This is a genomic window from Stenotrophomonas sp. 01N47 (assembly GCF_056399165.1).
The window spans coordinates 54,108-230,449 of sequence record NZ_JBFTQU010000006.1 but is presented as its reverse complement, the minus strand read 5'-3'; the positions used below and the strand labels follow the sequence as shown (position 1 = coordinate 230,449).

General features: G+C 66.6%; 160 protein-coding genes, 2 tRNA genes, 2 pseudogenes and 2 riboswitches (1 of these 166 only partly in view). Of the genes and pseudogenes, 87 read left to right on the top strand and 77 right to left on the bottom strand.

Going from position 1 to position 176,342, the window contains the following annotated elements:
• Positions 1-172: 172 nt before the first annotated feature.
• Together AC1DKR_RS14590 and AC1DKR_RS14585 are read right to left on the bottom strand one after the other, a co-directional pair.
• Entirely contained in the window at positions 173-2,278 is a 2,106-nt protein-coding gene (locus AC1DKR_RS14590; protein ID WP_478033321.1) for a phosphoglycerol transferase I, read from the bottom strand.
• Between the two features lie 260 nt (positions 2,279-2,538).
• A pseudogene (locus AC1DKR_RS14585) lies at positions 2,539-4,191 on the bottom strand (ABC1 kinase family protein); the annotation flags it as partial.
• A gap of 203 nt (positions 4,192-4,394) precedes the next feature.
• Here AC1DKR_RS14585 and AC1DKR_RS14580 point away from each other — a divergent pair.
• Positions 4,395-5,321, top strand: a complete 927-nt coding sequence (locus AC1DKR_RS14580; protein ID WP_478033320.1) for a DUF808 domain-containing protein — start codon at positions 4,395-4,397, stop codon at positions 5,319-5,321.
• Positions 5,322-5,495: 174 nt separating this feature from the next.
• Here the strand turns inward: AC1DKR_RS14580 and AC1DKR_RS14575 are convergent, their stop codons facing one another.
• Entirely contained in the window at positions 5,496-7,034 is a 1,539-nt protein-coding gene (locus tag AC1DKR_RS14575; RefSeq protein WP_025874577.1) for a GGDEF domain-containing protein, read from the bottom strand.
• Between the two features lie 106 nt (positions 7,035-7,140).
• On the opposite strand from AC1DKR_RS14575, the gene AC1DKR_RS14570 reads away from it, so the two are divergent.
• The 3 genes from AC1DKR_RS14570 (at position 7,141) to AC1DKR_RS14560 (ending at position 9,247) form a co-directional block, all read left to right on the top strand.
• Positions 7,141-7,776 (top strand): Rossmann-fold NAD(P)-binding domain-containing protein, encoded by a 636-nt coding sequence (locus tag AC1DKR_RS14570; RefSeq protein ID WP_478033319.1) that lies wholly within the window; start codon positions 7,141-7,143, stop codon positions 7,774-7,776.
• Complete coding sequence (locus AC1DKR_RS14565; RefSeq protein ID WP_478033318.1) at positions 7,776-8,483, top strand: helix-turn-helix transcriptional regulator; 708 nt, start codon at positions 7,776-7,778, stop codon at positions 8,481-8,483. The genes AC1DKR_RS14570 and AC1DKR_RS14565 overlap by 1 nt, the downstream gene beginning before the upstream one ends.
• 377 nt (positions 8,484-8,860) lie before the next feature.
• Entirely contained in the window at positions 8,861-9,247 is a 387-nt protein-coding gene (locus tag AC1DKR_RS14560) for a VOC family protein (protein ID WP_312788224.1), read from the top strand.
• Between the two features lie 163 nt (positions 9,248-9,410).
• On the opposite strand, the gene AC1DKR_RS14555 is transcribed toward AC1DKR_RS14560, so the two are convergent.
• Genes AC1DKR_RS14555 through pdhA form a run of 4 tightly spaced genes read right to left on the bottom strand, consistent with a single transcriptional unit; the run spans position 9,411 to position 13,299 of the window.
• Positions 9,411-10,805, bottom strand: coding sequence for a dihydrolipoamide acetyltransferase family protein (locus AC1DKR_RS14555; protein WP_478033317.1), 1,395 nt, complete (start codon positions 10,803-10,805; stop codon positions 9,411-9,413).
• Positions 10,802-11,155, bottom strand: a complete 354-nt coding sequence (locus AC1DKR_RS14550; RefSeq protein ID WP_025874583.1) for an SH3 domain-containing protein — start codon at positions 11,153-11,155, stop codon at positions 10,802-10,804. Before AC1DKR_RS14550 ends, AC1DKR_RS14555 begins: the two co-directional genes overlap by 4 nt.
• A gap of 1 nt (position 11,156) precedes the next feature.
• Positions 11,157-12,224 (bottom strand): alpha-ketoacid dehydrogenase subunit beta, encoded by a 1,068-nt coding sequence (locus AC1DKR_RS14545; protein WP_025874584.1) that lies wholly within the window; start codon positions 12,222-12,224, stop codon positions 11,157-11,159.
• Positions 12,217-13,299: a pyruvate dehydrogenase (acetyl-transferring) E1 component subunit alpha gene (pdhA, locus tag AC1DKR_RS14540; RefSeq protein WP_032976633.1), complete on the bottom strand. Its 1,083-nt coding sequence runs from the start codon at positions 13,297-13,299 to the stop codon at positions 12,217-12,219. Before pdhA ends, AC1DKR_RS14545 begins: the two co-directional genes overlap by 8 nt.
• Positions 13,300-13,624: 325 nt before the next feature.
• On the opposite strand from pdhA, the gene AC1DKR_RS14535 reads away from it, so the two are divergent.
• The 4 genes from AC1DKR_RS14535 to AC1DKR_RS14520 all read left to right on the top strand — a co-directional run bounded on the left by AC1DKR_RS14535 (position 13,625) and on the right by AC1DKR_RS14520 (position 18,069).
• Positions 13,625-14,500, top strand: a complete 876-nt coding sequence (locus AC1DKR_RS14535; RefSeq protein ID WP_140225246.1) for a tryptophan 2,3-dioxygenase — start codon at positions 13,625-13,627, stop codon at positions 14,498-14,500.
• Between the two features lie 179 nt (positions 14,501-14,679).
• Positions 14,680-16,179 carry a peptide MFS transporter gene (locus AC1DKR_RS14530; RefSeq protein WP_025874587.1) on the top strand — a complete coding sequence of 500 codons (1,500 nt, stop codon included), beginning with the start codon at positions 14,680-14,682 and terminating at the stop codon, positions 16,177-16,179.
• Positions 16,180-16,195: 16 nt separating this feature from the next.
• Positions 16,196-16,798 carry a thioredoxin family protein gene (locus AC1DKR_RS14525; protein WP_033832411.1) on the top strand — a complete coding sequence of 201 codons (603 nt, stop codon included), beginning with the start codon at positions 16,196-16,198 and terminating at the stop codon, positions 16,796-16,798.
• A gap of 131 nt (positions 16,799-16,929) precedes the next feature.
• A complete protein-coding gene (locus tag AC1DKR_RS14520; RefSeq protein WP_478033316.1) occupies positions 16,930-18,069 on the top strand; it encodes a hypothetical protein in 1,140 nt (379 codons plus the stop codon).
• 98 nt (positions 18,070-18,167) lie between these two features.
• Here the strand turns inward: AC1DKR_RS14520 and AC1DKR_RS14515 are convergent, their stop codons facing one another.
• Positions 18,168-18,395: a hypothetical protein gene (locus AC1DKR_RS14515; RefSeq protein ID WP_312108293.1), complete on the bottom strand. Its 228-nt coding sequence runs from the start codon at positions 18,393-18,395 to the stop codon at positions 18,168-18,170.
• A gap of 549 nt (positions 18,396-18,944) precedes the next feature.
• Positions 18,945-19,439, bottom strand: coding sequence for a MarR family winged helix-turn-helix transcriptional regulator (locus AC1DKR_RS14510; protein WP_223496937.1), 495 nt, complete (start codon positions 19,437-19,439; stop codon positions 18,945-18,947).
• Between the two features lie 129 nt (positions 19,440-19,568).
• Between AC1DKR_RS14510 and hppD the strand changes: the two genes are divergently transcribed.
• Entirely contained in the window at positions 19,569-20,681 is a 1,113-nt protein-coding gene (gene hppD / locus AC1DKR_RS14505; RefSeq protein WP_170919610.1) for a 4-hydroxyphenylpyruvate dioxygenase, read from the top strand.
• An 85-nt stretch (positions 20,682-20,766) separates the two neighbouring features.
• Positions 20,767-22,065 (top strand): homogentisate 1,2-dioxygenase, encoded by a 1,299-nt coding sequence (gene hmgA / locus AC1DKR_RS14500; protein ID WP_032976636.1) that lies wholly within the window; start codon positions 20,767-20,769, stop codon positions 22,063-22,065.
• Positions 22,066-22,189: 124 nt separating this feature from the next.
• On the opposite strand, the gene AC1DKR_RS14495 is transcribed toward hmgA, so the two are convergent.
• The gene (locus tag AC1DKR_RS14495; RefSeq protein ID WP_442244463.1) at positions 22,190-22,726 is read right to left on the bottom strand and encodes a hypothetical protein; all 537 of its coding nucleotides are present in this window, start codon (positions 22,724-22,726) and stop codon (positions 22,190-22,192) included.
• A gap of 124 nt (positions 22,727-22,850) precedes the next feature.
• Between AC1DKR_RS14495 and AC1DKR_RS14490 the strand changes: the two genes are divergently transcribed.
• Both AC1DKR_RS14490 and AC1DKR_RS14485 read left to right on the top strand, forming a co-directional pair.
• Complete coding sequence (locus AC1DKR_RS14490; RefSeq protein WP_478033315.1) at positions 22,851-23,495, top strand: hypothetical protein; 645 nt, start codon at positions 22,851-22,853, stop codon at positions 23,493-23,495.
• A gap of 73 nt (positions 23,496-23,568) precedes the next feature.
• Positions 23,569-24,528 carry a sodium:calcium antiporter gene (locus tag AC1DKR_RS14485; RefSeq protein ID WP_478033314.1) on the top strand — a complete coding sequence of 320 codons (960 nt, stop codon included), beginning with the start codon at positions 23,569-23,571 and terminating at the stop codon, positions 24,526-24,528.
• A 108-nt stretch (positions 24,529-24,636) separates the two neighbouring features.
• On the opposite strand, the gene AC1DKR_RS14480 is transcribed toward AC1DKR_RS14485, so the two are convergent.
• From AC1DKR_RS14480 to AC1DKR_RS14445, 8 genes are all read right to left on the bottom strand, one after another.
• Positions 24,637-25,023 carry a Na+/H+ antiporter subunit G gene (locus AC1DKR_RS14480; protein ID WP_025874597.1) on the bottom strand — a complete coding sequence of 129 codons (387 nt, stop codon included), beginning with the start codon at positions 25,021-25,023 and terminating at the stop codon, positions 24,637-24,639.
• Positions 25,020-25,304: a K+/H+ antiporter subunit F gene (locus tag AC1DKR_RS14475; protein ID WP_025874598.1), complete on the bottom strand. Its 285-nt coding sequence runs from the start codon at positions 25,302-25,304 to the stop codon at positions 25,020-25,022. The genes AC1DKR_RS14480 and AC1DKR_RS14475 overlap by 4 nt, the downstream gene beginning before the upstream one ends.
• Positions 25,301-25,807 (bottom strand): Na+/H+ antiporter subunit E, encoded by a 507-nt coding sequence (locus AC1DKR_RS14470; protein WP_478033313.1) that lies wholly within the window; start codon positions 25,805-25,807, stop codon positions 25,301-25,303. Before AC1DKR_RS14470 ends, AC1DKR_RS14475 begins: the two co-directional genes overlap by 4 nt.
• The gene (locus tag AC1DKR_RS14465; protein ID WP_394197530.1) at positions 25,804-27,339 is read right to left on the bottom strand and encodes a monovalent cation/H+ antiporter subunit D; all 1,536 of its coding nucleotides are present in this window, start codon (positions 27,337-27,339) and stop codon (positions 25,804-25,806) included. Before AC1DKR_RS14465 ends, AC1DKR_RS14470 begins: the two co-directional genes overlap by 4 nt.
• Complete coding sequence (locus AC1DKR_RS14460) at positions 27,336-27,713, bottom strand: Na+/H+ antiporter subunit C (RefSeq protein WP_025874601.1); 378 nt, start codon at positions 27,711-27,713, stop codon at positions 27,336-27,338. Before AC1DKR_RS14460 ends, AC1DKR_RS14465 begins: the two co-directional genes overlap by 4 nt.
• Positions 27,713-30,541 (bottom strand): monovalent cation/H+ antiporter subunit A, encoded by a 2,829-nt coding sequence (locus AC1DKR_RS14455; protein ID WP_442244464.1) that lies wholly within the window; start codon positions 30,539-30,541, stop codon positions 27,713-27,715. Before AC1DKR_RS14455 ends, AC1DKR_RS14460 begins: the two co-directional genes overlap by 1 nt.
• Before the next feature lie 332 nt (positions 30,542-30,873).
• Entirely contained in the window at positions 30,874-31,359 is a 486-nt protein-coding gene (locus tag AC1DKR_RS14450) for an Mpo1 family 2-hydroxy fatty acid dioxygenase (RefSeq protein ID WP_025874603.1), read from the bottom strand.
• A gap of 137 nt (positions 31,360-31,496) precedes the next feature.
• Positions 31,497-32,423 (bottom strand): phosphoribosylaminoimidazolesuccinocarboxamide synthase, encoded by a 927-nt coding sequence (locus AC1DKR_RS14445; protein ID WP_312107755.1) that lies wholly within the window; start codon positions 32,421-32,423, stop codon positions 31,497-31,499.
• Positions 32,424-32,567: 144 nt separating this feature from the next.
• On the opposite strand from AC1DKR_RS14445, the gene AC1DKR_RS14440 reads away from it, so the two are divergent.
• The 5 genes from AC1DKR_RS14440 (at position 32,568) to yegS (ending at position 35,928) form a co-directional block, all read left to right on the top strand.
• On the top strand, positions 32,568-32,897 hold the full coding sequence (locus AC1DKR_RS14440) for a J domain-containing protein (RefSeq protein ID WP_025874605.1): 330 nt from the start codon (positions 32,568-32,570) through the stop codon (positions 32,895-32,897).
• Between the two features lie 56 nt (positions 32,898-32,953).
• Positions 32,954-33,631, top strand: a complete 678-nt coding sequence (gene rpe, locus AC1DKR_RS14435) for a ribulose-phosphate 3-epimerase (protein WP_046983681.1) — start codon at positions 32,954-32,956, stop codon at positions 33,629-33,631.
• Positions 33,632-33,643: 12 nt separating this feature from the next.
• Positions 33,644-34,123 carry a GNAT family N-acetyltransferase gene (locus tag AC1DKR_RS14430; protein WP_223497320.1) on the top strand — a complete coding sequence of 160 codons (480 nt, stop codon included), beginning with the start codon at positions 33,644-33,646 and terminating at the stop codon, positions 34,121-34,123.
• Between the two features lie 131 nt (positions 34,124-34,254).
• Positions 34,255-34,737 (top strand): hypothetical protein, encoded by a 483-nt coding sequence (locus AC1DKR_RS14425; RefSeq protein ID WP_478033312.1) that lies wholly within the window; start codon positions 34,255-34,257, stop codon positions 34,735-34,737.
• Positions 34,738-34,995: 258 nt separating this feature from the next.
• Positions 34,996-35,928: a lipid kinase YegS gene (gene yegS / locus AC1DKR_RS14420; protein WP_478033311.1), complete on the top strand. Its 933-nt coding sequence runs from the start codon at positions 34,996-34,998 to the stop codon at positions 35,926-35,928.
• Between the two features lie 8 nt (positions 35,929-35,936).
• Here yegS and AC1DKR_RS14415 read toward each other — a convergent pair whose 3' ends face one another.
• A complete protein-coding gene (locus tag AC1DKR_RS14415) occupies positions 35,937-36,962 on the bottom strand; it encodes an ankyrin repeat domain-containing protein (RefSeq protein ID WP_312786252.1) in 1,026 nt (341 codons plus the stop codon).
• On the opposite strand from AC1DKR_RS14415, the gene AC1DKR_RS14410 reads away from it, so the two are divergent.
• The 7 genes from AC1DKR_RS14410 (at position 36,900) to AC1DKR_RS14380 (ending at position 45,000) form a co-directional block, all read left to right on the top strand.
• Positions 36,900-39,281 carry a Tle-like phospholipase domain-containing protein gene (locus AC1DKR_RS14410; protein ID WP_478033310.1) on the top strand — a complete coding sequence of 794 codons (2,382 nt, stop codon included), beginning with the start codon at positions 36,900-36,902 and terminating at the stop codon, positions 39,279-39,281. The two genes, AC1DKR_RS14415 and AC1DKR_RS14410, sit on opposite strands and share 63 nt — an antisense overlap.
• A 176-nt stretch (positions 39,282-39,457) precedes the next feature.
• Positions 39,458-40,933, top strand: a complete 1,476-nt coding sequence (gene trpE / locus AC1DKR_RS14405) for an anthranilate synthase component I (protein WP_478033309.1) — start codon at positions 39,458-39,460, stop codon at positions 40,931-40,933.
• Positions 40,934-41,000: 67 nt separating this feature from the next.
• Positions 41,001-41,780 (top strand): SIMPL domain-containing protein, encoded by a 780-nt coding sequence (locus AC1DKR_RS14400; RefSeq protein ID WP_478033308.1) that lies wholly within the window; start codon positions 41,001-41,003, stop codon positions 41,778-41,780.
• Positions 41,781-41,782: 2 nt separating this feature from the next.
• The gene (locus AC1DKR_RS14395) at positions 41,783-42,370 is read left to right on the top strand and encodes an anthranilate synthase component II (RefSeq protein ID WP_363733955.1); all 588 of its coding nucleotides are present in this window, start codon (positions 41,783-41,785) and stop codon (positions 42,368-42,370) included.
• Positions 42,371-42,386: 16 nt separating this feature from the next.
• Entirely contained in the window at positions 42,387-43,418 is a 1,032-nt protein-coding gene (trpD, locus tag AC1DKR_RS14390) for an anthranilate phosphoribosyltransferase (protein ID WP_089237368.1), read from the top strand.
• 74 nt (positions 43,419-43,492) lie between these two features.
• Entirely contained in the window at positions 43,493-44,287 is a 795-nt protein-coding gene (gene trpC, locus AC1DKR_RS14385) for an indole-3-glycerol phosphate synthase TrpC (protein WP_229290362.1), read from the top strand.
• A complete protein-coding gene (locus AC1DKR_RS14380; RefSeq protein ID WP_442244471.1) occupies positions 44,284-45,000 on the top strand; it encodes a haloacid dehalogenase-like hydrolase in 717 nt (238 codons plus the stop codon). The genes trpC and AC1DKR_RS14380 overlap by 4 nt, the downstream gene beginning before the upstream one ends.
• A 151-nt stretch (positions 45,001-45,151) precedes the next feature.
• Here AC1DKR_RS14380 and AC1DKR_RS14375 read toward each other — a convergent pair whose 3' ends face one another.
• Together AC1DKR_RS14375 and crp are read right to left on the bottom strand one after the other, a co-directional pair.
• Positions 45,152-45,913, bottom strand: coding sequence for a sulfite exporter TauE/SafE family protein (locus AC1DKR_RS14375; protein ID WP_478033307.1), 762 nt, complete (start codon positions 45,911-45,913; stop codon positions 45,152-45,154).
• A gap of 94 nt (positions 45,914-46,007) precedes the next feature.
• Positions 46,008-46,697: a cAMP-activated global transcriptional regulator CRP gene (gene crp / locus AC1DKR_RS14370; protein ID WP_025874619.1), complete on the bottom strand. Its 690-nt coding sequence runs from the start codon at positions 46,695-46,697 to the stop codon at positions 46,008-46,010.
• Between the two features lie 150 nt (positions 46,698-46,847).
• On the opposite strand from crp, the gene speD reads away from it, so the two are divergent.
• Positions 46,848-47,642, top strand: a complete 795-nt coding sequence (gene speD, locus AC1DKR_RS14365; RefSeq protein WP_025874620.1) for an adenosylmethionine decarboxylase — start codon at positions 46,848-46,850, stop codon at positions 47,640-47,642.
• 166 nt (positions 47,643-47,808) lie between these two features.
• Positions 47,809-48,129 (top strand): DMT family transporter, encoded by a 321-nt coding sequence (locus AC1DKR_RS14360; RefSeq protein WP_025874621.1) that lies wholly within the window; start codon positions 47,809-47,811, stop codon positions 48,127-48,129.
• Positions 48,130-48,225: 96 nt separating this feature from the next.
• Here the strand turns inward: AC1DKR_RS14360 and coq7 are convergent, their stop codons facing one another.
• Positions 48,226-48,870: a 2-polyprenyl-3-methyl-6-methoxy-1,4-benzoquinone monooxygenase gene (gene coq7, locus AC1DKR_RS14355; RefSeq protein WP_033832396.1), complete on the bottom strand. Its 645-nt coding sequence runs from the start codon at positions 48,868-48,870 to the stop codon at positions 48,226-48,228.
• Between the two features lie 196 nt (positions 48,871-49,066).
• Here coq7 and rplM point away from each other — a divergent pair, with 196 nt between their 5' ends.
• Both rplM and rpsI read left to right on the top strand, forming a co-directional pair.
• Positions 49,067-49,495, top strand: coding sequence for a 50S ribosomal protein L13 (gene rplM, locus AC1DKR_RS14350; protein ID WP_025874623.1), 429 nt, complete (start codon positions 49,067-49,069; stop codon positions 49,493-49,495).
• Between the two features lie 2 nt (positions 49,496-49,497).
• Complete coding sequence (rpsI, locus tag AC1DKR_RS14345) at positions 49,498-49,890, top strand: 30S ribosomal protein S9 (protein WP_005411311.1); 393 nt, start codon at positions 49,498-49,500, stop codon at positions 49,888-49,890.
• A gap of 211 nt (positions 49,891-50,101) precedes the next feature.
• On the opposite strand, the gene AC1DKR_RS14340 is transcribed toward rpsI, so the two are convergent.
• A tRNA-Gln gene (locus AC1DKR_RS14340) sits at positions 50,102-50,175 on the bottom strand.
• 52 nt (positions 50,176-50,227) lie between these two features.
• Positions 50,228-50,304 (bottom strand) — tRNA-Met (locus tag AC1DKR_RS14335).
• Positions 50,305-50,425: 121 nt separating this feature from the next.
• On the opposite strand from AC1DKR_RS14335, the gene AC1DKR_RS14330 reads away from it, so the two are divergent.
• From AC1DKR_RS14330 to bfr, 4 genes are all read left to right on the top strand, one after another.
• Positions 50,426-51,049, top strand: a complete 624-nt coding sequence (locus tag AC1DKR_RS14330; protein ID WP_025874624.1) for an RNA pyrophosphohydrolase — start codon at positions 50,426-50,428, stop codon at positions 51,047-51,049.
• Positions 51,050-51,159: 110 nt separating this feature from the next.
• Positions 51,160-51,348, top strand: coding sequence for a hypothetical protein (locus AC1DKR_RS14325; protein WP_312786958.1), 189 nt, complete (start codon positions 51,160-51,162; stop codon positions 51,346-51,348).
• Between the two features lie 135 nt (positions 51,349-51,483).
• Positions 51,484-51,693 (top strand): (2Fe-2S)-binding protein, encoded by a 210-nt coding sequence (locus tag AC1DKR_RS14320; RefSeq protein WP_032951724.1) that lies wholly within the window; start codon positions 51,484-51,486, stop codon positions 51,691-51,693.
• A 140-nt stretch (positions 51,694-51,833) separates the two neighbouring features.
• The gene (gene bfr, locus AC1DKR_RS14315; protein WP_025874625.1) at positions 51,834-52,304 is read left to right on the top strand and encodes a bacterioferritin; all 471 of its coding nucleotides are present in this window, start codon (positions 51,834-51,836) and stop codon (positions 52,302-52,304) included.
• A 1-nt stretch (position 52,305) separates the two neighbouring features.
• Here the strand turns inward: bfr and AC1DKR_RS14310 are convergent, their stop codons facing one another.
• Genes AC1DKR_RS14310 through AC1DKR_RS14300 form a run of 3 tightly spaced genes read right to left on the bottom strand, consistent with a single transcriptional unit; the run spans position 52,306 to position 57,068 of the window.
• A complete protein-coding gene (locus tag AC1DKR_RS14310) occupies positions 52,306-54,510 on the bottom strand; it encodes an ATP-binding protein (RefSeq protein ID WP_478033306.1) in 2,205 nt (734 codons plus the stop codon).
• Positions 54,511-56,406: an EAL domain-containing protein gene (locus AC1DKR_RS14305; protein WP_478033305.1), complete on the bottom strand. Its 1,896-nt coding sequence runs from the start codon at positions 56,404-56,406 to the stop codon at positions 54,511-54,513.
• 44 nt (positions 56,407-56,450) lie between these two features.
• On the bottom strand, positions 56,451-57,068 hold the full coding sequence (locus AC1DKR_RS14300; protein WP_025874628.1) for a DUF4126 domain-containing protein: 618 nt from the start codon (positions 57,066-57,068) through the stop codon (positions 56,451-56,453).
• Between the two features lie 178 nt (positions 57,069-57,246).
• On the opposite strand from AC1DKR_RS14300, the gene AC1DKR_RS14295 reads away from it, so the two are divergent.
• The 5 genes from AC1DKR_RS14295 to ampE all read left to right on the top strand — a co-directional run bounded on the left by AC1DKR_RS14295 (position 57,247) and on the right by ampE (position 60,937).
• Entirely contained in the window at positions 57,247-57,990 is a 744-nt protein-coding gene (locus AC1DKR_RS14295) for a DUF6776 family protein (RefSeq protein WP_025874629.1), read from the top strand.
• Positions 57,991-57,994: 4 nt separating this feature from the next.
• Complete coding sequence (locus AC1DKR_RS14290) at positions 57,995-58,459, top strand: bactofilin family protein (protein WP_025874630.1); 465 nt, start codon at positions 57,995-57,997, stop codon at positions 58,457-58,459.
• A 31-nt stretch (positions 58,460-58,490) separates the two neighbouring features.
• Positions 58,491-58,883 carry an iron-sulfur cluster insertion protein ErpA gene (gene erpA, locus AC1DKR_RS14285; RefSeq protein ID WP_025874631.1) on the top strand — a complete coding sequence of 131 codons (393 nt, stop codon included), beginning with the start codon at positions 58,491-58,493 and terminating at the stop codon, positions 58,881-58,883.
• Between the two features lie 139 nt (positions 58,884-59,022).
• Positions 59,023-59,955, top strand: a complete 933-nt coding sequence (gene nudC, locus AC1DKR_RS14280; RefSeq protein WP_363733968.1) for an NAD(+) diphosphatase — start codon at positions 59,023-59,025, stop codon at positions 59,953-59,955.
• A 94-nt stretch (positions 59,956-60,049) separates the two neighbouring features.
• Positions 60,050-60,937 (top strand): regulatory signaling modulator protein AmpE, encoded by an 888-nt coding sequence (gene ampE, locus AC1DKR_RS14275; protein ID WP_025874633.1) that lies wholly within the window; start codon positions 60,050-60,052, stop codon positions 60,935-60,937.
• A gap of 561 nt (positions 60,938-61,498) precedes the next feature.
• Here ampE and AC1DKR_RS14270 read toward each other — a convergent pair.
• The 10 genes from AC1DKR_RS14270 to AC1DKR_RS14225 form a co-directional block, all read right to left on the bottom strand.
• On the bottom strand, positions 61,499-61,924 hold the full coding sequence (locus tag AC1DKR_RS14270; RefSeq protein WP_025874634.1) for a DUF2752 domain-containing protein: 426 nt from the start codon (positions 61,922-61,924) through the stop codon (positions 61,499-61,501).
• 43 nt (positions 61,925-61,967) lie between these two features.
• Positions 61,968-62,252: a CD225/dispanin family protein gene (locus tag AC1DKR_RS14265; protein ID WP_478033304.1), complete on the bottom strand. Its 285-nt coding sequence runs from the start codon at positions 62,250-62,252 to the stop codon at positions 61,968-61,970.
• A 33-nt stretch (positions 62,253-62,285) separates the two neighbouring features.
• A complete protein-coding gene (locus AC1DKR_RS14260) occupies positions 62,286-62,573 on the bottom strand; it encodes a CD225/dispanin family protein (RefSeq protein ID WP_025874636.1) in 288 nt (95 codons plus the stop codon).
• A 181-nt stretch (positions 62,574-62,754) separates the two neighbouring features.
• Positions 62,755-64,644 carry an MFS transporter gene (locus tag AC1DKR_RS14255; protein WP_105164770.1) on the bottom strand — a complete coding sequence of 630 codons (1,890 nt, stop codon included), beginning with the start codon at positions 64,642-64,644 and terminating at the stop codon, positions 62,755-62,757.
• Positions 64,645-64,737: 93 nt separating this feature from the next.
• Positions 64,738-65,535, bottom strand: a complete 798-nt coding sequence (locus AC1DKR_RS14250; protein ID WP_442244474.1) for an SDR family NAD(P)-dependent oxidoreductase — start codon at positions 65,533-65,535, stop codon at positions 64,738-64,740.
• 211 nt (positions 65,536-65,746) lie between these two features.
• Positions 65,747-67,924, bottom strand: coding sequence for a YccS family putative transporter (yccS, locus tag AC1DKR_RS14245; protein WP_478033303.1), 2,178 nt, complete (start codon positions 67,922-67,924; stop codon positions 65,747-65,749).
• 135 nt (positions 67,925-68,059) lie between these two features.
• Positions 68,060-70,117 carry a TonB-dependent siderophore receptor gene (locus tag AC1DKR_RS14240; RefSeq protein ID WP_478033302.1) on the bottom strand — a complete coding sequence of 686 codons (2,058 nt, stop codon included), beginning with the start codon at positions 70,115-70,117 and terminating at the stop codon, positions 68,060-68,062.
• Between the two features lie 248 nt (positions 70,118-70,365).
• The gene (locus AC1DKR_RS14235) at positions 70,366-73,488 is read right to left on the bottom strand and encodes an efflux RND transporter permease subunit (RefSeq protein WP_478033301.1); all 3,123 of its coding nucleotides are present in this window, start codon (positions 73,486-73,488) and stop codon (positions 70,366-70,368) included.
• Positions 73,489-73,519: 31 nt separating this feature from the next.
• Positions 73,520-76,753: an efflux RND transporter permease subunit gene (locus AC1DKR_RS14230; protein WP_478033300.1), complete on the bottom strand. Its 3,234-nt coding sequence runs from the start codon at positions 76,751-76,753 to the stop codon at positions 73,520-73,522.
• Between the two features lie 74 nt (positions 76,754-76,827).
• The gene (locus AC1DKR_RS14225; protein ID WP_236510704.1) at positions 76,828-78,066 is read right to left on the bottom strand and encodes an efflux RND transporter periplasmic adaptor subunit; all 1,239 of its coding nucleotides are present in this window, start codon (positions 78,064-78,066) and stop codon (positions 76,828-76,830) included.
• Positions 78,067-78,252: 186 nt separating this feature from the next.
• On the opposite strand from AC1DKR_RS14225, the gene AC1DKR_RS14220 reads away from it, so the two are divergent.
• The 9 genes from AC1DKR_RS14220 to AC1DKR_RS14180 all read left to right on the top strand — a co-directional run bounded on the left by AC1DKR_RS14220 (position 78,253) and on the right by AC1DKR_RS14180 (position 87,302).
• Positions 78,253-79,572, top strand: coding sequence for a M20 family metallopeptidase (locus AC1DKR_RS14220; RefSeq protein ID WP_025874644.1), 1,320 nt, complete (start codon positions 78,253-78,255; stop codon positions 79,570-79,572).
• 612 nt (positions 79,573-80,184) lie between these two features.
• Positions 80,185-81,003: an NADPH-dependent 7-cyano-7-deazaguanine reductase QueF gene (gene queF, locus AC1DKR_RS14215; RefSeq protein ID WP_032976417.1), complete on the top strand. Its 819-nt coding sequence runs from the start codon at positions 80,185-80,187 to the stop codon at positions 81,001-81,003.
• Positions 81,004-81,268: 265 nt separating this feature from the next.
• Positions 81,269-81,562: a LysM peptidoglycan-binding domain-containing protein gene (locus AC1DKR_RS14210; protein WP_025878595.1), complete on the top strand. Its 294-nt coding sequence runs from the start codon at positions 81,269-81,271 to the stop codon at positions 81,560-81,562.
• Positions 81,563-81,609: 47 nt separating this feature from the next.
• Positions 81,610-82,113 (top strand): hypothetical protein, encoded by a 504-nt coding sequence (locus AC1DKR_RS14205; RefSeq protein ID WP_478033299.1) that lies wholly within the window; start codon positions 81,610-81,612, stop codon positions 82,111-82,113.
• Between the two features lie 353 nt (positions 82,114-82,466).
• A complete protein-coding gene (locus AC1DKR_RS14200) occupies positions 82,467-84,689 on the top strand; it encodes an NADP-dependent isocitrate dehydrogenase (RefSeq protein ID WP_478033298.1) in 2,223 nt (740 codons plus the stop codon).
• Between the two features lie 303 nt (positions 84,690-84,992).
• On the top strand, positions 84,993-85,940 hold the full coding sequence (locus tag AC1DKR_RS14195; protein ID WP_223496890.1) for a hypothetical protein: 948 nt from the start codon (positions 84,993-84,995) through the stop codon (positions 85,938-85,940).
• Complete coding sequence (locus tag AC1DKR_RS14190; protein ID WP_312786994.1) at positions 85,933-86,481, top strand: GTP-binding protein; 549 nt, start codon at positions 85,933-85,935, stop codon at positions 86,479-86,481. Before AC1DKR_RS14195 ends, AC1DKR_RS14190 begins: the two co-directional genes overlap by 8 nt.
• Entirely contained in the window at positions 86,474-86,890 is a 417-nt protein-coding gene (locus tag AC1DKR_RS14185) for a roadblock/LC7 domain-containing protein (protein WP_478033297.1), read from the top strand. The genes AC1DKR_RS14190 and AC1DKR_RS14185 overlap by 8 nt, the downstream gene beginning before the upstream one ends.
• Before the next feature lie 52 nt (positions 86,891-86,942).
• Positions 86,943-87,302, top strand: a complete 360-nt coding sequence (locus tag AC1DKR_RS14180) for a hypothetical protein (RefSeq protein ID WP_025878601.1) — start codon at positions 86,943-86,945, stop codon at positions 87,300-87,302.
• A gap of 63 nt (positions 87,303-87,365) precedes the next feature.
• On the opposite strand, the gene AC1DKR_RS14175 is transcribed toward AC1DKR_RS14180, so the two are convergent.
• Positions 87,366-88,112 (bottom strand): KilA-N domain-containing protein, encoded by a 747-nt coding sequence (locus AC1DKR_RS14175; RefSeq protein WP_025878602.1) that lies wholly within the window; start codon positions 88,110-88,112, stop codon positions 87,366-87,368.
• 177 nt (positions 88,113-88,289) lie between these two features.
• On the opposite strand from AC1DKR_RS14175, the gene aceK reads away from it, so the two are divergent.
• Positions 88,290-90,020: a bifunctional isocitrate dehydrogenase kinase/phosphatase gene (gene aceK / locus AC1DKR_RS14170; RefSeq protein ID WP_478033296.1), complete on the top strand. Its 1,731-nt coding sequence runs from the start codon at positions 88,290-88,292 to the stop codon at positions 90,018-90,020.
• 65 nt (positions 90,021-90,085) lie between these two features.
• Positions 90,086-90,961: an energy transducer TonB gene (locus tag AC1DKR_RS14165; protein WP_312786992.1), complete on the top strand. Its 876-nt coding sequence runs from the start codon at positions 90,086-90,088 to the stop codon at positions 90,959-90,961.
• Between the two features lie 58 nt (positions 90,962-91,019).
• On the opposite strand, the gene AC1DKR_RS14160 is transcribed toward AC1DKR_RS14165, so the two are convergent.
• From AC1DKR_RS14160 to trxA, 3 genes are all read right to left on the bottom strand, one after another.
• A complete protein-coding gene (locus AC1DKR_RS14160; protein ID WP_478033295.1) occupies positions 91,020-92,594 on the bottom strand; it encodes a sensor domain-containing diguanylate cyclase in 1,575 nt (524 codons plus the stop codon).
• Between the two features lie 223 nt (positions 92,595-92,817).
• On the bottom strand, positions 92,818-94,590 hold the full coding sequence (gene rho, locus AC1DKR_RS14155) for a transcription termination factor Rho (RefSeq protein ID WP_428703956.1): 1,773 nt from the start codon (positions 94,588-94,590) through the stop codon (positions 92,818-92,820).
• Between the two features lie 229 nt (positions 94,591-94,819).
• Positions 94,820-95,149, bottom strand: a complete 330-nt coding sequence (trxA, locus tag AC1DKR_RS14150; protein ID WP_025878607.1) for a thioredoxin — start codon at positions 95,147-95,149, stop codon at positions 94,820-94,822.
• Positions 95,150-95,661: 512 nt separating this feature from the next.
• Here trxA and rhlB point away from each other — a divergent pair.
• The 6 genes from rhlB (at position 95,662) to rpoH (ending at position 101,850) form a co-directional block, all read left to right on the top strand.
• Positions 95,662-97,392 (top strand): ATP-dependent RNA helicase RhlB, encoded by a 1,731-nt coding sequence (rhlB, locus tag AC1DKR_RS14145; protein ID WP_223496880.1) that lies wholly within the window; start codon positions 95,662-95,664, stop codon positions 97,390-97,392.
• Between the two features lie 119 nt (positions 97,393-97,511).
• Entirely contained in the window at positions 97,512-98,198 is a 687-nt protein-coding gene (gene ftsE, locus AC1DKR_RS14140) for a cell division ATP-binding protein FtsE (RefSeq protein WP_025878609.1), read from the top strand.
• A gap of 2 nt (positions 98,199-98,200) precedes the next feature.
• The gene (ftsX, locus tag AC1DKR_RS14135; RefSeq protein WP_223496878.1) at positions 98,201-99,148 is read left to right on the top strand and encodes a permease-like cell division protein FtsX; all 948 of its coding nucleotides are present in this window, start codon (positions 98,201-98,203) and stop codon (positions 99,146-99,148) included.
• A gap of 7 nt (positions 99,149-99,155) precedes the next feature.
• A complete protein-coding gene (locus AC1DKR_RS14130; protein ID WP_025878611.1) occupies positions 99,156-99,998 on the top strand; it encodes a response regulator in 843 nt (280 codons plus the stop codon).
• Positions 99,995-100,720 carry a uracil-DNA glycosylase gene (gene ung, locus AC1DKR_RS14125; protein ID WP_312108806.1) on the top strand — a complete coding sequence of 242 codons (726 nt, stop codon included), beginning with the start codon at positions 99,995-99,997 and terminating at the stop codon, positions 100,718-100,720. The genes AC1DKR_RS14130 and ung overlap by 4 nt, the downstream gene beginning before the upstream one ends.
• 254 nt (positions 100,721-100,974) lie before the next feature.
• On the top strand, positions 100,975-101,850 hold the full coding sequence (gene rpoH, locus AC1DKR_RS14120) for an RNA polymerase sigma factor RpoH (RefSeq protein ID WP_100462199.1): 876 nt from the start codon (positions 100,975-100,977) through the stop codon (positions 101,848-101,850).
• Positions 101,851-101,985: 135 nt separating this feature from the next.
• Here the strand turns inward: rpoH and purD are convergent, their stop codons facing one another.
• From purD to purH, 3 genes are read right to left on the bottom strand one after another with little or no spacing between them, the layout of a single operon-like run.
• Positions 101,986-103,269: a phosphoribosylamine--glycine ligase gene (purD, locus tag AC1DKR_RS14115; RefSeq protein WP_478033294.1), complete on the bottom strand. Its 1,284-nt coding sequence runs from the start codon at positions 103,267-103,269 to the stop codon at positions 101,986-101,988.
• A 58-nt stretch (positions 103,270-103,327) separates the two neighbouring features.
• The gene (locus AC1DKR_RS14110) at positions 103,328-104,206 is read right to left on the bottom strand and encodes a hypothetical protein (RefSeq protein WP_312786524.1); all 879 of its coding nucleotides are present in this window, start codon (positions 104,204-104,206) and stop codon (positions 103,328-103,330) included.
• Between the two features lie 17 nt (positions 104,207-104,223).
• Complete coding sequence (gene purH, locus AC1DKR_RS14105) at positions 104,224-105,807, bottom strand: bifunctional phosphoribosylaminoimidazolecarboxamide formyltransferase/IMP cyclohydrolase (RefSeq protein WP_025878616.1); 1,584 nt, start codon at positions 105,805-105,807, stop codon at positions 104,224-104,226.
• A gap of 213 nt (positions 105,808-106,020) precedes the next feature.
• Between purH and AC1DKR_RS14100 the strand changes: the two genes are divergently transcribed.
• The 6 genes from AC1DKR_RS14100 to AC1DKR_RS14075 are packed head-to-tail and all read left to right on the top strand — an operon-like array spanning position 106,021 to position 111,834.
• Positions 106,021-106,641 (top strand): CDP-alcohol phosphatidyltransferase family protein, encoded by a 621-nt coding sequence (locus tag AC1DKR_RS14100; RefSeq protein WP_478033293.1) that lies wholly within the window; start codon positions 106,021-106,023, stop codon positions 106,639-106,641.
• Positions 106,642-106,680: 39 nt separating this feature from the next.
• Positions 106,681-108,432: a bifunctional alpha/beta hydrolase/class I SAM-dependent methyltransferase gene (locus AC1DKR_RS14095; RefSeq protein ID WP_478033292.1), complete on the top strand. Its 1,752-nt coding sequence runs from the start codon at positions 106,681-106,683 to the stop codon at positions 108,430-108,432.
• Positions 108,432-109,766 carry a phosphatase PAP2/dual specificity phosphatase family protein gene (locus AC1DKR_RS14090; RefSeq protein WP_336032583.1) on the top strand — a complete coding sequence of 445 codons (1,335 nt, stop codon included), beginning with the start codon at positions 108,432-108,434 and terminating at the stop codon, positions 109,764-109,766. The genes AC1DKR_RS14095 and AC1DKR_RS14090 overlap by 1 nt, the downstream gene beginning before the upstream one ends.
• Entirely contained in the window at positions 109,763-110,200 is a 438-nt protein-coding gene (locus tag AC1DKR_RS14085) for a hypothetical protein (RefSeq protein WP_336032581.1), read from the top strand. Before AC1DKR_RS14090 ends, AC1DKR_RS14085 begins: the two co-directional genes overlap by 4 nt.
• A 12-nt stretch (positions 110,201-110,212) precedes the next feature.
• Positions 110,213-110,842, top strand: coding sequence for a lysophospholipid acyltransferase family protein (locus tag AC1DKR_RS14080; protein ID WP_025878621.1), 630 nt, complete (start codon positions 110,213-110,215; stop codon positions 110,840-110,842).
• Complete coding sequence (locus tag AC1DKR_RS14075; RefSeq protein ID WP_223496862.1) at positions 110,839-111,834, top strand: phosphatidate cytidylyltransferase; 996 nt, start codon at positions 110,839-110,841, stop codon at positions 111,832-111,834. Before AC1DKR_RS14080 ends, AC1DKR_RS14075 begins: the two co-directional genes overlap by 4 nt.
• A 49-nt stretch (positions 111,835-111,883) precedes the next feature.
• On the opposite strand, the gene fis is transcribed toward AC1DKR_RS14075, so the two are convergent.
• The 3 genes from fis to prmA form a co-directional block, all read right to left on the bottom strand.
• Entirely contained in the window at positions 111,884-112,159 is a 276-nt protein-coding gene (gene fis / locus AC1DKR_RS14070) for a DNA-binding transcriptional regulator Fis (protein WP_006397198.1), read from the bottom strand.
• A gap of 115 nt (positions 112,160-112,274) precedes the next feature.
• On the bottom strand, positions 112,275-113,024 hold the full coding sequence (locus tag AC1DKR_RS14065; RefSeq protein WP_478033291.1) for a DUF3426 domain-containing protein: 750 nt from the start codon (positions 113,022-113,024) through the stop codon (positions 112,275-112,277).
• Positions 113,025-113,066: 42 nt separating this feature from the next.
• Positions 113,067-113,987 carry a 50S ribosomal protein L11 methyltransferase gene (prmA, locus tag AC1DKR_RS14060; protein ID WP_478033324.1) on the bottom strand — a complete coding sequence of 307 codons (921 nt, stop codon included), beginning with the start codon at positions 113,985-113,987 and terminating at the stop codon, positions 113,067-113,069.
• A gap of 150 nt (positions 113,988-114,137) precedes the next feature.
• Here prmA and AC1DKR_RS14055 point away from each other — a divergent pair, with 150 nt between their 5' ends.
• Both AC1DKR_RS14055 and AC1DKR_RS14050 read left to right on the top strand, forming a co-directional pair.
• Positions 114,138-115,103: a hypothetical protein gene (locus AC1DKR_RS14055; RefSeq protein ID WP_223496859.1), complete on the top strand. Its 966-nt coding sequence runs from the start codon at positions 114,138-114,140 to the stop codon at positions 115,101-115,103.
• Positions 115,100-115,474: a hypothetical protein gene (locus AC1DKR_RS14050; RefSeq protein WP_230109901.1), complete on the top strand. Its 375-nt coding sequence runs from the start codon at positions 115,100-115,102 to the stop codon at positions 115,472-115,474. Before AC1DKR_RS14055 ends, AC1DKR_RS14050 begins: the two co-directional genes overlap by 4 nt.
• Before the next feature lie 139 nt (positions 115,475-115,613).
• On the opposite strand, the gene accC is transcribed toward AC1DKR_RS14050, so the two are convergent.
• The 4 genes from accC to aroQ are packed head-to-tail and all read right to left on the bottom strand — an operon-like array spanning position 115,614 to position 118,411.
• Positions 115,614-116,981, bottom strand: coding sequence for an acetyl-CoA carboxylase biotin carboxylase subunit (gene accC / locus AC1DKR_RS14045; protein ID WP_478033290.1), 1,368 nt, complete (start codon positions 116,979-116,981; stop codon positions 115,614-115,616).
• A 12-nt stretch (positions 116,982-116,993) separates the two neighbouring features.
• Complete coding sequence (gene accB / locus AC1DKR_RS14040) at positions 116,994-117,485, bottom strand: acetyl-CoA carboxylase biotin carboxyl carrier protein (protein ID WP_100553780.1); 492 nt, start codon at positions 117,483-117,485, stop codon at positions 116,994-116,996.
• 54 nt (positions 117,486-117,539) lie between these two features.
• Positions 117,540-117,962 carry a lysozyme inhibitor LprI family protein gene (locus AC1DKR_RS14035; RefSeq protein ID WP_089237270.1) on the bottom strand — a complete coding sequence of 141 codons (423 nt, stop codon included), beginning with the start codon at positions 117,960-117,962 and terminating at the stop codon, positions 117,540-117,542.
• Complete coding sequence (gene aroQ / locus AC1DKR_RS14030) at positions 117,959-118,411, bottom strand: type II 3-dehydroquinate dehydratase (protein WP_313249930.1); 453 nt, start codon at positions 118,409-118,411, stop codon at positions 117,959-117,961. Before aroQ ends, AC1DKR_RS14035 begins: the two co-directional genes overlap by 4 nt.
• A gap of 266 nt (positions 118,412-118,677) precedes the next feature.
• On the opposite strand from aroQ, the gene AC1DKR_RS14025 reads away from it, so the two are divergent.
• A complete protein-coding gene (locus AC1DKR_RS14025) occupies positions 118,678-120,006 on the top strand; it encodes an acetamidase/formamidase family protein (RefSeq protein WP_478033289.1) in 1,329 nt (442 codons plus the stop codon).
• 46 nt (positions 120,007-120,052) lie between these two features.
• Positions 120,053-120,880 (top strand): isocitrate lyase/PEP mutase family protein, encoded by an 828-nt coding sequence (locus AC1DKR_RS14020; RefSeq protein WP_478033288.1) that lies wholly within the window; start codon positions 120,053-120,055, stop codon positions 120,878-120,880.
• Positions 120,881-120,891: 11 nt separating this feature from the next.
• Here the strand turns inward: AC1DKR_RS14020 and AC1DKR_RS14015 are convergent, their stop codons facing one another.
• A complete protein-coding gene (locus AC1DKR_RS14015; protein ID WP_025878633.1) occupies positions 120,892-121,293 on the bottom strand; it encodes a response regulator in 402 nt (133 codons plus the stop codon).
• A 190-nt stretch (positions 121,294-121,483) separates the two neighbouring features.
• Between AC1DKR_RS14015 and AC1DKR_RS14010 the strand changes: the two genes are divergently transcribed.
• Together AC1DKR_RS14010 and AC1DKR_RS14005 are read left to right on the top strand one after the other, a co-directional pair.
• Positions 121,484-122,080: an NAD(P)H-dependent oxidoreductase gene (locus AC1DKR_RS14010; RefSeq protein ID WP_478033287.1), complete on the top strand. Its 597-nt coding sequence runs from the start codon at positions 121,484-121,486 to the stop codon at positions 122,078-122,080.
• A 48-nt stretch (positions 122,081-122,128) separates the two neighbouring features.
• Positions 122,129-122,692, top strand: a complete 564-nt coding sequence (locus AC1DKR_RS14005) for a TetR/AcrR family transcriptional regulator (RefSeq protein ID WP_428700799.1) — start codon at positions 122,129-122,131, stop codon at positions 122,690-122,692.
• 19 nt (positions 122,693-122,711) lie between these two features.
• Here the strand turns inward: AC1DKR_RS14005 and AC1DKR_RS14000 are convergent, their stop codons facing one another.
• The gene (locus AC1DKR_RS14000; protein WP_478033286.1) at positions 122,712-123,245 is read right to left on the bottom strand and encodes a hypothetical protein; all 534 of its coding nucleotides are present in this window, start codon (positions 123,243-123,245) and stop codon (positions 122,712-122,714) included.
• A 68-nt stretch (positions 123,246-123,313) separates the two neighbouring features.
• Positions 123,314-124,111: a D-alanyl-D-alanine carboxypeptidase family protein gene (locus AC1DKR_RS13995; RefSeq protein ID WP_478033285.1), complete on the bottom strand. Its 798-nt coding sequence runs from the start codon at positions 124,109-124,111 to the stop codon at positions 123,314-123,316.
• A gap of 84 nt (positions 124,112-124,195) precedes the next feature.
• Here AC1DKR_RS13995 and AC1DKR_RS13990 point away from each other — a divergent pair, with 84 nt between their 5' ends.
• Both AC1DKR_RS13990 and AC1DKR_RS13985 read left to right on the top strand, forming a co-directional pair.
• Positions 124,196-124,750, top strand: a complete 555-nt coding sequence (locus AC1DKR_RS13990; protein ID WP_478033284.1) for a GIY-YIG nuclease family protein — start codon at positions 124,196-124,198, stop codon at positions 124,748-124,750.
• Positions 124,751-124,993: 243 nt separating this feature from the next.
• The gene (locus AC1DKR_RS13985; protein WP_478033283.1) at positions 124,994-125,896 is read left to right on the top strand and encodes a LysR substrate-binding domain-containing protein; all 903 of its coding nucleotides are present in this window, start codon (positions 124,994-124,996) and stop codon (positions 125,894-125,896) included.
• 32 nt (positions 125,897-125,928) lie between these two features.
• Here AC1DKR_RS13985 and AC1DKR_RS13980 read toward each other — a convergent pair whose 3' ends face one another.
• Positions 125,929-126,645 (bottom strand): transporter substrate-binding domain-containing protein, encoded by a 717-nt coding sequence (locus AC1DKR_RS13980; RefSeq protein ID WP_478033282.1) that lies wholly within the window; start codon positions 126,643-126,645, stop codon positions 125,929-125,931.
• A gap of 113 nt (positions 126,646-126,758) precedes the next feature.
• Between AC1DKR_RS13980 and AC1DKR_RS13975 the strand changes: the two genes are divergently transcribed.
• Positions 126,759-127,130 (top strand): VOC family protein, encoded by a 372-nt coding sequence (locus AC1DKR_RS13975; RefSeq protein WP_313249913.1) that lies wholly within the window; start codon positions 126,759-126,761, stop codon positions 127,128-127,130.
• Between the two features lie 32 nt (positions 127,131-127,162).
• Here the strand turns inward: AC1DKR_RS13975 and AC1DKR_RS13970 are convergent, their stop codons facing one another.
• Entirely contained in the window at positions 127,163-127,996 is an 834-nt protein-coding gene (locus tag AC1DKR_RS13970; protein ID WP_478033281.1) for an arylamine N-acetyltransferase family protein, read from the bottom strand.
• A 202-nt stretch (positions 127,997-128,198) separates the two neighbouring features.
• Here AC1DKR_RS13970 and AC1DKR_RS13965 point away from each other — a divergent pair, with 202 nt between their 5' ends.
• Complete coding sequence (locus tag AC1DKR_RS13965) at positions 128,199-130,733, top strand: methyl-accepting chemotaxis protein (protein WP_478033280.1); 2,535 nt, start codon at positions 128,199-128,201, stop codon at positions 130,731-130,733.
• Between the two features lie 99 nt (positions 130,734-130,832).
• Here the strand turns inward: AC1DKR_RS13965 and AC1DKR_RS13960 are convergent, their stop codons facing one another.
• The 5 genes from AC1DKR_RS13960 to AC1DKR_RS13940 all read right to left on the bottom strand — a co-directional run bounded on the left by AC1DKR_RS13960 (position 130,833) and on the right by AC1DKR_RS13940 (position 139,197).
• Entirely contained in the window at positions 130,833-133,358 is a 2,526-nt protein-coding gene (locus tag AC1DKR_RS13960) for a PepSY domain-containing protein (protein WP_478033279.1), read from the bottom strand.
• Between the two features lie 694 nt (positions 133,359-134,052).
• The gene (locus AC1DKR_RS13955) at positions 134,053-134,610 is read right to left on the bottom strand and encodes a TlpA family protein disulfide reductase (RefSeq protein ID WP_478033278.1); all 558 of its coding nucleotides are present in this window, start codon (positions 134,608-134,610) and stop codon (positions 134,053-134,055) included.
• Positions 134,607-136,997 (bottom strand): protein-disulfide reductase DsbD family protein, encoded by a 2,391-nt coding sequence (locus AC1DKR_RS13950; RefSeq protein WP_478033277.1) that lies wholly within the window; start codon positions 136,995-136,997, stop codon positions 134,607-134,609. Before AC1DKR_RS13950 ends, AC1DKR_RS13955 begins: the two co-directional genes overlap by 4 nt.
• Positions 136,994-137,332 (bottom strand): divalent-cation tolerance protein CutA, encoded by a 339-nt coding sequence (cutA, locus tag AC1DKR_RS13945; protein WP_080149728.1) that lies wholly within the window; start codon positions 137,330-137,332, stop codon positions 136,994-136,996. The genes AC1DKR_RS13950 and cutA overlap by 4 nt, the downstream gene beginning before the upstream one ends.
• 74 nt (positions 137,333-137,406) lie before the next feature.
• Complete coding sequence (locus AC1DKR_RS13940) at positions 137,407-139,197, bottom strand: endonuclease (protein WP_312109900.1); 1,791 nt, start codon at positions 139,195-139,197, stop codon at positions 137,407-137,409.
• A 352-nt stretch (positions 139,198-139,549) separates the two neighbouring features.
• On the opposite strand from AC1DKR_RS13940, the gene AC1DKR_RS13935 reads away from it, so the two are divergent.
• Together AC1DKR_RS13935 and groL are read left to right on the top strand one after the other, a co-directional pair.
• The gene (locus AC1DKR_RS13935) at positions 139,550-139,837 is read left to right on the top strand and encodes a co-chaperone GroES (protein WP_025878649.1); all 288 of its coding nucleotides are present in this window, start codon (positions 139,550-139,552) and stop codon (positions 139,835-139,837) included.
• 84 nt (positions 139,838-139,921) lie between these two features.
• Entirely contained in the window at positions 139,922-141,571 is a 1,650-nt protein-coding gene (gene groL, locus AC1DKR_RS13930; RefSeq protein WP_025878650.1) for a chaperonin GroEL, read from the top strand.
• 141 nt (positions 141,572-141,712) lie between these two features.
• Here groL and AC1DKR_RS13925 read toward each other — a convergent pair whose 3' ends face one another.
• Entirely contained in the window at positions 141,713-142,609 is an 897-nt protein-coding gene (locus AC1DKR_RS13925) for a LysR substrate-binding domain-containing protein (RefSeq protein WP_478033276.1), read from the bottom strand.
• Between the two features lie 278 nt (positions 142,610-142,887).
• Here AC1DKR_RS13925 and AC1DKR_RS13920 point away from each other — a divergent pair, with 278 nt between their 5' ends.
• The 6 genes and pseudogenes from AC1DKR_RS13920 to AC1DKR_RS13895 all read left to right on the top strand — a co-directional run bounded on the left by AC1DKR_RS13920 (position 142,888) and on the right by AC1DKR_RS13895 (position 147,686).
• On the top strand, positions 142,888-143,523 hold the full coding sequence (locus AC1DKR_RS13920; protein WP_478033275.1) for a glutathione S-transferase family protein: 636 nt from the start codon (positions 142,888-142,890) through the stop codon (positions 143,521-143,523).
• A gap of 13 nt (positions 143,524-143,536) precedes the next feature.
• A complete protein-coding gene (locus tag AC1DKR_RS13915) occupies positions 143,537-144,565 on the top strand; it encodes an LLM class oxidoreductase (protein ID WP_478033274.1) in 1,029 nt (342 codons plus the stop codon).
• Positions 144,566-144,675: 110 nt separating this feature from the next.
• A complete protein-coding gene (locus AC1DKR_RS13910) occupies positions 144,676-145,176 on the top strand; it encodes a MarR family winged helix-turn-helix transcriptional regulator (protein WP_478033273.1) in 501 nt (166 codons plus the stop codon).
• Positions 145,173-145,910, top strand: a pseudogene (locus AC1DKR_RS13905) (DNA alkylation repair protein); the annotation flags it as partial. The gene AC1DKR_RS13910 and the pseudogene AC1DKR_RS13905, both read left to right, overlap by 4 nt.
• A 188-nt stretch (positions 145,911-146,098) precedes the next feature.
• On the top strand, positions 146,099-146,359 hold the full coding sequence (locus AC1DKR_RS13900) for a hypothetical protein (protein ID WP_025878654.1): 261 nt from the start codon (positions 146,099-146,101) through the stop codon (positions 146,357-146,359).
• A 253-nt stretch (positions 146,360-146,612) separates the two neighbouring features.
• Entirely contained in the window at positions 146,613-147,686 is a 1,074-nt protein-coding gene (locus tag AC1DKR_RS13895) for a 3-deoxy-7-phosphoheptulonate synthase (protein WP_025878655.1), read from the top strand.
• Positions 147,687-147,896: 210 nt separating this feature from the next.
• Here the strand turns inward: AC1DKR_RS13895 and AC1DKR_RS13890 are convergent, their stop codons facing one another.
• The 4 genes from AC1DKR_RS13890 to AC1DKR_RS13875 all read right to left on the bottom strand — a co-directional run bounded on the left by AC1DKR_RS13890 (position 147,897) and on the right by AC1DKR_RS13875 (position 156,152).
• The gene (locus AC1DKR_RS13890; protein ID WP_363734037.1) at positions 147,897-150,956 is read right to left on the bottom strand and encodes an efflux RND transporter permease subunit; all 3,060 of its coding nucleotides are present in this window, start codon (positions 150,954-150,956) and stop codon (positions 147,897-147,899) included.
• Positions 150,953-154,084, bottom strand: coding sequence for a multidrug efflux RND transporter permease subunit (locus AC1DKR_RS13885; protein ID WP_478033272.1), 3,132 nt, complete (start codon positions 154,082-154,084; stop codon positions 150,953-150,955). The genes AC1DKR_RS13890 and AC1DKR_RS13885 overlap by 4 nt, the downstream gene beginning before the upstream one ends.
• Entirely contained in the window at positions 154,081-155,247 is a 1,167-nt protein-coding gene (locus AC1DKR_RS13880) for an MdtA/MuxA family multidrug efflux RND transporter periplasmic adaptor subunit (RefSeq protein ID WP_478033271.1), read from the bottom strand. Before AC1DKR_RS13880 ends, AC1DKR_RS13885 begins: the two co-directional genes overlap by 4 nt.
• A gap of 287 nt (positions 155,248-155,534) precedes the next feature.
• Complete coding sequence (locus AC1DKR_RS13875; protein ID WP_032952083.1) at positions 155,535-156,152, bottom strand: trimeric intracellular cation channel family protein; 618 nt, start codon at positions 156,150-156,152, stop codon at positions 155,535-155,537.
• An 84-nt stretch (positions 156,153-156,236) separates the two neighbouring features.
• A riboswitch (glycine riboswitch) is annotated at positions 156,237-156,340 on the bottom strand.
• Positions 156,341-156,353: 13 nt separating this feature from the next.
• Positions 156,354-156,443: riboswitch (glycine riboswitch) on the bottom strand.
• A gap of 40 nt (positions 156,444-156,483) precedes the next feature.
• Between AC1DKR_RS13875 and AC1DKR_RS13870 the strand changes: the two genes are divergently transcribed.
• Together AC1DKR_RS13870 and AC1DKR_RS13865 are read left to right on the top strand one after the other, a co-directional pair.
• Positions 156,484-156,741, top strand: a complete 258-nt coding sequence (locus AC1DKR_RS13870; RefSeq protein ID WP_223496818.1) for a GIY-YIG nuclease family protein — start codon at positions 156,484-156,486, stop codon at positions 156,739-156,741.
• Positions 156,742-156,813: 72 nt separating this feature from the next.
• A complete protein-coding gene (locus tag AC1DKR_RS13865; RefSeq protein WP_312108881.1) occupies positions 156,814-157,239 on the top strand; it encodes a nuclear transport factor 2 family protein in 426 nt (141 codons plus the stop codon).
• 102 nt (positions 157,240-157,341) lie between these two features.
• Here the strand turns inward: AC1DKR_RS13865 and AC1DKR_RS13860 are convergent, their stop codons facing one another.
• Positions 157,342-158,622 (bottom strand): NAD(P)/FAD-dependent oxidoreductase, encoded by a 1,281-nt coding sequence (locus AC1DKR_RS13860; protein WP_099785558.1) that lies wholly within the window; start codon positions 158,620-158,622, stop codon positions 157,342-157,344.
• A 121-nt stretch (positions 158,623-158,743) separates the two neighbouring features.
• Between AC1DKR_RS13860 and AC1DKR_RS13855 the strand changes: the two genes are divergently transcribed.
• On the top strand, positions 158,744-159,538 hold the full coding sequence (locus AC1DKR_RS13855; protein WP_025879390.1) for an NYN domain-containing protein: 795 nt from the start codon (positions 158,744-158,746) through the stop codon (positions 159,536-159,538).
• Positions 159,539-159,595: 57 nt separating this feature from the next.
• Here the strand turns inward: AC1DKR_RS13855 and AC1DKR_RS13850 are convergent, their stop codons facing one another.
• Entirely contained in the window at positions 159,596-159,787 is a 192-nt protein-coding gene (locus AC1DKR_RS13850; RefSeq protein ID WP_025879391.1) for a hypothetical protein, read from the bottom strand.
• Positions 159,788-159,865: 78 nt separating this feature from the next.
• Here AC1DKR_RS13850 and AC1DKR_RS13845 point away from each other — a divergent pair, with 78 nt between their 5' ends.
• A complete protein-coding gene (locus tag AC1DKR_RS13845) occupies positions 159,866-160,486 on the top strand; it encodes a glutathione S-transferase family protein (RefSeq protein WP_025879392.1) in 621 nt (206 codons plus the stop codon).
• Positions 160,487-160,598: 112 nt separating this feature from the next.
• On the opposite strand, the gene AC1DKR_RS13840 is transcribed toward AC1DKR_RS13845, so the two are convergent.
• Positions 160,599-162,788 carry a primosomal protein N' gene (locus AC1DKR_RS13840; protein ID WP_478033323.1) on the bottom strand — a complete coding sequence of 730 codons (2,190 nt, stop codon included), beginning with the start codon at positions 162,786-162,788 and terminating at the stop codon, positions 160,599-160,601.
• Between the two features lie 414 nt (positions 162,789-163,202).
• Here AC1DKR_RS13840 and AC1DKR_RS13835 point away from each other — a divergent pair, with 414 nt between their 5' ends.
• The 4 genes from AC1DKR_RS13835 (at position 163,203) to sppA (ending at position 168,343) form a co-directional block, all read left to right on the top strand.
• On the top strand, positions 163,203-164,204 hold the full coding sequence (locus tag AC1DKR_RS13835) for a hypothetical protein (protein ID WP_223496813.1): 1,002 nt from the start codon (positions 163,203-163,205) through the stop codon (positions 164,202-164,204).
• The gene (locus tag AC1DKR_RS13830; RefSeq protein ID WP_478033270.1) at positions 164,197-164,760 is read left to right on the top strand and encodes a DUF3106 domain-containing protein; all 564 of its coding nucleotides are present in this window, start codon (positions 164,197-164,199) and stop codon (positions 164,758-164,760) included. The genes AC1DKR_RS13835 and AC1DKR_RS13830 overlap by 8 nt, the downstream gene beginning before the upstream one ends.
• 182 nt (positions 164,761-164,942) lie before the next feature.
• Positions 164,943-166,307, top strand: a complete 1,365-nt coding sequence (locus AC1DKR_RS13825; protein ID WP_312109863.1) for an MATE family efflux transporter — start codon at positions 164,943-164,945, stop codon at positions 166,305-166,307.
• A 113-nt stretch (positions 166,308-166,420) separates the two neighbouring features.
• Positions 166,421-168,343, top strand: coding sequence for a signal peptide peptidase SppA (gene sppA / locus AC1DKR_RS13820; RefSeq protein ID WP_089237192.1), 1,923 nt, complete (start codon positions 166,421-166,423; stop codon positions 168,341-168,343).
• 107 nt (positions 168,344-168,450) lie between these two features.
• On the opposite strand, the gene AC1DKR_RS13815 is transcribed toward sppA, so the two are convergent.
• A complete protein-coding gene (locus AC1DKR_RS13815) occupies positions 168,451-168,654 on the bottom strand; it encodes a hypothetical protein (RefSeq protein WP_312109868.1) in 204 nt (67 codons plus the stop codon).
• Positions 168,655-168,765: 111 nt separating this feature from the next.
• Here AC1DKR_RS13815 and AC1DKR_RS13810 point away from each other — a divergent pair, with 111 nt between their 5' ends.
• The gene (locus tag AC1DKR_RS13810) at positions 168,766-169,542 is read left to right on the top strand and encodes an SDR family oxidoreductase (protein ID WP_025879399.1); all 777 of its coding nucleotides are present in this window, start codon (positions 168,766-168,768) and stop codon (positions 169,540-169,542) included.
• 46 nt (positions 169,543-169,588) lie between these two features.
• Here AC1DKR_RS13810 and AC1DKR_RS13805 read toward each other — a convergent pair whose 3' ends face one another.
• The 7 genes from AC1DKR_RS13805 to AC1DKR_RS13775 form a co-directional block, all read right to left on the bottom strand.
• Positions 169,589-170,305: a hypothetical protein gene (locus AC1DKR_RS13805; protein ID WP_312787124.1), complete on the bottom strand. Its 717-nt coding sequence runs from the start codon at positions 170,303-170,305 to the stop codon at positions 169,589-169,591.
• 123 nt (positions 170,306-170,428) lie between these two features.
• Complete coding sequence (locus tag AC1DKR_RS13800) at positions 170,429-171,136, bottom strand: DUF4124 domain-containing protein (RefSeq protein WP_478033269.1); 708 nt, start codon at positions 171,134-171,136, stop codon at positions 170,429-170,431.
• A 43-nt stretch (positions 171,137-171,179) separates the two neighbouring features.
• On the bottom strand, positions 171,180-171,740 hold the full coding sequence (tsaC, locus tag AC1DKR_RS13795) for an L-threonylcarbamoyladenylate synthase type 1 TsaC (protein WP_108266987.1): 561 nt from the start codon (positions 171,738-171,740) through the stop codon (positions 171,180-171,182).
• Between the two features lie 121 nt (positions 171,741-171,861).
• Positions 171,862-174,345, bottom strand: a complete 2,484-nt coding sequence (locus AC1DKR_RS13790) for a DNA topoisomerase I (protein ID WP_478033268.1) — start codon at positions 174,343-174,345, stop codon at positions 171,862-171,864.
• 222 nt (positions 174,346-174,567) lie between these two features.
• Complete coding sequence (locus tag AC1DKR_RS13785) at positions 174,568-175,497, bottom strand: RDD family protein (RefSeq protein WP_312787211.1); 930 nt, start codon at positions 175,495-175,497, stop codon at positions 174,568-174,570.
• A 49-nt stretch (positions 175,498-175,546) separates the two neighbouring features.
• Positions 175,547-176,287, bottom strand: a complete 741-nt coding sequence (locus AC1DKR_RS13780) for a GYF domain-containing protein (protein WP_447945625.1) — start codon at positions 176,285-176,287, stop codon at positions 175,547-175,549.
• 40 nt (positions 176,288-176,327) lie between these two features.
• Positions 176,328-176,342, bottom strand: partial view of a DUF494 family protein gene (locus tag AC1DKR_RS13775; RefSeq protein WP_025879062.1) — the final stretch only. It continues 459 nt past the right edge of the window; the window shows 15 of its 474 coding nt (coding positions 460-474); the start codon falls outside the window, past its right edge; the stop codon is at positions 176,328-176,330.

Genomic DNA, 176,342 nt, shown 5'->3' with positions numbered 1-176,342 from the left:
GTGTCGGATTGCGGGGTGTCAGCCGCATGGATGCGGCTGCCAAGCCTACAAGGACGTACTTGCGGCGTCCCCGCAATCCGACACCGCCCCGCCATCCCACGGAACACCAGCTGTCGCTGTCGCTGTCGCTTCGGCTCGTAGCAGGTGCAGGGCGCAGCCCTGCCGAACCCCTTTATCCCCGCGGTCGGCCGCGCGAGGGCACCAGTGCGAACGTATCCACCGCCAGCTTCTCGGCATGGTTCAACCACGCGCGGATTTCCAGATCATCCACTTCGTGGTCGAGCCCGAATGACACGTTGATCTTGCCATCGGCATCGGGCTGCACCCACTGCTGGGCCAGCACCACCTTGCGCTGCGAGGACACCGCTTCGATCCAGAAACCGCGATCCGGGCGCGTGCTCGCCACCAGCTGCAGCATGTACTGGCCGGCGCGGGTACGGCGGCCCTTCTGCGTGATCATGTGTGCCTGGCGCACGCTGGGGCGGGGGCCCTGGAAGGCATCCAGTGGTGCATCCACGTCGATGCCGTTGCGCAGCTGGCCATCGCGGTACAGCTTGATGCCGTTGTCGCGGTTCACCAGCAGCGCGCACCAGTCGCCGTCGGCCGAGCCATCCTCGAACGCGGTGCAGCGATCAACGTAGGCGAGCGTGTTGTCCGGGTCGGCATCGTCGAACTGGCGCGAGGTGTTTTCCAGGTACACCGATTTCAGGTCCCAGTCCTTGTCGTATTCCAGCAGCACCGGCGGCTGCACGTGCTGCAGGCCCACCACCACCTGGTCGTCGCCGTCGATCTTCAGCTGCCGCGTCGGCTCACCCAGCCACAGCGAGCGGGCGAAGGCCAGGTACTGCGGATAGTCGCGGCCGCCATCGCGGCGTGCGGCGGCGCTGGCACTCGGCGTGCGCTTGTCGTCCAGCAGCGAACGGCCGAAGCCCATTGTCTGCAGGTTCGGATCGAGCAGGCTGAGCAGGGTGGCACCGGAATCCAGCGTCGAGCCGTCTTCGGCGGCCAGCTGGCGCGGGGCCACGCCGTCACCGAGGAACAGCAGCAGGTTCTCGCGCTTCTGCCTGGTCAGGATATGGCTGAGGTCGTTGGGCATGGCCAGGTGATCGGAGGCGATCACGATCAACGTGTCCTTGCCGTACGGACTGGCCTGGATGCGTTCGACCAGCTGCGAAATCAGGCGGTCGGTGCACTTGAGCGCATTGAGCATGCCGATATTGCCGTACTGGCTCTGGTAGCGCTCGCCCTTGCACGCCACCGGCAGGTGCCCGGCGGGGTGGTGCGTGTCCATGGTCAGCGTGGTCAGCATGAACGGTGCGTCCTGCCGCGACAGCTGCTCGAAGCGCTGGTAGGCGGTGTCCAGCAGCACGTCGTCATGCACGCCCCACGCCGAGTAGTGGATGCGGCCGATCTTCTTCTGCTGCTTGAACCACGCCAGGTCATGCACTTCATCGAAGCCATGGCTGGCCAGGAACTGGCCCTTGCCGGCGAACTGGCCGTTGGCACCGCCCAGGTAGTGATTGGTGTAGCCCTGCTGCTTGAGGTAATCGCCCAGGCACACGGCCTTGGGCAGGAAGCTGCCCATGCGATCCATGCTGTTCTCATCACCCTGCGAGGTGGTCAGCGGCACGCCGCACATCGACGACACCAGGCCGGCAATGGTCCAGCCACCGCCTTCGGCCGAGGCCAGCCCGCGTACATCCAGCGACTTGGCCGCCAAGCGGTTGAGATTGGGCATCAGGCCGGGAAACACGGCCTCGTCCAGATAGGTGCGCTCCAGGCTCTCGCCGTAGATCCAGACGATGTTGCGTGGGCGCTGCAGGGCCTGCGTGGGCACCTGGTATTCGGGGACGATACGGGCGAAATCCACCGGGCGCAGCTGCTGGTACAGGCGTTGCCCGTCACGTGCCAATGGACTGATCATGATCGTGGCCACCCACAGCACGGCGAAACCGGCAAACCATGCACCACCAGCCGTGGGGCGGCGCCAACGCTTAACCCGCGTAGCGAACAGCGGCAGCAGCGACACGGCGGCCAGCACGATGAAGCCGGCGATGTAGCCCTTGAAGTCGGCGATACCGGCGCCTTCCATGTCCGCACCCAGGTGGTACAGGGTGGCGGCGTTGAGTCCGTCACCGGACAGCTTGTCGATCAGCCACCAGGCACTGAGCGCCAGCAGCAACAACGAGAACAAGCCTGCTTTCCACCACACCCACTTTGCGGACGCGAGGAACAACCAGGACAGCAGCAACAGCGACAGCAGCAGAATCCAGAGCATAGGCAGCTTCGGCAGTGACGGGGTGGCGATGGACGTCGTACCGACGCGTGTCCATCCGACCGGCGCTGCTGCAAGCACATCTGCATGACAGGCCGATGACCCGATAGTGCATGCACGAACCTGACTGAAATGTTTGTTGAAATCGTGCGCGCGATATCATGCCGCGAACGTAAAACGAGCGTGAAAACTCACGCTCGATTGCATTAAAAACCGCATGAATTCACTGTTTTCGCTGATCCACGTCGTGCGTGGATACGACGCTATCGATGCCCACGTTCCTCGCGCGAGCGCGCACGGCGATCGAACAACAATGCGCTGGTCACGATGCCCAGCCCAAGCACCACGCCGATCAACAACAGCACCAGTGCGATGGCGGGATAGCCCAGCACATGCCAGCCGGTGTCGATCTTCATCATCATTGCCGCCGCCATGATCAACGCGGCGCTGATGATGCCGGCGGCCACGCGGTTGGCGATCTTCTGCAGGTTCTCCATCAGCCGCGATTCTTCCAGCCCGGTCACCTTCATCTGCAGGCGGTTCTCGGCCAGCAGCGCCATGATGTCCGACAGCTTGCGCGGCCCGTCGCGCAGCAGTTGCTGCAGCTCCATCGCCTCGCTGGCCAGGTTGGCGGCCGACAGCGATTTTTTCAGGCGCGCGCGCATCACGTGCTGCAGCTGGCGTTCGACGATGCGGCGCGTGTCCAGATCCGGTGCCAGCAGGCGGCATACGGTTTCAAGGTTGAGCAGCGCCTTGCCCAGCAGGCTCAGCTCCGGCGGCGTGCGCAACCCGGACGAGGTGGCGATGCGCACCATGTCCAGCACCACGCGCCCTTCGGAGAAGTTCGCGCTGGCGGCATAGCGTGCGATCAGCTGGCCGGTCTCGCGCAGGTAGCGCTCCTCATCGAATGCCTCCAGCCGCGTGCTGATGCTGATCAGGTCGTCGGCCACTTCCTCGCCGCGGCCATCGACGGCGGCAAACAGGATCTTCAGCAGGCGCTCGCGCAGCCGCGGTGGCATGTGCGCGACCATGCCCAGGTCGAAGATGGCCAAGCGCCCATCAGGCATCACCCGCAGGTTGCCGGGATGCGGGTCGGCATGGATTTCGCCGTGCACGAAGATCTGGTCCAGGTAACCGCGGATCAGCGCCGCCGCCAGCGGATCCATCGCCTGTTCGGTGCGGCGCACATCGGGAATGGCATCCACGCGCACGCCGGTGGCCAGTTCCATGGTCAGCACGCGATGGCTGCTGTAGTCCCACAGCGGCTGCGGAATCCACAGGCGCCGGAACGGCTTCAAGTGCCGGCCGAAGCGCGACAGGTTCTCGGCCTCGGCGTGGTAGTCCAGCTCCTGCATCAGCGTCTTGGCGAATTCGTTGAGCCAGTCGCGCAGGCGCACGCGGCGGCCGATCTGGGTCAGATGGTCGGCGGCCAGGGCGAAGCTGCGCAGCACTTCCAGGTCCGAACGCAGCTGCGCGGCCACTTCCGGCTTCTGCACTTTCACCGCCACCTCGCGACCGTCGTGCAGCACCGCGCGATGCACCTGGGCGATGGACGCACAGCCGAGCGGTTGTGGGTCGAATGCAGCGAACAGCTTGTTCACCGGTGCACCCAGTTCCTGCTCGACGATGGCGTGGATGCGTTCCACCGGAATCTCGGCCACCTTCTCCTGCATCCGCTCCAGCGCAGTGGCGAACTCCACCGGCACCATGTCCGGGCGGGTCGACAGCATCTGCCCGAGCTTGACGAAGGTGGGCCCCAGTGCTTCCAGGTCACTGACGAACTGCTCCGGATTGCCGTCGGGCGGCACATCGGTGTGGCTGCCGGCAGCGTCCAGGTTCATGCCGGAGAACACGCCGGAATGGCGGTAGCGCATCAGCAGGCGCAGGATCTGGCTGCGCCGGTTCATGCCCCGGATCAGCGGGGGATTGCCTGTGGCGGTGGACGGATTGCTCAAACGACACTCCTCGAAGACGACGACCCGATGTCCGTGATCCCGCCGCCGGCGGGACCGGATTACGCTTCCAGTGTCCCCGCCGCCCGGTGGGCGCGCGGTGAACCCGCTACCGCAGGTGGCGCCGGATCGGTCAGAATCCGCTCATTCCCTTTACTGGATCCCCCATGGCCGGTGCCAGCCTGTTTGCCCTGCTTGACGATATCGCCTCCCTGCTCGACGACGTCTCGGTGCTGACCAAGGTCGCCGCCAAGAAGACCGCCGGCGTGCTGGGCGACGACCTGGCGCTGAACGCGCAGCAGGTGACCGGCGTCAACGCCAACCGCGAGCTGCCCGTGGTGTGGGCGGTGGCCAAGGGCTCGCTGGTGAACAAGGTGATCCTGGTGCCGGCGGCGCTGGCGATCAGCGCGCTGGAAGCCTGGCTGCACAGCCGCGGCTGGAACGTGCCGCTGATCGTGCCGCTGATGATGATCGGCGGCGCCTTCCTGTGCTTCGAGGGCGTGGAGAAGTTGGCGCACCGGTTCCTGCATTCCGCCGATGAAGACGCCGAACACCAGGCCGAGCGGCGCAAGGCGCTGGCCGATGCGCAGGTGGACATGGTCGCGTGGGAAAAGGACAAGGTGAAGGGCGCGATCCGCACCGACTTCATCCTCTCGGCCGAAATCATCGTGCTGTCGCTGGGCGTGGTTGCGACGGCGTCGTTCATCAACCAGGTCAGCACCCTGGTGGTGATCGCGCTGGCGATGACCGTGTTCGTCTACGGGCTGGTCGCCGGCATCGTCAAGCTGGACGACCTGGGCCTGTACCTGTCGCGCAAGGGCGCCGCGCTGGCGGCAGTTGGCCGCGGCCTGCTGGTGTCGGCACCGTGGCTGATGAAGTTCCTGTCGGTGGCCGGTACCGCGGCGATGTTCCTGGTCGGCGGCGGCATCCTGGTGCACAACGTGCCGGCGCTGCACCACGCGGTGCAGGCGCTGGGCGGTGAAGGCCAGTGGGGCTGGCTGGTCAACGCGCTGGGCAACATGGTGGTCGGCATCATCGCCGGTACCATCGTGCTGGCGGCGGTGACCGGGTTCCAGAAGTTGCGCGGCAAGTAAGCGCCGGCCCGCTGCCCGGTAGAGGCCGAGCTTGGTCGGCGGTTTGTTGCCCGCGCGTGCCAACCAAGGTTGGCACCTACCAGGCGGTTTCCGGCCCACTGCCCGGTAGAGGCCGACCTTGGTCGGCGGTTTTATTCCCGCAAGCACCAACCAAGGTTGGCGCCCACCGACGAGCTAGCCCGCGTGTACCCGGTTCTTGCCTTGGCGCTTGGCCGCGTACAGCGCGTCATCGGCGCGTCGCAGCAGCGTATCGGCATCGTCGCCTGGCTGCCATTGCGCCAGGCCCGCGCTGAAATGCACGGGGATGCGCCGCTCCTGCAGGGTCAGCACGCGATGCGCCAGTGAGCGCTGCAGCCGCTGCACCGTGGCCATGCTGTCCGCGCCGGGGGTTTCGGGAAGCACCAGCACGAACTCGTCGCCGCCCAGCCGGGCGATGCCATCGGTGGCACGCAGCAGCAGGCGGCACACCGCCACCAGGTGCTGCAGCAGCGCGTCGCCGCCGGCATGGCCGTGTTCGTCGTTGGTCTGGTGGAAATCATCCAGGTCGATCACCGCCAGTCCGAGCGGCGAGTGGTTGCGTGCGGCGCGGGCCAGCTCGCGCTGCAGCAGTTCATCCAGGCCACGCCGGTTCAGGGCCTGGGTCAACGGGTCGATACGCGCCAGATCGCCGGCCGCGCGCAGATCCTGCTCCAGCTGGTTGATGCGCTGTTCGGCGCGTTCCACTTCCTGCCGCGCGCTGGCCAGGTGATCGCGCGCCTGCGCCGCCTGCTGCTGCACTTTGCCGGTGTCCTGCATCACTTCCTGCAGCAGGTGGTTGAGGTCGGCGATGCTGCGCGCCTCGCGCAACTGCAGCGCGTAGCTGCCGATGCGGTCGTGGTATTCACCGGTGCTGGCAGCCATGCCATCCATGCGCTCGATGAACTCGCCCATCAAGCTACGCATGGCCGCTTTCGAATCGTCGATTCCCTGCCGCAGCAGGCCCTGCTTGTAGATCACCTCGCGCAGCTCGGCGCGGGTGCGCTCGACCGATTCGGCTTCCAGCGGCCCGGCCAGCAACTGGCGCACGGCGGCGATCTGGCCCTGCAGCCAACTGCGGTCATCCAGCAGCTCGCTGACGTTCTCCAGCAGCAGGGCGAACAACTCAAGCAACAACGCCTGCTGTTCCTGCCAGCTTTCGGCGCGCACGCCGATCTGGTGGCCCAGCTCGCGCGCGCCCTGTTCGATCGGTTCCAGTGCCGCGCCCGGTTGCCATTGGCGCAGGCGTACGGCCAGCGCCTGCGCCTGCTCGCGCAGGTCGGGATCGTGCTGCAGCAGCGCGACCACCGCGCCGCCCAGCAGCAACCGCAGCTGCTCGGACAGGCGCAGGCTGTCGGGCTGGCCATCGGGCGAGTGCTGGTCGATGGTGCGGATGTATTTATCGATCAGCTGCCGCATCGCCCGGCCATAGCGCGGCCAGTCGGCACTGGCCTGCGCCGATTGCAGGCGATCACCCATGTCGCCCAGCTCACCCGGCAGGGTGGCCATGCCATTGGCGAAGGCGGCCAGCAGCGGCTCGGGGGCATCGGCCCCGGCAAACAGCTGCTGCAACGCCACGCTGCCACCACCCTGCAGTACCACCCGATCGCCGCGCCCGTCATCGACCACCGCGCGCACGCGCGCAGGCGGCCCGATGGCGGTGCCGGGGGCAGGGCGGGGGTCGGGCTGGTCCGTCATGGAACGCATCCTGGGATGGCAGGGGGGCTGGTCACAGCATATCGGCGCAACCGGCGGTGGCTTGAACCGATAGGATGGGTGACAGGATGCCGCAGTGGAGGTGGGTATGCGTGTGATGTTGCTGGGGGCGACGGGACTGGTCGGAGGCCACGCCCTGTCGCAGCTGCTGGCCGACCCCCGCTGCAGCGCCGTGGTCGCGCCCAGCCGTCGCCCGCTGGTTGCGCCGCACGGGAAACTGCACAACCCGGTGCTCGACTTCGCCCGGCTGCCCGATGCGCCAGACTGGGCCCGGGTGGACGCGGTGGTCTGCGCCCTGGGCAGCACCATCGCCCAGGCCGGCAGCCGCGAGGCGTTCCATCGCATCGACCACGACTATCCGCTGGCCTTCGCCCGCCTGGCCCTTGCGCAGGGTGCCCAGGCCTTCGCGCTGAACTCGGCCGCAGGCGCCAACCCGCGTTCGTCGATCTTCTACAGCCGGGTCAAAGGCGAGCTGGAGCGCGACCTGCGCGCGCTGGGTTTCCCGTCGCTGACGCTGGTGCGGCCGGGGCTGATCGGCGGTGAGCGGCAGGAGGTCCGCCGTGGCGAACACTTCGCGCTGCAGGTGCTGGGTGTGCTGGGGCCGGTGTTGCCACGTGCTTGGCGGATCAATCCGGCACCGGAGATTGCACACGTGCTGGTGGATGCGGCGCTGGCGGCAAAGCCGGGCGAGCACGTGGTGCCGTCGCGCGATCTGGTCGGCTGATGTCCCGCGCGCTGCGCCTGAACCAGCTGCTGCAGGTGCTGCGCCGCCATCGCCGGCCGGTGGCCGGGCAGGCGCTGGCCGAAGAACTGGGCATCAGCCTGCGTACGCTGTACCGCGATATTGAAACGCTGCGCGAGCAGGGCGCCGATCTGCGCGGGGAAGCCGGTGTCGGCTACCAGCTGGAACCGGGCGATGTGCTGCCGCCGCTGACCTTGCCACCGGCCGAGATCGACGCGCTGGTGCTTGGCCTGCGCTGGGTGGCGGCACGCACCGAGCCGGCCTTGGCCGAGGCCGCACGTGATGCCCTGGCGCGGATCGCGCACGTGCTGCCGGCGGCGCGACGCGAGGCGCTGCGTGACAGCGGCCTGCGGGTGGGGCCACCGCGAACGACGGCCAAGGTACCACCGGCGCGGCTGCAGGCCGTACGCGAAGCGGTGGGCACGCAGCAGCGGCTGCAGTTTGCCTATGAAGATGCGCAGGGCCGGCGTACCGAGCGCGTGGTCTGGCCGTTCGCACTGGGGTACTTCGATGAAGTGCCGATGCTGGCGGCGTGGTGCGAGGGCCGCGAAGACTTCCGTCATTTCCGCCTGGATCGCATTCGCCATGTGCGTGCGTTGGAAGAGCACTACCTGGTGCCACGCGCGACCTTGTTGCGGCGCTGGCAGAAGGCGCAGGGCATCGCTCCGGACTGGCTGGACCGTTCGTGACGAGGTCGAGCTTGCTCGACCGCTTCTGGTCGTTGCTCTGGCTTTGGTAGGTGTCGAGCTTGCTCGACGCTCTTGCTCTTCGCGGAGAGCAGTCGAGCAAGCTCGACATCTACCAAAGCGGAAGCAGCAGCAGTCGAGCAAGCTCGACATCTACCAAAGCGGAAGCAGCAGCAGTCGAGCAAGCTCGACATCTACCAAAGCGGAAGCAGCAGCAGTCGAGCAAGCTCGACATCTACCAAAGCGGAAGCAACAGCAGTCGAGCAAGCTCGACATCTACCAAAGCCAGAGCAAAGGCAGTCGAGCCTGCTCGACGCTGCTGACAGGATCTGTCAGCAGGGCAGGGCCACCATGACCGCTCCCAACCACGGAGCTTCCTCATGTTCAAGCCAAGCACCCTGCTGCAGTACGTGCGCGACGTTGACACCAGCGCCACCTTCTACAGCGGCATCCTCGGCACGGCACCGGTCGAACAGTCGCCCGGCTTTGCCCTGTTCCTGCTCGGCGATGGCGCCGCACTCGGCCTGTGGCAGCGCGATGGCGTGCAGCCGCCGGTGGATGCGCAGGCCGGCGCCGCTGAACTGGCGATGGTGGTGTCAGATGCAGCAACGGTGCAGCGCATGCACGACGAGTGGCGCGGGCTTGGCGTGCGCATCGCCCAGGCGCCGGTAACGCTGGAATTCGGCCACACCTTCGTCGGTGTAGACCCCGATGGTCACCGGCTGCGTGTCTACAGCCGCGCCGAGGGCATGGTCGCGCGCGATTGATCCTCCCCTGACGCAGAACAACGGCGAGCCCACCGCAGCGACAGGTCGTTCAGTAGATCCACGCCATGCGTGGATGGCGCGCGATCCAGCAGGCACAAAAAAACGCCGGGCAATGCCCGGCGTTTTTTCAACTCATGTGCCAACCAAGGTTGGCACCTACCGGTCAGCTGGCCAGCGCCAGATCGTCCATCATCGCGCGCAGGAAGCGGGCCGCTTCACCGCCGGTGGCGGCGCGGTGGTCGAAGGTCACCGACAGCGGAATGACCTTGTGCGCTTCCACGCCGCCCATCACCGGGGTCATCTGGTGGCGGGCACGGCCGGCACCGACGATGGCCACGCACGGCGGCACCACGACCGGGGTCGCGTAGCGGCCGGCGAACATGCCAAAGTTGGACAGCGAGATGGTGTAGCCGCTCAGCTCCGAGGCCGCGATCGAACGCGCTTCCACCTGCTCGCGCAGACGGTTCACGCCTTCACGGATGCCACGGGCGTCGAGCATGTCGGCGTTGCGCAGGGCCGGCACGAACAGGCCGTCGTCGGTATCCACGGCGATGCCGATGTCCACCTGCGCGTGCAGGGTGCGGGTCAGCGCTTCACCGTCGAACCAGGCGTTCATCGCCGGCACCTTCTGCGCGGCGACCACGATCGAGCGCACCAGGCGCGCGGTGACGTCGTTGCCCGGCAGCCAGGCGTGGATGTCGGCGTCGTCGTTCAGCGTGGTCGGCACGACCTTGCTGTGCGCATCGGCCATGACGCGGGCCATGTTGCGGCGCACGCCCTTCAGCGGTTCCGGCTGGCCCTTGGCGACCACGCCCGGCGGCTGGGTGCGCATCGGCTTGCCGGCAGCGGACAGCGGGGTGCGTGCGTCGGACTGTACCGGTGCGGCCACCTGGGCCGGCGCCGGTGCGGCGGCAGCCGGTGCAGCAACCGCTGCCGGAGCCGCGCCGATCTTCGCGCTGCCGTCGGCTGCGGCCTGTTTGACGTCGGCCATGGTCACCGCGCCATCGGCGCCGGTGGCACGTACGCGGCTCAGGTCCACGCCCAGCTTGCGCGCGGTGGCCCGCACCGCCGGCACGGCCTTGACGCCGCCCACGGCCAGCGCCTGTTCGGCATGCACAGCGTTGGAGCTCTGCATCGCGCCGACCACGGTGCCGGCGTCATCACGCTCGGCGGCAGCCGGCTTGGCTTCTTCAGCGGCCACCGGGGCGGCTGCGGTGGGCAGCGGCGGCGGCGGCGGTGCTGCCGCAGCAGCCGGAGCGGCATGGCCGTGGCTGTGGCCGGTGTCCTGGCCGTCAGCACGCTGCGGCAGGTTCGGGTCCAGCGCGAAGCTGGCCAGCACCGCGCCGGTCGTGATGATGTCGCCGGCAGCGCCGGACAGCTTCAGCACCGTGCCGGAGAACGGCGAGGGCACTTCGACGACGGCCTTGGCGGTCTCCATCGAGACCAGCGGCTCGTCCAGCTTGATCACATCGCCTTCCTTGACGAACCACTCGACGATGGTCGCGTCCGGCAGGCCTTCGCCCAGGTCGGGCAGGTTGAAGTTCTTGGTCTGGCTCATTTGCAGTTCTCTTCCAGCAGTTCCAGTTCGCGGGCAGGCAACCAGCCCGTCGCGCCATTGGCGCGCTCGGACCACCACCACCCGCCGTGTTCGTGATGAAGCTTGACCATCTCGCCGTTCTCCACATCCAGCTCGCGGGCGTCGTAGTCGCGCAGGGCTTCGGCGCGACCATCGTCCAACAGCTGCAACCACGCTACCGGTGCCCATCCGGCGCGCCCATCGCTGGTGCGCACCCAGGCAAACGCCGGCCATTCCTCGTCACGTACACCTACTTCGACGATCTGGCCGGTGCGGAACCGGAGCGGGTTGGGATACTGGCTGCGGTAAGCCCCGAGAAGGCGGGCCCGCATGTCAGCCTGCCGCCACCGCGCGCTTGGCCGCCGCCACGATCCGCTCCACGCTCGGCAGATACTTCATCTCCAGGCGGAACAGCGGAATGTGGGTGTCGTAACCGGTGACGCGCTCGACCGGAGCCAGCAGGTCGTAGATCGATTCCTCGGCCAGGCGTGCGGCGATTTCCGCGCCGAAGCCCGCGGTCTTCGGGGCCTCCTGCACGATCACGCAGCGGCCGGTCTTGGCCACCGACTCGGCGATGGTGGCAAAGTCCAGCGGACGCAGCGTGGCCACGTCGATGACTTCGGCACTGATGCCTTCGCCGGCCAGCTTGTCGGCCGCTTCCAGCGCTTCCTTCACCTGCGCACCCCAGGTCACCAGGGTCACGTCGGTGCCATCGCGCAGCACGAAGCACACGTCCAGCGGCAAGGCTTCGCCGTCGTTGACGACCACTTCCTTGTACTGGCGGTAGATGCGCTTGGGCTCCATGTAGATCACCGGATCCGGCTCGCGGATCGCGGCCAGCAGCAGGCCATAGGCGCGCTGCGGCGAGGATGGCAGCACCACGCGCAGGCCCGGTACGTTGGTGAAGATCGCTTCGTTGGCCTCGCTGTGGTGCTCCGGCGCACGGATGCCGCCACCCCACGGCACGCGCAGCACCATCGGGCAGTGCAGGCGGCCACGGGTGCGGTAACGCAGGCGCGCGGCGTGGCAGATGATGTGGTCGACCATCGGGTACATGAAGCCATCGAACTGGGCTTCGGCCACCGGCTTCATGCCCTGTGCGGCCAGGCCGATGGTGAGGCCGGCGATGGTGGTTTCATCCAACGGGGTGTCGAGGATGCGGTCGGCGCCGAAGCGCTGCTGCAGGCCGGCGGTGGCGCGGAACACGCCGCCGTTGACGCCCACGTCTTCGCCCAGCACCAGCACCGACTTGTCGTGCTCCAGCTCCCAGGCCAGCGCCTGGGTGATGGCTTCGATGAGGGTGATCGGGGTGTCGGTCATGTTCTGTTCTCCGCGCGCGACGGCAGCGCTGTCGGCGGCGTTGGTGTGCGCGCTGGACGCGCCGTTCTTGATCTCATCCATGGCGCTGCTCCAGGGCGATTGCCTGGGCGCGCTGGGCCAGCAGGTCCTGCGGCGGGTCGGCATAGAGGAAATCGAACATCGCCTCGACCGGCTGCACCGGCGTGTTGAGGTACAGGTTCACTTCCTCGTCCACGCGCTTGCCGCACTCGGCGGTCCAGGCAGCTTCTTCTTCCTCGCTCCAGACACCGGCGTTGGTCAGGTACTTGCGCAGGCGCAACATCGGCTCGCGCTGCCAGGCATCCTTCACTTCGGCGTCGTCGCGGTAGCGGCGCGCGTCATCGGCGGTGGTGTGGTCGGACAGGCGGTAGGTCATCAGTTCCAGCACGGTGCCGCCGTCGCCGGCCAGCGCACGCTCGCGCGCCTGCAGCATGGCGGCCATCACCGCGATCAGGTCGTTGCCGTCCACCTGCAGGCAGTGCAGGCCGCCGGCCAGGCCCTTCTGTGCCAGCGTCTCGGCACCGGTCTGGGCCGAACGCGGGACCGAGATGGCCCAGCCGTTGTTGACGATGCACAGGATCAGCGGCAGCTTGTAGGCACCGGCCGAATTCAAGGCCGCGTAGAAGTCGGTCTTGGAACTGCCACCGTCGCCGCATACGGCTACCGCGATCTGCGGTTCCTTGTTGAGCTTGAACTTCAGCGCAGCGCCTGCGGCGTGCAGGCACTGGGTGGAAATCGGCACGCAGAACGGGAAGTCCTTGGCGGCATTGCCGCCGTAGTCGTTGCCGCGCTCGTCGCCGCCCCAGTACATCAGCACGTCGTGCGGGCGCACGCCACGCATGAACATCGCGCCGTACTCGCGGTAGGACGGTGCGAACACGTCGTCCTTCTGCATCGAGGCGCCGATGCCCACATGCGCGGCTTCGTGGCCGAGGCAGGCCGCGTAGGTGCCCAGCTTGCCGGTGCGCTGCAGCGCGATCGACTTGCCGTCGAACACGCGCACGAACAGCATCTGCTTGAACATCGGCAGCAACGCGCGTGGGTCGCGCAGGGCTTCGGGCAGGTCATCGCGGACGAGCGTGCCGTCCGTGTCCAGATACTGCAGGTATTCGATCTTGAACTCAGCGGCAACCGTCATTGCGTACTGCACCTTCGACAGAGAAGTTACAAATGATATGAATCGCCATGTTAAGGAATGCGTACGAAAAAGCCGTCCTGCGGCGCAGCACGGCCCACCGGCCTTTGTACCCCCTTCCGGGCGCATGATGCCAATAACTTCAACGTATTCAGCCATTGCTGCAAAGCATCACAAACGACGCTGGGCTGAGCGCCAGTAGAACGGCGCAAACGGTTCCACGCGCAACCACCGTTCCACAGCCCTACCGCACGCCCCGTTACGGTCATCACGGCTGCCAGCGCGGCGGCAACGCGCTACCCTTGCCGCCCCCGATCTGGTCCCGCCCATGTCCGTCGACAACAACCAACGCGATCTCGAAGCCGGTATCCACACCGATCTGCAGGGGCGGCTGACCTACGGCGGCTACCTGCGGCTGGACCAGCTGCTCAGCGCGCAGCAGCCGCTGTCCAACCCGCCGCATCACGACGAGATGCTCTTCATCATCCAGCACCAGACCTCCGAGCTGTGGCTGAAGCTGCTGGGCCACGAGCTGGGTGCGGCGATCGGCTTCCTGCAGCGCGATGAGGTCTGGCAGTGCCGCAAGGTGCTGGCGCGCAGCAAGCAGGTGCTGCGCCAGCTGACCGAGCAGTGGTCGGTGCTGGAAACGCTCACCCCGTCCGAGTACATGGGCTTCCGCGACGTGCTGGGCCCGTCCTCGGGCTTCCAGTCGCTGCAGTACCGCTACATCGAGTTCCTGCTGGGCAACAAGAACGCGCAGATGCTGCAGGTGTTCGAGCACGACACGGCCGGGCAGGCGCAGCTGCGCACCGTGCTGGAGGCGCCGAGCCTGTACGAGGAATTCCTGAAGTACCTGGCCCGCTTCGGCCATGCCGTGCCGGCGGTGTACGAGGCGCACGACTGGACCCAGCCGCACGTGGCCGACGACAGCCTGCAGCCGGTCTTCGAACGCATCTACCAGGACACCGACCGCTACTGGCGCGAGTACGCGCTGTGCGAGGACCTGGTGGACCTGGAAACGGCTTTCCAGCTGTGGCGGTTCCGCCACATGCGCACAGTGATGCGGGTGATCGGCTTCAAGCGCGGCACCGGCGGCTCGTCCGGCGTGGGCTTCCTGGCCAAGGCGCTGGAACTGACCTTCTTCCCTGAATTGTTCCAGGTACGCACCACCCTGCAGGTCGCGCCCCCGCCGGATCTGGCCTGATCCCCATTCAGCTTGGCCGCCCGCGGCTGGCTGGATCGTTTCAGATGCAAGTTCAGCGAGCAGGCTGCGACCTGCCTCAAACGGCGTGTATTTGACGTGAACGCCAGAAGTCGGTGATCCTCGCGCGTTGCTTCACCGCACATCGGACGTGCCTCCATCCACCGAACCAGGAATTCCGCATGAGCGTAAACGCCACTGCGAACACCCCAGAGCCGGCGCTGCCGGACTTCAACACCACGATGGGCCACCCGCGCCCGTTGTGGATGCTGTTCATGACCGAGTTCTGGGAGCGCTTTGCGTTCTACGGCATCCGCTGGGCGTTGGTGCTGTACATCGTTGCCCAGTTCTACAACGGCAACGCCGCCGGTGAAGGCGACGCCAGCCGCATCTACGGCGCCTACCTGGCGCTGGTGTACGCCGCAGCGATCTTCGGCGGTTACGTGGCCGACCGCGTGCTGGGGTACCAGCGCTCGATCCTGACCGGCGCGATCATCATGGCCGTCGGCCTGTTCATGATCTCGCTGCCGCAGGAGCACATCTTCAAGCTCGGCCTGGCCACGATCATCGTCGGCAACGGTCTGTTCAAGCCCAACATCTCGACCATGGTCGGCAAGCTGTACGGCCTGAAGGACGAACGCCGCGACTCGGGCTTCACCATCTTCTACATGGGCATCAACATCGGCGCGATGATCGCTCCCGTGCTGACCGAGTACCTGGCCCGCAAGGTCTTCGGCACCTCGGAAATGCCGTCCTACAAGGTCGTGTTCATCGCTTCCGGCGTGGGCATGCTGATCTCGCTGGTGTGGTTCTACATCGGTCGTGCCGGCCTGAAGGGCATCGGCGCACCGCCGGCCGGTGCCGAAGGCTTCGGCCGCATCGTCATGGTGCTGGTCGGTTCGCTGTTCGCCATTCCGGTGGCCTACTTCCTGCTCGCCACCGGCGCCACCGCGCTGGCCTGGATCCTTGGCGTGATGTTCGCTGCCCTGGCCGTGCTGCTGCTGGTGGAAGGCATCCGCGAGGGCAAGGTGCAGCGCGACCGCGTGATCGCCATGCTGATCATCTTCGCCTTCAACGTCATGTTCTGGATGTTCTTTGAACAGGCCGGCAGCTCCTTCACCTTCCTGGCCGAGAACATCGTCAACCGCCAGCTGGGTGAGTGGACCTTCCCGACCGCGTGGTTCCAGTCGGTCAACTCGGTGGCGATCATCACCCTGGCGCCGATCATCGCCTGGATCTGGGTGGCCCTGGGCCGCGCCAATCCGTCCATCCCGCGCAAGTTCGGCCTCGGCCTGCTGTTCAACGGCGCGGCCTTCGCCCTGCTGATGTTCGCCCTGTCGACCATGGTCGTGGACGGCAAGATCCCGTTCTGGACCCTGTTCATGGTCTACGTCATCCAGTCCGTCGGTGAGCTGTGCCTGTCGCCGATCGGCCTGTCGATGGTGACCAAGCTGGCCCCGGTGCGCCTGGTCGGTTTCGGCATGGGTGGCTGGTTCCTGTCCACCGGCATCGGCAACAACCTGTCGGGCATCTTTGCCGGTGCGGTCAGCGGTGAAGGCGGCATGACGGTCGAATCGGCCCTGAAGGGGTATACCTTCGGGTTCTGGGCCTTGATCGGTTCGGGTGTGGTCCTGTTCCTGGTCGCGCCGCTGATCAACAAGCTGATGCATGGCGTGAAGTAATGAGAGGGTAGTGGGCATGCGTACAACGTTCGGTGGTGCAGTGGTGGCAGTGGTGTGTGCGGCGCTGATCGGCGCCTGTTCGCAGCCTCAACCTCCCGCGGCCCCCGAGCCCACGCAGCCCCTCGACACCCGCCCCACCGAGCCACCGGTCGCTGACCCCAGCGAACCGGTGGCCTCGGGGAACACCCCGGCGGCGGCCGACATCGCCGCCATTGCCGGGCTTGGCGCGCAGTTCGACCCCGCCCGCAATCCCGTTGCCGACCTGGAAACGGCCAAGGTCGAGGCCCAGCGCGGCAACAAGCGCATCATCCTGGAAGTGGGCAACGCCGCGTGCGAGCCCTGCCATGCGCTGGATGAAGCCGTGGAAGGCAATGGCGATCTGCGCCGCTTCCGTGATGCCCACTACGTGTGGGTGAAGGTCAACGACAGCGCCGAGAACCCGAACGCGGCGTTCCTCGGCCAGTTCCCGCCGCTCGAAGGCGAGCACCCGCACCTGCTGGTGATCGATGCCGACGGCACCCTGCTGGCGCCGCAGCCCAGCGAAGCGATGCGCAAGGGCAATGCCGTGCAGACCGCACGCGTGATGGCGTTCCTCAAGCAGTGGGCGCCTGACCGGTAGCGCTGGACAGTGCCCGGCGGCCCACGGTGCGCTGCCTGGCCATCCACGCGTGGCGTGGATCTACAGATCATTACCCTTCGGCCGTTAATGGCAAGGACCTCACTGCGCCACCCGGCGCGACCGGAGCGCCCATGCACAGCGACCACGCCGAACGCCTGCCCGAACCTTCCAGCCCGTTGGCCGAAGGAGAGGCACCCGATGGCGTGAGCCTGCCTGCGCAGGAAGCCCTGCTGGATGACGCCGGCACCGGCGAAGACACGCTGGAGTTGGCACCGCCGCGGCATCGGCTGCCGCAGATCGCCCTGCCCGACAACGTGGTGCTGAAGGGCGCGGTGCAGAAGCTTGTGGAACAGAAGGCGCGGCTGGATCGACTCGCCGCCGAGGGACAGCTGGCCGGCCTGCTGCCGCCGGAATGGCACGGCAACGGCGTGCGTGCGATCGACCTGTCCAGTTTCGTGCAGGGCGTGCTGCCGTTCCTGCAGCCCGCTGAGCGTGGTGAAACCGCACCAGCCCGCCTGCCGGTGCGCCATGTGCTGGGCGACGACAGTCGCTGGGGCCTGGCCGACGTGCCCGAACCGAAGTCACTGGCCTGGTACCTGGCCAGCGATGACCGCGCCAACGCGGGCAGCAAGGATGTCGCCGAGGCCTATCTGGTCGGCGCGCTTGGCCTGGCCTGGATGCAGGAAGGGCGTAGCCGTCCCGGCTTCCTGCGTGCGATGGAACAGGACAGTCTGGCGGCCCGGGTGACCATGCTGGGCTACCCGCCGCCGAGCGAGCTGGCGTTGTACAGCGTGACCGCACACGGCCAGCCACAGATCTGGTGTGTGCATGGCCGGCGCAGGCTGCGTCCACTGGTAGCGCCTTGGTTGAGCGTGCCGCTGCTGACCGCCTATGGCGTGCCAGCACCGGTGGCGTGGCCGGGCAGCTTCCCGCCCGTCGAGGCCGTGGCCGAGGCGATTGCCGCCGCGCGTCCGGGCAAGCTGTTGCCGGAAGTGGATCTGGGCAGAGTGGTAGCGAAGATCGCCGAAGATGCCTCGTCCGAAGCGTGGCAGCCGGTCAGCCTGCTGCAGCTCAACACCTGGTCGCCGCGCTGGCCGTTCTTCCTGGGCACCTTCGTCGGCCTGCCGTCGCTGCTGCTGGTCACTGCTGCACTGGCGTTGCCCGGGGCGGTCGAAGCGGCCACTGTTGCCGCCTCGCTGGGCTTTGCCGGTGGCGCCATCGGCGCGCTTGCGGTGCCGTGGATCCATGCGCGGCGCAAGCATCTGAGCTGATCGAGTGGGTCATCCACGCATGGCGCGGATCTACTGACCAGATGCGTGCGGGCTTCGAGTAGATCCACGCTATGCGTGGATGCTCTTCCATCCAGCACTCAGGGCTCGGCAATCACCCGCAGCGCACTGGCATAGCCCTTGGCGAGACTGGTCAGGTCAAGCAGCCGGTTCAACGACAGCAGCAGCCCCGGCTGGCAGGCCTTGAGACGCTGATGTTCGAACCACGCCTGGGTGATGGCTTCCAGTGTGGCCAACGCCTCATCGATGCGCTGCAGGTCGGCTTCGCGGTCGATGGGCTCGGTAGTGGGGGGACTGGGGCGTGTCATGGCGAAGCTCCGTGGCGAAGCCGCCGGGAAGGCGGCAGGCGATGCGTGGTTGAAAGACCGCTCAAACGCGAAAACGGTGGGCACGAGGCCCCACGCACCGCCCGCCATAGGGCAGGCCCGGCTGCAGAATGCCGCCACCGCAAGATGGGCACCATTGGTGCAGCGTCGTTGCGCGTTTGAGTAACGGGCTTTCAACCCCGGCAGCGGTGCTCCGCTGTGTGCCTACCCTCAGGCCGATGGAACCGGCTGTCCAATAGGCAATGCCACTTGATGCGCGAATGGCGATACGCCAGCTCCGCCGATCAGGACTCTATCGGCCCCATTCCGAAATATCAGGCGGTAAACGCGACATGGCGAGTCGAACCCGGCCGAAAGACCGTTCGTCGGCGGGCAATGACCAACGCGCGCGTTGGGCGTCATCAATGGCCTGCGTCTGATCCCTCACCGCGCAGCCCGCGACATCATCCACATCCACGCCTGGCGTGGATCCATGTGTCGACCAAGGTCGACACCTACCAAGAGCGGCGGCGGGGGGGCGCCGCCCCGGGGTCAGACCCCTTCGCCCATCCGCTCCAGGCCATCGCCGGCCAGGCGCAGGATCAGCTTCTCCAGCATCTGCTCCTCTTCTTCGCTGAGCACCGACATCAGCTTGCGGGTGATCTCGATCACCATCGGCGCGATCGTCTCGTATACCTCGAACCCCGCCGCCGACAGCGCCAACACCGAACGGCGGCGGTCATCGCCATGCGTCTCACGCTTGATGAAACCGCGCTCCAGCAGGCGGGCCACCGCGCGGCTGACCGCCACCTTGTCCATCGCCGTGCGGTCGGAGACCTCGCTGGCCGACGACCCGGGGTACAGCGCCAGGATGGTGATCACCCGCCACTCCGGAATGGCCAGGCCATAGCGGTCGCCGTACAGCTTGGCGATGTTGCCGCTGACCCGGTTGGACAGCACGCTCAGCCGGTACGGCAGGAACTGTTCCAGGTCGAGCAGGACGTGGGAAGCACGCAGGCGGGTGGAAACGGGATCGGCGGGGCTCATGTTGCGGTGCACCTTGCTGGTGGTTTCAAGTGTAACTATAAGTATTGGGTCCGTACCCTGCATTCTCGCCGGGTCCAACCCCGCCCGCACCTGGTTTGTGCCGATGCGGCACCGATTCGGAGCCACGCCATGAATACCGCAGTCCCGTCCGCCTCGCATCCCAACCCCGGCATGCAGGTCACCACCTTCGAAAACCCGATGGGCATCGACGGCTTCGAGTTCGTCGAATTCGCCGCACCGGCCGGCCGTGGTGCCGAGCTGCACGAGTACTTCCGCAAGATGGGCTTCAGCGCGGTGCTCAAGCACAAGCAGCGTCCGATTACCGTCTATCGCCAGGGCGACGTCAACTTCCTGGTCAATGAAGACCCCGATTCGTTCGCCGCCGACTTCGCCGAAAAGCACGGCCCGTGCGCCTGCGGCTTCGCCATCCGCTTCAAGAAGCCGGGTGCGGAGGTCTACCAGACCGCGCTGGGCAACGGCGCTGAAGCCATCGCCTTCAAGCCGGAGAGCAAGGCGGTCAACGCCCCGGTCATCAAGGGCATCGGCGACTGCATGCTGTACCTGGTGGACCGCTACGGCGATGCCGGCAGCATCTTCGATGGCGACTACGAGCTGATCGCCGGCGCCGAGTTGCGCCCGAAGGGCTTCGGCCTGACCTTCATCGACCACCTGACCCACAACCTGTACTTCGGCAACATGCAGCAGTGGTCGGACTACTACGAGCGCCTGTTCAACTTCCGCGAGATCCGCTACTTCGACATCAAGGGCCTGAAGACCGGCCTGGTGTCCAAGGCGATGACCGCGCCGGATGGCATCGTGCGCATTCCGCTGAACGAATCGTCCGACCCGAAGAGCCAGATCAACGAGTATCTGGACGCGTACAAGGGCGAGGGCATCCAGCACATCGCCTGCTTCACCGAGAACATCTATGAAACGGTCGAAGCCATGCGTGCGCAGGGCGTGGATTTCCTCGACACGCCGGAGACCTACTTCGATGTGATCGACCAGCGCGTGCCGAACCACGGTGAGGATGTCGCCCGCCTGGCGAAGAACAAGATCCTGATCGACGCCGACCCGGAAACCCACCAGCGCAAGCTGCTGCAGATCTTCACCCAGAACTGCATCGGCCCGATCTTCTTCGAGATCATCCAGCGCAAGGGCAACGAAGGCTTCGGCGAAGGCAACTTCACCGCGCTGTTCGAGAGCATCGAACGCGACCAGATCCGCCGCGGCGTGCTGTAAGGTCTGCAGGCAATGCCGGCCACTGGCCGGCAAACCCTGTCCGAATGGTAGTGCCGGCCGCTGGCCGGCAACCTCTGGAGTTTCCATGTCTCCTTCCATCACCGCCCGCGGCTACCAGTCCGGTTTCGGCAACGAGTTCGCCAGCGAGGCCGTGCCCGGTGCGCTGCCCGTCGGCCAGAACTCGCCGCAGAAGGTGGCCCATGGCCTGTATGCCGAGCAGCTGACCGGTACCGCGTTCACCGCACCGCGCGGCAGCAATCGCCGCAGCTGGCTGTACCGGATCCGTCCGGCGGTTACCCACGGTGAGTTCACTCCCTTCGCGCAATCGCAGCTGCAGTGCGATTTCAGTGCACAGCCGGCTTCGCCGAACCAGCTGCGCTGGAGCCCGCTGCCGCTGCCGGAACTGCCCACCGATTTCGTCGAAGGCCTGTACACCATGGGCGGCAACGGTTCGCCCGACGCGCATGCCGGTGTCGGCATCCATCTGTACGCGGCCAACCGTGACATGGTCGGCCGCTACTTCTACGACGCCGACGGCGAACTGCTGATCGTGCCGCAGCTGGGCAGCCTGCGCCTGCTGACCGAGCTGGGCGTGATCGAGATCGAACCGCAGCAGATCGCGGTGATTCCGCGCGGCGTGCGCTTCCGCGTCGAACTGCCGGATGGCCCGAGCCGCGGCTACATCTGCGAGAACTTCGGCGCACTGCTGAAGCTGCCCGACCTGGGCCCGATCGGTTCCAACGGCCTGGCCAATCCGCGCGATTTCGAGACCCCGCATGCCGCGTTCGAAGACGTCGACGGCGATTTCGAACTGATTGCCAAGTTCGACGGCCGCCTGTGGCGTGCGCCGATCAATCATTCGCCGCTGGACGTGGTCGCCTGGCACGGCAACTACGCGCCGTACCGCTATGATCTGCGCCGCTTCAACACCATCGGCTCGATCAGCCACGACCACCCGGATCCGTCGATCTTCCTGGTGCTGCACTCGCCCAGCGACACCCCGGGCACCAGCAACATGGACTTTGCGATCTTCCCGCCGCGCTGGCTGGTGGCGCAGAACACGTTCCGCCCGCCGTGGTTCCACCGCAACATCGCCAGCGAGTTCATGGGCCTGGTGCATGGTGCCTACGACGCCAAGGCCGAAGGCTTCGTGCCGGGCGGTGCGTCGCTGCACAACTGCATGAGCGGCCACGGTCCGGATGCCCCGACCTTCGACAAGGCCTCCAATGCGGACCTGTCCAAGCCGGATGTGATCAAGGACACCATGGCCTTCATGTTCGAGACCCGTGGGGTGATCCGCCCGACCGCGCAGGCGCTGGCAGCAAGCCACCGGCAGGGCGATTACCAGCAGTGCTGGAACGGCCTGCGCAACAATTTCCGTTGATCGTCCGCATCCACGCATGGCGTGGATCTACTGCACCACGCACACGGATGGATCCGCGCCATGTGCGGGTGCGCTATCGCGCTTCCCAGTAGATCCACGCCATGCGTGGATGCTGTTCACCGGTTCAGGCAATGGCCGCGAACGCGCTGCAATGCTCCACCGGCAGCGCCTCCATCAGCCGCTGCCGCACGCGCTGGCAGTACCCTTCCGAGGTCAGCGCCGGCAGCACCTGCAGCGCCGATTGCATCACCCGCAGCACCTCGCCTTCGGCACGCGCCTGCTGCAGGTCGCGGAACAGCGCCGCTGCGTTGGGATGCCGCTGCATCTCCAGGATTCCCAGCACATAGATGCGCGCGGCTACCAGCGAGCGGCGGCGCTCGACCGGCGCCGCAGAAGCGGCAGTGACTGACGGCGCCAGCGGAGCCGGCATCGCAACCGGCGCAGGCGGCGTGGAGGCGGGTACGTCCGCAGCGGTCACCAGGTAGCCGCCCTGGATCATCTGGATCACCATCGCTGCCGCGTCCTGCCCAAGCAGTGCGGTCAGCTCGGCGATGCTGCGCTGGCCATCACACAGGATCAGCAGGCGTCGCTGGCGCATGTCCAGCGGTGCGCGGTGGGCCTGCAGCGCGGTTCGGGCGAGGTCGGTCTTGCGCGGTTGCATGGGGAGGACAGCCAAGTCGGTGCTCGCCCAGCCTGAATGAGGGCGATGAAACCGCGATGACAATGCAGCGCCTGCACGCCGGCTGCGGTAGCGTGCACCCACCCTGTGCCAAGGATCCGCACCGATGAAGCATCTCCCGATGGCCGGCCTGCTGCTGTTGTCGTTGGCCGCCTGCAACCGTAGTCCCGACACCGCCGCACCGGCAGCGCCGCCCGCCGCCACCGCACCGGCGAAGGATGCCTCCGTCCCCGCCGACGCCGATCTGGCCACCGCTTCGCCGGTGGATCCGCGCAGCGACAGCCCGGCACGCCTGGAGGGCTTCGGCGGCGCCACGCTGGGCGCGGGCATCGCCGAGGTCCGCAGTGGCTTCGGCACCCCCTTGCAGGGTCTGAGTACCGATGCCGCTGGCAAGCCGCTGCCTGCCGACGATGCCAATGAAGGCTGCTACTTCCTGCGCCCGCAGGGGGCCGAAGACCCGCGTCTGATGTTCGAGGCGCGCAAGCTGGTCCGCTACGACGTTCGCAGCCAGGCGATCGTCGCGCCCGGCGGCGGCCGGGTCGGCATGACCCTGGGTGAGCTGCAGGTGCTCTATCCCGAGCGCGCCGACGTCGGCCCGGACAAGTACGACGACAAGGCCCAGCACCTGCGCGTGCGCCCGGCGCAGGAGGGAGCGGCGATCATCGACTTTGCCCTCGGCGCTGACGGCAAGGTCGGCGCCTGGCGGGTCGGCAGGACCCCGCAGGTGGACTACGCCGAAGGCTGCGGCTGATCGGCCATCCTCGGCTCACCCGCCGCGGGTGGGCCGAGCGTAGAATCGCGCCACGACCGCTGGGGAGCGCCCGATGATCGCTATTGCCATTGCCTGGTTCCTGCTCGGCCTGCTGTTGCTGGCCCTGGGTGGGGACTCCATCGTCAAAGCCGTGTCCGGCCTGGCGCAGCGTTTCGGCGCCAGTGCATTCACCGCAGGCCTGCTGTTGCTGGGCATCACCACCTCGCTGCCGGAGCTGGCGGTCAACGCCCGCGCGCTGGTGGTGGGCCAGCCGGAGCTGGCCTTGGGCAATGCTGTCGGCAGCAGCGTGGTCAACCTCGGCCTGACCCTGGCGGTGGCCGCGATGGTGGCGCCGTTGCTGCTGCGCGCGCGCCTGCAGGCCGTGCTGTGGTGGGGGCTGCTGGCGGCGGGCCTGCTGCTGATCGTGTTCGGATTGGATGGCCGCCTGCTGCGCTGGGAGGCCGGCGTGCTGGTGGCAGGGTTCGTGGTGGTGCAGTTCCTGCTGTTGCGACGCGGGCGCCATGAGGGCGCCGAGGTTCAGGCGATCATCGCCGAGTCGGCCCTGAGCCGCACCAGCCTGCCGTTGAACGTGCTGCGCCTGCTGGTTGCCGCGCTCGCGTTGTACTGGGGCGCTCGCCTGGTGGTCGGTGCCGCCGCTGATTTCGGCGCCGCGCTGGGCTGGACGCCGCTGCTGGTGGGTCTGCTGCCGGTGGCGATCGGCACTGCGTTGCCGGAGGTGGCGGCCGCGGTCGCGGCTGCACGCCGTGGTCACGGCGACATGGTGCTGGGCCACGTGCTCGGCTCCAGCGTGGTCAACCTGATGCTGGTGATCGGTGCGATGGGGCTGCTGCAGCCGCTGGCATTGCCGGCCTCGTTCGTGCGCCTGGAACTGCCGGCGCTGCTGGCCTTCGCACTGGTGCTGTACCCGATGTTGCGCGGCGACCTGCGCATCAGCCGCATCGAAGGTGCGGTACTGCTGGGCGCGTTCGTGGCCTGGCTGGGGCTGGAAATCGCGCTGGTCACACCGGTCTGAGGTAGTGCCGGCCGCTGGCCGGCAACCTCGGCGAACTCGCAGCCAGGCATGGCCTGGCTCTACTGGCGGTTATCCGGGGTCGTGCCGACCAACGGTCGGCACCCACCGTCAACGCGCGGTGGTTTCCTCTTCCCGCTCCGGTTCCGGCGGCGGCAGCTGCTCGTCTTCGGCACGCTCGTTGCCCGGCAGGCTGGGGCGCGTTTCCATCAGCAGCGACAGTGCGGCCTTGGCCATCAGGTGCGCGCTGATCGGTGCGGTGATGAACAGGAACACGGTGATCAGCAGCTCGCGCGGCTGCGGGTCCTGGCCCAGGAAGATGTGGTAGCACACCGAGCACACGAGCACGCAGCCCACGCCCAGCGTGCTGGCCTTGGTCGGTGCGTGCAGGCGCTTGAAGAAGGTGGACAGCTTCACCAGGCCCAGTGCGCCGACCAGGATGAAGAAGCAGCCGAACAGCAGCAGGATCGACAGCGCGATCTGGATGAAGGTGATCATTCGACGATGTCCCGGCGCAGCACGAACTTGCTCAGCACCACGGTGCTGCCGAAGCCGAGCATGGCGATGATCAGTGCCGCCTCGAAGTAGATCGCCGAATTGAGGTACATGCCGAACAGCATCAGCTCGGCGATGGCGGTCACCGACAGCGTATCCAGTGCAAGGATGCGGTCGGGCACGGTCGGTCCGCGCAGCAGGCGCCAGGTGGCCAGCAGCATGGCCAGGCCGACCACGTGCATGCACACCACCAGGGTGGTCTGGATGATCTGGAATCCAGTCATGGGAAGATCTCCATCAACGGGGCTTCATAACGGCGCTTGATCGTGTCGATCAGCTCCTGCGGGTCTTCCAGGTGCAGCACGTGCACCAGCAGGAATTTCCGGTCGTCGCTGAGTGCGGCCGACACCGTGCCGGGGGTCAGGGTGATCATGCTGGTCAGCGCGGCGATGCCGTGGATGTTGGCGATGTCCAGCGGCAGCCAGATGAAACCGGGGCGGATGTTCTTTTCCGGGCCCAGCACCTGGATGGCCACGCGGATGTTGGACATCAGGATGTCCCACAGGGTCACGAACAGCAGCTTCGGCAGCGGCCGCAGAGTGCCGATGCGGGCGAACTCGCGGTCCAGACGCGCAGCGAACAGCGGAATCACCACCCCCAGCAGCACGCCCAGCAGGAACTGGCCGAGCGTGAAGCTGTCGGACATCAACAGCCAGAACACCACCACCATCACGCTCAGCGCGGGCGAAGGCAGCAGGCGGCGGATCGGGGAACGCTTGGCGGTCATGGCTGGCGGATCTCCGGCGTGGTCGCGCGCAACTGCTGCACGTAGTCGCCCGGCTGCAGCAGCTGGGTGGCGATGGCGTCGGTGTGCTGCATCAGCGGGGCAGCGAACAATGTCATGCCGATGCCGTACGCCAGCAGGATGCAGGCGGCAAACAGCTCCACACGACGCAGCGGCGCCTTGCGCGGTGGTGGTGCATCGGGATCGGGCATCGGCACGCGCCAGAACAGGCGGATGCCGCCGCGGGTCAGGCCCATGATGACCAGCAGGCTGCTGACCAGCACTGCGGTCCACACCGCACCGGTGTACTGGGCTGGCATGCCGGCCAACAGCGCGGCCTTTGCCAGGAAGCCGGACAGCGGCGGCAGGCCGGCCACCGACACCGCCGCAATCAGGAACAGCACGGCAGGGGTCTCCTTGCCGGGCATCGGTGCGATCACTTCCTTGCGGTCGCTGGCGCCGCCACGGCGGCGTCGGATCAGGTCGGCGACCAGGAACAGTGCGGCGGCGACGAAGCTGCTGTGCGGCAGGTAGTACAGGCCGGCCGACAGCACCTCAGGCGTGCCCACCGAGAAGGCGATGAACAACGTGGCCGCCGAGACGATCACCAGATACGAAATCAGCACGCGCAGGCGCGCGGCGGCCAATGCTCCCAGGCCGCCCAGCACCAGCGTCGCTACGCCGGCCCACAGCAGCCAGTCGCGGCCGTAGCCGGCCATCGCCCCCGCATCCTCGCCGAACCACAGCATCTGGATGCGCAGCACGGCATACAGGCCCACCTTGGTCATGATCGCAAACAGCGCCGCCACCGCAGCCGGTGCACGCGCATACGATTCGGGCAGCCACAGGTACAGCGGCATCAACGCGGCCTTGGCACAGAACACCAGCAGCAACAGGCCCATGGTCGCCTTCACCAGGGTCAGCTGCGCAGGCGGCACTTCGGCGATGCGCTGTGACAGCTCGGCCATGTTCAATGAACCCAGCGAGGCGTACAGCAGGCCCAGTGCGATCAGGAACAGGGTCGAGGCGGTGACGTTGAACACCACGTAGTGCAGGCCGATGCGCATGCGCAGGCCACGGCCGCCACTGAGCAGCAGGCCGTAAGAGGCGATCAGCATCACCTCGAAGAACACGAACAGGTTGAAGATGTCGCCGGTCAGGAAGGCGCCATTGAGGCCGACCAGCTGGAACTGGAACAGCGCATGGAAGTGCGGTGCGCGCCGGTCCCAACCCGAACACGCATGCAGCAGGCAGGGGATGGCCAGCAGCAGGGTGGTCAGCAGCATCCACGCCGACAGCCGGTCGGCCACCAGTGCGATGCCCAGGCGTGACGGCCAGTCACCCAGCAGGTACACGCGGATGTCGCCGCCTGCGGTGTCGGCGAACAACAGGCCGACCACCACCGCCAGCGCGCCCAGCGCGGTCCACGCCACGGCGCGCTGCACCTTCGGCCCATAGCGGCGGTGTTCGACGAACAGCGACAGCGCAGCGCCGAGCAGCGGTACCAGGATCGGCAGGATCACCAGATGATTCATGCGCGGTCCTCGCCCCGGCGCGGCGGTGCATCGTCGTCCGGCTCGTGCGCGTCCACGTGGTCACTGTGGTTGTCGCTGCGGCTGCGCATGGCCAGCACGATGCTGACGGCGGTCATCGCAAAGGCAATGACGATGGCGGTCAGCACCAGCGCCTGTGGCAGCGGATCGGTGTAGTTGCCCAGGTGGCTCTCCACGCCTTCCTGCAGCACCGGCGCCTTGCCCTGCACCACGCGGCCACCGGCGAAGATCAGCAGGTTGGTGGCGTAGGACAGGAAGGTCATGCCGAGGATCACATCGAAGCTGCGCGCGCGCAGCAGCAGGTAGATGCCGATGGCGGTCAGCACGCCGATCGCAGAGGCCAGGGCCAGTTCCATCAGTGCATCTCCCCCGTTCGTGCCGAGCGGCGTTGCAGGTCGATCTCGCCCTTGCGCGCGGTGCGCGTCCGCGAGGGTTTGACGGTGGCCATCATCGACAGCATCAGCATCGCGCCACCGAACACCACCAGGTACACGCCGATATCAAAACCAATCGCGCTGGCCAGCGGTACATCGCCGATCAACGGCAGGTGCAGGTCCAGGTGGCCGCTGGTCAGGAACGGCACGCCGAACAGCATCGACGCGGCGCCACTGAGGATGGCGATCAGCAGGCCGGTACCGATGCAGCGTATGTAGTCGAAGCCGAAGCGTGACTCCACCGAGGCGGTGCCCTGGATCACGTACTGGATCAGCAGCGGCACCGCCAGCACCAGGCCGGCGATGAAGCCGCCGCCCGGCGCGTTGTGGCCGCGCAGGAACAGGAAGATGGAGACCGTCAGGGTCAGCGGGAACATGATCTGGGCCAGATCGGCCGGCACCGGCAGCTTGATCGGCGGACCGGGCATGATCTGCTCCGGCGCCATCCGCGTGCGACGCAGCAGCGCATGCACGACCAGTGCGGCAATGCCGAACACGGTGATCTCGCCGAAGGTATCGAAGCCGCGGAAGTCGACCAGGATCACGTTGACCACGTTCTGGCCGTATGCTTCGGGCAGGGCGCGGGCAAGCAGCTCGCCGGCCATGGTGTTCGGCGGCAGGGTCATCGCGCTGTAGGCCAGCGCGCCCAGGCCGGCACCGGCCACGATCGCGATCAGCGCATCACGGCGCTTGCGCCAGCGCGGCCGCTCCGGACCGGACTGTGCCGGCAGGTAGTTCATGCCCAGCAGCATCAGCACCAGGGTCACCATCTCCACCAGCAGCTGGGTCAGCGCCAGGTCCGGTGCGGACAGGAACACGAAGGTCAGCGCCACCATCAGGCCGACGCCGCCGACCAGCAGCACGGCCAGCAGGCGCTGCTTGTACATGCGCAGGGTCGCCACCGCGCAGGACATCATCACCAGCCACAACGCCCAGCCCAGCAGCGGTATCGGCTGCGGTCTGGTCCATTCCGGCGAGGCCGGGTTGGCGATGTAGGGCGCGGCGGCGACCACGATAGCCACCAGCACCAGGCCCAGCAGCATGCGCTGCAGGCTGCCGTTGGCGATGCCGGCGGTCAACCGCTGCGCACTGGCCGACAGCAGGTCCAGCTGGTGGTGAAAGACGTTGCGTCCCGGCGTGGTGTTGGTTACCGCGTGCAGATCGATCAGCTTGCGCAGGCCGAAGTAGAGGGCCACGCCACCGACCACGCCAGCGGCGCTCATCGCCAGCGGCAGGTTGAAGCCATGCCAGATCGACAGGTTGTACTCGGGCATCGCGCTGCCGAGGATCGAGGCGGCTGCCGCGTGCAATACCGGGGCCACGGTCACGGCCGGGGCGATACCCACCGCCACGCAGATCACCACCAGGATTTCCACCGGTACCTTCATCCAGCGCGGCGGCTCGTGCGGCACGCGATCCAGGCCATGCGGGCCCTTGCCGAAGAACGTGTCGTGCACGAAGCGCAGGCTGTAGGCCACGCCGAACACACCGGCCAGCAGCGCGGCGATCGACACCGCCGTGCGCATGGTGTCGGTGCCGCCCGCCGAGAGCGCTTCGGCGAACAGCATTTCCTTGGACAGGAAGCCATTGAGCAGCGGGATGCCGGCCATCGCCAGCGAGGCGATGATCGCCAGCGCGCTGGTGAACGGCATCAGCCTGCGCAGGCCACCCAGCTTGCGCATGTCACGGGTGCCGGTCTCGTGGTCGATGATGCCGGCGGCCATGAACAGCGAGGCCTTGAAGGTGGCGTGGTTGATGATGTGGAACACGCCGGCGACAACCGCCATCGGCGTGGACAGGCCGAACAGCAGGGTGATCAGGCCCAGGTGCGAGATCGTCGAATAGGCCAGCAGGCCCTTCAGGTCATGCTGGAAGATCGCGTTCCAGGCACCGATCAGCAGGGTGATCGCACCGATGCCGCTGACCGTGTAGAAGAACAGATCGCTGCCGGCCAATGCCGGGTGCAGGCGCGCCAGCAGGAACACACCGGCCTTCACCATGGTGGCCGAGTGCAGGTAGGCCGACACCGGGGTAGGCGCGGCCATCGCGTGCGGCAGCCAGAAGTGGAACGGGAACTGCGCGCTCTTGGTGAAGATGCCCGCCAGCACCAGGAACAGGGCATAGGGGTACAGCGCGCTGGCGCGGATCTGCTCGCCGGCGGCCAGCACCACGTCCAGGTCGAAGCTGCCGACGATGCGGCCGATCAGCAGCACGCCGGCCAGCAGCGCCAGGCCGCCGCCACCGGTGATCACCAGCGCCATCCGCGCGCCCTCGCGCGCGTCCTGGCGGTGCGACCAGAAACCGATCAGCAGGAACGAGCTGATGCTGGTCATTTCCCAGAAGACCATCAGCAGCAACAGGTTGCCCGACAGCACCATGCCCAGCATGGCGCCCATGAACAGCAACAGGTAGGTATAGAAGCGGTGCGCGTTGTCCTGGCTGCTGAGGTAATAGCGCGCATACAGCACCACCAGCGCGCCGATACCCAGCACCAGCCCCGCGAACATCCAGGCCAGGCCATCCAGGCGCAGGGTGAAGTCCAGGCCGATCTGCGGCAGCCACGGCACCATCGTGCGCACCACCTGGCCATCGAGCACCGATGGGGTCAGCCAGGCGAGGATCGCCAGCCCGCCCAACGGCGCCAGCGCCGCCAGCCAGGCAGCAGTCGAGCGCGAACTACGGGGGAAGGCTGCGACAGCCACTGCCATCAGGAACGGCAGGGCCAGCAGCAGGGGCAGGCTGGGGAGCATGCAGGGAATCCATGATTCACGAGCAGGTCAGGGAGCATAACAGGCTGCCAAATGTCGCCGAAACCCATTGAACAGCGATCAATTGCATGTAACGTGCGCTGATTCATTTTTTCTGCGGTGCAGCATGCCGCGCGGATGACCCATCAGGACCCGGTTGGCAGGTCCACCCTACGCCCACGCAGGGACAGCGCAGCCCCTGTCGCACAGGGACCGCCGCCGCCGGGCGGGACAAGGAGAGGAGGTCACCGTGGCAGGCTGGCAGGCGCGCCGTGCAGTGTGGGTGACGGCACCTGCCCGTTCAGGAAACAAAGGCGTCGACGCGGCGACGCAGGTCAGTAGCGCCAGTCGAGCTTGCGATAGGCCTTGGCCATCACCCACGCCGGGCCGATCAGCAGGTAGGTCAGGTCGGTCAGGAAGCTGGGCTTGCGGCCTTCGAACTTGTGGCCGATGAACTGCGCGATCCAGGCGACGACGAATACGCCGATGGCCAGCGAGCGCAGGTTGTGCAGGCCGATTTCCGCTTCCAGCAGCCGGCACAGGCAGCCGAACACGAAGAACTGGATGAGCATGCCGATGCCCAGCGGACGCGACAGCTTGTTGTAGAAGCACCACGCGCTGAACATCGCAAACGCCGACCAGATGCCGTACTGGAACCAGGTGATCAGCGGCGGCACGCACCACAGCAGGGCCACCACCGACCACAGGATCGCCGGCACCGCCACCACGTGGATGCGCTGGTTGACCACATTGCGGTGGTCGTCGGAGTAGCTGGCGAAATAGCGGTCGATCGGACGCGCAAGCTGGGTGCTGGTCTGCATGTGGCCAGCATACCCCGGCCGGGGCTGTCAGTAGAGCCAGGCCATGCCTGGCTGCAGGTTCGCCGAGGTTGCCGGCCAGCGGCCGGCACTACCGCATTCAGAACGCCCCCGACACGCGGGCCGGGGGCGCAGGGGGTTCAGTCGACGCTGATCCCGGCCAAGCGCTGCAGCGCCTCGGCGTACTTGGCGCGGGTGCGCTCGATGATCTCGGCCGGGATGCTCGGGCCCGGGGCGGTCTTGCCCCAGTCCAGCGTCTCCAGGTAGTCACGCACGAACTGCTTGTCGTAGCTCGGCGGGCTGGTGCCCACTTCGTACTCGTCGGCAGGCCAGTAGCGCGAGGAATCCGGCGTCAGCATCTCGTCCATGATGTACAGGCGACCGTCGGCGTCGGTGCCGAACTCGAACTTGGTGTCGGCCAGGATGATGCCGCGCTCGCGTGCGTAATCGGCCGCGAACTTGTAGATGCGCAGCGTCGCGTCGCGCACCCGCTCGGCCATTTCCGCACCGACCGTCTTCACCATCGCGTCGAAGTCGATGTTCTCGTCATGGTCACCAACGGCGGCCTTGGTCGAGGGGGTGAAGATCGGCTCGGGCAGCTGCTCGGCCTGGCGCAGGCCGTCGGGCAGCTCGATGCCGCTGACCTTGCCGGTGCGCTGGTAGTCCTTCCAGCCGCTGCCGATCAGGTAGCCACGGGCAATCGCTTCCACCGGTACCGGCTTCAGCTTGCGGGTGACCACCGCGCGCTTGGCGTACAGGGCCGCGTCCACGCCCTCGGGCAGCACGCTGGCCACATCGATGCCGGTCAGGTGGTTGGGCATCAGGTGCGCGGTCTTGGCGAACCAGAAGTTGGACACCTGGCAGAGCATCTCGCCCTTGCCCGGGATCGGGTCGGGCAGGACCACGTCGAACGCCGACAGGCGATCGGTGGCGACCATCAAGAGGTAGTCCCCCGGTGGGGTACCGGCCGGCAGCCGCTCGCGCGGGATATCGAACACATCACGCACCTTGCCGCGGTGGCGCAAGGGCAGGCCGGGGAGATCGGATTGCAACAGCGTGGTTGGCACGGGCACTCCTGGGGCTTCGTCGATACGGCTGCCCAACGGACCCGGCGGGCCCGCAACTGGTCAGCGGGCGGCCTAGTGTAAAGCGGTCCGGGCCCGCTGTGACGTAAAATGAGCGTCCATTTCGTCGGCCGACCCCGGAGCGCCATGCGCTGGTACGGAAAACTGCTCGGATTCATCGCCGGCGCCCTGCTGTTCCGGCCCAATCCGCTGTTCGGCGCGGTGGTCGGCCTGTTGCTGGGGCATGCCTTCGACAGCGACTGGTTCCGCCTGAACAAGGAGAACCCGTACCGCGAGCTGGGGCTGACCTCCGAGGCCACGGATGCCGAGGTCGAGCGCGCCTACCGCAAGCTGATCTCCCAGTACCACCCCGACAAGCTGGGCGGCGCTGCCCCGGAGCTGCAGCAGCAGGCCGAGCAGAAGTCGCGGCGCATCAACGCCGCCTACGACCGCATCAAGACCCTGCGCAAGCGCTGACCCCATGCCCCGCCTGCGGGCGGGAGACCCCTTTCCCCGTTCCGAAGGCCCCGGCCATGTCCAACTGCCTCATCGCTCCTTCCATCCTCTCGGCCAACTTCGCCCGCCTGGGCGAGGAAGTCGACAACGTCCTGGCCGCGGGTGCCGACTGGGTCCATTTCGATGTGATGGACAACCACTACGTGCCCAACCTGACCATCGGCCCGATGGTCTGCCAAGCCCTGCGCAAGCACGGCGTCACCGCGCCGATCGACGTGCACCTGATGGTCGAGCCGGTGGACCGCATCATCCCGGACTTCGCCGAGGCCGGTGCCACCTACATCAGCTTCCACCCGGAAGCCTCGCGCCACGTCCATCGCACCATCCAGCTGATCCGCTCGCTGGGCTGCAAGCCGGGCATCGTGCTCAACCCGGCCACCCCGGTGGACATCCTCGACTGGGTGCTGGACGATCTCGACCTGGTGCTGCTGATGTCGGTCAACCCGGGCTTCGGCGGCCAGGCCTTCATTCCGTCGGCCTTGGACAAGCTGCGCGTGGTGCGCCAGAAGATCGATGCCAGCGGCCGTGACATCCGCCTGGAGATCGACGGTGGCGTGAAGGCCGATAACATCGGCGAGATCGCCGCCGCTGGCGCCGACACGTTCGTCGCCGGCTCGGCCATCTTCAACGCCAAGACCAGCTACCAGGACGTGATCGCGCAGATGCGCGCCAACGTCGCTGCAGCGCGGGGCTGAGCCATGAGCACGGTGGCCGTGTTGAACATCCGTCCGGCCACCGTCGCCGATGCTGGCCTGATCCTTCGGTTCATCCGCGAACTGGCGATCTACGAGAAGGCCGAGCAGTCGGTGCAGACCGATGAGATCGGCATCGCCGAAAGCCTGTTCGGCGCCGACGCTACCGCCCGAGCGCTGGTCTGCGAGGCGAACGGCGAAGCCATCGGCTATGCGGTGTATTTCTACAACTATTCCACCTGGCTGGGGCGCAAGGGCATCTACCTGGAAGACCTGTACGTGAGTCCGGAAAAACGTGGCTCCGGCGCGGGAAAAGCGCTGCTGAAGTACATCGCCCGCCAGGCGGTAGCTGAAGGTTGTGGTCGCTTCGAGTGGTCGGTGCTGGACTGGAACACGCCGGCCATCGAGTTCTACACCGCAGCTGGCGCCAGACCGCAGGACGAGTGGACGGTGTACCGGTTGGAAGGTGAGGCGCTGAAGGCATTCGCCGGGTAGGCCGTGTCCTGGTGACTGGTGTGCCGATGAAATACGCCATTGCCGCACTCCGACAGCGGCTGCCGGCTTCGATTGCTGGCTGCAGGCAGGCGCTGGAGGCTGCCGGCGGTGACCTGTCACAGGCGCACGCCTTGGTGGTTGATCAGCTCGTGGCCGATTACGGGCACCGCACAGGGTTGGGTGCCGCCGAGGCCGCCATCGAGCTGCAGGCCGCTGGCCATGACGTGGAACGCGCCATGATGCTTTGGCGTCGCCGCCACCCATCGCCGCCGCCGCGGCCATTTGCGGCGCTTGAAAAGGGATGGGCACTGGCAGCGGAGCTGGCTTCGGTGGGCGCCGGGTTGCGCTGCTTCGCCCATGTCATTCCTGGCGAACAAGACACCTACGAGCTGCGCTTGATCACCCATGCCGCACGCTTCACCGAGACCGCCTATGGCTTCGACTACGACTACGCCATGCAGGACGCGCAGACGCGGGTGGAACGCAGGTTCGTGACCGGAATTCCGGCGCTCGACCTTCTGTTGCAGGAGTACGCAATTGATGAAGCGATGTTGTGCAGCATCGATGCCTTCGACAGCTGCCTCCTGCACGGTCCCATCGAGGCTTACCTGTGAGCCGGCCTCTACACCCGCGCGATGGGTAAAAAAAAGCCACGCCAAACACTGGCGTGGCCTTGCTGCATGCGTGGGAGGCTGATCCTGCCTCCATCCGTCGTCCCTGCTATGGACTTCCATTCTCCGGGTGGCCGATGACACCGGCATGACATGCTGCGCGGGCGAGCCCAGCGCCCTGACCTGAACGGTGCCCTCTTCCTTTCACTGGCCCCGAACGCGCGGTTGCTAGCCTGTGCCGCCCTTCCCTGGAAGCACCGCATGAGCACACCGCGCTGGCGCCTGATCCTCAACGGCAAGTCCGCAGGCAACGATGACCTGCGCGAGGCCGTGGGCCACTGGCGCGAACGCGGCGTGCAGCTGGAAGTGCGGGTGACCTGGGAAGACGGTGACGCCGAGCGCTACGTTGCGGAGGCCATCGACCACGGTGTGGACGTGATCGTGGCGGCCGGTGGCGACGGCACGCTCAGCGCGGTGGCCGAGACGCTGGCGCATCGCGACGAGCCGGCTGAGGCGCTGCCTTCGCTTGCGCTGGTGCCGATGGGCACCGCCAACGATCTCGCCACCGCTGCGGGCATTCCGGTGGAGCCGCAGGAGGCCTTCGCACTGATTGCCAGCGGTACGCCGCGTCCGATGGACCTGCTGCGCGTCGATGCCGACGGCAAGCCATGGTGGTGCGCCAACCTAGCCAGCGGCGGCTTCGGTACCCAGGTCACGGTGGAAACCGATGCGGGCTTGAAGAAGATGCTTGGCGGTTTGGCGTATGTCATTACCGGCATCGCCAAGCTCGGTCGCATAGAACCCATCACCGCGCGCCTGAGCGGGCCGGATTTCCAGTGGGAAGGTGGGTTCATAGCGCTGGGTATCGGTAACGGCCGCCAAGCGGGTGGTGGTCAGCAGCTGTGCCCGCAGGCACTGATCGATGACGGCCTGCTGGATGTCACCGTAGTGCCGGAACTGGAGGGTGAAGTCGCAGCCACCCTTGGACAGATGCTGACCGGCGGCAAGGAGGCGGCGCTTGAACGTGTCGCCACGCGCGCGCAGCTGCCGTGGCTGCAGATCGACGCAACGCAGCCGTTGACGTTGAACCTGGACGGCGAACCGGTGCAGGCACGCCGCTTCCGCATCGAATGCGTGGCGGGCAGGGTGCGCATGCATCTGCCGGATGACTGCGTGCTGCTTTCCAGCAGCTGAGACAGGAATCAGAGCAGCGGAATGTCTTCTTCCTTTGTGGGGAAGCCGAAGGCTTCACGCTTGTCGCGGATGCCTTTTGGCATCGGGGGACGAGGGATGCCCCGGGCGACAAGCCACTGCTGGCACTTCTTCTGCCATGGCAGAAGATCGGGTGTAGTGATGCCCCAGAAGATGTGCTCGGCGATCAGCATTCTGTCGGGATCGCCGATGGATGATTTCAGCATCACCGTAGGGTCGGCCCCGTGCTCCAGCAGCCAATAGGCATGCTCGAATCCACCCCGGGTGGTGTACCAGCTGAGGACTGTGTCGGCGGTGCCGCGATTGGATTCATTGATGTTCGCTCCATTCTCAATCAGAAGTTTCACGTTCTCCCACTGATTGCCTGCGATGAAGGCTTGAAACAGCAACGTTTCGCCTGCCGAATTCCGCGTGTTGGGATCGCCGCCGTACTTGAGCAGCAACTGCAGGTAGCGCGCGTCGTCCAGCTTTGCGGCGTAGACCATGGCGTTGTTGTAGCCAAGTCTGCGGCCATCCACGACCTTGTAAGCGCGGGCATTTGGATCTGCCCCGTTTTCAAGAAGTGCGCGGAGGCCGTCCAGACTGCCTGTGCGTAGAGGCCAGGCGACCATGGGAATCCCGTCTTCACGCGAGAACGTCTTGTCCGGATCGACACCCTCTTCACCGATGAGGCGGCGAATGGCCTTTGAATCGCCGCTTTCCGTGGCGATGGCAAGCTGCAGAGCCCTCCCTTCAAAGTAGTTGTCTGCTCCATGACTCGATGATGCCGCGCAGCCGCTGATCAACAAAAGTGTGAGACAAGCCGCGGAGATGAGGGCTTTCTGCACACATTTGTGAAAGTGAATGGGCATTATCATCCTGATGATTTGGCTGAAACGTGACATTAGCAAAAAGTTCTGATAATCGATAAGCATCGCGTGCCCAAGCCCGTGCCCGGCGCAATGGAGTTTGCCATGAATGGAACCGACATCGAGGCGCGTGCGCGCGCCCTCCAGCAGCAGGATCTTCTCGTTCAACAGCTGCGGGAAAGCGGCAATGACAGGGAAGCTGATCGTCTTCAGGAGACCTATCACGCGCGTGAAATGTCTGGTCTCGCAGCTGATGTCTATCAATCAGCCAAGCACGAAGGTGCGCCTCCCGTGGGATGGACGCGCGGCAGCTCCGATCCGGATGCACTGCGCGCTGCAGGCATCAACATGTCTGACGAAGAGTTGCGTGAGCTTCTGCAACCGCCGCAGTCTGGATTCCGTGCGGAAATATATGTTCCCGACAAAGCGCTTTTCGGTGCAGACGCAAAGCCGGTGGTGGTCTACAAAGGCTCCACCGGTAAGATCGCCGATCCTCTTGCACCGAATGGATGGCGTGAGTCGGGCGGCGAGGATTTTCTGAACAATGGGCAGCAAGGCATTGGGATGCGAAGCGACTACTACGATCGCGCCATGTCACTTGCCACGCAGCTGAATGATCGCATTGGCAACAACTTCGAAATCGCCGGTCACTCCCTCGGTGGCGGCATGGCTTCCGCCGCGTCGGCCGTCACCGGCGCACGCGCCACTACCTTCAATGCGGCAGGCCTGCATCCGGAAACAGCGGCTCGTTTCGCGAAGGAAAATGGTCTGCCCACCTTCAATCCGCAACAAAGCGTGCACACCTACCAGACCACCGGCGAGGTGCTGAATGACGTGCAGAACGGCATGCAGCGCCTGAGCGAGCAGCAGCGTCGCGGCTATGGCGTGCTTGCCAATGAAATGGGCATGTTGCTGAAGGAGCCCGCCATGCAGAAGCTGGTGGGCGACAAGCTGCGCGAGATGATGCCACCGGGTGCGCAGACGTCCGCAGCGCAGTTCATCGAACAACTGGCGACACAGCCGGGGCAGGAAGCTCTGCGCAATATCCCGGTGGCTGCTGGCCGTGCCGAACTGCTGCTTGAGGCCAAGACACGCGACGCACAGGGCACTATCGTCAATCGTTCGCAGGTAGCGGCGCCAAGCCAGGTTGCAGAGTTGGCTGGACCGCTTTCCACGGTGCTGCACGCCACCGGCTACGGTATGCGCGGCGGACGTGTGATCGGTGAGCAGGTTGAACGCGCGGGGGCGACTGGCGCGCATGTCCTGGACAGGGCCGGTGATGGCGCGGAGCAGATTCTGAGGACCCAGGGCATGGCCATTGGCCAGGTCGTGAACATGGGATCGACCACGCTCCAGGTGGGTACCCGGGCCACCACCACCGTGATCGCCTCCGGGCGCGAGTTGACCGGAAGCATCGAGGCGACCCTGCATCGGGCGCAATCGCAGGCCAGTTCCCATGGCATGTCCGCACTGTCGTGGGTGGCCGGTCGGATCGGTTTGGATAACGCGTCCGACAGGTTGGCCAAAGAAGCCGAAAGGACACGTACTACGGGCGAGCAACGCGCGGTACATGCGTCGCGACAAGCACATGCCGATGCCGAAGGGACGCGCGCCTTTGGCGAGCGGACGGCCACGGCCATCGGCAATGACGGGCAGTGGGTGGCCGGCAAGCTGCAGAACGGTTTTGCCACCGCCGGCGCCCATGTGGACCGCGGCTATGACTTGGTGGCATCGAAGGTAAAGGGCGTTACCGCCCAAGCGCCAGCTGCCATGGCGACGGTCGGGGGCATCAGTGTGGGGGTGGGCACTGCGGCAGCAACGCATGTACCCACCGGTGTCCTGCCATTGGATGCGGTGAAGCTCTCCAATCTCGCTCAGTCCGCGCGACTGATCCGTGACATCGGTCCAGCGTTTGGCGAGGCAACTGCACGCCATGGCATGGCCGAGACTGTCATTCCCAGCCTGGACTCGGAACTGATCAAGCAGGAAGCCGTCGCCCGCAAGCTGGTCGAGCAGCACCAGCGCATACAGCATCCCGAGGATGGCCGCCGCGCCAGCGTGGCAGCAGAGCCGGCTGCGCGCGGGCACGGCATCAATGACCCTGGCCACACCGACTACCGGTTGTTCAATGGCGCACAGACCGGGGTCCACGCCCTGGACCGCGCCCACAACCGGGTGCCTGACCTGCAGAGCGACCAGCTCGCCGGCGCACTGGCCGTACAGGCCAAGCGCGAAGGGCTGGAGTCCATTTCCCACGTGGTGCTCAGCGAGGATCACAGCCGTGCCTTCGCGGTGGATACGCCGGACCTGAACGCCGCGCACCGCCGCCATGCCCACGTCGATGTGGCAGCGGGCATGGCCCAGCCGCTGAGCGCGAGCACGGCCCAGGTTGACGCGATCAACGCCAGTCGCGAGCAGGCGCAGGGGGGGGCGCTGGCCCAGCAGCAGGTGCAGGAGACCCAGGAACAGGCACGGCGGATGGGCTAAGGCGGCGCAAACCGCCCGTCGCCAAAGGGTTTCCCTGCGGCCAAAGCTGCGATACAGTCAATGCGTGTCCAGCCTGACGACCCCGCATACCCTTTCTTCCGCACGCCGTTGGTGGCGATGGTGGCCTGTTGCCGTCGTCCGTCCCCATAACGCTGTGTCCCGGAAGGAAAGTCGTCTTGATCTCGCACGCTCAGTTTCAGCAGCAGGCCGCTGAAGGCCACACCCATATCCCCGTTGTCCGCGAAGTGCTGTCCGACCTGGACACGCCGCTTTCGGTCTATCTGAAGCTCGCCGACGGCCCCAATACCTACCTGTTTGAATCCGTCGAAGGCGGCGAGCGCTTTGGTCGTTACTCGATCATCGGCCTGCCGGCACGTCGCGTGTACGCCTTCCACGGCCACACCCTGACCGTGCGCGAGGACGGGCAGGTGGTGGAAACCCGCGAGGTGGCCGATCCGTTTGCCGAGGTCGAGGCGCTGCGCAGTGCCCACTCGGTGCCGAAGCTGGAAGGCCTGCCGGGCTTCACCGGTGGCCTGGTCGGCTGGTTCGGGTTCGAGTGCATCGGCTACATCGAGCCGCGCCTGGCATCGCCGGCCGGCCGCGACGAACTGGGCACTCCGGACATCCTGCTGCTGCACTCCGATGAGCTGGCGGTGTTCGACAACCTGAAGGGCCGGCTGTACCTGATCGTGCACGCCGACCCGCGCCAAGCGGGCGCTTTCGAGCAGGCGCAGGCGCGCCTGGACGCATTGGCGGCCAAGCTGCGCGCGCCGGGTGCCGGCTATCCGGCACCACTCACCAGCGACGTGCTGGACGAGTCCGATTTCGTCTCCGGTTTCACCCGCGAAGGCTTCGTCGATGCGGTCCAGCGCAGCAAGGAGTACATCCGTGCCGGCGACATCTTCCAGGTGGTGCTCAGCCAGCGCTTGAGCGTGCCGTTCAAGGCGCGGCCGGTGGATGTGTACCGCGCGCTGCGGGCACTGAACCCGTCGCCGTACATGTATTTCCTCGATGTCGGCGACCTGCAGGTGGTCGGCTCGTCGCCGGAAATCCTGGTGCGTCTGCAGGACGGTGAAGTGACCGTGCGCCCGATCGCCGGCACCCGCCCGCGCGGCGCCACGCCGGAACTGGACCAGGCGCTGGAAGTCGAGCTGCTGGCCGATCCGAAGGAACGCGCCGAGCACCTGATGCTGATCGACCTGGGCCGCAACGACGCCGGCCGCGTGTCCAAAGCCGGTACCGTGGAAGTGGGCGAGCAGTTCGTGATCGAACGCTACAGCCACGTCATGCACATCGTCAGCGAAGTGACCGGGCAGCTGCAGCCGGGCCTGAGCTACGCCGACGTGCTGCGTGCCACCTTCCCGGCCGGTACGGTCAGCGGTGCGCCGAAGATCCGCGCGCTGGAAGTGATCCGCGAACTGGAACCGATCAAGCGCAATGTCTACGCCGGCAGCATCGGCTACATCGGCTGGCACGGCGATGCCGATACCGCGATCGCGATCCGCACCGCCGTGATCAAGGACGGCCGCCTGTACGTGCAGGCCGGCGCCGGCATCGTCTACGACTCGGACCCGGACAAGGAGTGGGACGAGACGATGAACAAGGGCCGCGCGCTGTTCCGCGCCGTCGCCCAGGCCGCCAAGGGCCTGTAAGCCTCCCCGTGCCGTGGCCTGCGCCGCGGCAACTTCCGCTGTTCCTGTTCAAGACAAGGAGTACCGCATGAAGCTGCTGAGCGCATTGCTGTGGTCGTCGCTGCTGGCCACGATGGCCCCGTCTGCCTGGGCGCAGGCCAACACCATTCCCTCGCAGCCGCACCTGCTGGTGAAGGGCGAGGCGCGCCGTCTGGTGATGCCTGACCGGTTCGGCCTGCAATTGAACATCGAAGAGACCGATATGGATGCCGATGCCGCGCGTCGCCGCGTGCAGGACAACGTCGCCCGCGTGCTGGCGCTGTTCAAGCAGCACAAAGCGGTGGACGGCAGCGTGCGCGCGGATAACCTGCGCATCGGCCCAGCGACGCGCTATGAGCAAAGCCGGCAGGTCTTCATCGGTACGCGCGTGTCACGCCAGCTGCGCGCCAGCTTTGCCAGCGTGAAGGCGATGCAGGATGTGCTGGGTGCGCTGAAGGCCAATGAAAACGTACAGGTCAGCAGCCTGGCCCCGACGTACTCGGGAGAGGTGGCGCTGCGCCGTGAACTCAAGGGCGAGGCCGCGGCCAAGACCCGCGAGTCCGCGCAGGGGCTGGCCAAGGCCTATGGAACAAAGGTGCGTGGCCTGTACAGCATCTCCGATGTGGCGCCGGACTTCGCATATGGCATCCAGGCCGGGCAATGGCCGCAGCCGGGCGAGGATGGTGAGTATCTCGACAGGATCTCGGTGACCGGCAGCTACGCACCGGCCTCGGCGCCTGCTCCCGCTGCACCCGAATCCATCGAAGCGGGCCCCATCACCTATACCGAAAACGTGTACGCCATTTTCCTGATAAGCGACGGAACCTGACCATGTTGTGGATGATCGACAACTACGACAGCTTCACCTACAACCTCGTGCAGTACCTGCAGACGCTGGGTGCCGAAGTGAAGGTGGTGCGCAACGATGCGATGAGCGTGGACGAGATCGCCGCGCAGAAGCCCGAACGCATCGTCATCTCACCCGGCCCGTGCACGCCCAACGAAGCGGGCGTGTCGCTGGAGCTGATCCGGCGCCTGGGCCCGACCACGCCGATCCTCGGCGTGTGCCTGGGCCACCAGGGCATCGGCCAGGTCTACGGCGGCACGGTCATCCGCGCCGGCAACATCATGCACGGCAAGACCTCGCCGATCCGGCATCAAGGCAAGGGCGTGTTCGCCGGCCTGCCGGATGGCTACCAGGCCACCCGCTACCACTCGCTGGTGGTGGACAAGAACAGCCTGCCCGATGCGCTGGAAGTGACCGCATGGACCGAAAACGAGGATGGCTCGATCGAAGAGATCATGGGCCTGCGCCACCGCCAGTTCCCGGTGGAGGGCGTGCAGTTCCATCCCGAATCGATCCTCACCGAGCATGGTCACGCGCTGCTGCGCAATTTCCTGCAGCGCCCGGCTGCCTGATCCAAGGAGTATTCCGATGAGCTTCTCCCCCCAGGAAGCCCTGCAACGCACTATCGAACACCGCGAGATCTTCTTCGACGAAATGGTCGACCTGATGCGGCAGATCATGCGCGGCGATGTCTCGCCGATGATGACCGCCGCCATCCTCACCGGCCTGCGCGTGAAGAAGGAAACCATCGACGAGATCGCTGCCGCCGCCACGGTGATGCGCGAATTCGCGCTGGCCGTGCCGGTCGCCGATACCACCCACCTGGTCGACATCGTCGGCACCGGTGGCGATGGCTCGCATACCTTCAACATCTCCACCTGCGCGATGTTCGTTGCCGCCGCCGCCGGCGCGCGCGTGGCCAAGCATGGCAACCGCAGCGTGTCGTCCAAGTCAGGCAGTGCCGATGCGGTCGAAGCACTGGGTGCGGCGATCGAGCTGCAGCCTGCGCAGGTGGCAGCGGCCATCGAACAGACCGGCATCGGCTTCATGTTCGCGCCGATCCACCACCCGTCGATGAAGGTGGTGGCGCCGGTGCGTCGCGAGATGGGCGTGCGTACCATCTTCAACATCCTCGGCCCGCTGACCAACCCGGCCAATGCGCCGTCGGTGCTGATGGGCGTGTTCCACCCCGATCTGGTCGGCATCCAGGCGCGCGTGCTGCGCGAACTGGGCGCCGAGCGTGCCATGGTGGTGTGGGGCCGCGACAACATGGACGAGATCTCGCTGGGCGCCGGCACCCTGGTGGGTGAGCTGCGCGACGGCAAGGTGCGCGAGTACGAGATCCATCCGGAAGACTTCGGCATCGCCATGTCGGCCAGCCGCAACCTGCGCGTGGACGGCCCGGAGCAGTCCATCGCCATGCTGCGCGCGGTGCTGGACAACGAGCCGGGCCCGGCACTGGACATCGTCGCCCTGAATGCGGGCGCAGCGTTGTACGTGGCCGGCGTGGCCAGCGATATCGGCGACGGCCTGGCCCGCGCCCGCGCGGTCATCGCCGATGGCAGCGCCCGTGCCCGCCTGCAGCAGTATGTCGATACCACCCGCGCGCTGGTTGCCTGAGCGCGCGGTTCAGCCTGACCCACCCGATGGCCGATAATGGTCGTCCTCACCGCCCCAGCACCGACCCGACGACGATGAGCGATATCCTGCAGACGATCCTGGCCCGCAAGGCCGAAGAAGTAGCCCAGCGCCGCGCCCAGCGGCCGCTTGAGGAGCTGCAGGCCGCGCTGGCCGATGCGCCGCCGGTGCGCGGTTTCGTGCGCGCGCTGCAGGCCGCCGTGGCCAATGGTGATCCAGCGGTGATTGCCGAAGTGAAGAAGGCCAGCCCGTCCAAGGGCGTGATCCGCCCCGACTTCCGCCCGGCCGATATCGCGGTCAGCTATGAGTTCGGCGGCGCCAGCTGCCTGTCGGTGCTGACCGACGTGGATTTCTTCCAGGGGGCCGACGTCTACCTGCAGCAGGCCCGCGATGCCTGCACGCTGCCGGTGCTGCGCAAGGACTTCGTGATCGACGCCTACCAGGTGTACGAGGCCCGAGTGCTCGGCGCCGACTGCATCCTGTTGATCGTCGCCGCGCTGGACGATACGCAGCTGGCCACGCTGTCCGAACTGGCGATGTCGCTGGGCATGGACGTGCTGGTGGAAGTGCATGACATCGACGAACTGGAGCGTGCGCTGCAGGTGCCGGCGCCGATGATCGGCATCAACAACCGCAACCTGCGCACCTTCGAGGTGTCGCTGCAGACCACGTTGGACATGCGCCTGGCCGTGCCGCGCGACCGCCTGCTGGTTACCGAGAGTGGCATTCTCGGCCCGCAGGACGTGGCGTTGATGCGCGATGCCGGCATCCACTCGTTCCTGGTCGGCGAGGCCTTCATGCGCGTGGAAGAGCCGGGCGAGGGTCTGCGTCAGCTATTCTTCGCAGCATGAAAACGCACTATCCAACGCCGCGCGAGGATGCGCCGCTGGTGGTCTTCGACTTCGACCACACCCTGTATGACGGCGATTCGGGTACCCACCTGTTCGCGTCGCTGATCAAGCGCAACCCGCTGCGGATGCTGGCGGCGCTGCTGGTCACCCCGATTGCCGGGCCGATGGTGGCGATGCTGCCGACCCGCCGTGCCGGCATTTCGGTCTATGTGTGGATCGGCAGCTTCGGCCTGCACCGCGCGCGTGAGTTCAACAAGGTGATCGACGCCTACGTGCTGCGCAACGAGGCGCAGATGCGCGCCAAGCTGTTGCCGCAGGCGCTGGAGGTGTTCGCCGCGCATCGTGCCAAGGGCGACCGCGTGGTGGTGGCCACCGGTGCGCCGCCGGAGCTGGCCCGCGCGATCCTGGCCTTTGTCGCTCACCAGGACGTGCCGGTGATCGGCACCGAAGTGGGGCCGCGTCTGGGCGGGGTAGGGCCGACCCGACACTGCCACAACGAAGAGAAGATGCGCATGCTGCGCGAGCGCGGCTACGGTGACATCGACATCGCCTATTCCGACAGCACCGCCGATCTCCCGCTGCTGCTGGCGGCGAAAGCGCCGGTGGTGGTCAACCCGAAGCCGGCCAAGGTGGAATTCTTCCGCCGCGTGCTGCCGGCCGGTACCCGCATCCTCAACTGGGGCTGCGCGGACCGCGGTGGCGACAAGGCGTAATCGATCCCGCCAGCCCGCCGGGCAGGGACCCGGTAGTGCCGGCCGCTGGCCGGCAACCTTGCATCCCCTTCCGCAGCTCATGAGGTCGCCGGCCAGCGGCCGGCACTACCGAATCCCACGCGGGTAGCGCCGGGCCACGCCCGGCGGGCGGTCAGCGGCCCAGGTACCCGAACAGCGCATGGCCCACCTGGAACAGGCTGATGCCCAGCACCAGCACGCCCACTGCGACCAGCACCCAGCGTTCCTTCACCCGTTTCACCAGCACCGCCGCCACCGGCGCGGCCATCATGCCGCCGATCAGCAGGCCGGCGACGATCTGCAGGTGCTGCACCCCCATCGACAGCAGGAACGTGGCCGAAATGGTCAACGTGACCACGAACTCGGCCGCGTTGACGGTGCCGATCGTGGTCCTGGCCTGGCCACCGCGGGCGAGCAGGGTGGAGGTGGCCACCGGGCCCCAGCCGCCGCCGCCGCTGGCATCGAGCAGACCAGCGAAGAATCCCAGCACCGGCACCCGGCGGATCTCGCCCTTGGGCATCCAGCGGCCGGCCGCGCGGGCCAGGATGATGATGGCCAGCACCAGCAGGTACAGGTAGATCAGCGGGCCGATCAGGTCGCCAGGGACCTGTGTCAGGACGTACGCGCCGAGTGCGCCGCCCAGAGCGCCGGGCAAGGCGAGGCGGAAGAACAGGCGTTTGTCGACATTGCCTGCTACCAGATGCGACACACCGGATGCGCCGGTGGTGAACACCTCAGCGGTATGGACGCTGGCGCTGACCTGTGCGGGAGGCAGCCCCATGCTGAGCAGCACCGATGAAGAAACCAGCCCGAATGCCATGCCCAGCGCACCATCAACCAGCTGTGCGCCAAGGCCGATGAGGATGAACCACCAGAATTCGCTGCTCAGTTCCATGGATCGAGCCTAGCGGAAGCGGGTGTGCGGGACATGCGATGGTACGTCGCACGTACGGCGATCCGCCGGGCCATGCCCGGCGGACACCGGGTGGTCAACGGGTGCCGTACAGCACCACGGTCTTGCCGCGGGCATGCAGCAGGCCGTCGGTCTGCAGCTTCTTCAACACCCGGCCGGCCATTTCGCGCGAGCAGCCCACCAGACGGGCCAGTTCCTGGCGTGAGACGCGCAGCTGGCTGCCCTGCGGGTGGCTCATCGACTCCGGCTCCTGCGCCAGATCGTGCAGGGTGCGCACGATACGGTCGGTGACATCCAGGAACGCCAGGCGGCTGGCCTTGCGGCTGGTGTCCAGCAAGCGCTTGGAGATCTGCTGGCCCAGCGCGTACAGCAGGCGCGGGGCATCGGCCGACAGCGGGCCGAGGAACAGCTGATGCAGGCGCTCGTAGCTGATTTCGGCCAGCTCACAGGCCGTGCGGGTGCGCAGGATCACCTCGCGGCGATCCGACTCCACGAACAGGCCCATCTCGCCGACGAACTCACCGGCGCCGAAATAGCCCAGCACGAGCTCACGGTCCTCTTCCTCCTCGGCCATGATCGAAACCGAGCCGCTGATGACGTAATACAGGGTGCCTGCCGGATCACCGGGTCGGAAGACGTCGGTACGGGTGGGATAGCGCCGCCTGTGGCTGTGTGCCAGGAAGCGGTCGATTGTTGCGATGTCCAAGGCCAATGGGCTGCTAGCTAGGCGCACGGTTGACACGATAGGGGCGCTCCCTCTGCGCATGAACGGATTCACGGGGTCGATAGCGGAGCTTAACCAGCGCAATTGTTAAGGGCAAACAGTGTGCCAGAACCTGAGCGTCTTCACGTTCCCCCTGGAGACACTTATGCCGCATAATTCCCCCTTTCCCTTCTTACACAGGAATCGACCGCCGTGGTCAAGCCGTTGCCTCGCCTGAGGTTGCAGGGTTTCAACAACCTCACCAAGGCGCTGAGCTTCAACATCTATGACGTGTGTTACGCGCGCACCGAAGAGGAGCGTCAGCGTTACATTGAATACATCGATGAAGAGTACAACGCCGACAGGCTTACTCAAATCTTGACCGATGTCGCTGAGATCATCGGCGCCAACATCCTCAACGTGGCGCGCCAGGATTACGATCCGCAGGGTGCCTCGGTGACGATCCTGATCTCCGAAGAGCCGGTGATCGACAAGAAGCAGGCCGGCAAGGAGTTGATTTCCGATGCCGTGGTCGCGCACATGGACAAGTCGCACATCACCGTGCACACCTATCCGGAAACGCACCCGCAGGAAGGCATTGCCACCTTCCGCGCCGATATCGACGTGGCTACCTGCGGCGTCATTTCGCCGTTGAAGGCACTGAACTACCTGATCGAAAGCCTGGAATCGGACATCGTGATCATGGACTACCGTGTCCGTGGCTTCACGCGTGATGTGAAGGGCAAGAAGCACTACATCGATCACAAGATCAACTCGATCCAGAACTTCCTGGCCAAGAACATCAAGTCGCGTTACGAGATGTTCGACGTCAACGTCTACCAGGAAAACATCTTCCACACGAAGATGCACCTGAAGGACTTCGACCTGGACCAGTACCTGTTCGAGGAGAAGGCCAAGAACATCTCGTTCAAGGAACGCATGAAGATCGAAGCGCTGCTGCGTCGTGAGATCGAAGAGCTGTTCCACGGCCGGAACCTGGCTGAGTGACCCATGCGCGATGCCGTCAGGCATCGCCACCCAGGCGGGACGCCCCGCCCCGTGGAACCTGCGCTTGGCGCAATCTTCAGTTCCACGGCGATGTACCGACTTACGGCCCGGTGTGAAAACACCGGGCCGTTTCGTTTTTCTCAAAAAAGGTAAGGAGCCCCCACCCATGCCCTGGATCTATCTGCTGCTGGCCGGTCTGTTCGAGATCGGATTCGCCCTTGGAATGAAGTACTCCGAAGGTTTCAGCAAACCCGTGCCGACCGCCCTGACGGTGGTATCGGCCCTGATCAGCCTGTATCTGATGAGCCAGGCGATGAAGAACATTCCGGTCGGCACGGCCTATGCGATCTGGACCGGCATCGGCGCCATGGGCGTGACCGTACTGGGCATCTACTTGTTCAACGACAGCGCCTCGCCGGCACGCTTGGCCTGTGTGGGCCTGATCGTGGCCGGCGTGATCGGCCTGAAGCTGGTGTCACCGAATTGAAGGGCGGCCCGACCAACGGTCGGGCCCCACCGTGTGGTTTGGTCGGCCCCCACCGCCTAGCGCGGTAGGCCCCCACCGTTGGTGGGGGTTACCCTTTCAAATGCGGTAGGCAATGGTCTTCATCACCCTGGAGGCCAGCGCCATCGCGCCCGGAATCGGGAACGGCAGGCGGCGTGCGCCGGCCTGTTCGGCATGCTCGGCATGCCGGGCCTCGTCTTCCTTCATCACCCGGATGACCGCGCGGCTGCGCAGGTCGCCGGCCGGCAGGTCGACCAGATGTTCGTCCAGATGGGCTTCCACCTGGCGCTCGGTCTCGACCACGAAGCCAAGGTTCCAGCCATCGCCGCGCAGCCCGGCCAGGGTACCGATGGTGTAGCTGCCGGCGTACCAGAGCGGATTGAACAGGCTCGGGCGGCTGTCCAGCTCGCCCAGGCGGGTGGCGCACCAGGCCAGGTGATCGGTCTCTTCCTGGGCCGCTTCCAGCAGATGTTCGCGGGTCGCCGGGTCGCGTGCCACCGCGGCCTGGCCGAAGTACAGGCCCTGGGCGCAGACCTCACCGACATGGTTGATGCGCATCAGCCCGGCCGCGTGGCGACGCTGGGCGCTGTCCATGCCGGGCTCGCCGGTGTCCGTGGCCGGATAGGGGCGGCTGGCCGGCGGGTTGCCGAACACCGTGTCCAGGGCGCGCTGCGCCTCGGTCAGCAGGTGGTCCAGCGGGGTGGTCTGGCGAAGCACGGTCATGGCGGCACGGCGTGGAGCGGGGGAGGCCCGATTCTCGCCCGGCCCCGGTCCCCTGCCAACCCGGGGCAGGGGACCGGTTGCACCTGCCAGCCAAGCTGCGTACAATGCCGCCCCTTACGCTCCACCTTTCACAACGCGTGGCAGAGTTCCGGCGAGTCCTTCGCCGCAATGAGCCCGACCTAACCAAGAGTTCTTCATGAGCACTTTCACTGCCAAGAACGAGACCGTCCAGCGCGACTGGTACCTCGTCGACGCCGAGGGCAAGACCCTGGGCCGTCTCTGCACCGAGCTGGCCCGCCGTCTGCGTGGCAAGCACAAGCCGGTCTACACCCCGCACGTTGATACCGGCGACTACCTGGTCGTCATCAATGCAGAAAAGATTGTCGTCACCGGCAAGAAGCTGCAGGACAAGATGTATCACCGTTTCACCGGTTACATCGGCAACCTGAAGACCGAATCCCTCGCCCAGGCGCTTGAGCGCCACCCGGAGCGCGTGATCGAGACCGCCGTCAAGGGCATGCTGCCGAAGGGCACGCTGGGTCGCCAGATGTACCGCAAGCTCAAGGTCTACGCCGGCACTGAGCATCCGCACGCCGCACAGCAGCCGCAGGTTCTGGATATCTAATCATGGCTATCACTCAAAACTACGGCACTGGCCGCCGCAAGTCCTCCACCGCTCGCGTGTTCCTGCGCAAGGGTTCGGGCAACATCACCGTCAATGGCCGTCCGCTGGACGAGTTCTTCGGCCGTGAGACCGCTCGCATGATCGTGCGCCAGCCGCTCGAGCTGACCAAGAACACCGAGAGCTTCGACATCCTGGTCACCGCCGCTGGCGGCGGCACCACCGGCCAGGCCGGTGCGATCCGTCTGGGCATCGCCCGTGCTCTGGTCGAGTACGACGAGACCCTGAAGTCCGAGCTGCGCAAGGCTGGCTTCATGACCCGCGACGCCCGCGAAGTCGAACGTAAGAAGGTCGGTCTGCACAAGGCCCGCCGCGCCACCCAGTTCTCCAAGCGCTGATTTACCGCGCCTGGCCGGGCTCCTTCGGGAGCCCGCTGGTTGGAAAAGCAAAAGCCCGGCTTCGGCCGGGCTTTTGTCGTTCTGGAGTCATGCATTTCGAGGTTGCCGGCCAGTGGTCGGCACTACCCGCGGCTTCGCATGTCGAGAGAGGCGTGACCAAATTAAAAAGAAAAAGGCCTGATCTTTCGATCAGGCCTTTTTCTTTTTAATTTGGCTGCCCCTGATGGATTCGAACCACCGATGCCTGAGTCAGAGTCAGGTGCCTTACCGCTTGGCTAAGGGGCAATGTAACGTGTAACTATTTTCTCACTTTTCACATTGAAAAACAACTTCAACGTGGTGGCTATGGGTGGACTCGAACCACCGACCCCAGCATTATGAGTGCTGTGCTCTAACCGGCTGAGCTACATAGCCTTGGTGAGCCCGCTATTCTGCTGATGTGTACAAGGACTGTCAACACCTTTGTATCGTGCTTGTGGCCCGACAGACGGCATGGGATAGTCCCAACCAGTAGATTTTCTTAGGAGTCCGCATCGTGATCGATCCGGACGGCTATCGACCGAACGTCGGCATCGTGCTGATGCGGCAGGACGGGCAGGTGTTCTGGGCACGACGTGTGCGCCGGGATGGCTGGCAGTTCCCGCAGGGTGGCATGAACACCGACGAGACGCCTGTCGAGGCCATGTATCGTGAACTGCAGGAAGAGACCGGGCTGTTGCCGGAGCACGTTGAAGTGCTTGGGGCGACACCGGGCTGGCTGCGTTACAAGCTGCCGGCGCGTGCCATCCGCCGCAATGAACGCCAGGTCTGCATCGGCCAGAAGCAGGTCTGGTTCCTGCTGCGCCTGACCGGTGATGAAGCCCACGTCAGCCTGGACCATACCGACTCGCCTGAGTTCGATCATTGGCGCTGGGTCGACTTCTGGTATCCGGTAGAGCATGTGGTGGTGTTCAAGCGTGGCGTCTATGCGCGCGCCCTGCGACATCTGGCGCCGTTGGCCCAAGGGGTGGCGGGGCAGGGCATCAGTGCCATGCCCAAGAGCGCTGCCGAGGCCTGGATGCCAGGCCACGCGGCCGGCCACGACAGGCCCAGGAAGCGCACGCCCATGCGCGGCGGGTATTGGCCGCGGAAAGCCAAGGGTGAACCGGGAGCCGTTTGACGGGCAGGTTGCGCAAAGAGCGGGTCGAACGGTCGCAACGCACGTCTGCTGGGTATTTCCGGCAGGGACTGGCTGTCCGTCTGGCAAGCCTCCCCTGGCTGTTGTTGAGCGTGGCAGTCCTCGGCGGCATCGCATGGATGCCGCTGGCGCTGGGCGCGTGCCTCGCCTTCGCGACCTGTGCGGGTGCGCTGTTCCTGGCGGACTACCTGCTGCGGTTGAGGGCGGCAGGTGGTGGTGTGCAGTGGCTGATCGTCTTCTTCAGTACACCGGTGCTGGCGCTTGGGCTGTTGTGCCTGTAGCCGCCTCGTACCGGGTGGATTCGACCGCACTCTGAACCGTATCGAGAATGGTTCAGGTCTCTGATTGACAACCATTCTCGTTTCCATTGGAATAGCGACCAGGCCGCTACTGGCCTGCTGCCCTGGTTCCCGCCCGTGTACGTCTGCATCTGCAACGGTGTTACCGACCACCAGATCCGCGAAGCCGCCAGCCATGGCGTCACGTCGGTGGCCGAGCTGACCATGCGCACCGGATGCGGCGCCACCTGCGGTTCCTGCCTGGACATGGCCGGCGAGCTGCTGGCCAAGGCGCGTGCCACCCACGATCTCCCGTTGCCGGTGTTGGGCCTGGCGCAGGTCGCCTGAGTCGTTTCGCGGCGCGTTGACGCCGCGCTCTCCTGGTCTTCATTGCTGGCCGCAGTGGCCAATGCGCACGATTCGCGTTCCTTCACGCGCGCGCGCAAGGCGCTACAGTGCCCGCGATTTCAGCGTGCAGGAGCATCCCCATGAAGGGCGACACCAAGGTCATCGAATTCCTCAACAAGGTCCTCTACAACGAGCTGACCGCGATCAACCAGTACTTCCTGCACGCCAAGATGCTGAAGAACTGGGGCATCAAGGAACTGGCCGAACACGAGTACAAGGAATCGATCGAGGAAATGAAGCATGCCGACATGCTCGCCGATCGCATCCTGTTCCTTGAAGGCCTGCCGAACTTCCAGGCGCTGGGCAAGCTGCGCATCGGTGAGAACCCGACCGAGATCCTGCAGTGCGATCTGTCGCTGGAACGCGATGGCGTGGTCACCCTGCGCGAGGCCGTGGCCTATGCCGATTCGGTCGGCGACTATGTCAGCCGCCAGCTGTTCGTGAAGATCCTCGATTCCGAGGAAGAACACATCGACTGGCTGGAAACCCAGCTGGAGCTGATCGAGCGCATCGGTGAGCCGAAGTACCTGCTGAGCAAGCTCGAAGAGTGACTCAACGGGCCTGGCCGGCGAGGTAGCCGGTCAGCGCCACGCGCGCGCGGGCGAACTCCGCCACCAGCAGCGCCACTGCCACGGCAGGGCGCTGCAGGCTGCCACTGCGGGCTTCGTGTTCGATCCGCCGCGCCACCGCTGACAGCGACAGCGCGCCGACGTTGGCGCTGGAGGATTTCAGGCTGTGCGACAGCGCCTGCAGGCGTTCGATGTCGTTGCCCTGCGCCGCCTGCTGCAGCTGCTGCACCAGCTGCGGTGCGTCTTCCAGGAACACCGTTACGATCTGCGCGGCGGCATCGCCGATCACCGCCTGCAGTTCATCCAGCACGCTGCGATCAAGCACCGGCTGTGGAATCGGGATCGCGCGCGTTCGTTCATCGTCCAGGCTTTCGCCGTCGGGCACGCTCGGGGTTGCGGCAGGTTGCACGGGTTCCGGCAGCGGCGCATGTCCGTGATCCACGGAAGCCCGGCCCCAGCGCTGCAGCAGCGCATGCAGCGTTTCACGCGTGATCGGCTTGGAAAGATAGTCGTCCATGCCCGCCTGCAGGCAGCGTTCGCGATCACCGGCCATGGCGTTGGCGGTCATCGCGATGATCGGCAACCGCGTGCGCCCCGCTTCGGCTTCCTCCCTGCGCCAGCGCTGTGTCGCGCTGTAGCCGTCGAGCACCGGCATCTGGCAATCCATCAGCACCACGTCGATTCCACCTTCGCGCAGTAGTGCGAGGGCCTGCTCGCCGTCGGCGGCATTGCGCACCCGGCACTGGAAGACCCGCAGCAGGTGCTCGGCCACCATCCGGTTGACCGTGTTGTCTTCGACCAGCAGCACATGCAGATCCAGCGGTGGCAGCGCGGCGGCCGGCCTGGCGTCTTCGGCGTTGGCCAGCAGGGCTGCCGGGCGTGCAGTGGCTGTTGGCTGGGCCAGCAGGGCGTGCAGGTCGGCATCGTTGAATGTGCTGTGCAGCTGCTGCTGGCGCGGCCGTGCTGCAACCGGATCATCCTGCAGCCACAGCACCTGCAGTGCGTCGTCGGCACCGCGCTCGGCCAAGGCGCGCTGCAGGGCCGCCTCGCCATTGCGGCGGTGGCGCGCGTCGACCAGCAGCCATGCCGGTGTGCTCTGGCCCGGGCGTGGTGCTGCACGCAGGCGTTCCATTGCCTCATCAATGCTGGCCAGCGGCTGCACCTGCAGGCCGTGGTGCGCGGCGATGCGTTCGACGCGTGGCTGCAGCTGTGCATCGGCGGTGTACAGCAGCAGCGCTGCCGGCGAGCGGGCCAGCGCCGGCAGGTCGCCGGGAACCTTCAGCAGCGGTATTTCAAACCAGAAGGTTGCGCCCTGGCCTGGGGTGGAATGCACGCCGATGTCGCCATGCATCAGGTCGGTGATGCGCTTGCAGATGGCCAGGCCCAGGCCGGTGCCACCGTAGATGCGGGTGGTGGAGGCGTCGGCCTGGCTGAAGGACTGGAACAGCCGCGCCTGCAGGGCCTCATCGATGCCGATGCCGGTGTCGATCACTTCGAAACGCAGCTGGTGCTGGGCGGGGCCTTCGCCCAGCCGCTGCACGCGCAACTGCACCTGGCCGCGTGCGGTGAACTTGATGGCATTGGCCAGCAGGTTGCCCAGGACCTGGCGCAGGCGCACGGGGTCGCCGCGTACCGGCAGGCGCACGGCCGGATCCAGTTGCAGGCTCAGCGTCAGGCCCTTGGCTTCGGCGGCGCGCTGCAGCAGCTGCACCACGCCGTCGAGCAGTTCGCGCAGGTTGAAGCTGGTGATCTCCAGTTCCAGTGCCTGGGCTTCCAGTCGCGAGTAATCGAGGATGTCATCGACGATGCGCAGCAGCTGCTGCGAGCTGGCCGAGGCGGTGGCCAGCATCTGCCGCTGGTCTTCGCCGAGCGGGCCGCGGGCAATCAGCTCCAGCATCGGCAGGATGCCGTTGAGCGGCGTGCGGATTTCATGGCTCATGGTGGCCAGGAACTCGCCCTTGGCCAGCACGGCTGCTTCTGCAGCCTGCTTGGCCTGCAGCAGCTGATGTTCCAGCTGGCCCTGGCGCTCGGTGGTGCGCCGCAGCTGGTCGCGTTCACTGGTCAGGGTGATGCGTTCGCGCTGCAGTGCCGCCAGCGCGCGATTGCGCGAACGCAATCGCAGGCCCAGTACCAGCAGGGCGACGATGGCCAGCGCCAGTACCGCCAACAGCGCGACCGTCGGTGACACTCAGAGCACCGCGTTGTGGAAGTCGAAGTTCAGGTCGCTGCCGGCCGACTGCACCATGTTGCCCTGGATGTAATCGACACCGCCGACCCACATCGCGGCCGCTGCCTGCGGGTCCTCGATCTGCTGGCCGATGATCTGCAGGCCGGCTGCATGCGCCTGCTCGATCGATCGGCGCAGTTCTTCGCGCGTATCGGGGTTGGAGTGGCTGCTGGAAAAGCGTGCGGCCATGCGCACGAACGACAGGGGCAGCTGGGTGAGCAGGGCCAGGGCTTCGCTGCCCGGTTCGAACTGGCTCAGGCAGAAGCGCACGCCGACGCTGGCCATGCGCTGGCAGAACTGCTGCAACGGCACGGTGTGGATCAGTGCATCGGGCAGGCGCACGTCGATCACCAGCGCGCTGCCGGGCAGGCGGCGTTGCTGCAGTGACTCCAGCAGCCAGTCGGCGAAGGCATCGCGCTGCAGGGTACGCAGCGACTGCGAGACGAACAGGTTCAGCGGCTGGGTGGCGTGGCGATACAGGTCGAGCAGACCCATCGCATGCTCCAGCACTTGCTGGTCGAGGTCGGCGATGCGGCCGGCCGCCTCGGCTGCCGGAATCACCTGGCCGGCGGTCAGTACGCTGCCATCGGTCCGGCGCAGGCGCAGCAGCAACTGGTACTGCGCGCTGCTGCCGCCGGCGACGGCGACGATCGGCTGGTAAGCGAGCTCGAGCTGGCCTTCCAGCAACGCCAGGTGCTCCTGCTCGGTCGTGACCTGGCGATGCACGTGGCCGGCCACGCCGGCGCTGAGCAGGCGTGCCTGCAGGGTGGTGCGTTCGACTGCTTCCAGGGCGCTGCTGGCATCGTCGAAACCCGGCGACAGCGGCGCGTAGCCAACCACGCCACGCAGGTGTACCGATTCGTCGTCGCGGATCACGAAGGCGCGCGCGGACAGCTGCTCACGCAGGGTGCCGGCGATCGCTTCCAGGCTGTCCTCATCGGCGTTGCGCGCCAGCAGCAGGAAGCTGTTGTCGTTCAGGCGCGCCAGCAGGTGCGGATGGCCAGCCTCGGCAAGGCGTTGCCCGGCCTGCACCATCAGCCGCTCGAAGGCTGCATAGCCATAGCGCTCGCGCAGGCCCAGCGCGCTGGAGATTTCGACGAAGAACACGCCACCGCGTTCGTGCTGGGCCAGCGTCGCGTTGAGTTGCTGCAGCACGTGGTGGCGCGTCGGCAGCCCGGTTTCCGGGTTGCTGGTGGCCGGTGCGCCGTTGGCACCGGGCAGGGTCGCTGCCTGCGCGCGTGCGCGGCGGATACGGTTGGCCACCGCGGCGATCAGGTGGCGCGGCCGGATCGGCTTGCTCAGGTAATCGTCGGCACCGCAGTCGAGCACTTCGAACTGGCGCTCCGGATCCGGGTCGCCGCTGAGGAAGACGATCGGCAGCAGCTGCATGCCGGGCTGCTGGCGGATCATCGCGGTCAGCCGCATGCCATCCAGCCCGGGCAGGTGCAGATCCATCAGGATCAGGTCAGGGCGTTGCTCGCGGATGGCCTGCTGCACGCCATCGGCATCGCCTAGCACGATCGCCTGCATGCCGGCGCCATGCAGCACGCTCTGTGCGAACAGGGCCTGGGCACGATCGTCTTCGACGATCAGCACGCGGTAGGGCGAGTCGGCGTCGACAGGCGCCATGTCACTGTTGCCCGCCTCTGGCAGTGCTGCGGCCGAGGGCAGGGGCGGCGGGGCGGCCAGTCGGACACCGTCGCCGGGCGCTGACGACGCAGGCCCCTGCACTGCCGCTGAGGGTGCCTCGGCAGGCACCGCCGCAGCTACGGGGGCGGCCCAACGTTGCCAATGATCGGCCGGAGGGGTTTCAGCGCGTCCCGGGCGGGGGCCCGCGGCGGATTCGTTTGCGGCCATCGATGCTCCTGGTGTTCGCGGCCATTATGCGACAAGCCTGCCGATCAGCCGGTACGGGGTTGCCGTTGTCCGTCGTCGCTGCCACCACGTGCCAACCAGCGCACACTTTTCCACAGGGTGCGCCAGACCAGCCAGACCAGCAGTGCACCGGCCAGGCTGCAGGCCAGCACCACCACCAGCGCGATCCACGGATGCGCCAGCGCGAGCGCCAGGCCGCCGATCACCACGGTATCTTCGGCCGCAGAGGCGACCCAGTTGCTGGCCGGTTCCGGTGAGGTGTTGAGCAGGGCGCGGGTGCCGGCCTTCAGGCCATGGCTGGCCAGTGCAACGCCCGCGCCGGCGACCAGTGCGCCGGTGCCCAGGTCGCCATCGGGCGACAGTGTCGCTGCCGCGAGGAAGGCGCCGGCGGGCACGCGCGCCAGGGTCTGCACCAGGTCCCAGGCTGAATCCACGCCGGGAATCTTGTCGGCGAAGAATTCGGCAATGGCCAGCGCCGCCGACGTGCCGAGCACCCACCACGACTCGGTGGCCTGCAGCGCCGGTGGCAGGTCGACCCAGCCGAGCAGGCCGGCGATGCCGACGCCGAATACGGTGAGGTAAACGCGGATGCCGGCCAGCCAGGCCAGCAGGATGCCGATCACGAACAGGTGGGCTTCGGTCATGGCGTGCTCCGGCGGCGGAACTGTGCGGGGTGCCACACTATCGACCATGGAGTGGCTGAATGCCACCGCCCGGTGCCGGCCGGCACCGGGGAAACCTGCCGTTCCTGTCATACACTAGCCCGTCGTTTGCCCCAGGGGCCGTACTGGCGTCGCCACTGCGATGCCACGGAGACTACCCATGAACAACCGCCCTCCCATGCGCGTGCAGGTCCGCCTTCCCGGTGCCGCGCAACCACCTGCCGACCGCCGTCGCCTGCTGGTGATCGCCGGCATCTGGCTGCTGAGCCTGGTGCTTGCGGTGCTGGGTGGCTGCTGGCTGGGCACGCCGCGCGGTGAACAGGGCCAGCGCGTGCAGGCTGCCGAGAAGCGCGCCGATACGCTGCAGACGCAGCTGACCGAACTGCGCCAGAAGCAGGCCACGCTGGAAGCGTCGGACCGCATCAGCCGCGCCGCCAACAACGAAGTGCAGTCTTCGCTGGCCGAGCGCGATGAAGAGATCGCCGGCCTGCGCGCTGACGTCGCCTTCTACGAACGCCTGGTGGGCTCGACCAGCCAGCGCAAGGGCCTGAACACCCATTCGATTGAATTCAGCCCGGAATCGGCCGGCACCTGGCAGTACAGCGTGGTGCTGACGCAGAACCTCAACCGCGGAGCGATCAGCCAAGGGCAGATGCGTTTCACGGTGGAAGGCGTGAAGAACGGCAAGCTGGCCACCATCAGCTGGGACGAGCTGCACCAGCGCAGCAAGGTGCCGGGACAGGATTACTCGTTCCGGTACTTCCAGCAGCTCACCGGCAGCGTGATGCTGCCGGCTGACTTCACCCCGCAACGGGTGAAGGTGACATTGGGGAGTGGTGCGGGGGGCACCACGCAGGTATTCGACTGGAAACAGGCCGGCGCACCGGCCAGCAAAGGGGAGTAGGCAGATGTTCGGAAGCAGCAAATCCAGCCGTGATGGCCAACTGGTGGTGGATGCCCTGATCGGCAACCAAGTGGTGATCCGTGGCGATGTGGAATTCAGTGGTGGCCTGTACGTGGAAGGTCGCATCCACGGCAAGGTGATTGCCCAGGAGGGCGCCAGCGCGGCGACCCTGACCCTCGCCGAGCATGGCGTGATCGAAGGCGAGATCCGCGCCCAGGTGGTGGTCATCAGTGGCCGCCTGGACGGCGATGTCCATGCCACCGAGAAGGTCGAACTGACCCCGAGTGCGCGGGTCAACGGCAATGTTCACTACCAGGTGGTGGAAATGAATGCGGGTGCCCAGCTGAACGGCCGGCTGATCCATGCCAGCGCCCCGATGCAGGCCCTGCCGGCGCCGGAAGGCGAAGCGTCCGCTGACGGCAAGGGCGACACCGCCGCCCGCCGCAAGCTGGCCGAGGCGATGGCTTGAAAGCCAGCGCCGGCGCCCCCATGCTGAGCCCATGAACACGCTCGTCTCCCTCCCCGGCGCCACGCCGGCCGCCGCGCCCGACTACCAGTCGCTGGATCGGCCGCTGAACTTCACCGAGGCCGCTGCGGCCAAGGTCAAGGAACTGATCCAGGACGAGGGCAACCCCGACCTGTCATTGCGTGTGTACATCGAGGGTGGCGGCTGTTCGGGCTTCCAGTACGGGTTCGAGTTCGACGAGAACCGTGCCGGCGATGACCTGGCGGTGCAGACCAGCGGGGTCACCCTGCTGGTCGATCCGCTCAGCCTGCAGTACCTGATGGGTGCCGAAGTGGATTACACCGAGAGCCTGACCGGTGCGCAGTTCGTGATCCGCAATCCGAACGCCAAGACCACCTGCGGCTGCGGCAGCAGTTTCAGCATGTAATCGCAGGGCGTGGGGCATGCACCCCGCGCTGCCTTCGGTAGATCCACGCCATGCGTGGATGACCGTTACTGCAACCACAGGCGGGTTTCTGCACAGTCTGCGGCTTGCCACTTGCCGTGATTGGCGGCAGGCTAGCTGGATGCTCAATTCTCCTTCGCCGCTTTCCGGTTTTGCCTTCGTGGGTGAACCGTTGGAGCGCGCCGATGCCATGCGCGAAGACGCCGATGCTCTGGCGCGCCTGTGGCCCGATGCGCGCATTCTTGTCCTGGACCAGGACGGCACCGCCTTCACCGGTGATGACGACCAGCCGCTGGCGTTGACCGGCGCCGATGTCGGTGGCGGGCCGGGTGTTGCGATCTTCCTCGGCCTGCGTGGCGAGCAGGCGTGGTTCTCGGTGGAAGCGGCCAGCGTGACGGTCACCGCGCCACGCCGGCTCGATCTGCGCCAGGCCGCGCTGCTGTGGACCGTGGCCGATGCGACCGCCTTCAGCTACGCCCGTGGCATGTCCTACTGGCAATCGCGTACCCGCTTCTGCGGTGTCTGCGGCAGTGCCGTGACGTTCGCCCGGGGTGGCTTCGTCGGCCGCTGCCCGCAGTGTGCGACCGAGCACTATCCGCGCGTCGACCCGGCGGTGATCGTCGCGGTGGAAAACCAGGGCCGGCTGTTGCTGGGCCGCCAGTCCAACTGGGCGCCGCGCCGCTATTCGGTGCTGGCCGGCTTTGTCGAGCCGGGCGAGACCTTCGAGCAGACCGTAGCGCGCGAAGTGCACGAAGAGAGCAAGGTGCGGGTGACCGCCTGCCAGTACCTGGGCTCGCAGCCCTGGCCGTTCCCCGGCGCATTGATGGTCGGATTCGGTGCGCAGGCACACGACGACGTGCCGACCGTGGATGGCGAACTGGAAGACGCGCGCTGGTTCAGCGCCGAGGAAGTTGGCGCGGCCCTCGCGCGTGACGTCGAGGACGATGGAGAAGGCATCCGTCTGTCACCGCCGATTTCCATTTCGCGGGGGCTGATCGAGCATTGGTACCGCCAGCAACCGGCATCCGGCGGCGCCAGCATTGCCGCCACCTGAACACGCTGCCGGTTACAGTACGGTTCACCGCTGACGGCGACGCTGCGACAGGTAAGGTAGCGACGCCGAACGCTCGCTCGTAGGGAGACCTGCCATGTTCACCACCCTGGTCGCCGTGTTGGTGGCACTGGCCCTTGGCCATGTCGCCCCGGCCGCTGCCGCGTCGCTGCGCCGTTTCGACGGCTTCCGGCGCTGGCTGGGCTGGCTGGACGCGCGCGGTGGTCGGGCCTGGCAGGGGGCCGCCGGCGTGGCGTTGGCGATCGTACCGCCACTGTTGCTGATGGCGCTGGTCGCCTGGCTGCTGCGCGGGGTGCTGTTCGGCCTTCCGGCGCTGCTGCTGGGCGTGGCCGTGCTGGCCTGGTGCTGGGGCCCGCGGGATCTGGACCGCGACATCGAAGCGATCATCGATGCCGACGATGCGCCCACCCGGCAGGCGGCGGTACGCAACCTGCAGTCGGCCGGTGGCAGCCTGCGCGAGGACGTTCCGTCACTGGTCGAGGCGACCGTGCTCAACGCCCTGCGGCGCTGGTTCGCGGTGCTGTTCTGGTTCCTGCTGCTGGGCCCGGTGGGGGCTCTCGGTTATCGTCTACTGGCACTGATGGCGGAAAGCCCGATGCGCGCGCGCGTGCCGGTGGAGCCGCTGGCGCTGGCACAGCGGCTGCTGGGCTGGATCGAGTGGCCGGTGGCACAGTTGATGGCGTTCTCGATGGCCCTGGTCGGCAACTTCGACACGGCCTGGAAGGCATGGCGCCAGGCGCATGGTGAGCGCTTGGCCGGCGGCATTGGTTTCCTGGGCGCGGTGGCGCGTGCCAGCGTCAATGCCGAGCTGCGCGAAGATGCGCACGATTACACCGAAGCCGGTCTGCTGCCGGTGTGGCAGCGGTTGCCGGACCTGCGGGATGCGATGAGCCTGGTGTGGCGGATGCTGCTGCTGTGGCTGGCGGTGCTGGCCCTGCTGGTGATCGCGGGCTGGGTGACCTAGTTGTTCTTTCTGCAGGGCTTGCTGCCCTGCACCCGCTGGAAGCAACAGCAACAGCAACAGCAACAGCGGGTCTGGATCTCTGTGGGTTTGGCGGGGCGGTGTGGGGCTGCAGGACACGCCGTTAACCCATCCATGGGGGCTCGATGGCGCCTTGCTCGTGTGCGCTGTCCTGCGCACACGGCAAGACCGGGGTCGGGCGTCCTGCCCAACCCGCCCGAGGCATGCCTCGGGCCCATGGCGCCAACGGTCCTGCAGCCCCACACCACCCCACCCCCGACAGTTTCCGATGACGGCCAGTAGATCCACGCCATACGTGGATGCCGAGCGGAGCGACCCGCTTCGGCTTTTGATCTTCTCTTTCTTTTCCGTGGTGGACGCGCACGGAAATTGTCCGTGGCCGGGCGGGATGGGGTTGCGGGGGTGTCCGCGGCATGGATGCCGCGGCCAAGCCTCCACGGACGGATTCACGGCGTCCCCCGCAACCCCATCCCGCCCGGCCACCCCAGGGCTTCTGCCTTCAAACGCCGCCCACCACAAGGGGCTGCGCCGTTGGCTGGAAACCTACACCGGAGCCAGCGCGGTGAACGGTGCCCACGGCAGGTTGCGCAGCACGGCATAGCCGGGCAGCAGCCATAGCCAGAACGTGGGGCTGGCCAGTACCCGCATCAGTGGATCAAGCACGCGCGGGCGTACGCCGGCGGTGTTGAGCAGCATCAGGAACAGGAAGGGCAGGCTGATGACCAGCAACGGGTTCATCGCCATCGCGCCGGGCAGGTCGAAGTGGACCAGTGAGTACAGGCAGCGCGTGCTGCCGCAGCCGGGGCAGTAGAAGCCGGTCAGTGCGTACAGCGGACAGCCCGGCAGCGGATTGCCGGAGACATACGGATTGACGTGGCGCAGGACCACGGCGGCACCCGCAGCCAGGCCGGACGCGGCCAGCAGCGGAGCCCAGCGGGTGAGTCGGGAACGAGCAGGAAGTGCGGACATGCGGGGGCGGGATCCGGCGCATGGCCGGACCCCGTCGCGGGCATCAGTAGCTGCCGTTGCCGCCGCTCAGGGCGCCCAGGCCGCCAACGGCCATGATGATGATGAAGTACAGGATGCCAACCACAACGGCAGCGATGGCCGACCAGATGGCCCACTTCTTGGCCTTGTCGGCCGAATCACGGGCACCGGCGACGTCGCCGGCAGCCAGCTTGCCGTTGACCTGGGCGGCGTAGACGATCGACACGATGCCGGCCGGCAGGCAGCAGAACAGGGTGGACAGGATGGCCCAGACCAGATTGTTGGGGACCTGCGCAGTGGTGGTGTTCATGGTTCAAGCTCCTCGATGGGTGATGGTGGTGAATCAAAGGTCGGATAGAGCGCCCAGCGCGGCCAAGCCGCCGAACAGCCCGAACCACAACAGCAACAGGACCGGCAGGGCCGCGGCCGAAGCCACCGCCCACCAGCCCGCCTTGCGCGACGCGCTATAGGCCCCCGGCAGGTCACCGGCCGCATTGCGACCATCGACCTGGGCGGCATACACGATCGACACCACGCCCAACGGCAGGCAGCAGAACAGCGTCGTCAGGATCGCCCAGACCAGATGGTTGGGGATGTAGACCGGACGGCTGAGCGGTGGCGGTTGATTCAAAGCAAGACTCCATTCCTTGGTGGTCGGCCGTGTAAACGGGCCGAACCTCCCCCCTGTGGGTGCGTAATCTACCGCAACCAACGACGCATGTATGCGTTTTCAGCCCCGTCAGGCCTCGCATCGCCCTTGGACGGTGGCGTATGCAGCGTACCGTCATCGCCCCCGGATGGGGGCGATTGCGTCAGGCGAGGTCGCCGCGCAGGGTGCGGACCTGCGCTTCCAGGGCGGCGGCATCGGTTGAATGGCCATCCACCGCCGGGGCGGCGACCACCTCGACTGTCGCCCGGAACCGGCGCGGCACGCGCATGCGGCCCAGACGGGTATCGCGGCGGCTCCACATGCTCGACCACATGCCGCGCAGGGCCATCGGCACCACCGGTACCGGACGGCGTTCGAGGATCTTCTCCACGCCGGATTTGAACGCTGCCATCGTGCCGTCGCGGGTCAGTGCGCCTTCCGGGAAGATGCATACCAGCTCGCCCTCGGCGAGTGCGGCGTCGACTTCATCGAACGCGCGCTGCATCAAGGCCGGGTCTTCGCGCGCACCAGCGATCGGAATCGCCTTGGCGGTGCGGAAGATCCAGCGCATGACCGGGATGTTGAAGATCTTGTAGTACATGACGAAGCGCACCGGGCGCGGGATCGTCGCCGACAGGATCAGCGCGTCCATGTAGCTGACGTGGTTGCAGACCAGCAGCGCGGCGCCCTCATCGGGCACGTTCGCTTCGATGCCGTGCGGGCGCAGCCGGTACAGCGTGCGCACCATCACCCAGCTGAGGAAGCGCATCAGGAATTCGGGGACGATGGTGAAGATGTAGATCGCCACCACGGCATTGGCGATGGCCAGTGCCAGGAACAGCTGCGGGATGGTCCAGCCGAGCAGGCGCTGGGTGAGCAGGCCGAGTACGGCCGCAGCGACGATGAAGCCGGAGTTCTGGATGTTCAGCGCGGCGAATACGCGCGACATCTCCGATTTCGGCGTGCGGCTCTGGATCAACGCAAACAGCGGCACCACGAAGAAGCCGGTGAACAGGCCGATGCCGAGCAGGTCGATGATGATGCGGATGCTGCCGGCCTGGTGCACGAACTGGGTGACCGACAGGCCCTGCGCGGTGGCTTCACCGGCGCGCGCGAAGTACAGGTCCAGCAGGAAGGCGGTCATGCCGAACGCACCCAGCGGCACCAGGCCGATCTCCACCGTACGCGCCGACAGCTTTTCGCACAGCAGCGAACCGACGCCGGTGCCTACCGAAAACAGCGCCAGGGCGAAGATGTACAGGGTGGGTTCGCCACCGAGGTTGGTGACCGCATAGGACGGCAGCTGCGCAGTGAGGATGGTGCCGACGAACCAGAACCAGGACACGCCGAGGATGGCGTTGCGTACCGCCTTCTGTTTCCTGGCCATGCGCAGCACGGCCAGCGATTCGGGAATCGGGTTCCAGTTGATCTTCAGGTCCGGGGCGCCGGCATCTACCTTGGGGATCATGCGCGCGGCCAGGTTGCCGCAGATCGCCAGCGCGATGACCGCGGTGGCGGCCACGATCGGTCCATGGGTGCCGGCCAGGGTGAACACCAGGCCGCCGACGATCATGCCGGTCAGGATCGACATCGACGTGCCCATCTCGACCAGGCCATTGCCACCGGTCAGTTCTTCCGGGCGCAGCACCGAGGGCAGCACCGAGTACTTCACCGGGCCAAACAGGGTGGACTGCAGGCCCGTGCAGAACAGGGCCACCAGCAGCACCGGCAGGCTCTCGGTAAGAAAGCCCACCGCAGCCAGCGTCATGATCACGATCTCCATGGTGGTGGTGATCACGATCAGCCGCGACTTCTCCAGCTTTTCCGCGATCTGCCCGGCCAGGGCGGAGAACAGGAAGTAGGGCAGGATGAACAGCGCCGGCGCCAGGTTGGTGTAGAGCGTGCGCTCGCTCTCGGCTACGCCCAGGTAGAACAGCAGGCCGATGATCGCCTGCCGGTACACGTTGTCGTTGAAGGCACCCAAGCCCTGCACGATGAAGAACGGCAGGAAACGGCGCTGGCGCAGCAGGGCGAACTGGTTGTGACCGGACATGGAACCTCCTTGGACCGGCGCAGCCTAGCATTCCTGCCTGTCAGGCAGGGATGGGGTAGGTGCGGACCGTTGGTCCGCACACCCCACCAACGCTCACACGATATCGTCGACCACGCCGCCATCGACCCGCAGCGCTGCGCCGGAGGTGGCCGACGCCTGCGGCGAGGCGAGGTAGACCACCATGTTGGCCACTTCCTCGACCGTGGCCGCGCGCTGGATCACCGATGCAGGACGATGGGCCATCACGAACTCACGGCCGATCTGTTCCAGCGGCTTGCCGGTACGTGCGCGTTCTTCTTCGAACATTGTTGCGAAGCCGTCGGACAACGTTGGGCCGGGCAGCACCGCATTGACGGTGACGCCGCTGCCGGCTACGCGCTTGGCCAAGCCGCGCGACAACGACAGCTGCGCGGTCTTGCTGACGCCGTAATGGATCATGTCGGCAGGAATGTTGCGTGCCGATTCGGAGGAGATGAACAGCACGCGGCCCCAACCGGCGTCGACCATCGCCGGAAGCAGGGCGCGCGACAGGCGCACGCCGGACATGACATTGGTCTGCCAGTACTGCTCCCAGGTGGCATCGTCGGTCTCGAAGAAGTCCTGCGGGCCGAAGATGCCGGCATTGTTGACCAGGATGTCGACGTTGCCCGGCAGGCCGGCCAGCAGCGCGTCGACCCCGCGGGCGTCGGACAGGTCGGCGGCCACGCCCAGCACGTTGGCGTCGGGAATGGCAGCCAGCAGGCGCTGGCGCGCGCGTTCCACGCTGTCGGCACTGCGGCCGTTGAGGATGACCTGCGCACCCGCGGCGGCAAGCCCCTGTGCGATGGCCAGACCGATGCCGGCGGTGGAGGCGGTGACCAGTGCGGTGCGGTCGTTGAGTTCGATCTTCATGGGGGAGATCCTGCGTGGGCGACACGGCAGTATCGGCGCCGCGGCGTGATCGGAATGCCCCCGTGGACGCAACACGATGTTGCACGGCCGACAGGATCACGCCCGAATGCCGCTCCAGCAGATCACGCCACGCGTGGATGCCGCTCCAGTAGATCCACGCCATGCGTGGATGCCCTCCAGTAGATCCACGCCATGCGTGGATGCGGTCCGCTCAAGCCAAGCCGCGCACCGCGCCATTCGCTGCCGCTCTGACCTTCGGCAACATCCGCAGCACCAGCGCCATCTGCGTGCGGATCAACTGCAGTTTCGGCGGCATCGTCTCATCGAGCTGCTCCAGTTCCGCGGCCACCGCACGATCGGCGTCGTTGTCTTCCTCTGACACCGGCTGCTGTGCCGTCAATGCCGATGCCAGCTGCTGCAGCGCTTTACGCACCCGCTCGCCGGCGGCCAGCGCGAGTGGATCGCCCGCGTAGCTGTCAACCTGGTCGCGGTGCGCACCCAGCGCCGACAGATGCCCGAGCAGGGTGTTGGACAACGCCAGGAAGTGGAAACCCGAATCGAGGTTGCGGCGCACGTGGCCCGGTTCGCGCAGCATGTTCGACAATGCGGTGGACAGTGCAGCATCGGCGTTGTGCATGTCGCGGCGGGCGATGCGGTAGGCCAGGTCGTCGCGCATGCCGCTGCGGTACTGGCCCAGCACCGATTCCAGATAACGGGCGGCGGTATCCAGCACCCGCGCCAGCACGCGGTGCAGCTGTCGACCCTGCCAGTCCGGCAGGATCAGGAACGCGGCCGCTGCGGCGATCGCGCACCCCAGGATCGTATCGACCATGCGCGGCACGATCAGCACGAAGCCGTCGCCGATCAGGTTGAAGCAGGTCAGCGCCATCACCGTGATGGCGGCCGAGGCGACCAGATAGCGGTCGGAACGGGTGAAGAAGAACAGCAGCGCCGACAGGAGAGCGATCAGCAGCTGGATCTCCAGCGTTGGGAACAGCTGCAGCAGCGCCCAGGTCAGCACCAGGCCGGCAAGCGTACCGACGATGCGCTGGGCCAGGCGCTGGCGGGTGGCGCCGAAACTGGGCCGGCATACGAACACGATGGTCAGCAGGACCCACGAGCCGTTCTGTGCATTGAACAGATGGATGGCAACGAAACCGGCGATCAGTGCCAGCGCCATGCGCAGGCCATGGCGGAACAATACCGAGCCGGGGGTGAGCTGCTGGCGCACGCGCACGCCCATTTCGCGCAAGGTGTGCGGGTTGCTGTCGCGCAGGCGGGTGTCGACGTTGTCCAGGCTGGCTTCGGAACGTTCGGCATCGAGCAGGCGGCGCTCGATGCTGCGCAGGTTGTGCACCAGCAGGTCCAGCGAGCCGAGCAGGCGCTGCCACTGCGGCCGTTGCTGGTCGCGCAGGTAGGCCAGGGCATCGGCCAGATCGCGCCCGGCCTGCTGGTTGCTCTCGCCGTAGACGAACGGACGACGCAGCCGGATCGCTTCGCCCAGCCGTGCGCAGGCCTGGCCCTGCAGGTCGAGCAGGCGCTGGCAGCGGTACAGCACGTCGCTGTGGAAGAACGCGTCGACCAGCGCGCCGTACAGGTAATGCGAGGAGCTGGCGCGCTCATGGAAATCCTGTGCCATGTAGTACAGGCGCAGGTACAGGCCGGAGTTGACGCCGGGCCGTCCGGAGCGGCCAAAGCGCGCCAGGATCGCTGTCTTCGCCTCGTTCAGCGCGCCGACCACGCGGCGGTTCTGCTCGGCCAGGTCGAGCTGGCGGCGCTGCAGGTCCGCCTCGCGCACGGGTTCGAACAGCGCGGCCTTGAGCTGCAGGTAACGGCCCAGTTCCACGTACAGGCGGGCCACGCGCTCGCGCACCGGCCGGTTGGCGAACAACGTGGTCCACAGGATCGACAGCAGCCCGTACCAGACTGCACCTGCCAGCAGGTGGCTGACCGCATCCAGCGCACTGTGCAGGTCATGGGCACCATGCTGTTCCAGGCCGATCATGGTGTAGATGGCCAGCGTGACGGTCGCCTGGGCGATGGACGCGTAGCGCTCGCCCAGTGCACCGAGCAGTGTCAGGCCGAACGTGGACAGCGCCAGGGCCGCGATGAATATCCACGGCCAGGGGAACAGCCAGATCACCGAGGCCGCCGCCAGGCAGAAGCACAACAGCGACAGCAGCACGGCCTTGGTCCGGCCCCACCAGTTGTCATCGGTCTCGGCAATCGCACTGGCGATGATGCCGAGGAACACGCCGGGCAGCGCGGTCAGCGCATCCAGGTGCCAGCACACGGCCAGGGCCGCTGTCAGGGCAATGAACACCCGCAGGCCATAGCTGGCCTTCTCGTGGGCCCACAGGCGGCTGAGGCGGGATTCGCGTGCGGACATGCAGGCTCGGCGAAAGGATCGGCCACCATTATTACGGGCCACGCGTGAAATCCGGTAGCGCCGCGCCATGCGCGGCGAGCACGCAGCGCGGCGTGGCATGCAGCCGCCGGCATGGCCCGGCGCTACCGAGACCCGTTACATGTCGAACCGCACGCTCAGCGCGAAGGTGCGCGGCAGGCCGACGCCGGCATTGGACCAGTACCTGCGGTTGGCCAGGTTCTCCACGCTGGCACGCAGGGTCACCGGATGGCCGGAGGCCAGCAGGCGGTAACCGACGCCGGCGTTGACGAGGGTGTAGTCGGGCAGCTTCAGGGTGTTGTCGGCGTCGTACCAGACATCGCCGTAGTAGCGCACGGCGGCATAGGTCTCCAGCCCTTCCACCCACGGCAGCTGGTAGGTGGCGTGCAGCACCCCGCTCCAGCGCGCAGCACCGACGGTACGGTTGCCTTCCTGCGCCGCGCTGCCCGGTGACAGCTTGTCGTAGGTCGGGTCCAGCCAGGTCACGCCACCGCCCACGGTCAGCGCATCGGTCAGGTGCAGGTCGGCGCTGGCTTCGACGCCTTCGTACAGGGTGATGCCATCCTGCACCAGGCGCTTGCCTGCATCGGTCAGCTGATCGATGTTGGCGCCACGCTCCAGGCGGAACGCAGCGACGTTCGCGTTCCAGCGATTCGCTTCCACCTTGGCGCCGATCTCGTACTGCTTGCTGATGGTGGGGTCGAGCACATCGCCGGCATTGATGTAGCTGTTGCCTACGCGGCTGCCTGCTTCCAGCGACTCGATGTAGCTGGCATACAGGGTGACGGCCTCGCTGGGCTTGAACATGACCGCGTAGGTCGGGGTGACTGGATAGGTGTGGTAGGCGCCCTTGGTCTCGAAGTCGTTGTAGCGCCAACCGGCCAGCACCGACCAGCCATGGCCGAGATCGACGGTATCGCTGACGAACACCGCCTGCTGCACGGTCTCGTTACCGCGGGTCATCACCCGTGAACCCACCGCGTCGTGACGGATGCCATGGCGCTGGTAGAGGTTGGCGCGGCCGATCAGGCTGAACTCGTAGGGACGGTCCCAGCCCAGCCCGGTCTGGTGGCTGACACCGGCCACCAGCTGGTGCTGCAGTGGGCCGGTGCCGAAGCGGCCCTGCACCAGTGCCTGCGCCAGCTTCCACTCGCTCTTGCCGCCGAGCTCATAGACGTTGACGGCGTAGTCGCCGTTGGTATCGTCGATGTAGGCGAAGATCTTGTTGACGTCATTCCACGAAGTGGTGACGCCATAGCTCAGGCTGGCCTTCCAGTCGCTGTTGATCTGCCAGTTCAGCGCGGTGGACAGCAGGCTGGAGCGGGTGTCGTAGTAGGTGCCGGGCACGCTGTTGTCGACATCGCCGGCGATCGGCCGCGGCAGTGAGGTCAGGCCACGGAAGTAGTACTGCGGTGATTCCTCGCGCAGGTCGCGCGACTGGAACACGCCGTCGAAGGTCCAGGTAAGCGCATCGCTCAGGCGCGCATCCAGCGACAGTGCGCCGACCTTGCGATCGACATGGCCACCGTTGAAGGTTTCGCCCTTTTCCTGGTATGCGTTGAAGCGGTAGCCGAACATCTGCTCGTTGCCGAAGCGGCCGCCGACGTCGATGCCGCCGCTGACGATGCCCTGTTCGCGCCAGCCGAGCTGGGCGGAGAAGGTCGGTACGTCGGTCGGTTTCTTGGTGATGTAGTTGACGATGCCGCCCGGCGCGCCGAAGCCGTACAGGAAACCTCCCGGACCCTTCAGCAGGTCGACCTGTTCCATCACTTCCAGCGGCCATTCGGTGCCCCAGGACGAGACCTGCAGACCGTTGACCCGGTAGCTGTCGAAATTCAGGTCGATGCCACGGTTGCGGATCGGCGAGCTCCAGCCACTGGCATAGGCGCTGACCTGGGTGGTGACCGAGGGGTCGAGCAGGAAGGCTTCGCCCAGCGACACGACCTGGCGCTGTTCGATCTGCTCACGGCCGACGGCGGTGATCGCGAACGGGGTATCACGCAGGGCACGATCGCCCAGGGCGCCAGCCTCGGTATGGGTACGCTCGGCGATGACCTTGACCGCGTCCAGATCGGTGGCGCTGCGGGATCCGGCCGGGGCTTCGGCGTATGCAGTGCAGGCGGCGGACAGCGCGACGGCCAGTACGGCCAGGCGGGGGGAGCGAATCGGCAACATCGATGGAGATCCTCGGCGGGCGGCCACGGGCCATCCGCCCATGCAGGGGGGAAAGGTCGGTGGCTGGGATCACGCAGGCGTGCCGGGAACGGCAGCGGGGCGCCACAAGGGGGCGCAGGACCATGGCTGGATGAGAATTGTTCTCTTTTCGTTACAGCGCGTCAAATGCCATCGGCGTGCGGACCAACGGTCCGCACCCACCAAGGTAGGTGTTGCAGTAGATCCACGCCATGCGTGGATGGGCCTGGCTACGCACGCTGTGCGCGCCTCAGCAGCTTCGCTTCACGCCTGCGCGCGCGCCGCGCCTTCCAGCGCTCGGCCAGGCACGAGAAGATCACGTACAGCGCCGGCGTGCTGAGCAGGGTCAGGCTCTGCGAGAACAGCAGGCCGCCGATCATCGCGATGCCCAGCGGGCGACGCAGCTCCGAACCTTCGCCCAGGCCGATCGCCAGCGGCACCGCCGCCAGGATCGCCACCATCGTGGTCATCATGATCGGCCGGAAACGCACAATGCTGGCTTCACGCGCGGCCTCGCGCGGAGTCAGCCCATGTTCGCGCTGCGCCACCAGGGCGAAGTCGATCATCATGATCGCGTTCTTCTTGACGATGCCGATCAGCAGCACCAGCGCGATCATCGAAATCACCGACAGTTCGGTGTTGGTGCCGAACAGCGCCAGCAACGCACCGACGCCAGCGGCCGGCAGGGTGGACAGGATCGTCACCGGGTGGATCAGGCTTTCGTACAGGATGCCCAGCACCAGATAGACGGTGAGGATGGCTGCCAGTACCAGGATCAGCATGTCGCTGGGGTCGGAATTGAAGCCGAAGCCCGCATCGTCGGCCAGGCGGATGTCGCCGGGCATGCGCATGCCGGCCACGGTGCTGTCGATGATGGCCTTGGCCTCGCCCATGCTGACGCCGGGGGCGAGGTTGTAGCTCAGGTCCATCGTCGTGTACTGGTTTTCATGGGTGATCTGCGAGGGCGCCAGGCCCGGCGCCTGTCGGGCCACCGCCGTGATCGGCACCATTTCGCCGTTGCGTGCACGCACATGCACTTCGTCCAACGCCGAAGGCGTAGCGGTCTGCGACGGCAGCGCATTGACCACCACGCTGTACTGGTTGATGTCCGAGTAGATGGTGGAGATCTGGCGCTGGCCGAAGGCGCCGTACAGCGCACCGTCGATGGCGCCGACCGAGATGCCCAGGCGCGCGGCCTTGGCCCGGTCGATCTCGATGTTCTGGCGCAGGCCGGCGTTGTCGACGTCGGTGCCGACATCACACAGCTTCGGGTTCTTCTTCAATGCCGCCTGCAGTTTGGGCAGCCATTCCTGCAGTGCGGCCAGGTCGTTGCCCTGCAGCGAGACGCGGTACTGTGCGCCCTGGCTGTTGCCACCGCCATCGTTGCTGGGCAGGTCCTGGATCGCGCGCAGGCGCAGCTGCAGGTCCGGGTAGCGGTCGGCCTTCGCACTCAGCCGTGCCAGTGCGTGTGCAGTGGTTTCGCGGCGCCCTTCCTTGCGCGACTTCAGTTCGACGTTGAACTGTGCGCTGGAGCCCTGGCGTCCGCTGCCCAGGCGTACGCCCACGGTCTTCACTGCCGGGTCGGCCATCAGCATGTCGGTGATGCGGCGCTGGCGGCTGACCATGTCCTCGAAGGACACCGTCGCACTGGAATTGGCGCGGCCCCAGATCAGGCCGGTGTCCTGCGGCGGGAACGCGCCCTTCTTCACCGCACCGAACAGGAAGATGGTGACGCCGATCAGGATCAACGGCGTCAACGACAGCAGCAGCGCATGGCGCAGCGAAAAATCAAGGAACACGGTGTAGATGCGCAGCATCCGCTCGTGACCGGCATCGAGCCAGCGGCCGAAGCGCGACGGTGCCGCCGTGTGGTCGTGCGCGCTGAGGAAGCGGCTGCACAGCGCCGGGGTCAGCGTCAGCGAAACGATCATCGACACCACGATCGCCGCCACCAGGGTGACGGTGAATTCGCGGAAGAACGCGCCCATCATGCCGCTGGCGAACAGCAGCGGGATGAACACCGCCACCAGCGAAGCGGTGATCGAGACGATGGTGAAGCCGATTTCGCGCGCACCGGCGAAGGCCGCCTGCATCCGCGGCATGCCCTCGTCGAGGTGGCGCATGATGTTCTCGATCACCACGATCGCATCGTCGACCACGAAACCGATCGCGATCACCAGCGCCAGCAGGCTCAGGTTGTTCAGGGTGAAGCCCATCACGTACATCACCAGCGCGGCACCGGCCAGCGACAGCGGCACGGTGACCGCCGCGATCAGCGTCGGCGCCAACCGGCGCAGGAACAGCGCCATCGTCAGCACCACCATCGCCAGGCTGATCAGCAGGGTGATCTGCACTTCATGCAGCGACGACCGGATGGTCGGGGTGCGGTCGAAGTAGGGCGTCATCGTGGTGCCCGGCTGCAGGTAGTCGCGCAACGCGGGAATCTGCGCTTTCACCCGGTCCACGGTCTCGACGATGTTGGCGCCGGCGCGGGTGAACACATACATCACCACGGCCGGTTTGTGGTCGAACCACGCGGCCTGGTAGGCGTCCTGCTGGCCGTCGTAGACGTTGGCGATGTCCTTCAGGCGGATCACCCGGCCATCGCCCTGGGTCTTGACCACCAGATCGGCGAAGTCGGCGGCGCGTGCGACCGAATCGTTGGCGATGATCGCCGTGGTGGTGTTGCCATCGCTGAGGAAGCCGGTGGGCGAGGTCACGTTGGCCGCGCGCACGGCATTGCGCAGGTCGTCGGCGGTCAGTCCCAGCGCGTTCATCAGGCGCAGGTTGACGTCCACACGCACCGCCGGCGTCGAGGCACCGGCGATATCCACCGAGGCGACGCCGCCGATCTGGCGGATGCGCTGGGCCAGCAGCGAATCGGCGACGTTGTACAGCTCATCGGCGGACTGCGTCTGCGAAGTCAGCGCGATGGCGATCACCGGGTCGTCGTTCGGGTTCGCCTTCTGGTACATCGGCGAGCCCATGCCCGAGGGCAGGTCGGCCTGCGCCGAATTGATCGCGGTCTGTACGTCCAGCGCGGCCGAATCGATGTCGCGGTCACTCTGGAAAATCATGAAGACCAGCGAGCTGCCTTCCGAGCTCGACGAACGCATGCGGTCGATGCCAGGCAGCTGGCCGAGATGACGCTCCAGCGGCGCGGTCACCGTTGAGGCCATGGTCGCCGCATCCGCACCGGACTGGCTGGCGTGCACGAAGATCACCGGGATCTCGATGTTCGGCAGTGCCGACACGCCGAGCCGCAGGTAACAGATCACGCCGACCATGAACAAGCCGATGGCCAGCAGGGCGGTGCCGATCGGGCGGCGGATGAAGGGGCCGGACAGGTTCATCGTGCAGCCCCCCGAAGGTGCGGGGCCAGGGTCATGCCTGCGGCTCCTGCACCGTGCCATCGCGCAGCGCACGCTGCTCACGGCGACGGGCAAGCCATTCCGAGAAGCGTTCCATGTACAGGTAGATCACCGGCGTGGTGTACAGGGTTACCAGCTGCGACAGCAGCAGGCCGCCGACGATGGCGATGCCCAGCGGCCGACGCAGTTCCGAGCCGATGCCGGTGCCCAGCGCCAGCGGCAACGCACCAAGCATGGCTGCAGCGGTGGTCATCATGATCGGGCGGAAGCGCAGCAGGCAGGCGCGGCGGATGGCCTCGCGCGCGTTGGCGCCGGTGCGCCGCGCCTCGATGGCGAAGTCGACCATCATGATGCCGTTCTTCTTGACAATGCCGATCAGCAGCACGATGCCGACGATGCCGTCCACGGACAGGCTCAGGCCGCAGACCATCAATGCCAGCAGCGCACCGACGCCGGCCGGCGGCAGGGTCGAGATGATCGTGATCGGGTGGATGTAGCTCTCGTACAGCACGCCCAGCACGATGTAGATCACCACCAGCGAGGCCAGCAGCAGCCACACCACGTCGGTCTGGCTGCCGGTGAATTCGGCGGCCTTGCCGATGAACTGCGCATGCACGTGCGCCGGCATGTCCAGGCTGACCTTGGTCTCTTCGATGGCCTTGACCGCATCGGACAGCGAGTAGCCCGCAGCAACGTTGAAGGAGACCGTCACCGCAGGAAGCTGCTGCTGGTGGCTGACCAGCAGCGGCGCGCTGGAGACCTTCGCCTCGGCCAGCGCCGACAACGGGATGATGCCGCCCGCACCGACGGTGATGCCGGTGTTCTGCGCACCGATACCGGTGGCGGTCGACGAGTTGGACGAGGTGACCTGGCCGAAGCTGGTCGCGTTGGTGCCGGTGAGTGCGCCGGCACCGTTGGAGGCGACCGCCAGCTGTTCCATCAGCGCAGTGCTGGTACGGAACTGCGGCGCCACTTCCAGCACCACGCGGTACTGGTTGAGCTCGGTGAAGATGGTCGAGATCTGGCGCTGGCCGAACGCATCGTAGAGGGTGTCGTCGATGGTCTGCATCGGCACGCCCAGCACGCTGGCCTTGTCGCGGTCGATGTTCAGTTCCAGCGCGCGGCCCTGGTTGGACAGGTTGTTGTCGACGTCGGCCAGTTCCGGGCGCTGGCGCAGCGCCTGGGTCAGGCGGTTGGCCTGCAGCGCGACTTCCGCGCTGTCCACGTCCGATAGCGAGTACTGGTACTCGGTGGCGGCCACGCGGGTGTCCAGGGTCACGTCCTGTACCGGCTTCAGGTACAGCGCCACGCCGGGAATGCCGGCGACGGACTTCTGCAGGCGCGGCAGGATCTCATCCAGTCCATCACGTTCGCCGCGCTCTTTCAGCACGATCGACAGCTGCCCCTGGTTGAGCGTGGGGTTCATGCTGCCGGCACCGATGAAGGCCGATACGCCGGTCACGTCCGGATCCCTGCGCAGCGCTTCGGCCACCTGCTTGGTGCGTCGCTCCATCTGCGGGAAGGCGATGTTCTGGTCGGCCTGGACCACGGCGGTGATCAGGCCGGTGTCCTGTTCGGGCAGCAGGCCCTTGGGAATCAGCACATACAGCAGCACGGTCAGTACCAGCGCGGCCGCGGCCACGGCCAGGGTGAGCGGCTGGTGTTCCAGCACCCAGTCCAGGCTGCGCTCATACAGGCCGACGGTGCGCGTCCACAGGTTCTGCTTGCCGGCCGCGGCCGCACGTTCGTGCGCGTCTTCGCCCTCGGGCAGCGCATCGGGCTTGAGCAGGTAGGCGCACATCATCGGGGTGAGCGTCAGCGAGATCAGCATCGACAGCACCACCGCGATGCTCAGCACCCAGGCGAACTCGTGGAACAGGCGGCCGGTGACGCCGGGCATCAGCAGCAGCGGCAGGAACACCGCCACCAGTGAAACCGTCAGCGACAGCACGGTGAAGCCGATCTGGCGCGCACCGATCTCGGCCGCCTCCTTGCCGCTCTTGCCTTGTTCGATGTAGCGCACGATGTTCTCGATCATCACGATCGCATCGTCGACCACGAAGCCGGTGGCCACCACCAGCGCCATCAGCGAGAGGTTGTCCAGCGACATGCCGGTAAAGGCCATCACTGCGAAAGTTCCGGCCAGCGACAACGGCACCGCCACCGAGGGAATGATCGTGGCCCAGAACCGGCGCAGGAATACGAAGATCACCGCTACCACCAGGCCGATGGTCAGGATCAGGGTGAACTGCACTTCATGCACTGAGGCGCGGATGGTTTCGGTACGGTCGGAGAACACCTCCAGGTGCACATCGGCCGGCAGCACGCCCTGCAGCTGCGGCAGCAGCGCGCGGATGCGCTCGACGGTCTGCACGATGTTGGCGCCCGGCTGCCGGCGTACTTCCAGCAGCACGGCCGGCTTGCCGTCGGCCCATGCGGCGAGCTGGTCGTTCTCCACGCCATCGATCACTTCGGCCACGTCGGACAGCCGCACCGGGCGGCCGTTCTTGTAGCTGATGATGGTGTCGCGGTATTCGGCGGCGCTGGCCAGCTGGTCATTGGTGCCGATGCTGTAGGACTGGGTCTTGCCGTTCAGCGAGCCCTTCGGCGCATTGACGTTGGCCTGGGTAAGCGCGCTGCGCAGCTCTTCCAGGGTCAGGCCCATGTTGGACAGCTGCGCCGGATTGACCTGGATGCGCACGGCCGGACGCACGTTGCCGGCGATCGACACCAGGCCCACGCCCTGCACCTGCGACAGGCGCTGGGCGAGGATCGAGTCAGCGTAGTTGTTGACGTCGCGCAGCGGTCGCGTATCGGAGGTCAGCTTGAGGGTGACGATGGCCGCGTCGGCCGGATTCACCCGGTTGTAGACCGGCTGGTACGGCAGCGACGAGGGCAGGGTGGCCTGGCGGATCGCCGCCTGCACGTCCTGTGCGGCGATATCGATGTCGCGGTCCATCGAGAACTGCAGGATGATCGTCGACAACCCCGCCGAGGAATCGGAGGTCATCAGTTCCAGCCCGGAGATCTGCCCGAACTGGCGCTCCAGCGGCGTGGTCACCAGCGAGGCCATGGTGGTGGCGTTGGCACCGGGGTACTGCGTGGTCACCACCAGGCTGGGCGCATCGATTTCCGGCAGCGCCGACACCGGCAGCTTGCGGTAACCGAGGATGCCCAGCAGCAACAAGCCCGCCATCAACAGCGAGGTGGCAATCGGGCGGCGGATGAAGATCGTCGAAAAGCCCACGGACTGATCCTTGCTGGCACTTCAATGGCAGCGCCGGCGGGATCGCCGGCGCGGGGAAGAGCAGGGGCCTGCGCTCAGCGCGGGCCACCACCGCGGCGGCCGCCGCCACTCTTCTGTTCGGCGGCCTTCAGTTCGGCCTCGGTCGGTGCGGCCGGGGTCTCACCCGGCTTCAGCGCGGTCACCTTGCTGCCCGGCTTCAGGCGGAACTGGCCTTCGCTGACCACGCGTTCGCCGCCCTTCAGGCCTTCGGCGATCTGCACCTGGCTGTCGCCCACTTCCACGCCACTGCGCACGGTCTGCATCTTCACCGTGTTGTCGCCCTGCACGACGTAGACGTACTCGCCGTCCGGGCCACGAAGTACTGCCTGGGTCGGGATCACCACGCCGCCGCCGATGGTACGCAGCTGCATACGCACATTGACGAACTGGCCCGGCCACAGGCCGTTGTCGGTGTTGTCGAACACCGCGCGTGCCTTGAAGGTGCCGCTGTCGGCGCTGATCAGGTTGTCGACCACATCCAGCTTGCCGTCGCCGCTGAGCACGTGCGAATCGGCGCGGTCCAGCGCTGCGACCGGCACGCTGCCGGCGGCCTGCGCCTGGCGCACGTCGCCGAGCTGGCGCTCGGGCAGGTTGAACAGCACGTGGATCGGATGGATCTGGGTCAGGGTGACCAGTGCGGTACCGGCGTTGACCACGTTGCCGGCGTCGACCGCGCGGATGCCGGCGATACCGGTGATCGGCGCGGTGACCTTGGTGTACTGCAGCTGCACCTGCGCCGAACGCATGCTGGCTTCATTGGCCGCCACTGCGCTTTCGTACTGTGCCACCTGGTTTCGTTGTGTATCCAGATCGGTCTTGGCCACGAACTGGCGGTACTCCGGCGCGTTCGAGCGCTGGTAGTTCGAGCGCGCGGTGGCCAGCAGGGCTTCGTTCTGGCGCTTGGACGCGACGGCCTGGTCATAGCTGGCCTGGGCGGTGCGCGGGTCGATCACCGCCAGCACGTCGCCCTTCTTCACTTCCTGGCCTTCGCGGAAATTGAGGCTCATCAGCTGGCCGCCCACCTGGGGGCTGACGGTCACGGTGTTCATCGCGGTCACCGTGCCCAGTGCGCTGGCATACACCGGCACGTCCTGGCGAACGGCATCGACCACGGTTACCGGCACCGGGCCGGCATCGGGATCTTCACCGCCCTCGCGAGCGCCTGCTTCCTGCCCGGCTGCCTTGTCCTTGCCGCCACCGAGTACGCGCAGGCCGACCACGGCCAGCACCAGTACCGCCACGACCAGCAGCACGATCTTCCAAACACGTGACATTCAAGACTCCAAGAGGGCTGGACGGGGTGCAACCCCGGGTGGCAATGCGCAAAGCATACCTGTGGCCCACCGGGTTTCCTGCATGACGGATGGGACGGGCGCTCAGACAGATGGACGACGCTGGAGGTTCCCGTAACGGCAAGGTTGCCCTACATTCAGGTGCAGACCCCTTCCGTGGAGATCGAGATGCGCCGTTCGTTGCTGCTGTCCGCCCTGCTGCTGGCCCTGCCGGCCCTTGCCCACGCCGAGGACGCGCAGCGCCCGGAAGTGACCGCCGCCGCGCAGCGCCTGCAGGCCAAGGTGGTTGAATGGCGCCGCGATTTCCATCAGCACCCGGAACTCTCCAACCGCGAGGAGCGCACCTCCGCCGAGGTCGCCAAGCGGCTGCGTGCGATGGGCCTGAAGCCGAAGACCGGCATTGCCCACCACGGCGTGGTGGCGATCATCGAAGGCGGCAAGCCGGGGCCGAAGATCGCCCTGCGCGCGGACATGGACGCACTGCCGGTGACCGAGCAGACCGGGCTGCCGTTCGCCTCCAAGGCCACCGCGCAGTACCGCGGTCAGACCGTAGGCGTGATGCATGCCTGTGGCCATGACGCGCACACCGCCACCCTGCTGGGCGTGGCCGAAGCGCTGGTGGCGATGAAGAAGGACCTGCCGGGCCAGGTGATGCTGATCTTCCAGCCGTCCGAAGAAGGTGCGCCGCCGCCGGAAGAGGGCGGTGCGGCGCTGATGCTGAAGGAAGGCCTGTTTGCCGACTTCAAGCCCGAGGCGGTGTTCGGCCTGCATGTGTTCTCCAGCGTGCAGGCAGGGCAGATCGCGGTGCGCGGTGGCCCGCTGATGGCCGCGTCCGATCGTTTCGGCATCAAGGTGATCGGCCGCCAGACCCATGGCTCGGCCCCATGGAACGGCGTCGACCCGATTGTTGCCACTGCCGACCTGATCGGCACCGCACAGACCATCGTCAGCCGCCGGGCCAACCTGTCCAAGCAGCCGGCGGTGCTGACCTTCGGCGCGATCAACGGCGGCATCCGTTACAACATCATTCCCGATGAAGTGGAGATGGTCGGCACCATCCGCACCTTCGATGAAGGAATGCGCCAGCAGATCTTCGCCGACCTGCGCAACGTGGCCGACCACACCGCTGCCGCGCATGGGGCCAAGGCGGTGACCGACATCTACGAATCGGAAGGCAACCCGGCCACGGTGAACGACCCGGCGCTGACCGCGAAGATGCTGCCGAGCCTGCAGGCGGTGGTGGGCAAGGACAACGTGTACGAGCCGCCGCTGCAGATGGGCGCGGAGGATTTCTCGCTGTACGCGAAGGAGGTGCCGGGCATGTTCTTCTTCGTCGGTTCCACCAGCGTGGGCATCGACCCGGCGACGGCGCCGGCCAACCATTCGCCGAAGTTCCTGCTGGATGAGAAGGCGCTGGATGTTGGATTCCGCGCGCTGCTGCAGGTAAGCCTGGATTATCTGCATGGTGCGGGCACCCCGGCGGGTTGAGGGTTTCCGGCAGGGCTGCGCCCTGCACCCGCCGAAGCGGTAGTGCCGGCCGCTGGCCGGCAACAGCAACAGCAACAGCAACAGCAGAAGCGGGCTATCCGTGGGATGGCGGGGTGGGTCCGGTTGCGGGGGACGCCGTAAACCCATCCCTGGGGGCTTGGCCGCGGCGTCCATGCCGCGGACACCCCCCGCAACCGGACCCACCCCGCCTTCGACAGGTTTGCGCAATCTGTCGGAACGGCGTTCTGTGCGGCTGTTGGTGGGTGTCGACCTTGGTCGACACGGTAGATCCACGCCATGCGTGGATGGCAGATGCCATGAATGGCTGAAGGATCGGTTTTTGATCCTGTTTTTGATTTTGATTCTTTCCTGATCTTTCCTGTGGTGGCGCGGGAAATTGACCGTGGCCGGGAGGGTGGTTGGCTGGCGGCGTAAGCGCCATGGATGGCGCGCTCGAGCCTACAAGGACGTATTCACGGCGTCCCCCAGCCAACCCACCCTCCCGGCCAAGCCGATAGACCGCTCTGCCGACCAACCAACCCCACCACGGAGGGGCTCCGCCGTTGGCCGACCCGGCCGAAGGCCCGCTCTGCGCGCGATACAATAAGCACCATGAACACCCCACAGGATTCCAGCCTCGGTCGCGAGGTCAGTTACCCGTCGCAGTACGATCCCGGCCTGCTGTTTCCCATCCCGCGCGTCGGCGCCCGCGCCGAGATCGGTCTGGACGAGGCCGCGCTGCCCTTCGTCGGCCATGACCGCTGGCACGCCTTCGAGCTGAGCTGGCTTGACCCGCGTGGCAAACCGCAGGTCGCCGTCGCCACCGTGCAGGTGCCGTGCACCTCGCCGCGGCTGATCGAATCGAAGTCGTTCAAGCTTTACCTGAACTCCCTCAACAGCACCCGCATCGACAGTGCCGAAGCCCTGCGCGAGCGCCTCGTCGCCGACCTGTCGGCCTGCGCCGGTGCCCCGGTCCAGGTCACGTTCGGCCTGCCGGCATTGCGCGAATCACCGCTGGGCGAGTCGATCGACGGCCTTGAGGTGGACATCGATTGCTATGGCCCGCCGCAGGCGGACTACCTGTCGGCCAACGCCGATGCGCTGGTGGAGGAGACTCTGGTCTCGGCCCTGCTGAAGTCCAACTGCCCGGTCACCGGCCAGCCGGACTGGGCCACCGTCAGCCTGCGCTACCGCGGCCCGCAGATCGATCGTGCCGGCCTGCTGCGCTACCTGGTCAGCTACCGCGAGCACGCCGAGTTCCACGAACAGTGCGTCGAGCGCATCTTCAGCGAAGTGTCCGCGCGCTGCCGGCCGCAGTGGCTGGAAGTCGAAGCCCGCTATACCCGTCGCGGTGGCCTGGACATCAACCCGTGGCGCGCCAGCCCCGGCATCGCCGCCCCGGCCGCGACCTACCGAGAACTGCGGCAGTAACCGCCGCAGGCGGTTACAGGTAGTGCCGACCGCTGGCCGGCAACCGCGCGGAGCCCGCGTCCAGGCCAAGCCGGCCAGCGGCCAGCACTACCGTCGGGCCGCGTTGTGACGGGTAGCGCCGGGCCATGCCCGGCTAGCCCAGCGGCGGCGTTCCACCTCGATTGTTCAGCCGCCCCGGGGGGCGGCTTCACATCGGCACCATCCCCATTTAACAACCTCTATGACACCGTGCCAGCCATGTAGTCATACAGACGGGAGTGTGTGGATGAGTACCGAGAAGAAAGCCGATTTCTCCGGCGTCAGTGGCAGCGTCGACAGTACCGCCCAGCAGGTCCCCAAGGCGGACTTTTCCGGCGTCAGTGCTTCGGTGGACAGTACCGCCGAGGTGGTCAGCGGTGGCACCTACACCGTGCAGAAGGGTGATTCGCTGTCGAAGATCGCCAAGCAGCACTTGGGCGATGCCAACGCCTGGAAGAAGATCTTCGAAGCCAACCGCGATGTGCTCGACGACCCGGACAAGATCTTCCCGGGCCAGACCCTGAAACTGCCGCCGAAGTAATACCGGCGATCCAATCGCCGTCCGAACAATCCTTGGAGGAATCCCGAATGATCAAGACGACCCCGCTTCAGAATGCCCTGCTGGCCGCGCTGCTGGGCAGCGTCGCCCTGGTGGGCTGCAAGAAGAAGGAAGAAGCCGCAGACAACAACGCGGCTCCGGCGGCAACCACGCCTGCCGAGGCGCCCGCTCCGATGACCGGTGCGCCGCCGCCGATGGCTGCATCGGCCGTGGCGGTATCGGCAGTCACTGTCGGCAAGACTGCCTCAGCTGACAAGTCGGTGACCACGGCTGCCCTGTTCGCGCCGAAGGACGATGTCATCGTCTCGGTGAAGACCGATGGCGCGGCCAACAATGTCACCGTCGGCGCCAAGCTGACCTTCCAGGATGGCCAGGTGGCCGGCGAGCAGAACGCGACCCTGAACACCAGCGGTGCAGAGACCACCAACATCACCTTCAAGAATGCCAATGGCTGGCCGGCCGGCAAGTACCGCGCCGAAGTCATGGTTGATGGTAAGGCGGCCGGAACGCCGCAGGAGTTCGAGGTCAAGTAAGTCCCGCCGACTCTCTCCCGGTTGGACTCACGATGGACGCAGCCGCGAGGCTGCGTCCTTTTTTGTTGGTGGCTTTGCGGGAAGGCCTCATCCACGCATGGCGTGGATCTACCTGGGCCTTGCACGCGGCATCATCTCCATCCACGCCACGCGTGGATGGATCACAGCGTTGCCAGGGTGCAGTACCGCCGCGTATGGCACGGCTTTGCCCCGCGCGGCTGAAAACGCGACAATGCAGGGGTTTCCCCGACGCGCGCCCACCCTGACGGCGGCGGGGAAAGTGACACGGTTGCACGTGGCCCGGCGCTGGCGCCGGCCTTCCCCTGAGCACTGCTACAGAGTCCAAGTCCCCCATGTCCAAGATCCTCTACACGCTGACCGACGAAGCACCGTTCCTGGCCACCCAGTCGCTGCTGCCGATCGTCGACGCCTATACCTCCACCGCGGGCATCGCAGTGGAAACCCGTGACATCTCGTTGTCCGGCCGCATCCTGTCGCTGTTCCCGGAACTGCTGAGCGATGCGCAGAAGGTCAACGATGACCTGGCCGAGCTGGGCCAGCTGGCGACCACCCCCGACGCCAACATCATCAAGCTGCCGAACATCTCCGCCTCGGTGCCGCAGCTGAAGGCCGCCATCAAGGAACTGCAGGACCAGGGCTATCCGCTGCCGGATTACCCGGAAACCCCGGCCGACGACCAGCAGCGCGACTACAAGGCGCGCTACGACAAGGTCAAGGGCAGCGCAGTCAATCCGGTGCTGCGCGAAGGCAACTCCGACCGGCGCGCGCCGCTGTCGGTGAAGAACTACGCCCGCAAGCACCCGCACCGCATGGGCGCCTGGGCGTCCGATTCGAAGTCGCACGTTGCGCACATGGACGCGGGTGATTTCTACGGCAGCGAGAAGTCGGCCACCCTGGCCAACGCCGGCGCGCTGAAGATCACCCTGCACGGCAAGGACGGCAGCACCGTCGTGCTGAAGGAAAAGACCGCGGTCAAGGCCGGTGAGATCGTCGACGCGGCAGTGATGAGCCGCAAGGCGCTGGCCGCCTTCATCGATGCGCAGATCGAAGACGCCAAGTCGCAGGGCGTGCTGTTCTCGCTGCACCTGAAGGCGACCATGATGAAGGTCTCCGACCCGATCATGTTCGGCGTGGTCGTCAACGAGTTCTACAAGGACGTGCTCGCCAAGCACGCCGACACGCTCAAGCAGGCCGGTTTCGATGCCAACAACGGCATCGGTGATCTGGTCGCGCGCCTGCCGTCGCTGCCCGAAGCCACCCGTGCCGCCATCGAAGCCGACCTGCAGGCCGAGTACGCGCAGCGTCCGGGCCTGGCCATGGTCAACTCGGACAAGGGCATCACCAACCTGCACGTGCCGAGCGACGTGATCGTCGACGCCTCGATGCCGGCGATGATCCGCGACTCCGGCAAGATGTGGAATGCCGAAGGCAAGCTGCAGGACACCAAGGCGGTCATTCCGGACCGTTGCTATGCCGGTGTGTACCAGGCTGTCATCGACGACTGCCGCAGCAACGGTGCCTTCAACCCGGCCACCATGGGCTCGGTGCCCAACGTCGGCCTGATGGCGCAGAAGGCTGAAGAGTACGGCTCGCACGACAAGACCTTCCAGATCGCTGCCGACGGCGTGGTCAAGGTCACGGATGACGCCGGCAACGTGGTGTTCGAACATGCCGTGGAAGCGGGCGACATCTGGCGCATGTGCCAGACCAAGGACGCGCCGATCCAGGACTGGGTCAAGCTGGCCGTCGAACGCGCGCGCCTGAGCAGCACCCCGGCCGTGTTCTGGCTGGACGCCGCCCGTGCCCACGATGCGCAGGTCATCGCCAAGGTCGAGACGTACCTGAAGGACCACGACACCAACGGCCTGGACATCCGCATCCTGCCGCCGGTGGAAGCGACCACCTTCTCGCTGGCCCGCATCCGCAAGGGCGAGGACACCATTTCGGTGACCGGCAACGTGCTGCGCGATTACCTCACCGATCTGTTCCCGATCATGGAGCTGGGCACCAGCGCCAAGATGCTGTCGATCGTGCCGCTGATGGCCGGTGGCGGCCTGTTCGAGACCGGTGCTGGCGGTTCGGCACCGAAGCACGTGCAGCAGTTCGTCGAAGAGGACTACCTGCGTTGGGATTCCCTGGGTGAATTCCTGGCCCTGGCCGCGTCGCTGGAGCATCTGGGCAACCGCTACGACAACGCTGCCGCCCGCGTGCTGGCCAAGGCGCTGGACGAGGCCAACGGCCAGTTCCTGGACAACGACAAGTCGCCGTCGCGAAAGCTCGGTGGCATCGACAACCGTGGCAGCCACTTCTACATCGCCCTGTACTGGGCGCAGGCCCTGGCAGCGCAGAACGAAGATGCCGCACTGCGGGCACGCTTTGCTCCGCTGGCCAAGGCGCTGGCCGACAACGAGCAGAAGATCGTTGACGAGCTGATCGCGGTGCAGGGCAAGGCCGTGGACATCGGCGGCTACTACCGTCCGGATGTGGCCAAGGCCGCTGCCGCGATGCGTCCGAGCGCGACCTTCAATGCCGCGCTGGAGCAGCTGCGCGGCTGATTCATCGCCGCCCGGTTGAGACCTGGAAAGAAACCCGCGCCTCGGCGCGGGTTTCTTTTTGCCCGCATGCCGTTGGTGCCTGTCCACGCGCGGACGGGAGCTGCACAAAACCGTGAAATCCGTCATCTGTCGGAACGCCGTCAACACGGCATGAAACTTGCCCGCGATGGCCGTCGCAGAACGGACGCATGCATATTCACCACTGCCACCAATATGAGCAGTCGATCACGACGATGGCGGCAAGCCATGGCCTAGCCTTGGCGATGCGAGACCGCCGGGGAGGTGGTCGCACGGGGAACACGGATGGCACGCGTGCTCGTAGTGGGAACCGACATCCAGGGCGAACAGGCCCTGCTGCAGAGGCTGCGGCTGGCCTCGGCGTTGCCGGACGGGCAGATCCGCCGCAGCCAGGACCTGGACGACTGCGATCTGCTGGTGATCCGCGATACGCCGGCGCTGCGCAACGCGGCACTGCGCATGCGCCAGCAGCGCCCGCGCCTGCACTGTTGGATCGAGGACCTCGGCGGCCAGTTGCGCGAAGGCGATGGCGGCCAGGACGTACTGGATGATGGCGCGATAGGACGGGCGCTGCGCGGCATGCAGGCCGGCACCGAGGCGACGCCGATCCGCCTGGCTGACGGCGCGCATGCGATCACCCGCCTGCTGCGCGAGCGGCTGCCATCGCGGCAGGGCCAGGCGCTGCTGGGCGAGGGCGCAGAGCCGCTGCTGCTGCTGGATCTGGAGCAGGACCAGGCGGTACTGCTGCACGAACCGGCCACGGTGCTGGTGGAACGGCTGGCGCAGGGCTTCGAGCACCTGTATCTGGATGCGCTGCTGCCGGCGCAGCTGCAGGCACTGGCGGGTGACCGCACGCGACTGCCGTTGCGTCCGTTGCTGTGGCAATGGGCGCAGCGCAGCCGCCACTGGCAGGCGTTGGATGAGCGCCTGCGCGGGGCGTCGGTGAAGCTGCTGCGCTGGCCGGACTTCCGCGTGCTCGGCCACGATCACGATGGCTTCCGTCTATGTTCGCTGCTGCTCAAGCGTGCCTGCACGGTGGACGAATGCGCGATGCTGCTGGATCTTCCCGCCGCCGCCGTGCGCGATTTCATCCACGCCGCCTACCTGTGCGGCTATGCGCAGCTGCAGGTCGCACCTGCAGTACCGCTGGCGGGTGCGCGTGCCAGCACTGCCGACAACGGCCTGCTCGCACGCCTGTGGCGCACGCTGCGCGGGAGTGATCGCGATGCGTGAGCACAAGGTGGTGGTGCTCGGCGGTATGGGCAGCGGCAAGTCGACATTGGTACGCAGCATCGCCGCCGGTGCGGTGGTCGACACCGACGTAGCCAACAGCGACCGCGCGGGCGCCGACAAGGCTTCGACCACGGTGGCGCTGGACTACGCCGACATCGACCTGCCCAACGGCGAGAGGCTGCGCCTGTATGGCACGCCTGGCCAGCAGCGCTTTGATTTCCTGTGGCCGATCCTGCTGCAGGGTGCGCGCGGTGCGGTGTTGCTGCTGGATGCGCGCCGTGCCGGGGTGGCCGCTGAGCTGGACGCCTACCTGCAGGTGCTGCGCCCGTTCGGTCCGGCATTGGCCCTGGTGGTGGCGGTGACCCATCTTGACCAGGTGCCGGCAGCGGCACTGGATGACTGGGCCGAGCGCGCCCGGCTCGATGGCCAGCCGCTGCCGTTGCTGGCGGTGGATGCCCGCGATCGCGAACAAGGACTGCTGCTGATGGACGTACTGATGGGCGAAATGGAAGCGCATGCACTGGTGGCCGCACATGGCTGATGGACAAGGCGCGCCGTTGCCGGACGCGCAGCAGCGCGAGCGCCTGCAGCCGTTGCTGCAGGACCTGCAGCAGCGGGTGGAAGGGGGGCGGACCGTGGTGCTGGCCAGCGTAGATGGCTTTGCCCTGGTCAGTGCTGGTGCGGACGGGCGCGGCGAACGCCTGGCGGCGATGACCAGCGCGATGCTGGCCCTGGCCGCAGCAGTGGGGCGCGAACTGGCACTGGGCGATCTGCAGACACTGATGCTGGAGGCCGCCGGTGGCAAGGTGCTGATGCTGGCCATCCAGGCCGAGGGGCGAGCGCCGCTGCTGCTGATGGCGGCCTGCGACCAGCGCAGCGTGATCGGCCAGGTGCTGTGGCAGAGCAGGGAATGTGGCCAGGCGATCCTGGCCGAACTCAGCGGATCGTGAGCCCGGCCGCAGGGCAACGAGGGGCTCGAATCAACATTGAGAGGGGTGTAACGTGGCTGGATTGAATGATTCGTTGACTGCACTGATGGGTATCGATGGCGCGCAGGCCGTGGCGCTGGTCGACTACGAAAGCGGCATGCTGCTGGGCGAGGCCGGTTCGGGCATGGACATGGAAGTGGCGGCCGCCGGCAACACCGAAGTGATCCGCGCGAAGATGAAAACCGCCGCCTCGCTCAACCTCAACGATGGCATCGAGGACATCCTGATCTCGCTCGGCAAGGCGTATCACATCATGCGCCCGGTGGCGAAGAAGAAGGGCCTGTTCTTCTACATCGTGCTGGACCGGACCAAGTCCAACCTCGCCCTGGCGCGGCGCAAGGTGCAGGACGTGGAGGCCGAACTGGCGATCTGAGCCGGCTCGATGGGACCGATCCCTGGTGCTGCACGGCAGCCCAGGGATCGGTCCGCTGTGACGTCATGTCGAAGGCAGCAGAAGCGTGCGTACGAAGGTCAGCGCCTGCCTGTCGCGCGCAGCAAAGTATCTGGGTGCATGCAGTGGGAGCCAGGTTTCGTTGAAGTGCCGGCGAAAGTCTTCGTAGAGCTCGTTCGGATAGAGCTTTGCCTGCACGTTGCGGCCGTCTGGATAGCTGTGCTCATAGGTGTCGAAGGTGTTGGGATCGATGCCCTTATGATCGCGCAGCCACTTGCAGAACAGCCGGCCCTCGGAGATGTCCGGCACCAGCTCCTGCGGCAGCGTATAGCCCGCCTGCTCCAGTGGCGCGATCAGGTTCAGGGTCAGCTCGTTCAACATCGAGAAATGCGTGTAGGGCACTTTCGAGCGGTTCTGCATGTAGCGCTCGATGTGGGCGGGCATGACGGCGTTCGCCCGGCCCTGCTGCCATTCCACGACCCATTGCGACACCTTCACCGCGAATTTGCGTGACAACCATTGGCCGAGATTGATGGCAAGGTAAGGGTGGATCCAGGTGCCCTGCATCGCCGCATTGCCCCCGGACACCACATGGATGAGCTGGTCCTCCGGGAGGCCGGTCTGCAGGGTCAGCTCCTCGATGAACTCACCGGTGGATTTCAGCGACCGATAGTCCGACCAGCGCTTGCCCACTGACTGGCAGAGCGCCGTCGCGCTGATGTAGCCGTCGCGTACCCGTTGCGGGATTACGTTGCCTTCCTCCATGCGTGGGATCAGGGTCATTTGCTGCATGCGTCACCTCATGCCGTTATGGGCCTGAAAGAGTAGGCGATGCAGCCGCCCGGGGTCTGTAGGAATGGTTGCGTTTGTCTGGTTCTCTGAGGCAGCAGCAGCCGAGCGTGGCTCGGCTCTACACAAGCTACCCCACGCCAGCGTATGGTGAGATCGGTTTCCCCGGATACGTCGTGCATGGCCGATCCTGTCACTGCAACCGAACTGGCGCCGCGCATCGCCGACGCCATCCGCGATGGTTTCGAGCAGTATCACGCCCGCTTCGCCGCGATCACGGCGCGTGCCCGGGTGCGTTTCCAGCAGCGCGACTGGGCGGCGGCGCGCCACGATGCGGTGGAGCGCATCGCCCTGTACGACCAGTGCATCGCCGAGCAGATGGATGCGCTGCGGCGGCTGGCCGGTGACGCCATCAGCGAACGCGCGCTGTGGCTGCAGGTGCACGCGCACTTCAGCGCCCTGCTGCAGGGCCTGATCGACGCCGAGCTCTACAAGACCTTCTACAACACCCTGTCGCGGCGGCTGTTCGCCATCCGCGGTGTGGATCCGGAAGTGGAGTTCATCGCCTTCGATGTCGAGCCCTCCGATGCGATCACCCATCCGGTGGCGCGGCACACCTACGCGGTATCGCCGACGCGGCCGGTCGAGGCGCTGCAACGGGTGCTGGCCGACTACCGCTTCGATGTTCCGTATGCGCACCAGCTGCGCTGTGCCGCCGCCATCGCCGTGCGCCTGCAGGACGATCTGGCGCACTGGGGCGACACGCCGGTACGCAGCATCGAACTGCTCGATACCGTGTTCTACCGCGAGCGTCGCGCCTATCTGGTCGGGCGCGTGTTCGGCGAGCACCGCTTCTCGCCGTGCGTGATCGCGCTGGTCAACGACGACCGGGGCCTGCGCGCCGATGCCGTGCTGACCCGGCGTCGCGATGTGGCCCATCTGTTCGGCGTGTCGCGCAGCTATTTCCAGGCCGACCTGGGCACGGTTGGCGATGCGGTGGTGTTCCTGCGCAGCCTGCTGCCGGGCAAGCCGATCGACGAGATCTATACCGTGCTCGGACGCGCCAAACAGGGCAAGACCGAGCGCTACCGGACGTTCTTCCGTCACTTCAATGAGCACCCGAACGAGCGTCTGGCGCATGCCGAAGGCACGCCGGGCATGGTCATGGCGGTGTTCACCCTGCCCAGCTACCCGCTGGTGTTCAAGCTGATCCGCGATCGTTTCGCCTGGCCCAAGACGATGTCGCGGCAGCAGGTGGAGGAAAAGTACGCCCTGGTGTTCAACCTCGACCGCGTCGGTCGCCTGCTTGACGCACAGCCCTACCGGCACCTGCGTTTCCCGCGCGAACGCTTTGCCCCGGCGTTGCTGGACGAGCTGCTGCAGCAGTGCGCGCAGAGCGTGCGCGTGGATGGCGAAGAGGTGGAGATCGCGTTGTGCTACGTGCAGCGTCGCTTCCGGCCATTGAATCTCTATCTGCGCGAACAGGCTGGCGAGGCCGTGCGCGCAGCGGTACTCGACTACGCGCAGGCGATCACCGACATGGCGCGCAACAACATCTTCCCCGGTGACATGCTGCCGAAGAACTTCGGCGTGTCGCGCCACGGCCGTGCCGTGTTCTACGACTACGACGAGTTGTGCCTGGTCAGCGACTGCGTATTCCGGGCCTGGCCCAAGCCAAGCTCCGCAGAGGAAGCGATGGCTGATGAGCCTTGGTTCCATGTCGGTCCGCGCGACGTCTTCCCCGAGCGGTTTGGGCCGTTCATGGGCTTGCCGGCGCAGGAACTGGCAGCGGTGCGCGAGCACTATCGCCATCTGTTCGATCCCGCCTGGTGGCAGGGACTGCAGGCGCGCTTTGCGGCGGGCGATTATCCGGACACGCCACCGTACTCGGCTGCGCAGCGGTTGGCGTGATTGGTCGTGCCGACTGCTAGGAACTCGGGTAATCTCGGCACTTTCATCACCAAGGATCGGCAATGATGCGTTCTTCTCTTTTCCTGGCACTGGCCCTTGCGGTGTCTGGCGGTGCAGCCCTGATCGATACCGCCGATGCGCAGACCGCGCGCGAGGTACGCAGGCAGGCCGAGGCCAGCATGACCCTCAGCGGCGTCATCGACATCGGCCGCGAAGGCCAGGTTGAAGGGTTCCAGCTCGATCACCGCGAGAAGGTTGATGCTGGCGTAGCGGGGTTCGTCGACAAGGCGGTGCAGAGCTGGCGATTTGAGCCGACGCTGGTCGACGGCAAGCCGATGCCTGCCCGTACTACCGTCCACCTGCGTCTGATTGCCGGCAACATGGAGGGCAACAGCATGCAGGTACGGGTGGTTGATGCGCGCTTCGGCAAGCTCGGCGGATCCAGTGCGCCGAGCACCGATGACGTCACCGCAGCGAAGACGCGCGCACCGGTCTACCCACCACAGGCGGCATCGATCCGCGGGCAGGGCACTGTCATGCTTCTGGTCAAGGTGGGGCGTGATGGCAAGGTAGCTGACGTAATTGCCGAGCAGACCAACCTGACCGTGGTCGGTCCCGAGCGTACGATGAACCAGCTGCGCGACGTGCTTGCCAAGGCCAGTGTCAGGAGCGCCCGCGAATGGACCTTCAACCCGCCCACTACCGGCGAGGGCAAGGACCGGGACTTCTGGACCGTGCGCGTGCCGGTCAATTATTTCTTCGACAAGCAGAGCGAGCGTTACGGCCGCTGGACCGCGTACATTCCCGGTCCGCGCCAGCAGGCGCCGTGGAAGACCGGTGAGGAAACCCAGATCGCCGGAACCGATCTGCTGCCCGAAGGCGGTGTGTACATGGTGGGTCGTGCGCAGGAAGGCCCGCGCCTGCTGACCCCGCTGGGATGATGCGTGATTGCGGGATGCACCGGGCCTGCCCCGGCGCATCCCGCTGGAATCGATGTGCTCAATCGGCGTGCGGGTACACCACCACCCGGTTGCGGCCCTGTTCCTTGGCCAGGTACAGGGCCTTGTCGGCCAAGCGCAGTGCCTGTTCCGGATCGGTATGGAAACTGGGGAAGTGGGCCACTCCCAGTGACACGGTGATGGTGCCCACCGGAGCGAACGGTTCGTCGGCGATGGCCTGGCGCAGGCGCTCGCCGGTCTGCCGGGCCGCTTCGATGCCAACGCCCGGCAGCAGCACCAGGAACTCCTCGCCACCGGCGCGGCACAGCACGTCGGTCTCGCGCGAATGGCGGCGCATCTGTTCGGCGATATGCACGATGGCCGCATCACCGACGTCGTGACCGTGGCTGTCGTTGATCGACTTGAAGCGGTCGATATCCAGCGTCAGGATCGCAAACGGCAGGCCCTGCGCCTGCAGTGCGTCGAGCGCCTGCTGCAGTCCGCGACGGTTGAGCAGGCCGGTCAGCGGATCGGTGCGGCTGGCCCGGTTGAGCGTGCCGATCCGATCCTGCAGCGCACTGAAGCTGTACAGCACGGCCTGTTTCAGCTGCGCCACTTCGAAGTACCAGGCGCGGATGCCATTGACGTGGCTGATCGCATTGCCGGTGTCTTCGCCGTCCTGCACGTTGCGCGCCAGCTGCCACAGCGGCAGCGAAATGCGGCGGGCGAACCACCAGGTGATCAGCAGCGACAACACGCCCAGCGGAATGGCATTCCAGATCACCGCCGACATCAGGCGTGACAGTGGCTGCAGCGTCGCCTCGGTCGGGCGCTGCGCGACGATGCCCCAGCCGGTTGCCGCCACGGGCGCGTAACCGGCCAGCATCGCCACCTGGTGGTTGTTGCGCACCTGCTGCGCACCGCGCTGGCCGCGCATCACTTCCCTCACCGCCGGGTTGTTCAATGCGTAGGTGCCCACTTCCTTGGGGTTGTTGTGATAGATCAGACGGCCATGGCGGTCCACCACGTACAGGTAGGAACCATCGCGGTAATAGTGCGTACCCAGCAGCGTATTGAGTGCACTGCGCTGGCGCAGGTACAGCGTGCCGCTGACATAGCCCCGGTACTGGCCGCTGCGGTCGAATACCGGGTGCGAGATCGAGATCAGCAGCTTGCCGGTGGCCGACTGGTAGGGATCGCTGATCATCGGCTGGCGCCGTTCCAACGCTGCCTTGTTGCCAGCGCTGCGCAGGATCTCGCCCTGCAGCTGCAGGCTCTGCGGCGAGGTCGCGATCACCCGCCCGTCGTTGGCCACCACCAGAGAGGAGTTGAAGCTGCTGGACTGCAGCTGCAGGCGACGGGCCTCATCCTGCGCCTGGGTCGGATCCATGTCGCTGTTGCCAAGCCGGGTGGCGGCATAGGCCAGCTGCTGCTGTGCGGCCAGCAGGAAGTTCTGCGTGGTCTCGGCCAGCTTGGTGGCGTACACGCGGTTGGCTTCCAGGGTGTTGCCCACCAGCTGGTCGCGCTGCACGCGATAGCTGGCAAGCAGCGTATTGGCCAGGGCGATGACGGCGCTGAGCAGGGCCAGGGCAAGGATCAGCTTGCCCAGGTTGAGCCGGGGGGACAGTGTGCGCATGCGGTTGAAGGATCGGGCAGGGCTGGACCCGCCGGATCCTCCGGATGGGGCAACAGCGGGAATCGGCGGCCCGGCCAGCACGGTCGGGGCGGAGAGTCAGGCATTTGTCCCGCAGATTATCGCCAAATCACAGGGCCGCGAAGTGAAGCCGTTGGTCCTGCCGCCATCCAAAGAAAAAGCCCCGCACTGCGGGGCCTTTCCGTATTCCATCAATGCCGCGCGATCAGCGCTTCATCGAACCGAAGAACTCGTCGTTGGACTTGGTGTTCTTCATCTTGTCCAGCAGGAATTCCATCGCCGTCATTTCATCCATCGGATGCAGCAGCTTGCGCAGGATCCAGATCTTCTGCAGCAGCTCCGGCTCGATCAGCAGGTCTTCGCGGCGGGTGCCGGAACGGTTGATGTCGATGGCCGGGAACACGCGCTTTTCAGCGATGCGACGGCTCAGGTGCACTTCGCTGTTGCCGGTGCCCTTGAACTCTTCGTAGATCACCTCGTCCATCTTCGAGCCGGTATCGACCAGCGCGGTGGCGATGATGGTCAGGCTGCCGCCTTCTTCCACGTTGCGCGCAGCACCGAAGAAACGCTTCGGGCGATGCAGGGCGTTGGCGTCCACACCACCGGTCAGCACCTTGCCCGAGCTCGGCACGACGTTGTTGTAAGCACGTGCCAGGCGGGTGATCGAGTCGAGCAGGATCACCACGTCCTTCTTGTGCTCGACCAGGCGCTTGGCGCGCTCGATGACCATTTCGGCCACCTGCACGTGGCGCGCGGCCGGTTCGTCGAAGGTCGAGCTGATGACTTCGCCGCGCACGGTGCGCTGCATTTCGGTCACTTCTTCCGGGCGCTCGTCGATCAGCAGCACGATCAGGTGTACGTCCGGATGGTTGGTGGTGATGGCCGTGGCGACCTGCTGCATCATCATCGTCTTGCCGGCCTTCGGCTGGGAAACGATGAGCGAGCGCTGGCCCTTGCCCTGCGGTGCCATCAGGTCGAGGATGCGGCCTGTGATGTCTTCCGACGAACCGTTGCCGCGCTCCAGGGTGAAGCGGCGACGCGGGAACAGGGGGGTCAGGTTCTCGAACAGCACCTTGTTCTTCGATGCTTCCAGCGGCTCACCGTTGATGGTGTCCACGATCGACAGCGCGAAGTAACGCTCGCCGTCCTTCGGGAAGCGGATGCGGCCCGACAGATGGTCGCCGGTGCGCAGGTTGAAGCGGCGGATCTGGCTGGGCGAGATGTAGGTATCGTCCGGGCCGGCCAGGTAGCTGGCCTCGGCCGCGCGCAGGAAGCCGAAGCCGTCCGGCAGGATTTCCAGCACGCCGTCGGCGGCAACGCCGTCGCCGTGGCGGGTCAGCACCTTCAGCAGCGCGAAGATCACGTCCTGCTTGCGGGCACGGGCCACGCCTTCGGAAATCTGCAGCTGCTCGGCGATCTCCAGCAGCTTCTGGGCCGGCATGCGCTTGAGGTCGCTCAGCGAATAGACCGGGAAGCCCTCGGGCACGTTGGCGTGCGGACGCGGTACGAACGGCTGCTGTTCGCCGTTGTCGTTCGGCATGCCGTCGTCGCGGAAGCGACCGCCGTTGCCACCGCCACCACCGCCGCCGCCGCCGCCATTGCGATCACGGTCGCGGCGGTTGCGGAAACGGTCACGGCGGTTGCCTTGGCCTTGCTGGCCCTGCTGGCCGCCCTGGTTGTAGGGGTTCTGGTTCTGGCCACCGCCCTGGTTGTTCTGGCGCGCCTGGCCGGATTCGCGGCCCTCGCCACCTTCGCCGCCGCCATTGCTGGCAGGGGCCTCGGCGGCAGGCGCGCTCGGCGTGGAAGGCGCTGCGGCCGGTGCCGGCGCTTCGGGCGCGGCTGTCAGCGGCAGGGCAGGCTGCGCCGGAGCGCTGGTTTCGGCGGCGGCCGGAGCGGCAGCCTTGGTTACGCGGGCTTTGCGCACGCGCTTTTCGGCGGGCGCATCAGCGCTACCGGTTTCGGGAGTGTTATCGGACAAGAGCGTTATTCCTCGCTTGAAGGTGCGAGCGCCCGGCTGGGGCGGCGAACATTGGGAATGGGTCTGGAAGAAACTGCGTCCAGAAGATGCGGCACGCGAACGCGGCCGGATGTGCCGACACTATCATCGGCCCGCGGCGCCACGCAAGGGGCGCCGGATACGGTATTCAGTCAGGCGCCGGGGCGCCCGCCCGGCAGCCGTGGAAAACGGCTGCCGGTCACCCGCAGGATCAGGCCAGGGCCTTGTCCAGCAGGCCGGCCAGCTGGGCCTTGCCAACGGCACCAATCTGCTCGCCGACCTTCTCGCCGTCCTTGAAGACGACCAGGTAGGGAATCGAACGCACGTGGTACTTGGCGGCCAGGGCGCGGTTGTTGTCCACGTTGACCTTGGCGATCTTGGCGCGGCCCTGGTAGGCATCGGCCAGTTCGTCCAGCGCCGGGGCGATCATCTTGCAGGGGCCACACCATTCGGCCCAGAAATCGACCAGCACCGGTTCCTTGGAATTCAGCACGGCGCTATCAAAGTCGGCATCGCCGACGTGTACAACCTTGTCGCTCATCTTGGTTTCTCGTCTTGGATTGCACCCGGCCAGGCCGGAGGTGGGTGAACTGGGCCATGCCCGGTGGCGTGACCCTCGTCGTTGCCTCGCGGCGGACTGCCACGGTGCGTTCGGCGGGATGCCTGGACGCTCACGGCCGGCAGTGTACCCCTATCGCAGGGCGGGGACAGATGCTGGTTGGAACCCAGCGTATCGTGATCGGGGCTGAGCCCGGTATGTGTCCGATTTCACTGTCCATGGCAGAAATGGGGGTGCTGGCGCGGTAGGCCATGGGTGCATGCGCTGCTGTTCAAGCGCGGTACTGCGGGGTGAAGAGGTGCGTCTCCGTGAGTCCTGAGACGCCCAATCCCGGTTTGCTGGCCCGAGTGCGGTAAACTGGGGCATTGTGCGGCGCGCGGACCCGAGGGGTCCCGGCCAGCCCGACCCGCCGCAGGGGCCGCAGTTTGCGACGGAGCCCCAGACAGATTTCAGTGCCGCCGCCCGCAGGTGCGTGGCCATACCAAGACGGACACATGAGCGACAAACCGCTGACCGATTTGACCTTTTCCTCCTTTGATCTGCATCCGGCCCTGCAGGCCGGTCTTGAAGGAGCCGGATTCACCCGCTGCACGCCCATCCAGGCGCTGACCCTGCCGGTCGCGCTGCCCGGTGGCGACGTCGCCGGCCAGGCCCAGACGGGCACCGGCAAGACGCTGGCCTTCCTGGTCGCTGTCGTGAACCGCCTGCTGACCCGCCCGGCACTGGCTGATCGCAAGCCGGAAGACCCGCGCGCGCTGATCCTGGCCCCCACCCGCGAACTGGCCATCCAGATCCACAAGGATGCGGTCAAGTTCGGTTCGGACCTGGGTCTGCGTTTCGCGCTGGTCTACGGCGGCGTTGATTACGACAAGCAGCGCGAGATCCTGCAGCAGGGCGTGGACGTGATCATCGCCACCCCGGGCCGCCTGATCGACTACGTCAAGCAGCACAAGGTGGTGTCGCTGCACGCCTGCGAAATCTGCGTGCTGGACGAAGCCGACCGCATGTTCGACCTGGGCTTCATCAAGGACATCCGCTTCCTGCTGCGCCGCATGCCTGAGCGCTCCACCCGGCAGACCCTGCTGTTCAGCGCCACCCTGAGCCATCGCGTGCTCGAGCTGGCCTATGAGCACATGAACGAGCCGCAGAAGCTGGTGGTCGAAGCCGAGACCATCACCGCCGCGCGCGTGCGCCAGCGCATCTACTTCCCGGCCGACGAAGAGAAGATTCCGTTGCTGCTGGGCCTGCTGTCGCGCAGCGAAGGCGCGCGCACCATGGTCTTCGTCAACACCAAGGTGTTCGTCGAGCGCGTGGCCCGTTCGCTGGAGCGTTCCGGCTACCGCGTAGGCGTGCTGTCCGGTGACGTGCCGCAGAAGAAGCGCGAGAGCCTGCTCAACCGCTTCCAGAAGGGCCAGCTGGAAATCCTGGTGGCCACCGATGTGGCCGCCCGCGGCCTGCATATCGACGGCATCAAGTACGTCTACAACTACGACCTGCCGTTCGACGCCGAAGACTACGTGCACCGCATCGGCCGTACCGCCCGCCTGGGCGAGGAAGGCGATGCCATCAGCTTCGCCTGCGAGCGCTATGCGATGGGCCTGCCGGACATCGAGGCCTACATCGAACAGAAGATCCCGGTCGAAGCGGTCACCAGCGAGATCCTGACTTCGCTGCCGCGCCCCGAGCGTGCCGCACCGGCACCGGGCGAGGAAGGCGACGAGAACGAAAGCGTCGGCCAGATCTTCCGCGAAGCACGCGAAGCGCGTGCCGCCGAGGAAGAGCGTCGTGGCGGCGGCCGTAGTGGCGGTCGTTCCGGCAGCAGTGCTGGCGCCGGCCGTGGTGGCCGTGATGGCGAGCGCAGCGGCGAACGCCGTCCGCGTGGCCCGCGCAAGCCGCGTGTGGAAGGCGAGCAGGTAGCCGCCGCCGCAGTCGAAGGTGCGGTGACGGCTGAAGCTGCTGCCGTGCAGGCCCCGCGTCCGCCGCGCGCTGAAACTGCGCCGGAAGGTGCGGTGGATGGCGAGCGCAAGCCGCGCAAGCGTCGTCGTCGTCGCCACGGCCGTCCGGTCGAGGGCGCCGAAGGTGTGGCAAGCAACGCCGGCAACGGTGCCAGCCCGGTCACTCCGGTGCAGGTGGTGGCCAAGCCGGTGCGTACCAGCGCCGATGCCGGCGACTCGTTCCTGACCCGTATCGGCCGCAAGATCCGCCGGATGCTGTCCGGCAGCTGATCGGTGCGGTAGCACCCGACCGTTGGTCGGGTGGCTTTCGGGGCGTGCCGGCCAACGGTCGGCACCCACCATCGCCCCGGCATCTCCACGCCGTCGCGCCGGTCCTGCATAATCGGGGCATGAGTGTCCTGCGCTTCGACAATGTCAGCAAACAGTACGCCGGTGGCCACGAAGCCCTGACCGATGTCAGCTTCGAGGTCGCGCCGGGCGAAATGCTGTTCGTCACCGGTCACTCCGGGGCGGGCAAGAGCACCCTGCTCAAGTTGATCCACCTCGACGAGCGGCCCAGCCGCGGCGCGGTGATGTTCGACGAGCGCAACCTGCTGAAGGTGCGCGGCGGCGATGTGCCGCGGCATCGACGCGCGGTCGGCGCGGTCTACCAGGACCACCGCCTGCTGATGGACCGCTCCATCGCCGAGAACGTGGCCCTGCCGCTGATCCTGCGCGGTACCCGCCGTGGCGACATCAACAAGCGCGTGCGTTCGGTGCTCGAGCGCATGGGCCTTGGCCACCGCGAGAAGGCGCTGCCCTCGCAGCTGTCGGCCGGTGAGCAGCAGCGCGTCGGCATCGCCCGGGCGATCGTCGGCGAGCCCAAGCTGCTGGTGGCCGACGAGCCGACCGGCAACCTCGATCCAACCCTGGCGGCCGAGATCATGTCCCTGTTCGCCGAGCTGCCTGCGCGCGGCACCAGCGTGCTGGTGGTCAGCCACGACCTGCCGCTGCTGCGCCACATGCGCAAGCGCGTGCTGATCCTCGACCACGGCCGGCTGGTGGACGACATCTCGCCGCAGGATCTGGCGGAGTAACCATGGCCAAGAACGAAAACACCGAAGCCGCTGCGCCGTCGCGCCTGGGCGTGTGGTTCCAGCATCACGTGCACAGCGTGGTGTTCAGCCTCGGCCGCGCCTGCCGCAAACCGTGGGCGACGCTGCTGACCGTGATGGTCATGGCGCTGGCCCTGGCGCTGCCGCTGGGCCTGTCGATCGCGCTGGACAACCTCAAGCAGTTTGCCGGCAGCGTGCAGCAGTCGCGCGACATCAACGTCTTCCTGAAGGCCGACGTCGACGGCCCCGGTGCGCTGCGCCTGGCCGGTGAACTACGCGATCGCCCGGACGTGGCCAGTGTCACCGTGCGCACGCCGGATCAGGGCCTGGAGGAGCTGCGCCAGGCCGGCCTCGGCGAAGCCATCGACGCACTCAACGACAACCCGTTGCCCTCGCTGCTGGTGGTCACCCCTGGCCAGGGCCAGGACGATGCGCGGCTGGCGCGCGCGCTGGAGAGCCTGCCCGGGGCAGACCTGGTCCAGCACGACGCGTTGTGGCGCCAGCGCCTGGATGCCTGGCTCGCGTTTGGTGCGCGGCTGGTGCAGGTGCTGTCGGTGCTGCTCGGCGCCGGTGCCGCGCTGGTGGTCGGCAACACCGTGCGCCTGGACATCCAGGCCCGCCGCGAGGAAATCGGCGTGCTGCAGCTTCTCGGCGCCAGCGATGGTTTCATCCGCCGCCCGTTCCTGTACCTGGGTGCCTGGTATGGCCTGGGCGCCGGTGCGGTCGCGTTGGGCCTGATCGGCATTGCCGGTGCCGCCCTGCGCGCGCCGTTGGCCGAGCTGTCGCGCAGCTACGGCAGCCCGTTCGTGCTGCATGGCCTGGACCTGCTGCATGGCAGCCTGGTGCTGCTTGGCACCCTGTTGCTGGGCTGGCTGGGTGCATGGCTGGTGACCGGTCACTTCCTCCGCCAGACCCGCCCGACAGACACCTGAGACCGGCATGCAACCGCAAGCGCTGAAGCACCTTGAAGGGCCCGCGACGCGGGTGATGGTGGTTGACGGTTCCAAACTGGTACGCAAGCTGATTGCCGACGTCCTGCAGCGCGATCTGCCGGGCGTGGAGGTGATCGGCTGCGACAGCATCGAAGACGCACAGCATGCGCTGGCGCAGGGCCCGGTCGATCTGGTCACCACCTCGTTGACCCTGCGCGATGGCGACGGCCTGGCGCTGGCGCGGATGGTGCGCGAAGCGGCAGGGCAGGCCTATGTGCCGGTGATCGTGGTCTCCGGCGACGCCCAGCAGCACCTGGAGCAGCGCCGCTTCACCGAGTACGTCACCGACTATTTCGACAAATCGCTGGGCCACGAGGCCCTTGCGACGTTCGTGCGCGGCTACGTGCAGCCGCAGACCATTCCCGGCGCGACCATCCTCTACATCGAGGACAGCCGGGTGGTGGCCGAGGCCACCAAGCGCATGCTCGAGCGCCAGCAGCTCAACGTGATGCATGTGGTCAGCGCCGAAGAAGCGTTCACCCTGCTGACCGCCGAATCGCTGGGGCGCAGCCGCCATCGCATCGACCTGGTGCTGACCGATGTGACCCTGAAGGGAGAGCTGAGCGGCCGCGACGTGGTGCAGCGCGTGCGCGTGGACTTCGGCTACGGCAAGCGCCGCCTGCCGGTGCTGGTGATGACCGGCGATGGCAATCCGCACAACCAGACCGGCCTGCTGCAGGCTGGCGCCAACGACCTGGTGCTGAAGCCGATCGAAGAGCGCCTGCTGATCACCAAGGTGCTGTTCCAGCTGCGGCTGGCCCGACTGAATGATGGACCCCTGTTGCGATGATCGATGAAGTAGTGGACACCCCGGCGATCCAGCTGGAACCGAGCTGGAAACAGCGTGTGGGCGATTACCTGCTGCAGCCGCAGATGCGCGAGCTGTCCAGCTTCCTGCGGCAGCGCAAGGCCAGCGGTGCGGCGGTGTTCCCGCCCGGCCCGCAGATCTTCGCCGCCTTCGATGCCACCCCGTTCGATCAGGTGAAAGTGGTCATCCTCGGCCAGGACCCGTACCACGGCCGTGGGCAGGCCCATGGTCTGAGCTTCTCGGTGCAGCCGGGCGTGCCGGTGCCGCCGTCGTTGTTGAACATCTACAAGGAAATCGAGGGTGACCTCGGTATTGGCCGTCCGGACCATGGCTGCCTGATTCCCTGGGCACAGCGCGGCGTGCTGCTGCTCAACGCGGTGCTGACGGTGGAAGAGGGCAAGGCCGGTGCCCACCAGGGGCGCGGATGGGAAGGCTTCACCGACCATGTGGTGGATGTGTTGAACCGTGAGCGCGAGGGCCTGGTGTTCATGCTCTGGGGCGCCTACGCGCAGCAGAAGGGCAAGGTGATCGATACCGGCCGCCATCGCGTGCTGAAAGCCCCGCATCCGTCGCCGCTGTCGGCCCACCGCGGGTTCCTCGGCTGTCGCCATTTCTCGATGGCCAACGAGTACCTGCAGCGCCGTGGCCAGGCGCCGATCGACTGGTCGCTGCCGCCGCGGGCGATGCTGTCGCCATCGGGCTGAACGGCGGGCAACGCTGCCCGGTATTGAATGGGCGAAACCGCCACCTGTTCAGCTCCCTTTGACCCCGAATGGCCGTGTTTTCTGGGCTAGTGGGTTGAATTCCAAGGGATTGTGTATCCCGAAAAGCGCGCTCGCCACTGTCATCAAATCGCGTTACGGTAGGGCTCTGTTTGGGACCAGTGTTTCATCAGTGGAATGCTGGAACTTTTTCCTCCTTTAGCAGTCCAAATCCCAGACTGCTAAGATGGGTGCCTATGAGCCAGAACACCTCTACTGCCCTTGTGGCAAACAATCTGCCGATTCCCAGTGCGCTCGGTTCGCTGGACGCCTATATCGGTGCCGTGCACCAGATCCCGGTGCTGTCGGTCGATAACGAACAGGACCTGGCCCGTCGCTTCCGCGACGGCAACGATCTGGACGCTGCCCGTGAGCTGGTGCATTCGCACCTGCGCTTCGTGGTGCACGTGGCCCGCGGTTACAACGGCTACGGCCTCGCGCTGGGCGACCTGATCCAGGAAGGCAACATCGGCCTGATGAAGGCGGTCAAGCGCTTCGACCCCGACATGGGCGTGCGCCTGGTGTCCTTCGCCGTGCATTGGATCCGTGCCGAGATGCACGAGTTCATCCTGAAGAACTGGCGCATCGTGAAGGTCGCCACGACCAAGGCGCAGCGCAAGCTGTTCTTCAACCTGCGCAAGTCGAAGAAGCGCCTGGGCTGGATGAACGCCGCCGAAGTCACCGCGGTGGCCAAGGACCTGAACGTGTCCGAGCGCGAGGTGCTTGAAATGGAATCGCGCCTGTCCGGCCGCGATATCGGTTTCGATGCGCCGACCGATGAAGACAACGACCACGCGCCGCCGTCGCCGGCTGCGTATCTGGTGGCCAATGACGAAGATCCGTCGATGGCCTACGAGCGCGAGGACAGCGAAGACAACCAGATGCAGCTGCTGCGCGAAGGCCTGGCGGAACTGGATGCGCGTTCGCGCGACATCATCCGCCGCCGTTGGCTGGATGCGGACAGCAAGGTGACGCTGCAGGAACTGGCGGACGAGTACGGCGTATCGGCCGAGCGTATCCGCCAGGTCGAAGCGAACGCGCTGAAGAAGATGAAGGCGCTGTTCACCGCTTGAGGCGATGAAGCGTTTGAGTAATGGAAAGGCCCGGCATTGCCGGGCCTTTGCTTTTTCCGAGGTATTCAATCCACGCATGGCGTGGATCTACTTCGCGATCCAGTAGATCCACGCCATGCGTGGATCAGCGCGGTCTTAGTTTTCGCGTGCGATCGCCCGCCAGCCGATGTCACTGCGGTGGAACTCGTTGGCCCAGGTCACCTTCGCCACACCCGCATACGCGTTCGCCTGCGCGTCGCGCACGCTGTCGCCCAACGCCGCCACGCACAGCACGCGGCCACCGGCGCTGAGCACCTGGCCCTGCGCATCCAGCGTCGTTCCTGCATGGAACACCTTGGCCTTTGCCGGCACTTCATCCAGGCCGGAGATCACCTCGCCGGTGATTGGCGTTTCCGGGTAAGGCTTGGCTGCCAGCACCACGCCGAGCGACGGGCGCGGATCCCATTGCGCTTCCACCTGGTCCAGGCGGCCATCGATCGCCGCTTCCACCAGCTCCACCAGGTCCGACTGCAGGCGCAGCATCACCGGCTGGGTTTCCGGGTCGCCGAAACGCACGTTGAACTCGATCACCTTCGGCGCGCCGCTGGCATCGATCATCAGGCCCGCGTAGAGGAAACCAGTGAACGGTATGCCATCGGCGATCATGCCCTGCACGGTCGGGTTCACCACCTCGCGCATCACCCGGGCATGCACTTCAGGTGTCACCACCGGGGCCGGCGAGTACGCACCCATGCCGCCGGTGTTCGGACCGGTGTCGCCGTCGCCGACGCGCTTGTGATCCTGCGAGGTGGCCATCGGCAGTGCATGCACGCCATCGACCATCGAAATGAAGCTGGCCTCCTCACCGTCGAGGAATTCCTCGATCACCACGCGCGCGCCGGCATCGCCGAAGGCGTTGCCCGAAAGCATGTCGCGCACCGCGTCTTCGGCTTCGGCGAGGGTCATCGCCACGATCACACCCTTGCCGGCGGCCAGGCCGTCGGCTTTGACCACGATCGGCGCGCCCTTCTCGCGCAGGTAGGCCAGTGCCGCGTCCACCTCGGTGTGCACCGAATAGAACGCGGTGGGGATGTTGTGGCGTGCCAGGAAGTCCTTGGCGTAGGCCTTGCTGCCTTCCAGCTGCGCGGCTGCCGCCGTCGGCCCGAAGATGCGCAGTCCGGCGGCGCGGAAACGGTCGACCACGCCGGCCACCAGCGGTACTTCCGGGCCGACCACGGTCAGCGCCACGCCTTCGGCCTGGGCCAAGGCAAGCAGGCCATCGATGTCGGTGACCTTCACCGCGACGTTGCGGCACTTGTCTTCGTTGGCGGTGCCGGCATTGCCGGGCGCGACGATCACTTCGGTGACACGGGAGGACTGGGCCAGCTTCCATGCCAGGGCGTGTTCGCGGCCGCCAGAGCCGATGACAAGTACGTTCATCACGAGATTCCAGATTGCGTGGGAAGGGAAGGTCGATAGCCCCGGCGGCGCGCGTGGTTCACTCGCAGCCTTCGCGTCGCAGTGATTCGGGGAAGGAGTAGGTCCAGGACTTCGGGTCCAGGATGAAGCGATGCTCCTGGCGCATCCGCTTGCCGCCGCAGGTGTTGCCGGTTTCCTCGATCAGCAGTGGCCAGACGCGCGCACTGCGGTCGCTGTCGTCGAAACGCAGTGCGAAATCGATGCTGAAGCGGCGGGTGCGGCAGTCTTCGGCGGTATCGGGGTCGGCGGCCGCGTCGACGTTCTCGCATTCGTACTGGGCGTCGTTGTCGATGTGGCTGCGCACGTTGCCGGTGCTGGTCAGGCCTTTCGGGCCCGGCAGGACCAGGGTCTGCGAGAGCAGCGAGAAGCCCTGGCCGAACCAGCCATCCTCGACTCGGAAGCCGTAGAAATCGCTGCCGGCGCGGATGATGCTGGCGGTGCCGGGCTGGCCACCACTGCCGAAGCGCTCGCCGGTCAGTTCGCTGGTTACCCCGAAGCCATCGCCCTTGGGCTGCAGCACGAAGAACTCGATCGTTCCCGGGTCGATATGCGCACCATCGACCAGCGCACCGCACACCGCCAGTAGTTGTTGCCAGCTGTCACCGGTCACCACCGGTTGCTCGGCGCAGACCTGCCAGTCGATCGCGCGCGTTTCATCGTCCTGGGTCCAGCTGCCGCGCCATTGGCCGGAAAGCTTGGCGTCCTTGCCGTAACGCCCGGTCAGGAACGCCTGCAGACGCGCGGTGCGACTGACATGCGCTGCCGGTTCGCTGGCGGCGGGCTTTGCCGCATCTGCCTGCGGGGCAGATGCGGGTTCGGCAGCCGGCTTGCAGCCGGCCAGCAGGGCCGTGCCAGCGAAGGCGAGCACGGCAAGCGGTTTCAAAGAGACTGCAGACATCCGTGTCGCTCCAGCAATCAGTGGCGGAAGTGGCGGACGCCGGTGAACACCATGGCCAGGCCATGTTCGTCGGCGGCAGCGATGACTTCAGCATCGCGCATCGAACCGCCCGGCTGGATCACCGCCTTGATGCCGGCGGCGGCAGCGGCGTCGATGCCGTCGCGGAACGGGAAGAACGCATCGGAGGCCATCACCGACCCTTCGACCACCAGGTTCGCATCGGCGGCCTTGATGCCGGCGATGCGCGCCGAGTAGACGCGGCTCATCTGGCCGGCACCCACGCCGATGGTGCGGTTATCCTTGGCGTAGACGATCGCATTGGACTTCACGAACTTGGCGACCTTCCAGGCGAACAGCAGGTCGGTGAACTGCTTGTCGGTCGGTGCCAGCTTGCTGACCACCTTCAGTTCGTCGCGGGTCATGCCGCGGTTGTCCGACGACTGCAGCAGCAGGCCGGAGCCCACGCGCTTGTTGTCGAAGTTGTTCAGGCCGTCGCCGTGCGGGATGCGCAGCACGCGCACGTTGGCCTTCTTCTGTGCGTATTCCAGCGCGGCCGGTTCGTAGTCCGGCGCAATCAGGACTTCAACGAACTGGCGGTCCAGGATGACCTGCGCGGTGGCTGCATCGAGCGGCTTGTTGAAGGCGATGATGCCGCCGAAGGCGCTGGTCGGGTCGGTGGCGTAGGCCAGCTCGTAGGCATCGCCGTTGCCGGCGCCAACGGCCACGCCGCACGGGTTGGCATGCTTGACGATGACACAGGCCGGCGCGTCGAACTGACGCACGCATTCCCAGGCTGCATCGGCATCGGCCAGGTTGTTGTAGCTCAGTTCCTTGCCCTGCAGCTGCTGGAAGGTGGCCAGCGTGCCCGGCACCGGATGCAGGTCGCGGTAGAACGCGCCGCTCTGGTGCGGGTTCTCGCCGTAGCGCAGGTCCATCACCTTCACGAAGGTGGAATTCATCTGCGCCGGGTATTCGGCGCGCACCGGCACGGCGGCGTCGGTGGCGGTGACCGCCGACAGGTAGTTGCTGATCGCCGCGTCGTACTGGGCAACGCGGTTGAATGCGGCCACCGAGAAAGCGAAACGGGTGCCGGCCGACAGCTGGCCGTCGTTGGCATCCAGCGAGGCCAGCAGTTCGGCGTACTGCGACGGGTCGGTGGCCACCGCCACGCGGGCGAAGTTCTTGGCCGCCGAGCGCAGCATCGCCGGGCCGCCGATATCGATGTTCTCCACCGCATCGGCCAGGGTGCAGTCGGCCTTGGCGGTGACCGATTCGAACGGGTACAGGTTCAGCACCAGCAGGTCGATGGCACCGATGCCGTGCTCGGCCATCACCGCGTCGTCCAGGCCGGAGCGGCCCAGCAGGCCGCCATGCACCATCGGATGCAGGGTCTTGACCCGGCCATCCATCATTTCCGGGAAGCCGGTGACCTCGGCGACGTCCTTCACGGCCAGGCCCGCATCGCGGATCGCCTTGGCGGTACCGCCGGTGGACAGCAGCTCCACGCCGCGCGCAGCCAGCGCGGTGGCCAGCTCGACCAGGCCGGTCTTGTCGGAAACGGAGAGGAGGGCCCGGCGGACGGGCAACAGATCAGCAGTCATGGGGACAGGGCAATCGGCAGCGGAGCAGGGCCGATATTGTAGGCGGTGGGGGCCGGTGGCGGGCGCTGGTAGGGAGAATTGGCAGGCGCAGACCCCCGTCGCGGTCCGCTCGGCAGCGCCTGCATGGACCGGAATTAGGAGCAATCCGATATGTGGCGCTGTCGCAATCAGGTAGGCTGTGGCCGCACTGCCAAGGATTAGCGGGTTCAGATCGTGTCGATCTATGCATTGAAAGGACGTTTCCAGGACCTGCTGCGTCCGGCCGTACACGGCCTGTACCGCATGGGCGTCACCGCCAACGCGGTGACCGTGGCTGCGGCCGTGGTCTCGCTGCTGGTGGCTGCCGCCGTGTGGTACTGCGCCCCCGCCCAGCCGCTGCTGTATCTGGCGCTGCCGCTGTGGATGCTGCTGCGCATGGCCCTCAACGCCGTCGACGGCATGCTGGCCCGCGAGTTCGGCCAGCAATCGCGGCTGGGCGCCTATCTGAACGAGTTGTGCGATGTGATCGCCGACGCGGCGTTGTACCTGAGCCTGCTCAGCGTACCGGGCGTGCGTGCGGAGGCACTGTGGCTGCTGGCCTGGGCCGCCGCGCTGAGCGAGTACGCCGGCGTACTGGGTTTGATGGTCGGCGCCAGCCGCCGCTATGACGGCCCGATGGGCAAGAGCGACCGCGCGTTCGTGATCGGCGTGCTGGGCCTGCTGCTGGCGTTTGGCTGGGCAGGTGCGACCGTGCTCAGCGCGGTCGCCGCACTGGCCGCACTGCTGTGTGTGCTGACGATGGCCCGTCGCGTACGCCAGGGATTGAAGGAAGCCGCGGCGACACCGCAGCGGTAAACACAACAAGACTACACGCCCAATCAATACGGAGATTGCATGCGTCAGGCGCAGGAACGGGAATTCCACAGCTTCGACCAGGTACCGCTGTTCTACCGGTACTGGCCGAGCACCACGGCAACCACGTCGGCCAAGGCCATCGTGCTGTTGCATCGCGGCCATGAACACTCAGGCCGGGTCACCCATCTGGTCGACGAACTGGACCTGCCCGACACAGCTTTCTTTGCATGGGACGCGCGCGGCAACGGCCGTTCACCCGGCGCGCGCGGCGATGCACCGGGCTTCCCGGCGCTGGTACGCGACCTGGACAGTTTCATCGCCCACATCGGTGCCGAGCATGGCATCGCGGTGGAGGACATCGTGGTCATCGCACAAAGCGTGGGCGCGGTGGTTGCCGCCACCTGGGTGCATGACTATGCGCCGCGGTTGCGCGCGCTGGTGATGGCCTCGCCCGCCTTCAAGGTGAAGCTGTACGTGCCTTTCGCACGCGCTGGGCTGGCGCTGATGCAGAAGCTGCGCGGCAACTTCTTCGTCAACAGCTACGTCAAGCCGCAGTGGCTGACCCACGACCCGGCACGGGTGGAAAGCTACCGTACCGATCCGCTGATCACCCGGCCGATCTCGGTACGCGTGCTGCTGGGCCTGTACGAAGCCGCCGACCGCATCGTGGCCGACGCGCAGGCGATCAGCGTGCCGGTGCAGTTGCTGGTATCGGGCTCGGACTTCGTGGTGCATCGTGGCCCGCAGGACCGTTTCTACGAACGCCTGTCCAGCCCGATCAAGGAGCGCGTGCACCTGCCGGGCTTCTTCCACGACACCCTCGGCGAGCGCGACCGTGCGCCGGCGCTGGCGCGTATCCGCAGCTTCATCCAGGCACGCTTTGCCGAACCGCTGCAGGAGCTGTCGCGGCGCGATGCGCATCGGCATGGCCCGACCTTCGAGGAATCGGAGATCCTGTCCTGGCCACCGGAACGCAACAGCCTGGCCGACCTGCGTTGGCGCGTGGTGCGCGGTGGCCTGCGTTTCGGCGGCACGCTGTCGGAGGGCATCGCGCTGGGCCTGCAGACCGGCTTCGACTCGGGCAGCACGCTGGACTACATCTACCGTGATGAGGCGCGGGGCAAGGGCCCGCTGGGCCGGATGGTCGACCGCAACTATCTGGATGCGATCGGTTGGCGCGGCATCCGCGTGCGCGGCAAGCACCTGCAGGAACTGCTGCGCGATGCTGCCCAGCGATTGCGCGGGCAGGGCGCGCCGGTGCGCGTGCTGGACGTGGCGGCCGGCCATGGCCGTTACGTGCTGGAAGCACTCGGCCAGGGCGAACAGCGTGCCGACCGCATCGTGCTGCGCGATTTCAGCGATCTGAACGTGACCCAGGGCAAAGCCTTGATCGAGCGCCTCGGCGCGGCCGACATCGCCCGCTTCGAACAGGGCGATGCGTTCGATCCGGCGCAGCTGGCAGCGGTGGACCCTGCGCCGACGCTGGCGGTGGTGTCCGGCCTGTACGAACTGTTCCCGGACAACGATGCGGTGCTGCGTTCGCTGCAGGGCATCGCTGCGACGGTGCCGGTGGGCGGTTACCTGGCCTACACCGGGCAGCCGTGGCATCCGCAGCTGGAGTTCATCGCGCGTGCGTTGACCAGCCATCGTGGTGGCGCGGCGTGGGTGATGCGCCGCCGTACCCAGCACGAGATGGACGAACTGGTGCGCCTGGCCGGCTTCCAGAAGGTGGCCCAGCGCATCGATGATTTCGGCATCTTCACCGTATCGCTGGCACGACGGATCGCGTGATGGCGACGCTGGCGGCAACCGCATCATCCAGCGAGGCGCGCCCCTGGCGGCGCGCCCTGCTGTGGCTGGCCCTGCTCGGTCCGTTCTTCTTCGCCAGCTATGGCTTCGCCAACTGGATGGCCGGCCGCCATGCCCAGCTGCCGGTGATGGCGTTCGCCTGGGAGACCCGGATTCCATTCGTGCCGTGGACGATCGTGCCGTACTGGTCGATCGACCTGTTCTATGCGATCTCGTTCTTCCTGTGCCGGCGCCGGCTGGAGTTGGACCGGCACGCGCTGCGCCTGCTCAGTGCGCAGGTGATCGCGGTGGCGTGCTTCCTGTTGTGGCCGTTGCGCTTCAGCTTCGAACGGCCGGAAATCGGCGGTGTGTTCGGCTGGTTGTTCGACGTGCTGCTGGGCTTCGACAAACCATTCAACCAGGCGCCGTCGCTGCACATCGTGCTGCTGATCGTGCTGTGGGTGAAGTTCGCGCAGTACCTGCACGGGGTCTGGCGGCTGGTGCTGCATGTGTGGGCGCTGCTGATCGGCATTTCGGTGCTGACCACGTTCCAGCATCACTTCATCGACATTCCCACCGGGCTGCTGGCCGGCTGGTTGTGCGTGTGGCTGTGGCCGGAGCAGGGCACGCCGCCGTTGCGTGCCTGGCAGGCCGCCGGTGACCCGAAACGTTGGCGGCTGGCCGCGTTGTATGTGTTGGGCGCCGGCCTGCTGCTGGTGCCGGTGGTGATGCTGCGCGGCACCGCATTGTGGCTGCTGTGGCCCATGGTGTCGTTGCTGCTGGTGTCGCTGGCCTACGCCGGGCTGGGCACGGCGGTGTTCCAGAAGCGCGCCGATGGCCGGTTGACGATGGCGGCGCGCTGGCTGCTGGCACCGTACCTGGCTGCCGCATGGATCAATTCGCGGCTGTGGACGCGCCGTGCGCCGCAGCCGGTGCACGTGGCTGACGCGGTCTGGCTGGGGCGCCTGCCAGGCACCGCACTGCCGGCACCGCTGGTGGGCGTGGTCGACACCTGTGCCGAGCTGTCCTGCCGCGCGCCGGGAGCAGCGTACGCCAGCGTGCCGATGCTGGACCTGGTGGTGCCGTCGGCCGCGCAGCTGCGTGCAGCGGCAGATGCCATTGAACGCCTGCGCGGCCATGGCCCCGTCCTGGTCTGCTGTGCGCTGGGGTATTCGCGCAGCGCGGCCAGCGTGGCGACCTGGCTGCTGCGCACCGGCCGTGCGCGCGATGCGGCCGACGCCGTGTCGATCGTGCGTGGCGCGCGGCCGTCGATCGTGCTGCACGACGTTCATCTACAGGTGATCGCGGCCGCTGCCGCGCAGGAGACCATTGCATGAGCGCCGTGCCCGATCTGCCGATGATGCACCTGCTGCTGCGACAGGGGCGATTGCCTGCCGCGTTGTCACTGGGCCTGCTGCTGGTAGCCCTGTTGCTGCTGGGCATCGAGCCTGGGCTGGCGATGTTCGCCGCCGGCCTGCTGCTGCTGAGCCTGGTTGCAGGCGTTCTGCAGGCGTACTACGCGGTGCGCGTGCAGTTGGACGCCAGCCTGCTGCGCCTGCTGCAGCAGGAGGGGCTGCAAGGTGAAGACGCGGCACAGCGGGTGGACCAGGCACTGCACACGGCCGGCCTGCGCAGGCTGGACGCACAGGCGCCGACGCGTGGCTGGGATGCGCGCTGGACCGGCATGCGGCGTCTGCTGATGCGCCAGTACGCCGCCACGCTGCTGCAGTTCGCTGCCCTGCTGCTGGCCGTGCTGTGGCCGCAGACCTGACCGGAGGTGCCGATGTTTGCTGAACTGATCGCCCGCGCCTGCAGCGCGGCCATCCATGTAGTGACCGGCGCACGCGCGCTGTGGGTTGGCTGCGCGCCGTCCAGCGAGCACCGCGTCTACTACGGCAACCATGCCAGTCATGGTGATTTCGTGCTGATCTGGTCGTCGATGCCGCCGGCGCTGCGGCGCCAGGTACGGCCGGTCGCCGCCGCCGAGTACTGGCAGCGCGACGGTCTGCGACGCTATCTGATCGACGCGGTGTTCAATGGCGTGCTGGTGGAGCGTGAGGCGGGCAACCGCCATCAGGATCCGCTGCAGGTGCTGCGTGATGCGGTGGATGAGGGCTGTTCGTTGATCCTGTTTCCGGAAGGCACGCGCAACATCGGCGATGAGCCGCTGTTGCCGTTCAAGAGCGGCATCTACCACCTGGCCCGGCAACGCCCGGAGCTGGAGTTCGTGCCGGTGTGGATCGACAACCTCAAGCGGGTGATGCCGAAGGGGCGTTTCCTGCCGCTGCCGCTGCTGTGCACGGCAACCTTTGGTACGCCGCTGCGGCTGCAGGCCGATGAGGACAAGGCCGCGTTCCTGGCGCGCAGCCGGCAGGCATTGCTGGCCCTGGCCCCGAATGGAGGCCGTGCATGAGCTTCATGATCGACGTTTCCGGTGATCTCGCCGCACGCAGCGTAGGCCAGCAGACCGGCCTGCTGTTCGCTGGCGTGGGTGCGGTTCTGGTGCTGGCCACGCTGGTGTCCGAAACCCTGCGCTGGCGCCAGCGTGGACAGCCCAGCGCGGTGATCGCCAACCTGGTCTCGCGCATCCGCGCGTGGTGGGTGATGGCGATCGTGGTGGGGCTGGCGCTGTTCTTCGGGCGCGCCGGAGTGATCGTGCTGTTCGCGATCATCTCGCTGTTCGCACTGCGCGAATTCATCACCCTGGCGCCGACACGATCGGGCGATTACTACGCGTTGCTGGCGGCGTTCTACATCGTGCTGCCGTGGCAGTACTACCTGGTGTGGATCGACTGGTATGGCATGTACACGCTGTTGATCCCGGTGTACGCGTTCCTGTTCCTGCCGATCCTGGCCACCATCGGTGGTGATACCACCCACTACCTGGAGCGCACGTCGAAGGTGCAGTGGGGCTTGATGATCTGCGTGTTCTGCATCTCGCACGTGCCGCTGCTGCTGAACCTGCGCGTGCCGGGCTACGATCCGGCGCGCAACGTGCTGCTGTTCGCCTTCCTGGTGATCGTGGTGCAGTCGTCGGACGTGCTGCAGTACATCTGGGGCAAGCTGCTGGGCAAGCACCTGATCGCGCCGAAGCTGTCGCCGTCGAAGACGGTGGAAGGCTTCGTGGGTGGCGTGCTCTGTGCCAGCGCGCTGGGTGCCGCACTCTGGTGGATCACCCCGTTCACGCCGCTGCAGGCGTTCGGCCTGTCGCTGCTGATCAACCTGATGGGGTTCTGGGGCGGCCTGGTGATGTCGGCGATCAAGCGCGATCGCGGCATCAAGGACTGGGGCAACATGATCGAGGGCCATGGCGGCATGCTCGATCGGCTGGATTCAGTGTGCTTCGCCGCGCCGGTGTTCTTCCACGTGGTGCGTTACTACTGGAAGGCGGGTGGCGGCAGTTGATTCCGCCGGCGGGCCATCCACGCATGGCGTGGATCTACCGGGCACGCGCTTACGCGCTGATGCCGTATTCCTTCAGCTTCTTGCGCAGGGTGGCGCGGTGGATGCCCAGCATCGCGGCCGCGCGGCTCTGGTTGCCTTCGCAGTGGTTGAGCACTTCCACGAACAGTGGAATCTCCATCTCGCGCAGCACGATCTCGTAGACATCGTCCGCATCGCAGCCATCGAGGTCGCGCAGGTAACGGCGCACGGACTGGGCCACATGTTCGCGCAGCGGTGGCCGGGCAGCGCCACGACTGTTGTCAGGACGAGAAAGGACAGCGTTCAAGGGGGTTCCCGATCTGGTTGGTCCATGCACGCGAGGCGCCGGACCGGATGAGGTGATGGCGGTCAGTCTAGCGCGAGCGTGCCCGACCTGCCACGGCCGGACGGTCAGGCCCAGGTCAAAGGAACTCGAAGGTGAATGCGACCGTGGATGCGGCAGGCTCCTGCACGCGGAAGGCGATGCGTGCGCTTTGACCCGGTTCCAGAGGGGCCGCACCCGGGTTTTCGCCGAGGTACTGCGCTGGTGCGAACACGCCGGTGCCGATCACACGACCATCGGCATCGGACAGCGACAGGCGCAGGTCCGGCCATGCCTGCGGCCAGCGCGCGTCGTTGCGGATGCTGGCCTGGATCTGCAGCACGCCGGGCTGGGCCGGCAACGGGCGGATTTCACGGCTGGTCATGGTCAATGCAGTGGGCTCGCGCCAAGCGGGCAGCTCGCAGCGCAGCACGCTGCACAGCGCACCGATCCACGGCCGGGTACCGGCATCGGCGGCCAGCCGTGCACGATCGGCAAGCACGCTCTGCAGCAACAGCAGCAGCGCCAACCCGGCCACCAGCAGCCAATGCCAGCGTGGGGTGGGCAGCGCCCGCGGGCGTACGCCGAGGAAGCTGGGCGCATCGGCGGCACCGGCAACGATGCCGGATGTGGCCGTGAGGACCGGTTCGATGACGGGATCATCGGTGGCCCGCGCTGCTGTTTCCGGTCCCGCCACGACCTCCGTTGCCGGGTCGATGTCGTCGATCACCGGCGCTGCATCGGTAGGTACCGGTTCGCGCGGTTCGCTGGCTTCAGGCGCGGCCGCTCGCTCCTGCGCGGTGCGCAGGAACGTGGCCAGGGGACGGCGCGGTGGGTGCGGCTCGGACATGCTCAGGGCGCGGGCTCGGATCCAGCGGTCATTCAACCACGATCAGGCGCGACGCACGCCGGTGATGCGCATCCAGTCGCCATCCTGGGTGGCCTGGAGGTCGTCGAACCACGTTGCATAGCGCTGCAGCAGTTCGTCTTCCTGACCATGCAGGATGCCCGACAGGGCGATGCGACCGCCGCTGGCGACGCGGGCGGCCAGCAGTTCGGCCAGTGCATCCAATGCGGAGGCCAGGATGTTGGCGACCACGATCGGGTAGGTAGCGACCGGTTCGTCCTGCGGCAGGTACACCTGCATGCGTGCCTGTTCGCCGTTGCGTTCGGCATTGTCGGCGGTGGCGATCAACGCCTGCGGGTCGTTGTCCACGCCGATGGCCTGGGTAGCACCGAGCTTCAATGCGGCCAGGGCGAGGATGCCCGAGCCACAGCCGAAGTCGAGCACGCGCTGGCCCTGCAGTTGGCCATCAACGGCCAACTGGTCCAGCCAGCGCAGGCACAGCGCGGTGGTCGGGTGGGTGCCCGAGCCGAAGGCCAGGCCCGGGTCGAGGCGCACGATGGCAGCGTCGGCAGCCTGCGCTGCCTCCGGCAGCTCATGGTTCCACGGCACGATCCAGGTACGGCTGCCGAAGTCCATCGGCTGGAACTGGTCCAGCCACGCACGCTCCCAGTCTTCGTCTTCCACGGCGCGGAAGCTGCCGTTGCTCCAGTCCAGCTCCGGGTCGAAGGCTTCCAGCGCGGCCAGCAGCAGCAAGGCGTTGCTGTCGGCCGGGAACAGCGCGCTGAGCACTAGGGTGTCCCACAGCGGGGTCTCGCCCACGCCGGGTTCGAGGATGGCCTGCTCGTTGCTGGTGTCGGCTTCGGCATCAAGCAGGGTCACCGCCAGCGCGCCCACGTCCTCCAGCGCATTCTCATAGCGGGGCTGGGTGGCTTCGGTGCAACGCAGGGTCAGTTCCAGGAACGGCATGGCGGTGAGGGCAATCGCGGGAAAGGGGGCCATGCTAGACCATCAGGCCGTCTCCGTATGCCTTGAGATGAACGAAGCCGATTCAGACAGGCCTCACGGGCCTTGCTAAACTCGGCGCTTTCCTGTGCGCCGTACAACCGCCCGTTGCCGATGGCCTTCGCCCCGACCCTGAAAACCTGGTTGCTCGTCCTGCCGGCCGTGGCCGTGCTGGGCGTGGCCGGCTATCGGGCCACGGGCCACAACCTGGACACGAACACGCGCGTCGATGTGCCGCTGGCAGCCCAGGGCAGCGATGCGCAGGGAGCGCTGGCACCGGTAATGCCGGAAGCCCTGGAACGCCGCCTCGCTGCGTTCGAACGTGGTACCGCGCTGCCTTCGGGCCTGCCGCTGGATATCCGTGCCGACATCGAAGGTGCCACCGATCTGTACGCCTACGCGCAGCGCCTGCGTGTGCAGGCCGACCAGGGCAACCACGAGGCGCGCTGGATGCTCAGCCGGGTCTACGACTATTGTGCGCAGTACGCGGTCGATCCAGGTGGCTATCGCCTGGACAACAACGTGCTGGCCGGCCTCGGCCTGAGTGCTGCACCGGAGATGGTGGAGGCGCGCGAACGGGTGGCGCAGCGCTGCGGGGGCTTCGTGCCCGGCGACAAGCTGGGGCCGGCACTGGTGCTCGGCGAACGTCGTCGTGCGGCCCAGCAGGGCAACCTGGCGGCCGAAGCGGCGCTGTTTGCCGAAGGTGAGCCGCTGCACGACAGCGAGCAGTATCGCCGCGATCTGGTTGAACGCGTACGTACCTCGCGCGATCCGGAGGCGTACATGGCGATCGCGCCGGGCATGGGGTTGCGCGCGGCTGGCGACAAGGCGTTGACCGGCATGGTGGCCGGTGAACAGCTCAGTGAACTGGCATGGCGGGTTGCGGCCTGCGAACTCGGTCTTCCCTGTGGAGCCGACAGCGTGCTGGTCAACAGTTTTTGTGCGAATGGAGGGATCTGTTCGCCGGATGGAACGCAGGACTTCCGTGAATTTGTGTATGACGCCGCGGTTTCGCGGCAAGGTGCGGGGAAAATGAAGGAATGGATCAAGCGATTGATTGGAACGAGGGACGGGCGATGAACTACCGTCGATTCCTGCATGGGGCCAAGTTCTGGTTCTGGGTGGTGTTGTTCGTGGCGTACTCGGCCGGTGCCGTGGGCCTGCTGATGATCGACACCTACGAGGACCGCTACCGACGTCTGTCGAAGGTGGAATTGACCTCGGTGAAGGCACAGGAAGACGTGCGTCGTGCCGGTGCCAGCCAGGTTGCCGCCGTTTACCGCGCGCAGAGTGGCGTGCCGTTCTCGTCGTTGCCGGCCGGCAGCACCTTCCAGGTGGTGTGGCCGGATGGGTCCAGCGAGACCATGGTGATCGTCGATCCGACCTCGCCGAACGGCGTGCGTCCTCTGGCGAACTCGCAGATTCCCGCGGAAGTCGCCGACAAGCGCTGAGCTGATCTGCTTTTGTAGAGCCGAGCCATGCTCGGCTTCTTTCCAGCAAGCCGAGCGTGGGCTCGGCTCTACCGAAAACAAAACAGAAAAGGGCGGGGAAATCCCCGCCCTTTTCATGTGCAGCGACAGCAGCTTCCGATCAGGTCAACGCGATCGGCTTGCTCTTGCGCTCGGCAAGGCGCTTTTCCAGGTAGTGGATGTTCTGGCCACCGGCCTGGAAGCCCTTGTCACGCATGATCCGCTGCTGCAGGGCGATGTTGGTCTTGATGCCATCGACCACCATCTCGCTCAGCGCCACCCGCATGCGGGCGATGGCGGTCTCGCGGTCCGGACCGTGCACGATCAGCTTGCCGATCATCGAGTCGTAGTTCGACGGCACACGGTAGCCACTGTAGATGTGGGTATCGACGCGCACGCCCGGGCCACCCGGTGCGTGGAAGCCGGTGATGGTGCCCGGGCTCGGGACGAAGGTTTCGGCGTCTTCGGCATTGATGCGGCACTCGATCGCATGGCCGGTCAGCACCACATCGCTCTGCTTGATCGACAGCTTCTGGCCGGCAGCGATCTTCAGCTGTTCGGCGACCAGGTCGATGCCGGTGACCATCTCGGTGACCGGATGTTCCACCTGGATGCGGGTGTTCATTTCGATGAAGTAGAAGCGATCGTCTTCGTACAGGAACTCGAAGGTGCCGGCGCCGCGGTAGCCGATGCGGATGCAGGCTTCCACGCACACCTTGCCGATCTGCTCGCGCTGCTCGGCGGTGATGCCCGGTGCCGGCGCTTCCTCGACCACCTTCTGGTGACGACGCTGCATCGAGCAGTCGCGCTCGCCGAGGTGGATGGCGTTGCCCTGGCCGTCGGCCAGCACCTGGATCTCCACGTGGCGCGGGTTCTCCAGGAACTTCTCCATGTAGACCTCGCCATTGCCGAACGCGGCCTTGGCCTCGCTCTTGGTGGTTTCGATGGAGGTCTTCAGCGAGGCTTCGGCGTGCACCACGCGCATGCCGCGGCCACCGCCGCCGCCGGCCGCCTTGATGATGACCGGGTAGCCGATCTCACGGGCGATCTTGGTGTTGGCGACGATGTCGTCGCCGAGCGGGCCGCCCGAGCCGGGCACGCACGGCACACCGGCCGACTTCATGGCGCGGATCGCTTCGACCTTGTCGCCCATCAGGCGGATGGTGTCTGCTTTCGGGCCGATGAAGATGAAGCCGGACTCTTCCACGCGCTCGGCGAAGTTGGCGTTCTCGGACAGGAAGCCATAACCCGGGTGGATGGCCTGGGCGTCGGTAACCTCGGCCGCAGCGATCAACGCCGGGATGTTGAGGTAGCTTTCCGCCGACGACGCCGGACCGATGCAGACCGATTCATCGGCCATGGCCACGTGCTTGAGGTTGCGGTCGACCGTGGAGTGCACGGCCACCGTGCGGATGCCCAGGGTGTTGCACGCGCGCAGGATGCGCAGCGCGATTTCCCCTCGGTTGGCGATGACGACTTTGTCGAGCATGGCAGCCGTCCCTTAGCCGATCACGAACAGCGGCTGGTCGAATTCCACCGGCTGGCCGTTCTCGCCGAGGATGGCGACGATGGTGCCCGACGCATCGGCTTCGATCGGGTTGAACATCTTCATCGCTTCGATGATGGCCAGGGTCTCGCCGGCCTTGACCTGCTGGCCGATGCTGACGAAGGCCGGCTTGTCCGGCGAGGACGAGGCATAGAAGGTGCCGACCATCGGTGAGCGCAGCACGTGGCCTTCCGGCAGCGCGTTGCCCGGCTTGGCGGTGCCGCCGGTGGAGGCTTCGGTCGGCGACTGCATCGGCATCGCCGGGGTGGCCGGCTGGGCAGCGACCGGGGCGGCCATCATCATCTGCGGCGGGGCCTGCATCATGCCGTAGCCGGACACCGGAGCGCGCGACAGGCGCACCGATTCTTCGCCTTCCTTGATTTCGATTTCAGCCAGGTTCGACTCTTCCAGCAGGTCGATCAGCTTCTTGATTTTGCGGAGATCCATGGTGGCCTCTTTGCTCTTTGATGTCAGTGTGGTGGGAAGCGCGTTGCGCTCGGGTCAAAGCAGTTCGTAGAAGTCGCGCAGCTGCCGGGTGCGGTCGCGCGCGAGGGTGATCAGGCAGCGCATCTGTGCGCCATTGCGCGCGGTGCCGTCGGAATTGAGGGCGTACACCGCTTGGCAGTCGTGGTCGCGCAGCTGCATCCACGCGCGCTGGGCCAGCACCAGCTCCTGTTCGGCATTGCCGCAGTAGCTGCAGCTGCCGCCGTTGGCAGGCGTGCGCAGTTGCCTGCGCGCCTGTGCGTAGACGGCGTTGAGTTCAACGTCGGCGGCCGCTGCCACGTCCGAGGCGCACAGGTCGCTCTCCATCGTGGTCGTCGGATGCGCGCAGTCGATGCCTTCGGCCTCACGGTCGGACGCGGCGGCAGCGCCGCACAGGCCGGCCCACAGCACAACGCTGGCGAGGACGCGCGACAGGCTCATGACGCGGCGGCAGCCTGCACGCGTGCCAAGGCCGCGTCCATCGCATAGCGGTAGCTGTCGGCACCGAAGCCACACACCACGCCCACCGCCTTGTCGCTGAAATAGCTGTGCTGGCGGAAGGGCTCGCGGGTATGCGGGTTGGACAGGTGGATCTCGATGAACGGCACCGCCACCGCCGCCAGCGCATCGCGCAGGGCAACCGAGGTATGCGTGAAGGCGGCCGGGTTGATCAGGATGAAGGCGGTTCCGTCGGTGCGCGCCGCCTGTATACGATCCACCAGGACGTGCTCGGCGTTGGACTGCAGGCTCTCCAGCGCATGACCTGCGGCAGCGGCCTGGGCGACCAGCGCCTGGTCGATGTCCGCCAGCGTGGTGTGGCCGTAGACCTCCGGCTCGCGGCTGCCGAGCAGGTTGAGGTTGGGGCCATGCAGGACCAGCAGCTTCGCCATGGGATCCGATTGACGGGAAAGGGCGGCAGTCTGGCGGAAGCTGAGGATGCTGTCCAGTTCGGCGAAATTAGTGGTGTTTAAAGCGATCGTTTGAAAAAGCCGTGCTCCGCATGGTTGCTCACTATAGATAGTGGAAATTGCGCGTGCCGGCCATCCCCCCTGCCGGAAGACTGCGGCCGGGCCGCATTACGTTCGACACTGCGGAGGTTGCCACGGCATTCCTACACTGCGCCTATCCGCCACGTCGGCGTTCATGGATGCCCGCCTTGCCTACCTCCCTGCGATTGCCCGCACTCCTGCTGGCAATGCTGCCTTTGAATGCGCTGGCTGCCGAACAATGGATCGTTGCCACTGACCTGTGGGGCAACAGCAACTACCAGACCCTGCATCTGGACGTGCAGGGCGGGCGTATCGCCGGCCGGCTGGACGCCGACCCGGTTACCGGCACCCTGGGCGCGGGACAGATGGTGTTCACCGCCACCGACAGCCAGGGCCAGCGCTACCAGTTCGACGGGCGCATTGACGGTGCGCGGATGCAGGGACAGAGCGATCAGCCGGACACCAACAACCGCGAGGCGCGTGCCGTCCACGCCTTCAGCGCCTGGAAAGTACCGGCGCGGGTCTCGACCGCACCTCAGCGCCATGTGTTCACGCCGACCGACTACTCCAATACGTTCAGTGCCGATCGCGCGCCGGTGCTGGTGATCTGGCCAGGCGACTCGGTACAGACCCGCACGCTGGACTCCGGCGGCGTCGACGAGAAGGGCGTCACCCGCGCGCTGTTCGGCAATCCACAGGTCGGGCCGTTCTTCGTGGTCGGCGCCGAACCCGGCGACACGCTGGCGATCACGCTCACCTCGTTGAAGCTCAACCGTGACTACGCCGACAGCCTGGATGGCCTGGTGGGGCGCTTGAAGACGCCGCGGGTGGCTGCCGAAGCCACCGGGCTGGGCAAGCCGGTGCGCTGGCAGCTGGACCGCAGCAGGGGCGTCGCGCGTCCGCAGGGCGCAAGTGGTGGCCTGCGGCATTTCGAAGTGGCGGTGAAGCCGATGCTCGGCGGCCTGGCGCTGGCGCCCGGCTTCGGCTACCCGCCGTTCTCCACCGGCGATACCGCCGATTTCGGCGGCAACATGGATTTCAACGCCGTGGTGGAAGGCAATACGGTCTACCTGCCCGTGCAGCAGCCTGGCGCGCTGATGTACCTGGGTGATGGCCACGCGCTCCAGGGCGATGGCGAAACCACGCAGTGGGCGCTGGAGACGTCGCTGGATGTGGAGGTGAAGGTCGAGCTGCTGAAGCAGCATGCGATCGCAACGCCGCGGGTGGAATCGGCAACGCAGATCATGACCTTGGGCCAGGGCGGCTCCAGCGACGATGCGCTGCGCATCGCCACCTCGGGCATGCTGCAGTGGCTGCGCCAGGCCTATGGATTGACGTTGTCCGAGGCGACCCAGGTGCTGGGCGTGGCGGTGCAGTACCAGGTGGCCAACCTTGCCGGGCGCAGTGTTGGCGTGGCGGCGAAGCTGGACAAGGTGGTGTTGCAGGGGTTGAAGTTGCAGACGACAGCGGCACCGGCGCCGCACGCTGCCAAGTGACCGTTGCCCTGTTGGCAGCTTGGGAAGGCGTTTCAACCAGGAGTCCGTGATGAGTGCCGACGCCATCCAGAACCGCCGCGCTGCCTTCAGGGCGCTTCATGCATCCGGTTGCTTCCTGCTGCCCAATCCATGGGACGTGGGCAGTGCGGTGGCGCTGGCGCGGCTGGGTGCCCAGGCACTGGCTACCACCAGTTCCGGCCATGCCTGGGCCCACGGGCAGCCTGACGGGGCGATGGGTCGCAGCGAGATCCTCTCTCATCTGCAGGCGATGGTGGCGGCGACCGATCTACCGGTGAACGCCGACTTCGAAGATGGTTTTGGCCGCAGCCCGGAGGCGGTGCACGAGAGCGTGTCGATGGCGATCGCTACCGGTGTGGCTGGCCTGTCGATCGAAGATTCCAGCGGCGATGCGGACCATCCGCTGCGCAGCATCGAAGACAGCGTGGCCCGGCTCCAGGCCGCGCGCCGTGCAATCGATGAGAGCGGGCACGATGTGATGCTGGTGGGGCGCGCGGAAAACTTCTTCGTCGGGCGACCCGATCTGGACGATACATTGGCCCGCATCCGCGCCTATGCGCAGGCGGGTGCCGACTGTCTGTATGCGCCCGGCATCCGGACCGCAGAGCAGATCCGCGCCGTGGTGGAGGCCGCCGGTGGCAAGCCGGTCAACTTGCTGATCGGTGCGCCCGGGCAGATGACGCTGCAGCAGGCGGCCAGCCTGGGCGTGCGCCGGGTCAGTGTCGGCGGTGCGCTGGCCCGCAGCGCGTGGTCCGGCTTTCTCGACGCCTCCCGGCAGATGCTTGCCAGTGGATCATTCGATGCGCTGCCGGCCACCCCGTCCGGTGCCGAGCTCAACGGGTTGTTCAAGCCCTAGGTGCGTGCAGGCTAGTGCGGCGGTGTCGGCGGGGCGGCCGTCCTGCCGAGCGCTTCGCGCACCGCGCGCTGCAGGCCCTGCACATGGAACGGTTTGGCCAGGAAGGGCGCGCGCCGATGCCGGACCGGTACCAGCTGGTCGTATACCGCTGAAGCGAAAAGATAGGGGATGCCCAATTCGAGCAGCCGATCGGCCACAGGGAATACCACGCCATCACGAAGTTCCACGTCCAGCACGGCGCCATCGAAGTGGCCACTGTCGAGCATGCCCAATGCCTCGAAGACGCTGTTGGCGTGGGCGATTTCGTTGCCTTCGTCGGTCAGGGCCTGTTCCATCAGATCAGCCAGATCGAGCTGGTCTTCCACAAGGAGCAGGCGGGGTAGCGGTGCGGGTCGTTCGTTGTTGCTCTGCATGGTGTGTTGTCGTGCGAATGCTGCGTTGGTCCGGCAAGCATCCGCTTACCGGCATCAAGGCCGTGGCAGCCCGGTGTGGCTGTGATGTGCACAACAGCGACCGCAGCGCGCAACAGCATTCCACCGATGGTGCTGGTGCTGGCTGCAATCGTAGTTACCATTGGTAACTAGTGAACAGCAGAGCCCCACCATGCATACCCATATTGTCGTGGCACATCCTGAACCGGCCTCGCTCACCCACGCCGTCGCTGCACGGATCGGTGAGGCCATCGTCAACGCCGATGCCGGCAATACGGTCACCTCGGTGGATCTGATGGCCGAAGGCTTCGATCCACGTTTCAGCGCCCAGGACCACGCGTTCTTCCGCAGGACCACAACGCTGCCGGCCGATGTCGCCGCCGAGCACGCCCGGCTGGATGCGGCCGACGCGCTGGTGCTGGTCTACCCGCTCTACTGGTGGTCGTTCCCGGCGCTGCTGAAGGGATGGATCGACCGCGTCTTCACCCAGGGCTGGGCCTATGACGAAGGTGCCGACGGCAAGCTGGAAAAAAAGCTGCAGCGTCTGCAGGTGCATCTGGTCGGGCTGGGCGGCGCGGGCCAGCAGATGATCGACCGGCGTGGCTATGGCGCGGCGATGAAGACCCAGATCGACCAGGGCATCTTCGATTACTGCGGAGCGCCGGTGCTGTCATCCACGCTGCTGCTGGATGCCGACAGCGGCATGGCCGAGGCGCATCTGCAGACGGCAGTGCACATCGGACGTAAGATCGGAACCCCCGCGCCCTGACGATCTCCTTTGCCTTCCAGACCTGCCGCGCCCGAGCCCCGCCGCCGCCTGACCCGTGAACAGCGCGCCCGGCAGCTGCTGGACGTAGCGTGGGCGCTGGTTGGCGAAGAGGGCACCGATGCGCTGACCCTGGCCCGCCTGGCCGAGGCGGCCGGTGTGACCAAGCCGCTGGCCTACGACCACTTCGAAACCCGCAACGGCCTGCTGGCCGCGCTGTATGCCGACTATGACCACAAGCAGACCGTGGTCTTCGACGACCGCATCGGCAGTGCGAAGGCGCGGCTGAAGGATCGCGCGCATGCCATCGCCTCGGGCTACATCGATTGCGTGCTGTCGCAGGGCAGCGAGATCCAGGACATTCTCGCCGCGCTGGCCGGATCACCGGAACTGCGTGCGGTACGCCGTTGCTATCAGCAGGATTTCATCGACAAGTGCGCGCAGTGGCTGGGCCCGTTCGCAGCGGGTGAGGCCGTGCCGGCTACCGGGCTGTGGGCCATTCTCGGTGCCGCCGAAACCCTGTCTGAAGCGGTTGCGGCCGGTGCGGTGGAACACACGGCCGCCGAGGCCGAGCTGGAGCGCGTGATCGTCGCCATCGTCAAGCGTGGCAGCTGAATCGTGTGGGCGAAGCGGCCTAGAGTTGCTCGACGCTGACTGATGGCAGTGGCACGTCACGCGGCAGGTCCGGCAACAGCTGTCGCAGTAGCTCCGGCATTGCCTGCATGGCGGCACCATCGATGTAGCGCCACTGCGCACCCCCTGCCGGCCGGATGGCGACCATGAAGGTGAGGCTTTTCACTGTCTGTGCGTCGGTGGTGAACACCGTGGTCCGCGGCACGAAGCAGACTTCTTCGTCGCCGGCAGCGTAGGTGCGGGTCGGTTCGCCGACATCATCGCTGATGACCTTCAGGTCCATGTCGCCGAGTGCCTTCATCGCATCGCGCGTGGCCTTTGCATACGCCTCGTCGCCGCCAGCGAAACGCTTCACGCTCGGATGCGTTCGCTCGATCATGGCATCGGTATCGCCACGCGCGAAGGTGGAGAGCAGAGAACGCAGATCCTGCTGCAGCGCGCCGGTCTCGGCAGGGCTGAGTTCGCCGGCATGGGTGAGTACCGCAGAGAAAGTGCAGAACAGCGCAAGCATCCAGCACAAGAGACGTCGATCCATCGATGGGGTACTCCTTCGGGCGCTGGACTATAGAGCGCATTGCCCGTGGTGTCTGCCCAGCCTGCCGGTCACGCGCGTTGTGCGTCGGCCATTCCGGCGCTGGCGAAGCCTGCATCAAGCTGCGCACGTACCTGCTCATCGCGCGACGCACGGGAATCAGCACCCAGCACCACGTTGATCAGCCGCAGTGGCAGCGCGTGCCCAGCGCACCTGCGACGGGCGGTGGCCGCCAGGCAGAAGCCGGCCGCCTGGGTGTAACCGGTCTTCAAACCATCCACGCCGTCTTCGCCCAGCAGGGCGTTCTGGTTGGCCTTGTGCAGGGTGTGGTGCACGAAGCTGCGCTGTGCGGTGATCGCGAGCAGATCGGGGTGGCGGGCGAGCAGGTGGGCGGCCAGCATCGCCATGTCGCGTGCGGTCGACAGATGGCCCGCAGTGGTGATGCCGGACGCGGAGATGAAGTGCGTATCGTGCAGGCCCAGCGCTCGCGCGTGATCGTTCATGTGCCGCGCGAACGCCGCCTGTGATCCAGCCAGATGACGTGCCAGGGCGAGCGCTGCGTCGTTGCCGGAAACCACCATCAGGCCCTCCAGCAGTCTACCGAGGGCGATGCTTTCGCCGGGCACCAGGCCCATCCGCGTTTCATCGTCGGCCACCTCGTGTACGTCGCGCGGGTCGATGGTGATCGTGTCCGACCACGAACCGCCCGACTGCGCGAGCAGGTCGTACGCGGTGTAGGCGGTCATCAGCTTGGTCAGCGAGGCCGGTGGTCGTCGCAGATCCGCGTGCTGCTGCTGCAGGATGTCGAGCGAGACGGCATCGATCGTGATCGATGACACGGGCGGGCGAGGGGCGTGCGATGAAGACATGGTCGCGCAAGCGTAGCCGGAAGTACGCATGCCGTGGGCATTGCCTGCACATCCTGCGAATACCCGCCACGCGATCCTGTGGTCATGGATTCCGACATCCGCATCGATGGCCGTGTGTTCGCCTACGTCTTTCCCTGTGTCTGGGAGGACTACGCGAAGATTGGCTTCTCGCGCGATCCGCTGGGCCGGATCAGTGCGCTGCATCGGCGCTGGTTCGAGTTCTTCGATCTGGAAGCAGGCGCGCTGGTCGAGGCGGAATCAGAGCGGGATGCGCGTGACCTGGAACTGCAGTTGCGCCGGCCCTTCAAGCTGCATCGTGCGCCGGCACCGATGACGGTGCAGGAGAAGGCCGGTGGGCACACCGAATGGGTGCGCGGGGCCAACGCTGCATTGGCCGAGGCTGTGCAAGCGCTGGCGCAGCAGGGCTATCACACCTATCCGCTGCGGCTGTGGCTGCGGGCTGCGATGGTCCAGCGCCTGGACCGGCTACATGACTGGGCCGCAGTGCAGGTGCCGGAAGAGGAAAGCCTGCGTTCGCCCGTCGGCGTGGCCGCACTGCGCGACGCCATCGATGCGTATCGCGCGCTCGCTATCGATCCGCAGCCGTGGTTGCCCGAGCACCTGCAGCACGGGTGGTGACACTGCCCGGGGCGGCCGGGGGGTTGCCCGGACGTGGTGCCCGGCGTGCATCGGGCACTGCGGGAACGGGACTGGCCAGGCGCTGGGCCAGGGCAACGTTGGTCACATGACCCTGCAGGAACAACAGACCGCTGAAGATGTTCATGATCGTGCCTCCACTTGAGTGGAATGCACGATACGGGCAGCATGACGGTGCAAAAAGCGACATTTCCGCAAGGTCGACTTGAGAGGAATTCAAGGCTTATGTCCCGCCCACCGCTGCATGCCCTGCAGGGCTTCGTCGCTGCCGCACGCCTGGGCAACCTGTCCCGTGCCGCCGCGTCGATGAACCTGACGGTCAGTGCGCTCAGCCATCAGATGCGCCAGCTCGAGGAACGCCTGGGCCAGCCGCTGCTGATACGGCAGGCGCGCGGTGTGGCCTTGACCCTGGAAGGGCAGCGCCTGCTGGATCAGGTGGGCCCGCATCTGGATGCGATCAACGAAGCCTTCCAGCCCTACGCCGCGCGACTGGAGCATGTGCTCACCCTCAGTGCCGTGCCGTCGATGGCCAGCGCCTGGCTGGTGCCACGCCTGGGCAACTTCGTGGCCGCGCATCCACAGATCGAAATCAATCTGCAGTCGAGCGAGCGGCTGATCGACTTCGACCGGCAACTGCAGTTCGATGCAGCACTACGGCTGGGCAGCGGACAATGGCCGGGGTTGGTGGTGGAACCGTTGTTCGACGAATGGCTGCTGCCCATGGCCAGCCCGGCACTGATCGAGCGCATGGGCGGCATCGGCCACCTGCCGTTGGCACAGTGGCCGCTGCTGGGAGACCCCGACGGCGCGTGGGGCGCGTGGTTCGCGCTGACCGGGCAGCGCCCGCCGGCGCGGTACGTGGCGGTGCTGGATGATTCCGAAGCCCACCATCGCGCCGCACTGGACGGCGTCGGTGTTGCGCTGGGGCGGGTGACGCGGGCGCGGCTGCTGCTGGATTCCGGCCAGTTGGTTGCGCTGTCGGACAGGCGCCTGAAAACCGCATGGCCGCATTGGCTGGTGTATCCGCAGCGCTCGGTACGGCACCGTGGTTTCCTGGCCTTTCGCGAATGGTTGCACGCCCAGGCAGCCGAGCACGTGCGGCACATGCAGGCCGCAGATGCGGGATAGCGCCGGGCAAGCGTAATGACGGGGAGTGTGCGTCACCGCACCAGCGTGACTGCCTGCCCGGCACGTGCGAAGGCCTCGCCCAGCAGCGGCCCGGCCTTGATCGCCTGCACTTCCGCGAACAGTGCCTGCAACGCCGCCGCGGGCCGTGCGATGGGTGCGGCGATCGCCTGCTGGATGGCGGTGAAGCGATCGGCCAGCACGCGATGGCCGGGATGTGCCTGTGCCCAGGCCAGCAGGGGCTGGCGTACGCCGGCCGCTGCATCCAGCCGCTGCTGGTCGAACAGGGTGATGGCGGCGGCCGAGGTATCGGCACGTTCAATCGATGCCTGCCGCAGCTCACGGCTGAGGAACAGATCGTAGGCGGCGCCGCGTCCCACCGCGATGCGCAGGCCGTTGCGATCAAGGTCTGCAACGCGTTGCGCTGGACTGTCATCGCGCACCAGATAGGTGCCTTCGATCTCCACATACGGCGCGCTGAAGGCAATGCGGTCGGCGCGCGCCGGGTCAACCGCCAGGAAGGCCAGGTCCCACGCATCCTCATTCACCGCCGCAACCACCGATGCGGCCGCATCGTGGCAACTGAAGCAGGCCTGCACACCCAGCCGCTGTGCCAGCGCGGTGGCCAGTTCCACCGACGGCCCATGTGGTGAATTGGCGTTGCCCTGGGCCAGCACCGGGTTGCCCAGGTTGATGGCAACGCGCAGGTGGCCGAGCGGGGCCAAAGCATGACGATGGTCTGCCAGGGACATGGGCGTTTCCAGGAGGGTGGCGGGCTGTCCAGCATGCCAGTCGTGGCTGTAGCGTGTAGTGCACAGGGCTGCGATGCTGCCTTTCATCCGCCTGCACGCCGAGCACGATCACCATGAATCCCATCCTGCATGTTGAAGTTCCGGTCGCCGATCTCGAACGCGCCGTGGCGTTCTACGAGCACTGGCTGCAGGTGCGCATCGAAGCGCCGATCGACCTGCATGACTGCCGAATGGCCTACCTGTCGTTCAACGATGACGCCGCAGGTGCCAGCATGGCGCTGGTGCACGGCGCCGACTACCTGCCGTCGGAGCAGGGTCCGCGCATCTACCTGGGCGTGGACGATGTGGATCGCAGCCTGCAGCGTGCCCTGCAGGCCGGCGCGGTGCTGTGCTTTGGCCCGGCCGTGGCCGGTGGCTGGCGGGTGGCCGAGATCCGCGACAGCGAGGGCAACCGGATCGCCCTGCAGGCACCCATCAACCCATAGCCGCAAGCACAGCAGCCGAGCATGGCGCGGCGCTACACGGACGTGGCCTGTGATCGCTGCAGCCAGTCGGCGATGGCCGGATCCAAACGCGAATCGTCCGGGAGGCGCATGCCGAAGCCCTGCTGCAGCACCTCGCGCACGTCCTGCACATCGCGCAGCGGGCGCTTGGCCGGTACCTGGCCCGTGCGGTATTCGGTGTAGTTGCCGCTGCCGATGGTGCGCCGCCAATCCGGCCCGGTCAGTGATGCACGCAGTTGGCCGGGGAAGCTCGACTGCGGGTGCGTGCACACGTACCAGTTGCCTACCTCGTTATCGATCGGTGCCGGTGGCTGCAGGTCGAAACGGTACAGCGGCCGCCAGTCGTCACCGGCCTCAGCGGCAAGCATGAAGTCGCCATCGTCCAGGCGCCGCACGCGGTAGCGCTCATGGGGTGTCTCCTGCACTGCGGTCTCATGCAGGCGCAATGGCACGGTCGGGGTCAGGCTGCCGAAGCCGGTATCGACCAGCCAATCCTCGTCCTGCAGACGCACCCGCAGGAGCAGGTGCGTACGCGCGGTCAGCTCGCCCTCTGCAGCCGACAGCAGCACCCGAGCGCTCAGCGGTCGCGCATCGAAGCCCAAGGCCTGCAGCAGGGCCAGGAACGCGCCATTGAGTTCGAAGCAGTAACCGCCGCGCTGCGCGTGCAGCAGCTTGTGCTGGACGCTGTCCAGGTCGATCGCTACCGCGTCGCGCAGCAGGCTGGTCAGGGTCTCGAACGGCAGCAGGGCGTTGTGGCGCTGCTGCAGCAGGGTCAGCCCGGCCAGGGTGAGCGGGGGCGGGGCATCCAGCTGCAGGCGCTGCAGGTAGCGGGGGACGTCGATGGACATGGCAGGCATCACGGGCAGGGGACTCCACTGTGATACCGCAACCGGGGTTGAGGTCAAGCGCGCCCCGACGGTGTCATCCCCCGGTCGTCTGCGGCCGGTACAACAGCGACAACTGCCCGCCGCTCGTGGCAGGAATCAATCCGGGGCTAAAGTTCTGCTGCAACCGGTCGATACAGGTGTGTCCTTCCGCCTGGAGTCTGTCATGTCGGCCGTCGTTCCCCACCTTCGGTCCCTGCGTAGCCGCGTTGCCGGGTTGCGTTCCCGTTTCCCTGGCCTGCTGCGCTGGTTGCAGCCCCATCGGCTGAGCGTCACCGACAAGCTCAAGGCGACCCTGCTGGTCTGCAGCCTGGGCCTGGTGGCCATCGCCGCCGTCCATGCCTGGACCAGCCATGCGAGCATGCAGTCGGCGCGCGATCAGGCCAGCTACCAGCACGGCAGTGACCGCGTCGCTTCGCTGGCAGCGCGGGTGGCCGAGGCCCGGCGCCTGCAGACCCAGTATGCGCGAAGTTTCGACGATGCCGACCGCAGCCAGTTGCTGGCCACGCAACGGACGTTGAAGCAGGATCTGCAGGCATTGCGTGCAATGCCGATGGATGCGGGGCGGCGCAAGGTGCTGCAGGAGATGACCGAGGCCGTTGATGCATTCTCACAGGGCATCGCCGCGTTGTTCGAACGAGTCGATGAGATGGGGCGTGGCGACGCAGGCCTGGCCGCGCAACTGCAGCAGTCCGCCGACGCGGTGCAGGCACAGGTGGACGCGCTGGAGCGCCCCGCGCTTTCCCTGCATGTGCAGCGGATGCGGCGCCAGGAAGCGCTGCTGCTGCTCGATGGCGATTCCACCCACGCCGATCGTGCCAGCGAAGAAAAGCTGCCCTTCGATCTGGCATTGGCGGGCCTGCCCGCCGAGGTGCAGGAGCACGTGCGCACGGGCATGGAGGCCTACCAGGCCGCGCTGCTGGGCTATACCGCCGCGCGCGTCGGCCTGGACGTTGAGGCGCAGTCACTGCTTGAGACCGCGGCGGCTGTGGGCCCGGCACTGGCCGCATTCCAGCAGGCGCAAAGTGCGGCACTGGCTCAGGCGCAGCTTCGTCAGCAGTCGGGCGCTCGTATGGCCAGCGTGCTGTTCGTGGCCACCCTGCTGCTGGTGGCTGGCGTGCTGATCACCAGCCTGGTGCTGGTCGTCCGCGCGGTGCGTCGACCGATCCAGGACACCCTGCGTTTCGCTGGCGATATCGCCGATGACCGGCTCGACACCACGCTGCGCGTGCACAACGTCAACGATGAGATCGGCCAGCTTGCGCAGTGCCTGGTCGACATGCAGCAACGCCTGCGTGCGCGGATCGAAACCGAGCGCGCGGTGGCACGCGGCAACACGCGCGTGCGGCAGGCGCTGGACAGCGCCCAGACCGGCTTGATGGTGGTTGATGCGGAAGGACTGGTGGCTTACGCCAATCCGGCGCTGCTGCAGCTCCTGGATCTTCCCGCAGAGACGTTGCTTGGCAGCGACGCGGTCCGCCTGCATCCGGCGCTGGCGGGACTGATCGGTGTTCGTCAGCGCGAAGAGCGTGAGATCGGCCGCGCCGGTACCCGCTACCAGTTGATCGCCAATGCCATCGTCGAGGACGACCACTTCCTTGGCGTTGCGGTGGAATGGCGCAGCCGCGCGCTGGAAACGCTGCTGGAAACCGAAGTGGCGGCACTGGTCGACGCGGCGGCGCATGGCGAGCTGCAAGGGCGCATCGTACTGGAGGGCAAGCAGGGCTTCGTGCGCACGCTGTCGACCAGCATCAATCGCCTGCTGTCCACCTTCGAGACCAACCTCGGCGATCTGCAGGCACTGCTGGCCGCACTGGCACGCGGTGACCTGAGCGTGCGCCTGGAGGGTGACCTGCAGGGGGTGTTCGCCCGCATGCGTGACGATGCCAACGCCACTGTCGCGCAGCTGGGCCACATCGTCACCCGCATCCAGCAGGCCACGGTCCGCCTGGACGTGGGTGTTGGCGAAATCGTCGCCGGCCATCACGATCTTTCCCAGCGCACCGAGCAACAGGCAGCCAACCTGGAAGAAGCCGCTGCATCCATGCATGAACTGACCGATACGGTCGGCCGCAACGCCGACGCGGCGGGGCTGGCCGATGGACTGGTGCGCGACGCCGCCAGGGTGGCCGAGCGCGGCGGCACTGCGGTCGGCCAGGTGGTGGCGACCATGCAGGGCATCAGTGCGGCGTCGCGGCGCATCGGCGACATCATCCAGCTGATCGACGGCATCGCCTTCCAGACCAACATCCTGGCCCTCAACGCGGCAGTGGAGGCCGCGCGTGCAGGCGAGCAGGGCCGAAGCTTCGCGGTGGTGGCGGCTGAAGTACGCTTGCTGGCCCAGCGCAGTGCCGATGCGGCCAAGCAGATCAAGGGGCTGATCGAGGATTCGGTGACGCGGGTTGACCAGGGCAGTATGCAGGCCGAGCAGGCGGGTACGACGATGGACGAGATCGTCAGCAGCGTACAGCAGTTGGCCGGTCTACTGGCCGGTATCCGCAGTGCCTCGCACGAACAGCATGCAGGCATTGCCCAGGTAAACCAGACCGTCGTACAGATGGAGGCCAGCACGCAGCGCAATGCGAGCCTGGTGGAAGAGGCCGGCGCGTCGACTGCGCAGATGCAGACCCAGGTGCGCGCGCTGGCCGAAGCGGTGGCCGCGTTCCAGCTGCAGCCCGAGCGCCGGGCATGGGCGGCCTAGCAGCGACGGGTAGGGCTGCCGATACCGGCGGGATCAGCTGTGGTGGGCGCGGAGCGTGCTCCGCCCACCCTCAGCGGCAGGGCGTGGCCCGGGCTCCACTCAATACACGTCGCGCCGATAGCGCCCGTTCTCCAGCAGCAGTTCCACCATCTCATCGCCCAGTGCCTCGCGCAGCACCTGGTCCACGCCTTCGGCCATGCCGTGCAGTGATCCACACACATGGATCACTGCACCTTGTGCCAACCACGCCTGCAGTTCATCCGTCGCAGCGCGCAGTCGATGCTGTACGTAGCTGCCATCGTCCACATCACGCGAATAGGCCTGATCCAAACGCAGCAGATGCCCGTCAGCCTGCCACCGGATGATCTCGTCGGCGAACAGGAAGTCGTGCGCGCGCTGACGCTCGCCGAACAGCAGCCAGTGGCCGTGCTCCCCGTGATGCGCGGCTTCGCGCAGCAGGCTGCGCAGGCCGGCGATGCCTGTGCCGTTGCCGATCAGCACCATCGGCGCACCCGGCTGCCGATGGAAGCCCGGATTGCGATGCACGCGGGCGGCTATCGCACCGTCCAGCGGCGCATGCAGGGCCAGCCAGCCCGAGCCCAGTCCGGCGCGGCCAGCTGCGTCGTGGACCAGCCGCACTACCAGCTCCACTTCGCCATCGGCGGCGCATGAGGCGATGGAGTACTCACGCCCAGGCAGTGACGGCAGGCCCGACAACCAGAGGCCTGCATCCTGCACCTGCAACGCACGGCCGGGTTCGGGCAGCACGCGTTCGCTGGCCAGTTCCAGCAGGGTCTTCGCAACGCCGTCGATCAGCTGTGGCTGCTGGGGATCCAGGCCATGCGCGCGCAGTACCGCGCTGGCATGCATCGCGTCGTGGCGGGGCGCAATGTGCAGGATGTCGCCGGCCTGCCAATCGACATCGGCCGGCGGTGCCAGGCGGATCTTCCAGATCTGGCCGCCGACGCTGCCAGCGTTGAGCAGGGTGCGGTCGATCAGGCGCCAGTCGTGCATCACTGTGGCGGCCGGCAACACGCTGTCGTCGGTGTCGATGCCAGTCAGTCCGGTCAGCTGCAGCTGCCACTGGCGCAGCGCCCCCACCGAAGCAGCATCGACGTCGATGCGGGCGAACAAGGGTTGCGCGCCCGAGCGCGTCAACCAGTCGTCGATCTGGATGCCGAACCCGCAGAACTGCGCGTACTGGTGGTCACCCAGTGCGAGCATGCCGTAGTGCAACCCGGAAAGGTCCGGAAGCTGTGCCAGCAACTGGCGCGCGCCGCGCCGTGCGTTGTCCGGTGGTTCGCCATCACCGAAGGTGCTGAGGACGAACAGCGCTTGCGTGGCGGCCTGCAGCTGCGTGGCAGTCACACGCGCAAGCGGCAGTACTTGCACCGCGTGGCCGGCCGCCTGCAGCTGCGCCGCCGCACGCCAGGCCAACTGTTCGGCCAGGCCGCTCTGGCTGGCATGCACCACCAGCCAGGGCGTGCCCGAAGCATGGGGTGCTGCTGCCGGCACGGTCTGCCGCAGCGCGCGGGCGGCACGCTGGCCGCGGCGGCGGTCCAGGTACAACAGCCAGCCGGTAACGAAGAACAGGCACATGCCCAGGCTGCTGAGCATCACCACGATGCGCCCGGGCATGCCGAAGAAGCTGCCCGAGTGCAGGGCGAACATGCTGGTGGTGAGCTGGCCGCCGGTACCCTGGCGCGCGTAGGGGCGCGCGTCGAGGACCGCGCCGGTGGCCGGGTCGAGCTGCAGCAGGTCATGGGCGCGGTCGTGATGGCCGCCCCGTTGCGCGGGATCTGTCGACATCACCCGTACGTTGAGCGCTTGACCGGGCTTCTCCGGCAGGCGCAGATCGATGAAGCCCAGGCGTACGCCGGGCAGTGCGTACAGCGTGGCCTCAACCTTGTGCAGATCCAGGGGCAGATCCGTGGCGACCTTGTGCTTGGCGGGAGGCGCAACACCCAGTAGCTGGGTCAGCCCGTTGCGATACCAGTCGAACGACCACCACAACCCGGTCAGTGCGCTCATCAGGTAGATCAGCAGCACCCAAGTGCCGATCACCGAATGCAGGCTCCACAGGAAGCCCCGGCCCTTGCGCGCCCATTCCACCGCCAGCCAGCTGCGCCAGTGCCACCAGCGGCGTGGCCAGCGCAGGTACAGCCCGGACAGGGTGAAGAACAACAGTGCGATCGCGCAGCTGCCGGTGATCCACGAGCCGCGTTCACCGGCGACCATGTGGCGGTGCAGGTCCTCGACGAAATCGAAAAACGCCTGCCCGCGCAGCGCGCTGAAGCGCTCGCCGCTGTAGGGGTCGAAATACACCCAGTGGTCCTTGCCGCCGGCAAAGCGGGCCACCGATGGGCGCTGGCCGCTGGCATCCACCCGCAGGCGCTGCAGCGGCCGCTCGCTGCCCGCCTGCAGCAACGGCACCAGTTCGCTCAAGGCAAGCGGTTGCTGGTTGTCGGCATGGTGTTCGGCGATCGCGGCGAAACCGGGATTGGCCGCACGCAGCAGCTCATCCTCGAACGACAGGACTGCGCCGCTCAGGCCCATCACGGCCAGGATGGCACCGGCGCTGATGCCCAGCAGCCAGTGCAGTTGGAACAGGACGTTCTTGAACATCGGGATCGAGGGCCGTCGAGGCTGCCGCCCGCATCCTGCGCAACAGCAAATGAGAATTAATCTCGTAATTCTCCGGGTCGCGGGCCGCTGCGGTCAAGGAGGGTTTGCCGGCAGGGCTGCGCCCTGCACCCGCCGAAGCGGTAGTGCCGGCCGCTGGCCGGCAACCTCAACAGCAACAGCCGAAGCTACAGCAGAAGCTGGTTTCCTGAGGGTAGGCGGGGTGGGGCCGGTTGCGGGGGCCGCTGCAAGTACGTCCATGTAAGCTCGGTCGCCGCATCCATGCGGCTCACGCCCCCGCAACCGGACCCACCCCGCCTTCGACAGATTTCCGCGATCTGTCGGAATGGCATGGCCTGCTCTTGGTGGGTGTCGACCTTGGTCGACACCGGAATGGCGTGGGGTCAGATCCGTTTTCCGGAGGAAAACGGATCTGACCCCAGAGTGATGTCGATATCTGACAGAGATTCATCCACGCACGGCGTGGATCCACCAGATCATGGAAATCTGTCAGAGGTGGGGCGGTGTCGGATTGCGGGGTGTCCGCGGCATGGATGCCGCGGCCAAGCCCCCACGGATGGGTTTACGGCGTCCCCGCAATCCGACACCGCCCCGCCATCCCGCGGAATGCCCGCTGTTGCCGTTGCTTCGGCCGTTGCCGTTGCTTAGGCAGGTGCAGGGCGCAGCCCTGCCGACCTTACTTCGCCCAGCCGTCGATTTCGCCGTGCGCGAACGGTCCGAGCTTGGCCTTCACCATCCGTCCCTGTGCGTCGAACAACACGCTGTAGGGCAGCAGACCCTGCGCGTTGCCCAACTGCACGCTGGCATCGCGTGGGCCGGGGGTATCGAGCACGATGGGATAGTCCACCGGCACCCGCTGCAGGAAATCGCGCACGCTGTCAGGCGTATCCAGCGCCAGGCCCAACACCTGCACGCCGCGTGCGCCCTGGCCCTCGGCAAAGCGGGCCAGCTCGGGCATCTCTTCCACACAGGGGCCGCACCAGCTGGCCCAGACATTGACCAGCAGCGGCCGGCCCTTGAAGCGTTCGCGGATATCCAGCGCGTGGCCTTCGCCATCGGGCAGGACCAGCGCCGGCAGCGGATCACCGGGGCGCAGCACCGGCAGCGCCGGGGGCGATACGGCAGGCGCTGCAGCTTCCGTCGCCGGCTCCGGCGCCAGCCGGTTGCCGGCCCACAGGCCAAGGCCGGCAGCCAGCACTGCTGTCCACAGCAGCGCTGGCCGTTGCCACTTCATCGCGCGGTGCGCAGCAGGGCTTCTTCCACCAGCGCCTGCGTCAGCAGGGTCGGCAGCACCGTCGGCGGGGCGCCGGGGCCGTAGACCACGTACAGCGGCACGCCCACGGCCTTGTGCTCATCCAGGAACGCGGTGATCTGCGGGTCGACATTGGTGTAGTCGCCCCGCATGTACACCGCGTTGGTGCGCTTGAGCAGTTCCTTGAACTCCGGGCGCGACAGTACCGCGCGCTCGTTGGCCTTGCAGCTCACGCACCAGTCGGCGGTCATGTTGACGAACACCACGCGGTTGTCGGCGCGCAGGCGGTCCAGCATCTGCGGCGAGTAATCCACCACGTTCTCGCTGCTCGCCTGCGCGGCACGTGCCGGCGGTGCCAGCTGGGTCACGGCCCACACCGGCACCAGCGCCGCGATCACCAGCAGCACGCCCAGCAGCCCGGCCGCGCGCTGGCTGCGCCAGCGGCTGCGCTCGAACAGCCACAGGCCACCGGTGAGCAGCAGCAGGCCACCCAGCGCCAGCGCCATGCCATCCACGCCGCGCTGCTTGCCCAGCACCCACAGCAGCCACAACGCGGCGGCGTACATCGGGAAGGCCAGCACATGCTTGAGGGTTTCCATCCACTGGCCCGGCTTGGGCAGGCGACGGGCCAGCGCCGGCACGAAGCCGATCAGCAGGAACGGCAGGGCCAGGCCCAGGCCGAGGAACAGGAACACCAGCATCGCCGCCACCGGCGGTGCAACGAAGGCATAGGCCACCGCCGGGCCGAAGAACGGTCCCACGCAGGCACTGCCGACCACGCAGGCCAGCACGCCGGTGAAGAAATCGCCGGCGGGGCCACTGCGTCGCGCCAGCGACTGGCCGAAGTTGCCGATGCCGCCGCCCATGGTGAACACGCCGGACAGGCTCAGGCCCACCGCGAACATGATGTAGGCCAACGCCGCGACCACGCCAGGATGCTGCAGCTGGAAACCGATGCCGACCGCATTGCCCAGCATGCGCAGGCCGACCATCAGCGCGCCGATCACCGCGAAGGCGACCAGCACGCCCAGCGTGTACCACATGGCGTGGCTGCGGGCGCGCTCGGGGCTTTCACCGCTCTGCGCCAGGCTCAGCACTTTCAGCGACAGGATCGGCAGCACGCAGGGCATCAGATTCAGCACCAGGCCACCGCCCAGTGCCAGCAGCAGTACCCACAGCAGCGAGCTGTCGGTTTTCGGTACGCGGCTCGGAGCCTTGGTACGCAGCGCATTGTCCTGCTGCGCGTCTGCGGCGAAGGCATCGCGCGCGCCGTTGCTGGCGTCGGCACCACCCGTGGCGGCCGGCGCGTCGTTGGGCACGGTCGGAAGCAGGCGCAGCGGTGTGCCGTTGGCGCCCTCGCGGGTGCCGGCAGTGGCCGAACCCGGCAGCGAACGAATCACTTCGTCGCGTGCGGCAGGTGCATCACTGGTGGCGTTGGCCTTGCCGGCGGGGATCGACAACTTCACCCGGCGGGTCATCGGCGGGTAGCAGATGCCATCGGTCTGGCAACCCTGGAAGGTCACCACCAGCGTGCTGTCGACCGCCTCGGCGCGGCTGCGGTGCAGCGGCACCGGCACTTCCACCTGGTTGAAATAGACCGCCACGTCACCGAAGTGCTCGTCGCGGTGCGACTGCGCCGCCGGCCAGCGCGGCTTATCGGCCAGTACCCCGGCGCTGCCTTCCAGCTTCAGCGAGGTGCGGTCGCGATACAGGTAATAGCCCGGTGCCGGGCTGAAGCGCAGCAGCAGGGTGTTGCCATCGCTGGCGATGGCATCGAAGCCGAATGCCTGTTCCGATGGCAGCGGCAATGCCTGGCTGTTGCTGGTGCCCGGCAGTCGCAGGCCACCGCCACTGCCGGCGCCGGCCAGCGGGTTGTTGAACGCACTGGCGCCGGTGGCGCGTGCGGTCGGCAGCGTGGCCGCCGCACCGCCTGCACCGGGCAGGGTCACCTGCACCACGCGCTTCTGCGGCGGGTAGCACACACCGGCATCGGCGCAGCCCTGGTAGCGCACTTCCAGGCTGATGGTGCCGGCGGCATCGGAGGGCGCGCCGGGCAGGGTGGCCTGCAGGCGCTCGCGGTAGGTCTCCACCTCACCGAAGAAATCGTCGTGGTGCTTCTTGCCTGCGGGCATCTGCAGCGCAGCGGCGTTGAACGCCGGATCAGCCTTCACCGTGGTGCGGTGGCGATACAGGTAATAGCCGGGGGCGATCTTGAACTGCAGTTGGATCTGGCCACGCTCGGGCGCGCTGGCGGTCAGCGCGAACGCCTGGTCCACCGGCAGCAGATCCTTCTCATCCAGCGCGAAGGCTGGCAATGAAAGCCACAACAGGGCGCACAAGGCGGCGCCACGCGCAAACAGAGTCTTCAATCAGTGTCCTCCCGGGTCTGTGCCCGGATCCAGTCCAGATACGCCGGCAGGCCGGCCCGGGTTTCGACCGCGATGCACTCCGGGAGTTCATACGGATGCAGTTCGACGATCCGGGCGATGGCGTCATCGACGCGGCTTGCGGTGGTTTTCACCAGCAGCTGCAGCTCGGCGTCGGTGGTCACCTCGCCCTGCCAGCGGTAGGTCGACTGTGCGCCGTCCAGGCGGGTCACGCAGGCAGCCAGATGCTCGGCGACCAGCGCATGCGCGATGCGCTCGGCACTGGCCCGGTCCGGGCAGGTGGTCAACAGCAGCAGGACGGGATCGACGGTCGACATGACCGTCGAGTATAGGGCCCCTGTCCGACCGGGTCAGGATCGGACAGGGGAAATACAACTTTCTTCAAACGGTGTCAGTTGGCCAGCTGGCAGGTCGCGGGCTTGGCCGAGGTGAACAGGCCCGGGGTGGCCCACTCGGGGTGGTCGATGAACGGGTTGCGGTTGCCCTGGAAGCTGTAGATCACATCATTGCGGGCACGTTCTGCAGCGCTCGGCGGATCAGCAAGATGCCAGTCGATCAAGGTCGACAGCAGGCCCATGTAGGCCGGCGAGCTGCTGGTCTTGACGATCTTGCTGCGGTCGTCGGTCAGTTCCAGGTCTGGTTCGGACTGGCCGGTGGCCGCATCCTTGCCCCCTTCGTAGCGGATGGCCATGTACATCACCGCGCGTGCCATGTCGCCCTTGCGTGCACCCCACACTTCAAAAGTGCCAGCGTTGCCATCCGGCGTACGTACCCAGTTCGAATTGCCCGGATAGCCGCCGCTGCCGCCGCCCTGGCCGTTGTTGGCCTCGGTGGCACGCTCGCCGCAGTTGGCGTCGCACTTGCCGAACGGCTTGTTGCCGCGGTCGGCGTTCCACTGTGCGTCGGTCAGGTACAGCATGTGGGTGTCGGTATAGGGCGCATACGGCAGGCCCTTGTCGCCGGTGGTGCTGGCAAAGCCCAGCGAGTTCGGCCAGGTGTGCTCGCGGTTGTACTTCAGGCCGCCGCCACTGCCTGCACGGTCGGTCACCTTGGTGTAGCTGCGGTTGCGATAGGCGTCGAGGATCCGGCCACTGTTGTTCGGATCTTCGTCGGCGATCTCCAGGATGGTCCAGGTGCTGGTGCCCGAGCCACTGTACGGATACGCAGTGTGGCCCTTGATGGTGGCGTGCAGCGAGCAGCGCAGCTGGCTGGGGCTGCTGGTGTTGACCTTGGAGTAATAACCCGCCGGGCCGCCGGGATTGCCCGGATCCGGATTGCCGGTGGTGGTGGCCACGGTGAAGGCGATGCGGCTGTCGGTCGCCGGACGGGCACCCTGTGCGTCGGTGATGCGTGCAGCACGGATGTCGAAGCGGCAGGCTTCACCGGCCACCAGCGCGGTGTTGGTCGACAGCTTCACACTCTTGCCGCTGGCCGGCCAGGTCAGCGGCACGCTGCCGGAGGTGCCGCAGGTCAGTGCGAAGGCGCCGCTGGCGAGGTTGACCGTCTCGCTGAACACCACTTCCAGGTCGGCGGCGGCAGGGAAGGTGCTGCTGCCCTGTGCCGGCGTGGTGGTGGATACCGACGGCGGCGTGTTCGGGCCCGGGGTGCCACCGCCACTGAAGGTCTGGTTGTTGTTGCAGCTGCCGAAGGTCTGCCTGGCCGATTCGGCCCAGGTGAAGTGCGCGTACTGGCTGCCGCTGCCGGTCAGCTGCAGCGAGGTGCCCGCAGCGGTGCTGTTGGTTTCGGCAACGGGAATGTTCTGGCTGGTCATGCCGGCGGCGGGGCCGGCGGAGGCGGTGATCGCGCCCTCGTAGCTGAGGAACTGGACCACCTTGCCGCTGGCGTCGACCAGGGCGATGCCGTCGTTGGGACCGTTCTGCAGGCCGTTGGTGGGGTAGGTGACCACGGCCAAGGAGGCGCTGCCGCAGCTGGCCGCGGTTCCGGCCGGTACCGCGTTGTTGGCGTAGACCGTGGCGGCCGACGGATTGCTGCCGTTGTAGAGGTAAAGGCGGTAGCCGGACAGATCCTCGCCGGCGGTAGCGACCACTTCGATGGCTTCGCCGACGTCACCGGCAGCGGTGCTGTCGTCGTAGTGCAGTTCGTTGATGAAGACCTCGGCCTGGGCCGGCGCGGCAGCCAGGGCCAGCAGGCAGGCGGCGGCGAGCGGGGACAGCAATCGCATCGACTACTCCTTGTGATTGGGAATGCCGGGCCACCCTAAAGCCGATCCGGTGACACTTTGCCGTTAATGAACGCCAGATATCTGACAGTGCGACGGCGGTCACCAAATGGCGGCCAATTCCCCCTTGGCTTGCCGCGACGCATCCCTATAAAGGCGTCCGCGCAGGGATGGAGTGCCGCCGGGCCGCCGGGAAAAATTTCGGGGGCGGGCCTTGAAAGGCCTGCGGAGGTCTCCATCTCTGTCGTGCTCCCGACCTGTCGGGCTTTTTCACGCGCGTTGCTGGCAGTCGCCTGGTGCGAGTGCTAACATCGCCGGACTTTTTCAGACCAATCAATAACTTAAGAGGTCCCACATGAGCATCAAGCCGCTGCACGACCGCGTTGTGGTCAAGCCGATCGAAGCCGACGAAGTTTCCGCCGGTGGCATCCTGATCCCGGACTCCGCCAAGGAAAAGTCCACCAAGGGTGAAGTCGTGGCCGTGGGCCCGGGCAAGCCGCTGGACAACGGCAACGTGCGCGCTCCGTCGCTGAAGGTCGGTGACAAGGTCATCTACGGCCAGTACGCCGGCAGCTCGTACAAGAGCGAAGGCGTCGAGTACAAGGTCCTGCGCGAAGACGACGTGCTCGCCGTCATCGGCTGAGTGTCAGCGCGACCTGCTTCAGTTACACCCCATTTCCGCTAAAAGCAGCCGGGCTCCGCTCGGCTCTACACAGAGGTAAACGCAATGGCTGCCAAGGATATTCGTTTCGGTGAAGACGCCCGTTCGCGCATGGTGCGCGGCGTCAACGTTCTCGCCAATGCCGTCAAGGCCACCCTGGGCCCGAAGGGCCGCAACGTCGTGCTCGAGAAGAGCTTCGGCGCCCCGACCATCACCAAGGACGGCGTGTCCGTCGCCAAGGAAATCGAACTGGCTGACAAGTTCGAGAACATGGGCGCGCAGATGGTGAAGGAAGTCGCCTCGCGTACCAACGACGACGCCGGCGACGGCACCACCACCGCCACCGTGCTGGCCCAGGCCCTGATCCGCGAAGGCGCCAAGGCCGTTGCTGCCGGCATGAACCCGATGGACCTCAAGCGCGGTATCGACAAGGCCGTCGTGGCTGCCGTCGCCGAGCTGAAGAACATCTCCAAGCCGACCGCTGACGACAAGGCCATTGCCCAGGTCGGCACGATCTCGGCCAACTCGGACGAGTCGATCGGCCAGATCATCGCCAACGCGATGAAGGAAGTCGGCAAGGAAGGCGTGATCACCGTTGAAGAAGGCTCGGGCCTGGACAACGAGCTGGACGTGGTCAAGGGCATGCAGTTCGACCGCGGCTACCTGTCCCCGTACTTCATCAACAACCAGCAGTCGCAGACCGCTGACCTGGATGACCCGTACATCCTGCTGCACGACAAGAAGATCTCCAACGTCCGTGACCTGCTGCCGGTGCTGGAAGGCGTCGCCAAGGCCGGCAAGCCGCTGCTGATCGTTGCCGAGGAAGTCGAAGGCGAAGCGCTGGCGACCCTGGTGGTCAACACCATCCGCGGCATCGTCAAGGTCGTGGCCGTCAAGGCTCCGGGCTTCGGCGACCGTCGCAAGGCGATGCTGGAAGACATGGCCGTGCTGACTGGCGGCACCGTGATCTCCGAGGAAGTCGGCCTGTCGCTGGAAAAGGCCACCATCAAGGACCTGGGCCGCGCCAAGAAGGTGCAGGTTTCCAAGGAAAACACCACCATCATCGATGGCGTGGGTGACAAGGCTGCGGTCGATTCGCGCGTTGCGCAGATCAAGACCCAGATCGAAGACACCTCCTCGGACTACGACCGCGAGAAGCTGCAGGAGCGCGTGGCCAAGCTGGCCGGTGGCGTGGCAGTGATCAAGGTCGGCGCTTCGACCGAAATCGAAATGAAGGAAAAGAAGGATCGCGTCGACGACGCCCTGCACGCGACCCGTGCGGCCGTTGAAGAAGGCGTGGTTCCGGGCGGCGGCGTTGCCCTGGTCCGTGCGGTCTCCGCACTGGCTGGCCTGAAGGGTGCCAACGAAGACCAGAACCACGGCATCCAGATCGCCCTGCGTGCGATGGAAGCCCCGCTGCGCGAAATCGTTGCCAATGCCGGTGAAGAGCCGTCGGTCATCGTCAACAAGGTCAAGGAAGGCACCGGCAGCTTCGGCTACAACGCCGCCACCGGCGAGTTCGGCGACATGCTGCAGTTCGGCATCCTGGACCCGACCAAGGTGACCCGTTCGGCGCTGCAGAACGCAGCCTCGATCGCTGGCCTGATGATCACCACCGAAGCCATGGTTGCCGACGCTCCGAAGAAGGACGAGCCGGCCATGGGTGGCGCCGGTGGCATGGGCGGCATGGGTGGCATGGGCGGCATGGACTTCTAAGTCCCGCTGCACCGGTAGCTGCCGACCCAGGTCGGCACGCTTCCCTGCTGCAATGAAAAACCCCGCCGGAAGGCGGGGTTTTTTTGTGGCCTGCATCCACGCATGGCGTGGATCTACCGGGCAATGCGGCATCACCCGCCGCTACGTTGCTGGAGCTGTCGGCAGGTTGTCCTGCAGCCACGCCAGGAACGCGGCCACCATCGGGTTGTCGTTGCTGCCTGGTCGGGTCACGGCGTAATAGGCGAAGGACTGCGGCCACGGCTGCTGCAGGACAACCTGCAGGCGACCGTTGGCCACTTCTTCGGCCACGTGGATGTCGCGCACCAGCGCGATGCCCTGGCCGGCTGCCGCTGCGCGTATCAACAACAGATCGTCATCGAAAGCGGGGCCGCGCTGCAGGCGCGCATCCTGCGGCACGCCCAGGGCCTGAAACCACAGCCGCCAGTCATTGCGTTCGCTGTCCTGCAGCAGTGGCAACCGCAGGCAGTGCTCCACGCGGGTGATCGGTGGCACGGTCGCCAGCAGCGCCGGGCTTGCCACCGGCAGCAACGCCGGTGCCAACAGGTGCTCCGCATGCAGCCCCGGATACTGGCCCAGGCCGTGCCGGATCGCGATGTCCACGCCATCACGGCGCAGGTCCACCAGCGCGGGGCTGGCATCCAACTGCACGTCGATTCCTGGATGCCGCGCGCTGAAGTCGGCCAGTCGCGGCGCCAGCCAGTGGGCGGCGAAACTGGGCGCGGCGCTGATCCGCAACGACGACCTGCCTTGCCACGCTTCCAGTGCGTGCAGGCTGCTGGCGATCTGATCGAAGGCCTGGCGCAGTTCCGGGTAGACACGGTTGCCGGCAGTGCTGAGCACCACGCCGTGGCGGGTTCGATCGAACAGGCTGACGCCGAGCCGTTCCTGCAACTGCCGCAGTTGCTGGCTCACCGCGCCGGGTGTCACACCCATCACCTCGGCGGCCGCCGTCAGGCTGCCGTGGCGGCTGGTTTCAACGAAGGCCCGCAGGGCCAGCAAGGGCAGTACCGCACCCATCTTCCATTCTCCCGTGACGATGCTGGCGAGCCGTCGGCGCGTCCACCGGCCAGCGCAGGGCACAGCATATCGGCCGGGTCGATGGCTGTCGCGCCGGTGCGCGCGATGTTGAGCTGGGCTCAACTGCAACCGCAGCAGACATCGTTTCCCGCCTGCATGCCAGGTTCCTAGACTGGTTGCACGGTCGCTGCAGCGCCTTTTTTCCACATCGCTTCGCCCTGCCCATGTTGTGGGAGGGCAGCGCGTGTGCACCTGATTTCCACTTCCAGGATGCCTCCGTGACCGAACCTTCGCTGCACCTGCATACCGACAGCTCACCCAACGGCTACAAGGCCACCATCGCGCTGGAGGAACTGGGCCTGCCGTATCGCCTGCACCACGTGCGCATCGAGCAGGGTGAACATCGCCATCCTGATTTCCTGCGGCTCAATCCGCACGGTCGCATTCCGGTCCTCGAAGACCGCGCCAGAGGCATCGTGCTGTTTGAATCCGCAGCGATCCTGCTGTACCTGGCCGAGCAGGGCGGCGCATTGTTGCCACAGGCGCCAGCCGCGCGCTGGGACGCCATCACCTGGCTGATGTTCCATGCCTCCAGCGTCGGTCCCATCTTCGGCCAGCGCGTGCATTTCGAACACTTCGCGCAGGAGCGCTACCTGCCGGCGATCGAGCGCTACCGGCACCTTTCCGAAGACATCTTCGCGATCCTCGATGCACGCTTGGCCGAGCGTCCCTGGCTGGCCGGCGATGACTACTCGATCGCCGACATCGCGCACTTCGGTTGGCTGCATGTGCTCAGGGTGATCGACATCGACTTCTCGCGCCATCGCCATCTTTCGGCGTGGTACCAGCGCGTAGCCGCGCGGCCCGCCGTACAGCGCGGCGTGCTGCTGCCTGAGCCCGCGACCGGGCCCTGAGGAGATCCCCGCGATGACAGCTTCCTTTTCGATCCACGGCGCTTCGGCAGCCGCCTTCGCCAGCCATGCCGGCTACCAGCGCATGTTCCGCGCAGATGCACTGACTCTGGGCATCTTCCTGCCGCTGCATTTCTACCAGGGCGACATGGCGGTTCTGCAGGGGCAGACCGCATTGGTAGAGGCCATCGACCGCCATGGTTTCGCTGCGGTCTGGGTGCGTGACGTTCCGCTGTTCGATCCACAGTTCGGTGATGCCGGACAGGTATTCGATCCGTTCACCTATCTCGCGTGGTTGGCGGCCCGCACCCATCGCGTCGCGTTGGCGACAGGCAGCGTGGTGATGCCACTGCGGCATCCCATCGACCTGGCCAAGGCCGCCGCGTCGATCGACCAGCTGTCCGCAGGGCGGCTGGTGATGGGCATTGCCTCGGGTGATCGACCGCTTGAGTTTCCCGCCTATGGCCTCGACCACGCACGACGTGGTGAGCGGTTCGCAGATGCCGTGGTGGCCTTCCGGCAATGGTTGCAGCCCGCAGACGGGGCGCTGGCCGGCCATCCCTGGGCCGCGCAGGGCGTGCAGCTGCTGCCACCGCCGCTAAGCGGTCGCATCCCGTTGATGGTCACCGGAGGTGCCCGGCAGTCGCTGCAATGGATCGGCCAGCACGCCGACGGCTGGCTGACCTATCCCGACGCCACCCATGATACGGCAGGACCCCAGCGGCTGGCGGCGAAGATCCGCGCATGGCGCGCGCAGATTCCCGACGGCGGCTTCCGTCCGCACATGACCAATGAATGGCTGGTCCTGGTGGATGACCCGGACCATCCGCGCGTGCCGCTGCAGGGTGGCTACTGCCTGCGTACCGGGCGCAAGGGGCTGATCGCGCTGCTGGAAGCCTGGCAGCGTGCCGGGGTAAACCATGCCGCGCTCGGCATCCAGTTCTCGCAGCGCCCAGCTGCCGACGTGCTGCAGGAACTGGCCGAAGAGGTGCTGCCGTTGTTTCCGTCGCATCCCGGTCCACCGTCGGGGGGGAAGGAATGGTAGCGATGCATTTCCGCGATCGCTGAGCTGCGGACCCTGCCGGCCGCAGCGGGAGGCTTGCAGTTCTTGTCCAACGAATTATGATTAGCCACCTAATCATATAGGGGTGCATGATGCTTGAGTTGAAGCACCAGGCCCTCGTCGAGGAGGCGCAGCGCCGTGGTCACGCCACTGTTGCGCAGCTGCGCCTGTGCTTCCAGCTGCTGGCCTTGTCCAGCGCGATCGACCGTGACTGCGCTTCACGCCTGGCGCCGCACGGCCTCAGCGAGGGCCGTTTCATTGTGCTGTTCCTGCTGCACGGCGCTGGTGGCACGTTGCCTCCGCACGAGTTGGCCGAGCGCGCTGGCGTCACCCGCGCCACCATCAGCGGGTTGCTCGATGGCCTGCAGCGTGACGGCCTGCTGCAGCGGCGCACCGATGCCGAGGATGGCCGCCGTCTGCAGATCGTGCTGACCGCCCGCGGCAAGCGCTTGGCCGGCGATCTGTTCGACCAGCACACACAATGGATCGGCGGACTGTTCAACGGTCTTGATTCCCGCGAACAGGTGCAGTTGTCGCTGCTGTTGGAAAAGGTCTGGCGACAGACCGACGCGGGCCAGGAAGCAGGTACATGAGCAATACCATCGCCACGGCACGTCTGCGGGAACTGAATGCGGGCAGTGCAGCCAGCACGCATCTGGCCGAGTGCCTGGCTGTGGACTTCGCTGCGTTGCTGCAGGCGGTGGCACCGACCTTGCCACCGGCCTCGATACAGCGCATGCAGGCCGCCGCAGGCAAGGGGATCACCCAGCGCATGGCATTGGCCGCAGCGCTACTGCGCGAGGCAGGGCAGGGCGACGTGCAGCACTGGCAGGCGCATCCATCCGATACCGTGCGGGGATGGGCGTGCTATCTGATTGGCAGTGACCCGCAGGCGACATTGGCCGACAAGCTGCAGGCGATGCGTACGCTGGCAGATGATCCGCACTTCGGTGTGCGCGAATGGGCATGGTTGGCCTTGCGCAGCGATATCGTCGCCGAGCCGCTGGAAGCGCTTGCCCTGCTGCAACCCTGGACGCAGCAGCGCTCGCCGCATCAGCGCCGCTTCGCCTGTGAGGCGCTTCGCCCCCGCGGTGTATGGGCCACGCACATCGCGCTGTTCAAGCAGCAACCCGAGCACGCGTTGCCCCTGCTGGAGGCCCTCGCTGACGATCCCGAGCGCTATGTGCAGGACTCGGTCGGCAACTGGCTGAACGACGCAGGCAAGAGCCAGCCCGGATGGGTGCGGGATGTATGCGCACGGTGGCAGTCAACGCACGACAGCGCAGCCAATACGTACATCCGCAAGCGCGCGCTGCGCTCGCTGCAACGCCGTACCGTTCACCCGCGTTTCCCGGCAGTGCCGGCCGCTGGCCGGCAACCCCATGACCTTCAAGGGAGACCCCATGCGCCACCGCCTCATCGGACTGCATTCCGGCACCCTCGTGGCACATGCGCGTGTCATCCATTCCGGGTAAAGATGGCGCTCGGCCGTGTCCATCCGCAGGGAAGTCGAGCATGCAGAGCAAGATCCAGGTGACGTTGTACGGAGCGCTGGGCAGCAGTCCAGCGCTGCAGGTACCCGGCCTGGAAGGGCCGGTGGTTGCCATCCAGGAAGCCACCTTGCGGCAGCTGGTGTCCGATCTGTATACGGCCAGGTCAATGCTCAACCCCGAACAGCTTGATGAGGCCAGGCAGGAACTGGACCGCGTGGTGGAGCGTTGGGTCGACATCCACGAGACGCTGCTGCTGGACGTGGAAGTGCATGGCGGCCGATAGTCCGCTGAACCGCGCCCGCAGTTGCGGATGAAACAGTTGGCACCCGCCAAAACCCTGTGTTATCAATAGATCCCATGAACGCAACCCATGCCAGCTTTTATTGGTATTACTTTCCGAAGCCCCCGGCGGAGGAAGGATTGCGCTCACCCTGAAGAAAGCTTCAGACGCATTCCCGAAAGCCGCCAGCGAACCTGGCGGCTTTTTTCATGTCGCCACGCTGCGGACCCCCAACGTTCCGTAGAGACCCCTCACCATGCCCCCGCACACCGACGACCTGCGTATCCGCACCATCGAACCGCTGACACCGCCTGCCCAGCTGCTGGCGATGCTGCCCTGTGATGACGAAGCCTCCGACACCGTCAGCGCTTCGCGCGCCGCCCTGCACCAGATCCTGCATGGCCGCGACGACCGCCTGGCGGTGGTGGTCGGGCCGTGCTCGATCCACGATCCGAAAGCCGCCATCGAGTACGCACAGCGCCTGAAGCCGCTGCGCGATGCGCTGGCCGGCGAGCTGGAAATCGTCATGCGCGTGTACTTCGAGAAGCCGCGCACCACGGTGGGCTGGAAGGGCCTGATCAACGATCCGGACCTGGACGGCAGCTTCAAGATCGACAAGGGCCTGCGCATCGCCCGCGGCCTGCTGCGCGACATCAACAAGCTGGGCCTGCCTGCCGGCGTCGAGTTTCTCGACGTGATCTCGCCGCAGTACATCGCCGACCTGGTGGCATGGGGCGCGATCGGTGCACGCACCACCGAAAGCCAGGTGCATCGCGAGCTTGCGTCGGGGCTCTCGTGCCCGGTTGGCTTCAAGAACGGCACGGACGGCAACGTCAAGATAGCCGCCGATGCCGTGGGCGCAGCCTCGAATCCGCATCACTTCCTGTCGGTCACCAAGCAGGGTGGCACGGCCATCGTCTCCACCACCGGCAACCCGGACTGCCATGTGATCCTGCGTGGTGGCAAGCAGCCGAACTACGACGCGGCCAGCGTGGCCGATGCCTGTCAGGCACTGGCCAAGGCCAAGCTGCCGACGCGCCTGATGATCGATGCCAGCCACGCCAACAGCCTGAAGAATCACGAAAACCAGCCGAAGGTGATCGAAGACATCGCCATCCAGCTGGAAGATGGCGAGCAGCGCATCGTCGGTGTGATGGTCGAAAGCCATCTGGTGGGTGGCCGCCAGGAGCTGGTCGAAGGCCAGCCGCTGGTCTACGGCCAGAGCATCACCGATGGCTGCATTGATTGGGACACCACCGTGCAGGTGCTGGAGCGGCTCGCCGCTGCCGTGCGCGCCCGCCGTGAAGTGAAGGTGTCCGAAGCCGCTTGAGTGCGGCACGTGTGTGGATGGCGGCCAGCGCCTGCGGGGGTGCGGCCGCGATCAGGGCCGGTCGGAGTTGGAGACCGGCCCGTCTGCACCGGCGATGCGCCTGGCGCTGCGTATGTGCGACAGCGCCAGGTACATCGCCGGGGTGGTGTGAGACCCGAACCGGCGATGGCCGCAGTAGACCCACGCCATGCGTGGATGAAGCCACCTCGCTCACCGCCCCGCCCGTACTCGCGCCAACGCCAGATACATCGCCGGCGTGGTGTACAGCGTCAACCACTGGCTGACCAGCAACCCGCCGACGATGGCGATGCCCAGCGGCTGCCGCAGCTCCCAACCTTCACCGTTGGCCAGCATCAGCGGCAACGTACCCAGCAGTGCTGCCAGCGAGGTCATCAGGATCGGCCGCAGGCGCAATCGTGCCGCTTCCATCACTGCATCCTGCGCACTCAGCCCGCGGCGTTCGCCGGCCAGGGCGAAGTCGACCAGCAGAATCGTGTTCTTCATCACCACGCCCACCAGCAGGAACAGGCCGAGCAGGGCGATCAGGTTCAGTTCGTTGCCGAACAGCCACAGCGCCAACAGCGCACCGATGCCGGCCGACGGCAGCGTGGACAGGATCACCAAGGGCTGCAGGAAGCTCTCGTAGAGGATGCCCAGCACCAGGTACACCGCCAGCGTCGCACCCAGTACCAGCCACAACTGGCGCGAACGCAGCTGCTCCAGGCCGCCGGCCTCGCCGGACAGCTTGGCCTGCACCGAGCGCGGCAGCATCAGTTTGGCCATCGCCGCATCAATCGCCCGGGTGGCCTGTTCCAGGCCCACGCCGGGTGCCAGCGCGAACTCGATCCAGATCGAGGCGAACTGCTCGCTGTGGTACACGCGGTCCGGCGCCATGCCATAGCGCCAGCTGGCGATGCTCGACAGGGGAATGCGCTGGCCGCTGCCATCGATCACCTGCAGCCGTGCGAGCGTGCCCGGGTCCTGGGTGTGCTTCGGGTCCAGCTCCATCACCACCCGGTACTGGTTGAGGCTGTCGTACAACGTGGCGACCTGGCGCTGGCTGAAGGCGTTGTTGAGCATGTTGGCTACGGTGCGCAGGTCCACGCCGTGGCGCGCCGCTGCCTCGCGGTCGATGTCCAGCATCACCTGGCGCATGCCGGCCTCGCCCTGCGCTTCCACGTCCACCAGTTCCGGCAGGCCACGCAGCGCAGCAGCGACCTTCGGTGCCCATTGGCGCAGTGGCGCGGTATCGGCCGAGAGCAACTGGAATTCGTACTTGCCGCTGCTGCCGGCGCCTTCCAGGCGGATGTCCTGGTCCACCCACAGATAGAGGTTGCCCCCGGGCAACTTGGGCAGACGCGCACGCAGGCGGTCGATCACCTGCTGGCTGGAGACGCCGCGCTCGGCCAGCGGCTTCATCTTGATCATGATGAAGGCGTTGTTGACCCCGTTGCTGCCACCGATATACCCGATGATGTCCTCGATGGCCGGGTCGGACAGCAGCAGTCTGCGGTAGGCATCGATCTTCGGCTGCATCGCCTGGAAGGACAGGCCGTCATCGCCACGCGCGAAGCCGCGCAGCTGTGCGGTGTCCTGCTGCGGAACGATGCCCTTGGGTACCTGCTGGAACAGCCAGGCATTGAGTGCGATCACTGCCACGAAGGCCAGCAATGGCCAGCGCAGTTGCCGCAGGCTGGCCTGCAGGGTGCGCAGATAGGCGCCACGCACGCGCTCGAACAGCGCATTGCTGCCGCGCTGCCAGCGCGTGGGCTGTTGTGCGTCATCGACGAACAGGCGCGCGCACAGCATCGGCACCAGGCTGAGTGCCACCAGCACCGACACCGTCATCGCCGCCACCAGGGTCAGCGAGAATTCGCGGAACAGGCGCTCGACGAAATCGTCCAGGAACAGGATCGAGACGAACACCACTGCCAGCGCCAGGTTCATCGATAGCAACGTAGCGCCCACTTCCGATGCACCGCGCACCGCCGCCTGCCAGCGGTCGGCGCCCAGTTCGCGATGGCGCGCGATGTTCTCCAGCACCACGATGGCGTCGTCAACCACCAGTACCGCCGCTACGATCAGGGCCATCAGCGAGAGCGTATTGAGCGAGAAGCCCATCAGCGCGATCAACGCCAGCGTGCCGAACAGCACCACCGGAATCGCCACGCTGGGTACTAGGGCCGCACGCCAGTGGCCAAGGAAGCCGAGCACCACCAGCACCACCAGCGCGATCGCCAGCAGCAGGGTCACTTCTGCTTCATGCAGGGTGGCGCGGATCACCGGCGAGCGGTCCATCACCAGGCGCATGTCCACCGTGCTGGGCAGCAGGGCGTGCAGCTGCGGCAACTGCGCCTGGATCGCATCGACGGTGGCGATGATGTTGGCGCCGGGCTGGCGGCTGACGATCAGCAGCACGGCGGGGCGTTCGTTGTGGAAGCCACTGGCATAGCGGTCCTCCACGCCATCGGCGACGGCAGCGACATCGCCCAGCCGCAGCAGGCGGTCATCGCTGGCCTTCAGCGCCAGCTGGCGATACTGCGCGGCCTGGCGCAGTTGCAGCGGTGCCTCCAGTTGCCAGTGCTGCTGCGCGCCCGCGACCGCACCCAGTGGGCGCACTGCATTGGCGCGGCTGATCGCCTGTGCCACGTCCTCCAGCGCCAGACCTGCGTGATTGAGGGCATTGGGGTCCAGCGACACGCGAACCGCCGGCAGCGCGCTGCCGCCCACCTGCACTTCGCCCACGCCGGGTACCTGCGACAGCTTCTGCGCCAGCACGGTCGAACCCAGGTCGTACAGCTGGCCCGGCGAGAGCGTATCGGAGGTCAACGCCAGCGCCAGGATCGGCGCCTGCGACGGGTTGACCTTGCGGTACTGCGGCATGCCCGGCATGCCGCTGGGCAGCTGGCCGCGGGCGAGGTTGATCGCGGCCTGCACTTCGCGCGCGGCCTCGTCGATGTCGCGGCCGAGCACGAACTTCAATTCGATCTCGGTCTGCCCCTGGGTGCTGGCCGAGTCGATGCGCGAGATGCCGGGCAGACTGCCCAGCGCACGCTCCAGCGGCGTGGCGACGGTGGCCGCCATCGATTCGGGCGAGGCGCCGGGCAGGCTGGCACTGACTTCAATGGCGGGATAGTCGACCTGGGGCAGCGGTGCCACCGGCAGCAGGCGCAGCGCCAGCAGGCCGGCCAGTACCAGCGCCACCGCCAGCAGGAGGGTCGCCACCGGACGCTGCACGCAGGCCTGTGCCAGGCGTGCCACAGGGGTCATGCGCTGGCCTCCTCTGCTGTTGCGGGTACCGCCGCGCGGCGACGCTGCAGACGGTCGAAGGCCAGGTAGATCACCGGCGTGGTGAACAGCGTCAACACCTGGCTGACCATCAGGCCGCCCACCATCACCCAGCCCAGCGGCTGCCGCAGCTCGGCGCCCGAGCCGCTGGCCAGCATCAGCGGTACCGCACCGAACAGCGCGGCAAGGGTGGTCATCAGGATCGGCCGGAAGCGAAGCAGCGCTGCCTGGTGGATCGCTTCACGCGGAATCATGCCGCGCGTGCGCTGCGCGTCCAAGGCGAAGTCGATCATCATGATTGCGTTCTTCTTCACCAGGCCGATCAGCAGCACGATGCCGATCACTGCGATCAGGTCCAGGCTGCGGCCGCTCACCCACAACGCGGCCAGGGCGCCCACGGTCGCCGAGGGCAGGGTGGAAAGAATGGTGATGGGGTGGATGAAGCTCTCGTAGAGCACGCCCAGCACGATGTACATCACCACCACGGCGGCAAGGATCAGCCACAGCGTGCTCGACAGCGAGCTGCTGAAGGCCGCCGCCGCACCCTGCAGGCGCAGCTCGATGCTCTGCGGCAATGCCACCTGCGCCTGCGCAGCATGCACCGCATCCACCGCTTCACCCAGCGATGCGCCGGGCGCAAGGTTGAACGACAGCGTGGCCGCCGGGAACTGGCCGACATGGTTGCGCAGCAGTGCCGTCGGCCCCTGCTCGACGCGCGCCACTGCACCCAGCGGCACGGTCTGGCCGTTGCTGCTGCGCACGCGCAGGCCGCTGATCGCCTCCGGCCCCGGTTGTCGTGCCGGATCGGCCTCCAGCACCACCCGGTACTGGCTGGCCTGGGTGAAGATGGTGGAGATCTGCCGTTGCCCGTAGGCGTCGTACAGTGCGTCGGCCACCGCTTCCACGCTTACGCCCAAGCGTGCGGCGGCATCGCGGTCGATGCTCACCCTGGCCTGTCGGCCCTGCATCTGCAGGTCGCTGGCCACATCGCGCAGCGCGGGCGACTGGCGAAGCGCGTGCAGCAGCTTCGGTGTCCAGGTTTCCAGCGTCTGCAGGTCCGGCGTGGTCAGGGTGAACTGGTACTGGTTGCGGCTGATGCGGTCTTCGATGCCCAGCTCCTGCACCGGTTGCAGATACAGGGTGATGCCGGGAATCCTGGCCACGCGCTGCTGCAGCCGCGCCATCACCACGTCGGCGTTCTCGCGCTCGCCGTGTGGCTTCAGTTCGATCAGCAGGCGGCCGGTATTGAGGGCGGCATTGTTGCCGTCCACGCCGATGTAGGAAGACAGGCTGGCCACGGCTGGGTCCTGTTCGATGGCCGTGGCCAGGGCAAGCTGGCGCTCGCGCATGGCCTGGAACGAGATCGCCTGCGGGGCTTCGCTGATGCCCTGCACCAGGCCGGCATCCTGCACCGGGAAGAAGCCCTTGGGCACGGCGAAATACAGCGCCACCGTCAGCGCAAGCGTGCCCACGGTCGCCAGCAGCATCAGTGGCTGGCGCTGCAGCACCCAGCGCAGCTGCCGGTCGTACAGGGCAATGATGCGATCGAACACGTCGCGCTTCGGGGTCGGAGCCCTGACCGGATCCGACCCGGGCGGGGTCAGATCCCCGTGGGGCTCTGACCCTTTGGCATGTGGTTTCAGGAAGCGCGCACACAGCATCGGCGTCAAGGTCAGCGACACCAGCAGCGAGATGCCGATGGCCACCGCCAGCGTCACTGCGAACTCATGGAACAGCGCGCCCACCAGGCCGGCCATGAACAGCAGTGGGATCAGCACGGCGATCAACGAGACCGTCAGCGACACCAGGGTGAAGCCAATCTCGCTGGCTCCCTTCAGCGCCGCCTCGCGCGGGCTCTCGCCGTCTTCCAGGTGGCGGGCGATGTTCTCCAGCATCACGATTGCATCGTCCACCACGAAACCGGTGGCAATGGTCAGCGCCATCAGCGTGAGGTTGTTGAGCGAATAGCCGGCCAGCAGCATCACCGCGAACGTACCGATCAGCGACAGCGGCACCGCCACGCTGGGAATCAGCGTGGCCGGCAGGTTGCGCAGGAACACCCAGGTGACCAGCACCACCAGCGCGATGGCCAGCACCAGTTCCTTCTGTACGCCGCGCACGGAAGCACGGATCGATTCGGTGCGGTCGCTGAGCACGGTCATCTGCACGCCGGCCGGCAGCGTGGCCTGCAGCTGCGGCAGCAAGGCACGCACCTGTTCGACTACGGCGATGACGTTCGCGCCGGGCTGCCGCTGGATGTTCACCAGCACCGCCGGGGTGGTGCCGCTCCATGCCGCCAGCTGGCGGTTCTCGGCACCATCGGTGATGGTCGCCACATCGCCCAGCCGCAGCGGTGCGCCCTCGCGCCAGGCCAGCACCAGTGCGCGGTATTCGGCCACGCTGCGCATCTGGTCGTTGGCATCGAGCATCACCGCGCGGATCGGGCCATCGAAGCTACCCTTGGGCAGATTGACGTTGGCTGCGGCGATCGCGGTGCGGATGTGGTCCATGCCCAGGTTGTTGGCGGCCAGTGCGCCCGGATTGACCTGGATGCGCACGGCGGGGCGCTGGCCACCGGCCAGGCTGACAAGGCCCACCCCCGGCAGCTGTGCCAACCGCTGGGCGATGCGGGTGTCGACCAGATCGTGCACCTGCGGCAGCGACAGGCCTTGCGAAGTCACCGCCAGCGTCAGGATCGGCGTGTCGGCCGGATTGACCTTGCGGTACACCGGCGGCACCGGCAGATCACCGGGCAGGAAGCTGCCGGCCGCGTTGATTGCCGCCTGCACGTCCTGTTCGGCCACACCCAGCGACACCTCCAGGCCGAACTGCAGGGTGATCACCGAGGCACCACCGGAACTGGTGGACGACAGCTGTTTCAGGCCGGGAATCTGCCCGAGCTGGCGCTCCAGCGGCGCGGTGATGGTGCGCGTGGTCAGCTCGGGGCTGGCACCGGGGTACAGCGTGGTGATCTGGATGATCGGGTAGTCGACCTGCGGCAGCGCCGCCACCGGCAGCAGGCGATAGGCCAGTACCCCGGACAGCAGCAGCGCCACCATCAGCAGGGTGGTGGCGACCGGGCGCAGGATAAAGGCGCGCGAGAGGTTCATGCGCCGGCCTTGGTCGATGCCTCCTCGGTGATGATCTCCACCGCGGTGCCGTCTTCCAGCCCGTCGATGCCTTCGATCACCACCTTGTCACCAGCCACCAGGCCGGAACGCACCGCCACGCGTCCGTCGTCGGCCGGGCCGAGCAGCACCGAGCGACGTTGTGCCTTGTTGTCCTTGTCGACGATGTGCACGTAGTTGCCTTGGCTGCCGAACTGCACGGCAGCATCGGGAATCAGCAGCGCGGGATGCTCACCCAGCTGCAGGCGCACATTGACGAACTGGTTGGGGAACAGCGCCTGGTCGGTGTTGTCGAACTGCGCGCGCAGCTTCAGCGTGCCGGTGGCGGTATCGATGCGGTTGTCGACGCTGGACAGGGTGCCGCTGGCGAGCTGCCGTCGTTCTTCGCGGTCCCAGCTTTCCACCGCCAGCGCCGGCTGCGCCTGCACCGCATCGAGCAGGGCGGGAAGCTCCGGCTCGGGCACGGTGAACAGCACGCTGATCGGCGCCGTCTGCGCCAGCGTGACCAGGCCTTCGGTATCGCTGGCGTGCACCAGGTTGCCTACGTCCAGCCGGCGCAGGCCGACACGGCCGCTGACCGGGGCGATGATGCGCGTGTACTGCAACTGCAGGCGTGCTTCGTCCACCGATGCCTGGTCGCTGAGGCGGCGCCCCTGCAGCTGCCGCACCTTGCTCTGCTGGTCGCTCAGTTCCTGTGCCGACACGTAGTTCTGTCGCTGCAGTTCGCGGTAGCGCTGCAGCTGGCGCTCGGCATTCTCCAGCTCGGCCATGTTCTGCTGCTGCGTACCCTGTGCGTGCGCAAGCTTCACTTGGTAGGGGCGGGGATCGATCTGTGCCAGCAGGTCGCCGGCGTTGACCTGCTGACCTTCCTGGAAATGCAGGCGCATCAGTTCGCCGTCCACGCGGCTGCGCACCACCACGCTGTGCAGCGGAGTGACCGTACCGACCGCCTTCATCCGCAGCACCAGCGGCTCGGCGCTGGCAAGGGCGATGCGTACCGGCACCGTCTTGCCGCTGCCGGCTTCGCCACTGCCCGCCTCGGCCCGCGGCCACAGCCACCACGCCAGGCCAGCGACAAGGGCAAGACCGGCAACGACCAGCAACAGGCGGGCACGACGTGAGCGGGAATTTTCGGCGACAGACATGGGCATCCTGCGCCCTGCGCGCACGCAGGGTCATGCGGGCCCGTCGGCACCACGAAGGGCCACGGGCAGCGGGGGAGGGGGATTGTCTGGCGGGGCCGCGGACGCGGCGTGGCTGGATGCCGTCGCGCGTGCGACGGGGCGCTAATGGTAGCGGTTTACGGGGGCCGTCGCCGCGTGACCTTGGTCATGCGACCCAACCAGAAATGCCGGCTGCCGGCTGGCAACCTGCTGGAATCTGCAGGCGTGCGCAGTGCTGCCGGCCAGCGGCCGGCACCACCGTCAAACGATCAATGCACTTCGTCGTGGTACACGAACTTGGGCATTTCCCAGCGGTAGTGGATGGCCAGCAGACGCACAGCGAAACCACCACCCAGGCAGCACAGGATCGCCGTAGCATCGGCCACGCCCCAGTGCAGCAACAGCAGATACACCGCACCGGTCAGCAGCGAGATGATGGCGTACAGCTCTTTCTGGAAGATCAACGGCACCTCGTTGCAGAGGATGTCGCGCAGCACGCCGCCGAAGGCGCCGGTGAGCATGCCGGCGATCAGCACGATCGGCAGTGCATGGCCGGCCTCGCGCGCGATCGAGCAGCCGATCAGGGTGAAGGCGATCAGGCCCAGGCCATCGAGCACCAGGAAGGTGCGGCGGAAGTGGTGCATCCAGCGCGCCACCCAGGTGGCGATCAGTGCGGCGCACACAGTGAAACCGAGGTACTCCGGGTGTTTCACCCAGCCCAGCGGATAGTGGCCAAGCAGGATGTCGCGCAGCGAGCCGCCGCCGAGGGCGGTGACACAGGCGATCATGACCACGCCGAACAGGTCCATGCGGCGGCGGCCGGCAGACAGGGCGCCGGTCATGGCTTCGGCGGAAATGGCGATCAGGTAGATGATGGACAGCAGCATGGGACAGGCTCCGGGCGCGGTGGGGCCGGCCATGCGCACATACCGCCACTGCCTGCGCAATGACGGGATGACGATGACCGGTGCCGCTCCCGCTGTCCTTTTGCCTGAGAGTTCAGCGGCGTGAGCCGCGTGCCCCTTCGGCGGATCGTCCCGGGCGTGCCCGGTGACCTCTCTCCAGCTCGGCGAGTCGAATGCATGGTTGGTGGGATTCCAGCCCACCGGCCTGAGCGATCATGGGAGCCTGCGCCTTCGGCGGGCGCCAGCGCGGCGCCTCTCTCCTGCATTCGGTCGCCAGTATATCCGCTGCAGTGCAGCACGGCATAATCCGGCCATGGATTCGCCCTCCCGCCCGTGGTTCCTGTACCTGCTCGAATGCCGAGACGGCAGCTATTACGCCGGCATCAGCACCGACGTGCAGGCCCGTTTTGCTGCCCATCAGGCCGGCAAGGGGGCCCGCTACACCCGGTCGCGGCCACCACTGCGGGTCCTGGCGGTGCGCGAGTACCCGGACCGGGCAGCGGCCTCACGTGCCGAATGGGAGCTCAAGCGGCAGCCGCGCGAACGCAAACTGGCGTGGCTGTTGCAGTAGATCCACGCCATGCGTGGATGGGGCGCATCCGGCCATGCCATGATCGCCCAGCCCTCAGCGCTGGAGACCCGGATGTCCACCGTTGCCCTGTTGTTCGCACTTTCCGCAGCAGCAAGCCCTGCCGCCGACGCCGCCACGATCGCAGCCATCGAAGCCACCTGCCATGACTACGTGGATGGCCAGCTGGAGGCCGACCCGCAGCGCGTCGCCCGTTCCCTGCATCCGGACCTGGCCAAACGTGCGGTGCTCGGTGATACACCGGACGAACGCCTGGGCCTGCGCCGGATGTCGAAGGAAGAGCTGGTTGCGTTGACGAAGCAGGGCGCGTTGAAGACCCCGAAAGATCAATGGGATCGCCGCTGCACGGTGCTGGACGTGACCGGCAACGCCGCATCGGTGCGGCTGGAAACCCCGTGGTTCGTCGACTACTTCCACATGGGCCGCTTCGAGCAGCGCTGGGTCATCGTCAACGCGCTGTGGTACCCGAAGCCGAAGTAGAGCCACGCCATGCGTGGCTGCGCTCCATGCAGCCTGCATAGAAATTCATCCACGCATGGCGTGGATCAACTGTGTCGGTCGAGAGGTCACCCACGGCAGTACCTACCGCTTCGGTCGCCGGTCTTCGCGGTCGTCGCCGAAGATGATCCGCGCGCTGCGCTGGTAGCTCCAGTACGCCACCGCCCAGTTCAACAGCACCACGACGCGGTTGCGGAACCCGATCAGGAAGAACACGTGCGCGGCCAGCCAGAACCACCAGGCCAGCACGCCGGACAGCTGCAGCTTGCCCAGGTGCACGATCGCGGCCATGCGGCCGATGGTGGCCAGGTTGCCGAAGTCGGCGTACTTGAACGGCCCGGGTGCTGCCTTGCCATGCAGGCGCGCGCGAATCACGTCCGCCACGTACTTGCCCATCTGCTTGGCGGCAGGCGCAACGCCCGGTACCGGCTTGCCGTTGGCCTGGTTCAGTGCGGCCAGATCGCCGGCCACGAACAGTTCCGGGTGACCAGGCAGGGTCAGGTCGGGCTGCACCTGCACGCGACCGGCGCGGTCCAGCGGCACGTCCAGCGTGCGCGCCAGCGGTGAGGCGGCCACGCCGGCGGCCCAGACCACGGTGCGCGCGGGCACGAACTGGTCGCCCAGCTTGAAGCCCTGTCCATCGATGTGGCTCACCGGCGTCCCGGTCATCACTTCCACGCCCAGCTTTTCCAGCTGCCGGCGTGCCTTCAGCGAAAGCACTTCGGGGAAGGTGGACAGCACGCGCGGACCGGCCTCGACCAGCCGCACCTTGGCGCTGGCCGGATCGATGTGGCGGAATTCATTGCGCAGCGTATGCCGGGCGATTTCCGCGAGGGTGCCGGCCAGCTCGACCCCGGTCGGTCCCCCCCCCACCACGGCAAAGCTCAGCCATGCCGCCTTCTTTTCCGGGTCCGGTTCGGCTTCGGCGCGTTCGAACGCCAGCAGCAGTTTGCGGCGCAGGGCGATGGCATCGTCCAGGGTCTTCAGGCCGGGCGCATCGTCCGCCCATTCGTCGTGGCCGAAGTAGGCGTGGGTGGCGCCTGTGGCCAGCAGCAGGCTGTCGTAGTCCAGCGTGCTGCCATCGGCCATGCGCACCTGGCGGGCCTGCTTGTCGATGGCCACCACTTCGCCCAGCCGCACCTCCACGTTGCGCTGGTGGCCGAGGATGTGGCGCAGCGGTGCGGCGATATCCGGAGCGGACAGCCCAGCGGTGGCCACCTGGTAAAGCAGCGGCTGGAACAGGTGGTGGTTGCGACGGTCGACCAGGGTGATGCGTATGCGTTCGCGGGCCAGCGCACGGGTGGCCCACAGGCCGGCGAAACCGCCGCCGACAACGACCAGGTGGGGGACGCGATCACGACTCATCGACTCACTCCAGGGGGGCATGGGGGAAGTGCCTGGCATCTTCGCACGGCCGCTCCTTGTCACGTCAGCGTGCATCGGGATCGGCGATACTCGGGTTCAGGCAACTGCCCGTGAGGAGTCCATGAGCGAACCGGAAAAGCGCATCGCCCTGTTGATCGACGCCGACAATGCACCGGCCTCGAAGATCGACGAAGTCCTGGCCGAGGTCGCGCGCTACGGTGTGGCCAACGTCCGCCGTGCCTACGGCAACTGGAAGAGCCCACGACTGAAGGGCTGGGAGGCGGTGCTGCACGAGTACGCGATCCGCCCGATCCAGCAGTTCGCCTACAGCAAGGGCAAGAACGCGTCGGACATGGCGATGGTGATCGACGCGATGGATCTGCTGTACGCGCGCAACCTCGATGGTTTCGCGATCGTGTCCAGCGATGCCGACTTCACCCCGATGGTGATGCGCCTGCTGACCGATGGCGTGAAGGTGTATGGCTTCGGCGAAAAGAAAACGCCGGAACCCTTCGTCAACGCGTGCTCGAAGTTCACCTACCTCGAAGCGTTGGGCCAGACCCACGCCAGCGTGCAGGATGTGGAGCAGGCAGCGAACGAACAATCATCGAACGGACAGGCGCCCAGCGAGCAGGCCACCAGCGATGATGCGCGCCCACGCAAGAGCGGGGCGGAGATGCGCAGCGATACGCGTCTGGTGAAGATGCTGCGCCGTGCGGTGTCCTCGGCAGAAGGCGAGGATGGCTGGTCGCACCTGGGCCCGGTCGGCAGCCAGATCGGCAACCAGGCCTCGTTCGATCCGCGCAACTACGGTTACGGCAAACTAAGTGACCTGCTGGCGGCGATCGGTTTGTTCGAACTGAAGAAGGACGGTAAGTCCTCCTACGTACGCGCGCTGCCGAAGAAGAACCGGTAGCGCCGGGCGTTGCCCAGCGTGTGCCGGTCGCGCAGCACTGCAGAAGACATGGTGTGGCTACAGCGTACGTGCGCTGGAGCCGGCGTAGCCTTCCGCAAATCCGTTGGCGAAGTCTTCAACGCCATTGAAGGCCAGCAGCAACACGCCGGCGCACAGCAGCATGTTGCGGTTCGAGCGCCGGTACCCGAGCACCAGCATCACCAGTCCTGCTGCCAGAAGCGTGTAGTTCACTGCATCCCATGCGGTCATGTCGTCTCTCCCTGTGGATGGGCGTATCGTAGCGGCTCCGCGCCATCGCGGCGCACTGCTGCACGCAAGGAAACCCGCATGTTGAAGATCTGGGGCCGCCGCAATTCCAGCAACGTCCGCAAGGTGCTGTGGTGCGCCGAGGAAATCGGCCTGCCGTACGAGTCCATCGAAGTGGGTGGCAGCCACGGTGGCACGCAGTCGCCGGAGTACGTGGCGATGAATCCGAACGGCCTGGTGCCGGTGATCGAAGACCACGGCCTGCCGCTGTGGGAGTCGAACACCATCGTGCGCTACCTCAGTGCGCGCTATTCGCTGGGCACGCTGTATGCCGAAGATCCGATGGAGCGCGCCCAGGCCGAGAAGTGGATGGACTGGAGCACCTCGCGGATGGCGCCCCTGTACTCCGAACTGATCTGGGGCATCATGCGCACCGCACCGGCCGACCGCGATGAGGCGCGCATCAATGCGGCGATCGTGCGCGCCGGTGATTTCCTGGCGCTGCCCAACGCAACCCTGGCCAAGCAGCCGTGGCTGTCGGGCGACACGTTCGCCATGGGTGACATCGCGCTGGGCTCGTTGATCTACGCCTGGTTCGAACTTCCGATCCAGCGCCCGGACCTGCCGCACCTGGCCGAGTGGTATGCACGCCTGCGCGAACGCCCGGCGTACCAGCGCGGCGTGATGTCACCGATGACGTAAGCGAAGGCGCGACGTTCGGGGGCAGAGCCCTTTTCTGCGGGGATCCGACCTCAAGCCATCGGGGCCGGATCCCACCCGGCAGCGGGTGGGCTCTGACCCCAGCGCATTGTCCTCAGTACAGATCCGTCGGATCCACATCCAGCGACCAGCGCACCTTGCGTGCCTCCGGCAGCGCGTACAACTGCGGCACCAGCTGTGCCAGCACCCCGTGCAGGGGGGGGCGCTGCGCCGCTGACAACAACAACTGCGTGCGCTGGTAGCCGGCACGCCTTGGCATCGGCGCCGGCATCGGCCCGAAGGCCTCCACCATGTCCTGTTCCCCCAGCAGTTTCCGCGCAGCGAGCAGGAACGCGTTGGCGTGCTCGACCTGCTGCGCTTCGGCACGCATCAATGCCAGGTGCGCGAAGGGCGGGAACCCGGCTGCCTGGCGCTGGTTGAGTTCGGCCTGCGCGAACGGGTGGTAACCACCGTTGACCAGCGTCTCCAGCAGCGGATGCCCCGGATGATGGGTCTGCAGCCACACTTCACCCGGATCGCGCGCGCGACCGGCGCGGCCGGCTACCTGGATCAGCTGCTGCGCCAGTTTTTCGCTGGCGCGGAAATCGGCCGAGAACAGGCCTTCGTCGATGCCCACCACCACCACCAGCGTCAGCTTGGGCAGGTCGTGGCCCTTGGCCAGGATCTGCGTGCCGACCAGGATGCCGGGCTCGTTGCCAAGCTTGGCCAGCTGCTGCTCCAGTGCATCGCGGCGGGCGGTGGTGCCACGGTCGATGCGCACCACCGGGAAATCGGCGAAGGCACTGACCAAGTGTTCTTCCAGTCGCTCGGTGCCGATGCCCTGTGGCTGCAGCGCCAGGCTGCCACAGGCGGGGCAGGCCAGTGGTGCCGGCTGCCGCGCACCGCAGTGGTGGCATTGCAGGCGACGGCCACCGCCATGCACGGTCATCGGTGCATCGCAGCGGTTGCAGGGTGCGGTCCAGCCGCAGTCGTGGCACAGCAGCACCGGTGCATAGCCGCGGCGGTTCTTGAACACCAGCACCTGCTGGCCACGCTGCAGGTGTTCGCCGATGCCGGCCAGCACGTCGGCGGAAAGACCATCGCGCAGCGGACGCTTGCGGACATCGAGGATGCGCACGCGCGGTGGTCGGGCATCGCCGGCACGCTGCTTCAGGCGCAGGTGCGCATAGCGGCCGGCGTAGGCGTTGTGCAGGGTTTCCAATGAGGGCGTGGCGCTGCCCAGCAGTACCGGAACGCCCTGCGCCTTGGCCCGCACCAGAGCGAAATCGCGTGCGTGGTAGCGGATGCCATCCTGTTGCTTGTAGCTGCCGTCATGCTCTTCGTCCACGATCAGCAGGCCGGGCTGCGGCAGCGGAATGAACACCGCCGAGCGCGTACCCACGATCACCCGTGCTTCGCCGCGCGAGGCCGCGGCCCAGACCCGCGCGCGCTCGTTGTCGGTCAGCCCCGAGTGCAGCGCGTGCACGGCAATGCCGAGACGGCCGCGGAAGCGTGCCAGGGTCTGCGGGGTCAGGCCGATCTCGGGCACCAGCACCAAGGCCTGCTTGCCCTGCGCCAGGCAATGGATGATCGCCTGCAGGTAGACCTCGGTCTTGCCGCTGCCGGTCACCCCGTCCAGCAGGAATGCCTGGAAGCTTTCGGTGGCGGTGATCGCGGCCACGGCCTCGGCCTGCTCCGGATTGAGGGTGGGGCCGGGCAGGGGCTGGGCGTGCTGCGGCGCCACGCTCAGGGCGATGCGCTCGGCCAGGTCGCGCTTGCCCAGGCTGCGTGCGGCCACCCGCCAGTCCTGCATGCGTGCGGACAGGACATCTTCGTCCACCACGGCTTCGGCCAGCAGCTCGGCCAATTGCCGTGGACGGCTGCCGGCGCGCAGCTTCTCGCGCTGGGCATGGCCTTCGGCTGTCAGCTGCCAGCCCCAGTGATGGGTGTCGGGCAGCGGTTCGCCATGCCGCAGCGGGCCGGGCAGGGCGGTGCTCAGTACTTCGCCCAAGGGGGCGTGGGTATAGCGGGCCAGCCACTGCAGGCTCTGCCACAACTCGCCCTGCAACAGCGGTGTCGTGTCACACCAGGCCAGTGCCTGGCGCAGCCCCTGGCTGTCCTCCCCCTGCCCATGCCCTGCCACCACGCCGATCAGTTCGCGGTTGCCGAACGGCACCTTCAGCCGGCAGCCGACCGCTACCGACGGGCCTTCGCCCTGCGGTGGCAGGTAGTCGAACAGGCGCGGCAGGGGCACGGGCAGGGCAACCTGCAGGGTCGGGACAGGGCCGGATTCAGGGGCAAGCATCGGGTCAGTGTAACGGCCCATGCGAGGGCGCATGGCAGTGGCAGATGCGACTGCCATGCCCTCCGGCGAATCATAAATGTCACCTAAATATCGGTGTCTATTGGAGATTCAGTCTTATCCACATCTTCTGTGGATAAGTCTGTGCGTTAGCGGCTCATGGCGCCGTATGAGGCCGATGGCGACGGCCTCACGCTTCGGTTGGTCAAAAAATAGCCACACTTTAAAAGTAATAAAAATCAACAACTTAAGTGTGAAACATTGCTGAAACAGGGTGAATTCAGCCATTCACGCAGGAATCGCCCGGTTCCCGCGTGGTGCTGTGCACAACCTGCAGCAGAAAGCGTCTGCAATCGCAAGTCCTGCCGGGCAGCGATGGGCTGCCGCTATCATGCCGGCAGACCTTTGGAGTGACCGATGACGGCTGTGCCCGCCCCTGTTTCCTCGACCGCGGCCGGCGCGCTGTCGGCATTTCTGCGTGGCGTCGAACGCCGTGCCCTGGTCGTGGCCGAACTGCAGTGCGGTGACCCCGCCCGTGCCGAACAGACGCTGGTGGCGGTGATGCGCGCCTTCGCCGCGGTCGCCAGCGACCTGCCGATGGCGCAGTGGCCCAGCCGCTTCTGGACCCTGCTGGGCCAGCGCCAGGCGCTGCGCGAGCCCGCCACCGGTCAGTGGCCGCCTTCGCTGGCCGCGCTGGGCGAGATGGCACCCTTGCCGCGGCTGGCCCTGCTGCTGCGGGTGGGGGGCAGCCTGGACGAAGGCATCGCCACCCGCGTTCTGGATGTCGACGAGGAAGGCTATCAGCGCCTGTTGGCCACGGCCTGCCCACGCGATGCCGATGGCCAGCCCGACGCCGCTGCATGGCGCGCTCTGGCCGAACAGGTGCAGCTGCGTGTCCGCGACCTGCCGGCCAAGCGCCTGCAGCAGCTGCAGCAGCCGTCCGCGCCAGCGGCCAACAACCAGGCACCCGCTTCCAGTTGGCGTGCGCCGCCGCGCGACGAACGCGCATCTACAAGCGGCAAGCGTCGCCGCCCCAATGCCAAGCCGCGCTGGCGTGGCCCGGTGATCCTGTTGATCACCGTGGCGGTGCTGCTGCTGGCTGCGTTGGGCTGGCGCCATTGGCAGGGCCGTGCGCTGACTGCCGATGGCCCCCTGCCCGAAGGCGTGGTGGGTGAGGCCGGGCCGGTCACCGTCGAGGCGCTGCCCGCCAGCGATGTCCGCCCTGCTGCGGGTAGCGATGCGCAGGCCAGCGAAGATGCCGCGATGCTGGCCGACCGCGATTACCCGCTGCTGGCCGAGGCCGACATGCATGCCTGGAGTGCCGCCGGTGGCCCGTTGCCGGTGGACGAATCACAACCCAAGCCGACCCACCCGGAACCGGTCGGCGCAGCGCTGGAAACCTCTGCTGCCGATGAATAAGCTCCTCTTCGCCGGCCTGCTGCTGGCCCTGCCGCTGTCGCTGGCGGCCGCTCCGCAATCAGTGAACGTGCCGCTGCCCGCACCGTCGGCAACACCATCGGCCGCGCCCACTGCGGCGGCGGCATTCGCGCAACTCGATCCCGCCCAGCAACGCCAGCGTCGCAGCGACTACGCCGCGTGGCGCGCCCTGCCGGAGGGTGAGCGCGAACGCATCCGCCAGGCCGCCAGCCGCTTCGCCGCGTTGCCGGCCGACCAGCAGCAACGGCTGCGCGCGCAGTTCCAGGCACAGGACCAGGCTTTCCGCGAAGGCTGGCGGCTGGGCCCGCAACTGGGCGCCGAGTTCCCCAAGCTGCACGGCCTGTTCGGCTTCGTACCGCCGCAACAGCGCGATGCCGTGCTTGCCGTGCTGCGCCAGTTGAGTCCGTCGCAGTTGGTGCAGCTGGCCTTGGTCGCCCAGCGCACGCCGCCGCAGGAACGCGACAGCGTACGCAGCGCATTCCTGACGATCCCCGCCGCCGAACGCGACACCTGGCTGAAGCGCCAGGCCGGGCAGTAAGCAACAATGGGAGCGAGAGAATTAAGTCGTTTTTTGGCTCGACTGTGCCGGATACGACTTAATTCCCTCCGTCCCCTTTATGGGGCAGTCATGGGAATGACCGCCCAGCGCGCGTAAGATGGCCGGCCGCAACCCGGTGCCTGTGCCCTTCGCGCGCAACCGTAGTTCGCGTCAAGCACCTTATGTCTACTGCAACCTCCACGCCGCGCTTCAGCAAGGAAGTCGGCGCTACCGGTCTGCTTGCCCTGCCGCTTGTGCTCGGGCACGTCTCCACCGGTCTGATCTCCTTCGTCGACAACGTGATTGCCGGCCACCATGCGACATCCACCCTGGCCGCAGTGACCATCGGCACTGCGCTGCTGTGGCTGCCGATGCTGATCCCGATCGGCACGCTGATATCGCTCACCGCCTCGGTGTCGCAGCTGCATGGCGCCGGCCGTGAGCGCGAGATCGGCCCGCTGTTCCGGCAGGCGCTGTGGCTGGCGCTGGGCCTGGGCCTGATCATGTTCACCTTCCTCACCGTGGTGCCGCCGCTGCTGCCGGCATTCGGCATCGCCCCGGACATCGTGCCCGGCGCAACGGCCTTTCTGCATGCAGTGCGCTGGGGGGGCCCGGCGCTGACGCTGTACTTCTGCATGCGCTATCTCAGTGAAGGCATGCATTGGACGCTGCCGACCATGCTGCTCGGTTTTGGTGGCCTGCTGGTGCTGGCGCCGATGGGGTACGTGCTGGCCAACGGCAAGCTGGGCTTCCCGGAAATGGGCGCTGAAGGCCTGGGCATCGCCTCGGCGGTGATGATGTGGCTGCAGGCGATCGCCTTCGGTACCTACCTGTGGTTCACCAAGCGCTTTGCCCACCTGCAGCTGTTCTCGCATTTCGAGGGTCCGCGCTGGAAAGCGATCTGGGACCTGCTGCGCACCGGCCTGCCGATCGGCATCACCGTGCTGATGGAAGGTGGCCTGTTCATCGTCACCGCATTGTTGATTGGTCGCCTGGGCGCCAATGAAGCGGCCGCGCACCAGATCGCGATCAACGTGGCGCAGCTGTGCTTCATGATCCCGATGGGCGTGGCCGAGGCGACCACCGTGCGGGTCGGCCATGCGGTTGGCCGTGGTGATGGCTTCGGCGTGCGTCGTGCGGCGTGGGCCGGCTACGCGATCATCATGGGGACGCAGACGCTGTCGGCCGCCGCACTGCTGTTCGGCCACGACGCCATCGTCGGCGTCTACACCAACGACCTGGCCGTGGCCGGTCTGGCTTCCACCCTGCTGCTGTACGCGGCCACCTTCCAGTTCCCCGATGGCATCCAGGTGTTGTCGGCCGGCGCGCTGCGTGGCCTGAAGGACACCCGCGTGCCGATGTTCATCGCCATGTTCGCCTATTGGGGCCTGGGCATGCCGCTGGGGGCCGGGCTCGGCCTCGGCCTGGGCATGGGCCCGCAGGGCATGTGGATCGGCCTGATCGTCGGCCTGACCGCCGCCGCCATCCTGATGGGCTGGCGCCTGAACCGCAGCAGCAAACGCCTGGGCCAGTCCACGCTGGCCTGACTTCCGCCTGTCATGGGCAACCGTGACGGGCGATCCCCTGACTTGTGTCCGATGCCGCCTCACGCGGCACCGGCTATGCTGGTACCACGGCAAGAAGCCATCCGGAGTGCTCCATGAACCAACCCGTGCCGCCGCTGCCCCCGGCGAACCGCAATCCAGTCGCCAGCTTCTTCATCGGGCTGTGGGACGTGATGAATTTCACCCGCCGGTTGATCCTCAACTTGGTGTTCTTCGGCCTGTTGCTGCTGGTGCTGGTGATGTTCATCGTCGCTGCGGGCATGGGTGCTGGCGCCAGCAAGGCGCTGCAGGACCGCACCACCCTGGTGATCGCGCCGGAAGGCCGCCTGGTCGAGCAATACAGCGCCGATCCGGTCAGTCGCGCGCTGGCCAAGGCCGTCGGTGACAACGGCGCCGAGGAAGTGCAGCTGCGCGATCTGATCCGGGTGATCGAGAACGCGCGCGACGACAAGAAGATCGAGCGGGTGGTGCTGGAACTGGACAAGCTGCAGCCGTCCGGTTTCGCCTCGCTGCGCGAAGTGTCCGCTGCGCTGCAGGACCTGCGCGCCTCGGGCAAGCAACTGGTTGCCTTCAGCGAGAGCATGGGGCAGTCGCAGTATCTGCTGGCCGCACAGGCTGACGAGGTCTACCTGGACCCGATGGGGTCGGTGGTGCTGGAAGGCCTGGGCCGCTACCGCCAGTATTTCCGCACCGGCCTGCAGGACAAGCTGGGCGTGGACGTGCACCTGTTCAAGGTGGGCGAGTACAAGTCGGCCGCCGAGCCGTACGTGCTCGACGCGGCGTCGCCGGCGTCCAAGGAAGCCGATCTGTTCTGGATGAACGATGTGTGGCAGCGCTACCTCGGCGATATCGCCAAGGCCCGCCGCCTGGATCCGGCACAGCTGGCGGCCGGCATCGACACCCTGCCTGAAGGCGTCGCTGCCGCCGGCGGCGACCTGGCCAAGTTCGCCCTGCAGCAGAAGCTGGTTACGGCGCTGAAGACCCGCGAGGAATTCGAGGATCTGATGATCGAGCGCGGCGTGGCCGACGAAGACGCCGACGGTGGTTTCCGCAACATCGATTTCGGCACCTACATGGCCCAGCTCGATGCGCGCCGCAACCCGGTTGATTCGCGTCCGCAGGTCGCGGTCATCGTGGCCTCCGGTGAAATCAGCGGCGGCGATCTGCCGGCCGGCCGTATCGGTGGTGAATCGACCTCGGCGCTGCTGCGTGCGGCCCGCGACGATGACGACGTCAAGGCCGTGGTGCTGCGCGTGGATTCGCCGGGTGGCGAAGTCTACGCCTCCGAGCAGATCCGTCGCGAAGTGGTGGCACTGCAGGCTGCCGGCAAGCCGGTGGTGGTGTCCATGGGTGACCTCGCTGCGTCCGGCGGTTACTGGATCAGCATGAACGCCGATCGCATCTATGCCGATCCGTCGACCATCACCGGTTCGATCGGCATCTTCGGCATGATCCCCAACTTCAGCCGTGCGCTGGACAAGTTCGGCGTGCACACCGATGGCGTCGGCACCACCCGTTTCGCCGGTGCCTTCGACGTCACCCGGCCGATGGACCCGGCGGTGGGCCAGGTCATCCAGTCGGTGATCAACAAGGGTTATGCCGATTTCACCGGCCGTGTTGCCGAGGCCCGCAAGAAGCCGGTCGAGGCAATCGACGAAGTAGCCCGTGGACGTGTCTGGAGCGGTGCGCAGGCCAAGGAGCGCGGTCTGGTCGATGCCTTCGGTGGCCTGAAGGACGCCGTGGCTGACGCTGCTGGCCGGGCCAAGCTGGGCGCGACCGACAAGTACCGCGTGCGTTACATCGAGAAGGCGGCGACGCCGTTCGCGCAGTTCGTCAGCGGCTTCGCTGGCAGCCACGCCGGCGCCTGGATGCTGGCCGATTCCGGCGTGGGCCGGATGATGCTGGCGCGCACGATGCCGGAAATCGATACGCAGCTGCGCTTCGTTGAGAATGCGGCCCGCGAGAAGGGCAACGGTGCACCGGTGAAGTCGCTGGCGTATTGCTTCTGCGGGTTCTGATGGCCCATCCACGCATGGCGTGGATCTACTGGGAATGTCCACGCATGGCGTGGAACTACTGAACGCACAACGCCCGGCCTTGGCCGGGCGTTGTTGTATGCGGGCATCTACTGCGCGTCGGCCTCTGCCTTGCGCTCCCGTTCGGCCGCCTCGTCCAGGGTCTTCTGCACGCCTTTGGCGCGGTCCAGTGGTTGATTGACTGCCTTGGCCAATGCCTGCGGTTCCGGTGGTCGTTCCGGATTCGGCGGTGCGGGACGCTGGCACCCGGCCAGCAGTGCGGCCGACAGCAGAACGGGAATCAGGACGCGCATGGCAGCTCTCCACGAGGGACGTGCAGTCAGTGTCGCATCCCGGGCGGCGGACGGTCGTGAGCGCGTATCCTTGCCGCATCGAAACACAGTGGGCGCGGCCCCGGAGGACATATGACCCAGCAACGGTGGCGCCTGGATGGGCAGACGGCCCTGATCACCGGTGCCAGCGCCGGTATCGGCCTGGCGATCGCGCATGAACTGGCCGGTCTCGGCGCCGATCTGATGATCGTCGGCCGCGACCTGGACATGTTGGAGAGTGCCCGCGACGAACTGCTGGATGTGTATCCTCAGCACCAGGTGCACGCCTTGGCCGCCGATGTGTCCGACGACGAAGATCGCCGGCAGATCCTGGACTGGGTCGAGGACCACGCCGACGGCCTCCACATCCTGGTCAACAATGCCGGTGGCAACATCACCAAGCCCGCCACGGAGTATTCCGAAGACGAGTGGCGCGGCATTTTCGAGACCAATCTGTTCTCGGCGTTCGAACTGTCGCGCTATGCGCATCCGTTGCTCGCGCGCCACGCTTCATCGGCCATCGTCAACGTCGGCAGCGTGTCTGGCCTGACCCATGTGCGCAGCGGCGTGGTCTATGGCATGACCAAGGCGGCGATGCACCAGATGACCCGCAACCTCGCGGTGGAGTGGGCCGAGGACGGCATCCGGGTCAATGCAGTAGCGCCGTGGTACATCCGGACCCGTCGCACGTCCGGCCCGCTGTCCGATACCGACTACTACGAGGAAGTGATCGGACGCACGCCGATGCGGCGCATCGGTGAGCCGGAGGAAGTGGCCTCGGCCGTGGGCTTCCTGTGCCTGCCGGCATCGAGCTATGTCACCGGCGAATGCATCGCGGTGGATGGCGGCTTCCTGCGATACGGGTTCTGACGGGACCACCCGCTGCGAATCGGCATCCACGGCGGGCGTGGATGCTCTACTTCGGCACGGGGCAGTCGCTGGCTTCCAGCACGGCCTGCAGGCGTTCGCGTTCGCCGCGCGCTGCCGGTTGGTTTTCGGGCGCAGCAAAGCGCTCGCGACCGCGTGCATCGCGGAAGCGCTGCTGCCAGCTGCCGCAGCGCTGCGCTTCGGCCACTTCAGTGCAGCGGTCCCTGACCACCTCGCAACTGGCGGCGTTCACCGGTGTCGCTCCGCCCAGGCCCTGCACGTTCAACAGTTCGCAGCGGCCTGGTGCAGCCTCGTACTCATGCAGGTAGGAACCGCCCTGCGTGTCGATGCACTGGAAGATCGTCGGCAGCGGAGGCTTCGGTGGCACGCTGCCATCCACCGCCGTGGCGTCGGTCGACCGTGGCAGCATCGCGCTGTCGAGGATGGCGTCGCCGCCTTCGTGCTCGACCATGCGTGCTTCCATGATCGTGCGGCCCTCACGTGGCTGCGTCGCGGCAGGCTCGGCGGCGGCGTCCACGGACGGCATCGCTGCAGGCGGCGGAGCGGGGCTGTTCTGCACCGGTACGATCGGCGCCGTCGGCGAAGGCGCCGGGACACGCTGGATTTCCTGCCGGGTGCCGGCGGGGCAGGGGGTGCGTTGCAACGTAGGAACATCGCTGCTGCCCATGCAGCGGTAGATCACCATGTCGTCGGCCAACGCGTTGCCGGGCAACAGGCCCATGGCCAGCCAGATCAGTCTTTTCATGCGATCAGCCTACAGCGGTGGCACATGCCCTGGTAGTTGCCAACCTTGGTTGGCACCGCTGTTTGCCAGTGCCCACCAGGGTGGGCATCTACCAAAGAGGAGGTACCGTCCCCAGCGTGGGGCTCAGCCGCCGCAGTCCTGCGCCAGCCGCGCGTCGATGCCACGCTGCTCCTTGCTGATCGCGGTGCGCTCGCTCTGCAGCGCGCTGTTGTAGCGCCGGTCCAGTTCCCAGCGACGATCACGCAGGCGTGCGCACACTTCCTGCGGGGGCAGGGCGTGGCAGGTATCGCGCACCAGGATGTTGCCGGCAGGCACGTTGACACCGACGCCCACTGACGGCGGGCGATACACCGGTGGTCCCCCACCGATGGAGGCATCGATGGTGGTGCCACTGCTGGCCGGGCGTGGCCCTGGATGCGGTCCGGGTCGCCCGCCACCAAGATGACCATGCGGATACCAGACCGTGGTCCACAGCGGTACCCAGCGCGGATTTCCTTCGTTGTTGTCGCTGGTGTAGCGGTCGCCGTCTTCACTCACGCATTCGTACATCGGCTGTGGCGGCTGGATGTAGACATGGCGCACCTCGCGCTCGCGCATCGGTGGCGTCTGCACCGGTGCGGGCGGTGCGGCCTCGGTGCTGACCACCCGTGGCGGCGGGTCGCGCGGCCGTTGCAGGTCGCGCACTTGCTGGCGGCCGGCCGTGCAGGGTTTGTCCTGCAGGGCGACGGCACCATTGCTGCCGACGCAGCGATAGACCCGCACGTCGTCGGCGGCAAGCGCCGGCAACGACAGCAGCAGGGCCAGAGACAGGGCAGGGCGCAGCAGGGTCATGGGCGCAGCGTGCGCGATCGGCAACGCCGACGCAATCGACCTGTCAGGAGCGCAGTACGTTGCCACTGAGCGCATCGCGGATCGGCGTGGGTTGGGCCAGGCCGCCGGTCTGCCCATCGAGGATGCCGTCGAGCAGGCGCAGCAGGCGTGGGTCCAGTTCTTCGCGGCTGCGCGCGGGGGGCTCGCCGGCAAGGTTGGCGCTGGTTGATACCAGGGGGCCACCCCAGGCTTGGCACAGCGCTGCGACCAGCGGGTGGGCGCTGATGCGTACCGCGATGCCGCTGTGTTCGCCGGTGATCCAGCCGGGGGCGCGGGTGCCGGCGGGCAGGATCCAGGTGTTGGCGCCAGGCCAGCTGGCAAGCACCGCACGCTGGCGTGCATCGGGCAGGGCCTGCAGGCGCACCCAGCCCTGCAGTTGCGACAGTTCCGCAGCCACCAGGATCATGCCTTTCTCGATCGGGCGCTGCTTCAGCCGCAGCAGCAGGTGTACCGCTGCCTCATGCGAAGGGTCGCAACCCAGGCCCCAGACTGCTTCGGTCGGGTAGGCGATCACCCCGCCACTGCGGAGCGTGGCGACTGCGGTGTCCAGCGTGAGTTCTTTCATGGCGGCGACCGGGCCCGGCGTGGGCCTTCATTATCCCCCCGCTGCGTGCACAACGGGTGGAGCGGTGGGTGCGGACCGTTGGTCCGCACACCTTGGCACCTCATCCACGCATGGCGTGGATCTACTTGGCAGCCTTCTTGACGGCCTTCTTTGCCGGTGCCTTCTTGGCCACGGCCTTCTTCGCAGCCGCCTTCTTTGCCGGTGCCTTCTTGGCAGCGGCCTTCTTCGGCGCGGCTTCCTTCTTCACTGCCGCCTTCTTTGCCGGGGCCTTCTTGGCGGCAGCCTTCTTGGCGCCGAAGCCCTTGCGCACCGGCTTGCCGGTCTCTTCCATCAACTGCTGCACTTCGGCCAGGGTCAGCGATGCCGGTTCACGATCCTTGGGGATCTTGCCGTTCATCTTGCCGTCGCTGATGTACGGGCCGAAGCGACCGTTCAGCACCTGGATGTCGCTGCCCTCGAACTCCTTGATGATCCGGTTGCGCGCGATTTCTTCCTTCTCTTCGATCAGGAACACGGCGCGGGCCAGGTCGATGGTGTACGGGTCGTCTTCCTTCTTCAGCGAGGCGTAGGTGCTGCCGCGCTTGGCGAACGGGCCGAAGCGGCCGATGCCGACGCTGACGTCCTCGCCCTTGTCCTCACCCAGCGCGCGCGGCATCAGGAACAGCTCCAGCGCGTCTTCCAGGGAAATGGTGTGCATCGACTGGCCCGGCCGCAGCGAAGCGAACTTGGGCTTGTCCTCGGCGTCCTCGGCGGTGCTGCCGATGGCCGCGTACGGCCCGAACCGGCCCAGGCGCACGCTGACCGGCTTGCCGGTCTTCGGGTCGGTACCCAGTTCGCGCGCACCACTGGCCTCGGCACGGTCGACCGATTCCTTCTTGTCTTCGACCAGTTCCTTGAACGGTCCCCAGAAGCGCGACATCAGCGGAATCCACTCTTCCTCGCCGCGCGAGACGGCATCGAGCTCGTCTTCCAGCTTGGCGGTGAAGTCGTAGTCGACGTACTGGGTGAAGTGGCTGGACAGGAATTTGGACACCGCACGGCCAACATCGGACGGGCGGAAGCTGCGGCCTTCCATTTCCACGTACTTGCGGAACAGCAGGGTCTGGATGATCGAGGCGTAGGTCGAAGGACGACCGATGCCGTACTCTTCCAGCGCCTTCACCAGTGCCGCTTCGGTAAAGCGCGGCGGCGGCTGGGTGAAGTGCTGGTCGGCCACGATGCGCTCCAGCGGCACCCGGTCGCCCGGCTTCATCGCCGGCAGCTTGCGGCCTTCGTCGTCATCCTCGGCGGTCTTGCTGTCCTTGCCTTCCTCGTACACGGCCAGGAAGCCGGGCACCACCACCGTGGTGCCGCTGGCGCGGAACACGTGTTCGCTGCCGGCCGACAGATCCACGCTGACGGTGTTGAGCGTGGCCGGGATCATCTGGCAGGCCACTGCACGCTTCCAGATCAGCTCGTACAGCTTGCGCTCGTCGTCGGTCAGGAACCGCGCGACCTGGGCCGGGGTACGCAATGCCGAGGTCGGACGCACGGCTTCGTGCGCTTCCTGGGCGTTCTTGGACTTGGTCTGGTAGGTGTTGGGCTGGTCGGGCAGCGAGGCGATGCCGTAATCACGGGCGATCACGTCGCGGATTTCGGCCAGCGCATCCTGCGACAGGTTCACCGAGTCGGTACGCATGTACGAGATCAGGCCGACCGTGCCTTCGTCGCCGCCGATGTCCACGCCTTCGTACAGCTTCTGCGCAACCTGCATGGTCTTGCGCGTGGTGAAGCCGAGCTTGCGCGAGGCTTCCTGCTGCAGCGTGGAGGTGGTGAACGGCGGCGCGGGGCGGCGCTTGCGCTCCTTGCTGGCCACGTCGGTGACATGCAGGGCGCCCTGTGCAGCCTGCTGGATGCGCAGGCGGGCGGCCTCGGCGGTGTCGCCGTCGGTGACGGTGAACTGCTCGAACTTCTGTCCGTCCAGCTTGATCAGCTTGGCGTTGAAGTGCTGCGAGGGATGCGCGCACTCGGCGGCGATCGACCAATACTCGCGGGCGATGAAGGCTTCGATCTCTTCTTCGCGCTCGACGATCATGCGCAGCGCCGGGCTCTGCACGCGGCCTGCTGACAGGCCACGCTGGACCTTGCGCCACAGCACCGGCGACAGGTTGAAGCCGACCAGGTAGTCCAGCGCGCGGCGCGCCTGCTGGGCATCGACCAGGTCGCTGGCGATCTCGCGCGGCTGGCTGATGGCTTCCTTGATCGCGCGCGGGGTGATCTCGGTGAAGACCACGCGCTGCATCGGCTTGTCCTTGACCAGCCCGCGCTCTTTCAGGATCTCGGCGATATGCCAGCTGATCGCTTCACCCTCGCGATCCGGATCGGTCGCCAGCAGGATGTCGTCGGCGCCCTTTGCGGCCTTGGCGATCGCATCGACATGCTTTTCGTTCTTCTCGATCACGTCGTAATGCATGGCGAACCCGTTGTCCGGGTCAACCGCGCCTTCCTTCGGGATCAGGTCACGCACGTGCCCATACGAGGCCAGGACCGTGTAGTCCTTGCCGAGGTATTTGTTGATCGTCTTGGCTTTGGCCGGCGATTCAACGATGAGCAGGTGCTTGGGCATGGCAGCAGGGTCTGTGGGTAAGCCGCGGGGAAGGGCCGCTAGGGTGGAGCAAACGGCCGCATTAGTGAAGCGGCCACGGGCAAATCAATAAACTGAACGCCCGGGACTGTGCCGGGCGTTCAGGTTTCACCTTATTAGAGGAATCACGCCCGGCCTGCCGTTGTCAAGCAGGGAGGCGTGAGGATGGCCGTCCGCGACGGCGCATTGGCCCTCGATCCGCGATCACGACGCCATGTTGGCGATGACGCCGACGGCGAAGATGATCGCGGCGAAACCGGCCAGCATCAGCAGGCCGCCCAGCACCAGGATCACGATGGTCACCGTGCCCATCTCGCGGCGCTGCAGCTGCGGCTGGTCGGTATAGGCCCAGCGGTCGACCACTACGGTGTCGCAGATGAGGTCATGCAGGCCCTGCTTGCGCTCGGTGAAGGCGGCCATCAGGTAGCCGATGCAGAGGGTCAGGCCACTGAGGATGGTGGCGAAGTAGCGGCCGATGCTGCGGCCCAGGGTCAGGCGATCGCCGTTGCCGCGCACGACCTTGATGCCGATGGCCATCTTGCCGAGGGTGGCGCCGCCACGGGAGGCATGGAACCAGCCGTAGTAGGCGGCGGCGATGAACAGGCCAGCCAGGCCACTGATCAGCTGGGTAACCACTTCCACCGCTGTTTCGCCGCTGCCGGTCGCCCCCATGCCGGCGCCGAGCACGAAGCCCAGCACGCCACCGACCACGCCGCTGGGAATCAGCAGGACGAAATAGTCGATCAGGTAGGCGGCAAAGCGCTTCCAGAAACCCGCGTAGACCACTTCGCCACCCTGCACCGGCTGCGAATAGTCACCACCACCTGCGCCGGGCGCAGTGTACGGCGAGCTGCTGAGGGCGCCGGTGCCCGGCAGTGGCGCGGTGCCGTTGTCGATCGCGGCGTAGTCGTTGCGCAGGTCGAAGCCACCGGTGGCGGTGGAGGTGCTGGCATCGGCCAGGGTCTGCAGGCCCAGTTCGTCCACCATCTGCCGCAGCGGTGCCCACTGTCCCATGCCTTCGCGCCAGACCAGGGTGTCCAGGGTCAACTGGCCGCGCTGGAAACGCTGGCGGATCTCGGTGATCTCCAACGGGCCTTGGCGTTGCTGTCCTTCGGCGTAGTACCACTCAGTCATTGCATGTCCCCTGTTGGGTCGTCCTTGGTGGGTTTGCCCGATGCGCGGCTCAGCCGTGGCATTGCGTGGGCAGATACTTGTCGTCGCTTTCGCCGCTGCATTCCCAGCGCCCGCTGTCACGGTCGTACTCGAGCCACAGCAGGTCGCCGTCCTGGCTCTTGCCCGGAACCGCCAGCGTTGCTTCGATGCCGCAGTGACCATTGTTGAAGCGGCCGATATGCACGGCCGACAGGCCCTGGCCTGCGAATTCGTCCGCGGCCGGGAAGCCAGCGTCGTTGGCGCCCGGGCAACGGCCCTGGTCATCGGCGAAATGCTGGACCTTGTCCTTCAGCGGCTGCAGCGCCGTGATCGCGCCGGCGACCTTGGCCTTGATGGTGTAGTCGTTGTAGGCCGGCAGGGCGATGGCCGCCAGGATGGCCAGGATCGGCACCACCACCAGCAGGGCAACGCCACCGATGATGGCGGTCAACGCGCAGCCGGACAGGCCCTTCTTCGCGGCCGGTGCAGCGTCCATCGGCGTGGTCGCGTAGGGCGACGCAGGTGGCAGGGTTGGCGGCAGAGGAGCGGCAGGAGGTGGCGGCGCCACAGCGACAGTGGCGGCTGCATCAACAGCGGGCACGATCAGGCCCAGTTCGTCGACCACGTTGCGCAACGGCTGCCATTGCGGCAAGCCGTCGCGCCAGACCAGGGTGTCCAGGGTGATCTGGTTGCTACGGAACAGCTCGATCAACTGTTCCGAGGGCAACGGGCCTTGCTGGCGGTTGCCTTCGGCATGGAACCACTCACTCACGGGGGACGCTCCTGAATGCGCACGGCCCCCAAGTGTACGGTCAGTGCAGGGGTTC

What these genes read in the sequence shown, in the direction of transcription:
- AC1DKR_RS14590 (WP_478033321.1), bottom strand. Translation starts at nt 2,278, where the DNA reads ATGCTCTGGATTCTGCTGCTGTCGCTGTTGCTGCTGTCCTGGTTGTTC.
- AC1DKR_RS14580 (WP_478033320.1), top strand. Translation starts at nt 4,395, where the DNA reads ATGGCCGGTGCCAGCCTGTTTGCCCTGCTTGACGATATCGCCTCCCTG.
- AC1DKR_RS14575 (WP_025874577.1), bottom strand. Translation starts at nt 7,034, where the DNA reads ATGACGGACCAGCCCGACCCCCGCCCTGCCCCCGGCACCGCCATCGGG.
- AC1DKR_RS14570 (WP_478033319.1), top strand. Translation starts at nt 7,141, where the DNA reads ATGCGTGTGATGTTGCTGGGGGCGACGGGACTGGTCGGAGGCCACGCC.
- AC1DKR_RS14565 (WP_478033318.1), top strand. Translation starts at nt 7,776, where the DNA reads ATGTCCCGCGCGCTGCGCCTGAACCAGCTGCTGCAGGTGCTGCGCCGC.
- AC1DKR_RS14560 (WP_312788224.1), top strand. Translation starts at nt 8,861, where the DNA reads ATGTTCAAGCCAAGCACCCTGCTGCAGTACGTGCGCGACGTTGACACC.
- AC1DKR_RS14555 (WP_478033317.1), bottom strand. Translation starts at nt 10,805, where the DNA reads ATGAGCCAGACCAAGAACTTCAACCTGCCCGACCTGGGCGAAGGCCTG.
- AC1DKR_RS14550 (WP_025874583.1), bottom strand. Translation starts at nt 11,155, where the DNA reads ATGCGGGCCCGCCTTCTCGGGGCTTACCGCAGCCAGTATCCCAACCCG.
- AC1DKR_RS14545 (WP_025874584.1), bottom strand. Translation starts at nt 12,224, where the DNA reads ATGGATGAGATCAAGAACGGCGCGTCCAGCGCGCACACCAACGCCGCC.
- pdhA (WP_032976633.1), bottom strand. Translation starts at nt 13,299, where the DNA reads ATGACGGTTGCCGCTGAGTTCAAGATCGAATACCTGCAGTATCTGGAC.
- AC1DKR_RS14535 (WP_140225246.1), top strand. Translation starts at nt 13,625, where the DNA reads ATGTCCGTCGACAACAACCAACGCGATCTCGAAGCCGGTATCCACACC.
- AC1DKR_RS14530 (WP_025874587.1), top strand. Translation starts at nt 14,680, where the DNA reads ATGAGCGTAAACGCCACTGCGAACACCCCAGAGCCGGCGCTGCCGGAC.
- AC1DKR_RS14525 (WP_033832411.1), top strand. Translation starts at nt 16,196, where the DNA reads ATGCGTACAACGTTCGGTGGTGCAGTGGTGGCAGTGGTGTGTGCGGCG.
- AC1DKR_RS14520 (WP_478033316.1), top strand. Translation starts at nt 16,930, where the DNA reads ATGCACAGCGACCACGCCGAACGCCTGCCCGAACCTTCCAGCCCGTTG.
- AC1DKR_RS14515 (WP_312108293.1), bottom strand. Translation starts at nt 18,395, where the DNA reads ATGACACGCCCCAGTCCCCCCACTACCGAGCCCATCGACCGCGAAGCC.
- AC1DKR_RS14510 (WP_223496937.1), bottom strand. Translation starts at nt 19,439, where the DNA reads ATGAGCCCCGCCGATCCCGTTTCCACCCGCCTGCGTGCTTCCCACGTC.
- hppD (WP_170919610.1), top strand. Translation starts at nt 19,569, where the DNA reads ATGAATACCGCAGTCCCGTCCGCCTCGCATCCCAACCCCGGCATGCAG.
- hmgA (WP_032976636.1), top strand. Translation starts at nt 20,767, where the DNA reads ATGTCTCCTTCCATCACCGCCCGCGGCTACCAGTCCGGTTTCGGCAAC.
- AC1DKR_RS14495 (WP_442244463.1), bottom strand. Translation starts at nt 22,726, where the DNA reads ATGCAACCGCGCAAGACCGACCTCGCCCGAACCGCGCTGCAGGCCCAC.
- AC1DKR_RS14490 (WP_478033315.1), top strand. Translation starts at nt 22,851, where the DNA reads ATGAAGCATCTCCCGATGGCCGGCCTGCTGCTGTTGTCGTTGGCCGCC.
- AC1DKR_RS14485 (WP_478033314.1), top strand. Translation starts at nt 23,569, where the DNA reads ATGATCGCTATTGCCATTGCCTGGTTCCTGCTCGGCCTGCTGTTGCTG.
- AC1DKR_RS14480 (WP_025874597.1), bottom strand. Translation starts at nt 25,023, where the DNA reads ATGATCACCTTCATCCAGATCGCGCTGTCGATCCTGCTGCTGTTCGGC.
- AC1DKR_RS14475 (WP_025874598.1), bottom strand. Translation starts at nt 25,304, where the DNA reads ATGACTGGATTCCAGATCATCCAGACCACCCTGGTGGTGTGCATGCAC.
- AC1DKR_RS14470 (WP_478033313.1), bottom strand. Translation starts at nt 25,807, where the DNA reads ATGACCGCCAAGCGTTCCCCGATCCGCCGCCTGCTGCCTTCGCCCGCG.
- AC1DKR_RS14465 (WP_394197530.1), bottom strand. Translation starts at nt 27,339, where the DNA reads ATGAATCATCTGGTGATCCTGCCGATCCTGGTACCGCTGCTCGGCGCT.
- AC1DKR_RS14460 (WP_025874601.1), bottom strand. Translation starts at nt 27,713, where the DNA reads ATGGAACTGGCCCTGGCCTCTGCGATCGGCGTGCTGACCGCCATCGGC.
- AC1DKR_RS14455 (WP_442244464.1), bottom strand. Translation starts at nt 30,541, where the DNA reads ATGCTCCCCAGCCTGCCCCTGCTGCTGGCCCTGCCGTTCCTGATGGCA.
- AC1DKR_RS14450 (WP_025874603.1), bottom strand. Translation starts at nt 31,359, where the DNA reads ATGCAGACCAGCACCCAGCTTGCGCGTCCGATCGACCGCTATTTCGCC.
- AC1DKR_RS14440 (WP_025874605.1), top strand. Translation starts at nt 32,568, where the DNA reads ATGCGCTGGTACGGAAAACTGCTCGGATTCATCGCCGGCGCCCTGCTG.
- rpe (WP_046983681.1), top strand. Translation starts at nt 32,954, where the DNA reads ATGTCCAACTGCCTCATCGCTCCTTCCATCCTCTCGGCCAACTTCGCC.
- yegS (WP_478033311.1), top strand. Translation starts at nt 34,996, where the DNA reads ATGAGCACACCGCGCTGGCGCCTGATCCTCAACGGCAAGTCCGCAGGC.
- AC1DKR_RS14410 (WP_478033310.1), top strand. Translation starts at nt 36,900, where the DNA reads ATGAATGGAACCGACATCGAGGCGCGTGCGCGCGCCCTCCAGCAGCAG.
- AC1DKR_RS14400 (WP_478033308.1), top strand. Translation starts at nt 41,001, where the DNA reads ATGAAGCTGCTGAGCGCATTGCTGTGGTCGTCGCTGCTGGCCACGATG.
- AC1DKR_RS14395 (WP_363733955.1), top strand. Translation starts at nt 41,783, where the DNA reads ATGTTGTGGATGATCGACAACTACGACAGCTTCACCTACAACCTCGTG.
- trpD (WP_089237368.1), top strand. Translation starts at nt 42,387, where the DNA reads ATGAGCTTCTCCCCCCAGGAAGCCCTGCAACGCACTATCGAACACCGC.
- trpC (WP_229290362.1), top strand. Translation starts at nt 43,493, where the DNA reads ATGAGCGATATCCTGCAGACGATCCTGGCCCGCAAGGCCGAAGAAGTA.
- AC1DKR_RS14380 (WP_442244471.1), top strand. Translation starts at nt 44,284, where the DNA reads ATGAAAACGCACTATCCAACGCCGCGCGAGGATGCGCCGCTGGTGGTC.
- AC1DKR_RS14375 (WP_478033307.1), bottom strand. Translation starts at nt 45,913, where the DNA reads ATGGAACTGAGCAGCGAATTCTGGTGGTTCATCCTCATCGGCCTTGGC.
- crp (WP_025874619.1), bottom strand. Translation starts at nt 46,697, where the DNA reads ATGCGCAGAGGGAGCGCCCCTATCGTGTCAACCGTGCGCCTAGCTAGC.
- AC1DKR_RS14360 (WP_025874621.1), top strand. Translation starts at nt 47,809, where the DNA reads ATGCCCTGGATCTATCTGCTGCTGGCCGGTCTGTTCGAGATCGGATTC.
- coq7 (WP_033832396.1), bottom strand. Translation starts at nt 48,870, where the DNA reads ATGACCGTGCTTCGCCAGACCACCCCGCTGGACCACCTGCTGACCGAG.
- rplM (WP_025874623.1), top strand. Translation starts at nt 49,067, where the DNA reads ATGAGCACTTTCACTGCCAAGAACGAGACCGTCCAGCGCGACTGGTAC.
- rpsI (WP_005411311.1), top strand. Translation starts at nt 49,498, where the DNA reads ATGGCTATCACTCAAAACTACGGCACTGGCCGCCGCAAGTCCTCCACC.
- bfr (WP_025874625.1), top strand. Translation starts at nt 51,834, where the DNA reads ATGAAGGGCGACACCAAGGTCATCGAATTCCTCAACAAGGTCCTCTAC.
- AC1DKR_RS14305 (WP_478033305.1), bottom strand. Translation starts at nt 56,406, where the DNA reads ATGGCCGCAAACGAATCCGCCGCGGGCCCCCGCCCGGGACGCGCTGAA.
- AC1DKR_RS14300 (WP_025874628.1), bottom strand. Translation starts at nt 57,068, where the DNA reads ATGACCGAAGCCCACCTGTTCGTGATCGGCATCCTGCTGGCCTGGCTG.
- AC1DKR_RS14295 (WP_025874629.1), top strand. Translation starts at nt 57,247, where the DNA reads ATGAACAACCGCCCTCCCATGCGCGTGCAGGTCCGCCTTCCCGGTGCC.
- AC1DKR_RS14290 (WP_025874630.1), top strand. Translation starts at nt 57,995, where the DNA reads ATGTTCGGAAGCAGCAAATCCAGCCGTGATGGCCAACTGGTGGTGGAT.
- erpA (WP_025874631.1), top strand. Translation starts at nt 58,491, where the DNA reads ATGAACACGCTCGTCTCCCTCCCCGGCGCCACGCCGGCCGCCGCGCCC.
- nudC (WP_363733968.1), top strand. Translation starts at nt 59,023, where the DNA reads ATGCTCAATTCTCCTTCGCCGCTTTCCGGTTTTGCCTTCGTGGGTGAA.
- ampE (WP_025874633.1), top strand. Translation starts at nt 60,050, where the DNA reads ATGTTCACCACCCTGGTCGCCGTGTTGGTGGCACTGGCCCTTGGCCAT.
- AC1DKR_RS14270 (WP_025874634.1), bottom strand. Translation starts at nt 61,924, where the DNA reads ATGTCCGCACTTCCTGCTCGTTCCCGACTCACCCGCTGGGCTCCGCTG.
- AC1DKR_RS14265 (WP_478033304.1), bottom strand. Translation starts at nt 62,252, where the DNA reads ATGAACACCACCACTGCGCAGGTCCCCAACAATCTGGTCTGGGCCATC.
- AC1DKR_RS14255 (WP_105164770.1), bottom strand. Translation starts at nt 64,644, where the DNA reads ATGTCCGGTCACAACCAGTTCGCCCTGCTGCGCCAGCGCCGTTTCCTG.
- AC1DKR_RS14250 (WP_442244474.1), bottom strand. Translation starts at nt 65,535, where the DNA reads ATGAAGATCGAACTCAACGACCGCACCGCACTGGTCACCGCCTCCACC.
- yccS (WP_478033303.1), bottom strand. Translation starts at nt 67,924, where the DNA reads ATGTCCGCACGCGAATCCCGCCTCAGCCGCCTGTGGGCCCACGAGAAG.
- AC1DKR_RS14240 (WP_478033302.1), bottom strand. Translation starts at nt 70,117, where the DNA reads ATGTTGCCGATTCGCTCCCCCCGCCTGGCCGTACTGGCCGTCGCGCTG.
- AC1DKR_RS14235 (WP_478033301.1), bottom strand. Translation starts at nt 73,488, where the DNA reads ATGAACCTGTCCGGCCCCTTCATCCGCCGCCCGATCGGCACCGCCCTG.
- AC1DKR_RS14225 (WP_236510704.1), bottom strand. Translation starts at nt 78,066, where the DNA reads ATGTCACGTGTTTGGAAGATCGTGCTGCTGGTCGTGGCGGTACTGGTG.
- AC1DKR_RS14220 (WP_025874644.1), top strand. Translation starts at nt 78,253, where the DNA reads ATGCGCCGTTCGTTGCTGCTGTCCGCCCTGCTGCTGGCCCTGCCGGCC.
- queF (WP_032976417.1), top strand. Translation starts at nt 80,185, where the DNA reads ATGAACACCCCACAGGATTCCAGCCTCGGTCGCGAGGTCAGTTACCCG.
- AC1DKR_RS14210 (WP_025878595.1), top strand. Translation starts at nt 81,269, where the DNA reads ATGAGTACCGAGAAGAAAGCCGATTTCTCCGGCGTCAGTGGCAGCGTC.
- AC1DKR_RS14205 (WP_478033299.1), top strand. Translation starts at nt 81,610, where the DNA reads ATGATCAAGACGACCCCGCTTCAGAATGCCCTGCTGGCCGCGCTGCTG.
- AC1DKR_RS14200 (WP_478033298.1), top strand. Translation starts at nt 82,467, where the DNA reads ATGTCCAAGATCCTCTACACGCTGACCGACGAAGCACCGTTCCTGGCC.
- AC1DKR_RS14195 (WP_223496890.1), top strand. Translation starts at nt 84,993, where the DNA reads ATGGCACGCGTGCTCGTAGTGGGAACCGACATCCAGGGCGAACAGGCC.
- AC1DKR_RS14190 (WP_312786994.1), top strand. Translation starts at nt 85,933, where the DNA reads ATGCGTGAGCACAAGGTGGTGGTGCTCGGCGGTATGGGCAGCGGCAAG.
- AC1DKR_RS14185 (WP_478033297.1), top strand. Translation starts at nt 86,474, where the DNA reads ATGGCTGATGGACAAGGCGCGCCGTTGCCGGACGCGCAGCAGCGCGAG.
- AC1DKR_RS14175 (WP_025878602.1), bottom strand. Translation starts at nt 88,112, where the DNA reads ATGCAGCAAATGACCCTGATCCCACGCATGGAGGAAGGCAACGTAATC.
- aceK (WP_478033296.1), top strand. Translation starts at nt 88,290, where the DNA reads ATGGCCGATCCTGTCACTGCAACCGAACTGGCGCCGCGCATCGCCGAC.
- AC1DKR_RS14165 (WP_312786992.1), top strand. Translation starts at nt 90,086, where the DNA reads ATGCGTTCTTCTCTTTTCCTGGCACTGGCCCTTGCGGTGTCTGGCGGT.
- AC1DKR_RS14160 (WP_478033295.1), bottom strand. Translation starts at nt 92,594, where the DNA reads ATGCGCACACTGTCCCCCCGGCTCAACCTGGGCAAGCTGATCCTTGCC.
- trxA (WP_025878607.1), bottom strand. Translation starts at nt 95,149, where the DNA reads ATGAGCGACAAGGTTGTACACGTCGGCGATGCCGACTTTGATAGCGCC.
- rhlB (WP_223496880.1), top strand. Translation starts at nt 95,662, where the DNA reads ATGAGCGACAAACCGCTGACCGATTTGACCTTTTCCTCCTTTGATCTG.
- ftsE (WP_025878609.1), top strand. Translation starts at nt 97,512, where the DNA reads ATGAGTGTCCTGCGCTTCGACAATGTCAGCAAACAGTACGCCGGTGGC.
- ftsX (WP_223496878.1), top strand. Translation starts at nt 98,201, where the DNA reads ATGGCCAAGAACGAAAACACCGAAGCCGCTGCGCCGTCGCGCCTGGGC.
- AC1DKR_RS14130 (WP_025878611.1), top strand. Translation starts at nt 99,156, where the DNA reads ATGCAACCGCAAGCGCTGAAGCACCTTGAAGGGCCCGCGACGCGGGTG.
- ung (WP_312108806.1), top strand. Translation starts at nt 99,995, where the DNA reads ATGATCGATGAAGTAGTGGACACCCCGGCGATCCAGCTGGAACCGAGC.
- rpoH (WP_100462199.1), top strand. Translation starts at nt 100,975, where the DNA reads ATGAGCCAGAACACCTCTACTGCCCTTGTGGCAAACAATCTGCCGATT.
- purD (WP_478033294.1), bottom strand. Translation starts at nt 103,269, where the DNA reads ATGAACGTACTTGTCATCGGCTCTGGCGGCCGCGAACACGCCCTGGCA.
- AC1DKR_RS14110 (WP_312786524.1), bottom strand. Translation starts at nt 104,206, where the DNA reads ATGTCTGCAGTCTCTTTGAAACCGCTTGCCGTGCTCGCCTTCGCTGGC.
- purH (WP_025878616.1), bottom strand. Translation starts at nt 105,807, where the DNA reads ATGACTGCTGATCTGTTGCCCGTCCGCCGGGCCCTCCTCTCCGTTTCC.
- AC1DKR_RS14095 (WP_478033292.1), top strand. Translation starts at nt 106,681, where the DNA reads ATGCGTCAGGCGCAGGAACGGGAATTCCACAGCTTCGACCAGGTACCG.
- AC1DKR_RS14090 (WP_336032583.1), top strand. Translation starts at nt 108,432, where the DNA reads ATGGCGACGCTGGCGGCAACCGCATCATCCAGCGAGGCGCGCCCCTGG.
- AC1DKR_RS14085 (WP_336032581.1), top strand. Translation starts at nt 109,763, where the DNA reads ATGAGCGCCGTGCCCGATCTGCCGATGATGCACCTGCTGCTGCGACAG.
- AC1DKR_RS14080 (WP_025878621.1), top strand. Translation starts at nt 110,213, where the DNA reads ATGTTTGCTGAACTGATCGCCCGCGCCTGCAGCGCGGCCATCCATGTA.
- AC1DKR_RS14075 (WP_223496862.1), top strand. Translation starts at nt 110,839, where the DNA reads ATGAGCTTCATGATCGACGTTTCCGGTGATCTCGCCGCACGCAGCGTA.
- AC1DKR_RS14065 (WP_478033291.1), bottom strand. Translation starts at nt 113,024, where the DNA reads ATGTCCGAGCCGCACCCACCGCGCCGTCCCCTGGCCACGTTCCTGCGC.
- prmA (WP_478033324.1), bottom strand. Translation starts at nt 113,987, where the DNA reads ATGCCGTTCCTGGAACTGACCCTGCGTTGCACCGAAGCCACCCAGCCC.
- AC1DKR_RS14055 (WP_223496859.1), top strand. Translation starts at nt 114,138, where the DNA reads ATGGCCTTCGCCCCGACCCTGAAAACCTGGTTGCTCGTCCTGCCGGCC.
- AC1DKR_RS14050 (WP_230109901.1), top strand. Translation starts at nt 115,100, where the DNA reads ATGAACTACCGTCGATTCCTGCATGGGGCCAAGTTCTGGTTCTGGGTG.
- accC (WP_478033290.1), bottom strand. Translation starts at nt 116,981, where the DNA reads ATGCTCGACAAAGTCGTCATCGCCAACCGAGGGGAAATCGCGCTGCGC.
- accB (WP_100553780.1), bottom strand. Translation starts at nt 117,485, where the DNA reads ATGGATCTCCGCAAAATCAAGAAGCTGATCGACCTGCTGGAAGAGTCG.
- AC1DKR_RS14035 (WP_089237270.1), bottom strand. Translation starts at nt 117,962, where the DNA reads ATGAGCCTGTCGCGCGTCCTCGCCAGCGTTGTGCTGTGGGCCGGCCTG.
- aroQ (WP_313249930.1), bottom strand. Translation starts at nt 118,411, where the DNA reads ATGGCGAAGCTGCTGGTCCTGCATGGCCCCAACCTCAACCTGCTCGGC.
- AC1DKR_RS14015 (WP_025878633.1), bottom strand. Translation starts at nt 121,293, where the DNA reads ATGCAGAGCAACAACGAACGACCCGCACCGCTACCCCGCCTGCTCCTT.
- AC1DKR_RS14010 (WP_478033287.1), top strand. Translation starts at nt 121,484, where the DNA reads ATGCATACCCATATTGTCGTGGCACATCCTGAACCGGCCTCGCTCACC.
- AC1DKR_RS14000 (WP_478033286.1), bottom strand. Translation starts at nt 123,245, where the DNA reads ATGGATCGACGTCTCTTGTGCTGGATGCTTGCGCTGTTCTGCACTTTC.
- AC1DKR_RS13995 (WP_478033285.1), bottom strand. Translation starts at nt 124,111, where the DNA reads ATGTCTTCATCGCACGCCCCTCGCCCGCCCGTGTCATCGATCACGATC.
- AC1DKR_RS13990 (WP_478033284.1), top strand. Translation starts at nt 124,196, where the DNA reads ATGGATTCCGACATCCGCATCGATGGCCGTGTGTTCGCCTACGTCTTT.
- AC1DKR_RS13985 (WP_478033283.1), top strand. Translation starts at nt 124,994, where the DNA reads ATGTCCCGCCCACCGCTGCATGCCCTGCAGGGCTTCGTCGCTGCCGCA.
- AC1DKR_RS13980 (WP_478033282.1), bottom strand. Translation starts at nt 126,645, where the DNA reads ATGTCCCTGGCAGACCATCGTCATGCTTTGGCCCCGCTCGGCCACCTG.
- AC1DKR_RS13975 (WP_313249913.1), top strand. Translation starts at nt 126,759, where the DNA reads ATGAATCCCATCCTGCATGTTGAAGTTCCGGTCGCCGATCTCGAACGC.
- AC1DKR_RS13970 (WP_478033281.1), bottom strand. Translation starts at nt 127,996, where the DNA reads ATGTCCATCGACGTCCCCCGCTACCTGCAGCGCCTGCAGCTGGATGCC.
- AC1DKR_RS13965 (WP_478033280.1), top strand. Translation starts at nt 128,199, where the DNA reads ATGTCGGCCGTCGTTCCCCACCTTCGGTCCCTGCGTAGCCGCGTTGCC.
- AC1DKR_RS13960 (WP_478033279.1), bottom strand. Translation starts at nt 133,358, where the DNA reads ATGTTCAAGAACGTCCTGTTCCAACTGCACTGGCTGCTGGGCATCAGC.
- AC1DKR_RS13955 (WP_478033278.1), bottom strand. Translation starts at nt 134,610, where the DNA reads ATGAAGTGGCAACGGCCAGCGCTGCTGTGGACAGCAGTGCTGGCTGCC.
- cutA (WP_080149728.1), bottom strand. Translation starts at nt 137,332, where the DNA reads ATGTCGACCGTCGATCCCGTCCTGCTGCTGTTGACCACCTGCCCGGAC.
- AC1DKR_RS13940 (WP_312109900.1), bottom strand. Translation starts at nt 139,197, where the DNA reads ATGCGATTGCTGTCCCCGCTCGCCGCCGCCTGCCTGCTGGCCCTGGCT.
- AC1DKR_RS13935 (WP_025878649.1), top strand. Translation starts at nt 139,550, where the DNA reads ATGAGCATCAAGCCGCTGCACGACCGCGTTGTGGTCAAGCCGATCGAA.
- groL (WP_025878650.1), top strand. Translation starts at nt 139,922, where the DNA reads ATGGCTGCCAAGGATATTCGTTTCGGTGAAGACGCCCGTTCGCGCATG.
- AC1DKR_RS13925 (WP_478033276.1), bottom strand. Translation starts at nt 142,609, where the DNA reads ATGGGTGCGGTACTGCCCTTGCTGGCCCTGCGGGCCTTCGTTGAAACC.
- AC1DKR_RS13915 (WP_478033274.1), top strand. Translation starts at nt 143,537, where the DNA reads ATGACAGCTTCCTTTTCGATCCACGGCGCTTCGGCAGCCGCCTTCGCC.
- AC1DKR_RS13910 (WP_478033273.1), top strand. Translation starts at nt 144,676, where the DNA reads ATGCTTGAGTTGAAGCACCAGGCCCTCGTCGAGGAGGCGCAGCGCCGT.
- AC1DKR_RS13900 (WP_025878654.1), top strand. Translation starts at nt 146,099, where the DNA reads ATGCAGAGCAAGATCCAGGTGACGTTGTACGGAGCGCTGGGCAGCAGT.
- AC1DKR_RS13895 (WP_025878655.1), top strand. Translation starts at nt 146,613, where the DNA reads ATGCCCCCGCACACCGACGACCTGCGTATCCGCACCATCGAACCGCTG.
- AC1DKR_RS13890 (WP_363734037.1), bottom strand. Translation starts at nt 150,956, where the DNA reads ATGACCCCTGTGGCACGCCTGGCACAGGCCTGCGTGCAGCGTCCGGTG.
- AC1DKR_RS13885 (WP_478033272.1), bottom strand. Translation starts at nt 154,084, where the DNA reads ATGAACCTCTCGCGCGCCTTTATCCTGCGCCCGGTCGCCACCACCCTG.
- AC1DKR_RS13880 (WP_478033271.1), bottom strand. Translation starts at nt 155,247, where the DNA reads ATGTCTGTCGCCGAAAATTCCCGCTCACGTCGTGCCCGCCTGTTGCTG.
- AC1DKR_RS13875 (WP_032952083.1), bottom strand. Translation starts at nt 156,152, where the DNA reads ATGCTGCTGTCCATCATCTACCTGATCGCCATTTCCGCCGAAGCCATG.
- AC1DKR_RS13870 (WP_223496818.1), top strand. Translation starts at nt 156,484, where the DNA reads ATGGATTCGCCCTCCCGCCCGTGGTTCCTGTACCTGCTCGAATGCCGA.
- AC1DKR_RS13865 (WP_312108881.1), top strand. Translation starts at nt 156,814, where the DNA reads ATGTCCACCGTTGCCCTGTTGTTCGCACTTTCCGCAGCAGCAAGCCCT.
- AC1DKR_RS13860 (WP_099785558.1), bottom strand. Translation starts at nt 158,622, where the DNA reads ATGAGTCGTGATCGCGTCCCCCACCTGGTCGTTGTCGGCGGCGGTTTC.
- AC1DKR_RS13855 (WP_025879390.1), top strand. Translation starts at nt 158,744, where the DNA reads ATGAGCGAACCGGAAAAGCGCATCGCCCTGTTGATCGACGCCGACAAT.
- AC1DKR_RS13850 (WP_025879391.1), bottom strand. Translation starts at nt 159,787, where the DNA reads ATGACCGCATGGGATGCAGTGAACTACACGCTTCTGGCAGCAGGACTG.
- AC1DKR_RS13845 (WP_025879392.1), top strand. Translation starts at nt 159,866, where the DNA reads ATGTTGAAGATCTGGGGCCGCCGCAATTCCAGCAACGTCCGCAAGGTG.
- AC1DKR_RS13840 (WP_478033323.1), bottom strand. Translation starts at nt 162,788, where the DNA reads ATGCTTGCCCCTGAATCCGGCCCTGTCCCGACCCTGCAGGTTGCCCTG.
- AC1DKR_RS13835 (WP_223496813.1), top strand. Translation starts at nt 163,203, where the DNA reads ATGACGGCTGTGCCCGCCCCTGTTTCCTCGACCGCGGCCGGCGCGCTG.
- AC1DKR_RS13830 (WP_478033270.1), top strand. Translation starts at nt 164,197, where the DNA reads ATGAATAAGCTCCTCTTCGCCGGCCTGCTGCTGGCCCTGCCGCTGTCG.
- AC1DKR_RS13825 (WP_312109863.1), top strand. Translation starts at nt 164,943, where the DNA reads ATGTCTACTGCAACCTCCACGCCGCGCTTCAGCAAGGAAGTCGGCGCT.
- sppA (WP_089237192.1), top strand. Translation starts at nt 166,421, where the DNA reads ATGAACCAACCCGTGCCGCCGCTGCCCCCGGCGAACCGCAATCCAGTC.
- AC1DKR_RS13815 (WP_312109868.1), bottom strand. Translation starts at nt 168,654, where the DNA reads ATGCGCGTCCTGATTCCCGTTCTGCTGTCGGCCGCACTGCTGGCCGGG.
- AC1DKR_RS13810 (WP_025879399.1), top strand. Translation starts at nt 168,766, where the DNA reads ATGACCCAGCAACGGTGGCGCCTGGATGGGCAGACGGCCCTGATCACC.
- AC1DKR_RS13805 (WP_312787124.1), bottom strand. Translation starts at nt 170,305, where the DNA reads ATGAAAAGACTGATCTGGCTGGCCATGGGCCTGTTGCCCGGCAACGCG.
- AC1DKR_RS13800 (WP_478033269.1), bottom strand. Translation starts at nt 171,136, where the DNA reads ATGACCCTGCTGCGCCCTGCCCTGTCTCTGGCCCTGCTGCTGTCGTTG.
- tsaC (WP_108266987.1), bottom strand. Translation starts at nt 171,740, where the DNA reads ATGAAAGAACTCACGCTGGACACCGCAGTCGCCACGCTCCGCAGTGGC.
- AC1DKR_RS13790 (WP_478033268.1), bottom strand. Translation starts at nt 174,345, where the DNA reads ATGCCCAAGCACCTGCTCATCGTTGAATCGCCGGCCAAAGCCAAGACG.
- AC1DKR_RS13785 (WP_312787211.1), bottom strand. Translation starts at nt 175,497, where the DNA reads ATGACTGAGTGGTACTACGCCGAAGGACAGCAACGCCAAGGCCCGTTG.